The sequence below is a fragment of the Parvibium lacunae genome (assembly GCF_003335215.1).
In the GTDB taxonomy this organism is placed as follows: Bacteria; Pseudomonadota; Gammaproteobacteria; order Burkholderiales; family Burkholderiaceae_D; genus Parvibium; species Parvibium lacunae.
Genome location: NZ_QPGB01000001.1, coordinates 1 through 230686, shown reverse-complemented (window position 1 = coordinate 230686; position 230686 = coordinate 1). Strand labels below are relative to the sequence as shown.

Annotated in this window: 204 protein-coding genes, 6 tRNA genes, 3 other RNA genes and 1 riboswitch (1 of these 214 cut by a window edge); of the genes, 94 read left to right on the top strand and 119 right to left on the bottom strand. The window is 52.6% G+C overall.

The genetic code is table 11. The features are described 5' to 3' along the window. The 5 genes from motB to DU000_RS01055 all read right to left on the bottom strand — a co-directional run. Nucleotides 1-634, bottom strand: partial view of a flagellar motor protein MotB gene (gene motB / locus DU000_RS01075; RefSeq protein ID WP_114401511.1) — the 5' portion only. It extends 296 nt beyond the left edge of the window; 634 of the gene's 930 nt are visible here — the first part of the coding sequence; it begins with the start codon at nt 632-634; its stop codon lies off the left edge, out of view. An 11-nt stretch (nt 635-645) separates the two neighbouring features. After that, nucleotides 646-1506 (bottom strand): flagellar motor stator protein MotA, encoded by an 861-nt coding sequence (gene motA / locus DU000_RS01070; RefSeq protein WP_114401510.1) that lies wholly within the window; start codon nt 1504-1506, stop codon nt 646-648. A 365-nt stretch (nt 1507-1871) separates the two neighbouring features. Next, entirely contained in the window at nt 1872-2423 is a 552-nt protein-coding gene (gene flhC / locus DU000_RS01065; RefSeq protein WP_114402044.1) for a flagellar transcriptional regulator FlhC, read from the bottom strand. Next, nucleotides 2423-2749 carry a flagellar transcriptional regulator FlhD gene (gene flhD / locus DU000_RS01060; protein ID WP_114401509.1) on the bottom strand — a complete coding sequence of 109 codons (327 nt, stop codon included), beginning with the start codon at nt 2747-2749 and terminating at the stop codon, nt 2423-2425. The genes flhC and flhD overlap by 1 nt, the downstream gene beginning before the upstream one ends. Nucleotides 2750-3001: 252 nt before the next feature. Next, on the bottom strand, nt 3002-4618 hold the full coding sequence (locus DU000_RS01055) for an HD domain-containing phosphohydrolase (protein ID WP_338049450.1): 1617 nt from the start codon (nt 4616-4618) through the stop codon (nt 3002-3004). Between DU000_RS01055 and DU000_RS01050 the strand changes: the two genes are divergently transcribed. After that, on the top strand, nt 4602-5423 hold the full coding sequence (locus DU000_RS01050; protein ID WP_114401508.1) for a class I SAM-dependent methyltransferase: 822 nt from the start codon (nt 4602-4604) through the stop codon (nt 5421-5423). The two genes, DU000_RS01055 and DU000_RS01050, sit on opposite strands and share 17 nt — an antisense overlap. Nucleotides 5424-5446: 23 nt before the next feature. Further along, a tRNA-Arg gene (locus DU000_RS01045) sits at nt 5447-5522 on the top strand. 5 nt (nt 5523-5527) lie between these two features. Here DU000_RS01045 and DU000_RS01040 read toward each other — a convergent pair. Together DU000_RS01040 and DU000_RS01035 are read right to left on the bottom strand one after the other, a co-directional pair. Then, nucleotides 5528-6574: an asparaginase gene (locus tag DU000_RS01040; protein WP_114401507.1), complete on the bottom strand. Its 1047-nt coding sequence runs from the start codon at nt 6572-6574 to the stop codon at nt 5528-5530. 3 nt (nt 6575-6577) lie between these two features. After that, entirely contained in the window at nt 6578-8041 is a 1464-nt protein-coding gene (locus DU000_RS01035; protein ID WP_114401506.1) for a DNA recombination protein RmuC, read from the bottom strand. Nucleotides 8042-8118: 77 nt separating this feature from the next. Between DU000_RS01035 and DU000_RS01030 the strand changes: the two genes are divergently transcribed. Both DU000_RS01030 and DU000_RS01025 read left to right on the top strand, forming a co-directional pair. Beyond that, complete coding sequence (locus tag DU000_RS01030; protein WP_114402042.1) at nt 8119-9045, top strand: histone deacetylase family protein; 927 nt, start codon at nt 8119-8121, stop codon at nt 9043-9045. Between the two features lie 10 nt (nt 9046-9055). Continuing rightward, on the top strand, nt 9056-11578 hold the full coding sequence (locus tag DU000_RS01025; RefSeq protein WP_158529598.1) for a bifunctional acetate--CoA ligase family protein/GNAT family N-acetyltransferase: 2523 nt from the start codon (nt 9056-9058) through the stop codon (nt 11576-11578). 88 nt (nt 11579-11666) lie between these two features. On the opposite strand, the gene gyrA is transcribed toward DU000_RS01025, so the two are convergent. Further along, nucleotides 11667-14306 carry a DNA gyrase subunit A gene (gene gyrA / locus DU000_RS01020; RefSeq protein ID WP_114401504.1) on the bottom strand — a complete coding sequence of 880 codons (2640 nt, stop codon included), beginning with the start codon at nt 14304-14306 and terminating at the stop codon, nt 11667-11669. A 340-nt stretch (nt 14307-14646) separates the two neighbouring features. Here gyrA and DU000_RS01010 point away from each other — a divergent pair, with 340 nt between their 5' ends. Next, nucleotides 14647-16308 (top strand): methyl-accepting chemotaxis protein, encoded by a 1662-nt coding sequence (locus DU000_RS01010; protein ID WP_114401502.1) that lies wholly within the window; start codon nt 14647-14649, stop codon nt 16306-16308. A gap of 11 nt (nt 16309-16319) precedes the next feature. Here the strand turns inward: DU000_RS01010 and DU000_RS01005 are convergent, their stop codons facing one another. Continuing rightward, entirely contained in the window at nt 16320-16805 is a 486-nt protein-coding gene (locus tag DU000_RS01005) for a YajQ family cyclic di-GMP-binding protein (RefSeq protein WP_114401501.1), read from the bottom strand. A gap of 63 nt (nt 16806-16868) precedes the next feature. Here DU000_RS01005 and murB point away from each other — a divergent pair, with 63 nt between their 5' ends. After that, entirely contained in the window at nt 16869-17957 is a 1089-nt protein-coding gene (gene murB, locus DU000_RS01000; protein ID WP_114401500.1) for a UDP-N-acetylmuramate dehydrogenase, read from the top strand. Between the two features lie 19 nt (nt 17958-17976). Here murB and ppnP read toward each other — a convergent pair whose 3' ends face one another. The 4 genes from ppnP to DU000_RS00980 are packed head-to-tail and all read right to left on the bottom strand — an operon-like array spanning nt 17977 to nt 20743. After that, a complete protein-coding gene (gene ppnP / locus DU000_RS00995; RefSeq protein ID WP_114401499.1) occupies nt 17977-18285 on the bottom strand; it encodes a pyrimidine/purine nucleoside phosphorylase in 309 nt (102 codons plus the stop codon). Between the two features lie 3 nt (nt 18286-18288). Then, nucleotides 18289-18567, bottom strand: a complete 279-nt coding sequence (locus DU000_RS13125; RefSeq protein WP_114401498.1) for a TfoX/Sxy family protein — start codon at nt 18565-18567, stop codon at nt 18289-18291. 29 nt (nt 18568-18596) lie between these two features. Then, nucleotides 18597-19529, bottom strand: coding sequence for an ornithine carbamoyltransferase (argF, locus tag DU000_RS00985; protein WP_114401497.1), 933 nt, complete (start codon nt 19527-19529; stop codon nt 18597-18599). Nucleotides 19530-19558: 29 nt separating this feature from the next. Further along, a complete protein-coding gene (locus DU000_RS00980) occupies nt 19559-20743 on the bottom strand; it encodes an aspartate aminotransferase family protein (protein ID WP_240001752.1) in 1185 nt (394 codons plus the stop codon). A gap of 316 nt (nt 20744-21059) precedes the next feature. On the opposite strand from DU000_RS00980, the gene DU000_RS00975 reads away from it, so the two are divergent. Further along, a complete protein-coding gene (locus tag DU000_RS00975; RefSeq protein ID WP_114401495.1) occupies nt 21060-21365 on the top strand; it encodes a DUF3579 domain-containing protein in 306 nt (101 codons plus the stop codon). 63 nt (nt 21366-21428) lie between these two features. Here DU000_RS00975 and rpsT read toward each other — a convergent pair whose 3' ends face one another. Next, nucleotides 21429-21695, bottom strand: coding sequence for a 30S ribosomal protein S20 (rpsT, locus tag DU000_RS00970; RefSeq protein ID WP_114401494.1), 267 nt, complete (start codon nt 21693-21695; stop codon nt 21429-21431). A gap of 230 nt (nt 21696-21925) precedes the next feature. Here rpsT and DU000_RS00965 point away from each other — a divergent pair, with 230 nt between their 5' ends. The 4 genes from DU000_RS00965 (at nt 21926) to DU000_RS00950 (ending at nt 24036) form a co-directional block, all read left to right on the top strand. Next, nucleotides 21926-22489, top strand: a complete 564-nt coding sequence (locus DU000_RS00965) for an RNA polymerase sigma factor (protein ID WP_114401493.1) — start codon at nt 21926-21928, stop codon at nt 22487-22489. Further along, complete coding sequence (locus DU000_RS00960) at nt 22486-22893, top strand: DUF3619 family protein (RefSeq protein ID WP_114401492.1); 408 nt, start codon at nt 22486-22488, stop codon at nt 22891-22893. Before DU000_RS00965 ends, DU000_RS00960 begins: the two co-directional genes overlap by 4 nt. Before the next feature lie 102 nt (nt 22894-22995). Further along, entirely contained in the window at nt 22996-23493 is a 498-nt protein-coding gene (locus DU000_RS00955) for a DUF3106 domain-containing protein (protein ID WP_158529597.1), read from the top strand. Between the two features lie 12 nt (nt 23494-23505). Then, nucleotides 23506-24036, top strand: a complete 531-nt coding sequence (locus DU000_RS00950; protein ID WP_114401490.1) for an RDD family protein — start codon at nt 23506-23508, stop codon at nt 24034-24036. 3 nt (nt 24037-24039) lie between these two features. Here the strand turns inward: DU000_RS00950 and DU000_RS00945 are convergent, their stop codons facing one another. Both DU000_RS00945 and DU000_RS00940 read right to left on the bottom strand, forming a co-directional pair. Beyond that, complete coding sequence (locus DU000_RS00945) at nt 24040-25686, bottom strand: AMP-binding protein (protein WP_114401489.1); 1647 nt, start codon at nt 25684-25686, stop codon at nt 24040-24042. Nucleotides 25687-25822: 136 nt separating this feature from the next. Beyond that, complete coding sequence (locus DU000_RS00940; protein WP_114401488.1) at nt 25823-27550, bottom strand: hypothetical protein; 1728 nt, start codon at nt 27548-27550, stop codon at nt 25823-25825. Nucleotides 27551-27756: 206 nt separating this feature from the next. On the opposite strand from DU000_RS00940, the gene DU000_RS00935 reads away from it, so the two are divergent. Next, a complete protein-coding gene (locus DU000_RS00935; protein ID WP_114401487.1) occupies nt 27757-28458 on the top strand; it encodes a TetR/AcrR family transcriptional regulator in 702 nt (233 codons plus the stop codon). Between the two features lie 20 nt (nt 28459-28478). Here DU000_RS00935 and DU000_RS00930 read toward each other — a convergent pair whose 3' ends face one another. The 4 genes from DU000_RS00930 to DU000_RS00915 all read right to left on the bottom strand — a co-directional run bounded on the left by DU000_RS00930 (nt 28479) and on the right by DU000_RS00915 (nt 33299). Then, nucleotides 28479-29456: an NAD(P)H-quinone oxidoreductase gene (locus DU000_RS00930; RefSeq protein ID WP_114402041.1), complete on the bottom strand. Its 978-nt coding sequence runs from the start codon at nt 29454-29456 to the stop codon at nt 28479-28481. A 21-nt stretch (nt 29457-29477) separates the two neighbouring features. Next, nucleotides 29478-31445, bottom strand: a complete 1968-nt coding sequence (locus tag DU000_RS00925; RefSeq protein ID WP_158529596.1) for a DUF2235 domain-containing protein — start codon at nt 31443-31445, stop codon at nt 29478-29480. Nucleotides 31446-31502: 57 nt separating this feature from the next. After that, the gene (locus tag DU000_RS00920) at nt 31503-31949 is read right to left on the bottom strand and encodes a CBS domain-containing protein (RefSeq protein WP_114401485.1); all 447 of its coding nucleotides are present in this window, start codon (nt 31947-31949) and stop codon (nt 31503-31505) included. A 108-nt stretch (nt 31950-32057) separates the two neighbouring features. Next, a complete protein-coding gene (locus DU000_RS00915; protein ID WP_114401484.1) occupies nt 32058-33299 on the bottom strand; it encodes a YihY family inner membrane protein in 1242 nt (413 codons plus the stop codon). Nucleotides 33300-33352: 53 nt separating this feature from the next. Here DU000_RS00915 and wrbA point away from each other — a divergent pair, with 53 nt between their 5' ends. Genes wrbA through DU000_RS00900 form a run of 3 tightly spaced genes read left to right on the top strand, consistent with a single transcriptional unit; the run spans nt 33353 to nt 35831 of the window. Next, nucleotides 33353-33958: an NAD(P)H:quinone oxidoreductase gene (gene wrbA, locus DU000_RS00910; protein ID WP_114401483.1), complete on the top strand. Its 606-nt coding sequence runs from the start codon at nt 33353-33355 to the stop codon at nt 33956-33958. Nucleotides 33959-33968: 10 nt separating this feature from the next. Further along, nucleotides 33969-34397, top strand: coding sequence for a DUF2069 domain-containing protein (locus DU000_RS00905; RefSeq protein WP_114401482.1), 429 nt, complete (start codon nt 33969-33971; stop codon nt 34395-34397). 3 nt (nt 34398-34400) lie between these two features. After that, a complete protein-coding gene (locus DU000_RS00900; RefSeq protein ID WP_114401481.1) occupies nt 34401-35831 on the top strand; it encodes an FAD-binding oxidoreductase in 1431 nt (476 codons plus the stop codon). A 41-nt stretch (nt 35832-35872) separates the two neighbouring features. On the opposite strand, the gene DU000_RS00895 is transcribed toward DU000_RS00900, so the two are convergent. Then, complete coding sequence (locus DU000_RS00895; protein WP_114401480.1) at nt 35873-36550, bottom strand: hypothetical protein; 678 nt, start codon at nt 36548-36550, stop codon at nt 35873-35875. A gap of 260 nt (nt 36551-36810) precedes the next feature. On the opposite strand from DU000_RS00895, the gene DU000_RS00890 reads away from it, so the two are divergent. The 4 genes from DU000_RS00890 to DU000_RS00875 all read left to right on the top strand — a co-directional run bounded on the left by DU000_RS00890 (nt 36811) and on the right by DU000_RS00875 (nt 39334). After that, the gene (locus DU000_RS00890; protein WP_114401479.1) at nt 36811-37608 is read left to right on the top strand and encodes a LuxR family transcriptional regulator; all 798 of its coding nucleotides are present in this window, start codon (nt 36811-36813) and stop codon (nt 37606-37608) included. Nucleotides 37609-37684: 76 nt separating this feature from the next. Beyond that, nucleotides 37685-38344 carry an acyl-homoserine-lactone synthase gene (locus tag DU000_RS00885; protein WP_114401478.1) on the top strand — a complete coding sequence of 220 codons (660 nt, stop codon included), beginning with the start codon at nt 37685-37687 and terminating at the stop codon, nt 38342-38344. After that, the gene (locus DU000_RS00880; protein WP_114401477.1) at nt 38341-38811 is read left to right on the top strand and encodes a hypothetical protein; all 471 of its coding nucleotides are present in this window, start codon (nt 38341-38343) and stop codon (nt 38809-38811) included. Before DU000_RS00885 ends, DU000_RS00880 begins: the two co-directional genes overlap by 4 nt. 7 nt (nt 38812-38818) lie before the next feature. Beyond that, a complete protein-coding gene (locus DU000_RS00875) occupies nt 38819-39334 on the top strand; it encodes a hypothetical protein (protein ID WP_114401476.1) in 516 nt (171 codons plus the stop codon). Here DU000_RS00875 and dusA read toward each other — a convergent pair. The 8 genes from dusA to rimP form a co-directional block, all read right to left on the bottom strand. Beyond that, nucleotides 39324-40289 carry a tRNA dihydrouridine(20/20a) synthase DusA gene (gene dusA / locus DU000_RS00870; RefSeq protein ID WP_114401475.1) on the bottom strand — a complete coding sequence of 322 codons (966 nt, stop codon included), beginning with the start codon at nt 40287-40289 and terminating at the stop codon, nt 39324-39326. The genes DU000_RS00875 and dusA overlap by 11 nt on opposite strands. A gap of 297 nt (nt 40290-40586) precedes the next feature. Next, nucleotides 40587-41510 carry a DMT family transporter gene (locus DU000_RS00865; protein WP_205073991.1) on the bottom strand — a complete coding sequence of 308 codons (924 nt, stop codon included), beginning with the start codon at nt 41508-41510 and terminating at the stop codon, nt 40587-40589. Nucleotides 41511-41539: 29 nt separating this feature from the next. Next, nucleotides 41540-43360 carry a translational GTPase TypA gene (typA, locus tag DU000_RS00860; protein WP_114401474.1) on the bottom strand — a complete coding sequence of 607 codons (1821 nt, stop codon included), beginning with the start codon at nt 43358-43360 and terminating at the stop codon, nt 41540-41542. A 27-nt stretch (nt 43361-43387) separates the two neighbouring features. Continuing rightward, entirely contained in the window at nt 43388-44317 is a 930-nt protein-coding gene (gene truB, locus DU000_RS00855) for a tRNA pseudouridine(55) synthase TruB (RefSeq protein WP_114401473.1), read from the bottom strand. Between the two features lie 7 nt (nt 44318-44324). After that, entirely contained in the window at nt 44325-44696 is a 372-nt protein-coding gene (rbfA, locus tag DU000_RS00850; RefSeq protein WP_114401472.1) for a 30S ribosome-binding factor RbfA, read from the bottom strand. Nucleotides 44697-44851: 155 nt separating this feature from the next. Beyond that, nucleotides 44852-47656 carry a translation initiation factor IF-2 gene (gene infB / locus DU000_RS00845; RefSeq protein WP_114401471.1) on the bottom strand — a complete coding sequence of 935 codons (2805 nt, stop codon included), beginning with the start codon at nt 47654-47656 and terminating at the stop codon, nt 44852-44854. A 110-nt stretch (nt 47657-47766) separates the two neighbouring features. After that, nucleotides 47767-49242 (bottom strand): transcription termination factor NusA, encoded by a 1476-nt coding sequence (gene nusA, locus DU000_RS00840; RefSeq protein ID WP_114401470.1) that lies wholly within the window; start codon nt 49240-49242, stop codon nt 47767-47769. A gap of 9 nt (nt 49243-49251) precedes the next feature. Further along, nucleotides 49252-49740, bottom strand: a complete 489-nt coding sequence (gene rimP / locus DU000_RS00835; protein WP_114402039.1) for a ribosome maturation factor RimP — start codon at nt 49738-49740, stop codon at nt 49252-49254. Between the two features lie 516 nt (nt 49741-50256). Here rimP and DU000_RS12800 point away from each other — a divergent pair. Continuing rightward, nucleotides 50257-50403 (top strand): hypothetical protein, encoded by a 147-nt coding sequence (locus DU000_RS12800; protein ID WP_192878408.1) that lies wholly within the window; start codon nt 50257-50259, stop codon nt 50401-50403. Between the two features lie 2 nt (nt 50404-50405). On the opposite strand, the gene DU000_RS00830 is transcribed toward DU000_RS12800, so the two are convergent. Then, nucleotides 50406-51563 (bottom strand): M14 family metallopeptidase, encoded by a 1158-nt coding sequence (locus DU000_RS00830; protein ID WP_114401469.1) that lies wholly within the window; start codon nt 51561-51563, stop codon nt 50406-50408. A gap of 2 nt (nt 51564-51565) precedes the next feature. Next, complete coding sequence (gene yaaA / locus DU000_RS00825; RefSeq protein ID WP_114401468.1) at nt 51566-52342, bottom strand: peroxide stress protein YaaA; 777 nt, start codon at nt 52340-52342, stop codon at nt 51566-51568. On the opposite strand from yaaA, the gene DU000_RS00820 reads away from it, so the two are divergent. The 6 genes from DU000_RS00820 to pstS are packed head-to-tail and all read left to right on the top strand — an operon-like array spanning nt 52341 to nt 58445. Continuing rightward, nucleotides 52341-52826 carry a putative toxin-antitoxin system toxin component, PIN family gene (locus DU000_RS00820; RefSeq protein ID WP_114401467.1) on the top strand — a complete coding sequence of 162 codons (486 nt, stop codon included), beginning with the start codon at nt 52341-52343 and terminating at the stop codon, nt 52824-52826. The two genes, yaaA and DU000_RS00820, sit on opposite strands and share 2 nt — an antisense overlap. A 42-nt stretch (nt 52827-52868) precedes the next feature. Next, nucleotides 52869-54023 (top strand): pyridoxal phosphate-dependent aminotransferase, encoded by a 1155-nt coding sequence (locus DU000_RS00815; protein ID WP_114401466.1) that lies wholly within the window; start codon nt 52869-52871, stop codon nt 54021-54023. A 1-nt stretch (nt 54024) separates the two neighbouring features. After that, nucleotides 54025-55011, top strand: coding sequence for a biotin synthase BioB (bioB, locus tag DU000_RS00810; RefSeq protein ID WP_114401465.1), 987 nt, complete (start codon nt 54025-54027; stop codon nt 55009-55011). Between the two features lie 8 nt (nt 55012-55019). Beyond that, nucleotides 55020-55448, top strand: a complete 429-nt coding sequence (locus DU000_RS00805) for a styrene oxide isomerase (RefSeq protein ID WP_114401464.1) — start codon at nt 55020-55022, stop codon at nt 55446-55448. 3 nt (nt 55449-55451) lie between these two features. Then, nucleotides 55452-57242 (top strand): aminodeoxychorismate synthase component I, encoded by a 1791-nt coding sequence (gene pabB / locus DU000_RS00800; protein ID WP_114401463.1) that lies wholly within the window; start codon nt 55452-55454, stop codon nt 57240-57242. Between the two features lie 57 nt (nt 57243-57299). Further along, nucleotides 57300-58445, top strand: a complete 1146-nt coding sequence (pstS, locus tag DU000_RS00795; protein ID WP_114401462.1) for a phosphate ABC transporter substrate-binding protein PstS — start codon at nt 57300-57302, stop codon at nt 58443-58445. Between the two features lie 664 nt (nt 58446-59109). Here the strand turns inward: pstS and bioA are convergent. The 9 genes from bioA to DU000_RS00745 are packed head-to-tail and all read right to left on the bottom strand — an operon-like array spanning nt 59110 to nt 70451. Continuing rightward, nucleotides 59110-60480: an adenosylmethionine--8-amino-7-oxononanoate transaminase gene (gene bioA, locus DU000_RS00785; RefSeq protein ID WP_114401460.1), complete on the bottom strand. Its 1371-nt coding sequence runs from the start codon at nt 60478-60480 to the stop codon at nt 59110-59112. Beyond that, the gene (locus DU000_RS00780) at nt 60480-61718 is read right to left on the bottom strand and encodes a methyltransferase (RefSeq protein ID WP_114401459.1); all 1239 of its coding nucleotides are present in this window, start codon (nt 61716-61718) and stop codon (nt 60480-60482) included. The genes bioA and DU000_RS00780 overlap by 1 nt, the downstream gene beginning before the upstream one ends. Beyond that, nucleotides 61715-62344: a dethiobiotin synthase gene (gene bioD, locus DU000_RS00775; protein ID WP_114401458.1), complete on the bottom strand. Its 630-nt coding sequence runs from the start codon at nt 62342-62344 to the stop codon at nt 61715-61717. Before bioD ends, DU000_RS00780 begins: the two co-directional genes overlap by 4 nt. A 40-nt stretch (nt 62345-62384) precedes the next feature. Beyond that, a complete protein-coding gene (locus DU000_RS00770) occupies nt 62385-63173 on the bottom strand; it encodes a methyltransferase (protein WP_114401457.1) in 789 nt (262 codons plus the stop codon). A gap of 9 nt (nt 63174-63182) precedes the next feature. Further along, nucleotides 63183-63923: a hypothetical protein gene (locus DU000_RS00765; protein ID WP_114401456.1), complete on the bottom strand. Its 741-nt coding sequence runs from the start codon at nt 63921-63923 to the stop codon at nt 63183-63185. A 34-nt stretch (nt 63924-63957) separates the two neighbouring features. After that, complete coding sequence (gene glmM / locus DU000_RS00760; RefSeq protein WP_114401455.1) at nt 63958-65304, bottom strand: phosphoglucosamine mutase; 1347 nt, start codon at nt 65302-65304, stop codon at nt 63958-63960. 22 nt (nt 65305-65326) lie between these two features. Continuing rightward, a complete protein-coding gene (gene folP / locus DU000_RS00755; protein WP_114401454.1) occupies nt 65327-66166 on the bottom strand; it encodes a dihydropteroate synthase in 840 nt (279 codons plus the stop codon). A gap of 2 nt (nt 66167-66168) precedes the next feature. Further along, complete coding sequence (locus DU000_RS00750; RefSeq protein WP_114401453.1) at nt 66169-68805, bottom strand: YbcC family protein; 2637 nt, start codon at nt 68803-68805, stop codon at nt 66169-66171. Further along, on the bottom strand, nt 68802-70451 hold the full coding sequence (locus DU000_RS00745; RefSeq protein WP_114401452.1) for an NADH-quinone oxidoreductase subunit L: 1650 nt from the start codon (nt 70449-70451) through the stop codon (nt 68802-68804). Before DU000_RS00745 ends, DU000_RS00750 begins: the two co-directional genes overlap by 4 nt. Before the next feature lie 136 nt (nt 70452-70587). Between DU000_RS00745 and DU000_RS00740 the strand changes: the two genes are divergently transcribed. Continuing rightward, on the top strand, nt 70588-71514 hold the full coding sequence (locus DU000_RS00740) for a LysR family transcriptional regulator (protein WP_114401451.1): 927 nt from the start codon (nt 70588-70590) through the stop codon (nt 71512-71514). 63 nt (nt 71515-71577) lie between these two features. Here the strand turns inward: DU000_RS00740 and ftsH are convergent, their stop codons facing one another. After that, nucleotides 71578-73467 (bottom strand): ATP-dependent zinc metalloprotease FtsH, encoded by a 1890-nt coding sequence (ftsH, locus tag DU000_RS00735; protein WP_114401450.1) that lies wholly within the window; start codon nt 73465-73467, stop codon nt 71578-71580. A 150-nt stretch (nt 73468-73617) separates the two neighbouring features. Continuing rightward, nucleotides 73618-74268 (bottom strand): RlmE family RNA methyltransferase, encoded by a 651-nt coding sequence (locus tag DU000_RS00730; RefSeq protein WP_114401449.1) that lies wholly within the window; start codon nt 74266-74268, stop codon nt 73618-73620. A 79-nt stretch (nt 74269-74347) separates the two neighbouring features. Here DU000_RS00730 and yhbY point away from each other — a divergent pair, with 79 nt between their 5' ends. Next, entirely contained in the window at nt 74348-74863 is a 516-nt protein-coding gene (gene yhbY / locus DU000_RS12905; protein ID WP_240001749.1) for a ribosome assembly RNA-binding protein YhbY, read from the top strand. Between the two features lie 12 nt (nt 74864-74875). Here yhbY and DU000_RS00720 read toward each other — a convergent pair whose 3' ends face one another. From DU000_RS00720 to carA, 6 genes are all read right to left on the bottom strand, one after another. Continuing rightward, nucleotides 74876-75328, bottom strand: a complete 453-nt coding sequence (locus DU000_RS00720; protein ID WP_240001748.1) for a DUF4149 domain-containing protein — start codon at nt 75326-75328, stop codon at nt 74876-74878. Between the two features lie 47 nt (nt 75329-75375). Continuing rightward, nucleotides 75376-75837: a GyrI-like domain-containing protein gene (locus tag DU000_RS00715; protein WP_114401448.1), complete on the bottom strand. Its 462-nt coding sequence runs from the start codon at nt 75835-75837 to the stop codon at nt 75376-75378. Nucleotides 75838-75864: 27 nt separating this feature from the next. Further along, complete coding sequence (gene greA, locus DU000_RS00710) at nt 75865-76341, bottom strand: transcription elongation factor GreA (protein ID WP_114401447.1); 477 nt, start codon at nt 76339-76341, stop codon at nt 75865-75867. Nucleotides 76342-76631: 290 nt separating this feature from the next. After that, nucleotides 76632-79847 carry a carbamoyl-phosphate synthase large subunit gene (carB, locus tag DU000_RS00705; RefSeq protein ID WP_114401446.1) on the bottom strand — a complete coding sequence of 1072 codons (3216 nt, stop codon included), beginning with the start codon at nt 79845-79847 and terminating at the stop codon, nt 76632-76634. Nucleotides 79848-79871: 24 nt separating this feature from the next. After that, nucleotides 79872-80519, bottom strand: a complete 648-nt coding sequence (gene leuE / locus DU000_RS00700; protein WP_114401445.1) for a leucine efflux protein LeuE — start codon at nt 80517-80519, stop codon at nt 79872-79874. Between the two features lie 17 nt (nt 80520-80536). After that, nucleotides 80537-81706 (bottom strand): glutamine-hydrolyzing carbamoyl-phosphate synthase small subunit, encoded by a 1170-nt coding sequence (gene carA / locus DU000_RS00695; RefSeq protein WP_420812086.1) that lies wholly within the window; start codon nt 81704-81706, stop codon nt 80537-80539. Nucleotides 81707-81843: 137 nt separating this feature from the next. On the opposite strand from carA, the gene tal reads away from it, so the two are divergent. After that, a complete protein-coding gene (gene tal, locus DU000_RS00690) occupies nt 81844-82818 on the top strand; it encodes a transaldolase (protein ID WP_114401444.1) in 975 nt (324 codons plus the stop codon). A 45-nt stretch (nt 82819-82863) separates the two neighbouring features. Here the strand turns inward: tal and DU000_RS00685 are convergent, their stop codons facing one another. The 4 genes from DU000_RS00685 to DU000_RS00670 form a co-directional block, all read right to left on the bottom strand. Next, on the bottom strand, nt 82864-83454 hold the full coding sequence (locus tag DU000_RS00685; RefSeq protein ID WP_114401443.1) for a CBS domain-containing protein: 591 nt from the start codon (nt 83452-83454) through the stop codon (nt 82864-82866). 136 nt (nt 83455-83590) lie between these two features. After that, a complete protein-coding gene (locus DU000_RS00680) occupies nt 83591-84544 on the bottom strand; it encodes a LysR substrate-binding domain-containing protein (RefSeq protein ID WP_114402036.1) in 954 nt (317 codons plus the stop codon). A gap of 108 nt (nt 84545-84652) precedes the next feature. Beyond that, entirely contained in the window at nt 84653-86743 is a 2091-nt protein-coding gene (gene recG / locus DU000_RS00675) for an ATP-dependent DNA helicase RecG (protein ID WP_114401442.1), read from the bottom strand. A gap of 19 nt (nt 86744-86762) precedes the next feature. Then, nucleotides 86763-87140: a Rid family detoxifying hydrolase gene (locus DU000_RS00670; protein WP_114401441.1), complete on the bottom strand. Its 378-nt coding sequence runs from the start codon at nt 87138-87140 to the stop codon at nt 86763-86765. A 165-nt stretch (nt 87141-87305) separates the two neighbouring features. Between DU000_RS00670 and DU000_RS00665 the strand changes: the two genes are divergently transcribed. The 3 genes from DU000_RS00665 (at nt 87306) to DU000_RS00655 (ending at nt 91372) form a co-directional block, all read left to right on the top strand. Continuing rightward, the gene (locus DU000_RS00665; RefSeq protein ID WP_114401440.1) at nt 87306-88847 is read left to right on the top strand and encodes a sensor domain-containing diguanylate cyclase; all 1542 of its coding nucleotides are present in this window, start codon (nt 87306-87308) and stop codon (nt 88845-88847) included. Between the two features lie 135 nt (nt 88848-88982). Further along, complete coding sequence (locus tag DU000_RS00660; protein WP_147266944.1) at nt 88983-90446, top strand: coiled-coil domain-containing protein; 1464 nt, start codon at nt 88983-88985, stop codon at nt 90444-90446. A gap of 5 nt (nt 90447-90451) precedes the next feature. After that, nucleotides 90452-91372: a patatin-like phospholipase family protein gene (locus DU000_RS00655; RefSeq protein ID WP_114402035.1), complete on the top strand. Its 921-nt coding sequence runs from the start codon at nt 90452-90454 to the stop codon at nt 91370-91372. 33 nt (nt 91373-91405) lie between these two features. Here the strand turns inward: DU000_RS00655 and DU000_RS00650 are convergent, their stop codons facing one another. Then, nucleotides 91406-92020, bottom strand: coding sequence for a C40 family peptidase (locus DU000_RS00650; RefSeq protein WP_114401438.1), 615 nt, complete (start codon nt 92018-92020; stop codon nt 91406-91408). 270 nt (nt 92021-92290) lie between these two features. On the opposite strand from DU000_RS00650, the gene DU000_RS00645 reads away from it, so the two are divergent. Continuing rightward, complete coding sequence (locus DU000_RS00645) at nt 92291-93409, top strand: GGDEF domain-containing response regulator (RefSeq protein ID WP_114401437.1); 1119 nt, start codon at nt 92291-92293, stop codon at nt 93407-93409. Between the two features lie 80 nt (nt 93410-93489). Next, nucleotides 93490-94191 (top strand): YdcF family protein, encoded by a 702-nt coding sequence (locus DU000_RS00640; RefSeq protein ID WP_147266943.1) that lies wholly within the window; start codon nt 93490-93492, stop codon nt 94189-94191. Nucleotides 94192-94337: 146 nt separating this feature from the next. On the opposite strand, the gene fabI is transcribed toward DU000_RS00640, so the two are convergent. Further along, a complete protein-coding gene (fabI, locus tag DU000_RS00635) occupies nt 94338-95135 on the bottom strand; it encodes an enoyl-ACP reductase FabI (protein WP_114401435.1) in 798 nt (265 codons plus the stop codon). Nucleotides 95136-95494: 359 nt separating this feature from the next. On the opposite strand from fabI, the gene DU000_RS00630 reads away from it, so the two are divergent. The 5 genes from DU000_RS00630 (at nt 95495) to DU000_RS00610 (ending at nt 103255) form a co-directional block, all read left to right on the top strand. Continuing rightward, nucleotides 95495-97345: an extracellular solute-binding protein gene (locus tag DU000_RS00630; RefSeq protein ID WP_240001747.1), complete on the top strand. Its 1851-nt coding sequence runs from the start codon at nt 95495-95497 to the stop codon at nt 97343-97345. A 2-nt stretch (nt 97346-97347) separates the two neighbouring features. Further along, nucleotides 97348-98403, top strand: a complete 1056-nt coding sequence (locus DU000_RS00625) for a microcin C ABC transporter permease YejB (RefSeq protein ID WP_114401434.1) — start codon at nt 97348-97350, stop codon at nt 98401-98403. After that, nucleotides 98400-99515 (top strand): ABC transporter permease, encoded by a 1116-nt coding sequence (locus DU000_RS00620; RefSeq protein WP_114401433.1) that lies wholly within the window; start codon nt 98400-98402, stop codon nt 99513-99515. The genes DU000_RS00625 and DU000_RS00620 overlap by 4 nt, the downstream gene beginning before the upstream one ends. 14 nt (nt 99516-99529) lie before the next feature. Then, on the top strand, nt 99530-101143 hold the full coding sequence (locus DU000_RS00615) for an ABC transporter ATP-binding protein (protein WP_114401432.1): 1614 nt from the start codon (nt 99530-99532) through the stop codon (nt 101141-101143). A gap of 231 nt (nt 101144-101374) precedes the next feature. Next, nucleotides 101375-103255 carry a potassium transporter Kup gene (locus DU000_RS00610; RefSeq protein WP_114401431.1) on the top strand — a complete coding sequence of 627 codons (1881 nt, stop codon included), beginning with the start codon at nt 101375-101377 and terminating at the stop codon, nt 103253-103255. 97 nt (nt 103256-103352) lie between these two features. Here DU000_RS00610 and gltA read toward each other — a convergent pair whose 3' ends face one another. The 7 genes from gltA to DU000_RS00575 all read right to left on the bottom strand — a co-directional run bounded on the left by gltA (nt 103353) and on the right by DU000_RS00575 (nt 109625). Further along, nucleotides 103353-104660 carry a citrate synthase gene (gene gltA / locus DU000_RS00605; protein ID WP_114401430.1) on the bottom strand — a complete coding sequence of 436 codons (1308 nt, stop codon included), beginning with the start codon at nt 104658-104660 and terminating at the stop codon, nt 103353-103355. A gap of 90 nt (nt 104661-104750) precedes the next feature. Next, nucleotides 104751-105026 carry an FAD assembly factor SdhE gene (locus DU000_RS00600; RefSeq protein ID WP_420812093.1) on the bottom strand — a complete coding sequence of 92 codons (276 nt, stop codon included), beginning with the start codon at nt 105024-105026 and terminating at the stop codon, nt 104751-104753. 270 nt (nt 105027-105296) lie between these two features. Beyond that, the gene (locus DU000_RS00595) at nt 105297-106004 is read right to left on the bottom strand and encodes a succinate dehydrogenase iron-sulfur subunit (RefSeq protein ID WP_114401429.1); all 708 of its coding nucleotides are present in this window, start codon (nt 106002-106004) and stop codon (nt 105297-105299) included. Nucleotides 106005-106015: 11 nt separating this feature from the next. After that, the gene (gene sdhA, locus DU000_RS00590; protein WP_114401428.1) at nt 106016-107824 is read right to left on the bottom strand and encodes a succinate dehydrogenase flavoprotein subunit; all 1809 of its coding nucleotides are present in this window, start codon (nt 107822-107824) and stop codon (nt 106016-106018) included. Nucleotides 107825-107827: 3 nt separating this feature from the next. Further along, on the bottom strand, nt 107828-108178 hold the full coding sequence (gene sdhD, locus DU000_RS00585; protein WP_114401427.1) for a succinate dehydrogenase, hydrophobic membrane anchor protein: 351 nt from the start codon (nt 108176-108178) through the stop codon (nt 107828-107830). Beyond that, on the bottom strand, nt 108178-108591 hold the full coding sequence (gene sdhC / locus DU000_RS00580) for a succinate dehydrogenase, cytochrome b556 subunit (RefSeq protein WP_114401426.1): 414 nt from the start codon (nt 108589-108591) through the stop codon (nt 108178-108180). The genes sdhD and sdhC overlap by 1 nt, the downstream gene beginning before the upstream one ends. Nucleotides 108592-108785: 194 nt before the next feature. Then, on the bottom strand, nt 108786-109625 hold the full coding sequence (locus DU000_RS00575) for a GntR family transcriptional regulator (RefSeq protein ID WP_114401425.1): 840 nt from the start codon (nt 109623-109625) through the stop codon (nt 108786-108788). Nucleotides 109626-109963: 338 nt separating this feature from the next. Between DU000_RS00575 and DU000_RS00570 the strand changes: the two genes are divergently transcribed. From DU000_RS00570 to DU000_RS00555, 4 genes are all read left to right on the top strand, one after another. After that, the gene (locus DU000_RS00570; RefSeq protein ID WP_114401424.1) at nt 109964-110947 is read left to right on the top strand and encodes a malate dehydrogenase; all 984 of its coding nucleotides are present in this window, start codon (nt 109964-109966) and stop codon (nt 110945-110947) included. Nucleotides 110948-111101: 154 nt separating this feature from the next. Beyond that, nucleotides 111102-111998 carry a methylisocitrate lyase gene (gene prpB, locus DU000_RS00565; protein ID WP_114401423.1) on the top strand — a complete coding sequence of 299 codons (897 nt, stop codon included), beginning with the start codon at nt 111102-111104 and terminating at the stop codon, nt 111996-111998. Nucleotides 111999-112172: 174 nt separating this feature from the next. Beyond that, nucleotides 112173-113342, top strand: a complete 1170-nt coding sequence (prpC, locus tag DU000_RS00560; RefSeq protein WP_114401422.1) for a bifunctional 2-methylcitrate synthase/citrate synthase — start codon at nt 112173-112175, stop codon at nt 113340-113342. Between the two features lie 30 nt (nt 113343-113372). After that, on the top strand, nt 113373-114824 hold the full coding sequence (locus DU000_RS00555) for a bifunctional 2-methylcitrate dehydratase/aconitate hydratase (protein WP_114401421.1): 1452 nt from the start codon (nt 113373-113375) through the stop codon (nt 114822-114824). Between the two features lie 65 nt (nt 114825-114889). Here DU000_RS00555 and DU000_RS00550 read toward each other — a convergent pair. Then, nucleotides 114890-114966: transfer RNA gene (locus tag DU000_RS00550), tRNA-Met, on the bottom strand. 116 nt (nt 114967-115082) lie between these two features. Then, nucleotides 115083-116237, bottom strand: a complete 1155-nt coding sequence (locus tag DU000_RS00545) for a branched-chain amino acid ABC transporter substrate-binding protein (RefSeq protein WP_114401420.1) — start codon at nt 116235-116237, stop codon at nt 115083-115085. A 534-nt stretch (nt 116238-116771) separates the two neighbouring features. Here DU000_RS00545 and DU000_RS00540 point away from each other — a divergent pair. Together DU000_RS00540 and putA are read left to right on the top strand one after the other, a co-directional pair. After that, complete coding sequence (locus DU000_RS00540; RefSeq protein WP_114401419.1) at nt 116772-117281, top strand: Lrp/AsnC family transcriptional regulator; 510 nt, start codon at nt 116772-116774, stop codon at nt 117279-117281. A gap of 283 nt (nt 117282-117564) precedes the next feature. Continuing rightward, nucleotides 117565-121452: a bifunctional proline dehydrogenase/L-glutamate gamma-semialdehyde dehydrogenase PutA gene (gene putA / locus DU000_RS00535; protein WP_114401418.1), complete on the top strand. Its 3888-nt coding sequence runs from the start codon at nt 117565-117567 to the stop codon at nt 121450-121452. 77 nt (nt 121453-121529) lie between these two features. Here putA and DU000_RS00530 read toward each other — a convergent pair whose 3' ends face one another. Further along, the gene (locus tag DU000_RS00530) at nt 121530-121991 is read right to left on the bottom strand and encodes an Lrp/AsnC ligand binding domain-containing protein (protein WP_114402032.1); all 462 of its coding nucleotides are present in this window, start codon (nt 121989-121991) and stop codon (nt 121530-121532) included. 299 nt (nt 121992-122290) lie between these two features. Here DU000_RS00530 and DU000_RS00525 point away from each other — a divergent pair, with 299 nt between their 5' ends. From DU000_RS00525 to DU000_RS00505, 5 genes are all read left to right on the top strand, one after another. After that, on the top strand, nt 122291-123616 hold the full coding sequence (locus DU000_RS00525; protein WP_114401417.1) for a D-amino acid dehydrogenase: 1326 nt from the start codon (nt 122291-122293) through the stop codon (nt 123614-123616). A gap of 216 nt (nt 123617-123832) precedes the next feature. After that, on the top strand, nt 123833-124822 hold the full coding sequence (locus tag DU000_RS00520) for a branched-chain amino acid ABC transporter permease (protein WP_114401416.1): 990 nt from the start codon (nt 123833-123835) through the stop codon (nt 124820-124822). A gap of 122 nt (nt 124823-124944) precedes the next feature. Further along, complete coding sequence (locus DU000_RS00515; RefSeq protein WP_114402031.1) at nt 124945-126048, top strand: branched-chain amino acid ABC transporter permease; 1104 nt, start codon at nt 124945-124947, stop codon at nt 126046-126048. Between the two features lie 10 nt (nt 126049-126058). Beyond that, a complete protein-coding gene (locus DU000_RS00510) occupies nt 126059-126826 on the top strand; it encodes an ABC transporter ATP-binding protein (RefSeq protein WP_114401415.1) in 768 nt (255 codons plus the stop codon). Continuing rightward, a complete protein-coding gene (locus DU000_RS00505; RefSeq protein WP_114401414.1) occupies nt 126823-127554 on the top strand; it encodes an ABC transporter ATP-binding protein in 732 nt (243 codons plus the stop codon). The genes DU000_RS00510 and DU000_RS00505 overlap by 4 nt, the downstream gene beginning before the upstream one ends. Nucleotides 127555-127620: 66 nt before the next feature. On the opposite strand, the gene DU000_RS00500 is transcribed toward DU000_RS00505, so the two are convergent. Continuing rightward, nucleotides 127621-129075 carry an NAD-dependent succinate-semialdehyde dehydrogenase gene (locus DU000_RS00500; protein WP_114401413.1) on the bottom strand — a complete coding sequence of 485 codons (1455 nt, stop codon included), beginning with the start codon at nt 129073-129075 and terminating at the stop codon, nt 127621-127623. Between the two features lie 103 nt (nt 129076-129178). Here DU000_RS00500 and DU000_RS00495 point away from each other — a divergent pair, with 103 nt between their 5' ends. After that, nucleotides 129179-129988, top strand: coding sequence for a sulfite exporter TauE/SafE family protein (locus DU000_RS00495; protein ID WP_114402030.1), 810 nt, complete (start codon nt 129179-129181; stop codon nt 129986-129988). A gap of 86 nt (nt 129989-130074) precedes the next feature. Here the strand turns inward: DU000_RS00495 and DU000_RS00490 are convergent, their stop codons facing one another. Continuing rightward, nucleotides 130075-131715: a methyl-accepting chemotaxis protein gene (locus DU000_RS00490; RefSeq protein ID WP_114401412.1), complete on the bottom strand. Its 1641-nt coding sequence runs from the start codon at nt 131713-131715 to the stop codon at nt 130075-130077. Between the two features lie 473 nt (nt 131716-132188). On the opposite strand from DU000_RS00490, the gene acnA reads away from it, so the two are divergent. The 6 genes from acnA (at nt 132189) to DU000_RS00460 (ending at nt 138595) form a co-directional block, all read left to right on the top strand. Beyond that, complete coding sequence (acnA, locus tag DU000_RS00485) at nt 132189-134894, top strand: aconitate hydratase AcnA (protein WP_114401411.1); 2706 nt, start codon at nt 132189-132191, stop codon at nt 134892-134894. Between the two features lie 211 nt (nt 134895-135105). Continuing rightward, nucleotides 135106-135681, top strand: a complete 576-nt coding sequence (locus DU000_RS00480; RefSeq protein ID WP_114401410.1) for a hypothetical protein — start codon at nt 135106-135108, stop codon at nt 135679-135681. Further along, nucleotides 135678-136412: a DUF4145 domain-containing protein gene (locus DU000_RS00475; protein ID WP_114401409.1), complete on the top strand. Its 735-nt coding sequence runs from the start codon at nt 135678-135680 to the stop codon at nt 136410-136412. The genes DU000_RS00480 and DU000_RS00475 overlap by 4 nt, the downstream gene beginning before the upstream one ends. Nucleotides 136413-136542: 130 nt before the next feature. Continuing rightward, nucleotides 136543-137052 carry a DinB family protein gene (locus DU000_RS00470; protein ID WP_114401408.1) on the top strand — a complete coding sequence of 170 codons (510 nt, stop codon included), beginning with the start codon at nt 136543-136545 and terminating at the stop codon, nt 137050-137052. 55 nt (nt 137053-137107) lie between these two features. Next, nucleotides 137108-137620, top strand: a complete 513-nt coding sequence (locus DU000_RS00465; protein WP_114401407.1) for a DNA-deoxyinosine glycosylase — start codon at nt 137108-137110, stop codon at nt 137618-137620. 108 nt (nt 137621-137728) lie between these two features. Continuing rightward, complete coding sequence (locus DU000_RS00460; RefSeq protein ID WP_114401406.1) at nt 137729-138595, top strand: DMT family transporter; 867 nt, start codon at nt 137729-137731, stop codon at nt 138593-138595. A 28-nt stretch (nt 138596-138623) separates the two neighbouring features. Here the strand turns inward: DU000_RS00460 and DU000_RS00455 are convergent, their stop codons facing one another. Continuing rightward, nucleotides 138624-139142 (bottom strand): hypothetical protein, encoded by a 519-nt coding sequence (locus DU000_RS00455; protein WP_147266942.1) that lies wholly within the window; start codon nt 139140-139142, stop codon nt 138624-138626. A 212-nt stretch (nt 139143-139354) separates the two neighbouring features. Between DU000_RS00455 and DU000_RS00450 the strand changes: the two genes are divergently transcribed. Continuing rightward, nucleotides 139355-139429 (top strand) — tRNA-Val (locus tag DU000_RS00450). Between the two features lie 39 nt (nt 139430-139468). On the opposite strand, the gene DU000_RS00445 is transcribed toward DU000_RS00450, so the two are convergent. Then, nucleotides 139469-139975, bottom strand: coding sequence for a DUF1993 domain-containing protein (locus DU000_RS00445; RefSeq protein WP_114402029.1), 507 nt, complete (start codon nt 139973-139975; stop codon nt 139469-139471). Nucleotides 139976-140194: 219 nt separating this feature from the next. Here DU000_RS00445 and DU000_RS00440 point away from each other — a divergent pair, with 219 nt between their 5' ends. Next, on the top strand, nt 140195-141079 hold the full coding sequence (locus tag DU000_RS00440; RefSeq protein WP_114401404.1) for a DMT family transporter: 885 nt from the start codon (nt 140195-140197) through the stop codon (nt 141077-141079). A gap of 17 nt (nt 141080-141096) precedes the next feature. On the opposite strand, the gene DU000_RS00435 is transcribed toward DU000_RS00440, so the two are convergent. Further along, nucleotides 141097-141172 (bottom strand) — tRNA-Ala (locus DU000_RS00435). 62 nt (nt 141173-141234) lie between these two features. Between DU000_RS00435 and DU000_RS00430 the strand changes: the two genes are divergently transcribed. Beyond that, complete coding sequence (locus tag DU000_RS00430) at nt 141235-143562, top strand: UvrD-helicase domain-containing protein (protein ID WP_114401403.1); 2328 nt, start codon at nt 141235-141237, stop codon at nt 143560-143562. Nucleotides 143563-143608: 46 nt separating this feature from the next. Here the strand turns inward: DU000_RS00430 and DU000_RS00425 are convergent, their stop codons facing one another. From DU000_RS00425 to DU000_RS00400, 6 genes are all read right to left on the bottom strand, one after another. Continuing rightward, a complete protein-coding gene (locus DU000_RS00425; protein WP_240001746.1) occupies nt 143609-144325 on the bottom strand; it encodes a DUF2846 domain-containing protein in 717 nt (238 codons plus the stop codon). A gap of 26 nt (nt 144326-144351) precedes the next feature. Next, nucleotides 144352-145155, bottom strand: coding sequence for a glutamate racemase (gene murI / locus DU000_RS00420; protein WP_114401402.1), 804 nt, complete (start codon nt 145153-145155; stop codon nt 144352-144354). Between the two features lie 20 nt (nt 145156-145175). Then, nucleotides 145176-146063 (bottom strand): BPSS1780 family membrane protein, encoded by an 888-nt coding sequence (locus DU000_RS00415; protein WP_147266941.1) that lies wholly within the window; start codon nt 146061-146063, stop codon nt 145176-145178. Further along, the gene (locus tag DU000_RS00410) at nt 146005-146979 is read right to left on the bottom strand and encodes a homoserine kinase (RefSeq protein WP_114401400.1); all 975 of its coding nucleotides are present in this window, start codon (nt 146977-146979) and stop codon (nt 146005-146007) included. Before DU000_RS00410 ends, DU000_RS00415 begins: the two co-directional genes overlap by 59 nt. A 15-nt stretch (nt 146980-146994) precedes the next feature. Further along, complete coding sequence (locus DU000_RS00405) at nt 146995-147399, bottom strand: DUF2782 domain-containing protein (protein WP_205073990.1); 405 nt, start codon at nt 147397-147399, stop codon at nt 146995-146997. Between the two features lie 86 nt (nt 147400-147485). Continuing rightward, nucleotides 147486-148220 (bottom strand): LOG family protein, encoded by a 735-nt coding sequence (locus DU000_RS00400; RefSeq protein ID WP_114401399.1) that lies wholly within the window; start codon nt 148218-148220, stop codon nt 147486-147488. On the opposite strand from DU000_RS00400, the gene polA reads away from it, so the two are divergent. From polA to DU000_RS00385, 3 genes are read left to right on the top strand one after another with little or no spacing between them, the layout of a single operon-like run. Continuing rightward, a complete protein-coding gene (gene polA, locus DU000_RS00395) occupies nt 148221-151031 on the top strand; it encodes a DNA polymerase I (protein ID WP_114401398.1) in 2811 nt (936 codons plus the stop codon). It begins immediately after the preceding gene. Next, nucleotides 151031-151999 (top strand): DMT family transporter, encoded by a 969-nt coding sequence (locus tag DU000_RS00390; protein ID WP_114401397.1) that lies wholly within the window; start codon nt 151031-151033, stop codon nt 151997-151999. Before polA ends, DU000_RS00390 begins: the two co-directional genes overlap by 1 nt. Before the next feature lie 31 nt (nt 152000-152030). Then, nucleotides 152031-152831: a ZIP family metal transporter gene (locus DU000_RS00385; protein WP_114401396.1), complete on the top strand. Its 801-nt coding sequence runs from the start codon at nt 152031-152033 to the stop codon at nt 152829-152831. Here DU000_RS00385 and DU000_RS00380 read toward each other — a convergent pair. The 5 genes from DU000_RS00380 to DU000_RS00360 are packed head-to-tail and all read right to left on the bottom strand — an operon-like array spanning nt 152828 to nt 156685. After that, entirely contained in the window at nt 152828-153679 is an 852-nt protein-coding gene (locus DU000_RS00380; RefSeq protein ID WP_114401395.1) for a sulfurtransferase, read from the bottom strand. The two genes, DU000_RS00385 and DU000_RS00380, sit on opposite strands and share 4 nt — an antisense overlap. An 11-nt stretch (nt 153680-153690) precedes the next feature. Beyond that, nucleotides 153691-154596, bottom strand: coding sequence for a DMT family transporter (locus DU000_RS00375; protein WP_114401394.1), 906 nt, complete (start codon nt 154594-154596; stop codon nt 153691-153693). 4 nt (nt 154597-154600) lie between these two features. Next, entirely contained in the window at nt 154601-154930 is a 330-nt protein-coding gene (locus DU000_RS00370) for a hypothetical protein (protein WP_114401393.1), read from the bottom strand. Then, on the bottom strand, nt 154917-155561 hold the full coding sequence (locus DU000_RS00365; protein ID WP_114401392.1) for a hypothetical protein: 645 nt from the start codon (nt 155559-155561) through the stop codon (nt 154917-154919). Before DU000_RS00365 ends, DU000_RS00370 begins: the two co-directional genes overlap by 14 nt. A gap of 8 nt (nt 155562-155569) precedes the next feature. Continuing rightward, nucleotides 155570-156685, bottom strand: coding sequence for an aromatic ring-hydroxylating oxygenase subunit alpha (locus DU000_RS00360; protein ID WP_114401391.1), 1116 nt, complete (start codon nt 156683-156685; stop codon nt 155570-155572). A gap of 210 nt (nt 156686-156895) precedes the next feature. Here DU000_RS00360 and DU000_RS00355 point away from each other — a divergent pair, with 210 nt between their 5' ends. The 4 genes from DU000_RS00355 to folE2 are packed head-to-tail and all read left to right on the top strand — an operon-like array spanning nt 156896 to nt 160865. Beyond that, nucleotides 156896-157156 carry an exodeoxyribonuclease VII small subunit gene (locus DU000_RS00355; protein ID WP_114401390.1) on the top strand — a complete coding sequence of 87 codons (261 nt, stop codon included), beginning with the start codon at nt 156896-156898 and terminating at the stop codon, nt 157154-157156. Further along, nucleotides 157153-158079, top strand: coding sequence for a polyprenyl synthetase family protein (locus tag DU000_RS00350; RefSeq protein WP_114401389.1), 927 nt, complete (start codon nt 157153-157155; stop codon nt 158077-158079). Before DU000_RS00355 ends, DU000_RS00350 begins: the two co-directional genes overlap by 4 nt. Before the next feature lie 14 nt (nt 158080-158093). After that, nucleotides 158094-160022 (top strand): 1-deoxy-D-xylulose-5-phosphate synthase, encoded by a 1929-nt coding sequence (gene dxs, locus DU000_RS00345; protein WP_114401388.1) that lies wholly within the window; start codon nt 158094-158096, stop codon nt 160020-160022. Nucleotides 160023-160055: 33 nt separating this feature from the next. Beyond that, the gene (gene folE2, locus DU000_RS00340) at nt 160056-160865 is read left to right on the top strand and encodes a GTP cyclohydrolase FolE2 (RefSeq protein ID WP_240001783.1); all 810 of its coding nucleotides are present in this window, start codon (nt 160056-160058) and stop codon (nt 160863-160865) included. Nucleotides 160866-160895: 30 nt separating this feature from the next. On the opposite strand, the gene trhP is transcribed toward folE2, so the two are convergent. Both trhP and DU000_RS00330 read right to left on the bottom strand, forming a co-directional pair. After that, on the bottom strand, nt 160896-162263 hold the full coding sequence (gene trhP, locus DU000_RS00335; RefSeq protein ID WP_192878406.1) for a prephenate-dependent tRNA uridine(34) hydroxylase TrhP: 1368 nt from the start codon (nt 162261-162263) through the stop codon (nt 160896-160898). A 70-nt stretch (nt 162264-162333) separates the two neighbouring features. Beyond that, the gene (locus DU000_RS00330; protein ID WP_114401387.1) at nt 162334-163029 is read right to left on the bottom strand and encodes a retropepsin-like aspartic protease family protein; all 696 of its coding nucleotides are present in this window, start codon (nt 163027-163029) and stop codon (nt 162334-162336) included. A 32-nt stretch (nt 163030-163061) separates the two neighbouring features. On the opposite strand from DU000_RS00330, the gene DU000_RS00325 reads away from it, so the two are divergent. The 7 genes from DU000_RS00325 (at nt 163062) to DU000_RS00295 (ending at nt 169110) form a co-directional block, all read left to right on the top strand. Continuing rightward, nucleotides 163062-164429, top strand: a complete 1368-nt coding sequence (locus DU000_RS00325; RefSeq protein ID WP_205073989.1) for a TRZ/ATZ family hydrolase — start codon at nt 163062-163064, stop codon at nt 164427-164429. A 162-nt stretch (nt 164430-164591) separates the two neighbouring features. Then, nucleotides 164592-165254, top strand: a complete 663-nt coding sequence (gene ompA / locus DU000_RS00320; protein WP_114401386.1) for an outer membrane protein OmpA — start codon at nt 164592-164594, stop codon at nt 165252-165254. A 104-nt stretch (nt 165255-165358) separates the two neighbouring features. After that, nucleotides 165359-166078 carry a bifunctional 2-polyprenyl-6-hydroxyphenol methylase/3-demethylubiquinol 3-O-methyltransferase UbiG gene (ubiG, locus tag DU000_RS00315; protein ID WP_114401385.1) on the top strand — a complete coding sequence of 240 codons (720 nt, stop codon included), beginning with the start codon at nt 165359-165361 and terminating at the stop codon, nt 166076-166078. 13 nt (nt 166079-166091) lie between these two features. Continuing rightward, the gene (gene gph / locus DU000_RS00310; RefSeq protein ID WP_114401384.1) at nt 166092-166796 is read left to right on the top strand and encodes a phosphoglycolate phosphatase; all 705 of its coding nucleotides are present in this window, start codon (nt 166092-166094) and stop codon (nt 166794-166796) included. 33 nt (nt 166797-166829) lie between these two features. Continuing rightward, nucleotides 166830-167192, top strand: a transfer-messenger RNA (tmRNA) gene (ssrA, locus tag DU000_RS00305). Nucleotides 167193-167384: 192 nt separating this feature from the next. Continuing rightward, the gene (locus DU000_RS00300; RefSeq protein ID WP_114401383.1) at nt 167385-168005 is read left to right on the top strand and encodes a DUF6088 family protein; all 621 of its coding nucleotides are present in this window, start codon (nt 167385-167387) and stop codon (nt 168003-168005) included. Continuing rightward, the gene (locus DU000_RS00295; protein ID WP_205073988.1) at nt 167998-169110 is read left to right on the top strand and encodes a nucleotidyl transferase AbiEii/AbiGii toxin family protein; all 1113 of its coding nucleotides are present in this window, start codon (nt 167998-168000) and stop codon (nt 169108-169110) included. The genes DU000_RS00300 and DU000_RS00295 overlap by 8 nt, the downstream gene beginning before the upstream one ends. Before the next feature lie 172 nt (nt 169111-169282). Here DU000_RS00295 and DU000_RS00285 read toward each other — a convergent pair whose 3' ends face one another. Beyond that, nucleotides 169283-169495 (bottom strand): hypothetical protein, encoded by a 213-nt coding sequence (locus DU000_RS00285; protein WP_240001745.1) that lies wholly within the window; start codon nt 169493-169495, stop codon nt 169283-169285. A gap of 101 nt (nt 169496-169596) precedes the next feature. Here DU000_RS00285 and ssrA (DU000_RS00280) point away from each other — a divergent pair. Beyond that, nucleotides 169597-169931: a transfer-messenger RNA gene (gene ssrA, locus DU000_RS00280) on the top strand. Between the two features lie 209 nt (nt 169932-170140). On the opposite strand, the gene DU000_RS00275 is transcribed toward ssrA (DU000_RS00280), so the two are convergent. From DU000_RS00275 to DU000_RS00240, 8 genes are read right to left on the bottom strand one after another with little or no spacing between them, the layout of a single operon-like run. Continuing rightward, nucleotides 170141-171094 (bottom strand): COG2958 family protein, encoded by a 954-nt coding sequence (locus DU000_RS00275; RefSeq protein ID WP_114401382.1) that lies wholly within the window; start codon nt 171092-171094, stop codon nt 170141-170143. A 1-nt stretch (nt 171095) separates the two neighbouring features. Continuing rightward, complete coding sequence (locus DU000_RS00270) at nt 171096-171815, bottom strand: M48 family metallopeptidase (protein ID WP_240001744.1); 720 nt, start codon at nt 171813-171815, stop codon at nt 171096-171098. An 8-nt stretch (nt 171816-171823) separates the two neighbouring features. Then, nucleotides 171824-174979 carry a type I restriction endonuclease subunit R gene (locus DU000_RS00265; RefSeq protein WP_240001743.1) on the bottom strand — a complete coding sequence of 1052 codons (3156 nt, stop codon included), beginning with the start codon at nt 174977-174979 and terminating at the stop codon, nt 171824-171826. Nucleotides 174980-174987: 8 nt separating this feature from the next. Next, nucleotides 174988-175818: an ATP F0F1 synthase synthase gene (locus DU000_RS00260; protein ID WP_114401381.1), complete on the bottom strand. Its 831-nt coding sequence runs from the start codon at nt 175816-175818 to the stop codon at nt 174988-174990. A 2-nt stretch (nt 175819-175820) separates the two neighbouring features. After that, a complete protein-coding gene (locus DU000_RS00255; protein ID WP_114401380.1) occupies nt 175821-176366 on the bottom strand; it encodes a hypothetical protein in 546 nt (181 codons plus the stop codon). After that, a complete protein-coding gene (locus DU000_RS00250) occupies nt 176359-177621 on the bottom strand; it encodes a restriction endonuclease subunit S (protein WP_114401379.1) in 1263 nt (420 codons plus the stop codon). The genes DU000_RS00255 and DU000_RS00250 overlap by 8 nt, the downstream gene beginning before the upstream one ends. Beyond that, complete coding sequence (locus DU000_RS00245; RefSeq protein ID WP_114401378.1) at nt 177612-180092, bottom strand: type I restriction-modification system subunit M; 2481 nt, start codon at nt 180090-180092, stop codon at nt 177612-177614. Before DU000_RS00245 ends, DU000_RS00250 begins: the two co-directional genes overlap by 10 nt. A gap of 8 nt (nt 180093-180100) precedes the next feature. Continuing rightward, a complete protein-coding gene (locus tag DU000_RS00240; protein ID WP_114401377.1) occupies nt 180101-181012 on the bottom strand; it encodes a helix-turn-helix transcriptional regulator in 912 nt (303 codons plus the stop codon). Nucleotides 181013-181479: 467 nt separating this feature from the next. Here DU000_RS00240 and DU000_RS00235 point away from each other — a divergent pair, with 467 nt between their 5' ends. After that, nucleotides 181480-181740 carry a helix-turn-helix transcriptional regulator gene (locus DU000_RS00235; protein WP_114401376.1) on the top strand — a complete coding sequence of 87 codons (261 nt, stop codon included), beginning with the start codon at nt 181480-181482 and terminating at the stop codon, nt 181738-181740. Beyond that, nucleotides 181730-183049, top strand: a complete 1320-nt coding sequence (locus DU000_RS00230; RefSeq protein WP_114401375.1) for a type II toxin-antitoxin system HipA family toxin — start codon at nt 181730-181732, stop codon at nt 183047-183049. The genes DU000_RS00235 and DU000_RS00230 overlap by 11 nt, the downstream gene beginning before the upstream one ends. Nucleotides 183050-183063: 14 nt before the next feature. Here DU000_RS00230 and DU000_RS00225 read toward each other — a convergent pair whose 3' ends face one another. The 6 genes from DU000_RS00225 to DU000_RS00200 all read right to left on the bottom strand — a co-directional run bounded on the left by DU000_RS00225 (nt 183064) and on the right by DU000_RS00200 (nt 189787). Beyond that, nucleotides 183064-183825 carry an ABC transporter permease gene (locus tag DU000_RS00225; protein WP_114401374.1) on the bottom strand — a complete coding sequence of 254 codons (762 nt, stop codon included), beginning with the start codon at nt 183823-183825 and terminating at the stop codon, nt 183064-183066. Next, entirely contained in the window at nt 183822-184748 is a 927-nt protein-coding gene (locus DU000_RS00220; protein WP_114401373.1) for an ABC transporter ATP-binding protein, read from the bottom strand. Before DU000_RS00220 ends, DU000_RS00225 begins: the two co-directional genes overlap by 4 nt. A 173-nt stretch (nt 184749-184921) precedes the next feature. Continuing rightward, nucleotides 184922-185650: a DNA alkylation repair protein gene (locus DU000_RS00215; protein ID WP_240001742.1), complete on the bottom strand. Its 729-nt coding sequence runs from the start codon at nt 185648-185650 to the stop codon at nt 184922-184924. A gap of 11 nt (nt 185651-185661) precedes the next feature. After that, entirely contained in the window at nt 185662-186927 is a 1266-nt protein-coding gene (locus tag DU000_RS00210) for a WD40/YVTN/BNR-like repeat-containing protein (RefSeq protein WP_114401372.1), read from the bottom strand. Nucleotides 186928-186965: 38 nt separating this feature from the next. Further along, nucleotides 186966-187448 carry a cyanophycin metabolism-associated DUF1854 family protein gene (locus DU000_RS00205; RefSeq protein WP_114401371.1) on the bottom strand — a complete coding sequence of 161 codons (483 nt, stop codon included), beginning with the start codon at nt 187446-187448 and terminating at the stop codon, nt 186966-186968. Further along, nucleotides 187445-189787 carry a cyanophycin metabolism-associated ABC transporter gene (locus tag DU000_RS00200; RefSeq protein WP_114401370.1) on the bottom strand — a complete coding sequence of 781 codons (2343 nt, stop codon included), beginning with the start codon at nt 189785-189787 and terminating at the stop codon, nt 187445-187447. Before DU000_RS00200 ends, DU000_RS00205 begins: the two co-directional genes overlap by 4 nt. Before the next feature lie 365 nt (nt 189788-190152). On the opposite strand from DU000_RS00200, the gene DU000_RS00195 reads away from it, so the two are divergent. Together DU000_RS00195 and cphA are read left to right on the top strand one after the other, a co-directional pair. After that, complete coding sequence (locus DU000_RS00195) at nt 190153-192708, top strand: cyanophycin synthetase (RefSeq protein WP_114401369.1); 2556 nt, start codon at nt 190153-190155, stop codon at nt 192706-192708. A gap of 71 nt (nt 192709-192779) precedes the next feature. Further along, a complete protein-coding gene (gene cphA / locus DU000_RS00190; RefSeq protein ID WP_114401368.1) occupies nt 192780-195389 on the top strand; it encodes a cyanophycin synthetase in 2610 nt (869 codons plus the stop codon). A gap of 86 nt (nt 195390-195475) precedes the next feature. On the opposite strand, the gene DU000_RS00185 is transcribed toward cphA, so the two are convergent. Next, nucleotides 195476-196117, bottom strand: coding sequence for a MarC family NAAT transporter (locus DU000_RS00185; RefSeq protein ID WP_114401367.1), 642 nt, complete (start codon nt 196115-196117; stop codon nt 195476-195478). A gap of 118 nt (nt 196118-196235) precedes the next feature. Here DU000_RS00185 and DU000_RS00180 point away from each other — a divergent pair, with 118 nt between their 5' ends. From DU000_RS00180 to nosR, 6 genes are all read left to right on the top strand, one after another. After that, on the top strand, nt 196236-198140 hold the full coding sequence (locus DU000_RS00180; protein ID WP_114401366.1) for a B12-binding domain-containing radical SAM protein: 1905 nt from the start codon (nt 196236-196238) through the stop codon (nt 198138-198140). Nucleotides 198141-198227: 87 nt separating this feature from the next. Continuing rightward, entirely contained in the window at nt 198228-199229 is a 1002-nt protein-coding gene (locus DU000_RS00175; RefSeq protein WP_114401365.1) for a class 1 fructose-bisphosphatase, read from the top strand. A gap of 129 nt (nt 199230-199358) precedes the next feature. Further along, complete coding sequence (locus DU000_RS00170; protein ID WP_114401364.1) at nt 199359-200471, top strand: ATP-binding protein; 1113 nt, start codon at nt 199359-199361, stop codon at nt 200469-200471. Then, on the top strand, nt 200468-202726 hold the full coding sequence (locus tag DU000_RS00165; RefSeq protein WP_114401363.1) for an EAL domain-containing protein: 2259 nt from the start codon (nt 200468-200470) through the stop codon (nt 202724-202726). The genes DU000_RS00170 and DU000_RS00165 overlap by 4 nt, the downstream gene beginning before the upstream one ends. An 8-nt stretch (nt 202727-202734) precedes the next feature. Continuing rightward, entirely contained in the window at nt 202735-203673 is a 939-nt protein-coding gene (locus tag DU000_RS00160) for an HDOD domain-containing protein (RefSeq protein WP_114401362.1), read from the top strand. A gap of 32 nt (nt 203674-203705) precedes the next feature. Next, the gene (nosR, locus tag DU000_RS00155; protein WP_205073987.1) at nt 203706-205016 is read left to right on the top strand and encodes a response regulator c-di-GMP phosphodiesterase, NosR family; all 1311 of its coding nucleotides are present in this window, start codon (nt 203706-203708) and stop codon (nt 205014-205016) included. Nucleotides 205017-205100: 84 nt separating this feature from the next. Here nosR and DU000_RS00150 read toward each other — a convergent pair. From DU000_RS00150 to DU000_RS00135, 4 genes are all read right to left on the bottom strand, one after another. Beyond that, nucleotides 205101-205176: transfer RNA gene (locus DU000_RS00150), tRNA-Phe, on the bottom strand. Between the two features lie 63 nt (nt 205177-205239). Further along, on the bottom strand, nt 205240-206268 hold the full coding sequence (locus DU000_RS00145) for a ketopantoate reductase family protein (protein WP_114401360.1): 1029 nt from the start codon (nt 206266-206268) through the stop codon (nt 205240-205242). A 30-nt stretch (nt 206269-206298) separates the two neighbouring features. Then, nucleotides 206299-207273: a quinone oxidoreductase family protein gene (locus DU000_RS00140; RefSeq protein ID WP_114401359.1), complete on the bottom strand. Its 975-nt coding sequence runs from the start codon at nt 207271-207273 to the stop codon at nt 206299-206301. Between the two features lie 17 nt (nt 207274-207290). After that, nucleotides 207291-208280, bottom strand: a complete 990-nt coding sequence (locus DU000_RS00135; RefSeq protein WP_114401358.1) for a DMT family transporter — start codon at nt 208278-208280, stop codon at nt 207291-207293. A 73-nt stretch (nt 208281-208353) separates the two neighbouring features. Here DU000_RS00135 and DU000_RS00130 point away from each other — a divergent pair, with 73 nt between their 5' ends. The 3 genes from DU000_RS00130 (at nt 208354) to DU000_RS00120 (ending at nt 210582) form a co-directional block, all read left to right on the top strand. Further along, complete coding sequence (locus DU000_RS00130; RefSeq protein ID WP_114401357.1) at nt 208354-209520, top strand: aminotransferase-like domain-containing protein; 1167 nt, start codon at nt 208354-208356, stop codon at nt 209518-209520. A gap of 91 nt (nt 209521-209611) precedes the next feature. After that, the gene (locus DU000_RS00125; protein ID WP_114401356.1) at nt 209612-209989 is read left to right on the top strand and encodes a 6-pyruvoyl trahydropterin synthase family protein; all 378 of its coding nucleotides are present in this window, start codon (nt 209612-209614) and stop codon (nt 209987-209989) included. Further along, nucleotides 209986-210582: a DUF3299 domain-containing protein gene (locus DU000_RS00120; protein WP_114401355.1), complete on the top strand. Its 597-nt coding sequence runs from the start codon at nt 209986-209988 to the stop codon at nt 210580-210582. Before DU000_RS00125 ends, DU000_RS00120 begins: the two co-directional genes overlap by 4 nt. A 10-nt stretch (nt 210583-210592) precedes the next feature. On the opposite strand, the gene rnhA is transcribed toward DU000_RS00120, so the two are convergent. Beyond that, nucleotides 210593-211048 carry a ribonuclease HI gene (gene rnhA / locus DU000_RS00115; protein WP_114401354.1) on the bottom strand — a complete coding sequence of 152 codons (456 nt, stop codon included), beginning with the start codon at nt 211046-211048 and terminating at the stop codon, nt 210593-210595. A gap of 17 nt (nt 211049-211065) precedes the next feature. Continuing rightward, nucleotides 211066-211818 carry a class I SAM-dependent methyltransferase gene (locus DU000_RS00110; RefSeq protein ID WP_114401353.1) on the bottom strand — a complete coding sequence of 251 codons (753 nt, stop codon included), beginning with the start codon at nt 211816-211818 and terminating at the stop codon, nt 211066-211068. Between the two features lie 71 nt (nt 211819-211889). On the opposite strand from DU000_RS00110, the gene gloB reads away from it, so the two are divergent. Continuing rightward, nucleotides 211890-212756, top strand: coding sequence for a hydroxyacylglutathione hydrolase (gene gloB, locus DU000_RS00105; protein WP_114401352.1), 867 nt, complete (start codon nt 211890-211892; stop codon nt 212754-212756). A 151-nt stretch (nt 212757-212907) separates the two neighbouring features. Then, nucleotides 212908-214503 carry a transglycosylase SLT domain-containing protein gene (locus DU000_RS00100; RefSeq protein WP_114401351.1) on the top strand — a complete coding sequence of 532 codons (1596 nt, stop codon included), beginning with the start codon at nt 212908-212910 and terminating at the stop codon, nt 214501-214503. 20 nt (nt 214504-214523) lie between these two features. On the opposite strand, the gene DU000_RS00095 is transcribed toward DU000_RS00100, so the two are convergent. The 8 genes from DU000_RS00095 to DU000_RS00060 form a co-directional block, all read right to left on the bottom strand. Further along, nucleotides 214524-214985: a GNAT family N-acetyltransferase gene (locus DU000_RS00095; RefSeq protein ID WP_114401350.1), complete on the bottom strand. Its 462-nt coding sequence runs from the start codon at nt 214983-214985 to the stop codon at nt 214524-214526. Between the two features lie 15 nt (nt 214986-215000). Next, nucleotides 215001-215624, bottom strand: a complete 624-nt coding sequence (locus tag DU000_RS00090; protein WP_114401349.1) for a ParA family protein — start codon at nt 215622-215624, stop codon at nt 215001-215003. A 210-nt stretch (nt 215625-215834) separates the two neighbouring features. After that, on the bottom strand, nt 215835-217394 hold the full coding sequence (locus tag DU000_RS00085) for a cobyric acid synthase (RefSeq protein WP_240001741.1): 1560 nt from the start codon (nt 217392-217394) through the stop codon (nt 215835-215837). A gap of 30 nt (nt 217395-217424) precedes the next feature. Beyond that, complete coding sequence (gene cobO, locus DU000_RS00080) at nt 217425-217994, bottom strand: cob(I)yrinic acid a,c-diamide adenosyltransferase (RefSeq protein ID WP_114401347.1); 570 nt, start codon at nt 217992-217994, stop codon at nt 217425-217427. Nucleotides 217995-218029: 35 nt separating this feature from the next. Beyond that, a complete protein-coding gene (locus DU000_RS00075) occupies nt 218030-218806 on the bottom strand; it encodes an ABC transporter ATP-binding protein (protein ID WP_114401346.1) in 777 nt (258 codons plus the stop codon). After that, nucleotides 218793-219908, bottom strand: coding sequence for a FecCD family ABC transporter permease (locus DU000_RS00070; protein ID WP_114401345.1), 1116 nt, complete (start codon nt 219906-219908; stop codon nt 218793-218795). Before DU000_RS00070 ends, DU000_RS00075 begins: the two co-directional genes overlap by 14 nt. Before the next feature lie 4 nt (nt 219909-219912). Then, nucleotides 219913-220818 carry an ABC transporter substrate-binding protein gene (locus DU000_RS00065; protein ID WP_147266940.1) on the bottom strand — a complete coding sequence of 302 codons (906 nt, stop codon included), beginning with the start codon at nt 220816-220818 and terminating at the stop codon, nt 219913-219915. Continuing rightward, nucleotides 220815-222683, bottom strand: coding sequence for a TonB-dependent receptor domain-containing protein (locus DU000_RS00060; protein ID WP_147266939.1), 1869 nt, complete (start codon nt 222681-222683; stop codon nt 220815-220817). Before DU000_RS00060 ends, DU000_RS00065 begins: the two co-directional genes overlap by 4 nt. A gap of 70 nt (nt 222684-222753) precedes the next feature. Beyond that, a riboswitch (cobalamin riboswitch) is annotated at nt 222754-222980 on the bottom strand. Between the two features lie 68 nt (nt 222981-223048). On the opposite strand from DU000_RS00060, the gene DU000_RS00055 reads away from it, so the two are divergent. From DU000_RS00055 to ssrS, 3 genes are all read left to right on the top strand, one after another. After that, complete coding sequence (locus DU000_RS00055; protein ID WP_147266938.1) at nt 223049-223279, top strand: hypothetical protein; 231 nt, start codon at nt 223049-223051, stop codon at nt 223277-223279. Nucleotides 223280-223289: 10 nt separating this feature from the next. Beyond that, complete coding sequence (locus DU000_RS00050; RefSeq protein WP_114401342.1) at nt 223290-223601, top strand: cell division protein ZapA; 312 nt, start codon at nt 223290-223292, stop codon at nt 223599-223601. A 55-nt stretch (nt 223602-223656) separates the two neighbouring features. Further along, nucleotides 223657-223845: non-coding RNA, 6S RNA (gene ssrS / locus DU000_RS00045), on the top strand. Between the two features lie 158 nt (nt 223846-224003). On the opposite strand, the gene DU000_RS00040 is transcribed toward ssrS, so the two are convergent. Both DU000_RS00040 and DU000_RS00035 read right to left on the bottom strand, forming a co-directional pair. After that, complete coding sequence (locus tag DU000_RS00040) at nt 224004-224627, bottom strand: FMN-binding negative transcriptional regulator (protein WP_114401341.1); 624 nt, start codon at nt 224625-224627, stop codon at nt 224004-224006. A gap of 25 nt (nt 224628-224652) precedes the next feature. Beyond that, on the bottom strand, nt 224653-225687 hold the full coding sequence (locus DU000_RS00035; protein WP_114401340.1) for a CDP-6-deoxy-delta-3,4-glucoseen reductase: 1035 nt from the start codon (nt 225685-225687) through the stop codon (nt 224653-224655). A gap of 38 nt (nt 225688-225725) precedes the next feature. On the opposite strand from DU000_RS00035, the gene DU000_RS00030 reads away from it, so the two are divergent. Beyond that, complete coding sequence (locus DU000_RS00030; RefSeq protein ID WP_114401339.1) at nt 225726-226676, top strand: NAD-dependent epimerase/dehydratase family protein; 951 nt, start codon at nt 225726-225728, stop codon at nt 226674-226676. Nucleotides 226677-226680: 4 nt separating this feature from the next. Here DU000_RS00030 and DU000_RS00025 read toward each other — a convergent pair whose 3' ends face one another. The 5 genes from DU000_RS00025 to DU000_RS12700 all read right to left on the bottom strand — a co-directional run. After that, entirely contained in the window at nt 226681-226896 is a 216-nt protein-coding gene (locus DU000_RS00025) for a hypothetical protein (protein WP_114401338.1), read from the bottom strand. 9 nt (nt 226897-226905) lie between these two features. Then, nucleotides 226906-226981: transfer RNA gene (locus DU000_RS00020), tRNA-Thr, on the bottom strand. A gap of 66 nt (nt 226982-227047) precedes the next feature. Next, nucleotides 227048-228079, bottom strand: coding sequence for an extracellular solute-binding protein (locus DU000_RS00015; RefSeq protein WP_420812091.1), 1032 nt, complete (start codon nt 228077-228079; stop codon nt 227048-227050). A 242-nt stretch (nt 228080-228321) separates the two neighbouring features. Next, the gene (locus DU000_RS00010) at nt 228322-229002 is read right to left on the bottom strand and encodes a hypothetical protein (RefSeq protein WP_114401336.1); all 681 of its coding nucleotides are present in this window, start codon (nt 229000-229002) and stop codon (nt 228322-228324) included. Beyond that, nucleotides 229002-230686 (bottom strand): hypothetical protein (locus DU000_RS12700; RefSeq protein WP_158529594.1); only part of this gene is annotated, 1685 nt, incomplete at its 5' end. The genes DU000_RS00010 and DU000_RS12700, both read right to left, overlap by 1 nt.

Here is a 230686-nt window from a genome sequence, read left to right as displayed (position 1 = left end):
TGGCATCTGTGTGCCCTGAAAGACTAATGCGGTTATCCACACTGTTCAAAGCCTGGGCAATTTCACGCAAGAGTGCCTTTGTGTAATCTTTTAATACGGCGCTGCCACTGTCAAACATCGCCCGATTTTGTTCATCGACGATAGAAATGCGCAATCCATCCGCCGTTACTTCCATCTTGATCTGGTTCATTAACTGCTTCAGCTCGACACTGTTGCTGATTGCGCCCTCAATTTTTGCCTTCAGATCAAACATCCGACGACGCTCCTGGCGCTCCATCTCGGCTTTTGCTGCCTGTAAGTTAATCATCTGATTTTTAGGCGCAACATCACCGCGCTTCACTTGACCGTGCTGTCGCGTGAGATCTTCCCCGCCAGCCTGGTAGAGACTGGAACTGTCTCCAGCCCCAGAACCTCCTTCAAGGGCAACTTTCAACGGAGAGCTAAAATAATCAGCAATACCTTGCAAATCACCTTTGGTGGTGGAACCAAGCAACCACATCAGCAGGAAAAAGGCCATCATGGCTGTTACAAAGTCAGCATAAGCAATTTTCCAAGCACCGCCGTGATGGCCTCCCCCGGCCACTTTTTTGATACGGCGGATAACTATTTGCTTATCGTCGTCCTTATTTGCCATGATTCATCACGCTATTTTTTTGCACTTTGCTTAACATGGGTTTCCAACTCGATAAAGGTTGGGCGCTCAGTAGAGTAAAGAACCTTGCGCCCGAACTCGACTGCCAATGCTGGGGCATACCCATTCAAACTGGCTAGAAGGGTGACTTTGACGCATTCCAACTGCTTGGTATCTTCCATGGCTTTTTGCTCAAGCAAGCTGGCGAGGGGGCCCACAAAACCATAGGCCATTAAAATCCCCAAAAAAGTACCTACCAGCGCAGCGGCAATCATCATCCCAAGTTCAGATGGGGGACGCCCCACCGATTCCATGGTGTGCACAACCCCCATCACCGCGGCCACAATACCGAAGGCGGGCAAACCATCCGCAAGCTTAGCGATGGTATGACCAGGTACCTCAGCTTCGTGGTGATGGGTCTCGATTTCACTATCCATCAGTGATTCGATCTCCAAGGGATTCAAATTACCGCTAACCATCAGGCGCAGGTAATCGGTAATGAACTCCATCAGGTGGTGATCATGAGAAACGGTGGGATATTTAGAAAAAGTGGGGCTGTTGTGAGGGTCTTCTACATCTTTTTCAATCGACATCAACCCTTCTTTGCGCACCTTGGTCAACACATCAAAGATCATCGCCATTAATTCCATGTAGCGTGCTTTGCTATGCGTTGATGCTTTTAGGACAGTAGGCAGGGCCTTCAAGGTTGCCTTGATCACTTTAGGGGAATTACCAATGATGAAGGCCCCTGTAGCAGCTCCCAAAATGATCAAGACTTCAATAGGCTGCCACAGCACAGCTAAGTGCCCCCCTGCCAGCGCAAAACCGCCGAGGCAACAGCCCAGAACAACGACGTAACCAATAATGACGAACATGTCTTGCTGCCTTCTAAAATCTGTCTTTCTTTATTGTCTTGCGTCTGTGCAGACAACCACCAGAAAAATGCCTACAGGCAATTTTCGGCAAGCCTTATGCATTCTTTAGCATAATTGCTATCTTCAACGGCGATGTTGGAATAAGAAGGAATAATTCAGCGCTGCTGGTGACTTTAGCGCAAAAAAAACCTCCGGGGCGGCTGAATCCGGCTCTAAATACGACAGGGGGAGGAAGAGGAACCGGGCCGCAACGGAGGCAAAGAGGCAGACGTTACTAACTGCCTATCGACACTTTCAACGGAAACTTAAATCTTTTTTCAAAAAAGTCTGTCAATACGTCAAATGGTTACTGCCAAATCAGTGTATTAATGGGCGGCTAACTCATCATTTGAAAATAAGGCTTGTCGTGTTTTTCCGGCACGTGATGGCATATGGCAGAGTCCACAGACATACCGATCTGTTAAATCATAGGGATGAACAACATAATGCCCTTCGCATTCCCGACATTGCGTCATGGCTAACATATTGGCCTCGAAAAACTTCACCAGTCGCCAGGCCCGGGTAATACTCAAGACATCCGGCATGCCAACAGCGGCGACTTGATCTCGATAGAGGCGAAAAGCGCGAATGATTGCTTCAATCGGCTCGATTTCGGTGGCATTCATAATTTGACGATAAATATTCATGAAGAGTGAAGAATGAATATTCGGCTGCCAGGTCATGAACCAATCGGTCGAGAAAGGCAGCATGCCTTTGGGCGGCGACTTACCTTTCAGCTCTTTATATAGCTTGAGTAAACGCTCACGGCTAAGGTGAACCTCCGACTCCAGCACTTGTAAACGCGCATCAAGTTGAATCAATTCAGTAGCAAGGGCGATCTGCCGTGCTTCATCGACAATACTTTTGGTCTTAGCCATCATGCCACCTCTGCGGCTTGGCTGGCCATTAAAATGGCAGCATGCATGCCCGCTGCAGCATTTTTTTGTTTCTCAGCGGTATGGCTGGTCAATAAATTCCAGACAATTTCATCATCAAACCGGAAACGGCACATCAACATGCCCTGTGAAGCGGCAATTTTCATCACTTGCGCAACGGAAAGACCCTCTATAATGTCAGCAACGTCTTCACTGATGCCAAGCCTAAAAATCGCTTCCGCCTTGTCAGTACGGACCATTTGCTGGGCCAGCAAGAGGTAAGAAAGATTCATTTCGCGGATTTCGTCGATCAGTTTGTTGGTTTTCATCGCACTTACTCCTGTTGTTCTTGTTGCACTTAAGTAACGTTTTTATCTACCACGGGTTTAACGGCGGGATTACCGTTAAACGCATTATCGACCTACCCCCCAGATAACTTAATCAGAGATATTCCAAAGATGACGTGAGCAAATCGCCATATCCTTTGTAAGAAAAATAACTACGCAGAGGTAATTTGAGGTGAAATTATTAATAGCCTTGCTATTAATAAACCAGCGATTGCTCACTAAATTGCGGCACCGTTAAGCAGGGGACAATCCCGCTAGCGCCAAAATATGTTCGATCTCAACTGAATCAATTTGTGCTGGATCGAGATAATGTTCTGCATAGGCCAAATAGACTTTTTCAGTGACAAACAACCGAAATAGATCTGGATCAACATGCTGGTTCGCGACCATTTTTGCCAAGATCTGCATGGCTTCGCTGAGTGTATTGGGGCGTTTGTAAGGTCGATCTTTAGCAGTCAGGGCTTCAAAAATATCTGCCAACGCCATCATGCGCGCTTGCCATGACATATCTTCCCGCCGTAAGCCTTTGGGGTAACCGCGACCATCCATACGTTCATGATGCCCCCCCGCAAACTCCGGCACATTTCTTAACTGTGGCGGCCAAGGCAATGCTTCCAACATTTTTATGGTGGCCACGATATGGTTATTGATTTGCATTCTTTCTGTCTGGCTCAACGTGCCATAGGGAATGCACAAAGCATCTACTTCCTCTGCCGATAAAAGCGGTACATGCTGACCACGAGGGTTACGCCACAAACGCTGAGCGAGCAATTTGACACGCTGCATATCGTCTGCAGCCATGCGCTCAACCCCGAAATTAGTTTTTCTTAAAAAACGCTGGTCAGCCTCAAGAATGGCTAATTGCGCCTCAAGCCATTGGGCAGTCACTTCTGGATCCGCACCTGCCAACCGACGCTGTGCCGCTTCTATCTGACAATCTCGCTTCACCACTTCCAGACGCAGCTCAATCGCCTCAATTCGATCATGCATACCAGTAAGCTTGGTCGCCTTATCAAGCACGTACTCTGGCGTCGTGATCTTGCCACAATCATGCAAATTTGCGGCCAACAGCAATTCGCGGCGATCTGAGTCGGACATCGTAAATGAACCGAGTGGCCCCGATTTCTGGGCGTGTGCCGCGTCGGCAAGCAGCATCGTTAGTGCTGGCACGCGCTGGCAATGGGCACTGGTATGTTTCGACTTTTCATCAATCGCAGCGGCGATTAAATTGGCAAATTTACTGAACAACTCCTCGAGCTGAACCACCATCAAATGGTTATCCAAAACAATCGCAGCCTGGGCTGTCAGTGCCTCAATAAAGGCCACATCAGCCTCAGCGAAAGGAATGATCTCTCCCTGTTTATTGCGCGCATTGACTAGCTGTAAAACGCCCAATAACGCCCGGTTATGATCAAGTAACGGTACAGTTAAAAATGACACTGAGCGGTAGTGATGCTGCCGGTCAAAGGCTTTCGCCCCCGTAAAATCAAATCCCTCTGCAGCATACGCATCCGGTATTGCTACGGTCTCTAATTGGTGGGCGCAGTGCGTCACCACAGAGCTCGTTAATGCTCTGCCAGCGTCATCAAATAATGGCAGTGGCGAGAACGGAACGGGTTGGCCAGATGTCCCCCCGTACCAAAAACCCAGTGAATCATTCAATACAGTGGCAAAGGCCAGCTGGCGCTTATCCGGGTCATAGCGATAAAGTGATCCGCCATCAGCGAGCGTCAAGGTTTGCGCAGCCCGCAGAATTTTTTCTAGGAGTGTCGCGAGATCTCTTTCGCGCGCTAACATACGGCCTATCTCAGTCAAATCATTCAAGCGCGCATGTATGGTCAAAAAATCCACGGTGACTCCTGATGAAAAACAGCTTGATTCGCCTTTGACATTACCCAAAACGACTCGCTCTCTGCTTATTCAAGCAATCGCGATACAGCTCGTCAGCGCAGCAATAGTCTGGTTATGTCTGCCATTTGCACTGCCTGATACAGTCTTTACATTACCCGCAATCTTAGCCGGTTTAACATTACTACATGCCCTGCTGGCAGGCTTGCTTTCCTGGCTCTGGGCTTCACCCCAATGGTGGCATCTCATCCACACCCTGGTACCAATCTGCCTATATGCAGCCTACCAAGCTCATTTACCAGGTTGGCTCTATTTACTATTGTTTCTCATTACGCTCCTGCTGTATTGGAATACGGCCCGCAATCGCGTTCCTTTATACCTCAGTAATATCGCAACCTGCGATGAATTGGCCAAACTACTCCCCCAAGGCGCTCACTTTGCTGACCTTGGCAGTGGCACAGGCCGAGTCTTAAAACACCTGGCAAAGCTGCGGCCAGATTGTCAGTTTTCGGGGTTTGAAACTGCCCCGCTAACCTATTTCTACAGCCGCTGGTCTTGTCGCATGTACCCAAATATCGTTATGCATCGAGAAAGTTTTGAGCGTCGCACACTCCACGAATTTAATGTCTTATATGCTTTTTTATCGCCACAACCGATGCCGAGTTTGTGGCAAAAATTGCAAACTGAAAAAAAAGCAGCGCAACTACTAATCAGCAATAGCTTTATTGTGCCCGGCGTAAAACCCCGCAAAGTATGCAAAATAGCCGACCGCCGACAAACAACCTTATATCTGTACGACGTAAAATAGAGGCTACTTTCACCAAAAAGCGTGCCCTCGTAGCTCAGTGGATAGAGCAGCCCCCTCCTAAGGGGCAGGTCGGACGTTCGATTCGTCTCGGGGGCGCCAATCGTTCAGTGCCTTTCTGGGGGCTGATATGGATTGAAATACTTGGCTGGATCGGCCTTTCCCCACACACAAACCATCAGTAAAACCCGGGCCTGCATTGGGCTAAGACAACCCGCAGCGAGCGTCCCTAAATAGCTGTCATCCTCAGCCACACCGGCTAGCACTGGCCCAACACCAACCCGTGACGCCCGCACCACAGGCACGCTAGGCGAACGCCCCGCCAGCCAACTTGAGATGGAATCAGGAACCGTCCCATGGCCGTAGCCTGCCAGGACCAAGCCCGCCAATGTCGGGCTGGAAGTTGCCACCGCCAAGCTATCTAGACAGATACCGGGATACATCATCACAATTGGCACATGAGGAAGCCTCTCCACGTCCGTTGAATCGGGAGGTATTAGCGCTAGCGCCACGGCTAACGTACCCGCCTCTGGCCAGCTGGCCTGCGGCAGATCAACCAAATCTACCGTATACCAGGGATTAGCAAAGCCAATCGGGTCGCGCGTATGGACTTTACGTAACCCAGGCGCAGCCATGACTTTTCCCGCAAAGGCAACAACGACTCCAAGGTTAAGACGATGACGTTTTGCCAGAACAATTGTCTCTATCGCCAGCCGCATATTCCCCGGCCCATCTGCGTTAGGATGGTCTGCAGGACGCATAGCCCCTGTCAAGACAACCGGTTTGTGACTAGACAGCACGAGATGCAGAAAAAACGCACTCTCTTCAAGGGTGTCGGTGCCATGGGTAATTAGCACGCCATCTACCTCAGGGTCCTGTAATTGTTGCACGACGACATGAGCCAATTTCCACCAGTGCGCAGGTTGCATATCTTCACTAGCCAACCGAAAAGGCTCGACATGACGCAAGCTGAGCGGCGGCGACGTTGCTGACAGATTCAAGTCTTTGAGTAAATCAGCGACAGAGAGCACGCCCGCCACATAAGCACCATTGCTCTTGCTTGCAGCAGCGGGGGAGACTTGGTTGGCGGCCGCTTGGGTCCCTGCAATGGTGCCCCCCGTTCCAACTATAGTAATACGCGTCGTATGTGCCATTTTTTACTCCAAAGGCAGCGTATCGCTTTCCAAACCCAACCCCAGTAGGGGCTTGGCTTGCGCATCGGGTAAGGCTTCCACCTCACGCAGCTTGCGCTCCATCGCTCGCGTGCGCGTGGTGGCTTCACCCAAGCTGTTTTGCACCGTTTGAATTTGGCGTTGGGTTTTATCCAGCACATCACCAAATTTCGCAAACTCAGTTTTAACGGCGGCGAGTAACTGCCAGACTTCACTCGAACGCTGCTCAATTGCTAAAGTGCGGAAGCCCATTTGCAAGCTATTTAAAATTGCCGCCAAAGTAGTGGGCCCGGTGATGACCACGCGCTGCTCACGTTGGACAGCGTCTAATAAACCGGGGCGACGTAAGACCTCAGCATACAAGCCTTCGGTGGGCAAAAACAATAAGGCAAAGTCCGTTGTGTGCGGCGGGCCAATATATTTTTCACGAATGCTTTTGGCTTCCAAGCGCACTCGTTGCTCGAGCGCTTTGGCCGCGGCTTCGAGAGCCACCGCATCGGCGCGTTCTTGCGCGTCTTGCAGGCGTTGGTAATCTTCTTGCGGAAACTTGGCATCAATCGGTAGCCAGACGGGCTGGTCGGGCTGCGCGCCGGGAAGTTTGATCGCAAATTCCACCCGTTCGCGGCTATTGGGTAGAGTTGCCACATTCCGCGCAAACTGCTCGGGCGTAAGCAACTGCGAGAGCAGATTATCCAATTGCACTTCACCCCACGTCCCGCGATCTTTCACATTGGTCAGCACCCGTTTGAGATCGCCCACGCCAGCGGCTAAGGTTTGCATTTCACCCAAACCACGTTGTACCGCCTCTAGCCGATCCGAGACCAGCTTAAACGATTCACCCAAGCGGGTTTCCAAGGTGTTGTGCAACTTCTCATCCACAGTTTTGCGCATTTCTTCCAGCTTAGCGGCATTGTCTTGCTGGAGCTTTTGAATTTGCGTATCGAGTGTTTCGCGTACCTCGACCAAACGTCGCGCATTGGCCTCGCTCAGTTGCGCGAGTTGCTGCTGCATGCCCTCACCAAAACGCTGCAAAGTTTGCGCACCTTCTTCCCGCGCCAGCCGCGCATCGGCCTGTACCGCTTCGCGCAAAGCTTGCAAGCGTTGCTCATTGCTCTCCGTGAGTTTGACCAACTGCTGCGCAAAGCTATCAATTTGGTTATTTTGTAGTTGGGTAATTTGCGTCAGCTGCGTGCTGAGTATTTGTTGGAATTGGGTAAAGCTTTGACTCAAATTTTGTCCAAGTTCGCCCCGACCTTCACGGGCCGAGGTCTGGATGGCTTCTTGAATGGCTTGCAGCTGTAGTTGATTTTGTAACAGGCTTTGTTCGTTTAGTTTTTGCGTCAGCTCAGCCAGCCCCAGCTGACTGCGCCGCCCAGCCCAAATCATCCACACCATGCCGATTAGCACACAGGCCGCTAATCCTATTAACAATATTTCGATCAAACTCATGACACCCCTCATTGACAGACCCACATCGTAGCGGAAACGTCATGCTGCTGTCAGCATTTCTGGGACATAATTGCTTCATGCATACTGCCTACCTTACTCACCCCGCTTGTGTACGCCATGACATGGGCGCGGAGCACCCCGAATGCCCAGAACGGCTGATTGCGATTCATGATCGTCTGGTCGGACAAGGGACGATGGATTATCTGCAATCCTATACCGCCCAGCCCGCGACGCTGGCGCAACTGAGCCGGGCCCATACCAGCCTGTATGTCGATGAAGTGGTCAACGCTGCACCGACTACCGGTTATTTGAGGCTAGATCCCGATACCCAAATGAATAGCCACACCCTCGAAGCCGCCTTATGCGCCGCTGGGGCGGTGGTACAAGCCACGGATTTGGTGCTCTCGGGCACCGTGCAGCGGGCGTTTTGTGCCGTGCGGCCACCAGGGCATCATGCCGAACGCAGCGCCACCATGGGCTTTTGTTTTTTTAATAATGCTGCGGTCGGTATTCGCCATGCGCTGGATGTCCATGGCTTAGAACGGGTTTTACTGGTCGATTTTGATGTGCATCACGGCAATGGCAGTGAAGACATTCTGGCAAATGATGAGCGGGTGCTGATGGTTTCCACCTTCCAAACCCAGCTCTACCCTTTTAGCGGCGAGAACCCACTCGGTAAAAATATGCTGAATGTGCCGCTACCTCCGCGCACCGGGGGCGACTTGCTACGGCAGGCGGTGTTGAATGACTGGTGGCCGGCAGTGAATGCGTTTAAGCCCCAACTCATCTACGTCTCCGCCGGGTTTGATGCCCATCTCGAAGATGATATGGGCAACCTCGGCTGGCGCGATGCCGACTACGCGTGGCTCAGCCATGAGTTGGTCAACATGGCGAATACCCACTGTGCGGGACGCCTGATTTCTACCCTCGAAGGGGGTTATGCGATTGCCGCGCTGGCGCGCTGTGTGAATCAGCATGTGCGTATTTTGGCGGATTTAGAGTAAGGAAATGCTCATGGATGCGCATGCCCTGTCACCCCTCTTCAATCCTAAACATATCTTATGTATTCACAGCCAAGGACAAGTTCCCACGCCCCTAGTTTACGACGCCACGCGCACACAGCTCGTTTATATCGGCTTAGACACTAAAGTCCCCTCGCCCGCCACGCCCTTTGATTTAGCTTATTTAGACGTACCTGCTGCAGACCTCGCCGCTGCACTTCAACTCGCACATCGCCAAGGGGTTCGTTTAGCCATCGTCCCCACCTATGGCAACACCACCCAATTGAATCACTGGCGCACCCTTGCCAGCACGCTCGGTATCCGTCTACTCGGTCCCGGCTCATCCGGGCTGCAACGGCCGCCGTTGGGATTAAATTTAGCGCAAATGGGTGCACTCGCAACAGTTGGTACCATCGCCTTAGTGGCCCAATCCAGTGCTCTGGCAACCGCTATTTTGGATTGGGGCAGCGGCAATGACATTGGTTTTTCTTGTGTGGTGTCCTTGGGTGACTCACAGGAAAACGCGCAAGGCATTGCGATTGATGCGGTCTTAGATTTTCTGATTAATGACCCACACACCCACAGCGTCGTCATTCAGCTAGAAGAACTCCAGGAAGCACGCCACTTCTTAAGTGCCTTACGCGCACTGGCCAGTGTCAAGCCGGTGATTGTGCTCTACCCTCGGGCGTTCAACATGGATGAAGATCCGCCTAAGCACACGGATACTTCCACAGCGCTGCATGGCCATGCCTCGATGCATCTAGGTACGCAGCTACTCTCGCATGATTCTGCGCTAGCCGCTGCCCTGCGACGTGCGGGAGCGATCCAAGTCCATTTCCTCACACAACTCTATGCCGCTGCACGCTGCTTAGATTTACCCCATCCCCCCAAAGGGCGTCGCTTAGCCTTAGTGTCGAATGGCTGGGGCCCGGCCCGGCTCGCCCAACATCGTGCCTTGCAAAGTCGATTAGCTTTGCCGATCCTCAGGGACCTCCGTCTACGCAGTGGCTGTAAAGTGTATGGGCATAACCCACTCGATCTTGGGCCAGAAGCGACGGCGGCTGATTACCAAGATCTACTCATCCAATTAGCAGCACAACCCGATGTGGATGGCGTTGTGGTCATTCTCAGCCCTCGCCCACAGTTTGACGTGAACGCGATTAATCAAGTTCTGCTTGCCGTGCACACCCGCCTCTATAAACCACTGATAGTGACCTGGCTGGGCGATGAAATGGGCGCACAGCTACGCGCAGAACTAATTGCTGCGGGTATCCCCGCGTTTCGCTCGCCCGAAACGGCGATTGATGGCTATGCGACGCTGGCGCGTTTTTATCGTAACCAGCAGCTCGCACTGCAGATTCCAGGCAGCTTGGATGAGGAGGAATATTTACTCCATCAAAACTTTTTGGCGGCCCAAGCATACTGTCAGGCACAACTACTGGAATCCCCTTCGGCATCTACCGCCCAGCCTGCCCCACCTTATGTGTTGAGTGCGGCTGACAGTGCGGCATTGTTAAATCTTGCGGGTATTCACTTACCCACAGTGCACACCATCACGCCTCATGCGAATAGTGATAGCGCTTTGTCGACTACGCTGTATATCAGTGTCGTCAGCCACCCGATTTTAGGTGCAGTGATGATGACCGGCAGTCTGCCTGAACCCGCCCGTCAATCCTTAGCCACACACCTAGACCGCGCCACCGAACTCGTTCCGATTAACAGCTTTATTGCGCAGCGGATGATCGAACGCACCAAAATCGCCGACTGGATTGCCAGCGAACATAATCTGGCGCCCCAGCTCATGGCCTGGGAAAAGCTCCTGGTGCAAGTGGGTGAACTCGTGGCGGCCGTGCCAGCTTTGCATAGTATCGACATCTACCCTCTCCACCTCCGCGCTGAGGGTTTGGCTTTGGGGGAAGTACGGATTGCCCTCCGCGATCCTCATCCAAGCACAGGTCCAGTACCTGTGCATACCGCGATCGCCCCTTATCCGCGCCGCTGGGTACAACCGCTCACCCTCAAACAGCCGCAGCATGAAGCGCCCCGAGACTGCGAGTTACGGCCGATTCACCCCGGCGATGCGCAGGCCCTACAAACCTTTGTACGACAACTCTCGCCCGAAGCGCGTTACATGCGCTTTATTTCGGGACTGACCGAGCTCACACCCCGCATGCTGGTGCGCTACACACAAATTGATTACGACCGTGAAATGGCGCTGGTCGCGATGCTACCCGATGGACACGCTGGTGGAAACTCCGGTGGCAGACTCATTGGTGTAGTACGCTACTTATTGAATAATGACCGCACTAGTTGCGAATATGCGATTGCCATTGCGGATGATTTTCAGCGCTGCGGCTTGGGCACGGCGCTGATGCAGGCGATTATTGCCTGCGCAAAACACAAAGGGTTGCAGCGCATTGAGGGCTACATCCTCGCCAATAACCACGCCATGTTGGGGCTATTACGTAAACTGAATTTTGTGATTGCGCCCGACCCGGAAGATGCCAGTATGCGACTGGTGCACTTAGCACTCTGACGGCACTCTAAAGGCACACAAAACAAAAAGCCCCTCATCGTGATGAGGGGCTTTTCTTGATGCTAACCGTACTATTGTAATGGCACGTTTACGCGGTGGGTGGCGTATCGTCTGCTGGGATATCCCCTGCATCCAGTGCTTCCTCACCATCGTCTTCATCGCCGTTGGCATCCACAATCTTCTGCAAGCCCGAGAGCATGGTGCCTTCTTCGACGTTGATCAGGGTAACGCCTTGAGTGGCGCGGCCCATTTCGCGGATCTCGCTCACACGAGTACGAATCAGCACGCCACCGGTGGTAATCAGCATGATTTCGTCTTTGGCTTCTACCAAGGTGGCCGCCACGACTTTACCGTTACGTTCGCTGGTGCTAATCGCAATCATGCCTTTGGTGCCACGGCCATGGCGGGTGTATTCGGCAATCGGGGTGCGTTTGCCAAAGCCATTTTGAGTCGCGGTCAATACGCTTTGCTGTTCGTTTTCAGCCACCAGTAAGGCGATCACTTGCTGGCTGTCTTCGAGCATCATGCCGCGTACGCCACGCGCCGTGCGGCCCATGGGGCGGACATCTTCTTCCGCAAAGCGCACGGCCTTGCCGGCATCGGAGAACAACATCACATCATGTTGGCCATCGGTCAAAGCGGCCCCAATCAGGAAGTCGCCTTCATCCAAGTCCACCGCAATAATGCCGGCCTTGCGCGGATTCGAGAATTCGGTCAACGCCGTTTTCTTCACGGTGCCCAAGCTGGTCGCCATGAATACATAGCGGTCTTCGGTGAACTGTTTAACAGGTAAGACCACCGTGATTTTTTCGTTCTCCTGTAAGGGGAACATATTGATAATGGGCTTGCCACGCGAAGTCCGCGAGCCTTGCGGTACTTCATACACTTTGAGCCAGTACAGCCGACCACGGTTTGAGAAACACAAAATCGTGTCGTGGGTATTGGCAATAAAGAGCTGGTCGATCCAGTCATCCTCTTTCATCGCCGTGGCTTGTTTGCCGCGCCCACCACGCTTCTGCGCACGGTATTCGGACAGCGGCTGGCTCTTGATGTAGCCCGTGTGCGAAAGCGTCACCACCATGTCGGTTGGCGTGATCAAATCTTCGGTATCCAGCTCGGTCGCATTCAAGACGATTTCCGAACGGCGCTTGTCTTTGTTTTCATTGCCGAACTCAGCACGCACATCATTCAATTCGGTAGCGATGATGTCGGTAATGCGGTCGGGACGTGCCAAGATATCGAGCAGGTCGGCGATTTGCGCCATCACGTCTTTGTATTCATTAACGATCTTGTCTTGTTCCAAGCCCGTTAAGCGTTGCAAGCGCATTTGCAAAATTTCTTGCGCTTGCTCTTCGGAGAGACGATACATGCCATCGGTTTGCAAACCATATTGCGCCGGAATATGCTCAGGACGGTACGCGGCGATGTTGCTGCTGTCTTGGGTAGTACGCGCCAACATCTCGCGCACCACGGAAGAATCCCAGGAACGTGCCAGCAATTCTTGCTTGGCAATCGGCGGGGTTGGGGCAGCTTTAATGATGGCAATAAAGTCATCAATATTCGCCAACGCGACGGCCAAGCCTTCCAACACGTGGCCCCGTTCGCGCGCTTTGCGCAGTTCAAAAATCGTCCGGCGCGTTACGACTTCACGGCGATGCTGGAGGAAGTAATCCAGCATTTGCTTGAGGTTGAGTAGGCGCGGCTGGCCATCGACGAGCGCCACCATGTTCATACCGAAGGTGTCTTGCAGCTGGGTATTCTTGTAGAGGTTGTTCAGCACCACATCGGGCACTTCACCGCGCTTGAGTTCAATCACCACGCGCATACCGGACTTATCGGATTCATCCCGAATATCCGAAATGCCTTCGAGGCGCTTTTCATTCACCAGATCGGCAATTTTCTCGAGCAGGTTTTTCTTGTTGACCTGGTAGGGCAGCTCATCAATGATGATGGCCATGCGGTTGCCCTTATCCATTTCCTCAAAGTGGGTCTTGGCGCGCATCACCACGCGGCCACGACCGGTACGGTAACCTTCGCGCACACCTTGCACGCCATAGATAATCCCGGCGGTCGGGAAATCCGGCGCAGGAATCAGCTCGATCAGTTCATCAATCGTGCATTGCGGGTTGCGCAATACATGCAGGCAGCCATTCACCACTTCATTCAAGTTATGGGGGGGGATATTGGTCGCCATCCCCACCGCAATCCCGCTCGAACCATTAATTAGCAAGTTCGGAATTTTCGCGGGCAGAACATGGGGTTCTTTTTCGCTGCCGTCGTAGTTCGGCCCAAAATCGACGGTTTCTTTGTCGATATCAGACAGCATTTCGTGAGCGATTTTGGCCAAGCGAATTTCCGTGTAGCGCATCGCCGCCGCATTATCACCATCCACCGAGCCAAAGTTACCCTGGCCATCCACCAGCATGTAACGCAGGGAAAAGTCTTGGGCCATCCGCACCACTGTGTCGTACACCGCTTGATCGCCGTGGGGGTGGTATTTACCGATCACATCACCGACGATACGCGCTGATTTTTTGTAAGCACGATTCCAGTCATTATTCAACTCGTGCATCGCAAACAGCACGCGCCGATGCACAGGTTTTAAACCATCACGCACGTCCGGCAAGGCCCGCCCCACAATCACGCTCATGGCGTATTCAATGTAGGAACGACGCATTTCCTCTTCAAGCGAAATCGGCAGGGTTTCTTTGGCGAATGGCGTTTGCATGTTTGAATGTTATGAAGAAAAAGTGACCCAAATTGCCTCTAAGGTAAGGCATTAAATTTGCTGGTCTGGATTAAAGCAATGAACCTTAATATTTTATCATGCGACCCGTTGCTATTTTTGAGTTCTGCTGGCACCTAAACATAGCGTTTTTCGATCATAGCGTTTTTCGATCACTGAAGGCCAGTCAATGCAAACCGTCACACCACAATAAGCGCCTGGCTTCATTCGAGCCCCAAGCTGAGGGGGAGCTGGAACACTCAGCTTTTTTCATGCCCAGCCGATATTTTGAATGCGCTTTATTCGCTATTTTTATAACCCTAAACTTTGAAGCGATATTCCTATGACCCAACCTCTCTCTTTACCCCGCTGGCACCCCTCTACCGTGCAAGGCACCCTGCTCGGCATGACCCTACTGGGCATAGGTGGATTGATTATTCTAGGAATCCAGCTTTTAGTCTCCTTACAGGCGCACCAACGTGGGGCAGAGCAGGTTTTCTTGGCAAAAGATGCGGTTGCCGATATCCTGCCACCGCCCATGTATGCGATCGAACTGATGTTGGTCTCTTACCAGGCAGCAGAAGCCGTCAATCAAGACTTGAATACAGACTTTTATATCCCCGAGATTACTCGCCTCAAGCGCGATTTTGAAGTCCGCGCTGACTATTGGAAAAACAATCAAGTAGTCGAACCAAGTATTCAAGCCGCACTACTGGGGAAACAGCTAGAAACTGCCTTGTCCTTATTCAAGCTGGCTGAAACCACTTTTTCTAGTGCAATCTTGCAGAAAAATAAGGAGGATGCGCAGCAACAGCTCACGGCCATGGTGAAACTTTATAAGGCTCATCGACAGGCGGTCGATAGCACCGTTAACCTTGCCAACCAATATGCCGAAACAAAAATTAACGATATGTCGCGCACCAATACAATCACCATGCTGGCGGCTATTTTTACCTTTATTCTGATCACGGCGGCGATGAGTGGTTTTTCATGGCGCTATGCGCGTCGGTTACTGGCTAAAATTGGCGGCGAGCCTAGCCTAATTGCAGAAACCGCTGCCCAGATCGCAGCGGGGAATCTCAGCAATCCCCTTCCCACTGAGTGGCAGCGAGCGGGCAGTTTGGGTTTCAGCTTCAATAAAATGCAAGATAGCTTGCGTCTCCTTGTACAGTCGCTGCAAACGCAAGCCAATCAATTCAATCAACAAGCGAATCGCATGACTCAGATTGCTGAATCTGGCGCGCGGGCGATTGAAGAGCAGTCAACCTCACTGCGCGCTATTCATGGTGCGATGGAACAGGCACGTGAACAGTCGACTGTGATTCATACTCAAGTCATTGAAGCCAATATCATGATGCAAAGTGGTTTGGAAGCCGCGGCAGAAAATGCCAAAATTGCTCGCCAAGCTGCATCAGATCTCAATGAACTTTCTAAGCTAGTTCGTGATACCTCTCAAGTGCTGTCTTTTGTCGATTCGCATGCGAAAACGATTAATCTCTCTGCCAGTCAGATCAGCCAAATCGCCAAGCAAACCAATTTACTGGCACTGAATGCTGCCATCGAAGCAGCGCGCGCCGGTGAGCATGGTCGAGGTTTCTCCATTGTGGCCGATGAAGTACGCAAATTGGCGCAATCCGCCAGTGAGGCGGCGGGTGAAATTACTCATGTCGCCACCGCCTTGGAAAACAGTGTCCAGGCGCTGAATGCGTCAGCAGCAGAAACGATTGAGTTGGCCACTAAAAGCGTAGAACGGTCAGAAGCGGTTGACAGCGTTACGGAGCATGTTGCCCAGATGACGCAGCGCATGCAAGTGATGGTTAATGCCTTAACGGTTGCCAGCGAAACGCAACTCAACGAGTTTAATCAAGTGACGTCTGCTTCTGATGCCATTGCCAATGAATTAGAGACAACCGCCAGCTCCGTGAATGCGATTGCGACGATGAGTGGACAAATTAATGAAGAAACAAACCGCTTGGAAACGCTGATTCAGCGCTATCGAATTTAATCAAGAGCGGTTTAATCGCGGAAATTCTCAAACCCCAGCGGCACATCCGCGACTTCCTTGCGCAGCAGGGCAATCGCGGCTTGCAAATCATCACGCTTGGTCCCGCTAACTCGCACCGTATCCCCCTGAATACTGCCTTGTACTTTCATTTTTGAATCTTTAATGGCTTTGACGATACGCTTACCCAAGTCGCCCCCCACGCCATTTTTAATCTCGATGGTTTGTTTGAGTTTATCGCCGCCAATTTTTTCTTTTTTGCCATCTTCTAGGAAACGGGCATCCACATTACGCTTGGCACATTTGTTCGCCAGCACATCCCGCACTTGGCTTAATTTAAAGTCATCATCGGCAAACAGAGTGAGTTGATGTTCCTTGTGCTCCACGCGAGCATCCGAACCTTTAAAGTCAAACCGCGTCCCAATTTCTTTATTGGCTTGTTCCACGGCGTTTTTTACTTCCACCAAATCGGCTTTACACACAACGTCAAAACTGGGCATGTCAGATCCTTTCGCACACAAGTACATCACAAGGGGATATAGGAGCGAATTATAATCGCCACCATGACCTCACACAGTTCTCTATCTACCAACGCTCTTAATGCACAGGATGTATTAACGCGCATCACGACGCAGGCAGACCTGCAACCCTACAACACCTTGGGTTTACCTGCTCACGCAGCGTACTTTTACACCCTAACGGACGAAGCCGACCTACCCACACTCTGCGCCTATGCGCAGCAACAGCAATTACCCATCTTAGTATTAGGTGGCGGGTCGAATGTGGTGTTAACGCAAGACTATCCAGGCTTAGTGATTAAAGTCGCCACACAAGGTAAGGCCATTCTGCCGTCCAGCCAGGGTCAAGACGTGAGCGGCACAACCGACGCACCCATGCATCTGGTTGAGGTAGCGGCTGGCGAAAACTGGCACGAAACGGTGTCCTGGCTAATCGCGCAAGGCTACCCCGGGTTAGAAAATTTGGCACTCATCCCCGGCACGGTCGGGGCTGCCCCTATCCAAAACATTGGTGCGTATGGCTTGGAATTGGCCGACCGCTTTCACGCGTTGCGTTACTTTGATCTACAAACCCACACCATTCACACCCTAAGCAAAGAAGACTGTGCGTTTGGGTACCGAGATTCCATTTTTAAACATGCACTACGTGGCCGCGCCCTTATACTCAGCGTGACCTTGGCCTTGCCGAAAACATGGCAAGCACAGGCCGATTACAAAGATATTCGGGAAAATCTGCAAGGCGACGTCACTCCGCAAGCAATTTTTAAAACCGTGGTCAAAGTTCGGCAACAGAAATTACCCGACCCGGCAGTGCTCGGTAATGCGGGCAGTTTTTTTAAAAACCCTATCTTGTCGGCGGCACAAGCACAAAGCTTGCTGAATGCGTATCCAGAATGTCCGCACTATCCGCAACCGGATGGCACGACTAAAGTCGCCGCTGGCTGGCTGATTGAACAAACTGGCTGGAAAGGACGCCGCGTGGGCGCTATCGGGGTGCATGAACGTCAGGCGCTTGTTCTCGTTCACACGGGTGGCGGAACCGGGAACGCACTGATACAACTCGCACACCAAATACAAAGTGATGTGTACCAAAAATTTCGGGTTCAGATTGAACCTGAACCCCTGGTGATCTAGCTGTTAGTGTCGCAATGACTTAGCCAAAATGGCAAACGTAGTGCAGTGTTTCTAGCGTTTCAATTTCAAAGCTACTGTTGCCGGGCACATTAAAAGACTGGCCGCCCGCATACTCCACCACGCTATCACTACCCGCCAATTTAATTTGGCATTTGCCTTCCAGCAGTTCCATGATTTCCGGTGCACCGGTATTGAATACCAGCTTGCTCGGCAGAATCACGCCCACGGATTTTTTAGTGCCATCCGCCAGCGTAATGGAATGGCTCACACATTTACCATCGAAGTACACATTGGCTTTTTTGTTCACTGAAACATGATCGAATTGCATGAGTTATCTTCCTATTGAAGTAAGTTTAGATTCTGTTTGTAATGTTAATTTCAACTCAGCCGGCAATTTATTCCAGTGGCAATCAATCAATGCCCCTGCTATCGCATAGAGAGCAATGATGTTAACGTTCCAACCGTTGGCTCTTAAAGCTTGCCACGTCGGAATAGCCCCCATCGCGGCCAGATCTGCCTTTGTATGTATCCCAATCCGAGCCAGCTGCGCACATGACGCAGGCCCAAGATTCTTGAGAGTGCTGACTGGGGCCTCAGGGTTGGTTGACATGCTGGCACATACCCAATATCTCTTAGCGGTCAGCCATGCTCACGCCAATCAACATAGCCACACAGCAAGAACTCCATCAGCGCTTTTTGCACATGCAGGCGGTTCTCAGCTTCATCCCAAACGACCGATTGCGGGCCATCAATCACTTCTGCACTGACCTCTTCGCCACGATGCGCAGGCAAACAATGCATGAATAAGGCATTAGGCTGCGCTACTTGCATCATCTCTGTATCAACTTGCCAGTCAGCAAAAGCTTGCAGACGTGTTTCGTTTTCTGCTTCGTAGCCCATGCTCGTCCACACGTCGGTAGTCACCAAATCCGCACCTTGGCAAGCTTGCATGGGATCGGTAAACACACTGAGGTGGGCCAACTCATTCGGGGTGAACATAGCTTGATTTAGGGCATAACCAGGTGGGGTCGAGACATGTAACTTAAAGTCGAGTAGCGCTGCTGCCTGCAACCAAGAATGCGACATATTGTTCGCATCGCCGACCCAAGCAACCGTTTTGCCTTGGATACTGCCGCGATGCTCAATGTAGGTAAAAATATCCGCCAGCACCTGACAGGGATGATATTCGTTCGTCAAGCCGTTGATCACGGGCACCCGCGAACTTTTGGCGAAACGTTCAATAATGTCTTGCTCAAAAGTACGAATCATCACGATATCGCACATCCGGGAAATGACTTGTGCGGCGTCTTCAACAGGCTCGCCGCGCCCCAATTGCGAATCACGGGTATTGAGATAAATTGCTGAGCCACCCAATTGATGCATCCCCGCTTCAAAAGACAGGCGCGTCCGGGTTGATGCCTTTTCAAAGATCATGACCAAGGTTCTATCTTGTAACGGATAGTAGGGTTCGTAGCGCTTAAACTTTTGTTTGATGATAGCCGCACGTCGAAATAAATAATCAATTTCTTGGGGACTACAATCTTTGAACTGTAAAAAGTGTCTGATTTGCATAGCAGGATGCCTCACCCTTAAGACAGGGATTATTTTGACAAAAACTGTTTAATGAGCGGCACCAAACGAGCAATGAGGACATTAGCGTCCGCAATACTCAAAATCAGTGGTGGCAATAAACGCACCACATTATCGCGGGTGACATTAATCAATAGCCCTGCAGCCAGTGCCTCTTTAACCAACTCTCCACACGGGCGATCTAACTCAATCCCAAGCATCAGGCCTCGCCCCCGAATCTCGACAACCCCAGCCACGTTGCATAAGTCATTTTCCAAGCCCGCACGTAAGTATCCTCCGACTTTGGCAGCATTGGCCAGCAAGGCATCGCGCTCCATCACCGTTAAGGTCGTTAAAGCGGCTTGACTAACGAGTGGGCCACCACCAAAAGTGGTGCCATGATTGCCGGGCCCCATCACCCCCTTGGCTTGCCCACCGGCCAAACAAGCACCGATCGGCACCCCAGAGCCCAAGCCTTTTGCGAGAGTAATAACATCTGGCACAATGCCGGCATGTTGATAGCCAAACCAGGTGCCCGTACGGCCAATACCACTCTGGACTTCATCAATCATCAATAGCCAGCCACGCTCGGTACAAAACTCGCGCAATCGCTTGAGGTAACCTTCTGTCGCGATATTGATTCCCCCTTCACCCTGCAAGACCTCTAGCAAAACAGCCTGAATCTCTGGCTGCGTATCGGCTACAGCCTGAATCGCTGCCATATTGTTGTAAGGCACTCGAATAAAGCCCTCGTCGGGCAATGGCTCAAACCCATGCCGTGCTTTTTCACTGCCGGTCGCGGCGAGCGTTCCAATGGTTCGGCCATGCCATGCCCGTTCCATGACGATCACTTTAGCTCCAGGTAACCCTGTTTTTTTGTAACCGTAGAGACGTGCTAACTTGATTGCTGCTTCATTGGCCTCAGCACCTGAATTACAGAAAAAAACTTCATCAAGGCCGCTGAGTTGGCTAAGTTTGGTCGCTAGAGACTCTTGCTCTGCGACACCATATAAGTTAGACGTGTGAATCAGGCGTCCAGCCTGTTCGCTGATAGCCTGGACCAAATCGGGATGGGCATGCCCTAACCCGGATACCGCAATGCCTGCTAGCGCATCTAAATATTCTTTACCGGCGGTATCCCACAACGTCACGCCACGCCCATGCGTAAACGTAACAGGTAAACGCGAATACGTATTCATTACATGCGATTGGCTCATTTTTTCCTCAATTTATCCATCTGATTCCACGCTAGTTTCGCAAGCAGCGAAACGCCACTATTTCCAATAGTCTATCATTATCGATCCAATCCACTCATTTGCATCCCAAGTACTGCGTGAATTTACTCGATTGATCATCACAATGCTTTTGCGCACTAAAATGCCGTCCCCTTAGGCAACCTCAATAATTGACTTTATGCCATCTTCTTTTTGCCGTTATGCCATTATGTTCTAGTAGGAAACATGGCACCGACACAACTCTTATATAAGATATAATACATACTCAATTTTGTAGATAGTGCGGGTAAATTAAGCAATGGCGCTACATAATCAAGCAATATTTATCCAAGGCATGACCAGCACTGGGCGCTCGTTCCGACCCAGTGACTGGGCCGAGAGGCTGTGCGGTGTTATGTCTTGCTTTCGTCCGGATGCTGCCGGACCCCACGCCCACTTACAATACTCACCATACTGCCGGCCAATTATGGTGGGGAATATCAAATGCGTTGTCGTTGATCCTCGTCTACAGGACCTAGAACCAATGGCGATGAAATTTGTGTTGAATTTTGCAAAAGACAATGACTTACAAGTCGTCGATGCCTGCGTGATGCCAGATAAATGATGCGCTTGAATGCTCAAATAAAAAAAGCCAGCTTAGCTGGCTTTTTTTATTCTCTCCAGCGGCTTACGCAGCCATAGCCTTAATCGCACTGTTCAAACGGCTTTTGTGACGTGCCGCTTTGTTTTTGTGCACAATTTTCTTGTCCGCGATACGATCGATAACACTGGTTGCGGCCGCAAACGAGACGAGGGCGGCGGCTTTGTCGCCTGCTGCCACTGCTTTTCTTACACCTTTGACGGCGGTACGATAAGCAGAGCGGAGAGCGGAATTGTGTGCATTTTGTGCAACTGCTTGACGGGCACGTTTACGTGCTTGGGCGGTATTTGCCATGAATCCTGATCCTAATAGGTTTAAGTAAAGCGTCTACCCCTAATCAGGGAGAGTAAACGCAGAAATCTGTAATTCGCTAATATAACTGCTCTAGCAAAAAAACACAAGCCTCGTTTGGCTGCAGGTGACGAAATATCGATGCATGCGGCAAAGACTAAGCAATATTGTTTCCGGACTATTGAGATTTTTGCTAGCATGCTGCTTTTGGCAAAGCCGACCGACTTTATCGCATGGCAACTTCGCAGGAACTAGGACAATTTCTTGAAGAAATAGAGAGGCGCGCCTACAAAACTGCCCTATATGCCGTTCGCCAAGAAGAACATGCATTGGATATCGTACAAGACAGCATGATTAAGCTTGCCGAAAGTTATGGCGATCGCCCTGTGCCCGAGCTGGCACCGCTCTTTCAACGGATTTTACATAATACGATTAATGATTTCTTCCGGCGACAAAAGGTTCGCAATCTCTGGACAACCTTATTTTCTAGCTTACAAACCCAGGCTGAATACGAAGAAGGCATTGACCCTCTGGAGAATATAGCTGCAGAAAATGCTGCCGAACAGAGTCCGCCTGCAGAACTTTCAAGGCAGCAGACACTCTCAATCATTGAACAAGAACTGAAAAAACTTCCCCCACGTCAACGAGAAGCCTTCATTATGCGTTATTGGGAAGAAATGGATGTAGCAGAAACAGCGGCAGCAATGGGTTGCTCAGAAGGCAGCGTAAAAACTCATTGTTCCCGTGCGACACATGCTCTAGCAAAAACCTTGGCGGCCCGAGGAGTGAAATTATGACTGTCATAAACCATACTGAATTCGCTTACAAAGTACGTGCGAAGCTGATTGAAGGTGAAAATAGCCTGGAGCCGGCCATTCAGGCCAAATTACGGCAAATACGCCAACAGGCACTCCTGCGCCAAAAAACAGCCACCGAATCTGTCCTTTCTTCCGTAAAGCTAGGCAATACACTCGCCATGCCTGTGAACACATGGCAACGAATAACAAAACAGCTGGTCCCGCAACTGGGAACGGGTTTTGCAATTCTGACCTTGGTGGTGGGCTTGGTTGCGCTGGATGCCTATGAAGATTTCATTTTGGCCCAGGAAATGGCTGAAGTAGATAGCGCATTACTTACCGATGACTTACCCCCCGAGGCCTATGCAGACAATGCTTTTAGTTTCTTCTTAAAAGCAGATTAAGCTGAATTCATGATTGACCATTTCCGGTGCTGTTTATTCTCTGCCACTGTTTTACTATGCTGTTCTGGGCATGCTGAGACACAGCCTGAAATCGCGCCAACAGTGAGCTCACTAAAAAATTCGCCCCCTGCCCCCCCCCCTGCAGGACCACATTTACTAAGTGCGCCACTAGCTCCTGAGTGGAAAAATCTAACGCCAGCACAACAATCCGTCCTGGCACCCTTGCGCGAAGACTGGCCGAAAATGGTGAATGCGCGCAAATTAAAATGGCTTGAAATCGCGAATCGCTACCCCAAGATGAGCCCACTAGAGCAACAAAGGCTGCAGGACCGGATGCGTGAATGGGCGAGATTAACCCCGGAACAGCGTCAAGCTGTGCGGGAATCTTTTTCTGCAGCGCGCAAATTACCTGCTGACAAAAAACAAGAAAAGTGGCAAAACTATCAGCAACTGGCGGATGAAGAAAAAATTCGATTGCAGAGCGCATCCAGCGCCCCTGTCCGCCTACAGCGGCTGGCACCTGGTCTACACGCCCAAATCAATGCGGGCAGCCATAGACCTGTGATCGCCAGTAAACCCCTTGCCGCTGGCTCACGCTAACACAGCGAAATCATGCCTGACAAGATTGTCACTGATCAACCTTCACAACCTGAGCCAGTGACGGTGATCCGCCGACTGAAGTGCATGGTTTATGAAGGACTACTGCTGTTTGGATTATATTTCGCTGCAGCATTCTTATTTTTGGCAATCACAAATGATCGTGATATTGCCCATAGTCACCGCCAACCCTTTTTCTCACTGTATATTTTCTTGGTATTCGGGGTCTATTTTGTCTATTGCTGGACACGCAGCGGTCAGACCCTAGCGATGAAAACGTGGCAATTAAAATTGTGTAACCAGCGCGGGGGAATGCTCTCTCTCAAACACGCCGTTCTGCGCTATGTATTTTCCTATGCTTGGTTTTTACCGAGTTGTCTCATCGGACTGGTGCTGGGCAGAGAGGCCGCTGTCAGTATTTTAATTAGCGTTGTGCCAAGCATAATTTTGTGGAGCCTGACAGCAAAACTCGATCCAGCAAGGCAGTTTTTACATGACCGCCTTGCTCGAACCCAAGTTATTTTGAGTGACCCAAGATCGGATTGAGCCTTATCTCAATTCGCGGCGTAATACTTTTCCTACTGGGGTCTTCGGTAACTCGTTACGAAACTCAATGACTTTAGGACGTTTATAGCCAGTCAAGTTTTCTTTGCAATAGGCCTGGAGTGCCTCTGTTGTCAGTCCTTTGTCTTTGAGCACGACCACCAGCTTCACCGCCTCCCCAGATTGTTCATCTTTTATCCCAACTGCCGCACATTCCAGTACACCGGGGTGACTTGCCACAACGCCTTCAATTTCATTGGGATAGACATTAAACCCAGAAACTAGAATCATGTCTTTCTTCCGATCGGTAATACGTACCTTACCATCAGCTTCAACCAAGGCAATATCACCGGTTTTGAGCCAGCCTGCCTCCGTTAAAATGCCTGCTGTTTCATCAGGTCTTTGCCAATAGCCCGCCATCACTTGCGGGCCGCGAACACACAGCTCACCCTCTTCGCCAATAGCCATTTCCTCAAATGCATCATTGCGAATACTGATCTCTGTGGAAGGTAAAGGATAGCCGATTGAGCCATTGTAGGGTTGATTAAGAATATTGCAGCAAACAATTGGCGAGGTCTCGGTTAAGCCATACCCTTCGGAAATATGATTCCCGGTTTTTTCATACCAGCGCTGTGCTACCGCACGCTGAACCGCCATCCCACCCCCCACGCAGACTTTTAATGCTGAGAAATCGATGCGATCAAAGCCCGGTGCATTTAACAGGGCATTAAACAAGGTATTCACCCCAGTAATGACGCTAAACCGCGTCTGCTGCAATAACTTAATGAATGTCGGGAAATCTCGCGGATTTGTCACTAAGATATTGTTTCCCCCCATCTTGACAAAGAGCAGGCAATTTACCGTTAAAGAGAAAATATGATAAAGCGGCAAGGCCGTAATCACATTTTCACCCTCACCTAAATCTGTACCCATCCAAGCGCCTGCCTGAGCCGTGTTTGCGAGGATATTACGATGAGTCAGCATCGCTCCCTTCGCCACGCCAGTGGTGCCGCCCGTGTATTGAAGAAAGGCTAGATCACTGGCCTGCAAGGTAATCGGCTGGATACTGGCTTGCCTGCCTAAATTCATCACCTCTCGCCAAGGACGCGCCTGAGGCAGATGGAAGGGCTTGACCATTTTTTTAACGTGACGCACTACAGCATTCACGATGGTTCGCTTGAGCCAGGGAAAGGCATCCCCCAATTCAGTGGTAACCACCTGCTGCACCGACGTCTGATGAATCACTTCAGCCAAGGTATGGGCAAAGTTCTCAATAATCACGATCGCCTTGGCGCCAGAATCCTGGAGCTGATGCTGGAGTTCCCGTGCAGTGTAGAGCGGGTTCACGTTAACCACCACAAAGCCAGCTCGCAACACCCCGAACAGCGCAATCGGGTACTGCAAACAGTTCGGCATCATGATCGCGACACGGTCACCCCGAGCCAATCCCAGTGTTTGTAAATAGGCTGCAAATGCGGTCGATTGCTGGTCAAGCTCAGCATATGACAATGACACGCCCATGTTGGTGAACGCGGGCCGGGTCGCATGGCGGGAGCAACTCTGGGTTAATAAATCAATGATTGAGGTAAATTCGTCGGGATTGATGTTTGCTGGCACTTTAGCGGGATAAGACTGCAACCATATAGCGTCCATGATGTCTCCTCAGCGACTGATGTTTTGGATGCCAACTTGATGTATTCGCACCCCCCAGTACTACAAATTATTATTGCTACGCAGCGAATTACTCTACATAGCATAATACTGAGACCTTGATTTTGGCTATCAGTTCCTAAGGCGTTAACGTGATTCGTAGCGCAGCACGCACAAAGTTTTTACCCCATGCCCCGTCGCATGTGGATGCGGCATTAGGCATATTAATTTCTGCTGGAGGCGTCCAGGTTGCAGCGGGGACAGTATTACTGCAAGCGCGATTACCGGCAGAGAAAATGAAACGCTGCTCACCCGCATCCGCTACACTATTTAAATTCAGGTCGAGATAAACATCACCCAAATCGGCAAAAGGCTCACCTGTATCGTAAACATTATTGCCATTACTATCGACAAACGGTTCGATGCCATTCGCCATGGCTAATACGATCGTTCCGCCCACTGAACCCACACTGCCAGCGGTTGTAAAGGTAATGGTACATTGGCCGTCTTTGGTTTTGCAATTGCTCGGCACGCCGCCCAGTGCAGGATTAGTCACAAAATTAACAACGGTGTTATCGCGCACAAAATTGCCCAAACGATCGCGCAGTGACACCGTAACATTGACCCCAGTCGTCCCACTCACTGACACAGAACTAACACTGCCACGAATGCTAAAACCTTCCTGTGAAGGCAGGCTACCACTAATGACGAAGTTCTCTGAACTGGTTTCCGTTAATACTGTGCTGCCGCTGCGCAGCGTCGCGCGAATTCGTGCGGTTCCGGTGCGACTACCCGTTGCTACCGCCAGCGCAATGCGACCATTCACATCGGTAACAACAGGGATAGTGCCGGCATTCGGCCCTGTCGTGGTGCTGGGATCAGTGCCGTTTAAGGTGATGCCAAGCGTACTCGGCACGACCTCGACGTAAACAGTTTGTCCCGCCACCGGACGCAAACTGCTGTCAAATACAGAGAATGTCGCTGTCGTGGTGCTTACCATGCCATCGCCCAAAGGCCCCGTTACGGTTAAGTCTTTTGTTCCCAGAGAAACAAAAGCAATCCCCGTAGCCACCGCACGCTTCACATTAAATGATTGGGTGGCGGAATTACTCCCTGCCCGAGCGGTTAAGGTTTCCGTAAAATCACCACAGCCATTATCGGTGAACGTGACGGTACCACCACTGGTTGCATTGACCAGGACTTGAATACCAGCAGGACCGGTGATATCGCTTTGTGTCGGATTGGTTGCACTGAATTTCGCGCGTGGCGTTGCCAGGGCAGTACATTGCGAAGTCACTGTGACAGGCAGCGTTACCCCTGCGGCAACACCACTGATTTGCAACCCAAAATTGCGCGTTGCATAGGCTGCCAAGTCATCGCCGAGGCCGGCACCCGTAAAACTTAACGTCACACTCGTCAAACTGACACTGACCCCGACTGTCACCGCAGCAACAGGCAAGCCTTGGTAGGTTGTACTCACGGTCACAGTGGTTGCGCCTTGTGCCGTGGCACTGGCCGCCTGCAAGGTAATCAGCGCGATGCCATTACTATCCGTTAAGGCTTTACCCAAGCTTGGGTCGGCCGAATCGGCCGGAACGGGCACAGCCAGTGAGGTATCAGCAACACGAAATGCCACCAGATAATTCGGTATGGGTTTACCACCGGCGTCGCGTAAAACGGCGCGTAACTGCAGCGATTGGCTGAGCGAAAGGGTGTTCGACGCAGTCGTGGTACCGGGTAATACCGCGGTCGCGGTTAAGGTTGCCGCTGTGGTCGTGGTACCAACGGACACAGGATCGCCATCATCACCGCCACCACCACAAGCAGCTAATCCCAGCAGTAATAGCACCAGCCAGACTAATCGCATTATTCCTCGATACCCATACTGCGCCATGCTCTGCCTCACCGAGTTGATTGTCGTTTGAAGACCCATTTGTGCCATAGACTGCTTGGCAATTAAATTTATCTGTCGCATTATAAATGGATTGTCTTGCCCGTATCAGCCGAGCCGGCAGACTGTTTGTGTCACACCGTTAAAAACCTTCTCATTATTTGGATAAAACGCCTCAGACTATGTCAAAACAAACCCGCGAAAAAATACTGACGCTCTCTTTGCAACTGTTTAACGAATTCGGCGAGCCCAATGTAACAACCTCAATGATTGCCGAAGACCTCAAAATCAGTCCAGGGAATCTGTATTACCATTTTCGCAATAAAGATGACATTGTGAATTGCTTATTCGAGGTTTTTGCAAAATCACTCACGCAAATTATCGCTATTCCTGAAGAACGCAAAGCTGATCTGGATGATGCTTGGCAAAGTCTTGCGGCTTTTTTTAAACTGAGTTGGGAATACCGCTTTATCTATCGTGACATGAACGACCTGCTGTACCGTAACCGCATGCTGGAAGTTCAAATTAAAGATATCTTGCAACGAAAGATCGAAATCGCAGCACGCTTATGCAAAGGCTTACGCAAAGCAGGGCAAATGGAGATCAGCGATAATGACTTACAGATTGTCGCCACCAATCTCGCACTCATCGCAACGTATTGGTCTTCGTTTCACTATGCACTTGAACCACGCTCGATTCAGCAGAAACAGAAGGAATCGATGCGCCAAGGTATCTACCAGGTACTCAGCTTATTACAGCCTTATTTAGCCCCCGCTGCCGCGCAGCACTTAGCGCTGTTAGTCCATCAATGGCAAGATCAATTTACCGAAACCGGCAGCACGGGCACTCACTCAGAATCCGCCGTGAGTAATCGGGAGCTTTGAGCACAATATCCAGAACCTGATTACGTAACTTGCAGTACCAATTTACCAAAATGTTGATTTGACTCCATCCGCTGATGCATTTGGCCTACCCCCTCTAGGGGTGCCACTGTATCAATGATGGGTGTCAGTTGGCCACTCCCAAAATAAGGCCAAACTTTCTCTAACAGCGCTTGCGCAATTTGGGCTTTATAGCTGACGGGACGACTGCGCAGCGTGGAGCCTGTAATCGATAAGCGCCTTAATAAGACAGGCGCCATATCGACTTCCGCCTGCTTACCGCCCTGCAGCGCAATGATGGCAAGGCGTCCCTCCTCTGCAAGACAAGCCAAGTTGCGCGTTACATAGCTGCCCGCCACCATATCTAAAATAACATTCACCCCTCGGCCTTGGGTTTGTTTTAACACAAATTCAACGAAATCCTGTTCGCGGTAATTCACTGCTACTGCGCCCAGCGCTTCACATCGGGCTTTTTTTTCAGCGCTACCCACGGTGCAATAGACTGAATGACCGAATAGCCGCGCCAACTGGATGGCAGCAACCCCAATCCCGCTACCCCCACCGTGAACGAGCAACAACTCCTGGGGCTGTAACGCTGCACGCAACCACACGTTGCTCCACACAGTGAAGAACACTTCTGGCAACGCCGCCCCCTGTACCCAGCTCAATCCAGCCGGTAACGGCAAACAGCAGGCCAGCGGGGCGACACAGTATTCCGCATAGCCACCGCCGGCGACCAAGGCGCAGACCGCTTGCCCTAAATGAAAGGGACAATGAGTCAAATCCCCCGCGACAATTTCTCCAGCGACCTCTAGTCCTAAGATTGGTGAGGCTCCTGGGGGCGGAGGGTATTTTCCTTTACGCTGCAAAATATCCGGCCGATTTAACCCCGCCGCATGAACCTTGATTAACACCTCGCCGGCCTGTGGTACAGGACAAGGTACCGATTCAACTCCCATGTCAGCGGCGTTTCCAGCAGGGTCATACGTAACCGCGCGCATAGCATCAGGTACCACCATGACTTACTCCAATGTTGACGCAATAACGCGTACAGGCACGGCATGAACACGCGTGTCAGCGCGAGTAAAGAGATAGGAATAAAGACTTATACCGGCAGCCCATGCCCCCCACCAAGACAAAAGCGGGTGCTCTCGATAAACTTGGACTAGCTGATGTACCCCGCTGGGTAGGCTAACCGTCCTCAAAGCAGAGATAATGTTTGATAACCCTGCATAACTCTGACCGATTTGAATGCCCAGCAGTAAAATTTCAACAGCGAGCCAGCTCCCAGCAGCCATCAATAGCGTGGATATGGCCCATCGCCAAACCAAGGTCCAAAAACCTGGCTCCGCGCCGTTAAGGCGTGGGCAAACCGGTATCGCGGCGACAGGGGTGCCTAGTTTCTCAAGAGTTACGGCAACTCCACCGCGATGGTTACCGTAAAAACCCGTTGCATCATTGGCCCAGAAATAGAGATAACCTGATTGTGCAGGTTGTAACAAGCCACCAGCGCCAACCCGGTAGGTGGGATAAGGCAAGATGTCATTACTGCTATTGGTTGTGCTGCTTTCTGGATATGCGCAAACAGTCGCCATTAAGCTCAGCCATGGTGCCGTTGGCGCACGCCGCACCCAACTAAACGGCCAGCGGCACAGGCGCCAGCACGCCGTCTTGGCCTTTAACCACCAGGCCCGCTTTGTGCTCTTCATTGACTGCGGTACTCGCCCTGCAGGGTCGACGGTTACACTGCCTTTCTGCCAAAGCCCCTGAGCAGTAATACGATATGTTTCACCTGCTTCTACATAAATGCCAGGCGCATTCCAGTATTGGCGGGCATAGATCTCAAACTGATATTGATCACCCGCCTTTGGATAGTAACTGTCGCGATAGGGCGCATCATTTAACGGGGGAGATTTCACACGCGCCAGTGCCCGTGGATGGATGATCTGACCATACTTGGCCGGTCGCATTAACGCATCTGGCGAAATCAAAGGCGGCGTTGGGCGCGGCCTGGCTCCCATGAAATTGTAAACGAGGGTCATCGGGTCATGCATCGGCCCCTGGAAATCACCATGCTGAGCCTGGATTAACATAGACTGACTCAGAACGGCACCGCACTGCGCGGCTTCTTGCAGCATCCACTCCAGTGTTAGGTCAGCCAATTCACACGCGGCAAAACCACCGCCCACATCCGCATGACAGCCAGGAAACCAGGCCTGTATGACATCACGCCCGGCTTCATTGGGGGGAAGCTCCCAGAGTGTTGCGGTAAAAGGTTGGCGTTGTTCATCAATCGCGAGCGCGTGACGGGCTGTTTGTACCAGCTGGCTCAATCCAACGTCGTAAAAACGGTAACTCCAGCGTGGGTTTAGCCATTCAATAAAACGGGCGAGATTGCCTGCCTGCGGGATCCCGAGGGTTCCCACGGTATCCCACACACCAACAAAGCGGATGCTAGCCCGAATGGGCTGCTGACAAGCACCCTGCTGTCCCTGCCATTGTTGACAGAATTCAGCAAAGCGCTGCTTGGCGGAAGTCGCCACACCCGCCGTTCGCTGGCGTCTCTGCTGATAGTGCTTGAAAACGGTTTCAACTTCGTCCCAACTGGCACCTGGCATCAGTCCGCCATGCGCAATCATCCCAACCAGACTGCGGGCAGTGTAAGCCCCACGGGAAAATCCCAGAATGTAAATCTCATCGCCCTGCGAATACTGATCACACAGCCATTTATAAGCACTTTTGATATTACGCCGCAGCCCAATACCAAATGCCCCGCCTAGAACGCTATCAAGAAGTCCACCCCCAGCACCGACACCGGGGTGGTAATACACCAACTGCTCAATGGCTTCCTGCTCGGGCCCAGTTACGACACCACGCTGAATCGCATTCGCAAATTTCACGACGTTGGTTGGGGCCAATAAGCCAAACTCTCGCTGATTTTGTTGATTCCACGTGCCATCACAACATACAAACAAGCGCTTAAGCTGCATGGGTTCTACCCTCATCACACACCGGGCCACATTGCCCCTTAATAAGCAGTTTCATGGCTAGTGCGCACTGTCTGCTGGCCAGTCACGGATGTAGCTCTTTAACATTTTGTTTTCAAAGGCTTGCATTTCCATCACCGCTTTTGCAACATCATGAAATGAAATGACGCCCATCAGCATGGTTCCATCCATAACCGGTAAGTAGCGGGCATGCCGCTCCAACATGCGACGCCGGAGTTCTTCCACTTCCCAACCCACTTCCGCCACGAGCGGCGAACGATCCATCACGGCAGCGACTGTGGCAGCCGATAACTGCCCCTTATTATTGTGCAAGTCGGTGAAAATCTCTTTGAAGGTCACCATACCTGCCAACGTCCCCTTATCCATCACCACCAGCGAGCCTATATCTTGTCCAGCCATAATATCGACGGCGTCAAGCAAAGGGGTATCTGGCCCCACGGTGAACAGGGTGTTGCCTTTGATGCGCAAAATATCGCGAACTTGCATGATCCTCTCCTCTCGACTGGTTATGTTGGCGGCTGCCAGTGTTACAGACAGTTGCTACTGACTTGAATCTACCTGATCCCCTGCGAAATGAAAAGGGTCATTTGTAGCTCAATTGGGGGCGATCTCTGGCGACTCAAATAAACTCGCCAGATCAACTTGCAAAGCGGGTTCAGAAACCAACTGCTGCAGCCACCCCTCTAGCGCAGGAAAATATTGGTTTAGCTGAGTGGCAAAGTAATGTCGCTCAAAGGCCATCTTTTCATAGAGATAGTGCAAGCGGGTTTCGGCTGGGTCGCAAATCAAGGCCCAGCGTTCTGTGCGACCCGATGCGTCGAGACGTGCCACCAAGCCAAGCTCATCCAAATGATCCAGTAATTGGTCGCAACTATCTGCACTGATCCGTAGCCGGGCAATCAACTGCTCGCGCCGCAAGCCTGGCTGCGGCAGGCTCTGTCGTGCTTGATAGAGTTCACGCAAAATCAATAAAGCATTGATAAAACGCTCACCGGGATGTTTTAACTTCTTGGCCTTTTCATAGCGCAGTGACGGCAGTGCAGCGGTAAGCGCCGCACCAAATAGCGTAACCAACCACGAGAGATAAATCCACAAGAAAAAAATCGGCAAGGCAGCAAAAGCACCGTATACCGCTGTATAAGTAGGAAAACGGCTGATATACCAAGCAAACCCCGTCTTCATCAGTTCAAAGGTAATCGCTGCAAATGCCCCACCGATCAATGCATGCGGCCACAGCACAAGCCGATTTGGCACGACCACATACAATGCTGCAAAAGCCAACCCCATCACGACAATCGGTAGCGCTTCAAGTAAAAAACGGCTCAGACCGGGAATATCAAGGCCCATGGCTGAGCGTAAATAAGAGGTTGCACTCAAGCTCGCCCCCAATAAAACAGGGCCGAGCGTAATCGCTGCCCAGTAAACCAGTACCCGCTGACCTAATGGTCGCCGGCGCTTCACGTGCCAAATCTCATTGAGCACTTTGTCTAAGGTCAGCATCATACTGATCGCCGTTACGATCAGAAAAATCAGGCCCACAGCCGTTAAACCCTTAGCTTTAGCGGCAAATAGATTGATATAACCCAACACCTGCGCACTAATCTGGGGTGGCAGGACATCTGCCAGCCATTGCTGCTGGAAAGCATCACGGGCATCCCGAAAAAGAGGAAACGCCGTAAATAACGCCAGCGCAATCGTCAGCATCGGCACCAGGGATAACACCGAGGTAAAGGTAAGGCTTCCGGCGACTTGAGTCACCCGTTCCTCGCGAGCACGCAACAGCGCAATCCATAAAATCTCACGGATACGCTTTAGGTTAAGCTTTTTCGTTGTCATAGGTCATTTCCGAGTCGCGCCATTTCATCAAGGAGTCACTCTATAATAATGACATGAAAGATATTTTAGTTCTCTATTATTCCCGCCATGGTGCGACAGCCAAATTGGCACGTCTGATTGCGCAAGGCATTGATGCTGTGCCAGGAGCACAAGCGCGACTTCGTACTGTAGCACCTGTTTCAACCATTTGCGAAGCTACCGCTCCTGATATTCCTGATCATGGTCCGCCCTACGCTGAGCCCCAAGACTTGGTCGAGTGCGTCGGTATCGCGCTGGGGAGTCCCACTCGATTTGGCAACATGGCTGCGCCCTTAAAATATTTTTTGGATAACACCACCCCACAATGGTTATCCGGCGCACTGAGCGGTAAGCCCGCCTGTGTATTTACTTCCACCGGTAGTCTGCACGGCGGTCAAGAAGCAACGCTATTGTCAATGATGCTGCCCCTTTTGCATCACGGTGTTTTAATGGTGGGCTTGCCCTACTCAGAACCTGATCTCATGACCACCCAGAGTGGTGGAACCCCCTATGGCGTATCGCACCATGCTAAACCCGATGGCAGTCAAGACATTACAGCAGAAGAAAGCCGCCTAGCCATTGCCATGGGCAAACGTCTGGCACAGACCGCCTTGCGTCTGGCCGGAGAGATCTCTGCGTAAACCGTCAGCCATGTCAACTCTCTCCCCCATTTCTGCGCCCAGCACTACCCCGCCACAACCAGCACGAGGGTGGCAACGCTTGGCCCTGGTTAGTTGCATCGGCCTGATTTTTCTGGGGGTAGTCTGGGAAATTTGGGGAGCGCCAATCCGGCCAGGCGGTTCCTGGCTTGCACTGAAAGTTCTGCCACTCCTATTTGCGCTGCCCGGTTTACTCAAAATGCGAGTGTATACCTTTCAATGGGTTTCTATGCTCAGTTTACTTTACCAATGCGAAGCGATTGTGCGCAGCACCAGTGACCGAGGGGCTTCTGTCTATTGGGCTTGTGTTGAACTGGCCTTATCGACCCTGTTGTTTATCAGCGCTCTCGCATTTGCCCGCCCGTATAAACGCTACGCGAAAGCTCTCCAAGCACGATCAGCAAAGACCCGTCAGACTTGAAACATGCTTAACCCGGCTGCCGCAACAACCTTGAAAGAAAGCCTCGCACAGATTGTGGGCACCAGTAATTTGCTCACTGCGGCAAGCGACATGGCAGGATACTGCCGCGATTGGCGAGGCCGCTATCATGGCAAAGCGCTGGCGGTTGTTCGTCCGGGAAATACCGACGAAGTCGCGGCGGTTGTTCGCACCTGCGCCCAAGCTCAAGTTGCCATCGTGCCGCAGGGCGGTAATACGAGTTTGTGTGGTGGAGCAACCCCAGATGGTAGCGGTCAGCAAATTATTCTCAGTCTGCAGCGCCTGAGGAATATTCGGGGCTTGGATCCACAGAACCTAACACTCCTCGCAGAAGCTGGCTGCACCTTACAAGCGGTACAGCATGCGGCGGCTGAAGCAGGATTACTCTTTCCCCTCTCTCTGGCCGCCGAAGGAACCTGCACGATTGGTGGCAATTTGTCTACCAATGCTGGCGGAACTGCGGTATTACGCTATGGCAACGCCCGCAGCCTGTGCTTGGGACTGGAAGTAGTTACCCCTCAAGGTGAGATTTGGTCAAGTTTGAAAGGCTTGCGCAAAGACAACACGGGCTATGATTTACGCAATCTATTCATTGGCGCAGAAGGCACACTCGGAATTATTACCGCCGCAGTGTTACAGCTTTTCCCGCAACCCCGCGCCTACGGCACAGCCCTTGTTGGCGTGCCTGATCTTGAAGCCGCGGTGACGTTGCTCCATCACACCCAGAGACAGTGCGCTTCCACCCTAACCACATTTGAGTTTTTCTCAGCGCATTGCTTACAACTTGTCAGGCAGCAATTTCCCAATTGCCGCTCCCCCTTGCCAGAGACCCCCGCCATCCAGGGATATGTGTTACTGGAGGTGAGCAGCCCAGAAAGCGCCGCACATGCACAACAGTTACTCGAGCATACTCTGCTACCCGCGCTGGAAAACGGCTGGGGATTAGACAGTGCCGTTGCCACGTCAGAGATACAACGTCAGCAATTTTGGGCGCTCCGAGAAAATATTTCGGAAGCACAAGCGAAGATAGGGAAAAATATCAAACACGATATCGCGCTGCCCATTTCACAGCTCGCTCCATTCGTAGATCGTTGCAATGCAGCGCTACAGGCAGACTACCCTGAGATCGGCTTGGTCATTTTTGGCCATTTAGGCGACGGGAATCTACATTACAACGTCAGCCCATCGCCCACCATGGATGAATCAATGTTGTTGGCGGCTCAAGCTACGATTAATCGGCTGGTATACGATTTGGTTGATGAGCATCAAGGATCGATTAGTGCTGAGCATGGGCTAGGTCAGCTCAAGCGGGAGGAAATCAAGCGCTATAAAAGTAGTATTGAACTTACTTTGCAACAGGCCATCAAGCAAGGGCTCGACCCGCTGAATTTAATGAACCCAGGCAAAGTGCTTTAAAAATTAAACAGCGCCCATGCAAACATGCCGAAAATGACGGCTTAGCTGGCTTTTTTCTGCTTACTTGGAGGGGTCAGTTTAATTTCTAATGGCTTCCAGTTGCTATTGTCTAGCCCCATATCCAATAGCATCATAATCTGCAAAGCAAGCTGGCGGCAGGCCGTGTTTAGCTGAGCGGGTAAATGCGTGGGAATCTCTTCCTGTAGTAGCAATTTTGCGGCACTTAAGCGAAAAACCGGCTCCAGGATTCGGTCGTGGTGGTCTTTCATTAAGTCATGCACCATCTGATTCGCCGCTTTGAGTTCCCAGGGATTGGTAGGCCATTGGGATGGCAGGGCGAAGGCATTCGGAAAGCGCTCTAAATCGCGAATGACGGTTCGAATGTCTTCGTGAGAGTCCCGAAATGGCAACAGCACCACGTCGGACACCTCGGCCAAGCGTTGATCCATTTCCGGCCGATTTCCCCCCCCATCAATCACGCCAAACCAGGTATCAGAGGCAAGGCGAAGTTTTTTGATGGCTGCTTCTAAGCCATCTTCGGTGCGTGCATCAAAAGGCAGATAGTTACGACCAAGTTTTGAGACTTTGTCACGGTGGATGTCTGTGAGCAAGCTGACCGAGAATTTATTTAATAAACCGAGGCCATGGCAAACCATGTGCGACACCGTGGTTTTACCTGTCCCACCCTTGTTTCCAATAATCGCTGTAATTTTGGACATATTGCCCCCGAAGCCTCAGTCAAGTCAGACACACGCTGATAGTGAATACAACTTTGTATCACGTCATTGAGTCATTGCAGAGCGACGACTTGTTAAAATTTAGGCAAATAGCCTAAGATCATGATATTGCAGGCAGTATAACGGCCTAAACGAAGCCAGCTTGAGTAGAAATAGGCTGAAAAAGCGAGCCACATTACTTACCACAACTTGAGCATTGTATGAAATAATGAACTGCAAGCAGATTTCTGTAAAGTTCAGGTATGCCGAAGTCTTTGGACAATCTTTTACCTGTTGGCATGCCAGCGCAGACTCCCGCAGCAGAGGCGCTGCAGCAGCACTTACAGGTAGTACAAGATATTATTGGGTTGGCTGAAAGCCCAGACCTGACGGATTTGCACGGCCGCACCAAGCGCATCGTCAATGCACTGGGATTTGAAGCCTTTCTATATGGTGTCCAGGTCCAGATTGACCCCGAACGCCCCTTTGAGTTTATTTTCAGTGGCTATCCCAAAGAATGGATGCAGCGCTATCAGGCTGAAAATTTTAAGCGGATTGACCCTGTCTTCGTTCACTGTATTCGCAAACGCAGGATCGTCCCCATGCTATGGGACCCTGACGCGATAGAACATACCGGCGCCCAATTCTTTGAGGAAGCCGCCACATTTGGCTTGAGTTCGGGTGTGACCATCCCGATCAGCTCACGCAGCAATGAACGCGCTCTGCTTAGTTTAGCCAGCAGTTACGAATACCACCACAGCAAACCCCTGATCATGCATGCATTGGGCGATACCAGCTTATTGGGCACCTATTTACATGAAGCGATACATCGCCTGGTGCTACAAAAAGAAAGCTGGCTGCTGCAAGAACCTGTTTTCAGTCCGCGTGAATATGAGTGCCTAAAATGGGCAGCGGGTGGAAAAACCGCGTGGGAAATTGGCACAATCCTCGGTATCAGCGAGCGAACAGCTATTTTTCACCTCAACAATGTTGTTCGCAAATTAGGCGTTGCTAACCGCAAACAGGCGATTGCGCGAGCCACTGCACTCGGCCTAATTTAGCCTGTCAGAACTGACAGCTAGGCAACCTTAGCAAAAAAAGTTTTCATTGCCACATGTCAACATGTGGAGATGAATCATGCAAGTTGTGATCGGGCGCCGCCAAGAAGTCTTTACGCCACAATCAGAGCAAGAGCTTTTTCGTCTACGCTATCAGGTGTTCAAAGAACGGCTGGGTTGGGAAGTTCCCGTCATTGGGGATCAGGAAAAAGACTATTTCGACGACTGCAACCCCATCTATATCACCCTGAGAAATACCGATAAGCAGCTCGCTGCCTGTGCCCGGCTACTGCCCTCTGATGGACCGACCATGCTGCAAGATGTCTTTCCTCAGCTTTTGCACGGCCATCAAATGCCCAGCGGCCCTAAAATTTGGGAGCTAAGCCGCTTTGCGGTGAGCAAACAAACCGTTGGCCGCCATGGCTTTACAACAATGCCGATTCGACTCATTCAAGCGATTGTTCAGCTCGCTGACGACATGGGACTAGAGCAGTACCTGGCTGTCACTAGCGCCGCTTTCGAAAAAATGTTGGTCAAACTCGGGGTGCCATGTATCCGTTTTGGCCCGCCTATGCAAGTGGGCATTGAAAAAACGGTTGCCTTCGCTATTCCTGTCAATCAGCAACTGCGCCTTGCTGCTTTTGGCGATCAAACACTCACTATTCTCGATGAAATGGAGAAACGACAACCCGTAAAACCTTTTTTTGAACCAACTCGACCTTCACGGGAAGCAGCATGAAATTGCTGGCATTGGTTTCGTCAACCCGCACCCAACGGGCCTTGACGGGGCTACTAGGGGAACCCTCACACCAAATTCACTATGTCAGACGGGCACGAACCGCAATCAGGGCAGTCGCAAACAATAAACAAACTGCCCCGAACATGGTCATTATTGATGATCAGGCCTGTGATGCAGGCACTGATCCTTTGCTGGGTGAGTTTATAAGACAATGCCGCCGTCTTGCGATTCCGACTTTGTTTGTTAACCGTCAGCCACGGCAACGGCCAGCTGATAATCCTATCTCCAGTCAACGAATTGACTGGCAAAATTATCTACTGAATCAAAATCCGCAAGGAAAGTGGATCATTGAACAACCGGAGCAGGGCTGGCTGGCACCGCTTCCAATATTGAGCCAACAGGATCAGCAACATGACTCTGCCAACGATGAAAGCATTCGCGGAATACGCATCATATTTGAGGGATAGGCGTTTGATGGAACCGCAACAAACGACACAGTGGTTGAGGTTGAACCATACCTTTGTGACTATCTGCCAACAACAAATGGAACAAATTCTGGCAGAACAACCACACTGCTTCTCGATTCATATCTTGGATATTGAACAGTCGGAACTGGTTCGAGTACAGCGTAAAGAACGAGGTTTATTAACGAGCGACCAGTTGCTGAATTGTCTCAAAGAATGGAGTCCGCAAGCAGAAACAAGCGATCTCTCTGCCTCCGTTGCGATCAAGCATATTGGACGTGGCCTGGGTCGTTATACCGTTGTTGGGCCAAACTCACTCCAACAATACTTGGTTGAGGTGCCAATTTTCAATCTACCGCTTGCAATAAGTCTCGTATGGGCAGCAACGCAGCCCATTCATGACGCCAAACGGGTTTCGCGCGAAGCCGTAGTTCGTATTTGTGAAAAATATCTTTCTACGGTACTCAACATTCCTCTATCACAGGAAACGTCGGCAGTTGGCGTATCAGCAGGCATCAAGCGATAGGCATGTCAGACAGTAGGCAGCTTGGGGAGGCATAACGTAACTGTTCAATGTCGCTCATTCGTTGTCGCCAGCGCCTGGCCCCTGGCAGGCCATTGAAGAGTCCCAGCATATGGCGAATAACTTGGCGCATCGCCAAACCTTCCAGCCCTTGGTCAGTCAGGTAAGTTTGCATTTGCGCCAGAACGCTTTCACGAGAGGGCATCTCGTCAACACCAAAATAGCGCCTATCTATCTCTGCCAACCAGTAGGGCTCATGATAGGCCTGCCGACCAATCATGACGCCATCTACCTGCAGCAGATGTTCGTCGATCATCGAATATTCCCGAATGCCGCCATTCAATATGATCTCTAGATGCGGAAACTCGCGTTTGAGTCGATAGACATACTCGTATTTCAATGGGGGAATTTCGCGGTTTTCTTTCGGGCTTAACCCTTTCAACACAGCATTACGCGCATGCACAATAAAGGTACGACACCCTGTTTCTGCGATGCGACCTACAAACTCTGCTACAAAATCATAATCCTCACGCTGATCAATACCGATTCGATGTTTCACCGTAACCGGAATATCTACCGCATCTTGCATGGCTTTCACACAATCAGCAACCAACTGGGGCTCAGCCATCAAACAGGCCCCAAACGCCCCGCGCTGGACCCGCTCACTTGGGCAACCGCAATTTAAGTTGATCTCCGCATATCCCCATTGCTGACCCAGTTTTGCCGCATGCGCGAGCTCAGCCGGCTCACTGCCACCTAGCTGTAATGCCACTGGCTGCTCAGCCTGGTCAAAGTCCAAATGCCGTGCAATATCCCCATATAACAAAGCACCGGTTGTTACCATTTCACTGTATAGCAGAGCATGGCGAGTCAGTTTTCGATGAAAATAGCGGCAATGTCGATCAGTCCAATCGAGCATTGGCGCAATGCAAAATTTACGTATAGGTTGTAAGGTCATTATCGAGATTTAACATGGCGTTAGATTAAAATTGCATCGCAGCAATTCAATCACTTTTAGCCGCTTTAACTAGGATTTGCCGATTTACGGGATTATTTCGGCATTCTATCCTCGGTGAAGACACTTGGAGACATTCATGGAAATCATTACCCAGCACTTACTTGGCTTCATTCTCGTTGGCGTGGTCGTAGTTGGTACTGTTACCGGTATTATTGCGGCTAAATATGGTAGCGCAGCCAAGCATTAAGCCACATAAGCCTAAGCCCTTCAGGTGGTGCGTAACTCACCCGTCATGAACTAAAGATTGCCAGTTCGCGTGGGCGTTTTTTCACGCCCTAATAACGCATTAAGAACCAACGCCATTAATACCACCCCACCCCCATAGATCGTCGCATCAGCGGGGGTTTCCCCAGCCCATAGCCAAGCCCACAGCACACCAAAAATCACTTCCAACAATGCCATTAAGGCAACCTCTGCAGGGGTGAGAATGTGCGCCGCCCACACTAAAAGCATGCAGGGAATCGCTAACTGAAAAACACCTAAAAAGCTCAACCAAAAAATGTCATGCAAACTAGCCTGTAACGGCCATGCAAAAGGCAAGGTAAAGAGGGCTGACAACAGCCCGCCTAACCCAATGGCAGGCACCATATTGGGTGCAGCGACAGTGCGATGACCATAGTTTAATAGAACAAAATTTGTTGCCGCCGCCAACGGGACCACCGAGGCTAGCAAAACACCCAAAAGGGGATTGGCATTATGCAAGGAATGGGCTCTTTCAACGCCATCGATAAACATCCAACACATCCCCGCTATCGCAATCACAATCGCTAAGAGCGTGATATTGCTGAGGCGCTGCTTGAGAAAGAGACGCGCCAAGAGTGCCGTAATTAACGGCGATAGACTACTCATGATCAGGACATTACTGACGGTAGTTTGTGTCAGCGCTAGCATGAACGAGGTAAACATAGCCGCCCACAACAGGCTACTTCCCCAGATTAGCTGCCCAAAAGAGATAGGCCGCGCAGATTCGGCACCGTTTCTGCGCCAAGCTGACCACACCAAGATTAAAAACACACATAAGGCATTCGTGCCACTGCGCCAAACGTTAACTTCAACCCCCTGAGCCGCCTCAAGGTGGCGGGTTACCACCCCTGCCATACTCCACAACAGCGTGCAGAGTAGCATGGCAAAGAGCGCTTGAAATCGTCTGGCGTCAGACATCAGTCAGGGTGATAACGAAGTCGCTCAAATTAAGCTTCTTCACGCGCTGCACGTTTGCGGTCATGCTCTTTGAGGTGACGCTTACGCAAGCGAATGCTCTTGGGTGTGACTTCCACCAATTCATCATCGGCAATAAACTCCACTGCATATTCCAGGTTGACGGGAATCGGCGGCACAAGGCGCACCGCTTCGTCGGTACCGGAAGCACGCACGTTGGTGAGCTGCTTACCTTTAATCGGGTTCACCACCAAGTCGTTATCACGGCTATGAATACCGATAATCATGCCTTCATAGACGGGATCACCGTGGCTCACAAACATGCGGCCACGATCCTGCAATTTCCATAAAGCGTAGGCCACGGCTTCGCCATCATCTTGGGAAATCAATACCCCATTGCGACGCTCACCCACGCCGCCTTCACGTACAGGCGCGTATTCGTCAAAAATGTGCGAGATCAAACCCGTACCCCGGGTCATCGACATAAAGTCAGTATGGAAGCCAATCAAGCCACGCGCAGGAATACGGTATTCCAGACGCACACGGCCTTTACCATCGGGCTGCATATCTTGCAGATCACCTTTGCGACGGCCCATTTCTTCCATCACCGCGCCTTGGTTCTCTTCCTGCACATCCAGGGTTGCCAATTCATACGGCTCTAATTTCACACCATTTTCTTCTTTAAATACCACGCGGGGGCGAGATACCGCCAGCTCGTAGCCTTCACGGCGCATATTTTCAACCAAAATGGTTAAGTGCAATTCGCCGCGGCCAGATACTTCAAAAATCGTATCATCGTCGGTATCTTTTACCCGCAGTGCCACGTTCGCTTTCAATTCACGATCTAAACGATCACGAATCTGGCGACTGGTCACAAACTTACCTTCACGACCCGCCAACGGCGAGGTATTCACCATGAAGTTCATGGTTAAGGTGGGTTCGTCGATTTTCAGCAAAGGTAAGGCATTCACATTGCTCGGATCGCAGACGGTACAGCCAATGCCCAGTTCCTCAATCCCGTTAATCAAAACGATATCGCCGGCTTGCGCTTCTTCAACCTGTACGCGCTCTAAGCCACGGAATTTCAAGACTTGGTTGATTTTGCCGTTGGTCTGCTCGCCTTCGGGGCCGAACTTCACCACCACTTGTTGGCCCGCACGAATGCGGCCACTGGTAATCCGGCCCACGCCGATTTTGCCAACGTAGCTGTTGTAGTCCAGGGATGAAATTTGGAACTGCAAAGGCTCATCGCTGCGATCTTCACGTACTGGCACATGTTTGATAATGGTCTCAAACAGCGGGGCCATCGTGCCTTCACGCACGGTGTCTTCTAAACCAGCAAAACCACTTAAACCGGACGCGTACACAATCGGAAAATCTAACTGTTCATCGGTAGCACCGAGTTTGTCGAACAAATCGAAAGTCGCATTAATCACGTAATCAGGACGTGCGCTCGGACGGTCAATTTTATTCACCACCACAATTGGTTTTAAACCAAGCGCCAGCGCTTTTTTCGTCACAAAACGGGTTTGTGGCATGGGACCTTCTACCGCATCCACCAGCAGCAATACACCATCGACCATCGACAATACACGTTCCACTTCACCACCAAAGTCCGCGTGGCCGGGGGTATCAACGATGTTGATGTGGGTGCCTTCGTATTCCACCGCACAGTTTTTGGAAAGAATCGTAATACCACGTTCTTTTTCCAGATCGTTACTATCCATCACCCGCTCAGCCACTTGCTGGTTATCGCGGAAGGTCCCCGACTGACGGAGTAACTGATCCACCAAGGTGGTTTTACCGTGGTCCACGTGGGCAATAATGGCGATGTTACGTAAAGCGCGACTCATACTCATTCCAATCTCATTTTCAATAATTTAATTCAAACTGACTAGGCGCTGCGGTTGCAAGCGCCCATTCGCATTTAATTCAGCCGTACCGAGCAATTGCGCTTGGTCATCATAAACACGGACCAAGCGCGTTTCTTCAGTGAGTTGAGCCGAGGTAAAAAGACTGGCTAATTGCCCGGCATAGTGTGACTCACTGCGCAACGCCAAGCGCTGCCCATGGCGAAAACGCTGAGCCCACTCAACCTGCAAAGCAATCTTAGGCAACCCCTGCAACAAGGTATCAAGCGGCGCAAGCACTGGCTGTTTATCCGCTAATCGTTGCGATAAGACCTCTAATGTCAACGCATCTGCAATCGTTAGTTCACCCACAGCCAGCCGGCGTAATGTCTGCAAATACCCACCACAGCCCAACGCTTGGCCAATTTCTTCACCCAGCGTCCGTATATAAGTTCCCTTACTGCAACGAACTCTTAAAGCCAACAAACCTGCAACCGCGTCGTAACGCAAACAATCCAATTGATGAATTGTTACACGTCGTGCGGCACGAACAACTTCTACGCCGTTTCGCGCATATTCATAGAGCGCTTTGCCCTGGTGCTTGAGCGCTGAATACATAGGCGGGACCTGTTCAATCTCCCCGCGAAACTGCGGCAATACCGCCTCAATTTGTGTCAAATTGGGTAAGTGGTCTGTCTGAGTTAAGACCTCCCCTTCGGCATCACCCGTCGTCGTGGTAATGCCCAACTTGACCACGGTTTCATAGGTTTTATCTGCTTCTAATAAATCCGCAGAAAACTTGGTCGCCTCACCAAAACACAATGGCAACAACCCCGTTGCGAGAGGATCCAGCGTGCCGGTATGCCCCGCTTTTTTGATCTTCAATAAAAACTTGGCTTTACCCAGCGCCTGATTTGAACTTAAACCAAGGGGTTTATCCAGTAACAACACACCATGCATGAACAGCTCAGTCCTCAACAGCTCGGTGCGCGTTAGCTTGGTCAATCAAGCGAGCCATCTCAATACCATGACCAACGGATTGATCGTGAACAAAATGGAGCTCAGGGACGGTATGAATATGCAAACGCTTAAATAAAAAATGGCGAAGATGGCCAGCCGCGGCCTGCAAACCAGCGGAAGTACCTGCAACATCAGGATTTAATGTTGTAAAGAAAACCTTCGCGTGTGCGTAATCAGGGGTTACCTCTACGCCAGTCAATGTCACCAGACTCACTCTAGGATCACGGACTTCCCGTGCAATTAATGCAGCCAAATCGCGCTGAATCTGATCAGCAACTTTAAGACTACGATTGGGCGTAGCACGTTTATGGCGAGACATGAAACAAACTGATCCTTACACAATGACGATAAATAATCGTTCTCATACAAACTAACCGACCCAAGCGGTAAAGGGCCTCTGCACGCTATCATCGTAAGCGAGCGACGACCCTATACGTCACTAATGAGGCAAAACAGGCACCAGCCAGCTCAAGCTTAGAGCGTGCGCGCCACTTCCTTGATCTCAAAGATTTCAAGCTGATCGCGCTCTGCGATATCGTTGTAATTTTTCAAAGATAAGCCGCACTCGAACCCTGATTTGACTTCTTTCACATCATCCTTGAAGCGTTTTAGGGAATCCAGTTCACCGGTCCAAATCACCACGTTATCGCGCAACAAACGCGCCATCGCGTTCCGTTTAACCTGCCCGTCGAGCACCATACAACCCGCCACTGTACCTACTTTAGGCACACGGAAGACTTGACGAATTTCAACCAAACCAAGAATTTCTTCTTTCTTCTCCGGCGTCAGCATCCCAGACATCGCCGCTTTCACTTCATCAACCGCATCGTAAATGATGTTGTAGTAGCGAATATCAATCCCGTTATTCTCTGCCGACTTACGGGCAGACTGGTCGGCACGGGTGTTAAAGCCAATAATCACAGCCTTAGAAGCAATCGCCAAGTTCACATCGGTTTCACTAATGCCACCGACAGCAGCATGCACAATTTGCACTTTGACTTCATCGGTACTCAGCTTCAACATCGCATGCGCCAATGCTTCCTGCGAACCTTGCACATCTGCCTTAATAATCAAAGGCAGAGTCTTAGCCCCTTCGGCCATGTTGTCGAACATATTTTCGAGTTTAGCCGCCTGTTGTTTCGCCAATTTGACATCGCGGAATTTACCTTGTCTGAATAACGCAATCTCACGCGCTTTACGCTCATCGGTGATCACCATCACCTCTTCACCAGCAGGCGGAACCTCTGCCAACCCTTGAATCTCAACCGGCATCGATGGCCCAACTTGCAAGACAGGCTTACCCACTTCATCCAGCATCGCACGGACCCGACCGTAGGTTGAGCCAGCCAATAACACATCGCCTTTACTCAAGGTTCCAGACTGGACCAAAATCGTTGCCACAGGACCACGCCCTTTATCGAGGCGCGACTCAATCACCAATCCTTTCGCAGGGGCCGCTACCGGTGCCGTTAATTCCAACACTTCGGCTTGCAGCAATACATGCTCTAGCAAATCATCAATCCCTTGCCCTGTTTTTGCGGACACAGGAATAAATGGCGATTCGCCACCATATTCTTCTGGCACGACTTGCTCGGCAACCAGCTCCTGCTTGACGCGATCTGGGTTGGCATCGGGTTTATCAATTTTATTCATTGCCACCACCAGCGGCACCCCAGCGGCTTTTGCATGGTGAATGGCTTCACGTGTTTGTGGCATCACACCATCATCAGCAGCTACGACCAAGATCACGATATCAGTTGCCTTCGCACCGCGCGCACGCATCGCCGTGAAGGCCTCATGACCAGGGGTATCAAGAAAAGTAATCATGCCGCGTGGCGTTTCCACATGATAAGCGCCAATATGCTGGGTAATCCCACCGGCTTCCCCCGCAGCCACTTTGGCTCGGCGAATGTAATCCAGCAAGGACGTCTTACCGTGGTCAACGTGGCCCATCACCGTGACCACAGGAGGCCGAGGCAGTTTCTCGGCATCCGAGTGCGCTTCACCTTCATCCAACAACAAGGCATCTGGGTCATCCAGTTTGGCGGCAATCGCCTTATGACCCAATTCTTCTACAACAATCATCGCGGTATCTTGATCCAGTACCTGATTGATCGTGACCATTTGCCCCATTTTCATGAGCGCCTTAATCACCTCGGCCGCTTTCACCGACATTTTGTGCGCCAAGTCGGCAACTGAGATCGTCTCGGGTATATGAACATCACGCACCACCGGTTCAGTTGGCGCCTGGAAGCTACCATCTTCATCCTGATGTTTGTGCTTATGCTTGGGTGAGGCCCGCCAGCCGGTATCCATACCGCCGGAAGCGTCACCGCGTGTTTTAATCGAGCGTTTCTTTTGTCCTTCATCTTGCCAACCGCCAGCAGGTTTTGCCAAACGCTTGGGTTTTTCATCTTTTTTATCGTCTTTTTTGACTTCTTTTTTATCGTCTTTTTTGGCTACCTCGCCTGGCTTTGGCGGGGCCTTATGCAAGGTACCCGTTTTCTGCTCGGCAGTTTCTGGTTTTGCTGGCGCGGGGGCCTTCACCACTCGGCGTGGCGCACTCATCAACTGATTAATCGCCGCGACTTCCGCCTCGACAGCCCGACGCGCGTCCTCTTGCTGGCGTGCAATACGTGCTGCTTCGGCGGCGGCTGCTTCAGCCGCCTGCTTGGCCAATGCAGCATCTTGTTTAGCAATTTCTGCGTGGGCGTCCGCACTGGCGGCTTCTTGCGCCGCCTGTTGTTCCAATGCCGCTGCTTTGCGCGCTGCTTCTGCTGCAGCCGCTTGCGCTTGCTCCAGCGCACGCGCGCGTTCTTGCTCGGCTTGGTCTTGCTTGGCTTTCAGTTCGGCTTCTTGGCGCGCAGCGAGTTCCGCTTGGCGTTGCGCTTCAATCGCGCGGGCCGCTTGTTCACGCTCATCCAAGACGGCTGGTGCCGCAGGCGCGGCTGGGGCCTCGGCTAGTTCGCCTTCCTGCGCATCACGTTGCACAAAGACTCGCTTTTTGCGAACTTCAACCTGAATTGTCCGTGCCTTACCAGTCGCATCGGCTTGTTTGATCTCACTGGTCTGTTTGCGAGTTAAGGTGATTTTTTTCTTTTCACCCTCTTGCGCACCATGGGCCTTGCGCAAGGCAGCAAGCAGCTTTGCCTTGTCTGCTTCAGTCAAGACATCTTCCGGGGACCCCTTCTCTACACCCGCCTGCTTAAGCTGATCCAGCAATGCCTCCACTGGCATCTTAAGTTCACTCGCAAACTGCGCAACATTCATACTTGCCATTCAAACCTCTTTTGCTCGATAACACGGAGAATCCGTTCTATCCTATTTGTCTGAACCAGGGGCTCCCCTGGTCAAATCGTCTTTACAGTCACTTGATACCGTTGCAGCGATTAATTAAACCAGTGGGCACGGGCTTTCATAATCAGGGCCTTAGCCGCCTCTTCCTCAACACCCGTCATCTCAACCAACTCGTCTACCGCCAATTCAGCCAAGTCATCACGGGTATGAACCCCGCCATCAGCCAGCTTCGCGACTAATTCGGTATTGATTCCCTCTAACGAGAGCAAGTCTTGAGACACTGTTTCCACTTTCTCTTCGCGGGCAATCGCTTCAGTAAGCAGCGCGTCACGGGCGCGAGTCCGCAGCTCATTGACCACGTCTTCATCGAAACCATCGATTTCAAGCATTTCGTTGATTGGCACATAGGCCACTTCTTCGAGATTGGTGAAACCCTCTTCAATCAGGATGTTGGCCACTTCTTCATCCACATCTAATTTCTGCATGAAGATGTTACGCAAACGTTCGCCTTCGCTGGCGCGGCGCTGTTCTGATTCGTCACGAGTCATGATGTTGATTTGCCAACCCGTGAGTTCTGAGGCCAGGCGAACATTCTGGCCGCTGCGTCCGATCGCGACAGCCAACTCAGCCTCATCCACCACCACATCCATCGCATGCTTTTCTTCATCAACGACGATCGACTCAACATTGGCAGGCGCAAGCGCACCAATCACAAACTGCGCGGGGTCTTCTGACCACAATACAATATCAACACGCTCACCACCCAATTCCTGCGTTACCGCTTGCACACGCGTGCCACGTACCCCAACGCAAGTGCCAATCGGATCAATTCGACGATCATGCGCGAGCACCGCAATTTTGGCGCGTACACCAGGGTCACGGGCCGCCGACTTAATCTCTAACAAGCCCTGCTCAATCTCTGGTACTTCTAAGCGGAATAACTCAATAATGAACTCAGGCGCCGTGCGGGAAAGCATCAACTGGGGGCCACGTGCCTGACGATCCACCGTCAATACGTAAGCGCGAGCACGGTCGCCCGGTCGGAAGCTTTCTTTGGGCAACATCACGTCACGCTTAAGCAAAGCCTCAACCCGACCGGCTTCAATGATCGCGTTACCACGATCTAAACGCTTCACGGTGCCGGTTAAAATTCGCTCACCGCGTTCCAAGAAATCACTGAGGATTTGCTCACGCTCAGCATCACGGATTTTTTGCAGAATCACCTGCTTGGCTGCCTGCGCGCCAATACGCCCAAATTCGATGGGTTCTAGCGGCTCTTCAATGTAATCATTGACTTCGATATCTGCAATCTGGTCACGCGCGTCCATCAACAACACTTGCGCTTCAGGCTCTTGCAAGCCTGCCTCATCTGGCACCACTAGCCAACGGCGGAATGCCTCATGCTCACCGTTATCTTGATTGATACTCACCCGGACATCCGCCCCTTCCGGGAAGCGTTTCTTCATCGCCGAGGCAATCGCACTCTCAACAGCACCGAACACGACCTCTTTGTTCACGTTCTTTTCGCGGGCTAAAGCATCGACCAGCAACAGAATTTCGCGACTCATTGCAACTCCTCAAAATTTGTAATTCGGCACCAAACGTGCCTTATCAACTTCATCTAGCGTAAAACCTAGCACCAACACATCACTCCCTTTTACATCGGGGTGCGCCAAATAATGCAGACTCAGCACCGGCGCCGAAGCCTCACCGTCCACATGCAAAATACCGCTATACTGCTTGCGCCCATTGAAAGCAACCCGGAGCTTGAGCGCGACCTCTAAACCTGCAAAGCGCTGGTAATCGGTTATCTTCTTGAGCGGTCGATCCATACCCGGCGAAGAAATCTCTAAGCGGGCGTAATCAATCCCCTCAACCTCAAATACACGGGTTAACTGGCGACTGACCAGCTCACAATCCTCAATCCGAATCAAACGCGGGGTCGATTCAGACACCCCCTGCCATGGAAAATCAATATAGATACGCAACAACCCATTGGCGGCGAACTCAACATCAACCACCTCATAACCGAGGCCGCCGACTGTTTCATCGATCAACGCGTGCATATTGCTCATGCGCTTACCTTATCTTCCATGCCAACACACTCATCCCATGCCATAACGCAATACAACACTTGCACAAGCCAGCCCCATTCAGCGCTGACAGTTAAACAAGCCTAATCAACAACCGGGAAATAAAAAAAAATGGGCTGTGTTGCAGCCCATTTTTATGTATTCTGACGCTTTTGACCTACCAGCATAAGCACACGGCTCGTTTGCTACAAAAGCGATAAATCAAATTCGAACCAGTTAAGCAATCCACCCCAATAAAGTATGTTGAGACAGCCACTTAACCTGACGACTTTGCTAAGCCTTAAGATTTTAAGGGTTTTTTACTTTGAAAAGCAAGTACTTTGCGCATTTTCTTGGATTTACTGCACCAATTTCACCCAAACCACCCCAAAAACTGCAGCAAGCGCTAAGCATGACCATCGTTGCCAATCGACGCCACTGTAAGGCCTCTGTCAGCGCAAAGCGCGACGCTGACAACTATGGCAAACAACAGCGAAGAAAGGTTTACCCATGGCCAAGATCCTGATCCCCGTCGTGATTGTCGTCGCACTCGCGATGTATCTCCTCATGAATGCCGGTGGCGATATCAGCATGAGCGGAGAAACCCATGACGTCTCTGGCGGTCATCCACCGGCTGAACAAACTCAGCAGAAATAGGGTTAATTCGTCGTTGGCAGATCAAGGGCCGCCAAAATCGGCTCAATCACCGCCGCCCCCAGTGCCTGACTACGGGCACCATTCCAACCCACCAGCGGATCGGGCCGATTAGCGTTGTCTTTAAACGGCATTTCCAAGGTCATGGCCAAACAGCCATGGGTATGACCAACGTACTTGGAAGCCAAGCTCAGGTTGGTTTTGGTGTCCGCGCCGGTTGGATAGCCCTGCTCGGTTTGGAAATCCGGGCTGGCGTTTAAAAAAGTCTCAAAAAACCGGGCTTGCGCCGCCCGCTGCGCTTCGCTGAAGCTCGGCAGACTATCCCCGCCCTCAATAAACACGTAAGGCAGCCCTTCATCACCATGCACATCTAAAAACAAATCGACGCCAGTTTGCGCAATGGCTTCGCGCACGCACAGCACTTCCGGGCTGCGTTGCAGGCTGGGTGCTAACCATTCCCGATTCAAGTTAGCTCCCGCCGCATTGGTGCGCAAATTACCTAAATACGCGCCATCGGGGTTCATATTGGGCACAACGTACCAGACACATTGAGCCAGCGCGGTAGAAGTAGCGCTCTCCACGTCCAACAAACGCTGCAATAAGCCCTCAACAAACCACTCCGCCATGGTTTCGCCGGGGTGCTGACGCGCAATCACCCATACTTTTTTCTTGCTGGGGTTGGCCTCGCCTATCTGTAACAGGCTGATGGGCCGCCCTTGCACACTCAAGCCCAAGTCGTGCAGTTGTACTTGCGGCTGCGCTTGCGCCCAGCCCAGAAGCTGCATATGTCGTTCCCAGCTATACGGCTCGAAATACGCAAAGTAAGTCGTCGCTTGCGCGGGCATGTAGTCTATAACCAACTGCCCATCCACATAGCGCGTCGGTACGCGGAACCAATGCACCCGATCATGGCTAGCCACCGCTTGGTAACCGGGCCAACCACTCGGATACGCGGCCTCCGCCGCATTCTCGAGCGTGATGTGCAGCGGCGCGCAGGCGGGCTGCCAGACGCGAAAGTAAAACCATTGCTTGAACTCGGCTGGCCCCTCTACACCCTGATCCGGTCGCAGTGCCAAACGAATCGCTTGCGGCTGGTCTGCGGCTAGAACGGTAATCGCACCACCATCGAACTGCGCATTAATCGTTAATCGCTGCTGAGTCACGGTTAACTCTCTTGACGTCTAAAGACCCAACTAGCGTCAGAAGAGACATCGGGTGCAAAGGCATACCCCTCAAGATCAAAGCCTTTGAGCTGCGCCGGATCAGTCAGGCCATTCAGCGCGGCGTAGCGCACCATCAGGCCCCGCGCCCGCTTAGCGTAGAAGCTGATGATTTTGTACTGGCCGTTTTTCCAGTCTTCAAACACGGGGGTAATGACTAGGGCATTCAATCCTATGCCCTGCTTGGGCTGCATCACTTTGAAATACTCTTCTGAGGCTAAATTGATAATCGGCGTTTGTTTTTTATTCTCGGCATTCAGCGCTTGGGTCAAGACATCCCCCCAAAAAGCATACAAATCTTTCCCCCGCACATTGGCCAGCTTGGTGCCCATTTCCAGGCGATACGCTTGCATTAAGTCCAAGGGCCGCAAATAACCATACAAGCCAGACAAAATCCGTAAATGTTTTTGCAGATACTGAAGTTGTTTCTGGTTGAGGGTGGGGGCCGCCAAGCCTTCATACACATCACCGGCAAACGCCAGCACCGCTTGCTTGGCGTTTTGTTCGGTGAATGGCGGTTGCCATTCGGCAAAGCGCGCCACATTCAGGGCGGCAATGCTATCGCTCACGCTCATCAGTTTCGCCACCGCTTGCGGGCTGAGGCCACGCAGTTGCGTGATAAGTTCAGCGCTGTGCGCCAAGAAACTAGGCTCACTGAAAGTCTTAGTCGTAGACGGCGTGGCAAAATCTAATGTTTTCGCGGGTGAGAGTAAAAAAATCATGATCATTCAATCTGAGCAATCTCAAACAGCGCATTGTACCGAGATCATGCCGCCGTGTTCAACGCAGGTTGAAAAATGGGTCCTAGATACCAACATCATTTTGGATTGGCTGCATTTTCATGACCGGCGTACCCACGGGCTCGCCAACGCCGTGGCGGCTCAACAAGTCACGCTCTATGCCAGCCCGGCCACCCTGCATGAGCTGCAACGGGTACTGAACTACCCGCAATTCAAGCTCACGCCCGAGGCACAGACCGCGCTCTATCAACGGTATGTCAGCGCCGTCCAAGTGCTCGACCACCCGTCTGCCGCACCAGGCACCCTGCCCCGTTGCCGCGACAAAGAAGATCAAAAATTCCTCGAACTCGCCCAAGCTTGTGCCGCCCAGCGGCTGATCAGCAAAGACAAACGCCTGCTCGAACTCAACCGGGCCAATACCCGGCGACGGTTTAACCTCAGCTTTACCATTTCAAACCTAGGGTAAATCCCGCTTAGTGATTTAGACTTTTACGGCATAATCCTCGCTATGAATATACCGATACTCACCAGCAAACTCCCCCAAGTCGGCACCACCATATTTACGGTGATGTCAGCGTTGGCGCAGCAGCATGGCGCGGTTAATTTAGGGCAAGGTTTCCCTGATTTTGATTGCGATCCCGCGCTGCTGGATGCCGTCAACGCGGCCATGCGGGCCGGGCATAACCAATACCCACCGATGGCCGGGATTGCGCCGCTGCGTGAAGCCATCAGCCAAAAAATGGCGGCTTTATACGGCCAAGCATACGATCCCGCCGATGAAATCACCATCACCGCGGGCGGCACGCAGGGTTTACTCACGGCCATTCTCTGCTGCATTCAGCGTGATGATGAGGTAATTGTCCTCGAACCCGCTTACGACAGCTATGTACCCGCCATTCAACTGGCCGGCGGCGTTCCGGTAGGCGTGGCGATGACGGCAGACTATCGTATCGACTGGCCGGCCGTGCGCGCAGCGATTACGCCACGCACCCGCGCCCTGATTCTCAACACCCCGCACAATCCCAGCGGGCGTGTAGCCAGTGCCGAGGACCTACAAACCCTGAGCGCACTAGCCGAACAACATAATCTACTCATCATCAGCGATGAGGTGTATGAGCACATGGTCTTCGATGGCCAGCCCCAACACAGCGTTGCCGCCTATTCGGCGCTGGCGGCGCGTAGCTTTGTGGTGTCGTCGTTTGGTAAAACCTTTCATGTCACCGGCTGGAAAATTGGCTACGTGGCCGCCCCACGCGCTCTGATGAACGAATTTCGTAAAGTCCATCAATTCAACGTCTTTACCGTCAACACCCCGGTACAATACGGCATTACCCAATACCTGCAAGACCCGCGCCCCTGGCAAGATTTATCGGCGTTTTACCAAGCCAAGCGTGATTTGTTCCGGCAAGGGCTCGCACAAACGGGTTTACGCTTGTTGCCCTGTGAAGGCACCTATTTCCAGACCGTGGATTACAGCGCGTTGTCAGACCTGCCGGAAGTCGAGTTTGCGCGTTGGCTCACCACCGAAATTGGCGTGGCTGCGATCCCGCTTTCCGTGTTTTATCAACAAACACTGGAACGCCAGCATGTCCGCTTTTGCTTCGCTAAAAAGGAAAGCACCTTGCAGCAAGCACTCGAAAAATTGCAGCAATTAGGAAAATGAAATGAACGCAGTCACCCCCATCCAATTCCATAAGCCCCAAACTGCGCCCACGAAAGTAGCGCGTTGGTCACGTGAACAAATTCTAGAATTGTTCAGCCTCCCATTTGCCGATTTAATGTTCCGCGCCCAGCAAGTGCATCGCGAACACTTCAATGCGAATGAAGTCCAGCGCTCGACGCTGCTCTCCATCAAAACCGGTGGCTGCGAAGAAAACTGTGGCTACTGTCCGCAATCTGCCCACTTCGATACCGAAGTTGAAGCCACCAAAGTGATGGCACTGGATGAAGTGGTGGATGCCGCCAAACAAGCCAAAGCCGCTGGTGCTTCGCGTTTTTGCATGGGTGCTGCTTGGCGCGGCCCGAATGATCGTGATCTGGAAAAAGTATTGCCCATGATTCGCGCCGTGCGCGATCTCGGCATGCAAACCTGCGGTACCTTTGGCCTCCTCAAAGAAGGCCAAGCCGAGCAGCTCAAAGAAGCCGGGCTGGATTACTACAACCATAATATCGACACCGCACCGGAATACTACGGCGAAGTCATTAGCACCCGTAACTTTAGCGACCGTATCGACACCCTTAATAAAGTCCGCGAAGCCGGGCTAAATGTATGTTGCGGTGGCATTGTCGGCATGGGTGAAAGCCGCGACCAGCGCGCAGGCCTGCTCGAAGAGCTCGCCAACATGCCCACCCCACCCGAATCTGTGCCCATCAACTATCTCGTGCAAGTAGAAGGCACGCCCTTGGCGGGCACCGACCGGCTTGATCCCTTTGAATTTATTCGCACCATTGCTGCCGCCCGTATCACCATGCCTACCAGCTACGTACGCCTCTCCGCAGGCCGCGAAGCCATGAGCGATGAAATGCAAGCCCTGTGTTTCCTGGCGGGGGCCAACTCCATTTTCTACGGCGACCGCTTGCTCACCACCAGCAATCCAGAAGCCGATAAAGATGCGACGCTATTTAGCAAGCTAGGGATTCGGAGCGTTTAAGCTTGGTAATGAGTCCCAGCCATTTCCTTGTGCTCAATAGCACGCTCACCCTAGCGGTGAGTTTGTTTGCGGGCATTCCTTATGGCAAAGCGATTAACCAGCAAGCCAGTGCCGCAAAGATTCATGGTTGGCGCGTGGCGCATAGCTCACTCGCGCTCGGTGCCGCAATGGGATACGCGATTGCCGCGGTACTCGCCACCGTCTTTGCGGACATTGCGTATCTCACCCTAAATTTACTGATCGCCTGGGCCGTCACCCTGTGTAACTACGCTTTCTGCTTCTCGCTCACGCTCGGTGCAGCCCATGAAGAGCGCGGCTTAAGCAAACGAGGCAGCCCAATCGGCAAACTGGTCTATGCCGGCAATATGCTCGGCGTAGTGACCTCACTGACTTTCATGGGCTTACTGCTGTACGCCAGCTTAATTGGACCACTGTAAGTCATGCAGGTCTGGCTCGACTTTCCTTGTACCGAGAGAGATACGAGCGGTGCACCACGCATACGCCAACGATTTGCCCAACCCACACGCCTACTCATTGCACATCACTTAGCGGAAGTCAGTACTGTACTTGCCGCCGTAGAGACCGCTGCCCATGCCGGACAATGGTGTGTCGGTTATGTGGCCTACGAAGCCGCTGCGGCCTTTGACCCGGTCTTACAAACCCACGAAGCGCATGCGGCTGGATCACTCCCTTTGGCCTGGTTTGCGGTATTTGATGAGGCCACGGATTGGCCCAATCAATCGGCTTCATCAACCACACCAGCCACTTACAAAACCAACGTGTGGCAAGACCAAACCAGCCCGGCGACTTTTGCGGAACACTTCGCCGAGATCAAAGCCGCCATCGCGCGGGGCGATACTTACCAAATCAACTACACCACTCGCCTGAAAAGCACCTTTGCGGGCGATGCCCTCGCCTATTTTCAAGCACTACATCGCGGGCAACCCAATGGCTACAGCCTGTTCATTGATACGCCTGATTGGCAGATTTGTTCCGTCTCGCCCGAATTGTTTTTTGACTGGGACGGCTATACCCTGACCACCCAGCCCATGAAAGGCACCGCCGCACGCGGCAACGATGCCACGAGCGATGCCACCCAAGCCGCCCGCCTGCGCCAGAGCAGTAAAGAACAAGCAGAAAATTTGATGATTGTCGATTTACTGCGTAACGACCTCGGCCGTATTGCGCAAACGGGTAGCGTGCAAGTGCCGCAGCTCTTTGAACTGCAAGCCCTGCCCACCGTCTGGCAAATGACTTCCACCATCACCGCGCATACCCGGCCCAACACCAGCTTGGTCGATATTTTCCGGGCGCTCTTTCCTTGTGGCTCTGTCACCGGTGCGCCCAAGGTAAAAGCAATGGAACTGATTCGCACCCTTGAAAGCAGCCCACGCGGGGCCTACTGTGGCGCGCTGGGGGTGGTGCGGCCCCATGCTAACGGTAAGGGCAAGGGCATCCAGGCTACCTTTAATGTCGGGATTCGCACTGTGGTGATCCGGCAAGGGGATGCCGAATGCGGCATTGGCAGCGGTATTACCTGGGATGCCGATTGCACTGCCGAGCAGCGCGAGTTCCGGGCCAAGCAACGCTTTTTAGGCCGCGCGGCCCAACCCTTTGCACTGCTCGAAACACTCAAGCTTGAAAACGGCACGATCTGGCTACTCAGTGAACACCTGCAACGCCTGCAACACAGTGCCGCGCATTTTGCTTATGTGTTTGATCTGGCCCAAGTAGAAACCACGCTCACTGACGTCATTGAACGCCACCCACAAGGTGCCTGGCGAGTGCGGCTGCTGTTAGAAGCCAATGGCCAGAGCCACGCTGAAGCCTTTGCCCTGGAACCCAACCCGGCTAGCATCCGCGTGCAGCTCGCCCACACCGCGATTGAAAGCGATCACGAATTCCTGCGCCACAAAACCACCCAGCGCGAGGTCTATGCGCCCTTCCAACCCACCACACCAGCGTACTTCGATACGCTATTGTGGAACGAACGCGGCGAACTCACGGAATTCACCAAGGGTAATCTGGTGCTGGAAATCAATGGCAAAGCCTACACCCCGCCAGTCAGCAGTGGTTTGCTACCCGGCTGCTTGCGCCAACAACTGCTGCAACAAGGAAAGTTACAAGAGCGGGTGCTCTACCAAGACGATCTGCGCCGCGCTGAAAAAGTGTGGTTTATCAATAGCGTGCGAGGCTGGTTGGCGGTTCAAACGTCACTTGAAGGCGCCTAACGCTGGCTCTTTCACAGACATGTCATATTGATTTCATATACTTCGCTGAACAAAAATATGAGGGGGTTCAGCGTGTATCACTTTTTTCATCAATCCAAATTCTCCGCTTTGCTCGGGCTGGCATTTTTACTGGTGGGGGTAGTCCCCAGGGTATCTGCCCAATCTATTGCTGGCGCTGGTTCTACCGCAGCCGCCCCCATCTACAAAGTGTGGGGAGAGCATTATCAACAGGCTTTAGGCAAAACCCTGCAATATGATGCTGTTGGTTCGGGTGAAGGCACCAAACGCATTAAGGCTCGCAGCGTAGATTTTGGCGCAACCGATATCGCCATGTCACCCGCTGAAGCTCAACAGCATGGGCTGATTGTGGTGCCAACAGTCGTAACCGGCGTAGCCCCCATCATTAACTTGGCGAACCTTGCGCCGGGCCAGTTACGCTTAACAGGTGACCTTCTCGCCAAAATTTTTCTCGGCGAGATCACACAGTGGCAAGACCCCGCGATCAAGCGACTAAACCCCATAGTGAAACTACCAGCACAGCCGATCAAAGTTGTGGTGCGGGCAGATGGCTCTGGCACCACCTACCACTTTACCGATTACCTGGGCAAAGTGAACGAAACCTGGAAAACCACCAAAGGCGTCAAAAATAAATATGACTGGCCCCCTGAATTTATCGCCGTGAAGGGCAGCAGCGAAGTCGCGAAAACGGTCGCCAGTACGCCGGGCAGCATTGGCTATGTCGATTTCAATTACGTGCAAGAAAATAAGTTGAACTATGCCCAGCTACAAAACCTGAATGGCAAGTTTGTTGAGCCAAGCCTAGAAAATTTTCGGGAAGCGGTGGCCAATAGCGAATGGATTAGCCGAGGCAATTTTGTCGCGAGCCTAACGAACCTCAAGGGTTTGAAAAGCTGGCCCATCACCATGGGTACATTTATCGCCCTGCCACGCCAAGACCAAACCGGAAAAGCATTGGAAGTTTTACGGTTTATTACCTGGGGCTACCTACACGGCGACACGCTGGCAAAACAAGCCAAGTTTGTTGCTTTACCTGATCTGGTCCAAGCCCGTGCCTATGCCGAGCTCGCGAAACTCGTGGATCGCCAAGGACAGTTGATTGGCTTGCAAGTCATCGCCAATCCTGAAACGCGTGGTCTCAAGCTTAGTCAGGTGGGAGGTATTCCAACAAGTCGCAGTAACTAGAAATATACGGTCGCAGCTAAATTGCTTGAATAGAAAAAATATTAAAGAGGTCTGCGAAATAAATTGAACCTGGTCCACCTGATTTGAGATCAAGTTATAAGATTCTATTGTTCGCATGATGAGGCTATAGTTTTTCCTGACTCCCCAACGTAGATCTGTTCATCACCGCAATTTGAGCTGATCTGAAGCATAAAGGCAAGCCAGAAGCCAATAATGATAAGAACCGTAGCAGTGATAATTCTAGCGGCATAATTCAAGTTAATATTTAAGAGAGCGTAGACACCCAAGCCAGTTCCGAGGATAAACGATGTAGAACTAAGGTTTCGCCAATAATCAACTCTGATTTGACCCGGCAGCCATAGCTCGATTGCATTAATTGACCCTATGGTTATTAACCATGGCAGCAAAATACTGCAAATTAGCAGTGTCCATGCTTTTGATTGCGCAAGTGGCTGCTTCATCCTCTATTACCAAAATCTAGTATGCACTCTTTCAGATACATATTTAATGTGTTGATCAATATACAAGTCGGTTTTTAAACCCATAACTAATGGATTTCTTAATCCAGAAAATTGAACGCCTAAATTGCTGTACCAAATACCCTAACAGCTTAGGGTACACCAATATAGCACAAGCATTAAACAAGCTACGAAGCTCTACCTACTTAGAAAAAGTCACTGGCAATGCGGCTCTCACCCTGCCGCTCCGCCAACTCATCCAGCAGCGTGCTCACCACTTGGTAAGCTTGAATCAGCGTTTCATTCGCCGTGCAGTACGGGGCAATGAAGTAGATGCAGTTTCCCAGCGGGCGTAATAACACGCCCTGCTGTGCGGCCCGTTCGCGTAGCCAGGTGCCCGCTCCAGCGCCGTATTGATTTTGTTCGTTCACTTGCAAATCAAAGGCGGCGATGGTGCCGCTCTGGCGCACGCGCTGCACCCGTGGGTGTTGCGCTAGGCGGGCGAGCTGCTCAGTATGCACAGCGGCTTGCGCTTGAATGCGGGCGAGCGTTTGTTCCTCTTCAAACAGCTGGAGCGATGCGAGTGCCGCTGCACAGCCCAAAGGATTGGCGGTGTAGGAGTGGCCGTGCAGCAGGGCCTTGCCGACATCGTCACTCAAAAAGGCTTGGTAGATATGCGGCTGCGCGAGCGTAGCACCCATGGGTAAAAAGCCGCCGGTGAGGCCTTTAGACAAACACAATAAATCGGGAGCGACGCCCACTTGTTCGCTAGCGAAAAAAGTGCCGGTGCGGCCAAAGCCCGTCATCACTTCATCAAAGATTACGGGGATGCCTTGCGCTTGTACCCGCTCGACCACGGCACGCAGATAAGCGGGGCGTACCATGCGCATACCCGCCGCACCTTGCACCAATGGCTCGGCAATAAAAGCCACCAGCTCGCTGCCATGTTCCAGTAAATATTGATCGAGCCACGCTAAGCTCTCGGCTTCATCCGCGCTCGGGCCATGACCTTGCCAGGTGTGCGGATAGGGCAAGCTATCCACGGCAAAGAGCCAATCTTCAAATGGGGTATAAAAGCCCGATGAACGTCCCGCCGCCATCGCGCCAAAGGTGTCGCCGTGATACGCGCCTTCAAACGCCAGAAAGCGTTGCCGCAATTGGCCTTGATTACGCCAGTATTGCGCCGCCATTTTGAGGGCGACCTCGACCGCTGTGGAGCCATTATCGGTATAAAACACATGCTGCAAGGGAGCGGGAGCGCGCTGCACCAGGGCTTGCGCCAGCTGCACGGCGGGGGCATGGGTAATGCCCGCAAACATGACTTGCTCTAAGGTGCGGGCTTGCTGGGCAATCGCCTCCGCAATCACCGGATGGGCATGGCCATGCAAATTCACCCACCAGCTTGAGACGCCATCAAAGTAACGCTTGCCATCGGCATCAAATAAGAATTCACGTTCGCCGCGCACCATAGGAATGGGCGGCGCAGCGGTTTGCGCTTGGGTGAAAGGGTGCCAGCAGTGTTGGTGATCCTGCGCAAGTAGTTCAGATTTAGGGATAGCGGTTTTAAGCCGAGTCATCACGCCCTCGCTGGCTGATCACTGATCGCTAAGCGCCACAAACTCGTGACCTCGGCGGCACGAGCCGCATGCAGTGGATCACTCGTGTCTTGTACCTTGGCATGACGTGGCCGGATATCGTCTTTGGCGTGAACCTTCAAGCCTGTCTCACTGATCCAACTGAGCAAGGCCTCACGTGTACGCAAACCGAGGTGCTCGGCAATGTCGGAGAGAATCAACCAGGCCTCGCCCCCCGGTGCAAGGCGGCTGCGCACACCGAGCAGAAATTGCCGCAGCATGCGGCTGTCGGGGTCGTAAATCGCCGCTTCAATGGGGGCGTTCACTTTGGCGGGAATCCACGGCGGGTTACACACCACCAGACCATATTGTTCAGCCGTGTCGGGGAATAAATCTGCTGCAACCACCTTAACTTGTTTGGTACACCCTAAGTTTTTTAAGTTGGCGCGTGCACAAGTCAAGGCGACTTCGCTTTGCTCGGTGGCGATGATGTGCGCCACGCCACGACGGGCGAGGATAGCCGCGAGTACGCCGGTGCCGGTGCCCACATCCAGCGCGGGGTATTGGCTGAGTGCGGTGGGTAATGGTGCTTGCGCAATCAAATCCACATACTCTCCCCGCACCGGCGAAAACACGCCGTAGTAGGGATGAATGGGCGCTTGCAGTGCGGGCACTAAGACGCCTTTTTTGCGCCACTCATGCGCGCCGATTAAACCCTGCAATTCACGCAGCGGCATGACGATGGATTCGCTTAATTTGCCAAAGGCTTCAGTCAGTGGCAGCCGTACATCTGGCGCACGGCGCAGGGGGATCGCCCCATCCGCTTGAATTTCAATGAGCAGCAGGCTCAACACCCGTGCCCGCTGCGCCTGCTTTTGCCGATGCTGATGGAACACCAAGGCACGTGGGTCAATCGGATTAGCCTTGGCTGTGGCCTTAGTTGTGGCTAAGGGTTCTGAATCGGGATTCGTTTTATTTTTTGGGGGTTTGGTTTTTTGGGCGGTTTTGTTTTGGCTGGTTTTATCTACGCGCCGCGCCAATGCTTGCAGCAGTTGTTTAGCGTTATGAAAATCGCCGCGCCAGAGTAGCCCCGTACCTTCACAGACCATGCGGTAGGCCTGATCGGCGTTCAAAGTATCGTCGGCCACCCAGACTTGTTTGGGTTGGGGCATGCCGTTGGCGCACTGCCAGCGCGCTTGTTGCAGGTTGTCGCCGTCTTCCCACTGTAAATAGCTTGTCATGTCGTTAGGCTTTCTAGCGCGTGCTGTAAGCGGGGAGGTAAAGGCACACTGGCTAACGCAGCCTGATTGAGTTGTGGGAATAAAGGTAACTCGGCCAGCACCGGGGCGGGGGCATAGCGCTCGATGGCAGCGCGGTTGGCCGGGTTTGGCTCGCCCACCATCACCACCCCGAGCAAGGGTAAACGACGCGCACGCAGGGCTTCAACGGATAGCGAAGTATGGTTAATCGTGCCCAAGCCACTGCGCACGACGAGCAGCGTGGGCAATTGCAGATGTGCGATCAAATCGACAATGTGCTCACGCTCATTGAGTGGCACCAGTAAGCCCCCTGCCCCTTCTACGACGAGACGCTCAGCCGCAGGACGCAGAATGGTGGCGAGATCAATGGCGACATTATCCAACGCAGCAGATTGATGCGGCGACAGCGGCTGGGTGAGCACATAGGCTTCGGGCACAACGGGGCGGCCCGTAAGTTGCGCGACCCACTGGCTATCGGTATGGCCCTGTTCATCGCGACCACTTTGAATGGGCTTCCAGTACGTGGCTTGCCAGTGATAGGCCAACCAGGCACTGACGATTGTTTTACCAACATTGGTATCGCTACCGGAAACAAAAATTGCGGGCATGGCTGACTTTGATCCCATTTTTTGCTGATGAAGACGGCCTTTATTTTACAAGGCAGACGAAACCAATTTCATAATTCAACGTGCAAGGCTGCGGCAAGGCTTTTAGTACTTGCCGCAGCGGACTACGCAAACCCGCCGAGCGATGCCCCGCACGCGGCACATGCGCACCAATCGCTTTAACACTGTGCGCAAACGCCAGCGCATTGGCATGGGTTTCATTCAAGGTGAGGTGTTGGAAAAACGCTTGCTGTGCGCCCAAGCCTAGACATTGCGCTTGCAGTTGGCTCCAATTCGGCAAGGGCTGCAAGCCACTGCTTAAACCGAGCTGGGCATGCGCGTTACGCCAAGCGCTAAATGAATCATCCAGTACCACACTGAATGCCACGACATGACTTTGCGCCAACCAGCGGGCCAGCACCTCGTCCAATGGATGGAGCCACTGCGCGCATAGCGCGGACACCAACCAATCAGTAGATGCGGCGATATTGGGAACGCCCGAATTGGGTACCCCATTTTGACCATCCCATACTTGCCAATCAATACGCGCTGCCAAATCGGGCAGACGCGCTTGCGCTTGCTGCAACATCGCGGGGGCAAGATCGGTCGCACAGTAAGGCACGGCATGGCGCGGTGCCAGGTGTTCGGTTAGGAAACCCGTGCCACAGCCGATTTCGCTAATGTGGGTAGGATTCGAGATGGGTAACACAGCCAACCAATCTGCGAATACCTGCGCCGCCTGCCGTTGCACTTGGGCCGCCGCACTGTATTGGGCGGCTGCGTCGTTAAAGGCGGTTTGCACGGGATTGGTATTCACTGTCGCGGCGGTCATCTTGTTTCGCTACCTCGCGCTATCTACTGCATGCCGTACCGCCTGATGGGTTGAGCTAACCGGGTTTAATTGACCGAGCCAATTCACAATCTGCGCTGCACACCAATCCGCGTGAGTCAAAGGTAACGCGTGCGTGCCGCTCGTCATGCTCAAAGTATTAAAGCAATCCTCACTCAAAGCGGGCGGCACAATCACATCATCCGCTGCCGCTAAAGCCAAGAGTGGCGCAGCAGGCAATGCAAAATTCGTATCACGTAAAGATGTAAGGTGGGTTGTGAGCGCGTCCAGATTCAAGGCTGATAAATCAGGATAGGCTGCTTCAGGATACGCAACTTCGGGCAGGCCCGCACGCTCGTAAAAATCGGTGAGCGTTGCCACCGGGTCCGCTGCCAAGCGTTGCAACATGGCATTCAGCAGCCGCAGGGGCGTGCCGCTTTTTTGCGGGCTACTCGGGCTGAAACAAAAACGATTGAAGCCGCACACACTCACGTGGCCCGCAACCGCAGGCGCATTTGGTTGCGCAAGTAACCGTTGAAGATAAGCGAAGCCGTACGAATGGCCGATGGCAATGAGTGGCTGCGAGAGGCGATGCCATTCGGGCGTGCGCGCCGAGCCAAAGAAGCCCAAGTCCACGGCATGAAAGTTGGCATCGGGGGCATGGGTACGCAGCGCACCCATCAAGGGCTGTAGGTTGGCTGGGCTGAGGCCCCAACCATGGCACACTAAAAAATCAAATCTGGCGACAGTCATTAAAATAAAAACTTGAACCGTGGAGAACAATTCATTACCGCAAAGTCTCCGCAATCGCATTCGCCAGTCGCGTCGCTTGTTCGCTCTCTGGGCATTCCACCATCACGCGCACGAGTGGCTCGGTGCCACTGGCGCGAATCAATACGCGACCATGCTCACCCAACTCTTTTTCAGCCTCCGCCGTAGCGGCTTTGAGGGCCGCATTATTTTGCCAGTCTGCGCCTTTTTCTATCCGGACATTCACCAATTTTTGTGGGTACAGCACGAGTTCTTTCGTGAGCTCACCCAAGCTGAGTCCGGTACGCCGCACGCCAATCAAGACTTGCAGGGCGGCGACCAAGGCATCACCCGTGGTATGCCGATCCAGACAAATCAAGTGGCCAGAGTTTTCACCGCCCAGCACCCAGCCTTTTTCGAGCAGCTTTTCCATGACATAGCGATCGCCGACTTTGGCGCGCTCAAAAGGAATACCGAGTTTGCCGAGCTGATGTTCCAAAGCGAGGTTACTCATTAAGGTACCGACGACGCCATCGACCTTACCGCCGACATGTTCGGAGGCTTTGCGCTCTTTCACCATGGCATACAGTAATTGGTCGCCATCAAAGCGCTTGCCATCGCCATCGACCATGATCAGACGATCACCATCGCCATCCAGTGCAATGCCTAAATCGGCATGGTTCGCGCGCACCGCGACTTCCAGCGCTTCGGTATGGGTTGCGCCCACATGGTCATTAATATTGAAACCATTCGGTTGCACGCCAATCGCATGCACTTCGGCACCGAGTTCGCTGAATACATGCGGGGCAATGTGATAGCCCGCGCCATGCGCCGCATCCACCACAATTTTGAGGCCCTTCAAATCCAGCTTGTTGGGGAAGGTACTTTTGCAAAATTCTATGTAGCGGCCGGCCGCATCATCCAAGCGCTTGGCTTTGCCCAAGTGATCGGAATCCGCACAACCCATCGGCTGGTCGAGGTAGGCTTCAATTTCCAGCTCCACTTCATCGGGTAGTTTGGTACCGGCGGCGGAGAAAAATTTAATGCCGTTGTCATCGTAGGGGTTGTGCGAGGCACTCACCACAATCCCGGCCGATAGGCGCAGTGCCCGCGTGAGGTAGGCGACAGCGGGCGTGGGCATGGGGCCAGCCAGCATCACATCCACCCCGGCGGCGGATAAGCCCGCTTCGAGCGCGGCTTCAATCATGTAGCCCGACACCCGCGTGTCTTTGCCAATCAGCACCGACGGATGGGAACCATTCGGGCTGTGTTTCAACAGCACTTTCCCGGCAGCATAACCAAGACGTAAAACGAAATCAGGGGTAATTGGATATTGCCCGACACGACCACGCACGCCATCAGTACCAAAATATTTTCTGCTCATTATTTTCCTTGTTCTATCCTTGCTATGTTCCTGAGAAGGGTTCTTCTATGGCTGCCCAGACTTTGAGGGCATCCACAGTGGCAGCCACGTCATGCACGCGCACAATGCGCGCGCCACGGGCCACGGCGGCCAGCATCGCGGCCAAGCTACCCGCTTCGCGCTGCGCCACCGGCTTGCCTGTAAGCTGCCCAATCATGGACTTCCGCGACACGCCAATCAAGAGGGGATAACCCAAAGCGGCCAAGCGTGGCAAGCCATGTAATAAATCGAGATTATGCGCCAAGGTTTTGCCAAAACCAAAACCGGGGTCGAGACAGATGCGTTCACGCGCCACCCCCGCCGCTTCAAGGGCTTGGGCTTGCTGGAGTAGAAACCCTTCGACTTCAGCAAGCACATCGCTATAGCGCGGGTCGGCCTGCATGGTTTGCGGCGCGCCCTGCATGTGCATGACACACAATGCGCACTGGCTCTCGACGGCAGCGGCAAAGGTATCCGGATGCTGGAAGCCGCTAATATCATTGAGCATGGCGACACCGAGTTCGCTCACCACACGCATCACCGCCGCTTTGGTGGTATCCACCGAAAGTGGTTTACCCAATTTGAGCGCGCCTTCAACCACGGGCAGCACGCGGCGCAACTCTTCAGCCTCGCTCACCGCGGGCGCACCGGGGCGGGAAGATTCACCACCGATATCCAGGATGTCGGCTCCGTCGCCCACTAATTTGGCGGCGTGGTCAAGTGCTGCTTGGGGTGAAAAGAATTGCCCGCCATCGGAGAAAGAATCCGGCGTGACATTGACCACCCCCATGACCAAAGGCCGGGAGAGAGTCTGCCAAGTTTGAATGAGCTGCTGCGCCTGCATGTTTAATGCGGAAGGGGGAAATCCTCCCAAGGTTGCCATTGGCCCTGATTGTACCGGGCAATCGCGGGTTTACTGGGGGCGGCGGCCATTTGAAACAGGTGAATCCAGCCATTGTCGAGCAGCTGCCGCACCAGCGGGTGTTTGTCGATAATTGCGGTCATCGGGGCTTGCGGCGCTTCAATACATACCGTGAGCCGCAAGGGGGTGTGCATCCAGCGTTCGCCGTTGTGCAGGGATTGCAGGGGCAGGCCAATCCGTAAATCACCGCCATTACCTTCAAACACGCCAATATGGCCACCGACGACGTTATGCAGCACTTTATTACCGCTGCCATAGCGCGGGTTATCAACCGTGGAGGCGTAGTACTGCATGTTGATCCAATGGGCCACCACCATCGGTGCGGTCATAATCAGCTCAAGAATGGCATAACCATCGTCATGTTCATGCTGGTAATCGTGCAGGAAGGTTCGGCCTGCCAATTCCAATGATTTGGTACGCGCCCTTGGCGCGACAATAAACGCAGCATTATCGGCCAAAGCCCACTCGGGGCGGACTTGCGACCAATCCATGGCCCGCGCGGTAATCGCCAGGGTTTGTTGCCCTTTATCCAGCCCGCCGTTTGTAGAGACGGGTAAATCAAGCCGCCCAGCGCGTTCGTAATTTGTAGCATGCTGAGCTTGTTGTAGCCAGGTTTGCAGTTGCTGGAGGTCGGTAGCATGACTTGCCGGCATTGCCGTGGTATCAAACAGGGTGATTTGATCGGTCGTCGTATTATGCAAAGCGGGCACAAACCAGGTATCGTCAGGCAATGACAGTCCTTTTTCCTGCAAGCCTTTGCGCACGGCTGGCTCATTGAGTAACGCGGCTAGCGCCCGGGCATTGACCTCGCCGGTCTGACCACAACAAGCGCCGCAGTCAAGACCCGCTGCATGGGGGTTATTGACAGTTTGGCTGCCGTGGCCAACCAGGAGAATCAAACGCGCTAAACGATCTGCTTGGTGTGCGAGCGACATCGCTGCCAGGACCCCTTGGGCAAGCTCAATTTTTTGTGACAACACAAAACTCAGGGGCTGCGGCAGGGTCGAGGCGTCTGTCGCTGCCCCAGCGATACGCGGTTGTAAACGTGCAGCTTCTTGCGCTGACAAGCCCACCCGCTCTGGCAGCACCTGCTGTTTCGTACCAAAGCTGGCTTGCACCAGCTTAGGCGCGTAACTCAAGCCGCAGGTTTCGACAAAACTAAAACCAGCATTTGCATGGCGCTTGAAGCCTTGCCAAGCGGCGCGCCAACCAAGCCGCTGTGTGCGCTGGTCCGCGAGTTTGGCAAGGGAATCGTCTGCTGACGCAGCCTTAGCGGCGCTTACCGCTGCCGATAGCGTCAGCTCATTGGCTGAATTGCCGAGATCATGATCGGTAACACGCAGCTTTGCGGCGAGCAAGCCTGGCAATTGGGGCCGGGCAAGTTTGCTGGCCAGTGGCATGTAATCTACCGGCAAGCCGAAAAAGCCGGCAAATCCGAGCGTTTCGATCTGCGGGGAGCAGGCTTCAAAGCCGCGCCGAATGATTTCTGAACGAACATCAATACAAAACGCGGCTTGCACTGCCGGGCGTGGGGTTGGGGGTTTAGTCGTTGCCCCTAATTCCTGATTTAACCCTTGCAATAAGGTGCGCTGATAGGCCAATTCATAAGCGTGTTGTATGGTCCACCAGGCCACACTGGTTTCCTCTGTGGGGGTCTCGGTTTGCACCTGGTTTTGATAGCTTGATAATGCCTGACGCCAACAATGTGGCAGGCTCGGTAAGCCTTGGAACAACAGATATTCCCAAGTCAGCCGGGCCGCTAAAATGTGTAGAACATCTGTCGCCGACTGCTGTTGCAGCTGTGCTTGCCATGCTTGATAAGCCGCCCAGGCAGCCCACCCATTCAAACTCAACAACACGGCAGTCAAGTAGTCTTCCAACAATGGCGCAGGAATCGCTAAGCGCCCCAGCAACCAGATCACAGCCGCCTCGGGGTCAACAGGGAGCTGCGCCAGCACATTGGCTCCATTGGTTAACCCCATTTGCAGACTGGGGCCGCGATCTTCCCGCGCAGCCGCTAACCAGAAAGGGAAAAAACCCGCTGTTTTATCCGCATGCCATTGGGCTTGGTGCTGGTCGTAATAGGCTCCGCACCATTGGCTGAGTGATTGGGTCACGTATTCACGCCAAGGCATGTGGTAAGGCGACAAATCAGCCTCATCTGCCAGGTGTGTTAAGAGCGGCAGTCGGGGTTGGGTTGTGTAGGCAGGGGTAGGGGTGGCACTCGTTAATAACCCGAGCAGCGTCGGTACACTGACGCCAGCCGTTGTGTACTGACATGCGCGCTGCAAATCTTCTAGCTTAAAACTGCCCGCCCGCCAGGCTTCTTGATACCACGCTGGCGGCATCAATAGTGGGCTGCCTGACAAGCGTGCCAGCGTGCCGCCCAATTGCGGTAGCGATTGCTCCACAAACCCCCAGTAGGGATTCACGGCAATAAATTGATCCAATGGCCAGGTTGGCGCAATGCGGCCACAAGCGCGCGTGATGGCAGCTTGAATCACACTCGGCTCAAACGCGGGATATGTTGTTAAAACAGAATCAGGGGTAATCGCATTCATGATGAACTCTTTTCGGCAGATTGGGCGACGGGCAGATGAGACAACGTGACTGGCTTACCTTTTGGCATTGGCCAAACCAGAAAGGTCAAACGGGTGAATAACTCATCCAGATAAAAACCAGCGAAGACATGCGGATAGAGTTTGCGCATGAAAGGCGTATGAGCTTGTAACTGGATGGCGAGGTTGACGAGAAACAACCCGCCAAATAAGCCCACCAGCAAAATAAGCTGCCAAGCCGGCAAAGCTGCCGTGCGTGGGGTAACCCAGTGACCGACGAGGCTATGCCACAGGGTATAAAGCCCCATGAGTGCGGCGACGCCAAGCACCCAAATCCCTAGCAATTTGAGACCCGATACCGTCTGGCGAGGAACCAGGGCACTTGGCAATGCTAACGCCAGGACCAGATAGAAAAAGTGGGTGGAGGTAAAGTCACTGACCTGACCGGCAAGTGGCCAACCCGAGAGCCAGCCCGCCGTCACGATGCCTGCTAGTACGCACAACAGAGCGGTAATCAACCAGAGACTGGGCTTACCTGGTAACGCAGGGACCTGACTCTTGATGCGGGTTTCGTAGACGGTATCGCCTGCATTTAAGAAAGCGTAGGCTTTGTACAGGGAATGGGCCAGCAGGTGCAGCAGCGCTAAGTCATATGCTCCCAAGCCACACTGTAAGAGCATAAAACCCATCTGCGCACAGGTGGACCAAGCCAGCATAACCTTGATGCTAATTCGAGTTGTCATCACCAGCGCAGCGACAACAGCGGTTAGGCTCCCAAACACCACCAGAATGCCCTGAGCCCACACGGAGGTATCTAGCAATGAGGCGCAACGAATCAGGACAAACCCGCCGATATTCACAATACCCGCATGCAGCAGTGCTGAAATTGGCGTGGGCGCTTCCATCACTTGAATCAACCAGCCATGAAAAGGGAGCTGGGCACATTTCAATATCGCGGTCAGCGCTAACAAGCCAGCGACCCACTGTAACGAGCTGCTGTGCGCGTTACTGCTGAGCTGCTGCGCCAGCACATCGAGTTCGAAACTATAGTGCTGCCCGAGCAAAATAAGCGCAGCGAGTAAGGTGATATCAGCCAGACGACTGATCAGGAATTTCTTATGAGCAGCCGTTGCAGCGGGTAGGCGCTCGCGGTAAAACATTAATAACTGATGCAAAGAAAGACTAGTTGCAATCCACGCTGCGGCAATGAAGACCAGATTATTTAACTGCACCAGTAAACTCACTGCAGCCAGCGTTAGCAATAACCAACTTAGGTAACGTTGACGTCCCTTGTCCCCTGCCAGATAGTTATCGGAATAACGAATAATGACCCATGCAATCAATGTCACCAGCAAGGAAAGCATCACGGTGAGGGCATCAAAGCGAATGCTTAATCCAATCCACTGTTGATTGCCGTATGCCACCCCGAGGTATTGTCTCACCACCGGCTCTGTGCCAACCAGCAAGGCATAAATAACAGTCTGAATGAGCGCGACCGATAGTGCATAGACGCTGTAACGCTGAGCTAGTCTCCAGGCAAAGGCGGCAGGCAAACGCTGCCAGATAGCCAAACCAGCGGGCAACAAATACAGCAGTGGAATTAGTAAATAGAGCCCAACCCACTGCGCTGGCGCTTGCGAAAGAAACATAAACCCTCCTGATCAATTGGTCGAGACGTAAGGTCAACAGGGTGAATTATCTGCATGCCATAATATTCTGTAAAATACATTATTTGTTTGTTTTAGTTCTGTTTATTAGAATAATAAATCCCTCTCAGGAGGCTCTATGCATCGACTGAATTACCATCATCTTCACTATTTTTGGGCCGTCGCAGAGAATGGTCATTTAACCCGGACGGCTGAGCAGCTCCATATCTCTCAGTCCGCCCTCTCTGCCCAAATTAAGCAACTGGAAGCCCAGTTAGGTCAGGCACTCTTTCAACGACAAGGGCGAAATCTGATTTTGACCGAGGCTGGTCGAATCGCCAAAAACTATGCAGACAGTATTTTTGCCACTGGACACGAACTCCTGGCGACCATGAGCCAGGGCCATTATCGGGAACGGCAAACTCTACGGATTGGGGCGGTATCGACCCTGTCACGTAATCTGCAAGAGAGTTTTATCAAGCCATTGCTAGGCCTCCCTGAGCTCTCACTGGTGTTACAAGCGGGATCGCTGTCTGAGTTACTCACCCGCCTGAGTGCACACAATCTTGATTTAGTGTTGTCTAACCGGGCGGTACAAGGCGACAGCGAAAATCCCTGGCGCTGCCAACGTATTGCACGCCAGCAAGTGAGTTTGGTTGGCGCAAAGGCGATTTATCAACAGACTCAACAAGCCAACAAGCGGAAACCCCTCGCTTTTCCCCAAGGATTGGCTGATCTCCCCTTAATCGTGCCAAGTCGCGCCAGTGATATCAGGACTGCATTTGATTTACTGTGCGAGCAACACCGCCTGCAGGTTGAAATTTTGGCGGAGGTGGATGACATGGCCATGCTGCGACTGATGGCTCGGGAAGGTCTTGCTGCTGCTGTTCTACCCAGTGTGGTGGTGCGCGACGAACTGCGTGACGGCGCATTAAAAGCGTTTTATCGGCTGCCGAATCTGTATGAGCACTTCTATGCAATTACCGTGAAGCGGCATTTTCAACACCCGATGCTACGACAACTGCTCGCCCGTAGTGAAGCTGAAGTGTTGGATATGCCAACGTAGTTCTATGGCCCATAAAAAAACCGGACTTTTGGTCCGGTTTTTTATACTCGACATGCCATCGCATCAGGCTGCGGCAGGGGCATTAGGCTCGACAGCGCCGCCGCTAGGGGGTGTTCCACCTGAAGAACGACGATCGTCTACCTTGGGCGCGCGGACTGGACGTCCTTGCATAATATCGTCAATCTGTTCGGCATCGATGGTTTCAAATTCCATCAAGGCATTGGTCATCGCTTCGACCTTATCGCGATTTTCATTCAGTAATTTAATTGCCAGCGCATATTGCTCGTCCAGAATCCGACGAATTTCCGCATCGATCTTTTGCATGGTGGCTTCTGACGTGTTAGTGGTTTTAGTCACCGAACGACCCAGGAACACTTCGCTTTCATTTTCTGCATAGACCATCGGACCCAACGCTTCTGTCATGCCGTAACGCGTTACCATATCCCGTGCCAACGCCGTGGCACGTTCAAAGTCATTACTGGCGCCAGTCGTCATCTGGTTAAGGAAGACTTCTTCCGCAGCACGACCACCGAACAACATCACAATTTGTTGCAGCATGAATTCTTTGTCGTAGCCGTAACGATCACGCTCTGGCAAACTCATGGTCACACCCAGCGCACGACCACGCGGAATGATGGTGACTTTGTGTACGGGGTCACATTTGGGTAGGAGCTTACCAATAATGGCATGACCTGACTCGTGATAAGCCGTGGCCCGGCGTTCTTCTTCAGGCATAACAACAGAGCGTCGCTCTGCGCCCATGATGATTTTATCTTTGGCTTTCTCAAAGTCATGCATATCCACCACACGACCATGACGACGTGCTGCAAACAGAGCAGCCTCATTGACCAGGTTAGCTAAATCAGCGCCGGAAAAGCCTGGGGTACCACGCGCCAAAACGGAAGCCTCAACATCGGGCGCAAGAGGGACTTTGCGCATGTGGACTTTCAAAATTTGTTCACGCCCGCGAATATCTGGCAATGACACCACCACTTGACGATCAAAACGGCCAGGCCGCAACAGGGCAGGATCAAGCACATCAGGACGGTTGGTTGCCGCAATCACAATCACACCAAGCCCAGTTTCGAAGCCATCCATCTCGACCAGCATCTGGTTCAAGGTTTGTTCGCGCTCATCATTACCGCCGCCCAAACCAGCACCACGCTGGCGGCCGACCGCATCAATCTCATCGATAAAAATAATGCAGGGGGCATGTTTTTTAGCGGTCTCGAACATATCACGGACGCGAGACGCGCCAACCCCAACAAACATTTCAACAAAGTCTGAGCCTGAAATGGTAAAGAAAGGGACCTTGGCTTCGCCTGCGATGGCTTTCGCCAGTAATGTTTTACCCGTACCGGGGGAGCCGACCATTAGTACGCCACGGGGGATGCGCCCGCCAAGTTTTTGAAATTTGCTGGGGTCGCGCAGGAAATCGACTAACTCCTGGACTTCTTCCTTCGCTTCATCGCAACCCGCAACATCGGCAAAGGTGACGCTGTTATTCGATTCATCGAGCATTTTGGCGCGTGATTTGCCAAATGAGAAAGCACCGCCTTTGCCCCCACCTTGCATTTGCCGCATGAAATAGAGCCAAGCGCCAATAATCAACAAGACGGGAAAGGAGGAAAGGAATAAGCTGGCTAACAGGGAAGGCTCTTCTTCCTGCTTGATTTTAAATTTCACCCCATATTTGATGAAATCTCCAATCAAGCCGCGATCTAGGTAAGTAATCGGCGTTCTGATCCGCCGGCCATCGGTGGTCTCAGCAACTACTTGCTTGTTATCCAGTTCGGCGCTCTTGATGCGCCCATCCTTGATATCTTCAAGGAAATCAGAATAGGCTACCTGATCTGCGCCACCGGGCCCCCGGGAGTCAATTTGGCGAAAGACGCCAAATAAAATCAAGGCCACGACAACCCAGATTGCTGCTTTGGAAAAAGGACTATTCAATTGCTCACTCCTTATGCTCAGCCATCATCATGAACCAAGCGGGTTACCTAACTACTAGGCTTACATTGTACTGCGGCAGCGGCCTTTTTGCAGGGCGATTCTGTTTAAGTAACAGTCAGGCCCCCAGATGCTCGCCGCCCGTTTCATCGCTTAGGCAGACTCGTAACGCTTCAAATGACGTCCAAGAATAAACGTTTCTGCCGATTTATCGCGTGAGGCCTTTGGCTTACGTGGCGCAACCACAGCAAACTGTGCTTTAAATTGCTGCACAATTTGGCTGTAACCACTGCCATGAAAAGCTTTGACCAGCAAGGCGCCATTCGGTTTCAAGTGCATTTGCGCAAATTCCAGCGCCAGCTCACAGATATGTTCCATCCGTGCGGCATCGGCCACACCTACCCCCGACAAGTTGGGGGCCATATCGGAAAGTACAAGGTCTACTTTTTCACCACCGACCATTTCATTGAGCTGCTCCAGGACCGAATCTTCCCGAAAATCACCCTGTAGAAAGGTCACGCCTGCAATCTCGGCCATCGGCAAAATATCCATCGCAATAATTCGACCATTGATCTGGCCCCCTGGCCCTGCGAGTTTTTCGCGCACGACTTGGCTCCAACTGCCGGGGGCAGAGCCCAAATCCACGATTGTCATTCCGGGCTTGATGAGTTTGTCTTGCTCATCAATTTCTTTTAGCTTGAAGGCCGCTCGGGCGCGATAGCCCTGGGCTTGCGCCATTTTGACGTAGGGGTCATTGATATGGTCATGTAACCAGGATTTATTGAATTTATGTTTTTTTGACATGCTGTGTGCGGCGTAATCTGTGTTTCCCTAAGCCTGAATAAACTGGGATAATACGGGTAATTGATAAGAAAGAGTGATTATGCCTGCTTTAGTGTTAACTTCCGCCGAGCGCAGTGAGCTTCGTTCACATGCGCACGCCCTCAACCCCGTTGTTCTGATCGGTGCCGATGGCCTGACCCCTGCGGTGATGAAAGAAATCGACCGCGCGCTCAAATCGCATGGCCTGATTAAAGTACGGGTTTTCGGCGACGAACGCGAAGCCCGCATTGCGATTTACGAAGAAATTTGCGACACCCTGAATGCAGCACCCATTCAACACATTGGCAAGCTACTCGTTATTTTCCGCCCTACCGCTGAATCTGCTGCCACCGAAGAGCGCGCCCCGCGTGCCTTAGAGCGCAAACTGCAGCAAACTCGTCGCACTGCTAGCAGCACCCCAAATAGCAAAAGCTACGGTGACAAAGCCGTGAGTCCTCGCGCCAAAATGCGCAAAGGGGGACTGATTCAATTAAAAAAACGATCAGTGGATAAATCGAATAGTGGTCGAGTCAAACAGGTTCGGCAAAAAAGCGCCAAAAAGAGCGCTTTAGGCTAGGGAAACCCTGAATTAAGGGTTCAGCCTGATAAAGTGAGTACGCCACAACAAAGATAACCCCAACCCCAGTTGCAGCAAATAGATTAGGGTAGAGGCACCGTGCAATACACCAAACTGCTGCCGTAAGGCTTCGGGGGCTTGTGCAACCGAACCGCCCAGTGCAGCCGCTTGCTCACGCAGCGCAACGATTGCCGGCTGTAAGCCAAACAACTGCAACGCCGCCAAGATGGCAATCATTAAACAGGCATAGTCGGTGTAACGGGGGTAACGACTCACCGATGGCTGCACACGCCAGAAGTACGCTGTATAAAACAATCCAAACCCCAGCGACAACCAAGCTTCAATATAAAAAAAGCGCCCTGCTAGCGTACCGGCCAACACACGGTCGGGCAAGGTGGCGAAAAGGATCGGGGCGACAATCACGCCAATGGTGAACAGGCTGCCAATCCATAAAACAAAGGCCACTTGCAGTAGCCTTTGTAGATGCATTTGAAATTTGGTGTGGTTACTCATTAGCCTTGAACACCAATGTAAATTTCAATGCCTTCAGGGGATTCATAGCGCTCAAAATCACTCACATACGCACGCTGAATTTGTGGGTTGGCCTGAAAATATTGCCAAATCGCCATCCAGGTTGAAATCACCACCTGCGGACACGGGCCGGGCGCAGCGAATTTGAGGTAAGTGCCAGCGGCAATCGTCGCACTCGCTGTCTCACTACTTGCGGCACTCACAGCACGCCCTGCAATCAGGGAATAAGCGCCATTTGCGTCGGACTCAAAATCGGCATATACGCCATATACGGGGGAATCGGCCACCACTTGCGGAATCCGGTTGTAATGCCCTTCGCTCATAAACCGCCCCCAGAGCGCGGGGATTTTAGCGGTGAGCGGGTTCATCTCTTGCGCGTTAGTCGTGCGCGTTTGAATACCGGCGACAACAAAGGATTCAACTTGAACTTTTTCGGGTTGCATACCCTCTCCCCAATTTGCATGTGGCGACTAAATGTACTTCACATCCAGAATTTCGTACTCACGTACGCCACCAGGGGTTTGAATCTCGACCACATCACCGGCAAATTTACCAATCATCCCACGCGCAATTGGCGAGTTCACGGAAATTTTGCCTTGTTTGATATCAGCCTCATCATCCCCAACGATCTGATAAGTGGCTTTATCACCGGACTCCAGTTCTTCCATCTCCACCGTCGCCGCAAACACCACGCGACCATCGGCATCCAAACTTTTTGCATCAATAATTTGTGCGTTAGAGAGTTTACCTTCCAGCTCTTGAATTCGGCCTTCAATAAAACCTTGGCGCTCTTTCGCAGCATCGTACTCGGCGTTTTCAGATAAATCGCCTTGCGCACGGGCCTCCGCAATCGCGTTGATCACGCTCGGACGATCCACCGTTTTCAAGCGATGCAATTCTTCTTTCAATAATTCAGCACCGCGCACGGTAATAGGAATGGTAGACATAGACTTAACCTACAAAAACAAAGTAGAAATAAAAAGCCCCGGTTCGTTACCAGGGCAAATCATGAATGGATCACATTATAAGGGTGATTTTTGATAAAGAACAAGCAGGCCAAGTGGCATGCTTTAACTCATCAAACACGACCTTCTGAAACAACAATAGCAGAAATGATTTTGGCTCAGTCTCGAATCAACAAGTCAATTAAAACGGGGTGGGCTAGGCGTGCCGACGAAGATAGTACATTAGTACAGCAAGGCGGCACAACACCGCCCACCGCGTTTTTAGTGGCTTGTTAGAGTGAAGCGTGCAGCGCTTGAACGCTATACACATCCATCTCATTCATGTGATGAATCCCCACCACCGCGGCTTTCGCCCCGGCAATGGTGGTATACACCGGCACCTTCGCGCCGAGCGCGCTGGTGCGGATAGAACGAGAATCAGTAATGGCGTTACGCTTTTCTTCCACGGTGTTAATGACCAAGGCGATGTCGCCATTCTTGATCATATCCACCACATGTGGACGACCTTCGGTGACTTTGTTCACGGCTTGCACGGGTACGCCAGCCGCTTCAATCGCGGCGGCAGTGCCACGGGTTGCCACGAGCTTAAAGCCCGCAGCATGCAGCTCTTGCGCGACTTCGACGGCCTTGGGTTTATCGCCACTCTTCACGCTGATAAACACAGTGCCATCGGCAGGCAATTTCACGCCAGCGCCCAGTTGCGATTTGATAAAGGCTTCGCCAAAGGTTTTACCCACGCCCATGACTTCACCGGTGGATTTCATCTCAGGGCCGAGAATCGTATCCACACCGGGGAATTTCACAAATGGGAATACCGCTTCTTTGACGGAATAGTATTCAGGGCGCACTTCCGCTTTGATGCCTTGACTATCCAAGCTTTGACCCGCCATACAACGTGCAGCAATCTTGGCGAGTTGTAAGCCAGTGGCTTTGGACACATACGGCACGGTGCGTGAAGCGCGGGGGTTCACTTCCAGCACAAACACGGTATCGACACCGTCGTTCTGCTGAACCGCAAACTGCACGTTCATCAAACCACGCACATTCAGGGCTTTAGCCATGGCTGCGGTTTGGCGACGGATTTCATCTTGCGTAGTTTCGGAGAGCGAGTACGGTGGCAAGGAACAAGCCGAGTCACCGGAGTGCACGCCTGCTTGTTCGATGTGTTCCATCACGCCACCGATAAAGACGCGTTCGCCATCGAAAATACAATCCACATCGACTTCAATCGCATCGTTCAAGAAACGGTCGAGCAACACAGGAGAATCGTTCGACACTTTCACCGCTTCGCGCATGTAGCGCTCTAAGTCGCGTTGTTCGTGGACGATTTCCATCGCACGGCCACCCAGCACATAGCTAGGACGGACAACCAAGGGGTAACCAATTTCTTGGGCCAGTGCAATCGCTTCGGCTTCGGCACGTGCGGTACGGTTCGGGGGCTGACGCAGGCCGAGTTCTTGCAGCAGTTTTTGGAAACGCTCGCGGTCTTCCGCAATATCAATGCTTTCTGGCGAAGTACCAATAATCGGTACGCCGTTAGCTTCCAAGGCTTTCGCGAGTTTCAGTGGGGTTTGGCCACCGTACTGCACGATGACACCGAGAGGCTTTTCTTTTTCAACGATTTCCAGCACGTCTTCCAGTGTCAGTGGCTCGAAGTACAGACGGTCAGACGTGTCGTAGTCAGTCGAAACAGTTTCCGGGTTGCAATTGACCATGATGGTTTCATAACCATCTTCACGCAGCGCCAACGCGGCATGCACACAGCAGTAGTCAAACTCAATGCCTTGGCCAATCCGGTTCGGGCCACCGCCCAGTACCATGATTTTTTTCTTGTCGGTTGGGACAGCTTCGCACTCTTCTTCATAGGTGGAGTAGAGATACGCGGTGTTCGTGGCAAACTCCGCCGCGCAGGTATCCACGCGCTTGTACACGGGGCGCACATTGAGCGCATGGCGCTGTTTGCGTACCTCGGCTTCATTGGTTTTCAGCAAGTAAGCCAAGCGACGATCGGAGAAACCTTTGCGTTTCAGTTCGCGCAGGGTGTTCGCATCAATCTGGCTCAAGCTCATTTTTTCGAGCGCGAGTTCGATGTTCACAATCTCTTGAATTTGCACCAGGAACCAGTTGTCGATCTTGGTCAGGTTATGCACTTCTTCCAAGCTCATGCCCTGGGCAAAGGCATCGCCCACGTACCAGATGCGCTCGGGGCCAGGCTCACCCAACTCTTTTTCCAGCACTTCACGGTCTTGGGTTTTTTCATTCAGGCCATCCACGCCGACTTCCAAGCCGCGCAGGGCTTTCAGGAAAGATTCCTGGAAGGTGCGGCCAATCGCCATCACTTCGCCTACCGATTTCATTTGTGTGGTGAGGCGGCTATCGGCTTGCGGGAATTTCTCAAAGGCAAAACGGGGCACTTTGGTGACCACATAATCGATGGTCGGCTCAAACGAAGCGGGCGTCGCACCCCCGGTAATTTCGTTACGCAACTCGTCCAAGGTGTAACCCACGGCAAGTTTGGCAGCAACTTTCGCAATCGGGAAGCCGGTCGCCTTGGAAGCCAAGGCAGATGAACGAGATACCCGTGGGTTCATCTCAATCACAATCACGCGGCCATCTTTAGGATTGATGGAGAACTGCACATTAGAACCGCCGGTGTCCACACCAATTTCACGTAGCACCGCAATCGACGCGTTACGCAGAATTTGGTATTCCTTATCGGTCAGTGTTTGTGCGGGAGCAACGGTAATCGAGTCACCGGTGTGCACGCCCATCGGGTCTAAGTTTTCAATCGAGCAAACGATAATGCAGTTGTCTTTGGTGTCGCGCACCACTTCCATCTCGTACTCTTTCCAACCGAGTAACGATTCTTCAATCAACAACTCATTGGTGGGCGATAAATCGAGGCCACGCTTGCAGATGGTTTCAAACTCTTCGTAGTTGTACGCAATACCACCACCCGAACCACCGAGTGTAAAACTGGGGCGAATCACCGCTGGGAAGCCTACCGTTTTTTGCACGGCCAGCGCTTCTTCCATGGTGTGTGCAATGCCAGAGCGGGCCGAACCGAGACCAATTTTGGTCATGGCATCTTTAAACTTCATGCGGTCTTCGGCTTTATCAATCGCCTCAGGCGACGCGCCAATCAGTTCGCAACCGTATTTTTCTAACACGCCATGCTTGTGTAAATCTAGCGCGCAGTTCAGTGCGGTTTGGCCACCCATGGTCGGTAGAATCGCATCGGGACGCTCTTTGGCAATGATGCGCTCAACCACTTGCCAGGTAATCGGCTCAATGTAAGTAACATCGGCCGTTTCAGGGTCGGTCATGATCGTGGCCGGATTGCTGTTGACCAAAATCACTTTGTAGCCTTCTTGCTTCAAAGCTTTACAGGCTTGCGCACCGGAGTAATCAAACTCACAGGCTTGGCCGATGATGATGGGGCCGGCCCCAATAATCAGAATACTTTTAATATCATTACGTTTTGGCATGGTTTCCTACGATTCTTTGAACTTTTATTCCAAGGTGGCTGCAGCCAGTTTGGCACCGAAGCCTAAAAATACACACCCAACGCCTGCATTTAAGCTGGCAGAGAGCCGCTGACGACGACGAAAGGCATTGGCCAAGCGCGCACCAGCAATAATCACAACGGTTAAGTACATTGCACTGAAGAGTTGCACAATTCCGCCTAGCGCCAGGAAGGTCAACCCTGGATGAGGATACGCAGGATCAACGAATTGCACGAAAAAGGACACAAAAAACAAAATCGCTTTGGGGTTCATGAGACTGATTAACAGCGCCCGTGTAAATGGCTGTCGCATATCCGCTGACTCCATGCGAGGCAAGGCAACAGTAGGCGCGTGTGACCAGCTGCGCCAGGCGCGTCGCAGCATGCCTAGACCAAGCCAAGCCAAATAGCCCGCCCCTGCATACTTGACCAGCGCAAACAGGGCGGGAAAAGTTTTCAATATGCCGGCCGCACCGATCACAGTCAGCAGCATTAAGATGGTGTCACCCACGAAGATGCCACAGGCGCCAGCAAACCCTAGCTTAACCCCGCGTTGCGCAGCAACCGAGAGCACATACATGGAGTTTGGCCCCGGCAGTAAAATAATCACTATCGTGCCCAAAACATACGTGTAGAGATCGGTGATACCAAACATACGCGGATGTCCTTTGCCTAACGTGATATTGCCTGCATGGCCTGAATAAAGCGATCAAACAAGTAGGCAATATCATGGGGCCCCGGGCTGGCTTCCGGGTGCCCCTGGAAACAGAACGCCGGACGGTCGGTACGCGCTAAGCCTTGAATCGAACCATCAAACAACGACTTGTGCGTGATCCGCAGGTTCGCAGGTAAGTGATCAGGATTCACCGCAAAGCCATGGTTTTGGCTGGTGATGAGCACTTGCTGCGTATCCAAATCTTGCACCGGATGGTTGGCACCGTGGTGACCAAACTTCATCTTCAGCGTTTTCGCACCGGAGGCCAAGGCCATTAACTGGTGGCCCAAACAAATGCCAAACACGGGAATCTTGGTGGTATCGAGAATGGTGCGAATCGCGTTGATCGCATAATCGCAAGGTTCAGGATCGCCGGGGCCATTAGAAAGGAATACCCCATCCGGTTTTAAAGCCAAGGCTTGTTCAGCCGTGGCTTGCGCGGGCAGCACGGTCACTTTACAGCCCCGGCTGGCGAGCATACGCAAGATGTTACGCTTCACGCCGTAATCAAATGCGACCACGTGGAATTTAGGATTGCTCAATTGACCGTAGCCTGCGCCGAGCGTCCATTCGGTTTCGGTCCATTCGTAGGACTGCGTGCAGCTCACGACTTTGGCCAAATCCATCCCGGCCAAGCCAGGGAAGCCTTGCGCGAGGGCAATCGCTTTTTCTGCATCGTCGCCAACCAAAATGCAGCCATTCTGCGCGCCTTTTTCACGCAGAATACGGGTGAGTTTGCGAGTATCAATCCCCGCAATCGCCACGATGTTTTGCGCTTTCAGGTACGCATCCAACGTTTGGGTGCAACGGAAATTGGAAGTGAGCAAGGGTAAATCGCGAATGACTAAACCCGCTGCATGGACCTTGATGGCTTGGGGACGATTAGATTCACCGTCCTCTTCATTGATGCCGACATTGCCGATATGCGGGTAAGTAAGGGTGACGATTTGTTGGGAATAGCTGGGATCGGTCAGAATTTCCTGATAGCCCGTGATGGCAGTGTTAAACACCACCTCACCGACAGTCTGGCCTGTGGCCCCTATGGAAAAACCGTGAAATACCGTTCCGTCTGCTAAAGCCAACATTGCTTTGACTTTTGTTGAGGCATTAAAAAAAGACGGCAACAAAGTAAACTCCTGGATTATGATTTTGCTTGATCGTAGATCGATTGGGGCGTGAGCATGGGAACTTGAGCACAACACTCACAAGCCATGCCCGCCTCGCTCAGGATACGTGCAGATAAACCTTTGAATTATAACAGAATATGACCCTTACCGCGTCCCCACCCGCTACCGCGCTTTCTTTACTAGATCAACTTAAACAGCTGACAACCGTTGTCGCAGATACCGGTGATTTTCAGTTGATGCAACGCTATCAACCGCAAGATGCAACGACCAATCCTTCCCTGATTCTCAAGGCTGCACAAAAACCCGAATATCGGGCGCTGGTTGATAAGGTGAAACAAGATTATCCCCATGTCGGCGTCGAAGGCTGGATTGATCACCTCTTGGTTACTTTTGGCTATGAGATCCTGCGCATCATCCCCGGTCGGGTCTCTACCGAGGTGGATGCACGGCTATCGTTTGATACGCAAGCCACCTTGGCTAAAGCACGTCAATTAATCAAGCTGTATGAGCAGGCAGGGGTATCGCGTGACCGCGTGCTTATCAAAATTGCAGCAACCTGGGAAGGGATTCAAGCAGCGCGGCAACTCGAACAAGAAGGCATTCATTGCAACCTGACGCTACTCTTTTCTCTGGGGCAAGCTGTAGCCTGTGCGGATGCCCAAGTCACTTTGATTTCGCCCTTTGTCGGCCGTATTTTGGATTGGTATAAAAAGAACACCGGACAAGATTACCCGCCAGAAACAGATCCTGGCGTGTTGTCAGTGCGGGAAATTTTCACCTATTTCAAAGCCTATGGTTATAAAACGGAAATCATGGGCGCCAGTTTTCGTCACACCGGACAAATTCTAGCTTTAGCGGGATGTGATCTACTCACCATCAGCCCGGAGTTACTCGAACAACTGCAAAGTACTAGCGGTCAAGTAACTCGCCAACTGGATATGACTACCGCAGCAACAATACCAACAGTGAAGCGGCCTGCTAAAGTCGCTGTCGATGAAGCAAGTTTTCGTTATCAGTTGAATCAAAACGCCATGGCGAGTGAAAAACTGGCAGAGGGCATCCGCGCTTTTGTGGCTGACACAGAAAAACTAGCCACTTTGCTCGCAGCCTAGGTCACGGGCGAAGCCCGCGCCTAGTGTCTTGCGCAGACGGATGACTTAAGCGGCAGCAACAGCCGCCTCAATTTGTGCGAAGGTTTGCGCGCCAGATTCGACGTTAACATGCATATTCAATTGACGACCGATTTGCGCCGCTGAAAAGAGTCCGCGCAATACGTTCGCTGCTCCATCCATCTCGGTCACCAGCAAATAGTGGACAGCTAGCGCTTGCAAAGTTTGAATAATGTGACCGACTTCAGCGGTTTCCACGGCACTCATACTGATGGTTTGTAATTCACTGGCTGGACGCATGACATCACGCACGGTTAACTCGTTAAACTTCACGCCCCGCTCCTGCACCATTTGCATGGGTTTCTCGCCCATCACATCATAAGCGGTCACCAGCCCCAGGATTTGATTTTTTCCGTCTGCGACAATGAGAGACTTCACACCAGCCATAATCATGGCTTTGTGACACTGCTCTATTTGCGCATCAGCTTGGATCGTCACTGGCGGGATGTTATGAAAATCAGTCATCACCTTGGTCGCAGGTGAATTCAAGCCAACCTGTTTAGGGGCGTATACGCCGTCACGAACACAAGCCTGAACGGCCTGCACACTTTGCGTTTGTAATGATTTGAATTGGGGCATGCTCTCTTCCTCCACAGTAATTTATCTCGGCAGCCGCTATTGGGCCTAAGTTTTTTTACGGCAGAGGAGATTAAAACTTGACCTGGTTTTGGCAGAGAAAACGCCTTATTTGCGCTAAAAGTCGGCGAGTTCAGTTTCAAACTAACCAGTTGATGTGTCGCAGATCGGTATTTTTCAGAGCCAGAATCAAAGCTTCCAAGGCAGCTTGGCGGGTAAAACTGCGACGCCAGACAAGGGCTACACGACGTGCCGGGACGGGCTCTTTGAAGGGCAAATAGCGCAACAAAGAATCGCCACCACTCACTTCACGCGAACGGTCATCGGCACTCACCGCCAGTTGGGGCAATACGGTGACCCCGATCCCTGCAGCGACCATGTGCCGAATCGTTTCTAATGAGCTTCCTTCAAAGGTTTTTTGAATGCCTTCTGTGGTTTGCGAATAGCGCGCCAACTCTGGGCACACCTCAAGCACGTTGTCTCGAAAGCAATGTCCGGCCCCCAACAGCAGCATTGTTTCATTCTTCAATTCATTTGCATTAATTGCAGCCTGCGGCGCGCGCTGAGCCCAAGGGTGGTGGCGGCTGACGGCAACCATGAAAGGCTCATCGTAGAGCTCGCGAACTTCTAAGCCTGCGTCAGTAATCGGCAACGCCAACAGGGCTGCATCAATCTCGCCCTGGCGCAACAGCTCTAACAGCTTGTGGGTAAAATTTTCTTGCAACAACAGGGGCATGTCGGGATGCTGTGCAATCATGATTTTCATCAGTGCGGGCAAGAGATAGGGACCGATGGTATAAATGACCCCCAGACGTAACGGCCCGATTAACGGATCTGCTCCCTGTTTTGCCAGCTCTTTAAGGGCTGCCGTCTCTTCCAACACCCGCTGCGCCTGGGCAATAATGGCCTGGCCCAAGAGGGTGACACTAACTTCGTTATTTCCACGCTCAAACAGCTGGACACCCAATTCGTCTTCAAGTTTTTTGACCGCCACAGAGAGCGTTGGCTGACTGACAAAACAAGCCTCCGCCGCTCGACCGAAGTGGCGTTCACGTGCAACTGCAACGATATATTTTAATTCCGTTAGTGTCATACCCAATTTTTTCAGCGCCAGCGTCACTGCTAGCATCACCGCAGCTGATATCCGGCGATGCAGAGAATCTATTGATTTTGTAAAACGAATAGCCAAATTGCACAACAATTAAGCATGTAGAAGTTTAGCGCGATTGGGTAGCCAGCGGTCAAGGTGTAATTGCACAGCATCTGGATATTCAGCCACCATTGTTGCGGCAACGTGACGGGCAAGCTCAAGCAAAGACTGATCCTGGGTCAAATCGGCATAGCGAAGATAGGGCACCCCTGCCTGACGCCAGCCTAGAAATTCACCAGGCCCACGAATGAGAAGGTCTTGATTGGCGATTTCAAAGCCATCTTGAAACTCATACAAAGTTCGCAACCGTGCTTTTGCTTGCTCGCCCAGCGGGCTTTCGTACAACAAAACGCAAACACTGGCGTGTTCGCCGCGCCCTACCCGTCCTCGCAACTGGTGTAACTGGGCCAGCCCAAATCGCTCCGCATGCTCAATCACCATCAAAGTGGCATTAGGGACATCAACGCCAACCTCAATCACCGTCGTGGCAACCAGCACCGCGAGTTGATTCGCCTGGAAGGCCTGCATCACCGCCGCTTTCTCTGGCAAACTCATGCGACCATGCAGCAAGCCGACAGTCAATGTAGGAAAACGCGCTGCTAACTCAGCCTGCGTGGCAAGGGCGGTCTGTAGGTCAAGATGCTCACTCTCTTCAATCAAGGGACAAACCCAGTAAACTTGACGCCCTACCTCAACCTCACGTTGAATGTGCTGTAGCACGGCCTCTCGACGGCTCGACTCAATCAATTTAGTCACAATCGGCTGCCTACCTGGGGGCAATTCATCCAACGTCGATACATCAAAATCGGCATATAAAGTCATCGCAAGCGTCCGCGGGATCGGGGTTGCTGTCATCAATAGTTGATGCACAAATAAACCATCGGGGCGGGTCAACCAATGCATGCGCTGGGCCACCCCGAAGCGATGCTGCTCATCAATGACGTTCAAGCCCAAGTTATGGAAAACCACCCCCTGCTGAATCAGGGCGTGGGTGCCAATCACCGCATGGTAATCGCCAGAAGCAATTGCTGCGAGCGTTAGCTGACGCTCTTTTTTGCTGATACTGGCGCTCAACCAGGCCAATCGCACACCCAAGGGCGCGAGCCAGCTCGACAATTTTTGATAATGCTGTTCGGCCAGAATTTCTGTGGGTGCCATTAAGGCCGCTTGATACCCTGCCGCAATGACTTGCAACATTGCCATGGCCGCCACCACTGTTTTGCCACTGCCCACATCGCCTTGCAACAGCCGCGTCATTGGTTGAGTCTGAGTTAAATCCTGATGAATCTCAGTCGATACCCGCTGTTGTGCCTGGGTTAAGCGAAAGGGTAACTGCTCAAGGAATTGCCTAACCAATAAATGCGGCCCCTGACAGGCGGGCGCCTGCTGTGCTGTCCGTTGCACGCGAGCTTGCTGTAGCGAAAGCTGTTGGGCTAACAACTCATCGAATTTCACCCGCTGCCATGCGGGATGATCGCGGTTTGATAACTGCGCAAGGGATATAGAAACGGGTGGCTGATGCAAGATCGACAAGGCTTGCGGCAGAGGTAATAAGCCATTTTTTTTCAGAATAGCCGGTGGCAACGTATCGGGATAAGCGGATAGGTGTTGCGCCAAAGCCTGCTCAATCAGACGGCACAGGCGGGTTTGACCCAAGCCAGCGGTAGTTGGATAAATCGGGGTCAAATGGCTTGGCAAAGGCGCATTGCTGACTTGCTCGGCATCACCCGCCAGCAGAATTTGGGGATGGATTAACTCAAAGTGCCCTGCTTGCGCGGGAAAGGCCAATCTCAACTCGCCGTGTAGGCGAATATGGCGCCCCACTGCCAGCTGCTTTTGCTGGCTTGGATAGAAATACAAAAAACGTAACTGTAAGCTAGGCACCAGAGGAGGCGAAAATGCCCCTGATTCCTCTGATGAAGCAGGGAGCAATGGCTGGACCTGAACAATTAACTGTCGCTTAGGTTTGTAGTGAATCTGCGATGCAATGACCACACCTTGTACCTGCACACTGACGCCCGCGCCCCAAGCAGAAAAAGGCGTTAATTCGGTGAAGTCAGCATAGCGCAGAGGCAGATGCAAGAGTAAATCCTGCGGTGTCGTGATCCCCAGTTTTTCTAGAAGCGCGTCAAGAGTAGCCACAGCCCAGCAAGGACACGATTTAAATCACAGCGATGGCTTCTACTTCAAACAAAGCCCCACGCGGCAAACTGGCTACCCCCACGGTTGAACGAGCGGGATAAGGCTGTGGCACATAGGTTTGCATGATACTGTTCACGACGCCAAATTGGCTTAAGTCGGTTAGAAAAAGGGTAAATTTAACCACTTGTGCCATCGAGCCACCGGCTTGCTCGATTACCGCTTGAAGATTCTGAAAAGCACGGTGAACCTGCTGCTCAAACCCAGACACTAATTCCCCAGACACGGGGTCCAGACCAATTTGGCCGGAAGAATAAAGGGTTGTACCAATTTGAATCGCTTGGCTGTAGGGCCCAATCGCGGCGGGAGCACCCTGACTATTGATAACGACTTTCTCCATTTTCTTTGTTTCCCTATAACATTGACCCACGAATGGTATACGATCAGCGCACTCTGATTTTAAATGACTGAATTGAATCCTAAGCCCAAAAACATCCTTTACTCAAAAAACTCAAGGTTATTTTAAATATGCCGCTAATTTAATTAGTCAAAATGGATTTAAGCTATGCGGTCTTTCTCATTCTTCAAACAAAAAACCAGTCATCTAGAACATACGACGCAACGCTGGGCCATTTTGGCCCATTGGGGTTTATCATTCATCATTTTCTTGGTTTCCGTTACGCTAACTGGCTTATCTTGGCAATGGACTCGGCAACAAACGATCCACGAAATACAACGTAAAGTTGATGAACAAAGTAATCTAATCGAAACATCAACCAAGGTAAGGCTGCAACAGATTGAGCAATTAATACGCAGCACAAACGCTTGGCTAAATGACAAAAATCAATTAACAGAATCAATCTGGGCAACTTACTGCAAACAGCTTGATCTAGAGCGGCTTTTCCCTGGCATACGGCGTTTTGAAATTATTGACATTACCAATCAAGGGGAGCATCAAGGACTTATTAACTATGGTAACTTTAGCGTTAGTCAAAGTTATGGCTTCTACGGCGTTCCTGCTAGGCAAATTGGTGAGCAGCTTAATCATCACCCTGTTTGGAAAGACACGCTAGAACGCAGCATCTTCAATCAGCAACCTGTTATTTCTGGCCGTCTAGATCTACCAACCTCTTATGGCACCGGAGAGGCTATCGCTGGCGCAGTCATGATATTGCCGGTCTTCAAGTCGACCCAGACCCCAACAGGGGCACGTCGAACCGCCATTTACGGTATTGCCCTTACCTTTGAGGTTGCCGGAATGCTCAGTAATTTGTTGGACAATAGCAATGGCAAATTTATCGTTGAATTATTTGATGAAGAATTTTCACGACAACTTCCTCCCAGCATTTACAGTACGCATAAAGAAGAAGAGTTAACTCTAGTTAGAGCTGAGCTTTACCTGCCAGTGCGACAAGTTTTTGCTTACCGAGCAATCGATTTAGGTGATCGCCCCTGGACGATTCGGGTTTCGCCGAGTCCCGTACTTGCTAGTAGACGAGGATTTTATGGCGAACATTGGATACTACTGATTGGGATAATTATTAGCGCAACACTGACAATGTTAACCCATATGACCTTACGTAGTAGTCGCGCTCTTCAAAAAACGTTTGCGCGGCTGATTCAACACGATCCGCTAACTGATGCGCTAAACCGGCGCGGTCTTATTCAAACCTATCAAATTGAACTCGCCATTAGCAAGCGAGAACATAGTTTCTTATCGCTAGCCCTGATTGATATTGATAACTTTAAATTAATTAATGACAAATACGGTCATCCAACTGGGGATAGAGCTTTGGTATTGATCGCAAAGACACTCCGCAATTCTCTACGAACGAATGATCGTCTGGCCCGCTATGGTGGGGAAGAATTTATCGTACTGATTCGAGGGGATGCACACATGGCTGCTCAAATCATAAATAGAGCGCGCGAGAAATTACAGGGAACTCCTCTTAATGTCTATGGAAAACAATCTCTCTATATGACCTTCTCTGCAGGTATAGCAACGCGCAACGAAAATGAAGAATTTGAGTCTCTGATTGAACGTTCTGATGAAGCTATGTACACCGCCAAAATCAATGGTAAAAACCAGATTGTAATTGCAAATTAAATAGGCAGTCCGCCATCTAATTGCCATGAGAACGTCAAACCGTTAGATTAAAAAACCACGTGCCCAAGGGAATCAGAACTTTCACTTCTTTCGGAAAGACGCATCGTTGACATTTCATGCTAATGTTGCGCCAAGATGACTGTCTCTGTTAGCCCCATGCCTCGCACTGCGATTCAAAAACCCAGCAATTTTTTCACGGCAATGACGCGCTGGATTCGGCGTCGCCCAAATTGGGACATGGGTTTGGGTAACCCAAGCCATGGCGCTGCGCCAACAGATGACACCGTGTTTGACCCCCAAATCCCTGAGCTGGGGGGCAATAGCATTATCGAAAATACGGTTTATATTGAAAACTTAGCCCTGGTCGATGAACGCAAAGACTTACAAAGTCAAACCAAGCGCCTGCGTGAAGAAATTCAGCGCCTGAAAGCCGTGATCACGCATCTCGGTGAACGACGTACTAGCTTGCTTCAAGAGCGAGAAGAGTTAGTCCAAACGACCAAAGCGCAGAAACTAGAGCTCGAAACTGAGATAGCGAACCTGCAACAGACAGTCGCACAGCAAGAGAACGTTTTAATGCAGCTACAAAACCGCAGCGAGCAACTTCATGCGGAGCGCACTGAATGCATTGAACAACGACGCGCAGAGCTAGATAAACTTAATCACAGCATTACCCACCTTGAGCAACAGATCACGGAAAGCCAAGCTCTCCTTGCCGATATTGAGCCTTTGCGCCAGTTATTGGAACAAAAGCAAGGAGCGCGTTATGAGTTGCAACAAAAGCTCAGTGAACTGGATGCGATGCTCTCTGCGCTGAATCAACAAATTGACGATAGCACGCAGGCTCAACTCACGCTCAATCAGCAACTCGAACAGCAACAAGCCAGCTTAGATGCGATAGAACAAACACTGGCCGCAACAGCAGAACGACAACAAGCGCTCGCCCAACTGCAAGCTAATCGAGAAGCAGAGCTGGCTCAAGTGCAAGCCCAGCTCCTTACTGTTGAAGACACACTGCAGGCAAAACAAACCGTGTTGCTCACCCAGCAAGATACCTTAGCCGCCTTACAGGCACAGATAGAATCACAGGAAGAAGAAAAATACACGCTTGAAGCCCATCAACAGACACTTGCAGAGCGTTTATCGACCTTGCGGGCGCAAACCAGCGAGCAACAACTCAATGTCGATTATCAGCAGAGCCGTCTGTCGCAGAGTGACGAAATCTTCAGCCCATTGACCTTGCAACTCGAAACACAGAGCCTGCAAACCGCCGTTGAAGAGGGCCAAACCATCATTACTCCACGCCGCATTATAGGGAGTAGTCTGATCCTGTTGCTGTGCCTTGGAACAGGACTCTACCTCTGGTTTAACCAACTCCCTGAACGGTCCATGCTCCCCCTATTCGGCACTGGCAACCCACCTCCCGCCGATGTCGTGCAAACAACGCCTGCAGTAGCAGAAACGCCGATTCTCAATGGTGAATTACAACTCACCTATGAGCTCAGCCCTGCTTCGCAAAAGAAATTAATAGCACCCAAAAAGACGGGTACGACGCCACCACCGCCCAATAAACTTCTATTGCCGGATACGCAACCCTGATGCTTATGTTTTATGCTCCGCTGCTGCGTGCAAGTAAGTTCAGCTTATTTTGTTTCGCCTGTCTGATTATCGCCGCCTGCCAAAGTCCCAATACGCCTGTTCAAGCGCCGCCCTCAACACCGCCCAAGCCAACGGCGACGATAGAACGCCCCATTAAGATTGGGCTGGCCTTGGGCGGGGGCGCGGCCCGAGGCTTTGCCCACATTGGTGTCATCAAAGCCCTCGAAGCACAGGGAATCATTCCAGATATCGTCGTCGGCACAAGCGCGGGGAGTGTCGTTGGCGCGCTGTATGCAGGGGGCTATAGCGGCTTTGAGTTGCAGAAAATTGCATTGCAAATGGAGGAGAGTGAAATCGGCGACTGGACACTTTCCCTGCGGGGTATTTTACGGGGAGAGGCCTTACAAAACTTTATCAACAAGGCAGTTCAGCAGCGCCCCTTAGAAAAGCTGAGCAAACCATTTGCGGCCGTCGCTACGGATCTGAAAACCGGTGAAATGGTGATTTTTGAACGCGGCAACACGGGTATGGCGGTTCGTGCTTCCAGCGCTGTCCCCGGGGTTTTTCAGCCAGTCATGATTCAAGGAAGAGAATATGTCGATGGCGGCCTGACTAGTCCTGTGCCTGTCAGAGCGGCCCGTAAATTAGGGGCCGATTTTGTCATCGCCGTTGACATTTCCTCAAAGCCACAATACGCCGAAACAGGGGGGTCATTGGCCAATCTACTGCAGACTTTTACGATTATGGGACAGTCAATCAGCCAATACGAGCTCGCCGATGCCGATTTAGTGTTACGGCCTAACTTACGCAGTGCGGGAACGGATTTTAACGCTCGTCACACTAATATTCTGGAAGGTGAAAAAGCAACACAGCAGGCGTTGAATGAACTTCGGCAAAAACTGCAAGCCAAGCGACAGCGGCCTTAATCAGCAACCTTCAAGCAGCCTGCAGAAGCAACCTTAGCGAGTTTCAAAGCCATTGAGCGCGGCGGCAGCGCGTGCTGCCTCCTCCTGACTGGCTGCCGCAGGAACGATACGACGCGCCCCATTAAAGCGACGCTCCCAGTAAGGTGTTGTCATATCTTCAATCCGCACACTACTGCCGCTGGATGGCGAATGAATGAACCGATTGTTGCCAAGATAAATGCCGACATGAGAAAACGTACGGCGGAGTGTATTAAAAAAGACCAAGTCCCCCGGTTTAAGCTGATCTACCGCCACTGGCGCGCCAACCTGGCTTATTTCTTCTGAGCGGCGGGGTAAGGACATGCCTAACGTTTCCCCAAAGACCCAGCGCACCAACCCGCTGCAATCGAAGCCAGTTTCAGGCGTATTGCCACCAGAGCGATAGGGCAACCCCAGAAAAGACATCGCCCGCAACAACACATCGCCAACGCGGCTGGTTGCTTCCTGGAGATAGGTACGGTCTTTAGCAGGCTCTTCAGCAGCGCTTGCCGCATCAGGAAGGGAAAGGGCGATAACACAACATAACGAACAGAGTAATTGGCGTTGCCAAGGACGCTGCAACAGCGCAGGATGAACAATGGCTACGTTACCTTGCCCGACTTCGTGCATAGCGACCTTTCTACAAATAACAGATTGGAAATAGCGAGTTCGGGCAGCTGGCCCGCTCACAATTCGTTTTGCCGCAGTTAATGTCATCCTTATTAACTGCCGCGAATTTATGTGAAAAAGTCCACATTGTCAAAAAATACTGATTATAAAATCAACAAATCATGGCTTTTTTTACCATTTTTCTTATTATTTTCCCCTGAACTGCCGTAAAACGCCCTTAGGGGGCTGCCTTTAGGGGCTACGTTCATACCAGCCCTTAATTTAACCAAAATGCGTCCAAATAAACCGATGACTCAGGCCGACACGGATAAAAAGCGGGTATTGATCGTGGATGACTCTAAGATCGTTAGAGCCAGCCTGACTAAGCATTTAAAAGATCGATTTCTCGTGCGTGAAGCAGAAAATGGCGAACAAGGCTGGGAAGCGCTTTTACTCGATCCAGGCATTCAGGTTGTCATCTGTGATTTGATGATGCCAGTTATGGACGGCTATGCCTTGCTCGATAAGATTCGCTCATCGAAGGTAAAACGCATTCGCACCATCCCCTTTATTGTGATCTCCGGGGCCGATGATGATGAAAATAGTCAGCTCGAGGCCGTTGATCATGGTGCGAATGATTTCGTTTCTAAAAATGCGGGCGCGATAGAATTATTGGCACGCTTGGAAAGCATGCTAGAACTCGGGCGAACCCAGCGCGCACTGAGCGAGAGCCGCGAAGCGCTATCTAAAAATGCCGCCTTTGATCCAATCATGCAGATGGCGACGCCGCATTTCCTCGACATGCAGCTCGATATGATGTGGTCTTTTGCCCGCCGGCACAACACCGACATTGCCCTTCTCTGCATTCGAATTGATCGCCCCTCATTGGGTCAGCAAGCCCAAAACCACAATTTATTCAGCAAATTGGAAGTAGCGATTGGTGAACTCCTTGGGAAAACCGTGCGCAAAGAAGACTGCGTCGCCAGAACCGCCGAGGGCGAATTCAATATTGCGGCAGCTGGGATTACCCAGCAGTCTGCAGAAGCCTTTGCGCAGCGGCTCTTACATGCACTGGCCAAGGCCGATCTGAAAAAATTCGGCAATGATGTCAATTTATCGATCAGTATTGGGATTGCCTCACTCCGGCATGATCGTGTCAATACCCTCTATGAGCTGCGAGCCCTGGCCCATGATCGGGTTGAGGAAGCACAGAAATTAGGGGGCAATCAAATCCAAAGTCTGCCTAATGGCAAGCATGAGCTCCCCCCTGCCCTAGAGACACAGATTATTAACGCCGAGAAGGCGGTAGAATTGCTTAACGGTGGCGAACTCGGTCTTGTGTTGCCTCATGTGGAACGATTGCGCCGTGAACTGCACCCTCTTCTCCAACTTTTTGAACAACTCCATTGAGCTTTAGCCTCTATAAACTGCTGGGCAGTCTGCTGCTCCCTCCTGCCAGTTTGCTTTTATTGGTCGCACTCTGCCTCGCCATGAGCATGATCACCTCAGCGCGCCAGCGAACCTGGCAAGCGCTAGCGGGGCTGCTGCTGTTGCTGCAACTGGCCTTGAGCACGCCATACGTCGGCCAACAACTACTGCGTAGCCTTGAAGACCCGCGCTACTTGATTCCGCCATCCCAATTACAGGCAGTGAAACAAAGCCAGGTGATTGTTGTGTTGGGCGGCGGACAACATGAATACAGCCCTGAATACCAGGCAGGCATGCCAAATCCCGCTTCTTTAGTGCGCTTACATTACGGGGCATGGTTACATCGACAAACCCAAACTCCCTTGCTATTAAGCGGGGGACGGGTCTTCAACGAGCGTGAAAGCGAAGCGGCTGCCATGCAATATGCATTGCAAAGCACTTACAAGCTCCACGCAAAATGGCTAGAAGAAAAGTCACGAAACACGGACGAAAATATCGCGTATCTCTCACCCTTACTAGCACAAGCGGGCGTTAAGCGAATCACCCTCGTCACGAGCGCTTATCACATGCCGCGTGCCCTTCGTCTGATGGCACCCTATGCGCGTGAATATGGCTTCACGGTGATTCCGGCAGCCACACAGTTTTATCGTGGGCAACCAACAGCGCCCACAGATTGGATCCCAAGCGGAATTGGCATGCGCTACAGTCAGATCGCCTTACACGAATGGCTGGCCCTGGCGGGCCTGTGGTTACGAGGGAAATAGCACAATGCTGTCATGTCAGCAGGGCTGAGTAATGCCCACACCGTTCGGCATGGGCATATCAATGAGGTAATCACTCACCCCACTGTGGCTAAGGCTTAACGCCTGCCCAGGGCGTTAGCCACAGTTAATTGGGCAAAGAGTGAGGTTTACTCCTGCATGCCACCAACAGTCTGACTAAACCCGCCGTCAACATACATTACCTCTGCGGTGACACCGCTGGCCAATTCAGAGAGCAAGAATGCCGCCGCGTTTCCGACATCCTCAATCGTCACGTTGCGCCGTAATGGGGCATTTTGTTCAACAAAATCAAGAATTTTGCCAAAGCCTTTGATCCCACTGGCTGCCAGCGTCTTGATTGGCCCGGCGGAGATTGCATTAACTCGAACCCCACGGTGCCCCAAGCTTTCGGCCAAATAGCGCACACTGGCTTCCAAGCTGGCTTTGGCTAAGCCCATCGTGTTGTAGCTCGGAATCATACGCATGGCACCGAGGTAGCTAAGGGTTAGCAAAGCAGCCCGGTTTTGCCCATCCGGTCCCTGCAGCAAGGGCAAGGCTGCTTTCGCCATCGCTGCAAAACTATAGGCAGAGATTTCATGGGCGGTACGGAAACCTTCGCGCGAGAATCCTTCCAAGAAGTCTCCTGCAATCGCTTCCCGTGGCGCATAAGCAATCGCATGGACGATGCCATCCAAGCGCTGCCATTTCTGCCCCAACAAGGCAAATAAATCGGTAATCTGCTGATCATCGCCCACATCGCATGGAAAAATCAGGTCCGATCCAAACTCGGCGGCGAATTCACGAATGCGGTCAACAAAGCGCTCGCCTTGATAGGTAAACGCCAATTCGGCTCCCTGCTGGCGACAGGCGTGCGCAATGCCATACGCAATTGAGCGATTGGATAACAGCCCAGTAATTAAAATTCGTTTGCCTGTTAGAAAACCCATATCAATCCTTTTTCTGTGTTTCTGTAACAATAATCCGATCACAGCTAAGACACCACCCGCGAAACCGTCGCTTAAACAGCCGCTGCCTCTCCGGTCAACCAGAGAAAATCGCTTGAATTCGGAGTAAAGGAAGGATTATACGATTTCGCACAGGTAGAATTTATCTTTATTGTCACTTTGCCATGTCATCCCCCCATTGCAATCTGACATCAGCTCGATCACTGTCCTCTTTTTAGCAATATAGGGAATTGTTTATGTGGTATCAAATTACCGCGTTGCTGTCTTTGACGAGATCATTCCTGGCTGGGCTGATGCCGCGCCCACCCTTACGGCCAAAATGGCCACTATGGTTGGTAAGCGTGATCGCATTCAACGCCGCACCGGGCATGGCGAAGACACCTGGCATATTACCCACCCCAGCTGCGACACATGCTATTTCACTCTATGGCACGCCAAAGTATGGCCCCGATTTTCGCCACTTCGATTACGTCAATCCGCAGGCACCAATGGGGGGCACACTCAATGCACCTGCACTGGGTAGCTATGAAAAATTCAACCCTTTTATCCTCAAAGGCTTGGCTGCGGATGGATTGGGTTACCTGGTCTTTGAAACCTTGGCGGTGCCCGCATTGGATGAACCCGATACCTTATATGGTTTGCTGGCCAAAGCCATTATTCCGGCCCCCGATGGTCTGTCTGTGACGTTTCAACTGAACCCTGCCGCGCGTTTTTCCAATGGCGACCCCGTCACAGCACAGGATGTCAAATACTCATTTGAACAAATCACCAGTAAACAAGCTGGGCCCATTTACCGCCAAGTTTGGGCCGATGTAAAACAAATCGTGGTAATCGATGCATTGACCCTGCGTGCCGACTTCAAGCGCAAAAATCATGAACTCAAAATGACGATTTGCCAAATTCCGGTGTTTTCGGCGAAGTGGGGGCAAAGCGCCGAGCGCGGCGAAACCGCAAAACTCGCCCGCAAACCATTTGACAAAATCATCACAGATTTACCGATTGCTTCCGGGCCTTATCTCATCGAATCCTATGATCTTGGCAAAACCGTCACCTATCGACGTAACCCAAATTATTGGGGCAATCAACACCCAACGCGGGTGGGCATGTTTAACTTTGAACGCATCCGCTATCGCTATTACAAGGACACCTTGACCCGGATGGAAGCCCTTAAAGCTGGCGAAATTGATCTCATCCAGGAGAATTCATCGAAAAACTGGGCACGTTCACATCAAGGGCCGAAATGGCGTAGTGGAGAACTGATCAAAACCGAATTCGCCCACAGTAACAGTGCTGGCTGGCAAGGTTTTGTGATGAATCAACGGCGACCGCTGTTTCAAGACATCCGAGTCCGCCAAGCATTATGGTTGGCGATGGACTTTGAATGGATGAACCGCCAATTATTTTTCAACCTCTATCGACGTAGCCCCAGTTACTTTACGAATACAGAACTCGCGGCACAAGGTTTGCCGAGCACCGAAGAAATTGCGCTACTGCGCCCTTTACAACAGCAATTTCCTGCGGAGTTTGCTGCCCAGATACTTAATAGCCCGGTTCCTGTCCCGCCCACGACCCTCGCCCCCAACTCGCTGCGTGATAATTTGCGTTTAGCCAAACAACTGCTCGCGGAAGCAGGTTGGCGTTACTCGAACGGCGCGCTGCGCAACGCCGAGGGTATGCCATTTAAATTTGAAATGATGCTGGCGGACCGCATGCAAGAACGAGCCTCGGCCCCCTACGCCCGCAATCTGGAGAAACTGGGTATTACCATGAGCTATCGCGTCATTGACGCAGCGCTATATCAGCGTCGGCAGGAAAATTATGACTTTGATATGACCTGGGACGCGATGGCAGGCTCACAGAGCCCAGGGAGCGAATTGATCACAAACTTTGGTAGCGGTAGCGCACTCCAACCCGGTTCAAGTAATTTAATCGGGGTGCAAAGCAAACTTGTCGATGCCCTGATTGAGCATGTCCTGCAAAGCAAAAACCGCACTCAACTTATCACCGCCTGCCGTGCGCTAGACCGCGTATTGCGCCATGGTTACTATATCGTTCCTCATTTTTATAGTAATGTGCATCGTGTGTCTTTTCGCCAAAGTCTCGCCCAACCCGCTGCCTTGCCACGTTATTACCGTATTGAAGAATGGTCGGTGTTAACCTGGTGGCATAAGCAATCAACCGCCACGCCTTGATTATGTTGCGCTATATATTAAAACGACTGCTACTGATCATTCCGACATTGATTGGGGTGCTACTACTGACCTTTACCGTGATTCAATTTGTTCCAGGTGGCCCAGTCGAACAAATGGTTAGTTATTTACGGGGCAAAGGCGCTGGCGGCAGTGAGGCTGGCGGCGCAGCCCAGAGCGTCTACCGTGGCCAGCAAGGGGTTGATGCCGACAAAATTAAAGAGATTCAAGCTCTCTATGGGTTTGACAAACCAGCACCTGTGCGTTTTTGGCAAATGCTAAAAGATTTTTCCCGGTTTGAATTAGGCACCAGCTTCTTTCACCATAAAAGTGTATGGGCTTTAGTGAAAGAAAAACTGCCGGTTTCGATCACCCTCGGGATGTGGACGCTGGTCTTAAGTTATCTACTCTCAATTCCCTTGGGGATTGCCAAGGCAGTGCGCGATGGTAGCCGCTTTGATACCTTAACCAGTCTGCTGATTCTAACTGGCTATGCAATTCCGGGCTTTGTCTTAGGCGTTATTTTGCTGGTGCTATTCGGTGGCGGGAGTTTCTGGCAGGTATTCCCGCTGCGTGGCTTGACTTCCGATAATTGGGAAACACTCAGTTGGACTGGTAAGGTACTTGACTATTTGTGGCACATCACCTTACCTGTCACCGCCTCTGTTGTTGGCAGCTTCGCGGTAAGTACCTTGTTAACCAAGAACACGTTTATTGAAGAAATCCGCAAACAATATGTTCTCACAGCCCGCGCCAAAGGGCTCTCTGAACGTGAAGTGCTGTACAAGCATATTTTTCGTAATGCGCTTTTACCCATCTTAACCGGCTTTCCTGCTGCCTTCATTGGGGCGTTTTTAAGTGGCAGCTTACTCATCGAGACGCTGTTTTCATTAGATGGGTTAGGCTTGCTCTCCTACAACGCAATCATGCAACGTGATTATCCGGTCGTCATGGGCACGCTCTATATTTTCACGCTGGCAAGCTTGTTCGCCAAACTGATTACTGATCTGTCGTACATCATTGCAGACCCTCGTGTCAAATTCGACGGGGTGCGCGCATGAGTACGCTTTCACCGGTCAACCAGGCAGCAAACCCCCACACCGACCAAGCAAGCCTTGGCTCAACTACCGTCGTGACAGTGAACAAACGCCAAACACAAACACCGCGCCAACAAGCCTGGCAGCGCTTTAAACGACACCGTCTTGGGTATTACAGCTTAATCATCTTTAGCGTCTTGTTTGGCCTTAGCTTATTCGCAGAGTGCCTCTCAAATGATCGCCCATTGCTGATCCGCTACCAAGGAGAATGGTATTTTCCCCTCTTTAAAGATTATTCAGAACAAACCTTTGGAGGCGACTTTCCTGCCCCTGCCGATTATCTTGATCCTTTTATTCAAAGGCAATTTGAACAACCGGGTAATTGGGCTTTAAATCCGTTAAATCGCTATCGCTACGACACCCTCAATTATTTTGCGAGTGCCCCCAACCCCGCCGCACCTTCTCTCGACAATTGGTTGGGAACCGATGATCGCGGACGCGATATTCTGGCAAGGGCACTCTATGGATTTCGTCTGTCAGTCTTATTTGGCCTGGCGTTAACCGTGATCGGGGTATTACTAGGCGTGTTAGCTGGGGCTATTCAAGGGTATTTCGGGGGCTGGGTCGATTTATGGATTCAACGTTTTAGTGAAATTTGGGGCTCACTGCCCGAGCTTTACTTGCTCTTGATTTTTGCCTCCATTTTTCAACCCAGTGTTTTGCTGCTATTACTCTTGCTGTCGCTCTTTGGCTGGTTAACGCTGGCTGACTATGTGCGGGCTGAGTTTCTGCGTAACCGCAACTTGGATTACGTGCGTGCGGCGCGCGCACTGGGATTGTCTAACCGCCAAATCATGTGGCGCCATATTTTGCCCAATAGCCTGACCCCAGTGGTCACCTTCTTACCGTTTCGCATGAGCGTCGCGATTACAGCGCTAACCAGCCTGGATTTCCTCGGTTTAGGCGTGCCCCCGTCGACCCCGAGCTTGGGTGAACTATTGGCGCAAGGCAAAGATAATTTAGATGCCTGGTGGATTGGGTTAACCGCATTTAGCGTCCTTTTTATCACGCTCCTGTTACTGGTTTTCATTGGTGAGGCGCTGCGCGATGCGCTCGATACCAGAAAGCAGCATTAGTTCATACGCAAATTATGTCACTTGTTATCCCTCCCCCAGCTTTGCCAGCAGCCCCGCTCTTGGAACTAGAACAATTCAGCGTTCAGTTTCCCGGACAACCGGCACCCACTGTAAAGGAACTCTCTCTGACATTACATGCCGCGGAGAAATTTGCCTTGGTCGGGGAATCCGGCTCAGGCAAGAGTGTCACCGCCCAGAGCATCATGCGCCTCTTGCCCGCGCAGCTTTCTGGCTCGGTGCGCTGGCAAGGGCAAGAACTACTCACCTACAATGAAAGGCAGATGCGACGACTCCGTGGTAAACAAATTGCCATGGTCTTTCAAGAACCAATGAGCGCGCTCAATCCGTTGATGACGATTGGGCAGCAAATTGCGGAGGTCCTTGAGAAGCATGAGGCGTTGAGTCGAACTGACGCTTGGGCACGCGCCTTAGCCCTGCTCGAACGAACGGGCATCCCAGCGGCGGCGCAACGTTTGCGCCACTATCCGCATCAATTATCTGGCGGGCAACGACAGCGGGCGATGATTGCAATGGCATTGGCTTGTCGACCACAACTTCTGATTGCCGATGAGCCGACAACCGCGCTTGATGTCACGATCCGCGCGCAGATCATGAGCCTACTCGAAGAATTGCAAGCCGAATATGGCATGGCGATCTTACTCATTACGCACGATCTCAACTTAGTGAAAAATTTTGCGACTCGGGTAGGGGTCATGCAGCAAGGGCAATTACGAGAGCTGGCATCCACACAATCCTTATTTGCAAACCCGCAGCATCCTTACACGGCAGAACTGCTCGCAGCACAGCCTAGCCGACTGATCGAAGAAGACCGTGTTACTCACCCTGCTCCCCCGCCTTTGCTTGTGACCGAAGCACTGAGCGTCAGCTTTAGCAGCGCCGCTGGCTGGTTTAAACGCAAAACCGAGTGCGCTGTTGATGCCGTTGATCTTCATATCCCCCCACAACGAACACTGGGGTTGGTGGGGGAATCGGGATCGGGCAAAACCACCTTAGCCATGGCGCTCTTGGGTCTCCAAGCCACAAGCGGGGGCCGCACTCAATTTGACGGTCAATACCTTGACCAACTGGATAAAGCGGCACAAAAAAAATACCGCGCAAAATTACAGGTTGTCTTCCAAGATCCTTTTTCTGCGCTGTCGCCTCGCATGACGATTGAACAAATTGTGGGAGAAGGGCTGCAACTGCACCACCCCGAGTTGAGCCAAGTAGCGTGCCGTGAGCGGGTCAGTGAAACCCTCGCCGAAGTCGGCTTAAGCCCCGATGCCCTGTACCGTTACCCCCATGAATTCTCCGGCGGGCAACGTCAACGCATTGCGATTGCGCGTGCCATTATTTTGCGCCCAAGCCTGATTGTGTTGGATGAGCCAACGAGTGCGTTGGACGTCTCAGTACAAAAACAAGTCCTTCGCTTATTGGTAACCTTGCAGCAAAAATATGGCACCAGTTACTTGTTTATCAGCCATGATTTAGCGGTTATCCGCGCCATTGCCCATGAGGTCATTGTCATGCATAAAGGAAAAATCGTGGAGCGCGGTGCGACAGAAACGATTTTTACCCAACCGCTGCATCCTTACACCCAAAGTCTGATCCACGCCGCCATGCGTTAATGCCCTGCCAAGTTAATTTCGCGGCGGATACCAGTAAAGTCGACAACCGATTAATACAAATTTGTTGCAGTTTTTCTGCACCGAGGAAAATCAGATGCATTTTCACCTAGCTATTTTTCTAATCTGACGTACTATTTGCAACACAGTTTGATGCGCCGCACCAAACAGCATAACAAAGGCAGCACCAGCCAGTAAGCAGCCCTCAAAACAGTCATGCAGAGCGGGAACAACATGGAACACAGAACACAGAATCAAAGTGTAGCAGCCCTGGCATTAGGGGCCTTGGGTGTCGTTTACGGCGATATTGGTACCAGTCCGCTTTATACAATTAAAGAAGTCTTCGCACCTCACACAGGAATAGCCTTAACAACGGATAACGTTATTGGCACGGTGTCTGCGATTTTCTGGGCCTTAATGCTGGTCGTTACCTTAAAGTACGTGATCTTGGTTCTACGTGCAGATAACCGCGGTGAAGGCGGGACGATGGCATTACTTGCGCTAGCCGTGTCAAGCGTAGGGAAATCGAGTAAAAAAACAAAGTGGCTTTTGCTGCTGGGAACGTTTGGGGCTTCTTTGTTTTATGGCGAAACAGTTGTCACGCCCGCAATTTCAGTTTTGAGTGCAGTCGAAGGCATTGAGCTGGTTGCCCCAAGCTTTCACCCCTACATTTTGCCAACCACCCTTGTCATTCTAGTTGGGCTGTTTTTAATGCAACGGCATGGGACCGCAACAGTCGGCAAACTATTTGGTCCAATCATTGTGGTTTGGTTTACTACATTGGGGGCAATTGGTCTTTACCATGTGATACAGAATCCAGCGATACTGGCCGCACTTGATCCCCGCTTGGCGTTTAACTTTCTACAAGCACGCGGTCTAGGTGTCTTTCTTGCGTTAGGCGCGATTGTGCTCGCTCTGACCGGGGGAGAAGCCTTATATGCAGATATGGGACATTTTGGTAAAAAGGCCATTCAACTGGCATGGTGCAGCTTAGTTTTACCCGGCCTAGCACTGAACTATTTGGGACAAGGCGCCTTACTGCTCAGTGATCCCAGCGCCGTTAAGAATCCCTTCTACCTCGCTTTCCCGCCCGCACTGCTGGTCCCTGCCCTCATATTGGCAACCCTAGCGACCATCATTGCTTCACAGGCTGTTATATCTGGGGCCTATTCAATGACCCAACAGGCCATTCAGTTGGGACTCTTTCCACGCATGCAAATCATTCACACCTCAGCCACCGAAGCTGGCCAGATTTATATCCCAGGCGTGAATTGGCTGTTGTTAATTGCCGTTCTTTTGGCGGCAATTGGCTTTGGCTCTTCTTCTGCACTGGCGGCGGCCTATGGCATCGCAGTTACTGGCACCATGACTATCACCACTATCCTTACTTTTTTCGTCATTCGGTATGGTTGGGGCCTACCACTCTGGCTCTCTATTTCCTCTACCTTATTCTTTTTCGTGGTGGATATTTTATTTTTTGCTTCTTGCACCATCAAGTTTCTACAAGGTGGTTGGTTCCCACTACTGTTAGCGATGTCATTGCTAACAATTATGCTGACTTGGAAACGCGGACGGGAATTACTGCTTGATCAAATTCGTGAAGGCGATCCCAAGCTTGAACCTTTCCTGGAAAGTGTGGCGCAGAGTGATTTTCCGCGTGCAGAACGCACTGCCGTCTATCTCGTCGCTGATCCGCATACCGTTCCTCAAGCGATGCTGCATAACCTGAAACACAACATGGTGCTGCACGAGAAAAATTTAATTATGACGGTCGTCTACGCCGACGTACCCTGGGTTCCTGCAGCAGATCGCCTTGAAGTAAAAGGCTTGGCGGCAGGCTTCTGGCAAGTGACTGTTCATTATGGCTTTATGGATAAACCGCATATTCCCCAAGCACTAGAGCTTCTGGCCAACCATGGCATAGAGGTAGATGCATTTACCACCTCATATTTCTTAAGCCGTGAAACGGTGGTCCCTGATGCGAAAGAAAAGGGCATGGCACGCTGGCGCGAACAGCTCTTTGCGGCCTTGTCACGTAATGCAGGTAGCGTGGTTGATTACTTTAATATCCCAAGCAATGCAGTGATTGAATTGGGAACGCGCGTTCATATCTAACGGGTCATGGCCTAGCGAGAAACGCTGCCGACAGCGACAGCCGCCCTAATAAAAAAGGAGCCTCAGGCTCCTTTTTTATTAGGGTAATAGAACCCGATCAACGTTGATGCAGTGGCTTAACGTCACGCTGGGTTTCGCCTGTAAACAACTGACGCGGACGCCCAATTTTCTGCTCTGGATCAGAAATCATTTCATTCCATTGCGCAATCCAGCCAACAGTACGTGCCAAAGCAAAAATTGCTGTAAACAATTCTGTGGGAATACCGATCGCACGCTGGACGATACCAGAGTAAAAATCGACATTCGGATACAGTTTACGGCTAACAAAGTAGTCGTCTTCCAGGGCAATCTTCTCCAAAGCCATCGCGAGCTTGAATAACGGATCATCCTGCAAACCAAGCTCACCCAGTACTTCATGACAGGTTTCGCGCATGAGTTTTGCACGAGGATCGTAGTTTTTATAAACACGATGGCCAAAGCCCATCAATTTGACACTGCTATTCTTGTCTTTAACCTTGGCAATAAATTCACCAATCTTAGCGACCCCACCTTGCGCTTGGATATCTTCCAGCATTTCCAAGCACGCTTCGTTGGCGCCTCCATGGGCAGGGCCCCACAAACAGGCAATACCAGAAGCAATACACGCAAATGGATTAGCGCCCGAAGAACCCGCCAAACGTACCGTCGAGGTCGAGGCATTTTGTTCGTGATCAGCGTGCAAAATGAAAATGCGGTCCATCGCACGGACCAGGACATCATTCACTTTGTATTCTTCGCAGGGTGTCGCAAACATCATGCGCATGAAGTTGGCGGTATAGGACAGATCGTTACGCGGATAAACAAAGGGCTGACCAACCGTATATTTGTAAGCCATGGCAACCAATGTTGGCAGCTTGGCAATCAAACGAATCGCCGAGATTTCGCGGTGCTCAGGATTGTTAATATCGAGGGAATCATGATAGAACGCTGACAATGCGCCAACCGTCCCCACCAATACCGCCATCGGGTGCGCATCGCGACGGAAACCTTGGAAAAAGCGGCTCATTTGTTCGTGAACCATGGTGTGGCGGGTGACTTTATTCACGAACTCCGATTTTTGAGTCGCGTTAGGGAGTTCACCTTTGAGCAACAAATAACAGGTTTCTAAAAAATCGCAGTTTACTGCCAACTGTTCAATCGGATAGCCGCGGTAGAGCAACTCACCTTTGTCGCCATCAATGTAGGTAATGGTAGAGCGACAAGCTGCTGTGGACATAAAACCAGGGTCATACGTAAACTTGCCGGTTTTACCATACAGGGCGCGAATGTCGATGACATCCGGACCAACCGAACCCTGGTAAATCGGAAATTCAATGCTAGGGCTGCCATCTGAAAATGAAAGCGTGGCTTTTTGTTCTACTGACATGGTGTTTCCTTTCCACAAGTCAATGTCATTTGAAGCTTGGTTCAATCGATTGAATTAAACCAACACTTCAAATTTATGATGATGAACAACTCAGCTTGCGCTGATCTTAACGAGCAAATCCCTTACCTGCTCTGTTGCCAGCTCACCCATTGGCGCTTTGCGCGCCATTAAGAGATCCATCAAATCGCCATCGGCCAATTCCAATAACTGAACGAATGCAGTGACTTCAGCATCTGAGAGCGTTTCCTCATAACGATCCAGAAACCGGGTCAACAAAATATCATTTTCCAGCATGCCACGCCGCGCCCGCCAGCGCAGGCGACGACGGTCATGAATATTGGGCAACGCTTCTGTTAACGACACGATATGATCAATTCTTAACGATTTGTCTAAGCCTGCCTATTGAGGCTTACCCCAATCTTGCAGCGCACCAAACACATTTCAAAAAAAAGCGGATGGATCCGCTGTCATACACAATAAGTGCATATATACGTTTAATAAACCGATGTAGAACCGTTACGAGCGAGCCTCAGTTGGGCGCGTACAGCACACAGCGAGCGGAGTGTACTAAAGTACATGAGCATCGCGCGTACTGCACAAGCCCAAATCAGGCTCGCGCAGTAGGTTAAACAAGCTTTAGACGGCGCGACGCACCATCAATTCCTTAATTTTGCCAATCGCTTGAGTGGGGTTCAGCCCTTTCGGACACACATCCACGCAGTTCATGATGGTGTGGCAGCGGAACAAACGATACGGATCTTCGAGGTTATCCAGACGCTCGTTCACAGCCTGATCACGGCTATCGGCAATAAAGCGATAGGCTTGGAGCAGACCCGCTGGCCCAACAAACTTGTCAGGGTTCCACCAGAAAGACGGGCAAGAAGTGGAGCAGCATGCACACAGAATACATTCGTACAGGCCATTCAATTCTTCGCGCTCTTCAGGAGACTGTAGACGCTCTTTTTCAGGCGGTGGGGTATCGTTAATCAAGTAAGGCTTGATCGAATGATACTGCTTGAAGAAGTTCGTCATATCGACGATCAAATCACGTACGACTGGCAGACCGGGCAAAGGACGCAACACGATGGTTTGCGGCAAGGTGCGCATGTTAGTCAAACAGGCCAAGCCATTGCGACCATTGATATTCATGGCATCAGAACCACAAATCCCTTCGCGGCAAGAACGGCGGAAACTCAGGGTTTCATCCATTTTCTTGAGCTTCATTAGCACATCTAACAACATGCGGTCGCCGGCGTCGAGCGTCACTTCGTAACGCTGCATACGGGGTTTTTCGTCGGTATCCGGATCGTAACGGTAAATTTCAAAAATACGGGTATCGCTCATCTCATTTCACCTTAGAAGCTACGAGGTTTGGGTGGCACGGAGTCCACAGTCAGGGGCTTGAGTTGCACTGGCTTGTAATCCAGGCGGTTACCCTCGCTGTACCACAGCGTGTGCTTCATCCACTCTTTGTCGTTACGGCCATTGGCACACTCAGCATCATCCGCAGGGCGCTCATAATCCACCACGGTATGGGCCCCACGACACTCTTTCCGCGCAGCGGCGGAAGTAATCGTTGCCTTGGCAGCCTCGATCAAGTTAGAGACTTCCAGTGCTTCGATCCGTGCAGTGTTGAAGACCTTGCTCTTGTCTTTGAGGTGAATGTTCTGGGCGCGTTGATCCAGTTCCAGAATCTTCTGTACGCCTTCATCCAGCATGGCTTGCGTGCGGAACACGCCGGCATGTGCTTGCATGGATTTGCGAATGTCATTCGCCACATCTTGCGCGTATTCGCCAGAAGTGCTGTTATCCAGCTTGGCTAGGCGTGATAAGGCAAAATCAGCCGCATCCTTCGGTAACTCTTTGTGGGAACGTTGCTTGAGGTTTTGCGCCACAATGTGGTTACCCGCCGCACGACCAAACACCACCAAGTCCAGCAGGGAGTTCGTACCCAGGCGGTTCGCACCGTGCACAGATACGCATGAACACTCACCGACCGCATAGAAACCTTGAATGATGTCATTCGGGTTACCATTTTTCGGTGCCACCACTTGACCATAGATATTGGTTGGAATCCCACCCATCTGGTAGTGAATCGTGGGCACAACCGGAATCGGCTCTTTGGTGCAATCGACGTTGGCAAAGTTCTTGCCAATTTCGTAAACGGAAGGCAGACGCTTGTGAATCGTTTCGGCACCCAAGTGGGTCAGATCCAGCACCACGTAGTCACCGTTCGGGCCACAGCCACGGCCTTCTTTAATTTCTTGGTCCATTGAGCGTGACACGAAGTCACGTGGCGCCAAGTCTTTCAGCGTTGGTGCATAACGCTCCATGAAGCGTTCGCCGTTTTTGTTACGTAGAATACCGCCTTCACCACGGCAGCCTTCGGTCAGCAGCACACCTGCACCGGCCACACCAGTGGGGTGGAATTGCCAGAATTCCATGTCTTCCAGGGGAATGCCCGCACGGGCTGCCATACCCAGGCCGTCACCGGTATTGATAAAAGCATTGGTCGATGCCGCGTAAATACGGCCTGCACCCCCGGTCGCAAATAATGTGACCTTGGCTTCAAGAATCATCGCCTCGCCAGTTTCCATCTCCAGCGCGACCACACCCAATACATCGCCCTCTTGATCGCGAATGATGTCCAATGCCATCCACTCAACGAAGAACTGCGTGCGGGCACGGACGTTACGCTGATACAGCGTGTGCAACAAGGCATGACCGGTCCGGTCAGCCGCTGCACAGGCGCGGGGCACAGGCTTTTCACCGTAGTTAGAAGAGTGACCACCGAAAGGACGCTGATAAATCGTGCCATCAGGGTTACGGTCAAACGGCATCCCAAAGTGCTCAAGTTCGTAAACAACTTTGGGCGCTTCGCGACACATAAATTCAATCGCATCTTGGTCGCCTAACCAATCAGACCCCTTCACAGTGTCATAGAAATGGTAGTGCCAATTATCTTCCGCCATGTTGCCAAGCGATGCGCCGATCCCGCCTTGCGCCGCTACCGTATGGGAACGGGTCGGGAATACTTTTGAGAGCACGGCCACATTCAGGCCCGACTCCGCTAATTGCAGTGAGGCACGCATCCCTGCGCCACCCGCACCGACCACAACAACGTCAAATTTACGACGCGGCAAACTCGTATTGATTGCAACCACGGCTTACACCCTCCAGAGAATCTGTGCTGCGTAAGCGGCACAACCAATCAGATACAAAATCGTTAACACATGCAAAACCAAACGCAGACCGTTAGGTTTGATGTAGTCCATCCACAAGTCACGAATGCCGACCCAGGCGTGGTAGAACAAGGACAACAGCGCTAGCAAAGTCGCTACCTTCATGAACTGGCCTGCAAAGACGCCAGCCCAAGCTTCATAAGTGAATTCGCCCGCACTAAAAAACACGACCAGCAAAATCAAGGTATAAACGGCCATCACCACCGCAGTGACACGCTGGGCCAGCCAATCGCGGAAGCCATAACCCGCGCCCACAGCTTGTTTTTTGTAACCCATTAGAACACTCCAAATAATTTCAAGCCAACCAAGGCAGCCAGAGGCAAGCTCACCGCCAACACCACGCCAGCACTTTTGCGCGCGCTGGGTTTATCGACACCGATGTGCATATCGAGCAGTAGAAAGCGAATACCGGCACAGAAGTGATGGAGGTAGGCCCAAATCAACCCTAACAATAACAACTTCACAATGGGATAGCCCACGACATTACTGAATGTCGCAAAACTAATCTCTGAGGTTAGGCTCAGATCAAAGAGCCATAATAGGGCCCATAACGACAAAAATAACCCAACCCCACTCACGCGGTGCAGAATCGATACCTTACCAGGCAGGGGGAGTTTGTAGTCAGTCAGTATCTGACCGAATCCGACGTTGCGGAATTCTGGCCGAGTCTTTTTCACTTCGTTAGTCATGCACTAACCTCTCGACAGTCACAAAATTGATGGAATAACAGTTAAAGCCTAGATATTTTAGCGATTTTTATGCATCTATCGTTAGCGGATGTCGAGTTTTTTTACGTTGGATGAACAAGTGCTCGACAAAATCTTTCCAGGGAATCTGTGCTGGGCATGCCATACCAAAGATATCCAACCACGACTAACCGCCATTACGATAGCTCATTTCGATAAGCGTGGTGGTCAGTGCGATAAAAGCCCCGTCGCCATTCAACTGCTTGATCGCCGTAGGTAAACGCAACTCGCTCAACAAGCAATAACGGCGTCCCCACCGTCACCTTTAAACTCTCAGCACAAGCTTGGTCAGCAGCAACCGCACGAATTTTCTCACTCGCTCGTATCATCCGGGTGCCAAATTCCGTTTCAAATAGGCCATACATCGGACCTTTATAGGCCGCTAATCGCTCCGCGGTCAGCCCTTTGAATTGCAGCCCAGGTAGCCAGATTTCTTCCAGTACGGTAGGCCGCTCTTGCAAATATAGAATCCGCTTGACCAAAATGACTGCATCGCCAGTGGCTAACGCTAGTGAGTCCGCCACCTCAGGGGTGGCACGCATGCGCTTGCAAGCTAAAAATTGACTCTGAGGATAGGTTGGCTCCCCCTCGTCGGGAACCAAGCGCAGAAATCGAAAAGAGACTTTTTCTTCATGGTGCGTGGCAACGAATGTCCCCTTCCCTTGACGACGGATCAAAATATGCTCAGTGGCAAGGTCATCGACCGCCTTACGCACCGTTCCCTGACTGACCCCATAGCGCTTAGCCAGCTCCATCTCACTGGGGATCATCTCGCCTGGGCGCCATTCTCCGGCTTGCAAACCTTGGGTAATCAAGCCCTTAATTTGCTGATAAAGCGGCGCATAAACTGTTACTGGCGCGGACGTGTCAGCAGAAGCGCTGGCGGCCACGGCAGAACCGACGCTAGACGCTGGCTTATTTGCTGAATGATCGGAACCTACCGGCTTATTTTCCTCACTCATTCCCGCTGAATTCATGGCTGCGTACCCAATCAATTAATCTTTCTGGAAAGGATTTGACCACAAACCTCCTCTACCGTCCATGCTACAACAACCCAATGTCTTATATATAACATAAGATTATTGACGAGTCTTATATAAGAGTGTAACCTTGTAAAACCTTACCTGTAATAATCGTTGCCTGTATTTACACACAAGCCTACTTCGCTGTTGATGGTCTTGGCGATATGGCGCAACCGTTCTGGTTTTTCAACTGACAAACTTGGTAGGCCAGGGCGAACGGAGTAAACTCTTGGTTTTTCTGGCCCCCTCAGCCAGTGAATCAACTGTTTATTGATTAATTTGGAGAATGCTTCATGGCAAAACCCGCAATGCGTGTTGCCGTTACTGGCGCAGCTGGCCAGATCGGTTATAGCTTACTGTTCCGTATCGCCAACGGCGACATGTTGGGCAAAGATCAGCCCGTTATTCTGCAGTTGTTAGATATCACGCCAGCATTACCCGCCGTTAAAGGCGTGGTGATGGAATTGGAAGACTGTGCCTTTCCGTTATTGCAAGACGTGGTGATTACCGATGATCCCAAAGTTGCTTTTAAAGACGTAGATGTCGCGCTGCTCGTTGGTGCACGTCCTCGCAGCAAAGGCATGGAACGTAAAGATCTGCTGGAAGCTAACGGCGCCATCTTCACCGTTCAAGGCGCTGCCCTGAATGAAGTGGCTAGCCGCAATGTCAAAGTGCTGGTCGTCGGCAACCCTGCTAACACCAATGCGTACATCGCCATGAAATCGGCTCCCAACCTGCCGAAAGAAAACTTCACGGCCATGCTGCGTTTGGACCACAACCGTGCTTTGTCGCAAATCGCCGCCAAGACCGGCAAACCAGTCGCCAGCATTGAAAACCTGTTTGTTTGGGGTAACCACAGCCCAACCATGTACGCGGACTACCGTTTCGCCACGATTGATGGCCAGAACGTCAAAGCCCTCATCAATGACGAAGTATGGAACAGCGACGTGTTTCTGCCTACCGTTGGCAAACGTGGTGCCGCGATTATTGAAGCGCGTGGTTTGTCTTCCGCCGCTTCAGCTGCTAACGCCGCGATTGACCATGTGCGTGACTGGGTACTCGGCACCAATGGCAAAATCGTGACCATGGGTGTACCTTCCGATGGTTCTTATGGCATTCCTCAAGATGTCATGTTCGGCTTCCCAGTGAAGTGCGAAAACGGTAAATACACCATCGTTCAAGGATACGAGATTGATGCCTTCTCACAAGAGCGCATCAACATCACCTTGAAAGAGTTGGAAGATGAAAAAGCGGGTGTTGCCCACTTGCTCGGCTAAGCCATTCCAGCCAAGACCGCAGTTTGACTGCGGTCTTTTTTTACCCAAAACACTTTTAAGTAGATACTTAATAAAAAACGCGACGCTGTCAGTATCGTGCAAGTCAATCAGCTCATGCTGGCGTTAGGATTGAGTTAAGGATCAGGAGAAGTCTATGAGTGCAGGAGCCAAATTCCGCGCCGCTGTCGCCAACGAAAAACCCTTGCAAATCGTCGGCACTATCAATGCCTACCATGCGCGTCTGGCACAAGCCTCCGGCTATCAAGCCATTTACCTATCTGGTGGCGGGGTGGCTGCAGGCTCACTCGGCCTCCCCGATCTCGGCATTAGCACTTTGGATGATGTGCTCACCGATGTCCGGCGCATTACCGATGTCTGCGACCTCCCCCTACTGGTTGACGTCGACACCGGCTTTGGCCCCTCCGCATTCAACATTGCCCGCACCGTTAAATCGCTCATCAAATTCGGTGCAGGGGCGATGCACATTGAAGACCAGGTGGGTGCGAAACGCTGCGGCCATCGGCCCGGCAAAGCCATCGTCACCCAGCAAGAAATGGTCGATCGCGTCAAAGCCGCCGTCGATGCGCGTACCGATGAAAATTTTGTGATCATGGCCCGCACCGATGCACTCGCCGTAGAAGGCTTACAAGCCGCGATGGATCGCGCCTGTGCCTGCGTCGAAGCCGGGGCGGACATGATTTTCCCCGAAGCCATCACCGAACTGGGCATGTACCAACAGTTTGCCGCTGCCGTCAAAGTGCCGATCCTCGCCAACATCACCGAATTTGGCGCAACCCCGCTTTACACCGTCGAACAATTGCGTGCCGTCGATGTCAGCTTGGTGCTGTACCCACTCTCGGCCTTCCGCGCCATGAACGCGGCTGCGCTGAATGTGTATCAGCAGATTCGGCGCGATGGCACCCAGCAAAACGTGGTGGACAGCATGCAATCGCGCAACGACCTATACAAATACCTCGATTACCACCGCTTCGAACAGGATTTAGATCAGCTATTTAATGCCAACAACACCGTAGAAAAAAAGCCCGAATAAATTCAGGGCGCACCTAGAAATGCAGAATTTCGGGATGAAGAGCTAGGAGCCGCGGAGCGAGGACGAAGATAGTATGCGGTATACAGCGCAGGACGAGCGAGCACGCGACAACGCAATTCGCCCGAAAAATGAATTTATAGAAGCGCCCTTTAGCTAGACAATGAGGAGAACACCATGAGCGAGACAGATAACAGCAGCGCAAGCACCCCCAGCGCGCCCAAACCCAAAAAATCGGTTGCCTTATCCGGCGTCACCGCTGGCAACACAGCCCTGTGTACGGTGGGCCGCACGGGTAACGATTTACACTATCGCGGTTACGATATTTTGGACTTCGCCGACACCTGCGAATTTGAAGAAATCGCCCACCTGCTCATTCACGGCAAGCTGCCCAATGCCGCCGAACTGCGCGCCTATAAAACCAAACTCAAAGCCCTGCGCGGTTTGCCCGCAGCGGTACAGAACGCACTGGAACTGCTTCCCGCCAGCACCCACCCGATGGATGTGATGCGTACCGCCGTTTCGGTACTTGGCTGTGTGCTACCCGAAAAAGAAGATCATAGTCTCGCTGGGGCTAAAGACATTGCCGACAAGCTCATCGCCTGCCTTGGCTCGGCCCTGCTCTACTGGTATCACTTCAGCCACAACGGCGAAATGATTGACGTACACACCGATGACGACAGCATCGGTGGCCACTTCCTACACCTGCTGCATGGCCGCGCACCAAGCGCACTCTGGGTGCGGGCGATGCACACCTCACTGATTTTGTACGCCGAGCATGAATTTAACGCCTCCACGTTCACCGGACGTGTGATTGCTGGCACCGGTTCCGACATGTATTCCGCCATCACCGGTGCGATTGGCGCACTGCGCGGCCCCAAGCATGGCGGGGCCAATGAAGCCGCTTTTGATATTCAAAACCGCTACGACAATCCCGACGAAGCCGAGGTGGATATTCGCAAACGAGTAGAAAATAAAGAAGTGGTGATTGGCTTTGGTCATCCGGTTTACACCATCAGCGACCCGCGCAACAAGGTCATTAAAGAAGTCGCGCGGCGGCTCGCGCAAGACGCGCAAAATACCAAAATGTTTGAGATTGCCGACCGCCTGGAAAGCGTGATGTGGGATGCAAAAAAAATGTTCCCCAACCTTGATTGGTTCTCGGCAGTAAGCTATCACCTCATGGGCGTCCCCACCGCCATGTTCACACCAATCTTTGTGATTTCCCGCGCCACCGGCTGGGCCGCGCACATCATCGAGCAACGCATTGATAACAAAATCATTCGCCCCAGCGCCAATTACACCGGGCCAGAGAATCTTAAATTTATTCCGATTGAACAACGTTAATTTCAACAGAACATACTACGAGAACACACCATGAGCGCACATATCCCAAATATCAGACCTGAAGCTGATCAAGTCATCCAAGACATCGCCGACTTTGTGCTGAACTACCAAGTGACGAACAGCGAAGCTTGGAACACGGCCCGCAATTGTTTAATTGACACCCTCGGCTGCGGCCTCGAAGCCCTCAGCTATCCCGCCTGCACCAAGCTCATGGGCCCAATTGTGCCCGGCACCGTCGTGCCGAATGGGGCCAAAGTCCCCGGCACCCAATTTCAGCTCGACCCGATTCAAGCCGCCTTCAACATTGGCGCAATGATTCGCTGGTTAGACTTTAACGATACCTGGCTCGCCGCAGAATGGGGCCATCCTTCCGATAACCTTGGCGGTATTCTCGCCACTGCCGACTGGATTTCACGCACCAACGTCGCCAACGGCAAAGCACCGCTGACCATGAAGCAAGTGCTGGAAGGCATGATTAAAGCGCATGAAATTCAAGGCTGCCTCGCCCTGGAAAACAGCTTCAACAAAGTTGGCCTCGACCATGTGCTGCTCGTTAAAGTCGCCTCCGCCGCCGTGTGCTGCTGGCTGATGGGCGGCAATCGCGAGGAAGTGATTAACGCCGTCTCGCAAGCCTTTGTCGATGGCCAAGCGCTGCGCACCTATCGCCACGCTCCCAACACCGGCTCACGCAAGAGCTGGGCAGCGGGTGATGCCACGAGCCGCGCCGTGCGCCTCGCCTTGTTCAGCATGAAGGGTGAAATGGGGATTCCCGGCGTGCTCAGCGCCAAAGGCTGGGGCTTTTACGACGTACTGTTCAAAGGCAATGCCTTTAAATTCCAGCGTCCGTACAGTTCGTATGTGATGGAGAATGTGCTCTTTAAAATTTCTTTCCCCGCCGAGTTCCACTCCCAAACCGCCGTGGAATGCGCGATGACCCTGCATCAACAACTCGCCGCCCAAGGCAAAACAGCAGCGGATATTGCCAGCGTCAAAATCCGTACGCATGAAGCCTGTATCCGCATCATCGACAAAAAAGGCCCACTCAACAACCCAGCGGATCGTGACCACTGTATTCAATACATGGTCGCTATTCCCCTCTTGTTTGGCCGCCTCACCGCCGAAGACTACGAAGACAAAATCGCCAACGACCCACGCATTGATGCCCTGCGCGACAAAATCACCTGCGTCGAAGACCCACAATTCACGCAGGACTATCACGACCCGGAAAAACGTTCGATTGCCAACGCCCTCACCGTCACCCTCAACGATGGCACAGTACTGAATGAAGTGGTGGTCGAATACCCCATAGGCCACCGCCGTCGCCGCGCCGAAGGCATTCCCGTCTTGGTCGAAAAATTCAAAGCCAACCTCGCCCGCCGCTTTGCCAGCAAGCAACAGCAAGCGATTTTGGAGGTATCGCTCGATCAAGCCAAACTAGAAGCCATGTCAGTGAATGAGTATGTGGATTTGTATGTGATCTAAGCCGCCGTAGGTAATCTATGCCGCCTATAAAAAACCCCCTTGCGGCAAACAAGGGGGTTTGTATTTGGTGGCGAATCCCCGATTCGAACGGGGGACCTGCGGATTATGATTCCGTCGCTCTAACCGGCTGAGCTAATTCGCCAAACTGTTTCGGATTCAGAGGATGAATCGAAGCAACTGTAAAGACCGAAATTATAAAACAAAAAAGCGGGCTAGGTCAAACCTAGCCCGCCCTGATAAACGACTCAACGCGGCTACTTACTGGACAACAGCGATTTGGTCGCGCTTGCCCGCTTTGTAGGTATACAGCGTCAGAGAACCGTTCTTGATATCGCCTTTGTCATCAAAAACAATTTTGCCGGTCACGCCGTCATAGTTGATTTTTGCCAAAGCAGGCAGGTATTTCGCCGGCTCAGCAGAGTTGGCTTTTTTCATGGCTTCAACGATTACCATGACTGAGTCATAAACGTAAGGGGCGTAAACTTGGACTTCAACACCAAACTTCTCTTTGAAGCGGGTTTTGAACTTATCCATACCGTCTTTCTTGGCGCCTGTGACACCACCAGCTTCAGCACAGATAACTTGGCCATCTGCCATACCGTCGCCCGCCAACTTGCCTAAGCCTTCAGAGCAAATACCATCGCCGCCCATCAGTTTGGCATTAATGCCGAGTTGCTTCATCTGACGCAGCATCGGGCCGGCTTGCGCATCCATCCCACCGTAGAACACGACTTCGGGATTTTTGGCTTTAACTTTGGTCAGGATTGCACTGAAGTCGGTTGCTTGATTATTTGTCACTTCTGAAGCCACAACCTTGGCACCCGATTTCTTGGCAGACTTGCTGAACTCATCTGCCACCCCCTGGCCATACGCGGTTGCGTCATGGATAACGGCAATATTTTTTGCTTTGAGGGTATTTACCGCATATTTACCCAGTGTTCCGCCCAGTTGGCCATCGTTCGCCACCACACGGAAGGCAGTTTTGAAGCCCTGTTGCGTATATTTCGGGTTAATTGCAGAGGGAGAAACTTGAGGAATGCCAGCGTCAGAGTAGATTTTTGAGGCAGGAATAGTGGTACCAGAATTCAAGTGGCCAACTACGCCATTGACTTTAGCGTCAACCAATTTTTGCGCTGCAGCCGTGCCTTGTTTTGGATCAGCCGCATCATCTTCTGCCACCAATTCAAATTTGACCTTTTTACCACCGATCGTGACCCCTTTTGCATTCAGGTCTTCAATCGCCAGCTTCGCCCCATTTTCATTATCTTTCCCCAAGTGGGCGATGTTGCCGGTAATCGGACCAACGTGGCCAATTTTTACGACCATGTCTTGCGCCATTACAGAAGTAGCGCTAACACCAAATGCAAGCGCAATCGCTGCTGAAATTGCATGACGTTTTGTATTCATCACCATATTAAAGTTCTCCGAAAAAGGTTACTTTGGGTTTTCACTGCCTATCGAATGTTAACCATTCGTCTTTTCACTGTTAGCGATTGAGATAACAGTTGACACCTGGCGCAACGGGTGCTTCCTTAGGAGCCCTCAAGTTGAGTTGCGTGCTGCATAATTATTGCCACGACAACTCAAAATGTGCACGCCAAAAATGAAAAAACACAACGATTTGAGGGATAAAGTTAACGCCCAAAACGGATAAAAGCCCCTTAGTTTGGTTAAATTCGCTACCGGGAATGCGACACGATGGCTCAATGGATTGCCCACTCAACACTCACAAATACTTGTTTATTAAGAAATTATTGCGCTCGCACAATGGAAGCGTACCAAGCTGGCGCAAAGCAGTGAAAACCACTTATTTGAATCCCCTGCGCCGCGTCGAGCAATCAGTTGCGAGAGAGCAACGAGGTCAGCGCCCTAGCGTGCTGGTAATCCATGCCCAGATCGCGCTCGCGTGGTGTAGGATGCGGAAATTACCTTGATTTCTGGTTCTCAATGCCTGCTACTTATACCCTGGATCGAATTGATCGCGCCATACTCAATCGATTGCAAGCTAACAATCAAGTGCCCACGAAAGTGCTGGCTGCCGAACTGGGCATTTCCCAGCCAACTTGCTTGAGGCGGATTAAGGATTTACAGCGGGCAGGCATTATTGATGCGCAAGTTGCCCTGATTGATCCCTTTCGAATCGGCTATGGCATGCTTGCTTTTCTGGAGGTTTCCCTGGAAAAAGAAACAGACCAGCATATGCAAGAATTTGAGACCCGGGCGCAAGCTGAAGACGCCATCTTGCAGTGTTATCTGGTCACTGGGGAAATCAGCTTTATGTTGATCGTGCATGTCGCCAGCATGAGTGACTATGCCGATTTCGTTCAAAGAACCGTTGCCAATTGGCCCAATGTCCGCTATTACCGTAGCCGCTTTCCGATGAAACGGGTTAAACGTAACACCGCGATTCGATTTGATGAAACCGCAGAAGTCCTCACTGTCTGTCGGCCAAGCTAGTCTCGCGTCATCGGTTTGTTTAACAACAGGGTATGCGCGTCTCGCTTGATTTTATTTTTCAAAACACAAGCCTTGCATGACGATTTTTTTCGTTTTTGCAGAGCACCGTGCCAGTTTTTTAAAAAAAGCCCACGACTTTTTTTACTTTGTTGCAAGCCCTTTCTAACACATTGATTCAGCAAGATTTTTTAGCTCAGCGCAACGCGTTTCACCGCATCATGGGCGCTAGTCAAATCGGCAGAGGCTCACTACCATAGAAACATCAACTTACCCTGGATGTTATATGCGACCCCCTGCCCCACAACCCCTCAGTCACCAGAATTTATTTCAGACCGCAGGCTATTCAGCCAGCCTACAGGCGCTCTCCACGACGGCATACGGCTTACTGGCGCGCAGTGAAGCAGACCTGGTGCGCCAGTTACTGCCGGCAGCACAACTCAGCCCAAGCGAACAGGCTCAAACGACCACCTATGCCCATGCTTGGATTAGCGCCTTACGACAACCCGAAAAGCGACAACTGCGCGATTACCTGCCCAACACCAACATTGACGTACTGATGCATGAATTTAGCCTGAGCACTGAAGAGGGGCTGGCGCTGATGTGCCTAGCAGAAGCGCTACTGCGCATTCCCGACCCCGCCACTACGGACGAATTGATCCGCGACAAACTGGCCCAAGGCCGCTGGGAACAGCATGTGGGTAACGCTGACACCTTATTTGCCAATGCTGCCGCTTGGGGACTGCGGCTGGCTAACCGAATCAGTAGTCCACCTCAAGATCAACTCAAAGAGAGTCTCAATCAGCTGGTGGATAAATTCACCCAAGCGACTTTCACCACCCTGATTCGCAAAGCCATGCAAGTGGGAATGCGGTTTCTAGGCGAAAAGTTTGTGCTAGGTGAAACCATCAGCGCCGCCCTGGACGTTGCGCAAAGCGGAGAATCAGCCGGCTTTCTCTATTCATTTGATATGCTGGGCGAGGCGGCACTCACTGCGGCTGATGCCGAGCGCTACTACCAAGCCTATTTAGAGGCGATTCAAGCCGTCGGGCAAGCGGCTCAGGCACGTGCAGCACAACATGGGCGAAGGCCCGATCCCATTCACAGCAATGGCATTTCAATCAAACTCTCAGCGCTGCACCCCCGCTACCAAACCGCACAACTGCTGCAGGTAGAAGGCGTTCTATACCCCAAACTCCTGACCTTACTGTGCCACGCAAAAAACCTCAATATTGCGGTACATATTGATGCAGAGGAGTGTGATCGACTCGAGCTCTCATTACGCCTACTTGAGAAATTACTGCACGAACCTGCGCTGGCTGGCTGGGGCGGCTTGGGCTGGGTGGTTCAGGCTTACCAAAAACGCGCCGTCTATGTGATTGATTGGCTCATTGAGCAGTGCCGGCAGCGTGCGGCTCAGCAAAACCCGGCCGTTGAACCCGCTAAATTGCTGGTTCGTTTGGTCAAAGGGGCCTATTGGGACAGTGAAATCAAGCGTGCCCAACAAGATGGCCTAAGTCAATACCCCGTTTACACCCGCAAAACCCACACGGACATTAGTTACCTTGCCTGCGCCAGAAAATTACTGGCCGCTCGCGATGTCGTCTTCCCCCAATTCGCGACACACAATGCCCACACGGCAGCCGCAATTGTCAGTATGGCGCACGCTACGCCAGCACACAGCCCCGCAGCCCAAACCTATGAGTTTCAGTGCTTACACGGCATGGGCGAAACCCTCTATGAGATTATCCGGCGGCATCTCAGTCAGCCTAATCCGGCAAGCGCTCTCCCCCACCTCACTGAGCCGCCCACTTGCCGCATTTACGCCCCAGTGGGAAGCCATGAAACCTTGTTGGCCTATCTGGTCAGACGCTTACTGGAAAATGGGGCCAATAGTTCGTTTGTGCATCAACTGGTCGATCATGATATTCCTATCGACACCTTATTACTCGACCCTGTTACGCATGCCGCCAGCTGGGCGTACGAGGCCGCCAGCGACATTCCGCCACCCGCCCGACTGTATCAACAGGATCGCTATCCCCGAGAAAACTCATTGGGGATGGACTGGGGCCATTGGGCGTGTCGGCAAGCACTCATGGCAGCGCTCCCAATTGATACGCAACAACCCATAGCAGCCCACCCCTACCTGGCAGGCTCACCAGCGACCGCACTAACTGCTACTTCAAACACCTATTGCCGCCATGTGGCTATTCAGAATCCCGCTGATCTCACGCACACGGTCGGCACATGCCAAATGCTGTATCGTCCCGCGCTCACGACAGCGGCAATCCATGAAGATGCGCTCGATAGCCTGATTGATCAGGCTTTTCAGCATGCTGCGGCGAGCGATTGGCCAGCGCTACCCAGTAAAACCAGAGCAGCGCTACTCAACCGCGTCGCCGACCTACTGCAACAGCACCACGCCGAATTCTTGCAGCTCTGTGTGCAAGAAGCTGGAAAAACCTGGCCTAACGCCTGGGCTGAGCTGCGCGAAGCGATTGATTTTCTGCGTTATTACAGTCAGCAATCGCTCGAATCATCTACGTCCTCACCGCTCGGGGCTGTAGTTTGCATCAGTCCTTGGAATTTTCCGCTGGCCATCTTTATCGGGCAAATCAGTGCAGCTTTGGCGGCTGGCAATACCGTGCTAGCCAAACCTGCTGAGCAGACGCCGCTGATTGCGTATCACGCTGTGGCGCTGATGCACCAAGCGGGGATTCCGCGCGATGCCTTGCAGTTTTTCACGGGAGCTGGGGATATCGGTCAAGCACTGGTCAGCCATCATGACTGTGCCGCCGTCATGTTTACCGGCTCCACGACCGTCGCCAAAAGTATCGAAGCCGTCCTTATGCAGCGCACGACAGCAAGCAATTTGCCCCGGCTTATTGCGGAAACGGGTGGCCTGAATGCCATGCTGGTAGATAGCACTGCTCTCTGCGAACAAGTGGTTCAAGACATTCTGACCTCGGCCTTTGATAGTGCGGGACAACGTTGTTCTGCCTTACGTCTGTTATGCGTTCAAACTGATTTAGCACCACGTCTGCTGACAATGCTAACAGGGGCCATGCAAACCTTGGTGATCGATAACCCCGTCTATTGGGCCAGTGATATTGGCCCAATGATTGACGCTGACGCCCAAGCCAATATTCAGGCGTATCTTGAGCAGTGCCGGGCCCGAGGCTGGCGCGTGACGCAGCCTGTCGCGCCACAAGCCAAGACGAATGGCTATTGGCTGGCCCCCAGTCTCGTTGAAATCAGTGAAATTGAAGCCCTACATCAAGAGGCATTCGGGCCGGTCCTTCACCTCTATCAGTATCCACGAGAAGACCAAGCGGCCGTGCTCGCGAAAGTCAATGCCTTGGGATATGGTCTTACCGCCGGGCTACACAGCCGCTTAAGCCACTGGACAACACAAGCAGCCAACACCCTGCGGGTTGGCAATGTCTATATCAACCGCAACATGGTAGGAGCGACGGTTGGCGTGCAACCGTTCGGCGGCTGTGGTTTGTCTGGCACGGGGCCCAAAGCGGGCGGGCCCTGGCTCTTGCACAAGCTACAGCAGCGCAGCGTTCCTCTAGCTCATCGTCCTTGCCTGCCTGCTGCCCACTTTTTAGCGCTCTGTGAAAGCCTGGGAGATCCGCGCCAATCCCTCAATCTGACCGCGACCGAGCGTGCCGCTGGCCAGCGCTTTGCCGCGACAGTCGCCCAACTCTGCCGCTGGCAAGACTCGGCCACACTGATCGGCCCGACCGGTGAAGAAAATACCTGGCACAGTCTGGCTCGTGGCACCATTCTTTGTTACGGTGCTGCCGATAACCTCACTTTGCTGCAACAAATCCTGTTGACATTGGCCCACGGCAATCACGCCTTGCTCTATCAAGCTGCCAACGTAAGGCTGCCCTTGATCGAGGCCCTCAGTAATCACCCAGCTTTAGCCGCAGCGCTTCACTGCATCAACAGTTTAGACAGCCAAACGTGGGATGGAGGTATTTTAAGTGCTCAAGTTAGCGCCGCGGAACGATTACAGCTAGCGGCAGCCCAAGCGCGGATCGTGCCTTACCTACCAACCCCTGAACCGACGTCTGGATGGTGGCTGTTGCAGGAAAAAGTCATTAGCACCAATCTCACGGCGTCGGGGGGAAATGCCCAGTTGGTCAGTCGGGCCCGCGAATGAGTTCGCGGTTGCCCGCTAAATGGCGAAGTCAAGCAGGCTTACTTTTATTGCCTCTGCGGCCTGACCTTGGCGATAGCTTAGAGATGCAAATACAGCGACTCTTTGATTTCTTCCATCACAACGTAACTACGAGACTCCGCCGCCGCGGGTAGCTGTAACAGGATACTGCCGAGTAAGCGCCGGTATTCAGACATTTCTGCAATCCGCGCCTTGATCAGATAATCAAAATCGCCCGACACCAGATGACATTCCATCACTTCTGGAATCGCGCTAAGTTCGCGCTTTACTTTTTCAAATAGATCGCCTGACTTGGCAGAAAATTTAATTTCGACAAAAACCAGCAAATTACGGCCAAGCGCGTGCGGGTTCAGATGCGCATGGTAACCCGCGATGATACCTTCGCGCTCCAAGCGCTTAACACGCTCTGTAACTGGGGTCGTAGATAGCCCAATTTTGTTGGCCAAATCGGTCATGGTGATGCGACCATCTTGCTGCAAAATCGTTAATAGCTGCCGATCAACTTTATCTAAGTTACGCATGGCCATAGGCTTTCCATTTCAACAATGATGCGAATACACTGAACTGATAAGCGATAAGAGCGACGCTGGTTAAGTGCCCTCTATTGACTTAACAGCGAGGAAACCCCCAAGCAAAAATGCATAAAATTCTTGCAGAAAGTCTTTTTTCTGCATGGGATTCCAAAGAAGCGGAATTTAACAGACAGTTTCACTAATTAACAAGCTTATTTTTGTATTTTTTCACTACCTAACTAGCAATAAACTTGAAATATACCAAGCCTTAAGTTTGTTTACTGGTATTTATCAATACAGGAAACATTATGCATGTGATCGTCATCGGCAGTGGCGTGATCGGGATCACCACCGCTTACTACCTGGCCCGCGCTGGCGCTCAAGTGAGCGTCCTTGATCGTCAACCCGGCCCTGCGCTGGAAACCAGCTATGCGAACGCGGGGCAAATTTCCCCTGGCTACTCAACGCCATGGGCAGCCCCCGGTATTCCACTGAAAGCGCTGAAATGGCTACTACAAAAACATGCGCCACTGGCGATTCGTCCCGATGGCAGCCTCTTTCAACTGGCCTGGATGTGGCAGATGTTACGCCAATGTCAGGCCACACGCTACCAAATTAATAAAACCCGCATGCTGACATTGGCTGAATACAGTCGAGACTGCCTGATTCAGTTACGCCAGCACTTACCTCTGCCCTATGAAGGGCGTCAGCTCGGAACGCTTCAAGTCTTCCGCAGCGAAGCCCAGTTGGCCGCCGCGCAACGTGACATCGCCGTTTTGGAACAACACCACGTCGCCTATCAACTACTCAGCCGCGCTGAACTCGACCATGCCGAACCAGCGCTACAACGGGTCGCGCACAAACTCACCGGGGGCTTACGCTTACCCAATGACGAAACGGGGGATTGTTATCTCTTTACCCAGCAGCTTGCGTTGGCAGCGCAGCGTCTGGGCGTTAAGTTTTATTACAACACCACGGTTACGCAACTGCGGTCGAATGGGTCAGCTATTATCGGGGTAGAAACGACCCACCCGGAAGAATCCGGTTGCCAAATACGCGTAGCAGATCACGTGGTGGTCGCCGCTGGCGCAGAAGGCCGCCAGCTGCTGCAACCGCTAGGCATTGATTTACCAGTGTATCCCGTCAAAGGTTATTCCCTCACCCTTAAACTGGAAAACGAGCAGGCGGCGCCGGTGTCGACAGTCCTCGATGAGACTTACAAAATAGCGATTACGCGCTTTGATCAGCGCATCCGCGTCGGGGGTATGGCGGAATTGGCGGGCTTCGACCGCCAACTTAATCCAGCACGACGGTCAACCCTGGAGATGGTCGTGCAAGACCTGTTTCCGGGCTGTGGGACAGCGCTTCCCAATTCTTTCTGGACTGGGCTGCGTCCCATGACCCCAGACGGAACGCCCCTGGTTGGCCCTACCGCCATACGTGGGCTACATTTAAACATCGGGCACGGCACCCTGGGCTGGACCATGGCCTGTGGCTCAGGCCAGTTATTGGCCGATTTATTGAGTGGCAAACCCGCCGCCATTGCCCCCGAGGGATATGCGCTAACCCGTTATCGTGCAGCCAACGCAATTACGGCAGGTAGCGTCACGCAGTCCCTACAAGGCGTGTCTTAGGTATGAAAATTGCACGCATTTTTTGGGCTGACATGGCATTGCTACCACAGTTAATGCATTTTGCTGCTGTGCCTGCATACGCTCTGCGCGGGTTTGGTTATGATGCGGGCGATTGAGACAAATTCAATTTAAGGTATTTCGGCGTCCGGTGCCGCCAGAAATATTGCCATCGTAATGGCGTGTATAACAACAGCACCCATGGAGTAGACAAGCAAGATGGATATTTTTATTCAACAAATCTTAAATGGCCTGGTAGTCGGCAGCGTGTATGCCTTGGTCGCCCTTGGTTATACGATGGTCTACGGCATTTTGGGCCTGATTAACTTTGCCCACGGCGATGTCCTGATGGTAGGCGCATTAACGGCCTACACCGTGGTCAGCTTATTGAGTGGTACGGGGTTACCTGGCCCCGTCATCATGCTGATCGCCCTGGGCGTCGCGATTCCCGTCTGCATGCTGCTCAATGTCTCGATTGAGCGGATAGCTTACCGCCCCTTGCGCACTGCGCCGCGACTCGCTCCGTTGATTACAGCAATTGGGATTTCAATTTTGCTGCAAACCGGCGCCATGATGATCTGGGGTCGGGAGTACAAAGTGTTTCCTGAATTATGGTCATCTGATCCGATTCAAATCGCGGGCGCATTTGTTACCCCAACCAAGATTTTGATTCTGGTTGTCTCTGCCGCAATGATGGTTGGCCTACTGCTACTGGTACATCGCACCAAGCTCGGACGGGCGATGCGTGCTACCTCAGAGAATCCCCGCGTGGCCTCCCTGATGGGGGTTAACCCCGATCGTGTGATTGCGGCCACTTTCGCGATTGGTGCGGCGCTAGCGGCCGTTGCCGGGGTTTTGGTTGCCGCAAATTACAACAATGCGCACTTTGCGATGGGTTTCATGCTCGGCCTCAAAGCGTTTACTGCTGCTGTCCTGGGGGGAATTGGTAACCTCGCTGGCGCGATGGTGGGTGGCCTGCTCTTGGGCGTGGTTGAAAGCCTGGGCGCGGGGTATCTAGATGTCCTGACAGACCTTTGCTACTTCAGTGGTTTATCCAGCGGCTTGGCCGCAAGCTGCGAAGAAAATGGCGGCAGTATTTCACTCTTAGGCAGCCAGTATCAGGATGTGATTGCCTTCGTGATTCTGATTATCTGCTTAACCTTGCGCCCCTCTGGTCTCTTAGGAGAACGGATCGCTGACCGTGCGTAAACCAGCCGTGCTAGACGCCGCTCGTTTACAAGGTCAACTCACCTCGCTCATTCGGAGAAGGATTCAATATGTTTAATCTGGTTGCCTGGGTCAAAGGCTTGCAAGACCCCCGCCAAAAATTCATGGTTTATGTCGCCTGCGCTGCCTTGCTCTTGGTTCTGCCTTGGGTTGCCGCTGCGGTCGGACAGTCCTGGCTGCGCATTTTATGTTTTGCATTGCTGTATGTGATGCTCGCGCTCGGCCTGAACATTGTGGTCGGTTTCGCTGGCCTGCTCGATTTAGGCTATATCGCGTTTTATGCGATTGGTGCCTACATGTACGGCCTGCTCGCCTCGCCCCATTTGTTTGAAAATTTTGAAACCGTCAAGGCCCTCTTCCCCAACGGCCTGCATTCATCGATTTTGCTGGTGGTACCGCTCGGGGCGGCCTTGGCTGCCCTCGGTGGCATGATTCTGGGTGCCCCAACCCTCAAACTACGGGGGGATTACCTGGCCATTGTTACGCTCGGTTTTGGTGAAATCATTCGTATCTTTATGAACAATTTATACCAACCGATTAACCTGACCAACGGGCCTCAAGGTCTTAACTTAATTGACCCCGTGTCCATTGGGCCGGTGGACTTTGGACAAGGCCATGAGTTATTTGGGTGGTTCATTCCCAAAATGCACCTTTATTACTATCTTTTCCTGCTCTTATCCACGGTCATCGTCATCGTTTGCCTGCGGCTACAAAATTCGCGCCAAGGGCGGGCCTGGATGGCCATCCGCGAAGATGAAATCGCGGCTAAAGCGATGGGCATCAATACTCGGAATACCAAGCTGCTGGCCTTTGGTATGGGCGCTTCATTTGGTGGCGTCTCTGGTGCCATGTTTGCGGCCTTCCAAGGGTTTGTCAGCCCTGAAAGCTTTACGCTAAATGAATCGATTCTGATTGTTGCGATGGTGGTGTTAGGGGGAATCGGCCATATTCCTGGCGTCATTTTTGGAGCCATCATGCTGTATGCCCTGCCCGAAGTGCTGCGTCACTATGTCGAGCCGGTACAGAAATTTATCTTCGGTCGCAGTCTTATTGATGCCGAAGTCCTGCGCCAGCTCCTCTTCGGGTTAGCAATGGTCGTGATCATGCTATACCGACCACGCGGTTTGTGGCCTGCCCCGGAACACGGCACCCAGCCAAAAAACAATCAGTCTGCCGCGCCCACTGGCAGTGGTGCAACCGCTGGCTAAAGGAGCAAACATGTCATTCATTTTAGAAATCGCAGGCGTGAATAAACGTTTTGGTGGCCTGCAAGCGCTCTCCGACGTCGCCCTGCAAATCGAAAAAGGCCAGGTTTACGGTTTGATCGGCCCCAATGGGGCGGGTAAAACGACGTTCTTTAACGTGATTACCGGCTTGTATCAAGCGGATTCAGGTGACTTCAAGTTGGACGGCCAACCCTATAACCCGGCTGCCCCTCATTTGGTCGCCGCCGCCGGGATTGCCCGCACCTTTCAAAATATCCGCCTATTTCCTGACATGACCGCGCTGGAAAACGTGATGGTTGGGCGTCATGTGCGCACCAAAGGAACCTTCTGGGGCGCCATGCTACGCACGGCTTACACAGTGCGCGAGGAAGCAGCGATTCGCAGCCGCGCACGTGAGCTACTCGATTATGTCGGCGTTGCAAAATATGCAGATCATCCCGCCAAATATCTTTCATACGGTGACCAACGTCGCCTCGAAATTGCACGCGCCTTGGCGACAGACCCCAAATTATTGGCCTTGGATGAACCCGCCGCCGGGATGAACCCCACTGAAAAACTCAGCCTACGCAGCCTGCTGGAAGCGATTCGCCAAGATGGCATTTCTATTTTATTAATTGAACATGATGTCAAGCTGGTGATGGGGTTGTGCGACCGCGTGACAGTGCTTGACTATGGCAAGGTCATTGCAGCAGGCACCCCCGATGTCGTGCGGAAAGATCCCGCTGTGATAGAAGCCTACCTGGGAGGAGCCCACGCATGAACACCCCAACCATTTTATCGATCAACAATCTGCAAGTTTCCTACGGCGCGATTGCGGCTGTGAAGGGAATTGATATCGAAGTACGCGAAGGCGAGTTGGTCTGCTTGATTGGCGCCAATGGGGCAGGTAAAACCACCAGCATGAAGGCGATTACAGGCTTGCTGCCCTGGAAAAATGGCGATGTCTCCTATCTTGGGCAGTCTTTAAAAGGTCAGGCTGCGTATGATCGGATTCGGCAAGGGATGATCATGGTGCCGGAAGGCCGTGGCGTTTTCGCCCGCATGACAATTGTCGAAAACTTATTAATGGGTGCCTTCATTCGCGATGATCAAGCTGAAATCCAGCGCGATATTGAGCGTATGTTTGAAACGTTTCCACGCCTGAAAGAGCGGGCCCAGCAACTGGCCGGCACCATGTCTGGTGGTGAACAGCAAATGCTGGCAATGGCCCGAGCCTTAATGGGTCGGCCCAAACTGTTGCTGCTGGATGAACCGAGCATGGGCCTTTCACCGATTATGGTCGAAAAGATTTTTGATGTCATTCGCCAAGTCTCGGCGCAAGGCATGACCATTTTACTGGTTGAGCAAAACGCCAAACTCGCGTTGGAAGCCGCCCACCGTGGCTATGTGATGGAATCTGGCGTAGTCTCAATCAGCGGCGAAGCAAAATCGCTGTTAGCCGACCCACGTGTGCGAGCAGCCTACTTAGGCGAAGAAGAAACGGCGTAATGCCAGGTGGATTCTCCTGCGCGTTATGTTGTGACGAGCAGGCGAATCTACTCACTACACATCGGCTTAGAGCCCCAAGCAGAGGTATTTCAGCTCCAGATACTCATCAATACCATGATGCGACCCCTCGCGCCCTAAACCGGACTGCTTTATCCCTCCGAAGGGGGCGACTTCATTGGAAATGAGCCCGGTATTCACGCCAACCATGCCATATTCCAATGCCTCAGCTACGCGAAATACGCGGGCGAGAGACTGACTGTAGAGATAACTAGCAAGGCCATACTCCGAATCATTGGCCCATGCGATCACCTCTTCCTCGCTGTGAAAACGAATGAGCGGCGCAACGGGACCAAACGTTTCCTCACGCGCACACTGCATGTCTGGGGTCGCGTCACGCAACACGGTTGGCGCATAAAAATACCCGGCTTCCGTCGCCAGCCGATGCCCGCCGGTCATTAGTTGTGCCCCCTGATCAAGCGCTTGGCTGACATGCTGCTCGACCTTTTCCAACGCGGCGGCATCTATCAATGGCCCCACCTGAGTTTGGGGGTCGGTGCCTGGCCCCACCCTGAGACGACTGGCTTGGGCCGCAAAGGCCTCAGCAAACTGATCGTAAATGCCCGCTTGGACAAACAGACGATTGGCACAGACACAGGTTTGCCCGGCATTGCGGTATTTGGACTGAATCGCCCCCTGGACAGCTGCCGCCACGTCAGCATCATCAAATACAATAAACGGCGCATTGCCGCCCAATTCCAACGAAAGTTTTTTGATAGTGGGGGCAGATTGTTGCATCAACAGCCGCCCGATTTCGGTCGAACCAGTAAAGGAAAGCTTCCTGACCAGCGGGCTGGCGGTCAGGGTTGCCCCAATCACGGCTGCCTCCCCTGTAATCACGTTTAAGACGCCAGGCGGTAGGCCGGCACGCTGGGCCAACTCGGCCAAGGCCAAGGCGGTCAGCGGGGTTTGTTCGGCCGGTTTGACGATGATGGTACATCCTGCCGCCAGCGCTGGGGCCACCTTGCGGGTGATCATCGCTGCGGGGAAATTCCACGGGGTGATTGCCGCACACACGCCAATCGGTTGTTTGAGGGTCAGCAAGCGCCGATCAGCGGCGGGCGAGGGAATCACTTCCCCATAAGTACGTTTCCCTTCTTCGGCAAACCAATCTAGAAACGAGGCGGCATAGCGAATCTCACCGAGCGCCTCGGCAATTGGCTTTCCTTGTTCTGCCGTCATGATCTGCGCCAAATCGGCTGCATGCTGTTGTAGCAGACGCGACCAAACCTGCAATCGCTCGCCCCGCGCTTGCGCAGGCAGCGCCCGCCAGGCGGGCAAGGCTGCCGCCGCAGCCGTAATCGCCGCCATGGTTTCGTCGGCACCAAGACTCGCAACATCGGCCAGGTGAGCGGCCGTGGCAGGGTTAAATACCGCAAAGGTCTGCTGATCACGCGCCGTTTGCCATTGGCCGCCAATCAGCCCCTGAGTCTTGAATAAAGCCGGATCTTGTAAAGCGAGCATGATGTCACCTCATCGTCATCTAGGGTATTCACGCATTATGCGACAAGATTTAGCCGTTACACTCTCGCTAGATTATTCACAGGAGTAAACCATGTTGTTTGGCATGAGCCTAGAGTTGGTGATCGCGTTTATGGCCCTCGGCGCAGTAGGTGGGTTTTTAGCTGGGTTACTGGGGATTGGAGGCGGCTTGGTACTGGTGCCCTTTTTTACTTATTTTTTTAGCCAACAAGGTTTTCCAAGCGAGCACGTGGTGCATATGGCGATTGGCACCGCCGGAGCCACGATTTTATTCACCTCACTGTCCAGTGTGCGGGCCCATCACCGTAAAGGAGCCGTCATGTGGCCGGTTGTTTGGCGTTTTGTACCTGGCTTACTCGTCGGCACTCAGCTGGGTGCCCTGGTCGCTGACCAATTAAAGACTCCCGTATTGGCCGCTGTCTTTGCCGGCTTTGTTGGTTTTTCTGCGATTCAAATGTACCTTGATAAAAAGCCCAACGGTTCCCGCGAGCTCCCCGCAACGGCTGGCATGTTCGGGGTCAGTAGCCTGATTGGTTTGTTGTCAAGCCTAGTGGGGGCGGGGGGCGGCTTTATCTCAGTGCCCTTTATGACATGGTGTAACGTCAAAATTCATCAAGCAGTAGCCACCTCTGCCGCGCTGGGCTTTCCAATCGCCGCAGGCACTGCAATCGGCTATATCTGGCATGGCCTAAATGCCACCAATCTCCCCAGTTACGCGCTGGGTTATGTTTATCTGCCAGCGCTCGCCTGCGTTGTTGCCGCAAGTGTCACGACCGCGCCCATTGGCGCTGGCACAGCCCATCGTTTGCCCGTTAAAACGCTAAAGCGTGTCTTTGCTTTCGTGCTTTTTGGTCTGGCTAGCTACATGCTCTACAAAGCCTATGTGTTGCGCTAGGTGTAATTAGCTCTCTAGTTACGGCATCAGTAGTCACATAAAAAAACCGCCCTTTGGGCGGTTTTTTTACAGCGAGTGTTCTACCACTACTCGGTTTTGAAACCGCTCACCGCACGTTGCAAGCTACCCGCCATTTCATCAAGCTCAGAGACGACTTGTGAGGTTTCTTGAACGGCATAATTGTTTTCTTCCGTCATGCGGGCAATTTGATCAATGTGACGGGCGATGTCCTCAGTGCCATTTTTTTGCTCTGACACGGCCGTGCTGATCTCATCGACGCCACTGGTCGCCTCATGAACCGCGCTGTGCGCCGAAGCAAAAACCTGCTCTAACTCATTCAACAATTTCACCGAAGATTCAAGGGCGCTGGTTCCTTGCACCAGGGTACGGTCTACCGCCGAAGCGCGATCCCCTAGTCCTTGTGTCACCGAATCAATATCGCTTGCTGCCAACGCTGACTTCTCAGCCAAGCTACGCACTTCATCGGCAACCACCGCAAAACCGCGCCCTTGTTCACCAGCACGCGCCGCTTCAATCGCGGCATTCAAAGCCAGTAAGTTGGTTTGATCAGCAATGTCTTTCACCTGGGCAGTCATGGTCGTGATTGAAGTTGCTGATTTAATGAAATCTCCCACTGTTGCATTGATTGCCTCGAAAGAGTTACGAACATTCGCAATTTCAGACAGCAAGCGCTTTAATCCATTTTCGCCAGCGGAGCTCTTGTCCAAGCTATGTTTTGCCATGCTGCGCACCCGATCAGCGCTCTCTGAAATCGAGGCAATGCTGACTGCGGTTTGCTCGACCGTCGCGGCAATCGTTGCGGCAGCATCTGCTTGGCGGGTTGAGCCGGTGGAGATCGTATCGGCGCCTTGGACCAATTGATGGGAAGCCCCACTGATCCGCTGTGCTTGTTCGCGAACTAGCTGCACCGCACTTTGCATGGTGTTAACCAGTGAGTTAAACGCTTTGGCCGTTTGCGCTATTTCATCTATACCCTGAATCGGTACCCGGCAGGTTAAATCGCCAGCGGCCATTTTCTTCGCAGCCGCTTGAATCGCCGTCGTGGAATCAAGCAATGCTTTCACCACGAAGAAGGTAACCGCCAAGCAAGCAATAATCGCAATAATGACCCCAACAATGTTGGCTACGTTGGTTGAGTTCGCATCGCTTAAAGCTTTGTCGTAGGCGACCTGAGACAGTTTCTGTTCTAGTGCGCGCAAATCAGTTAACTGACTATTTAATTTCTCATAGTTCTGCTGTGTGGTGCTCATGAAAGTGGTTGCCATCGAGGCCTGAACCATCGATATTTCAATCATCTCACTCATGGAGCGCTGATAGGCTTGTGCATTGGTTCCTGCTGCGGTCAACAGCTTCTTCTCATCCGCATTAGTAATATCGGATTTCGCCAGAGCCGTCAGCTGCTTGTTAACGTCAGTAGCCCGTTCTTCCAGCGATTTAGCCAGCTTCTCGACTTGATCCATGTCGTAAGCATTCAAAATCCAATTTAAATACTTGTAGGCATCAGCGTGCATACCATTGACCGTCGAGTGGATCTCTGAGATCTGAGTGAGCAGTGAAATACGTATCTCGTAGATATTTTTCAACGCCCGCTCTTGGGCACTCAGGCCTAGGTAAGAAACGATTGCCAGCACCAGCATGAGCACCAACGCAGCAACGGGCGCTATCAGCAATTTGATAGAAATATTCAATCTATCGAGGATCCGCATGGCTTACTCCATTCTTCGTGTTATGACTTGGCAAGGTTGAAAACAAGCGTATGAATACACACCTTATCGGAAAAACTTTTGCAGTGTTTAGCATTTTCCATACTTATTTATGAGAGAAACCGCTCTACTGACCCGCAATTACGATAAAAATATAATCACATAGATTAATTAATAAACAATTATTTTACCAAGGTAAAATTTAACTGCTTCCCACCCGTTGACCTCGCGTACTAATTCACTGTTCACCAATTCAACTCTTATATATAATATATAAGTAACCAGCTCTCACTCAATTGCGGTTCGCGTTGGCCGATGAGCAGCCCCCAGCGCGTCGAGATTTTCAAGCCACGTTCAGCGTCGTGGACTGAAACAGACACCTATTCAGTTTGTTTCAGCTGGACGCAACACGGAGGCGAGCGAGGCCGATAAAATCGTATTACTTGATTCAAGTTTACCCATCACGGAGAAATCGCATGGCACACAACCTTCTGAATACGCTGCAGGAATTCGGCATTGGCAGCAAAAAAGGCAAGTATTACTCGCTACCCGTTCTCGGCCGCGCACTCAAAAGCAAAATGGCGCGTTTGCCCGTGTCGATTCGGATTGTGCTTGAATCGGTTTTGCGTAACTACGACGGTAAAAAAATTACCGAAGAACACGTCCGACAACTGGCCAACTGGCAGCCGAACGCTGAACGAGTTGATGAAATTCCTTTCGTGGTTTCCCGCGTGGTCTTGCAAGACTTTACTGGCGTGCCTCTGCTAGCAGATTTAGCCGCCATGCGTAATGTGGCCGCCAAAATGGGTAAAAACCCCAAAACCATTGAGCCATTAGTGCCTGTGGACCTCGTCGTTGACCACTCCGTGATGATTGACCACTTCGGCAACGAAAAAGCGCTTGATCTCAACATGAAACTGGAATTTGAACGCAACCAAGAGCGTTACCAGTTTATGAAGTGGGGCATGCAAGCATTTGATACGTTCAAAGTTGTGCCCCCCGGCATTGGTATCGTCCACCAAGTGAACTTGGAATACCTCGCTCGTGGCGTGCATAAAAACAAAGAAGGCGTGTACTACTTTGACTCCCTCGTCGGTACCGACAGCCACACCACCATGATTAACGGCATTGGCGTGGTCGGCTGGGGCGTGGGCGGGATTGAAGCCGAAGCCGGTATGCTCGGCCAGCCCGTGTACTTCCTCACCCCCGATGTGGTCGGTGTCGAACTCAAAGGCAAACTGCGCGAAGGCTGTACCGCCACCGACTTGGCCCTGACCATTACTGAACTGCTGCGTAAAGAAAAAGTGGTCGGCAAGTTTGTTGAATTCTTCGGTGACGGCACCGCGAGCCTGCCGTTGCCCGACCGTGCGACCATCGCCAACATGGCCCCAGAATACGGTGCCACCATGGGTTTCTTCCCTGTTGATGAAGCCACCATTGAATACTTTGAAGGTTCCGGCCGCAGCAAAGCCGAAATCGAAGCCTTCCAGTCCTACTTCAAAGCGCAAGGCCTGTTCGGTGTCCCTAAAGCCGGTCAAATTGACTACAGCAAAACCTTGGTGCTCGACCTCGGCAAAATCGAACCGAGCTTGGCGGGTCCTAAGCGCCCACAAGACCGCATTCAAATCGGTAAAGTCAAATCCACCTTCACCGACTTGTTCAGCAAACCCGCCGCTGAAAACGGCTTTAGCAAAGCCGCTGAAGACCTCGGCCAACGCTACACCACCAGCAAAGGCCTGGACATTGGTTCCGGCGATGTGCTGATTGCCGCCATCACTTCTTGCACCAACACTTCCAACCCCGGCGTGCTGCTGGCAGCGGGCTTGTTAGCGAAAAAAGCCGTGGAAAAAGGCCTCACCGTCGCTCCCCACATTAAAACCTCGCTCGCCCCCGGAAGCCGTGTGGTCAGTGAGTATCTGAAAAATGCGGGCCTGTTGCCTTACCTCGAAAAACTCGGTTTCAACGTCGCGGCGTATGGTTGCACCACCTGTATTGGCAACGCAGGTCCCTTGGCCGACCACATTGACGAAGCCATCGTTAAAAACGATCTCGTCTGTGCCGCTGTCCTCTCTGGCAACCGTAACTTTGAAGCGCGGATTCACCCCAACCTGCGCGCCAACTTCCTCGCCAGCCCACCGCTGGTCGTCGCCTATGCGATTGCCGGTAACGTCACCCGTGACCTCATGACCGAACCCGTTGGCTACGATGGCGAAGGCAAAGCCGTGTACCTCGGCGACATCTGGCCAAGCAGCCAAGAAGTGGCCAGCGTCATGAAATATGCGATGGATTCCAAAACCTACAAACGCCTCTACGCCGACCTCACCAAAGACCACGAACTGTGGAACAAAGTGCAGTCCGTCGAAGGCCAAGTGTACAACTGGCCCAAATCCACCTACATCGCCGAACCTCCATTCTTTGCTGACTTCAGCATGGAACCCAAAGGCGCAGCCGGCAACATCACTGGCGCGCGCGCCCTCGGCGTGTTTGGTGACTCAGTGACGACCGACCACATTTCCCCAGCCGGTTCCTTCAAAGAAACCACCCCTGCGGGTAAATTCCTCGTGGCCAACAAAGTCGCGAAAGCCGACTTCAACAGCTACGGCGCCCGTCGCGGTAACCACGACGTGATGATGCGCGGCACCTTTGCCAACGTCCGTATTAAAAACTTGATGATCCCCGCGAAAGCCGATGGCTCGCGCGTGGAAGGCGGCATCACCCTCTTCCAACCCACCGGCGAAGAGATGAGCATTTACGACGCCGCCATGAAGTACATGGACGCCGGCACCCCCACCGTGATTTTTGGGGGTGAAGAATACGGTACTGGCTCTTCACGCGACTGGGCCGCTAAAGGTACACAACTACTCGGCGTCAAAGCCGTGTGCGCCCGTAGCTTCGAGCGCATTCACCGTTCTAACCTGATTGGTATGGGTGTGCTGCCCCTGCAATTCAAAGGTAACGACAGCGCCGAATCCCTCGGCATCACCGGCAAAGAAACCTTTGAAGTGTTGGGCTTAGATGGCGAAGTGAAACCCCAGCAAGACGTCACGCTGGTCATCCACCGAGCCGACGGCAGCAAACAAGAAGTGAAAGTGCTGCTGCGCATCGACACCCCGATTGAAGTGGACTACTACAAACACGGTGGTATCTTGCCGTTTGTGTTGCGTCAGTTACTCGCTGCGTAAGTCCAGTAGGAACGTAGGAAAGCAAAGGGGGCCGCTAGAAATAGCGGCCCTTTTATTTCTCTATGAGTGAAATCCTCCAACTAAAAATACAACGAACATAAATCTCACGCTTCTCACATCTTGCTTTAGTACGACTGATATATAAAAATGCAACTTACCTATTTAATGCAAACTGTAAGCGACATATACATCTGATTAAGAGGAGAAAGAAATGGGTGAAATAACAAAGGCAAAAATAAATTTAATTGAAGGAACTATTGAATTAGAGGGCTCAGAGTCTTTCGTAACGAAATATCTAAACGAGTTTAAAGAAATTCTGAGAAAACCTGAATCGAAAAAAAGGGAAGAAATCACACCCATTATAGAAATGCCCCCTACGGAAAAGAAAACGCCTCCGAAAAAGGCCCCAATCAAAAAAACAACTTCAACTAAGAAAAGCGCAGCAAAAATCTCTATAGAACGCTTTGATATCCACGGGAACGGAGATATACCATCGTTGGCAGATTATATTGAAGAGAAAAAACCCGGAAATGGCAATGGAAATATTATTGCAGTAATTGGTCACTACATAACCGAGAAATTAAATCAGGAGAGCTTCTCAGTTGGTCAAATCGAATATGCTTATAAGATGTTAAAAATTAAACGTCCTAACCATCTACGCCAAATAATGACCAACGAAAAAAATAACAGAGATTTATTTGAACCAAATACTGAAGATAGCTCTAAATGGCAACTAACCCGCTCTGGGGAGATATTTGTATCTGAACAACTTCCTGCTGAATCATGAAAATAGAACACTTTTCTAATCAAGCTTCTTTAGTAGAAAAAACTGAATTAGAGAAAGTCGAGCTCCTTGCTTATTTTCTTTCTGAGAACAAAAAAGAATTGGAATTTACAGTTAATGATATATCTTCAATCATCTTTGCTTTAGGCTTCGCAAAACCTAATCAAAGCAGGCTAAAAAAAAATATCATCAAATCAAAAGCCTTTGTCAAAGGATCCAAACAAACTACTTATCGACTTTCTATTAAACGCTTAATAGAACTTAGAGAATTACATCCTGATATCAATGAAACAGAGGATATCGTTTCTGATGATTCAATAATACCCGAGGTATTACTGCAAGAAACAAAACGTTCTTATCTCATTAAACTTTCTCAGCAAATAAATGCAAGTTATGAAAATCATCTATTTGATGCCTGTAGTTTAATGATGCGGCGGTTATTAGAAGTATTACTAATTCATTCTTTTGAGAATGCGAAAATTGAGAATGATATAAAAGATGCTGAAGGAAACTACCAAAACTTAAAAACCCTGATTAACAAGGCTATTTCAAGAACTGAAATAAAGATATCAAATGATGTAAAGAGAGATATAGATAAATTTAGAGAACTAGGCAATTTATCAGCTCACCGAGTGAAATATAACTGTAGAAGAGATGATATAAGAAATATACGGCTTGAGTATCGAGCGACAATTGAAGAGCTTTTATATTTAGCTGGCCTCATCAGTACGTAATTAAACAGTAGAACGACTATCCTCTAATAATATAGTCCGTAGATATATGGAAGAGCACAGCTTAGACAATTGACGCGCATACCAAAATTTTTAAGCATATACCCATACGCAATTCACTTTCTATCCCACCATGTCTACCACCACCCTCCAATCCCTCTTCGCCTACAAATCCTGGGCTGATGCCGAGCTACTAGCAGCAGTCGCCAACTTACCCGCCCAGCACGCCGAGCAGCTCTCCGCCTGCATTCGTACTCTCAACCACATTCATATTGTGGACTGCATTTTTCAGGCCCATTTAAGCGGCACACCGCGCCCCTACGATGCGACACATACCAAAGAGTTACCCACGCTCGACGTCTTGCGCAAGGCAATGACGGAAACCGATGGCTGGTACGAGCAATACGTCGCTAACGTCAGCGAAGCAGCGCTGAATGAAACCATTGCCTTTACCTTTACCGATGGCGATGCGGGCCAAATGACGCGCCTAGAAATACTGATGCATGTGATTACCCACGGTAGCAACCACCGGGGTAATGTCGGGCAAATTCTCAAATCGCTGGCCATCAACCCACCGCGCGATTTGTACACCAAGTTTTTGCACCTGCGTGAGCCTGAACGGCGGGCTAGCACTGCATCTTGAGAGATTGTTTAGTCGCTAATTAAGTGGCTCATTGCATCACGCTCTGCATATTTAGATGACCATCCATGCCTTCCCACCCATCAGCACGCCTACCGCCACCCGGCTGATATTAGGCAGCATGCCGGGCGTGGCCTCGCTGCAAGCCCAGCAGTACTACGCCCACCCGCGCAATGCGTTTTGGCCGATCATGGCGCAGCTATTGAGATTTGATGGGGCATTGCCATATGCTAGCCGCGTGGCGGCCCTACAAACGGCGGGAATCGCGGTATGGGATGTGCTGCAATCGTGTGAGCGCGTTGGGAGTTTGGATGCGGCTATTGCACCGGCCTCGATAGTGGCGAATGACTTTGCGCAATTCTTTGCACAGCATCCGCAGATCACGCATGTATTCTTTAACGGTAGTCTGGCGGAGGCCACTTTCAAGCGCACGGTGTTACCCCAACTGAACCTGCTTCCGCAGGAGCAGACACTGCAGTATGCGCGGTTGCCCTCCAGCAGCCCTGCCCATGCCGCGCTCAGCGCTGATGCCAAGCTTGCTCAGTGGCGGCAAGTGATTACTGATAGCTAGTCTTTTCCGCTCACTCTTTTGATAAGGCATGGGTTTATCGGCTACTCGACAGACACAACGCGCTAAGTTGCTCTACAATTTGTAAGCATTTACTTAAGAAAAAATACTATGCCCGCCACATTGCTGACCCCACTTTACCCATTGTTGTTTGTCCTGTTGTGGAGCACCGGTTTTATCGGGGCGAAATTTGGCCTACCCCATACCGAACCGCTGACCTTTTTGCTGATTCGTTATTTGTGGGTGATTGGCTTGATGCTGCCCGTGGTCTTTCTGACTCGTGCGCCCTGGCCACAAGATAAAAAGCAGTGGCTGCACATTGGCATTAGCGGTCTGCTAGTCCATGCCACCTACCTAGGAGGCGTATTTACCGCGATTGGTAAAGGCTTGCCGGCAGGCGCAACCGCCCTCATTGTGGGTTTGCAACCGGTGATTACGGGATTTATTGCCGCGCCCTGGTTAGGTGAAAAAGTGCAAGCCAAGCAATGGCTAGGTTTAGTGTTAGGTCTAGTGGGCACGTGGTTGGTCGTCAGCCACAAGGCGGTGGGTATTGCGGCGGTAACGCTTACACAAGTGCTGCCTGCCATCATTGCCTTGCTCGGCATTACGCTAGGCACGCTTTACCAGAAAAAGTATTGCCCGCGCTTTGATTTGCGCACGGGCGTGATTTTGCAGTTTTTCCCCAGCGCCGTCGTCACGGGATTGCTGGTGTGGCTGACCGAAACCGCACACGTGGAATGGGTAGCGGAATTCATGCTGGCGCTGGCTTGGCTGGTCTTGGTGCTGTCGTTTGGCGCGATTACCTTATTGAATTTGCTGATTCGCAGCGGCAGTGCAGTCAACGTCGCCAGCCTGTTTTACCTCACACCTTCCGTCACCGCGCTGATCGCATGGGTGATGTTTGGCGAAGTGCTCACCCTGTGGGGCATCGCGGGCATGTTGATTGCGGCGGCGGGGGTGTACCTCGCACGCCGCTAGGCATGTCGCTTAACGAGTCAGCCAGACATTAAGGGGCTTGGCGTAGCTGCATTTGTGCGCGTACGGCCTGCTGTTGGGCTTGCTGCACCTGTTGGTCGAGCTGGGCTTGACGCTGAAAGTAACTCGGTTTGAGCGGTCTCATGCCATACCAGGTTACATAGCGCTCGTGTGCAAGCGCCTCGCGCTGGGCTTCCCGCTGTGAATTTAATTGCTCAAAACGCGCTTGCGCCTGCCGAGCCGCCAGCCAAGCTTGCTCACGTTCTCTTTCACGTTGATAAAGCCGCTGCGTAACTTTTTCATATTCCTGGCGTAATTGCTGTTGTTGCTGACGTTGTTCAGTGAGCGTAGGGGCAGGTGGCAATGCCAAGGTGATGGTGGTTAGCTGCGTTGTTGCGGTCGCCGAGGTTGAGGTCGCTGGGCGATCGGTGTATAGCGTTCGGCCATCTTCTGTTTGTAGGCGGTAGATATTCGGACTGGCAGGATTAGCGCCAACCGCCGCCGCCACGAGCATCAAGCTCAAACCGGTGCTGAATCGTAATCTCGACATGGTGTGTCCGCTCTTGCAACAAAGGATATGGTTTTTGACGAGCGCAGATCAATTTAGTTGACACGAGTTGGTAACAATCAGTGACATTCAGTACACCCTCTGGGCTAGCCCGCCTACCAGTTTGTTAGCAAGAGAGAGTTGCGTTAAAATAGCGTTTAACTGATGTCAGGCTGTATCTATGCGACTCAAAAAGCGCAGTGATAAGCGGCACAGGGTGGTTAGCTCAGGGGTAGAGCACTGCCTTCACACGGCAGGGGTCACTGGTTCGATCCCAGTATCACCCACCAATCAAAACGGCTAGCGCGAATCACGCTAGCCGTTTTTTATTATTGCCCCAGGAAGTCCATTTTGCCTAACTCAACCCCGTTATGACGCAAAATATTGTAGCTGGTGGTGATATGGAAATAGAGATTGGGGATTGCAAAACTCTGTACATAGACCAACCCTGAAAAGGTTAGCGTTCTTACCCGTAGCGGCAATACAATCTCTTTATCCGCCGTATCAGCAAGTTGGGCAGGGGTTATCGACGCAATAAAGGCCAGCGTTTTTTCAACCCGTGCAATCAAGTCTGCAAATGTGGTTTCATTGTCGGCGTAACCGGGAATCTCCACCCCAGCCAAACGAGCGACACAGCCTTTACTCATGTCGGTTGCAATTTGAACCTGACGCGCCAATGGAAACATATCAGGAAATAAACGAAACTGAATCAAGGCGGCCGGGTCAAGCTGTTTCGCTTCTACATGCGCCTGGGCTTTCTGCAAAATGTGCAATAGATTATTCAATGCACGGCTAAATACCGGCACGGTTAGCGTAAACATATCAAGCGTGGCCATTTCAATCTCCAGCGTAAGTGTTTGATCAATATTGTCAGGAACGTCTTGTTCAAAGAGAGCAGGTATTATTTCTATCGTGGCTGGCGGTGAAACCAGCATTCAAAGCATATCATCTGTTTTCTGAATTTATGCTCAACGCGGTGAGCGTTGTTTAATTCGTTTTTGTAGCAATGCACCAGCGCTGCTAATATCGCCACATAATCCATTTCGACACACGCCATGCCCCTTTCTGCATTGGGTTTAGTCATCCTCGCAGCATTTATTCACGCGAGCTGGAACTTAGTTGCCAAGCGCGCTGCCCACGTCGGGGCCGCGTTTGTGTTTGCCTACACGCTGCTCGGCGCAGCGCTGTACTTACCTTGGTTGGTCTGGGAAATTGTTCATACCCCAATTACATGGGATGGGCCGGTATTGGTTTGCATCGCCCTCAGTGGTCTCATTCATTTGGCCTACAGCCTGTGTTTACAACGCGGCTACCGCGTGGCAGATTTATCCGTCGTATACCCAGTTGCACGCGGCACCGGGCCACTATGGTCAAGCTGCGCAGCCATCCTCTTACTGGGCGAACCCGCCACGCCTACCGGGCTGAGTGGTATCGCCTGTGTAGTGGGGGGCATTTTGCTGATTGCGACGCAAGGGCAATGGCAAAGGTTTAGGGAATTCTCCGCTTCAAACACAATCAGTGCGGGCGTACGCTGGGGCCTGCTCACCGGCTTACTAATTGCCAGCTACACCATCGTTGATGCGTATGGGGTGAAAGTGCTATTGATTGCCCCCGTCATTCTGGATTGGTGCGCCAACGCCGTGCGGTTCGGTATGCTCATCCCTTGGGCGATACCGCAACGTCAATCTATTCGCCAAGCTATGCGCGGTCACTGGCACCTCGCCTTTGCCGTTGCGCTACTCGCCCCGCTTTCTTATATTTTGGTGTTAGCCGCGCTCGGTCTCGGCGGGCCAGTCAGCTTAGTCGCCCCCGCACGAGAAATGTCGATGATGGTCGGCGCCCTGCTGGGCATGATCATCCTGCGGGAAGCTGTGAATGGTTGGCGTTTGCTAGGCTGCGGGTTGTTGATGGTGGGAGTGATTTTGTTGGGGGTGGGTTGAAACAATCAACGCAAGGCTGGTGGAGAGAAGGAGGATCGAACTCCCGACCTTCGCATTGCGAACGCGACGCTCTCCCAACTGAGCTATCTCCCCATCGCTATTGATTATAGTCAATCACCAATAAGAGCAAGCCACCGTCATGGGATAATTACTCCATGAATGCACTCCTCGACAACCTCAATCCCGAACAACATGCAGCCGTCACGCTGCCCCCCGAACCTGCGCTGATTTTAGCGGGAGCCGGCAGCGGTAAAACCCGCGTGCTCACTACCCGTATTGCTTGGCTGATTCAAACCGGCCAAGTCGCGCCGCATAGTTTGCTGGCGGTGACGTTTACCAACAAAGCGGCCAAGGAAATGCTGACGCGTTTGAGCGCGATGCTACCCATCAATACGCGCGGCATGTGGGTGGGAACGTTTCATGGTTTGTGTAATCGGCTTTTGCGGGCACACCACCGCGATGCGGGCTTACCGCAGACCTTTCAGATTTTGGATAGTAGCGATCAATTATCAGCGCTCAAGCGCATGCTGAAGGCACTGAATATTGACGATGAAAAGTATCCGCCCAAGCAGTTGCAATACTTTATTAACAACGCCAAAGAATGTGGGCTGCGGGCGAAGGATGTGGAAGCGAATGACGACTTTAACCGCAAGTTCGTTGAGTTATACGCCCTCTACGACGAACAGTGCCAGCGCGAAGGCGTGGTGGATTTCCCGGAACTGCTGTTGCGCTGCTACGAGCTATTAGATCGCAACCAAATTTTGCGCGAGCATTATCAAGCGCGCTTTCGCCATATTTTGGTGGATGAGTTTCAGGATACCAACAGCCTGCAATACGCTTGGCTGAAGCTACTAGCCAACTATGGCAAGCAGCCCACCAATGCACTGTTTGCCGTGGGCGATGACGACCAGAGCATTTACGCCTTTCGCGGGGCGAACGTGGCGAACATGGAAAAGTTTGAGCGCGAGTTCCGGGTTCGGCACCACATCAAGCTCGAACAAAACTACCGTTCCCACGGCCATATTCTGGAAGCCGCGAACACGCTGATCCGCCAGAACAGCCGCCGCCTTGGTAAAAACTTATGGACGGCCAGTGGCGAAGGAGAGCCGCTGCGGGTGTACGAAGCACCCACCGATATGCTGGAAGCGCAGTGGCTGGTGGAAGAAATTAAAAACCTGATTGCCGAAGGCTACTCCCGCGAAGAGATTGCGGTGCTGTATCGCTCTAACGCGCAATCACGGGTGCTGGAACATGCGCTGTTTAGCGCGATGATTCCCTACAAGGTTTATGGCGGCTTACGCTTTTTTGAACGGGCCGAAATTAAACACGCCCTCGCTTACTTGCGGCTGATTGAAAACAAAGACGACGACACCGCCTTCTTGCGCGTGGTGAACTTCCCCACCCGTGGGATTGGGGCGCGTACGTTGGAGCAGCTACAAGACACCGCCCGTACCTACAACCAAAGCTTGTACGCCAGTGTGCCGATGATTGCGGGCAAGGCCGGGAGCAACCTCACCGCGTTTGTGAATTTGATTGAGCAAATGCGCTTTGCTGCGCAGGGCCTGACGCTGCCGGAAGTGATTGAGCAAGTGATTCATCAAAGCACCTTGATTACCCACTACCAAAATGAAAAAGAAGGACAAGACCGCGTCGATAACTTGCAGGAATTGGTGAACGCGGCAACAGCCTTTATTAGCGAAGAAGGCTTGGCGCAAGATACGGGGGCAACCACCTCGCTGGTGCTAAACGACACCTCAGCTGAAAGCGCACCGAATGTCGCACCCAGCACCCCGCTCGCTAACTTCCTAGCTCATGCCGCGCTGGAAGCGGGTGACAACCAGGCCGCTGAAGGCACGCCCGCCGTACAACTGATGACCGTGCATGCCGCCAAGGGCTTGGAATTTAATGCGGTCTTTCTCACTGGTTTGGAAGAAGGCTTATTCCCCCACGAAAACAGCTTGGTGGAATTAGATGGCGTGGAAGAAGAGCGCCGCTTGATGTATGTGGCCATTACCCGCGCCCGCAAGCGGCTGTATATGAGCTTGGCGCAATCGCGCATGTTGTTTGGCCAAACCCGCTACAGCGTGAAGTCACGCTTCTTAGAAGAGCTGCCCGAAAACACCTTGAAATGGCTCACGCCCAAAGTACAAGCGCTCGGTAGTAATTGGAGCTATGGCGCGAGTGCGCAATCTAATTTCGGCGGCAGCAATGGTCAGTACGGCAAAAAAGACCGGGCGTGGGATGAAGCCTGGGATAAGCAAGACAACGCGCAAACTGCGGCCGCTAGCGCGAAGATTCGCCAAAAGCAAGGCGAGCATGCAAGTGGCTTTCGCATTGGCCAAGCTGTCTTTCACACTAAATTTGGGGAAGGGGTGATTCTTGAGCTTGAAGGACAGGGGGCAGATGCCCGAGCGCAAATCAAATTTCGCCGACACGGCAATAAGTGGCTCGCCCTTGGAATTGCAAAATTAACGGCGATATAAAATGCCCTGCGGGTACAGGGCATTGAACGTGATGATTAATTGATATTTACCATTGGCTTAAACGACACTGGCGAAACTCGCAATAGGCATACACGGTTTTACCTCCATCGCAAGCAATTTTGTAACGCTCGACAGGACCTTCATCGCGCAATAACTCAGCACCCCTACTAGATATACAGCCTTCTTTCGCTGCTGCCTTTTCTAATTCATAGGATTGTGATCCAAATACTATTTGTCCAGATTTAGGTTTATCTGTCACAGTATTCGCGTTTATATCTCCGGCTGGTATTGGTTTTTTGGCTACCTGTTTATTGATCGGGGTGCCGATATAGCTCATATCCGCTAACTCACTCAGCGCAGTTGCACTGGTAACTATTAGAGGTGATATGCGGCCAACTAGAAAGCCCATGCTTACTTCAGTTTTTACGTAAATGGTTTGTCCGGCAGCCAATCTGAAATCAACAGCACGGGTAACTTCGGTACTCGTAGTCACTTCATATTTACCGGGGACGCGATCTATAAAAAAATATCCCCCAGGTTTGGATACACCAACAATCTCGTTATTCACTCTAATATCTGGCTGAATGATGGCACCAACAGGAGAACGCTCCCGATAAAAATAAATTCTACCTTTATCACCCTGCGGCTGGGAAATAGCCGATTGAACATCATGAAATTTCGGCCCGCTTGCACACCCGACCAGGGCCAGACTGAACAGTACGCCAACAATAGTCAGCCATCCTCTTTGTAATTGGACTTTCACAAAATGCTCCTCATATCATTCACTGCTCAGATCACTCGCTCTATCGCCTGCGATAGCCCGCAATACTGACTCGCTATTCTTTCGAGTGTAACGGTTTTCCCTGTTGAATACAATTTCATACCTTGGCTTGATTGAGGGGCCAGTATGTTCTCTTCATTCAGACGACGCCGCAACTCACGCGCCACAGCTTGACCTGTTTCAATAATCTGAACATCTGAGCCCGCAATCGCCTGAATCTGTTTTCGCACAAAGGGGTAATGTGTACACCCCAATACAATTACATCTGCTTGAGCGGCTTGTAAGGCGCCAATGTATTCGGTGAGTAATGACTGCAAACGCGGGCTGTCGAAATGACCTTGCTCTATTTCATCGACCAGGCCAGGACAGGCTTGCACGACGACCTTTGCATTATCAGCAAATCGCGCAACGAGCTGCCGGAATTTCTCACTAGCCAATGTATTGGTCGTCGCTAAAATACCGACCACGCCCGTTTTGGTCAGCATCGTCGCCGGCTTAACCGCTGGCTCAATGCCGATAATTGGCCACGCTGGCCAACGCGTGCGCAGTTGCTGTGCGGCGGCTGCCGTTGCTGTGTTACAAGCAATCACTAAAGCTTTCGCACCCTCTGCTTGGAGAAAAGCTGCGATCTTTTCGCTACGCTCAGTAATAAATTCCGGCGATTTATCGCCATATGGCGCGTGCCCATTATCAGCCACATAAATGAAGCGCTCATGGGGCAGCTGCGCTTGCAACGCCCGTAATACTGTCAGCCCGCCAACCCCGGAGTCAAAGACCCCGATTGGCCCGTTAGGATCAAGGGATAGCGTCATTACAGTCTAGCGATCTACACTCAAAGGTGGGTTGGCACGCGGGTGGCTGACGCCCCATCGGGAACGCCGAACACATCCACGTAACTAGGGTAATAGCTACAAAGCCAGACTGATAACAAGGTAATCGTAAAAGGGGCCGCAAAAAAGACGCCGATCTGTTCACCGAGAAAACTGAGTACTACTCCTGCCGCGACTTGAATCAGAATCAACCAACCGAGCGCAACCAAGCCATACACGGTGAAGGGCCATTTATTACGCCAGCAGGCCACAATACTGAAAAAAATCGCCTTACTCGGCAATAGATGTGCCCAACCGACCAACGCTGGGGCATACCAAAAGGCCAACAATAATGGCAGATAGCTGATCATGACAATCAACAAGGGGCCAATCAATTCACCACTTTGCACCTGCGCTTCGGTTAACGGTTTTCCCAGCAGAAAAGCTTGGGCGAGTGTGCCGCCATCCGCTAAGGTAGAGAGCAATAAGGCTAGCGTCACACCCAGCACGTACCAAACACCTAGCAGTAGGAAGCGCCGGCGGCGCTGGCTATCGGCTAGCAGCGCTGAAAATAAAATGGTGGGGAGAATCCGCAGCGGTCGTTGCTCGGGTGGCAAGCTAAGTAGGCGGCTCATCTCCATAAAACCAAATGTTAAGGTTGGAGTTAAGATGAACCCCAACAACGCCCCAACCCCTGGTATCAAGCTCGTCACGGCGAGCACAATAATGTAAAACAGGGTCAACGAGGCCACAATGAAAGGCTGCACTTTAAAAATTTGCCAGCCCCGGCCAAACCATTGTGAGGCTTGAAGTGAGGTAACTTGTTCGGCTTGCATCGGCAGGGCCTCTTGATCAGGATTGTGGTAAAACTGGATAGCGGCCAGCGCGGCGAGCAATGAGTATGCGTTCAAAGTGTCGCGGGTCTTTTGGCGTTAACATCGCGGCAGGGCGTGGCAAGTAAAAGTCATACAGGCGTGAAATCCAAAACCGTAACGCGGCGGCACGCAAGGCCATTTCCCAGTTCTCGGCCTCTTGCTGGGTAAATGGCTGAACCGCATGGTAAGCCGATAAAAAAGCTTGGCAAGCACCCGCCTGTAACTCGCCAGTCGCTACGTCAATACACCAGTCATTCAGCGTTACGGCTAAGTCAAATAACCAAGTATCGCAACCTGCAAAATAAAAATCGATGATCCCGCCAAGCGTATCGTCGATCATTAACGCGTTATCGCGAAATAAATCTGCGTGTACTGGACCGCGCGGCAAATCCTGATAGCCCGTTGTCATGGCATGTGTCGTTTGCAGTGCAAGCTCATCTTCAAGCAAGCGTTGAATGTCAGCCGGTAGATAGGGTGCCACCACAGGGGCTGTCGCCTGCCACCATGAGAGCCCGCGTAAATTTGGCTGTTGTAGCGCAAAATCTGCCCCGGCCTGATGCATGCGCGCCAGCCAGCTACCCATTGCGGCGCACTGCGCTGCTGACGGCTGCAAGACCGAGCGTCCCTGTAGGCGCGTCACTAAAGCACAAGGTTTACCGTTGAGCTCGCCCCAGAAGATGCCGTTGGACAACCTCACAGGGGCCGGAACAGGAATGCCTTTGGCGGCGAGGTGATGCATCAAACCAAGATAAAAAGGCAGCTCTGTCGGCGTGAGCTTTTCAAATAAGGTGAGCACATAATGGTGACTCTCGCCCGCACGCGTGACATCCACAAAGTAGTTGGTATTTTCAATACCGGAAGCAATGCCTTCGAGCGCCGTTAGTTGACCTAAATTTGAATGGTTGAGCCAGTCTTGTAATTGTGCCGGACTGACATCGGTAAATACTGCCATACGTCCCTACCCGACTTAAAATTCAAATAAGAGCCACTGCGGAACAGCCATCGGATTACCCGCCGCATCTCGCGCCAAGAATCTGCCAGAGCCATCTTGGTCGATCAAGTAGTAAGGCGGTAAGCCATTGCCCGGCGTTACTTTAATCATATAGACCTTGCCGCCGCGCCGATATTCTTCCAGGGTATCGTTGCCTTTTCTACGAATCGTCACGGCGGGTTCCAAATCGTCAACCGCACCCGGTGGGGCTTTGATCTCGGGCAAGGGTTCCAGTTTGGGTGGCGGCACTGTCGGCGTCACGGGGCCATTTTTTTGTGCCTGAGCGGGTAGCGAAACCAGACACAGGGCCAACAATAGGCTAGGCAACACAGCGGACATACCCGCTTTGTTGCAAGCAGTGAAATCAAATAGACGGGACATAAGTATCTCGGCGCGAATAAACTGGCGTATTTTACCTTGCTTAGCTGGCTGGCTTTACGCCACGGCCAGGAGAAAACAATGCCTCACTAGAGGTACAACATTTGCTCCCGCTCTTCCTCAGAGTCGCCAAACCCGCGCTTCTCATAAAAGTCGAAGACCGTATTAACAACCTCATCAGGATCATCGAGTACTTTGAAGAAATCGAGGTCACTCGGGCTGATCATGCCTTCTTGTATCAGCGTATCGCGAATAAAATCAGCCAACTTCGCCCAAAACTGGCTGCCAACCAATACCACTGGAATATGACGACTTTTACCCGTTTGCATTAATGTCAGGGCTTCAAACAACTCGTCCATGGTACCGAAGCCGCCAGGCATACAAATGTAGGCACTAGCATATTTGGCAAATGAAACCTTACGTGCAAAAAAGTGGCGGAACGAGAGGCTGATGTTTTGGTAAGGGTTGCCGCTTTGTTCAAACGGTAATTGAATATTCAGTCCCACACTAGGCGAAGGACCGAAAAAAGCCCCTTTGTTGGCCGCCTCCATAATGCCTGGTCCGCCCCCAGAGACCACCGCAAACCCCGCCTCAGAAAATTTGCGCGCGATGGTTTCGGTGAGCTGATAGTAGGGATGATCGGGCTTGGTTCGTGCGCTACCAAAAATACTGATCGCTGGCCGCAATTCCGACAAGCGCTCAGTCGCCTCAATGAACTCTGACATAATGCTAAACAAATGCCATGAAGCCCGCGCCTTGATGCTGGTTGCCCGTTCCGCATTGCGGATATTATTTAATGCAACGACACGTTTCTGTTGATTCATATGTCTTCTACACTATTACTGGTTGATGGTTCGAGCTATCTCTACCGTGCGTTTCACGCTTTACCCGATTTACGTAACCCCGCTGGAGAGCCAACGGGTGCGCTATACGGCATGATTAACATGCTACGTCGCTTACGTAGCGAGTACAAGGCAGAAAATGGTTTTACCCACGGCGCCGTGGTGTTTGACGCAAAAGGCAAAACCTTTCGCGACGACTGGTACCCCGAATACAAGGCCCATCGGCCACCGATGCCCGATGACTTGGTGCAACAGATTGAACCTATCCACGCCGCCGTGCGCGCCCTCGGCTGGCCGCTGCTGATGATTGACGGGGTGGAAGCGGATGACGTGATTGGCACCCTAGCCCGCTACGCCACCGAGCATGGTCTGAAAACATTGATCTCGACGGGGGACAAAGACCTTGCCCAATTGGTGAATGAGCACGTCACTTTAGTCAACACCATGAGTAACGAAACGCTGGATGTAACGGGCGTAACTGAAAAGTTTGGCGTACCACCCGACCGCATTATTGATTACCTCACGCTGATGGGCGATACCGTCGATAACGTACCCGGCGTGACCAAAGTCGGCCCGAAAACGGCGGTGAAATGGCTCACCCAATACGGCAGTCTGGAAGGCGTGATCGAAAACGCTGCCAATATCACCGGCGTGGTCGGCGAAAACCTGCGGCAAGCACTGGATTGGCTGCCCACCGGACGCCGCTTAGTGACGGTGAAGTGTGATTGCGACCTCAGCGCCTATGTGCAACATGTTAGCGATCAATTGGGTTTCCAAACCCAAGACAACGACACCTTGCGCAGCTTGTTTGAACGCTATGGGTTTAAAACCTGGCTGCGCGAGATCAGTGCGCAGATGGCCAATAGTAGCGCTGCCGCACAAGGTGATCAAAGCGATTTATTTGGCACCGCGTCAACCACCACATCAGCTTCCGCTTCGGCTAATAACGCTCCAGCAGGACTTCCCGCCACACCGACGTCACTCCACTACCACACGGTTGATACCGAAGCTGGCCTGCTGGAACTGCTCGTCACGCTCGACGCCGCCGCCCTCACCGCCTTTGATACCGAAACCACTTCGCTTGACGCCATGCAGGCAGAATTGGTCGGCCTCAGTTTTGCCACGACGGTCGGCACCGGTTGGTATGTGCCCGTGGGCCATCGCAGCGATTTAGGCACCGATGCACCCAAGCAGCTCGCACGCGAATGGGTGCTTGCGCAGCTCCGCCCATGGCTGGAAAACCCCTGCAAGCTCAAGGTGGGACAACACCTGAAATACGATACCCATGTATTACAAAACTATGGGATTCAGCTAACGGGGATTGCCCACGACACCCTGCTGCAATCGTATGTGCTTGAAGCACACCGTAACCACAATATGGACGCGCTGGCCGACCGCCACTTGGGCCGCAAAACCCTCACGTATGAAGAAGTCGCAGGTAAAGGCGCACAGCAAATTTCCTTTGCAGAAGTCCCCATCGACACCGCCACCCGCTACGCTGCCGAAGATGCGGAAATTACCCTGCACCTGCATGAAACGCTGTGGCCGCAAATTGAACACGACGCCAAACTGCGCTATGTGTACGAGCAGATTGAGCTGCCCACCGCCCGTGTGCTGCAAGTGATGGAACGCAACGGGGTGTTGATTGACCACGCCCGCCTGCAACAGCAAAGCCATGAAATTGGCCTGCGTTTACTGGAACTCGAACAGCAAGCCTACACGTTGGCCGAGCAACCGTTTAACTTAAATTCTCCCAAACAGCTCGGCGAAATTTTGTTTCAAAAGTTGCAACTGCCCGTGGTGAAAAAAACACCCAGTGGCACGCCCAGTACCGATGAAGAAGTGCTGCAAAAGCTGGCCGAAGATTATCCCCTCCCCAAAATTTTGCTGGACTATCGCGGCCTAGCCAAACTCAAGTCCACTTACACCGACAAGCTGCCCAAAATGATTAACCCGCATACGGGCCGCGTGCATACCAACTATGCGCAAGCGGTGGCGGTGACGGGCCGGCTTGCCAGTAACGATCCAAATTTGCAGAACATTCCGATTCGCACCGCCGAAGGCCGCCGCATTCGCGAGGCCTTTATCGCCAGCCCCGGCCATGTGCTGGTGGCGGCCGACTATTCGCAAATTGAGTTACGCATCATGGCGCATATTTCTAGCGATGCCAGCCTGCTCAAAGCCTTTGCGGATGGCGAAGATGTGCACCGTGCCACGGCCGCCGAAATTTTTGGGGTGACGCCACTCGAAGTCAGTAACGAACAGCGCCGCTACGCCAAGGTGATTAACTTTGGCCTCATCTACGGCATGAGCGCCTTTGGTCTAGCGGGGAACTTGGGTATTGAACGCAGCGCCGCGCAAAGCTATATCGACCGCTATTTTGCCCGCTACCCGGGTGTGGCCAAATATATGGAACGTACCCGCCACGATGCGCACGACCAAGGCTATGTGGAGACCGTGTTTGGCCGCCGCCTGTGGCTGAATGAAATCAACAGCAGCAACCCGCAGCGCCGCCAAGGCGCAGAACGCGCCGCGATTAACGCCCCCATGCAAGGTACGGCAGCGGATATCGTCAAGCTCGCCATGATTGCGGTGCAAAATTGGCTGGAAGCGGAAAAACTCCAGAGCAAACTCATCATGCAAGTGCATGATGAACTGGTGTTAGATGTGCCCGAAGCAGAACTGAGTTTGGTGAAAGACACCCTCCCCGTCTTGATGGGCGGCGTCGCGCAACTGCAAGTGCCACTGCTCGTTGAGATTGGCAGTGGGCAGAACTGGGAACAGGCGCACTGATGATGACTTCCTCAACACGACTACTCTGGACCTACACCACCCTACTCCTCACCGCGCTCATCTGGGGCGGTACCTGGATTGCTGGGCGAGTGTTGGTACAAGAGGTGGCACCCTTCTCGGCGGCGTTCTTACGGTTTTTCTTTGCCACCTGTGCGATGGGTTTGCTAGTGTGGCGTACCGAACCGCAAGCGTTTAAGCTGGCACGTCAACATTGGCTCACGGCGGCCTTGCTCGGCTTAACGGGCGTGTTTGCGTATAACTTTTTCTTCATGGTGGGCTTGCAGCACATTGCGGCGGGGCGTGGCTCCTTGGTGGTGGCACTAAACCCCGTGGTGGTGGCGGTCGCGGCCTGGTTGTTGTTGAAGGAACCCCTGAATGGCAAACAATGGGGCGGGGTGGTGATTGCGCTATGCGGCTGCATCCTGGTGTTAAGCAATGGCGACCCGCGCCGCTTTCTAGGCAGCAACAGTGCGGCAGACAATACCGCAGCAGCGGTAGGCCTGGGCGAATATTTGATCATTGGCTGTGTGTTGGCTTGGACAGCCTACACCCTGCAATGCAAGCGCGTCGGGCAACGGCTCAGCCCGATTGCCACTAATTTTTGGGCCTGTGCCAGTGGTTGTGCCATGTTGTTATTGGCGACGACCTTTGAAAATCAATTATTAGGAGAAGGGGCTCAAACTCACTTGCATTGGTGGCAACTCTATCACTTCAGCCTCAGCGCCTGGACTTGCGTTCTCTATCTGGGTGTAGCGGGTAGCGCCCTTTCCTATACCTGGTACACCCAAGGCATTCAAAAAATCGGGGCAACCCGCGCCGCCGCGTTTATTAACTTTGTGCCTGTCTTTGGGGTCCTACTCGGCGCACTCATGCTCGGTGAACGCTTGCCCACCAGCGTGTACTTTGGTGGTGGCTTGATTCTCGCGGGCGTGCTGATTACTAACCAGCTACGGACGCGCATCTCCTAATTGTGTTCAGAGAACACAGTACAATCGGCACATGATAGATACAACACTCATTTCAATTTTGGCCGCCACCGTCTTAGGTGGCTTAGTCTCTATGCTCGCTGCGGCTTGGCTCAGTTTTAAGCTACTCAGTCGCATGGTACAGCCGATGGTAAGCCTCTCAACTGGGCTGTTATTGGCTCTCAGCCTACTGCACTTACTGCCCGAAGCTTTTCATCTTGGCAGCGAGCAAGGCCAAGCAGAGCATACGTTATTTGCTGTTTTACTTGCTGGCCTGTTGTCCTTCTTCTTGTTAGAAAAACTTGCCCTGCTGCGACATGATCATCATTTCGAAGGCGATGGTCATGCTCATCACCACGGGCATGACAAAGCAAATGCAGGGCGCTCTGGCGTGAGTATTTTGGTGGGCGACAGTATTCACAACTTTTCAGATGGACTCTTGATTGCGGCCTCGTTTTTGGCTGACCCCCATCTCGGTTGGGCAGTCACGCTGTCGGTGGTAATGCATGAAATCCCGCAAGAAGTTGGTGATTTTATGGTGTTGCTCAATGCAGGCTTCACCCGGCGGCGCGCCTTCCTCTATAACGGTCTGGCGAGCCTAGCCTCGATTTTGGGCGGGTTACTGGGCTATTGGCTGATTGGTAGCAGTGAACAATGGATGCCCTACACCCTGATTTTGGCAGCCAGCAGCTTTTTATATATCGCCGTCGCCGATCTGATTCCCCAGCTACAGCAACAACTCAGCTGGCGTCAGAGTTTCAATCAGGTTTTGCTAATCAGTGTCGGTATTATGATGATTCTTCTCTTAGGCAAAGTGGGAGAACACGCGCATTAATCGCGTGATATGGGTCGGCTGGCATCACTGCACCACTCACTCCACGACCCAGCATATAAGCCGGCACCCCCTAAGCCCGCCACTTCCATCGCCAAATAATTATGGCAAGCGGTTGCCCCTGAACCGCACTGCATAATGGTTTGCGCGGGCGCGCGGCTTTCTAATACGGCTTGCCATTCAGTCCGCAACACTTCAGCGGGCTTAAAGGTGCCGTCTGTTTGTAGATTATCTTTAAAGAAACGATTAGCGGCACCAGGAATGTGTCCTCCCACGGGATCCAGCGTTTCGTTTTCACCGCGAAAGCGATCGGGGCTGCGGGCATCCACAATCAAACGAGGTTGGGGTGCCGTTAAGTTGGCTTCTACTTGTTCGACGACCACCAATTCCACCAGCTCAGGCTGCAGCATAAAGGTAGTCGCGGTAATGCTTGACAGTTCACTCGTCAGCACACCGTTGATCGCTTGCCAAGCGGGTAAGCCACCATCGAGCACGGCCACGGCGCGATGGCCGCACCAGCGAAGCATCCACCACAGGCGGGCCGCAAACATGCCGCCTTGCGCATCGTAAGCGATGACTTGTGTGTCGTTATCAATCCCCCAGCGGCCCAATGTTTCGGCAAAGACTGCGCGAGTGGGTAGAGGATGACGCCCATTTTTGCCATTCTTGGCTGCCGATAAATCGGTATCGAGATGGGCGAATCGCGCCCCAGGAAGATGGGCTTCAGCATAAGCAGCCTGCCCCGCGCTAGGGTTGGCGAGATCGTGTCGGCAATCGACCAAGATGACATGTTGCGTAGAGTCCGCCAATAAATTTTGTAGTGTGCTGGCTTGAATCAGTGTCGAATACATATTGGTTTCCTTTATTCATTCCGTATTAGCAGACTTCGTTCCACAGCTTGGGAGTTGAGACGCTCTGCACGTGCGGTAAGCCAGGTGGCGAGCATGCCTGCAACGACGATCATGCTCATGCCCAATAGCATATTGACGGTGATGTGATCGCCCCACAGCCATACGCCGAAACCCGTGGAAAAAATGACGCCACTGAATTGTAAGCATGCAGTGAGTAAGGGATGCCCTTTGCTGTAGGCACGGGTAATCGCCATTTGCGCAACGGTAGCAGTCGCCCCCACACCAAACAAATATAAACCGCCATGCAGCGTATGGGTATGAAAGCCCGTGGAGACCAGCGCGAGCAGCGCGCCCACTACTATCCCCGCGAGTGAAAAATAAAAAATAATTCGACTTCCTGGCTCGCCCAGTTTGCCGAGTATGCGCACATGTGAGAGAGCGGTAGCGGCTAACACGGCAGAGATAAGACACAACACATCAAGCCACCACTGGCCTGCTGCCACACTAGGCTGCATGAGGACAACAACACCTGCAAAACCAAGGCTAAGCGAGAGATACAGCCATTTATCAGCAAGCGTTTTTTGTAGGCCAAACCAGCCAAAGGCCAAAAATAAAGCGACAAATAAGGGCGCGGTGTAATTAAGGGTCATCGCCGTGGCAAGAGGCAACCGGGCAATCGTGAAGAACCACAGTGAGAAGGCGACAGCGCCGACCAGGCTACGAATGGTGTGCTCTTTCCAATGGGGGGTGGCGAATGAAATATGGCGCGCCTTCAACAGAAACGCCATGCAGATCACGGTGAAGAGAGAGCGATAAAAAACAATTTCGCCGGTGTTATAGAACTCGCTCGCCTGTTTAATGAAAACAGCCATTAACGAAAACAATAAAGCGGCGACGAGCATCCAGAGTGATTGCATAGATTTAGATGCCACTCAATGACAATATTTTTTTAAGACCATTCTCCAAGATTGTTGGCAAACTACCTAAATTTACAAATACAGCCAACAATTGCTCTATCTTGCTATGATTGGGTTGAGCTTGTTTAATTTCATAACTGAGATCATAGATAGCTTGTTGCAAGACCAATGCATTCTTCTTGTTAACAGTATCTGACTCTTGAATATGAACTTTTAACTTTTCAAGTATTTCTTTGAGATCATCTAGATTTATTGATTGTTTTTGATTGTTATTAATTTGAGTCCCAATAACTTGATTTGTAATTGTAGAGTTGTAATTATTAATTGATGCCATCATCATCTCCTATAACTTGACTCATTATTTCTGAATCGAAATTATTAATCGAATGATCACCTCCAACATTAACCGAATCTATTGACACAAAAATATCGCCTCTTGTTGCTTTTTTCATAGCAGCTTTAATTGCAATATGCGCCTCTCGGATTTGGTTTTCATTGTATGAATAGATAATAGAGCGGCTACCTGAAGCGGTCTCAAGAATTAATCCGAATATAGTAGGTGGATTATCTTTTCTGTGCTTCCAGGCACGCCAAGCATCTAGATAGCCATTTTTGTCAGTCTCCCACTGTGTAGTTAACTTGATTAATTTTTTACGAGAGAAGAAAAAGTAGGTCAGTGCTGAGCTTAAAATGAAGAAAAGAATGACGCCATCAGGCAGCTTGAAGTATGTCAATCCGAATCCCATAGCGAAAACAAGTACCAGTAATGCCTGCCAGTTTATTTGCAGCTTAGGTTGAGTTTGATTAAACGTTGGCTCAGGATCTTTGCTATGAATTAGTTTTTTTGTGATTGCTATAGCGGCTAAATTTTTAATTTGCCAAACCACATCACGAAGCTCAATAACATGCTCGCTAATACGAAATTGAGATTTGGTTTTAGGTGCATAGTGAGTACGATCAATCATGGCTTTGGTTACCGCGTAAAGTCCATCACTCGTCTATAAAACTCATGAAAATGCTGCATCCCATCTTCCATCGGTGACTGATACGGGCCGACTTCATTTTGCCCACGATCAAACAAGGCTTTGCGGCCTTTGTCCATGCGCTCGGCGATTTCATCGTCCTCTACACAGGTTTCCATGTAGGCGGCTTGCTGGGCAGCAATGAAGTCGCGTTCAAACAGGACGATTTCTTCGGGGTAATAAAACTCGACGATATTTTTGGTTTTTTGCGGGCCATCGGGTAAGAGCGTGGAAATCACGAGCGTCCACGGATACCACTCGACCATGATATTGGGGTAGTAAGTCAACCAAACCGCGCCATATTTAGGCAATTGGCCTCGACCAAATTGTTTGACCTGATCATGCCAGCGCTGATACACCGGCGACCCGGCTTGCTCCAGGAAATTATGAATGCCCACGGTTTGCACCGAGTACCATTCACTAAACTGCCAGTCCAGCTCGCCGCACTCTACAAACTTACCCAAGCCGGGGTGGAAGGGCACCACATGGTAGTCCTCCAGATACACCTCGATGAAGGTTTTCCAGTTGTAATTGCATTCATGGACTTTAACGCTATCCAGCATGTAGCCGCTGAAATCAAAATCTTGCGCCACGCCCATGTTGGCCAGGTCAGCGCGCACATCCCGCGGGCCTTCAAATAGCAGGCCGTTCCAGTTTTGCAATGGGGTTTTGCCAAGATTGAGGCAAGGGTTATCGTCAAAATGGGGGGCGCCGAGTAATTGGCCCCCGAGATCATACGTCCAGCGATGTAGGGGGCAGACGATGTTATTGGTCTGGCCTTTGCCATTGAGCATAATTGCTTGGCGGTGGCGGCAGACATTGGATAACAGCTCAATGCCCGATTGGTTACGCACTAAAACGCGGCCTTCGGCTTCACCCGCCAAGGTGTGATAACTGCCCACTTCTGGCACCATCAAGGCATGGCCCACGTAGGCGGGGCCTTGTTCGAATAAGAGCGTCTTCTCCCGGGCTAGCAGTGCTTCATCAAAGTACACATCAACAGGTAATTGCGATGTGGCACGCTGCAACTGCTGTCGCACTTGCTGAACATTTCCGAGATTCGACATAATGGTGCTCCGTCCCTACCTTTCAGTGACAAAAAAAGCCAGCAAACCCGATTTGCTAGCGACTTATGATGGAATTTTACCCTGAAATTGCAGATTACACCCAGGTTGAGAGATGAGATGGCGCATCAGGCCGGGAATCGTCGAGCAGTTAGCCCAGCAGAGTAGGCATTTATCGTAAAATCGGGTTTTTATGTCAGCAAGGATGCGCTCATGGGCAAACCCCATACGCCAGCAGGCCAACCGTCGCCAGCAAGTTTTGAGGCTGCGATGCAGGAACTCGAAGAAATTACCCAGCGCATGGAATCAGGGAGTCTCAGTTTGGATGCCTCCTTGGCAGCCTACAAACGCGGGGCCTATTTGCTGCAATATTGTCAACAGGCACTGACGGTAGTCGAGCAAGAAATACAAGTATTGCAAGAGAGTACGCTGCAAACGTGGCGGCCTGAGGCGCAGGCACCAACAGAGGAATGACCATGGCTTTGTCGTTACAGGAATGGATGCAAAGCCAGGCGCAACATGTCGAAAGCATGCTCTTGCGGCATTTGCCTGCGCGGACCCCGAGCACCAACGCGGCGCCCCAGGCGAGTTTGGATACCTTACACACGGCCATGCATTATGCCGTGCTCGATGGTGGCAAGCGGATTCGGCCCTTGCTGGTCTACGCGGTAGCCCCCCTTTCAGCGACCGCGCCGCTACAGGCCTTTGATCATGCCGCGGTCGCAGTTGAGCTGATTCATGCTTACTCGCTAGTGCATGATGATTTGCCATGCATGGACAATGACATCTTACGCCGCGGTAAACCCACGGTTCATGTCCGGTTTGGCGAGGCCTTAGCATTACTGGCGGGCGATGCCTTGCAAACCCTCGCCTTTGATGTGCTGAGTCAGACACCGCTGCCCCCGGCGCAGGTTGTCACGCTGCTGCAAACCTTGGCCCAGGCCAGTGGTGCAGCCGGCATGTGTGGCGGACAAGCGATCGACCTCGGCAGTGTTGGCAGCCAACTAGAGCGGGCTACCCTGGAATCGATGCATTGCCTGAAAACCGGCGCTTTATTGCGTGCCAGTGTGCGTTTAGGCGCTATTTGTGCAGACCTTAACGCCGCCCAGCAAACAAGTCTTGATGTTTATGCGAGCGCCTTAGGGCTGGCCTTTCAAGTGGTGGATGACATTCTTGATGTTGAAGCCGATACCGCAACGTTAGGCAAAACAGCCGGTAAAGACGCGGCGCAAGAGAAGCCCACCTATGTGTCTTTACTCGGCTTAAGCGCCGCCAAAACACTGGCTAGCGCGCTGCGTGAAGAAGGGCGCACCGCACTGCAAACATTGGCACAAGACTTGCCAAATACTGAAAGGCTGGCACAATTACTCGATTATGTTGTCCAGCGCACGCACTGACCGCCCAAAAATTTATGTTCGACTTACTCAATACAATCAATAATCCAAGCCAACTCCGCGCCCTCGAACGCAAGCAACTGCCGCAGTTGGCCAGTGAATTGCGGGCTTATGTGCTGGACTCGGTGTCGCAAACAGGCGGTCATCTTTCCTCCAATTTGGGCACAGTTGAACTCACGGTAGCGCTGCATTACGTCTTTAACACCCCGGATGATCGAATTGTCTGGGATGTGGGCCACCAAACCTATCCGCACAAAATCCTGACAGGTCGGCGCGAAGCCATGGCTACTTTACGTCAACAAGGTGGCATTTCAGGCTTTCCTAAGCGCAGCGAATCGCCCTACGATGCCTTCGGCACCGCGCATTCCTCAACCTCGATCTCTGCCGCACTGGGGATGGCGGTGGCCTCGCGCAACCAGAATATCCAGCGCCAACATATCGCCGTCATTGGCGATGGCGCCATGACAGCGGGCATGGCCTTTGAAGCCATGAATAATGCTGGTGTCACGCCGAATGTGAACCTGCTAGTCGTTTTGAATGATAACGATATGTCGATTTCGCCCCCTGTCGGCGCGCTCAATCGCTATTTGGCACGCCTGATGTCAGGCAAATTTTATGCGGCGGCCAAGCGCGGGGTCGAAACTCTACTGAGCGTTGCCCCTCCGTTATTGGAAGTGGCGCGCCGCTTTGAAGAGCATGCCAAAGGCATGGTGGTACCCGCGACCTTATTTGAAGAGTTTGGTTTCAACTACATTGGCCCGATTGATGGCCATGATCTCGATTCCCTGATCCCGACCTTGGAAAACCTGAAACAATTGGGCGGGGTACAGTTTCTGCATGTCGTGACCAAAAAAGGACAAGGCTACAAGCTGGCCGAAGCAGACCCCGTGGCCTACCACGGCCCGGGTAAATTTAACCCAGCCGAAGGCTTAAAAAAGGCGGCCAGCACTAAACAGACTTACACCCAGGTGTTCGGCCAATGGCTCTGTGATCAAGCCGCGGCGGATGACAAGCTGGTTGGGATTACCCCCGCCATGCGCGAAGGCTCAGGGCTGGTTGAGTTTGAAAAACAATTTCCGCAGCGTTACTTTGATGTAGGCATCGCCGAACAACATGCGGTGACATTTGCCGCTGGCCTAGCCTGCGAAGGCATGAAACCCGTGGTGGCCATCTATTCCACCTTTTTGCAACGGGCCTACGACCAGCTAATTCATGATGTGGCATTGCAAAATCTGGACGTGACCTTTGCGCTGGATCGTGCCGGCTTGGTCGGGGCCGATGGGGCCACTCATGCCGGCAACTACGACATTGCGTTCTTGCGCTGCATTCCCAATATGGTGGTTGCTACCCCCAGCGATGAGAATGAATGCCGCTTGTTGCTCTCAACGTGCTACCAACATGCTGGCCCCAGCGCGGTACGTTACCCCCGTGGTAGCGGTCTTGGGCAAGCCATCTCCGCGCAATTGGAGACTGTTGCACTCGGTAAAGGGATTGTCCGGCGGCAAGGCAAGACCATTGCCTTTGCCGTGTTTGGCACCCTCCTGCCTGCAGTATTAGCGGCGGCTGAGACCCTCAATGCGACCGTCGTCGATATGCGTTTCGCAAAACCAATTGATGAAAGCCTACTTCAAACATTAGCGATGAGCCACGCCGCGATCGTTACCGTCGAAGATGGTTGCATCATGGGTGGGGCAGGCAGCGCTTGTGCAGAAGCCCTACAAAAAATAGGGGCACCGTCTATCCCCCTCTTGCATTTGGGCATTCCAGACCAATTTATTGACCATGGTGAACAAGGTGCGCTTTACCGCGAGCTAGGCCTGGATGCCGCAGGTATCACCCGGCAAGTTACCACCACTTTCGCCAATTTATTTGAACCCCCCACGCAATCGGCTGCAGCCGCTGCAGAGTCGGCCCACACAGGCGACACAAGCCGCCGTGTCGCTTAATTTCTTGTGCTGGAAAATAATAGGTACCCCATGATGAATGCGCCTGACCTCACCCGCCAATCACTGACTACCAATATGCCTGATGTCCAGGGGTTTGCCGATGAACGGCATCTCGCGATTCAGCGCGTCGGCGTCAAAGGCGTGCGCCACCCGCTGCAAATTCGAACCGCCAATGGCCAAGTGCAGCCGACTGTCGCCATTTGGAACCTCTACGTGCATTTGCCTGACACCCAAAAAGGCACCCACATGTCGCGCTTTTTGGCACTGCTCGAAGAACGCAGCGCACCCCTGGATGTCAATGAGTTTGCCGAACTTTTGCAGGTCATGCTAGTGCGTTTGGAAGCGCACAGTGGGCATGTAGAAGCTACCTTTCCTTACTTCATCAAAAAAATCGCCCCAGTCTCCGGCGTGTCCAGCTTGCTAGACTACGAAGTCAGCCTGCTTGGCACCGTCACCCAAGGCAACGTTGAATTGGCGCTGCGTGTACTCGTGCCCGTCACCAGCCTCTGCCCATGCTCCAAGAAAATTTCTGATTACGGTGCGCACAATCAGCGCTCACATGTCACTGTGACTGCACACTTGGCCAATACCAATCTGAGCATTGAAGAACTCGTCCGCCTTGTGGAAGATGAAGCCTCCTGCGAGTTGTTCGGTTTACTGAAGCGCCCCGATGAAAAATGGGTGACTGAGCGTGCTTACGACAATCCTAAATTTGTCGAGGACTTGGTGCGTGACGTCGCTGGTCGCCTCAAGGCAGATTCCCGCATCAGCAAATTTGTGGTGGAAGCGGAGAACTTCGAATCGATTCACAACCACAGTGCGTATGCATTGATTGAAGGTTAATCTGGGCAAATAACACCAAAACTGCTCAGATCATAACAACCTTGCCAGCAACGCCCCCCGATATTGCTCTCCTAAGGGAATTCGCACCTGCGCTGGGCTGCCCGCCGCCACCGTAATGCCCTGACCTTGCAAGTCTTGCATTTGCACCAATGGCACAATCTGGTTGCCACTAGGGTGAATGATTTCAACCTGATCACCGACTTCAAAGTGGTTTTTCACCGCCACCGTGGCCCATCCTTGTTCCAAACCAATTACCTCACCCACATATTGGCTACGTTTCGCTTCGGAATGTCCACGTAAATAATTTTGGTATTCCTCGGCGTGGTGGCGCTGATAGAACCCATCGGTATAACCCCGATTGGCCAAACCTTCTAAATCCGCCAGCAGTGTCGGGTTGAAAGGACGGCCCGCGAGTGCATCATCTATCGCGGCGCGGTAAGTTTGCGCAGTACGCGCCACGTAGTACAGCGATTTGGTACGACCTTCAATTTTGAGCGAATCAATCCCCATTTTGACCAAACGCTCCACATGCTCCAAGGCCCGTAGGTCTCTGGAGTTCATGATGTAGGTGCCATGCTCGTCTTCCATAATCGGCATCAGCTCACCTGGGCGGGTCGCTTCTTCGATCAAATACACTTGATCGGCTGCGGGATGGCGCGCACTCCCGCCGCATGCGGCAAATGCTTGCGCTTGCTCGGTATCTTCTTTGGAAAAATCAAAATCTTGGAGCGGCTGAATCAGCTTCACATCACCGCTGTCATCCTCAGTGGCGTTGTGCGTTTGATAGTTCCAGCGGCACGCATTGGTACACGTACCCTGGTTGGCATCGCGCCGATTAAAGTAGCCGGATAGCAAGCAACGTCCTGAATAGGCAATACATAACGCCCCATGCACAAAGACTTCCAGCTCCATCTCGGGGCACTGCTGGCGGATTTCTTCAATTTCATCCAAGCTTAATTCCCGCGAGAGGATAATGCGTTTGACGCCCACGCTTTGCCAAAACTTCACACTGGCATAGTTCATGGTATTGGCTTGCACCGAGAGGTGAACAGGTACTTCAGGCCACTTTTCCCGTACCAGCATAATCAAGCCGGGGTCGGCCATAATCAAACCGTCTGGCTGCATGGCAATAATGGGTTCCATGTCGCGCAAGTAAGTTTTGACCTTGCCGTTATGGGGCAGCAAGTTACTAGTCACGTAGAATTTTTTACCTTGTGCGCGTGCTTCTTGAATACCCTCTTCAATCTGCGGCAAACGGAACTCGTTATTGCGAGCACGCAAGCTATAGCGCGGCTGGCCAGCGTAAACGGCATCCGCCCCAAAGGCATAGGCAGCACGCATTTTTTCAAGGGAGCCAGCGGGAAGAAGGAGTTCAGTTTTTTTGGTAATGAGTGACATCGTTGCAATCCTTAAAACAGACTGCAGTATGTCGCCAACATACCGATAGGGTATTGCGCTAGATCAGTCCCTAATATCGTTTGGTTAAAACCAGCGTATCGCCGGTACGTTGCATCTCCATTCGATTGAGAAAGCTCATTCCCAATAAGGCGACACCACCCAGATTTTCCAGAATCACGGCATCGACTTGATTCAGCTCCAGTGGGCCGATGGCGAGCGAATCTAGCTTAACGTAATAAGCCAAGGTTGGCCCATTTGCCGTCTGCACAGCAGCACGTCGGCCATTGAGGTAATTGATCCCCAAACGCCGCGCTTCCACCAAGCTGATGGCGACAACTGATGCGCCCGTATCAACCATAAACTGAAGACTGCCACCATTGGCTTTCCCCACAGTCATGAAATGGCCGCGCGCATCCGCTTTGAGTGTGACCGTCGTGCGTTGCCCTGCCGCTGCTCCCTTGGCACGATAACTGCCCAGACTCAACCGCTGCACTTGCCCGCCAATTTCCAACCACGCCTCATCACCCTCGGTGCGTAACAAGCGCATGCCTTGCCACAGTGGCTCCCCAACAGCCAGGGTTTTCGGCAGCCCATGGTCAACCGACAACACCACTTTGTTGGGAAAAATCCCCATCACGACCACATCCTGCGACCAAACGATACGCGGCAAGAAAAATAAAATTAGCAGTAAGCAAGCGCCGTAAATGCCTCGGCGCGCAAAGTGAGTAACAACAAAATGCGGGGCAAGTCGAAAAAAGTGCGGCATACTTTTGCAATAGATAACGGGGCCAAAAATTTATGATGCCAGAAATTCAAGTCATTGAAGCGAAATGGCTGTTACCAATCAGCCCTCGTGCCGACAGCGTGTTGACTGACCATAGCTTAGTGATAGAAGCGGGACGGATTCGCGCACTGATGCCGCAGGCACAAGCCCGGGCAGCCTACCCAGATGCGCATTTCATTGTGCGGCCTCACCATGTACTCATGCCGGGTTTGATCAATTTTCATTGTCATGCCGCCATGACATTACTGCGCGGGCTAGGAGATGACTTGCCGTTGCAGCGCTGGCTTGGTGACTGTATCTGGCCGACCGAAGCGGCCTTGGTCAGTGACCCGTTTGTATTCGATGGCAGTGTCTTGGCATGCCATGAAATGCTACTGGGTGGCATTACCTGCTTCAACGACATGTATTTCTTTCCCGAAGCGACGATTAGGGCCGCACAAGCCTACGGTATGCGAATCGTTGCGGGCATCACAGTGATTGATCTGCCCACCCGCTACGCCAAGCAGGCAGACGAGTATCTCGCCCAAGGTTTGGCAATTCATGAGCGCTGGCAAGAGACGGCCACGGTCCACTTCAGCCTGGCCCCGCATGCGCCGTACACCGTCTCTGATGCGGTTTACCAGCGCCTGGGCACCCTGGCAGAAACCTTGGATTTACCCATTCACACCCACCTGCACGAAACCGAAGCTGAATTAACCACCAGTATGCAGCAGTATGGCTGCCGCCCGCTCGAACGATTGGCCCGACTAGGCTTGCTGAGTCCTCGGTTGATTGCCGTGCATGGTGTTCATTTCACCTCAGCCGAACTGGCCCAACTCGCCACAGCGGGCGCGCATCTCGCGCACTGCCCAAGCTCTAACCTGAAACTCGCCAGCGGCTTACCCGCCCTGGCCGCATGGCAAGCCACAGGGATAAATTTTGGATTAGGCACAGACGGCGCTGCCAGCAATAACCGACTCGATTTATGGGCAGAGCTGCGCCTTGCCGCGCTCTTGGCAAAAGGGGTGAGCGGTGACCCGACGGCAGGATCAGCCGCTAGCGTGCTAGAAGCCGCAACCCTTGGCGCTGCACGGGCATTGGGCCTCGATGAGCAAATTGGGAGCTTGGCTGGGGGTAAAGCAGCGGATTGCCTATGCATTGATCTAGGCCAACTCCAGAGCCAACCCTGCTACGACATCCCCAGTCACTTGGTCTATGTGTGCGGGCGCGAACAAGTCAGCGATGTTTGGGTTGCAGGCCAGCACGTTGTCAATCAACAACAAATCACCCTCAACAGCGCCCTCACGGCCCGCCAGCAATGCCTTGCTAGCCTTGAAACATGGCAAATTGCCGTGAAACAAGCACAAGGAGGCAACAGACAATCACTAGGCGACAGTTTTTAACACTTGCTGAACCATTTCAGCGTGTTAGAATCCAAGGGCTTGCGGCATATTTTGCAGTGCAACTCTATAAAAAGAGTGTTGTTTCACGCAACCAAGTGCGGGCTTTTTGCTAATAAGCTAAGCGCTGGGCCGACTGAACTTGCTAACTGATAGGAAGAGAACATGAGTAAATTAGTGAAAGTATTACTGGCAGGCTTGGCAGTTGTTTCGACAGCTTCCTTCGCACAAAACAATGACAACTGGGTTAACCCCAATGGTCTACAGTGGGTCAATGGTGTTGGTGGTCTGTGCTGGCGCGATGCCTTCTGGACTCCCGCTACCGCCGGCAAAGATTGTGATGGCGCGCTGAAACCCGCTGCTGCCGCTCCTGCTGCTGCACGCCCAGCTGCGCCTGCTGCGCCTGCCGCCGCAGCTCCCGCCGCGCCTGCTGCACGCCCAGCTGTAGCTGCCCCACCAGCAGCCACCAAAGAGAAAATCTCTGTTGCCGCTGAAGCTTATTTTGATTTTGACAAAGCAGTGCTCAAGCCAGAAGCCAAAAAGCAACTGGATGACGTTGTTGCTAAATCTAAAGAAGTGAACCTGGAAGTTGTAATTGCCACTGGCCACACTGATTCTGTCGGTAAAGATGAGTACAACAACAAACTCTCTATGCGCCGTGCAGAAGCCGTCAAGGCTTATCTGGTCAGCAAAGGGGTCGATGCAAACCGTGTTTACACAGAAGGCAAAGGCGAAACCAAACCTGCTGCTGACAACAAAACCAGCGAAGGCCGTGCTAAAAACCGCCGCGTTGAAATCGAACTGGTTGGAACACGTGATCGCAAGTAAATCTCGCTCCTGACGATTAAAAGCCCTGCAGCCGCAGGGCTTTTTTATTTTTATCGCTAGGCTAACCTTTACAATCCAAAATCTCGACTCTTTTTCTACTCGCCATGTCTACGACTTCTGCGCCCACCCGCAATGCCGATGAAGCGGAACTACAAAAATTTTCGGCGCTCGCCAGCAAATGGTGGGACCCCACTAGCGAATTCAAACCCCTGCATCTCCTCAATCCCGTTCGGCTTGATTGGATCGACCAGCATGCCAGCCTCACTGGCAAGCGCGTTTTAGATGTAGGCTGTGGTGGCGGGATTTTGAGTGAAAGTATGAGCCAGCGCGGCGCCGACGTATTGGGGATTGATTTAGCTGAAAAGTCATTGCAAGTCGCGCGGCTGCATGCCCTAGAAACTGGCGCAGCAACGCGCTATGAATGCACAGCGGTCGAAGCTCTCGCTGCACAACAAGCGGGGAGCTTTGACGTCGTCACCTGTATGGAAATGCTCGAACATGTGCCCGACCCAGGGGCAATTATTGGTGCGTGCGCAGCGTTGGTGAAGCCGGGGGGCTGGGTCTTTTTTTCAACGCTTAACCGGGGGTTGAAAGCCTATCTCTTCGCCATATTAGGCGCTGAGTATCTGCTACGGATGCTACCGATTGGCACGCACGACTACCGCAAATTTATTCGCCCTGCCGAACTCATTGCCGTAACACGCGCTTGCGGATTAGACACCGCAGAGATTATCGGCATGCACTACCACCCATTGCAGGATCGTTTCACCCTGGGGCCAGACACCAGCGTCAATTACATGGTTGCTTGCCACAAACCCGCTTAATGAAAGAAGCCTCATGTTAGACCCGGCATCTGTTTTGCCTCCAACCTCTATCGCATGGCGCGCGGTTTTGTTTGATCTGGATGGCACCCTCGCCGATACCGCGGGTGACTTGGCCGCCGCCGCTAACGCCATGCGCGAAGCGCGTAATCTCGCCCCACTGTCCTTGGCTGAACTACGGCCCTACGTGTCGCAAGGCGCACGTGGCATGCTGGGGCGCGCGTTACAAATCACGCCCGATAACCCCGCTTACCCCGACTACCAAACCGATTTCTTAAGCCGCTATGCAGCTCGGCTCTGTGTTCATTCACATTTATTTGATGGCATGCCGTGGCTGCTTGATCAACTCGAAGCGCATGGGCTGGCATGGGGTATCGTGACCAATAAACACACCCGCTTCACTAACCCGCTGGTTGAAGCACTACAGCTATTCCCGCGCACACGTTGTGTGGTGAGTGGCGACACCACGGCCCACGCCAAACCCCACCCTGCCCCTTTACTCCATGCCGCCACGCTACTGGAAGTGCCCCCAGCCACCTGCCTGTATGTGGGCGATGACGCCCGCGATATCACAGCGGGGCAAGCTGCCGGCATGAAAACAGCGGCGGCCGCCTATGGCTATTGCGGCGAAAGCGACCCCAGCACTTGGCAAGCTGACTGGCTGATTCATCACCCACACGACCTGCTGACAATCTTGAACCTACCGCAAAAAGGTCGCTAAAGCAGCCGACATCCATTACAATAACAACGCATTGGGGCCGACCTGGTTTCGACGTGAATTGCAAAGCAAGTAGGGCATACCGAGGACCCGTCACCTCGTAAATCAATGGGAAAAAAGTAAACGCAAACGACGAACGTTTCGCTCTAGCCGCCTAATCCCGGCTGGACGCTGCACTGATTGGCCTCTGGGTCAGGTGGGGTAACTCACAGCAGCGTCATTCACAGAGGCTCGCTCCCCCTTGGGTTGCTTAAGGGTGAGCTAAATCTAAGGCAACTGGTTGTGTGTCGGCCTGCTGATTGGCTAAGCACACAATAAGATTCAAATAAACCAGCTAAGTATGTAGAACTATTTGTAGAGGATTGACGGACGCGGGTTCGATTCCCGCCGGCTCCACCAATAACAAACCCCAACCGTTATCGGTTGGGGTTTTTTCTTGCCCGATCGCGGCGGCTCCCGCTTACTGGTGCGGGTTACTGCGAACGCCTGCGGACTGCGCCAGCCGCCCGAATTGGCCGTTCCGGGACACACGCTCACTCCAGCGAGCTGTCGCACTTGCAGTTTGTCAGAAACTCGCATATATTTTCGTACATGAACACGACGATCAAGACCGCCGAGCTGATTCGCGAGCGCATCGAGGCGATGCCGATTGGGGAGCCTTTCACCCCGACGGCATTCCTTGAGTGCGGGACGCGTGCGTCCGTCGATCAGACTCTGTCGCGCCTCGTCAAGGCAGGGTCGGTCGAGCGAGTGACGCGCGGCGTCTTTGTGCGTCCTGAGGTCAGCCGTTTCGTCGGCAAGGTAATGCCTGAACCGCTGAAGGTGGCCGAGACCGTTGCCAAGGCCACTGGGGCGGTTGTCCAGATTCACGGTGCCGAAGCTGCGCGTCGGCTCGAACTGACCACTCAGGTTCCAACCCAATCTGTATTCGTGACATCGGGCCCGTCAAAGCGCATCCGCGTGGGCAAGATGGAAATCAGACTGCAGCACGTCTGTCAGCGCAAGCTGGCCCTAGCCGGCCGACCTGCGGGGCTCGCGCTTGCGGCAATGTGGTACCTCGGCAAAAAGGAAGTGACTCCAGCTCTCGTCGAGAAGATTCGGCGCAAGCTGGGATCGAGCGAGTTCGAGGTGCTGAAGTCAGCCACCAGCTCGATGCCTGCGTGGATGAGCGACGCCATCTTCCGAAACGAGCGGATGGCAGCTCATGCCTGAGTCCTTCCTGCATCTCAAACGAGAAGAGCAGTCCCAAATTTACCGGGCGCTTGCTCCGCAACTTGCACGCTCACCTGTTGTACTGGAAAAAGATGTATGGGTCTGCTGGGTGCTACAGACCCTGTTCACCATGCCCGATCGACTTCCGATGGCCTTCAAGGGCGGCACCTCACTATCCAAAGTTTTCGGAGCCATCGCACGCTTCTCCGAGGACGTAGACATCACCCTCGACTATCGAGGACTGGACGGAACCTTCGACCCATTTGCCGAAGGGGTCTCGCGCAATCGGCTGAAGAAGTTCAGCGAAGATCTCAAGTCCTTCGTACGCGACCATGCTCACGGTGTAGTGGTACCACACTTCCAGAAGATGCTGGCCACCGAGTTCAGCGCCGATGCATTCCGTCTTGAAATCAGCGATGACGGCGAGCAGTTGCGGGTGCACTACCCGACCGTGCTGGAGAAATCCGGAGACTACGTCGGTAACAGCGTCCTGATCGAGTTCGGTGGCCGCAACATCACCGAGCCGAATGAGGAGCATGTGGTGCGGCCTGACATTGCGGAACATGTCGCTGAACTCGAATTCCCGCAGCCGACGGTCAGTGTGCTGTCCCCAGCACGTACCTTCTGGGAGAAGGCGACGTTGATGCACGTCGAATGTCAGCGCGAAGAGTTCCGCACAGGCGCCGAACGTCTGTCTCGCCATTGGTACGACTTGGCGATGTTGGCCGACATTGAACATGGGCAAGCCGCTGTGGTCGATCGCACTCTGCTCGCAGACGTGGTCAAACACAAGAAGATCTTCTACAACGCGAGCTACGCCAACTACGACGCATGCCTGGCCGGGCAGCTCAAACTGATTCCGGAAGACACCGCACTAGCCGCGTTGCGCGATGACTTTCAGCGAATGATCGCTGCCGGCATGTTCATCGGCGAGCCTCCCGGCTTCGATGCCATCGTCGATCACCTGCGTGCGCTGGAAACAGCGATCAATAGGGATTGCCCTCGGTGCAATGATCTTGCACGAAATAGCCCCGGAAAGCGCTCGGTGGGGAACAGCGGAATATCCGCCCATTACAACGCACATCCAGGCAATCATATCCGGTAGCACGCTCGCCAAAGAGTCGCACTTCTGGCTCTTCAAGGCGTGCTTGCTGGTCGGGATATTTCGACAAGCACACCGACAGTTCCCGATGTATGCGCCGAGCACGCACGAGCGGGTGGAATAGCTGATAACTGACCTGCAGCCGTAGCATCAAACACCCACTATCACCGACAATTCAGTCGCGAACTGTAAGTCGAGATCGCTGCTCATCCCACAGCGCCGGAGGATCGACCGCCTGCTCGAACAGCGTAATGTGATTCGGCAATGCATCGTACAGGATGGCCGCCACGATGTCGGGTGCCAGCGTGGTCAGGTTGGCCTTCCGGAGCAAGAACCGCCTGGAAGCGCTGGCCTTGGGCGATATCATTGCAGCACTGCGTGCCTTCATGCTGCCTGTCATCAAGGCCGCCCATGACAACTCGGTGTTTTCAGAACAGTGGACAGCTGGAGGCCCCTGGTCACCTGCAAACGCGGGTTGATTTTCAGCGCGCAGCCGACTCACTCCCGCTGCTCATGGCGCGGCTCTGGGCGTCTGTAGACCTCAATGTACGGTGACGCGAAAAAATCTGCAGGACTGGGTTGCGACTGCGCGGGAACTGCACTGATTGGTCTCTGGGTCAGGTGGGGCAACCCACAGCAGCGTCATACACAGAGACTCGAACACGGCTGGGTTACTTAGTCAGGTTCTAAACTTAAGGTGACTGGTGTGTGGTCGGCCTGCCTCTCGGCTAAGCCACACATGAGATTCAAGTAGAGCGGCTAAGTATGTAGAACTGTTTGTAGAGGACTGACGGACGGGGGTTCGACTCCCCCCGGCTCCACCAATACATAAAAAACCAACCCTTATACGGTTGGTTTTTTTGCCTTCTCCCCTAGTCCTGATGCAGGTTTAGAAGAGGCCGATTGTGCTTGGAAGCTTCTGTAGCAATGGCAACTCGGTGCTGAGCGGCCACAAAAAACCGCTTGCCGGTGATTACTGGAGCTGAGCACTCTACCAAACGTCAGAGCCTCATTGGCTACCTAGAGCATGAGATCAATCGTCCAGATCGGGAACGTCCCAATCTGCCAGCCGCGCCTCACCAGTTTGGTAAAACTGTTTCACCAACTTCACGTATTCCAGAAAATCCCGGTTCTCTGTGGCCAGACGATTGACCATATCCCAATCGATTTCGTCACGCTCTCGGGCAGGAATCAGAACCTGGCTATCAGCAGGGTTTTCCACGTCCAGTTTGATGAAGCCGATGCCGTGGGCGGCAAACAGCATCCGCAGTTCCTTCAGCGTATCAGTGCCGCCGATTTCCGCCGCGACCAGATAGCCAAAATTGGCCCACGACGAGTTCGATACAGCCTGAAAAAAGCACTCGCGTACGTTCGAACGGTTGATCAGCCGCTTTACCTCGAATGACCACAGCTTGGTGCGTTTGTCGAAATATTCAGTCACGCAGTTGCGCACTTCGCGATGCCACTCCTTGCCCAAATCCTTCATGCCGACCACGTCCGGGTACAGCCAGCGGTTGCCGTTCGGCCCGCGTTTGTTGGACGAGCGCTTCTCATCGATGCGCTTGGAGAAAACCCCAAAATCCTCCGCCTCCCACAGGTATTGGGATAGCAGCGGATAGAGCGCATGTTCATCAATCTTCAAAGCACTTGCATCCGCAGCCGTTGACGTGCTCTCGCTTTCGGCCGCCGCCACTTCGGCGCTGTCCGAGCGCTCCGAGTAATAATACTTGCGCGGCCGTCCTTCAGTCGTTTTGAGTTCTGGATGCTTAGTTTGTATACGCGGACGCTGCGAGCTGATTTCTGCAACGAGCTGCTGCACCAGATCCGCATCAGACTTGATGTAATCGCCGCGGCTATTGGCCCGCTTTTCCTGGCATTCCTCTGGGTAAGTGGCGAACACCCACTCGGCAATCTGCCGTGCAGTTAATTTCTGCTCAGGCCGATCTTTCAAATAGCCGATGACGAGCTTTGCCAGATTTAATGCCATATCACTTCCTCCAAACCTCTGCCGCAAGCGGCAATTCATTTAACTCATCGCGTGCCTCTCGCCAGCTGGGGTAATGCTCTTCAAGGATGGCGATGAAGCGATCACTGTGCGTGGGCTCGATCAAATGAGCCATTTCATGCACGATGACGTACTCCAGCAAATCCTTAGGCTTTTTCACCAACTCCGTATTGAGGCGGATGTTTCCCTCTGCGTGATTGCAACTACCCCACTTGGTTTTCATCCGTTGCAGGAAGTAGCCTGAGACACTCACCTTGAGCTTTTGCTCCCACTTTTGGATTAGTGGCGGTACAACCTCGTGCAGCAACGACTTGTGCCACTCATGCATCACCTCCGCGCGCTTGTCTGCGCTGCAGCCAGGACGAACGATCAGGGTGATCCGCTTGTTGCTGAGGACGACTGAAGGCTTCACATCCTGGTAGTCCACCGTCATCAGGTAGCGACGCCCCCAAACGTGGTGGCTCTCGCGTTCAATGAACTGGCGTGGTGTTTCCCGCGCCTGACATTCCAGTTTTCTCTGCTGGTCACGAATCCAGACCAACTTGGAGATCGCGTAGGCACGCGCCACTTCAAGGCGAGTGTTGGTTGGGGCCGCGAGGGTTACACGTCCATCAGGCGGATGAACGGTAAGGTGGACATTCCTGATGTCCTTCCTGGTCACCGCTATTGAAATCTCGCCCAGTTGGATTGTCTCGTTCATCATCCAGTTACTCAATAAGCCGATTGGTTCTTGATGATTTCAAAAATGGCCTGCGTCGCCACCCGATCCCTCGACATGATCGGGAATAAGGCATTGAGTATCTGCTTCTCTTTAATTTCATCGCCTTTCCAATTTGCTGGTGCCTGCTCTCTCATTGCCTGATCAATTTTTAATGTCAATTGCAGGCGCCCGTTAGTGTAGTCAGCAGCTTCCTCCTGGAGCGTGTTTGGTGGTGCAGCATTTGCCAAAATACTCTCCAGGTTTCGGTAGAGTGCCGCCAATTGGGGTTTTGCGCCTAGCTCTGCGGGCAACCCTTCGCCATTGCACTTATGAGCCATCTTTTTCACCAACTCTTCGGCCTTCTGGAGAAATTTCTCGTAGGCAGCGGTGTCATCGCGCTTTTGCTTGATCAGGTCTTCGAGGAGCTTGGAGATCTCCTCGTAAAACTTCGGATCAGTCAGTTGATCCCGAATGATCGTCTTGCGGACGTTGTTGATGATGCCTTCTGCAATCGCATTCCTCGACAGCTTGCCCTTCTGGTTGAGCTTCTTGGCAATGGCATCATGAATGCCGGTTTCGATGATCAACTCGGTCAGCGAGAGCGAGCTCAGATTGCCCAAATTTTCAGCCGGGTCTGCTTGGATGTAGGTGTTGATGAGGTGGCGCATATCCGCCTCATAAGGCTTAATGTCCAACTCTTCACCTGAATGCTTCTTGATCGCCGTCCGGGTGTCGCTGTAGAACTCGATCTCTTTTTCGAGCGCAGCAATGTCAGCTGCTGAATATCCTGCTTCTTCGAGGTTCTGGGCAATTGCTGCATAGGCTCGCAGGAATGCGGCTGCCGACTTGTAGAACGAGATGCGCAGCGGCTCGGTGTTCAGCAACGCTTCTGGATCGTTGGCATCACCGCAGAAGTAGTGGAGGTACTGCTCCATCTCGCGGGGCATGGCCACCGGCTCACACAAGTAGCGCAGTGCTTCCCAGGCAGCATCGAGCTGCGCCTTACCTTCCTTCAGCCAGTTCTTCACGGTGATGTTGCCGTCATCGCCACCTTCGTCGATGTCCAGCTCGTCCGAGGTGTAAACGGCGATGGAATCCTGAACCTTCTCGAACAGCTCTTTGTAGTCGACGATGTGGCCATAGTCCTTGTCGTCGCCGTCAAGCCGATTTGTGCGGCAGATAGCTTGGAACAGGTTGTGATCGCGCAGCTCGTTGTCGAGGTAGATGTAGGTGCAGGAAGGCGCATCGAAACCGGTCAGCAGTTTGCTCACCACGATTAGCAGCTTCAGATTGGCAGGCTCATCGATGAAGCGCTGCTTGGTCTTGTCCTCGTAGTCCTTGGTGGTCTGATCTTTCTGCAGGACGTGCTGGGTGTAGGTGTCAAACTTGTAGCGCTCGTCGCTGTCCTTGGGCTCGCGCGAAATCGCGTTGTGGTTGGGCTCGTAGGACGTAATGATTCCGCAGTACTTGCCAAACGACGTGTTCTGGAACAACCGGAAGTAGTGGCAGGCGTCGTAGATGGAGGCTGCCACCAGAATGGCCGTGCCCCGGTCATTGTTCAGACGCGGCTGGACTCCGAAGTCGTGGATGATGTCGGCGATGATGCGCTGCTTGCGCTCACCGGCACTCATCAGCTCTTCCATCGTCGCCCAGCGCTTACGCAGAACCGAACGCTGAAAGTTGTTCAGCCCCTTGGTTTTCTGATCAAACCACGCATCGATAGCTTTCTTTGACGTCAGGCGCTGAGGCACATCGCGCGCTTCGTACTTCAGGTCAAGCACAACCTTGTCGGCCACCGCTTCATCGAACTTGTAGGTGTGGATGTAGGTGCCGAAAACCTCGCGGGTGGTCTGCTTGTCTTTGCGCAGCAGAGGCGTGCCGGTGAAACCGATGAAGATGGCGTTCTCCAGCCATCGCTTCATCTGCTTGTTCATGTCGCCGCCTTGCGTGCGGTGACATTCATCGACGAAGACGTAAACACGGCCCACCACCCTCGGAGGCTCGCCCTTCAGGTCGGTCGTATCAAACTTGTGGATCAGCGCACACATCAAGCGTGGCGTGGCTGCCCCTAGCTTTTCAACCAGTTCCGCGCGAGAGGTGATGCGCGGCGATGCCGCATCCTCGCCAATCACGCCTGCATTACGCATCACACCCACGATCTGCTTGTCCAACTCATCACGGTCGGTGATGACCAGAACGCGGGCGTGCGGGTCAAATTCCAGCAGCCACTTGGCAATCAGCACCATCAGAATGCTCTTGCCGCTGCCTTGGGTGTGCCAGATCACACCGCCTTCCTGCTGCCTCACCCGCTCCTGGGCCGCTTTCACGCCGTGGTATTGATGGACGCGAGGCACCTTCTTTTGCCCGCCATCGAAGATGATGAAGTTGCGGATCAGATCCAGCAGGCGCACCTTGTCAAACATCTGCGCCAGTGGAATGTCCAGAAGCGCACCTTCTGCCATTGTTGCTGAATGCTGCTCTGATGTGGCGGCGCCTTTATCCTTGCGCTCCTTCCACTCGACGAAAAATTTTTCAGGGGTGCCCGTGGTGCCGTAGCGCAAACCCTGCGAGTCGCTTCCCGCCAGCACCAACTGCACCGTGCTGAAAAATCCTTTGTTGAAAATCTCTTCCTGGTTGGTGATGAGCTGACGAACACCGTCGGCCACCTCCACCGAACTGCGTTTCAACTCAATGACGGCGACCGCGATGCCATTGATGTAAACGACCAGATCGGGCCGCCGCTCGTAGCCGCCGCGCAAGGTGACCTCTTCGGCCAAGCCAAAGTCGTTTTTGCCAGGGGTTTCCCAGTCGATTAGGTGTACGGTCTCATGCGCCTGCCCGGTTGCAATCTGTACAGGTACACCATAGCGCAGCAGCTGGTAGGTTCGCAGATTGGCTTGATACAGGGTGATGCCGGTGGAGTCGGCGGCGGTCAGGAGCTTTTGCAGCGCAGCAGAAATGTGCGCATCGGAATAACCACGCTTCTTGAGGTTGCCGCGCAAAAAATCTGCTTCGATGCAGCGGTTATTGTCGCGTTTACTCCACTCACCCAGGTGATCAAATCCAAGGCAGTCAGGGCGACTTTCATCAGTAAACAGAGCGGCAACACGGTTCTGCGTCTTGCGCTCAGAGCGGGTTATGGGCGATTTCATGAGATCAGAATCCATGCTGTTACCTAAACAACAGTCTGCACCGAGTTGGCTAGCCGCTTTTCTTTACTGATGAGTGTGGTGTAAAAGCGCTGCTCGATACCGTAAACAAGCTGCTTCAAGTCATCATCTTTGCAGATGGTGAATTTTCCAGTGACCGCATCGTAAGTCAGCGTGTTCTCACAATAGTCACTGATATATGGAATCAATGAATTCCTATCCTCCTGTGACATGGTGCTTAACGTCGTCATTGCCAAACCAATACGCTTACGGTTTGGCTTGGAAACATCATCAACGCCGTAATTTTCCAATTTTATAAATGACTCTGACAAGAATTTGGTGACCTCTTCCTTTGTAGCCTCCTTGAAAAGTACGTCTATCCCCTTGAAGATGCTAGCTATTCCCGCAAGGTCGCGAAATACTAGGGTGTCGGAGTCTTTTAGGTAAATTGCGTCGGGCAACGGCTTGACGACCAGGCGATTTTCGGGGTTCTCAATTTTTGCCACTTCACCAAAAATGATAGATTTCCGCATAATAAATAGCGACGGTGAAACTTTCTGGAAATAGAAGTTACCACCTTGGATGGCAAGCAGATATGCGATTTCCGAGAACCTCTCTTTTTTCAGATCGTCATAATCTTTAGTATCAAAGTCCTTTTTGAGAATATCCAAGCAAAAATCATAACCTTTAAAGCCCTCAATCTTGAACCAAGAGTCTTCATCCAAATTGTGATCTGGGCTATAGGCAACGCAAGAATCTACACTTACGCTCACACCTTCATACAGCGTGTGGTCTGAGATGAGCTTAAAAAATGGCTTTTTACGCAGATTTTTAACCCTCGCAAAGACGTGATCCATGCCTAATCCTTCTCAATGAACGTATAGTTGTTGATACGGTACGCCGTGGCGATCTCAATATCGCCTGGCTGCTTATACTGATGACGGCTAATCAGGAATATCGCTGTTCCGTTTTTGGTTTTGATGTTATAGAACTCATAGCCAAACAACAGGAACAAGGGATTGAAGTAGAGCGCCTGCGATAGAAATGTAAACACAAAAAGGACGACATACACAAACCACATAACCTCCCAATTGCTGATGCCAAGCGCGACAAAGAAATAGCCAAGATAACTAGGAAGAAAGCTATTGTTCGCGTGTTCAATGCTTTCAACTTCACCTTTCTTGAACTCATCCTTGCCAAGGCGTGAACTGGAAAAGATGCTAATACCCGTCAGTGCAATAGGAACGCCAAGGTAAACTGCATACGAAATCCAGCCAGGAAGGTTGAACTGGGTAAGAGCGGGAATGAATTTCTCCAGAGTTTGACGATTTTGAACGAGAAAGATAATGAGAAGGAGCGATGTGGCATTGAATGTCAGCAGTAGACGAAAGACGAAATTAACCATCACATCCTCCCTCAACCAGTCTCGTTTTACCAGTCAGAAGTTCCTGCATCATGGCTTGCTTGATGTTGCGGGTTTTATCGTGGCGAGATTCGAGTACGGACAGCTCGGCGTCCATTTCGGACAGGACTGTGGCGATGGCAGTTTGTTCGGCTTTCGTGCTTGGGAGTCGGACTTCATACGCTGCAAGCTGTGTCTTTCCGATTTCAAGGAAAGTGCTTCCACCACATAGAGCGATTAATCCCTGCTTTTGCGTTCCAAGCAGGTAATAGAGAAAGTCCACATCAGTTTTCACAAACGGAATGAAGTTTTTGAAACCTTGATTCGTTGAGAGCGGGACAGCATTGATGGCACATTCACCGATAGTTGCCCGCGATGTCATAACGACTGATTTCGCTGGAATCATTTCAGCCGAGCTTGCATTAAGCCCAAGCGGCGTGATCAGACGCGAGGTTTCGCGAAGATATTTGTGCCCGTTAAGTGCAGTGATATCCGTTGGTGTGCACCAAGGAATATCCCCATCCCAGAAGCTAGGTTCGCCCGTACTTGGTGTGCCGCCACTTCGAATTTCAGCAAGCTCATCCAGCCGCTTCACCTCCCATTCACCGCTAAACCCCGGCAACCGAGTCTGGCCGGTGAGTAACTGTTGGATGGCCGCCTGCTTAAGGTCTCGCTTCTTGGCGATTACTTGGTCAAGGGTGGCGAGCAAAGCTTCGACATCGCTCAAGGCTTGGGCGATGGCTTCCTGCTCAGGGAGTTGTGGAAGAGGAATGGGGAGCTGAGAATATTCGTTACCATTGATGCCCGGCTGTCCGCTGCGCATCGACATCAATCGTACCCAACGCCAGTAGTTGCCGGTTGTTACATAGGCAGCAGCGAAGGCAGGAAGTAGCTTATTGGCATCAGGCCTAACTCGAATCAGAAAGCCCGCAAAAACCAGTGCCCCGTCGTTCGGGTTGTATCTATAAGACTTTCCAACACTTGCGCCCGTCCTTGCAAAAACAATATCGCCATCGCTCAAGTAGTAGTTGCCGGCTTGTTCTGACTTAACGGATACCAACTTTTCTGGCGAAAATCGGCCGTCTTCGCTAATGTCTGTAATACGAATATAGGCCGGCAGTGCATCGGAGTACGGAGCAGCAGCAGCGTTGATTCCGTAGCTGGGGCGACCAACTAAACATTCGCCAAGCGGCAAGACGTCCCAATCTTCTGGTATCACGCCCACATCGCTATGCTTGTAACCGGGCATCAGTTCCATACCGCCCCCATCTTTTTCAGATGCTCATCCACCCGCGCTGAAAGTGTTGCGAGATCTTTGGTCAGCGTCGGCAGCGGCGTGGCATAGCGTTCCGCAAGCTGGCGGATGCGACTGGTAAGGGTTTGAGAAACCCGATCCAGCTCGCCTTGCACGGCATCGGCCAAGGTCGCCAACCATTTGTCGTCCACTACAAGCTGCTTGATCTCGTCCTCGGTCAGCTTGGGGTACTTGGCATCCAGCTTGGCCTCAAGGTCATCCTGCGCCGCTTTCAGCTTGGCCTTGATATCGGTTTGCTTGTCGAGCAAGGCGGCGTAGTCCTGCAGCGCCTTGCGCTCGTCGGCGTAGTCAGGATCTTTGCCGATCTCCTTCAGGCGGGCTTTGACAGCCTTAGCCGTGATCTTCTGCTTGTCGCCTTCGCCTTCAATGACCTCGGCGAGCAACCCTTCTTCGCCGCTGTTCTCTTCCATCATCTCCTGAAGTTGTTGCTCGACATCTGCCAGCTTGGCCTCCAGCGCTTCAATGGCGTCGTGCTCAACGGTGAAGTAACGGGCGATCAGAATTGGCGCGGGAATCAGGTCGGATTTGAAGCGGCGCTTGCCTTTCTTGTAGTCATGCGCTTCGGGCCACGCCAGTTTGCCGTCCTTGTTCTTGACTTGAAGAATTTCACGCGGCTGTGCCCCAGCCTGCCAGCCTGCGTCGGCAATCAGGTAGCAGTCGTCTTGCATCGTCTCGGCCCAGTAATCCATGAGGTGTTGGTACACGTCATAGGCATTGACGAGCGGCGTCGGCTTGAATCGGGCAAGCAAATCCTCGGACAGTGCCTCGATCAGTTGCTTTGGGTGGCCGTTTTTCGCAAAGCCCTTTAGCTGCGGCGTGCTGGCTTGCTTCCAATCCGCAAACACCTGGGTGGCTGTCTGATTAAATGCAGTGAACTCAGGATGCACAAAGATGGTAGTCTTCACCTCGGCGATGGGCAGTTTCAACTGTGCATAACCAGCGCGCCCGGCTGACTCGAACAGGGCGTTGCGCACACCGGGGATCACCTTCCAATAGTCGCTCAACGCATTCAGGTCACGCTCTGGAATCCCGCCACGCAAGTGGCCATCGATGTCCTGGATGTCTTCAGGTTCGGTGCTGTCGATGTAGCGTGGCAGGTTGAGGTTGTAGTCGTTCTTGGGGTCTGCGATCTCGGTCAGCGGCACCATGCGCGAGTAGCGTGGCAACTCTGCCAACTTGGTGAAGGCATCGACGATCTTGTGAATGTCCTGCTCACGCAGGCGGTTCTTGGCACCGTCCTTGATGAAGCCCTTGGAGGCGTCGATCATGAAGATGCCTTTGCGTGCTGAAGCGTTTTCCTTGTCCAGCACCAGGATGCAGGCGGGGATGCCCGTGCCGTAGAACAGGTTGCCCGGCAGGCCAATGATCCCTTTGAGGATGCCCGACCGCACCAGCTTCTCGCGGATGACAGCCTCGGCATTGCCCCGGAAAAGAACACCGTGAGGGAGAATGCAGGCGCCTTTGCCAGTGCTCTTCATTGAGCGAATGATGTGCAGCAGGTAAGCGTAGTCGCCTTGCTTTTTCGGCGGTTCGCCCCAAGCAAAACGCTGGTGAGCATCGCTGGCAGGGGTCAGGCCGGTGCTCCAGGTCTTGTCTGAAAACGGCGGATTGGCGACGACGTAGTCATAGGTACGCAGCGCCTCGCCATCCTTGAACTTCGGCGAGGCCAGCGTGTTGCCCTGCAGGATGTTGGCGGTTGGAAAGTCGTGCAGGATCATGTTCATACGGGCAAGACCAGCAGTGGTCACGTCCATTTCCTGCCCTTCCAACGTGATGTGCTTGCCAGCCTCGGCGGCCACCTTGAGCAGCAAGGAGCCAGAGCCGCAGGTGGGGTCATACGCGGTGGTCGAGGCCACTGCATTGGCAGGGGAGATGCCCACGACCTTGGCCATGATGCGACTGACCTCGGATGGCGTATAGAACTGGCCTTTGCTCTTGCCGCTCTGCGAGGCAAAGTGCCGCATCAGGTATTCGTAGGCATCGCCCAGAATGTCGTCGTTCTCAGCTCGGTTCTTCGAGAAATCCAACTCGGGCTTTTGGAAGATGCCGATCAGGTTGCTGAGGCGATCCACCATCGCCTGACCTTCACCGAGCTTGTTCGGGTCGTTGAAATCGGGGAAGTCGCTGCGTGCAAGGCGCGAATTTGCGTCGATCAGGGGCTGAATGACCTGCGTGTTGATCTTGTCGCCAATATCGCTCTTGCCCTTGAGGGCAACCATGTCCTTGAAGCTGGCTCCGGGCGGAATGGTGACTGGCGGGGCAAAGTCATCAGAGTCGCCGTACTTGTCCGAGACGTACTTGATGAACAGCATGAACAGGACGTAGTCCTTGTACTGGCTGGCATCCATGCCGCCGCGCAGTTCATCGCATGACGCCCAGAGAGATGAGTAAAGGTCTGATTTCTTGATGGCCATTTGTGATCCTATTTCCGTGTTGTGCTGGTCGCCGGGGCGCGGTAGCCGGGCGCGAGCTTTGCGTTTTCGACGCCATACAAGGCCAGCGGGTCGCTGAGCCAAAGGCGGTACTGTTCTTCTGTGAGGCTGTGGTTTGGTGAAGCATCAACGCTCCAGCGCAGCAGCATGTAGCCCGCCACCGCCGCGCGAACGCGCATCCGGATCGAGCCGTCAGTCATCCCATAGTCCATCTTGATGATCTCGGGGCGGGCGAGGCGCGGGTGCGGCACGAAGTCCAGCTCGATAATGCGTGTCCATTGGATGTCGTTGTCTGGCCGTTCGTTGGCCTGCGGCTCTTCATCAAGAAGGGTCGGCGCTTCGATGCGCGTGACGACGAAGTCCCGGAACTCGCTGCTCTTGCGATCAAAGGCTCGGACATGCCAACGTAGGCCGGTGTCCACCAGCGCAAACGGCACGATGACTCTTTCGGACTCGCCACTGCTCATGGAGTGGTAGCGAATGGCGACTGGCCGCTTGGCGTGTATCGCTCGGCAGATCGGAGCTAACACATCCATCCTGGGGTTGCTTAGGGCAGTGGGTGACTCGCAAGGCAGCAGCGACTGCAGGAGGTTCGCCGGGCCGCTCACGCCATCGCCGAAGCCCAGAGCCAATGCGGACAGCACGCGCTGGAGGGCGTGGTCAAATAGCGGCGAGAACATTTTGCCGATGCGGTAGATCTTATTGCTGCCGTCAAACTCAATATTCTGCGGCGCGATTTCCCGGTACAGTGCCAAATCGCGTGTGGCCCCTGCCGGCGCCACACCAAACCGTTCTATCAGGTCAGGGCGGCCAATCTCACCGAAGAAGTACAGACGGAAATCTATATAGGCCAGCCGATCGCGCTGGGCGTGGCTCAGCGTCTCTATGCGTTGGAGGGGCATGGCTAAAAATTCCTCATGAACGAGAGGCGACCGAAAGGCGACAGAAATCGGATTGTTTTTTCATCACCCAGCAATATCTAATCAAATTGATTAGATTATCCGCTACTGCTTGTGCCCAAGCAAGAAAACGTTGTGGGGGTGTTGCACATTGCCACGCTGTGCAGGCCCGTCTCGCTAGGCAAGCTATAGATTTGCGGAACTATTCACCGCAATTTCTGCGGATATTGTTGCCGTTATTCTCCGCAACAGAGCATGCGCACTGCTGTCATGTATACCCTGCCAAATCGGCGCAAGTGGGGGTCGGTTTGGCTCTGAGACCTAAATATATTTCCCGTTCGGGAAATATATAGTCAAAACCCAGCCTAACCGTATAAAAATTCCCGATCGGGAAATATCGCTTGCGCATCTGCTAATTTTGGCCAATAATTTCCCGAACGGGAAGCCAAGCGAGAAACTAAGCCAGCCACATGACATCCATTCAATCACCCACACAACTCGGGCGCGCCCTGCGCGCCGCACGCAAGCAGCTCCACCTTACCCAGCCCCAGTTAGCGCTGGCGGCGGGGGTGGGCGTGCGCTTTATTGTTGACCTAGAAGCGGGTAAACCCACCTTGCGCTTGGAAAACGTGTTGCGCGTGGTGGATGCGCTGGGCGGCGAGCTTCACTTGAGCGGCTTGCCACCCGTGGCGACCAACGATGCGCAAGAGGATAGCAACCATGCGGCATGAGCTCGCCGTCTGGCTGTTTAGCCACCAGGTTGGCACACTCGGTTTGGTTGAGGGCAAGCTGAGTTTTTGCTACGCACCGAGTTGGCTGGCTCAGCCAGGGGCGATGGCGTTGTCCGCCTCGCTACCGCTACAAGCTACACCGTTCGATGATCGGCAAACGCGGCCTTTCTTTGCGGGCCTGCTGCCAGAAGGGCAAATGCGCCGCTTGCTGGCACAGCAGTTTCAGGTGTCGGGCCAGAACGATTTTGCGCTGCTAGACCGCATTGGCGGCGAATGCGCGGGGGCGGTGAGCTTACTTGCGCCAGGGCAGACTTTGCCCGTGCCCCCCCAGCAGGATACGGTGCAGTGGCTGAGTGATGCAGCGCTTGTATCGCTGCTGGATGAATTACCACGTCGGCCCATGCTGGCTGGCACCGATGGCTTACGGCTTTCCTTGGCGGGGGCGCAAGATAAACTACCGGTGGTGTTTGATGGTGCCCGCATTGGGCTACCCCGCCAGGGTAGGCCTAGCTCCCACATTTTAAAACCCGCTATTCACGGCGTAGCAGACAGCGTGATGAATGAAGGGTTTTGCATGGCACTGGCGGAGGCAATGCAGCTTAAGCCCGCAAAATCGGCTATTCATGTTGTGCAAGATCGCGCATTCTTACTGGTTGAGCGTTACGACCGCGTGCCTAACAGTCAGGAAAATACACAGAAACAGGCGCAGGAACATACACAAGAGCAACTGCAACGCCTGCATCAGGAAGATTTTTGTCAGGCGCTGGGCGTGGTGCCCGAAATGAAATACCAAAACGAAGGTGGCCCGGATTTGGCACAGTGTTTTGAATTAGTCCGCCGCATGACGCGACCCAGCGCACCGCAGATACTGCACCTGCTTGATTATGTGATCTTTAATGCACTGATCGGCAACCATGATGCGCATGCCAAAAATTTCTCGTTGCTGTATACCGATCCCAACCCAAGCCCAAATCAGCCGCCCGTTTTAGCGCCGTTTTACGACACGCTTTCTACGGCGATTTACCCCACGCTGACACCGAAGATGGCCATGAAAATCGGCAACAAATATAAGTTCAGCGAGGTGCAGGCACGACACTGGGCGCAGTTTTCGGAAAACGTGGGCCTAACCAAAGCGCAAACCAAACGACGGATTTTGGAATTAGCCAAGCAACTGCCCGCCGCCGCACGCGCATTGCAATCAAACCCGGAACGAGGTTTTGCGGGCAATGCGGTGGTGGAGCAAATCAATACACTGATCGAACAGCGATGTGCGCTGACGATTCAACGGCTGACCGAGCCCACTGACTGATCCACAAACAGACGCTACTTCCGCAGTCGATAGCCCGTTTTAAAAATCCAGCAAATAATCAGCAGGCACAGCGCCATAAAACCGAGAATCATGGCCACACTGATGGAAAGGCTGACATCGCCTTGCTCGTAAAAGCTCCAGCGAAAGCCACTCACCAAATACACCACGGGGTTGAGCAGCGATAATTTTTGCCAAAACTCCGGCAGCATGTGAATGGAATAAAAACTACCACCCAGAAAAGTAAGTGGGGTGATGATTAGCAGCGGAATGAGTTGCAGTTTTTCAAAGCCATCGGCCCAAATACCAATAATGAAGCCGAGCAAACTAAAGGTGACGCTGGTGAACACGAGGAAAAAAATCATCCAGAGTGGGTGCGCAACTTGGATGGGCACAAACAACCTGGCGGTGAGCAGCACCACTAACCCAATGATGATGGATTTACTCGCTGCCGCACCCACGTAGCCAATGACAATCTCAATAAACGAAAGCGGAGCGGAGAGTATTTCGTAAATGGTGCCGGTAAAGCGGGGGAAGTAAATACCAAACGAGGCATTAGAAACGCTCTGCCCCAGTACCGTGAGCATGATGAGGCCGGGCACGATGAACGCGCCATACGGCACGCCTTCAATCGCTTGCATGCGTGAGCCAATGGCCGAGCCAAACACAATGAAATAGAGCACCGTTGAAATCACAGGAGAGGCAATGCTCTGACCCAGTGTGCGCAAGGTGCGGGCCATTTCAAATTTATAAATTGCTAAGATGCCGCGTAGATTCATACTGCCTCAACCAATTCCATAAAAATTTCTTCTAAATTACTTTGACGACTGTAAATATCTTTGGGGCGTATGCCTGCTGCTTGCAACTGATCGAGCATCGCCGAAATATCTATCTCCGCTTGTGCGTCATACGTCCACGTTAATGTGCTGCCGTCGTCATCCAGCACCAGTGGCTGCGGGTGCAGTGTGGCGGGCAAGGTAGCCAAAGGTTGGCGCAGCACAAAGATCATTTGCCGTTTGCCCATTTTCTGCATGATGGTGTGTTTATCTTCCACCAGAATGAGCTTGCCTTTATTGATGACGCCGATGCGGTCTGCCATTTCCTCGGCTTCTTCCAGATAATGGGTGGTGAGAATAATCGTCACCCCGGCATCGCGCAGGGCGCGCACTTGCGCCCACATGGATTTTCGTAGTTCAACATCCACGCCGGCTGAGGGTTCATCCAGAAATAAGATGCTCGGCTCATGGGACAAAGCCTTGGCGATCATCACTCGGCGTTTCATGCCACCGGATAGGCGGCGTATTTGTTCATCTTTTTTATCCCACAACGACAGCCGTTTCAACACGTCTTGAATATACGCATCGTTACGGGGCTTGCCGAATAAGCCGCGACTAAAGCTAACGGTATTCCACACCGATTCAAAGGCATCGGTGCTGATTTCTTGCGGGACCAAGCCAAGCGCGGCGCGGGCGGCGCGATATTGCTGGGCGCTATCAAAACCCGCTACCGTAATGCGGCCGCTGGTGGGCTGCACAATGCCGCATACGGTGCTAATCAGCGTGGTTTTACCCGCCCCGTTTGGGCCAAGCAGGGCGAAAATTTCCCCGCGTTTAATATCGAGATTAATGTTACTGAGCGCGCCAAACCCATTCGCGTAGGTTTTATTCAGCCCAGAAATATGGATGGCAGAATCTTGTTGCATGAGGCAGTGGATCGTTGAGTCGTGGAGTAGGCTAAGAAAGCACTAATTAGATCACTAAAATAAAAATCGCGTATCGCACTGCCAAAATATCAGGGTATCCAAATTTACATACGCCGAGTCGAGCGGTCATCTATTTTATTCACGTAGCTTTACGGCTGCACTGTGCGCGAGGTTTACAAATGCTTTGCGGCTTCGCGCACGCTGAGCGGCGAGAGTTGCTTGCCCTGCTCAGCTAAAAAGTCTCGCACCGCTTGCGGGTTGTGCCGTGCATAATCGCGCAGCGCCCAGCCGATGGCTTTGCGAATGAAAAAGTCTTGTTCTGGGGCAAGCTGCAGGGCATAGGCAAAGAGGCGCTGAGCATCCACCTGTGCTCGCCAACCAAGCTGGTGCAACATCGCGACCCGCCGTACCCATAGGTTGGAATGGTGCAAGGCTTCATCCATTACAGCTTGTCCGGCGGCTGGGCTACGGCGCACCACATCACCGACCACACCCGCTAGGCCATCGACCGAATCCCACCAGGATTTTTCTTGCACGAGGGCGAGTAAATTTGGCAGAGCGGTCAGGGAGAGTTTTTTCTCGTATTTGGCGAGCACATCAATCGCCACGTATTGGTATTCGCGCTCCGGCAAAGCCCAGAGGCTCTGGGCCAACACGAGCAATTGTGCTGCCTCGGCAGCATGCAGGGTGCGCAGCACGGGCAAGCACGCGGCCCGCCGCGCGGGAGTAGGAATGCCAAGAAAAGAGAAGTGATGCTTCATGTAGGCCTGCATGGGCACCGCACGTTCAGCATCACGTAGCGGCAGCAGGCAGTCTTGTAAGGCGGCTACCCAGGTAGCCGTGCTGTTGCTTGCCAGCGGCTGACCGGGGGCCGCCGCCTGGAAAGATACCTCAGCAGCCACCGTAGAGCCAGTTAGTTTGGTGAGGCGTAGCTTGCGCCTGCGTTACCCACCGCAACAGCGCGGCCAGTGGCAAAGGCCACGGCATTGAGGTTATTGCTACCGGCTGCAACCGCCGTGGCCCAGGTGTTACCCGTATTGTCTGTTGTGGTTACCGTTGTGCCACTCTGGCCCACCGCAAAGACACGGGTGCCGGTACTCACGGCAAAAAGATTAGGGGTGCCGGTGATCACGCTAGCAGTCCAAGTAGCAGTTGGGTCGGTGGCAGTTAAGACCCGACCACTTTTGCCTACGGCAACATAACGGGCTGCGGTTGCATTGTAGGTCACTGCGTGAATATCTTCCGTTGCCAGCCCGGTTGCGCGTTGGGTCCAGGTATTGGCCGGGTCAGTGCTGGTCAGTACAACGCCGCCTGCGCCGGTGGCGATGATGTAGCTGTTGAGGGTGGTCACGCTCAGTAAATTGCTGCCGAGCGCAGGTACCGTCGCCGGGGTGTTCCAGGTAATGAGATCGGTGCTGGTGCGAATGGTATTGCTGTTACCCACAGCCACATACACTGAGCCATAGCGGTTGATGCCAGTAATGGGTTGAGCTAAGGCGGCAGTCGTGCGGCGGGTCCAGGTAACCGTATCGGTACTGCTGTAAATGTGGTTGTCGGCGCCGGCAGTAATGAAGCTAGTGCCATCAAAATAGAGCGCGGTTAAGGCAGTAGGAGCGGTCACGCTCACTGCACTGGCATCGCGCCACACCAGGCCGCTCACGGCAGTAAAGTCACGGCCATAAGTGCTGCTATAGACCAAGCCTACATTGCCCACGGCGACAAACTTCCCTGCCCCATACGCCAACCCCACTAAATTAGGAGAACCAGTAATGGCCGCACCTGCTAACCAACTGGCCCCGGCAATGCTCGGCGTTGCGGTGGCGACTGGGGTCGCCGGGCCGCCAGGGCTACCGTTCCTTGATTTATTCATGATCACGGCATAAACCTGGCCGTTGGTCAGCCCTGTAATGACGCGCGGGGAAGAGGGGTTAAAAATTAAGCGTGTGCTGGGATCGGTTGCCGATGTGCTTACACTGGTGCCGGGCGCGTAGAAAATCGTGTAGTCAAAGCCAGACTCTTGCGTCCAGCTCACGGTTAACTGGCCTTCTTGTGCGGTCAGCGTAACCCCCGTCGGCGCATCACTTGGGGCACTTTCTTTGCGACAAGCGCTGAGCCCAAGCAGGCTGACAGTGAGGGCACCCAACAGCAAGCGGTGGAGTAAACGCGGTGCGCAAATCATAACTATGCCTCTGAAGTAAAAATAGGAATCGATGTATTTTATAGGAAACGCTTGAGGATTCTACGGCTGTGCGCATCAAGCGTGCGGCGATCACGAATCACATATTGCACCCCTTGCCCATCGGCAATCAGCAGCGCATGGTCAGGCAGGCGGCGAATGTCTTCTTCCGCTTTCAGCACCAACTGCGTCGCGCCACGGTCGGTCTCAATCTGCCAGGTGCTCGGTGTAGCGTAGCTATCAAGCCCAGTAATCGCCAAGATCTGAGGGACAAAGTCGCGTTGCGCGAGCTCTTGTTGAATCAACGCTTGGGCCGCTGCGGGTGCCTGTGATAATGACTCTAACCACAACACTTCTTCACCAGTGGCGCTAACGAAAGATAAGCACTCGGTAGGGGCACTCAAAGCAAAGGCTCGCACGGGCGTGATCTCAATCGGGGCGGCACCTTCACGCACAAAAATCAATTGCCCTAGTGGATTACGATGTAACGACCAGGGGTGAGCGGGGGCAAATGACAGACTCATACTAAGCTCCCTTTTTCCGTATGGGCAGCCGCCTCAGGAGACGGGCGTTTAACCCAGGTGCCATTCTCCAGCGCATCAAGCTGGCGCGTTTGCGCTTCGTAAAGGCGGTAATAAGCACCTTGACTGGCGAGTAGCTGATCGTGATTGCCAATTTCGACAATCTCGCCCTTGTCCATCACCACCAGCCGGTCTGCGCGGCGCAAGGTGCTCAGACGGTGGGCAATAGCGATGGTGGTGCGGCCTTGAATCAGGTTTTCCAGTGCGGCCTGAATCTCAAGCTCGGTCTCTGTATCCACCGCAGAGGTGGCTTCATCCAAAATCAGGATTTTCGGGTTAATCAGCAACGCGCGGGCAATCGAAATGCGCTGGCGCTCGCCACCAGAGAGCGATTGACCACGTTCGCCCACGAGCGAGTCGTAACCATGCGGTAAGCGCAAAATAAATTCATGCGCGTGGGCTGCTCGGGCTGCCGCCACGATTTCGGCGCGGGTCGCCTGCGGTTTGCCATAGGCAATATTTTCTGCAACGGTGCCAAAAAACAGAAACGGTTCTTGCAGCACCAGGCCCATGTGGCTGCGAAACTCGGCTACCGGCACTGCACGCACATCGACCCCTTCAATTTGAATCGCGCCTTCCGTCACATCATAAAACCGGCAGATCAAATTCACCAAGGTACTTTTACCCGAGCCACTGTGGCCCACCAGCCCGATCATTTCACCGGGTTTGATGTCCAGTGTGACCCCGCGCAAAATGGCACGGTTGCCATAACGGAAATGCACATTTTGCAGCGAGATAGCCCCGGCGACTTGGGGCAAGTGCACCGGATTACTCGGCTCGGGCACACTGGAAACATGATCCAGAATGTCAAAAATCCGTTTTGCCCCTGCCGCCGCTTTTTGGGTATGCGACACAATCCGGCTCATGGTATCCAGCCGGGTGTAAAAGCGGCTGATATAGGCCAGGAATGCGGTGAGAACGCCGACTGTAATGGTGTCGCGTGATACGAGCCAAATGCCACACGCCCACACGATCAATAGACCAACTTCTGTCAACAGGGTGACGGTGGGAGAAAAAACCGACCAGATTTGATTAACGCGGTCGTTCACTGCCAGGTTTCGGGTATTGGCCTCGCGAAAACGTGCGACTTCCCGCTTTTCTTGAGCAAACGCTTTGACCACGCGAATGCCGGGAATGGTGTCGGCCAAAACGCTGGTGACGTCTGCCCAGACGCGATCTATCTGCTCAAAGCCATGACGCAATTTGTCGCGGACGTAATGAATCAGCCAAATAATTAATGGCAAAGGCACCAAAGTAACCAGTGCCAGCCAGGGATTGATACTGATCAAAATGACCGCCGTCATGGTGATCATGAGCACATCGGTCGCAAAATCGAGCAAATGCAACGATAAAAAAACGCAGATGCGATCACTTTCATTACCGATACGGGCCATCAGATCGCCGGTCCGTTTACTGCCGAAGTAGGCCAGTGACAACCCTTGTAGATGTTCGTAGGTTTGGATGCGTAAATCGGCGCCAATCCGCTCACTGACCAGGGCCAGAATATAGGTGCGTAACCATCCCAAGCCCCATGCCAGTAGGGCCGCCAGCAATAGGCCGCCCAGGTAGAGTTGCAGTAATGACCAGTCAATCGGCACCCCATTCTGGTAAGGAATCAATACCTTATCCATCAGCGGCATGGTTAAGTAGGGCGGTACCAGCGTTGCCCCAGTCGAGGCCAGTGTCAGCCCAAACCCTGCCAACAGTTGCTTTTTGTAGGGTTTCGCAAAGCGCCACAAGCGCAGTAACGTCCAGGTTGAAGGGGGCTTATCGACCTCGGCGGCGGCGAAATCATCGGCACTCACCAAGGTAGGCGGCGCGACCACTTGGCCAGTTGTGTGTGCCAGTCGATAACGGGCAAAGCCATCCTGCACCTGCCGCGCTTCAGTCTCCTGCCCTAGCGTAAAACGCCAGCGGCCCAGTAATTGGTTCGCATCAGTGAGGCTCAAAACGCCAACACCGGCATGATCCCGTAGGGTAAGTTGCCAAGTTGAGGCCTGCTCGCTGGCAAAAAGCCAATGTTGCCACGTTTGCTCGTGCGGGGCACGCGTATGTAAACCCGCCGTGGTTAAGCAAACCCAGCCGCTACCGTAACTGAGCTGTCCTTGCGCATCTAAACCCAGATTCAGAGGCAATACCGCTTCCAGTGTATGCCCACTTTCTAGCCAGGGTTGCAACGCGCTGGCCAATGCTTGTTGCGCCGTGGCGCTCAAGTTTAGGCTGGCTGCGATCTTTTGCTGGGTGAGTGGTGCTGAGGTAGAGCGAGAAGCGTTAGAATTCATGCATTAAGCAAAGCCAGAAAAGGTTGGGCAAAGGGAGCGGCTTACGAGACCACACCGCTCATGCTGGAGCGGGTCAAGCAAAACAAGCAAGGTTTACAGCAGTGTCGATTTTACACGCTGTCTCGGCTGAACCGAGTCGCCTTGGCTTGCGGCAATCGAACAGCAGGCTGATATGCCTCAATCGCTTAGGTGCGCCAACCAGCGGGTCAACCGCGCCAAGGTTAAAACGTTATTGACAGCATGACCTACAACGCCGCAACCGATAGAACGTTTACAACCCTGTGCGTCGCTGCCATTATGCCTATCATTCTGCTTGCTTTGTGCGCTAATCTCTTTCATCGTGATCCTTTCTGATTGTTGAAGCCATGACTTTTCCACCGATTCAATTTCTACAGATGCACCCCCTGCGTGGGCCGAATATGTGGACCTATGTCCCCGTGATTGAAGCCTGGATCGATATCGGTGTGCTCGAAGATCACCCCTCTAACACCATTCCTGGTTTTTATGATCGACTGGCAGCGCTGTTACCTGGACTTATCGAACACCGCTGTAGCTATGAAGAGCGAGGCGGCTTCTTGAAGCGCCTGGCAGAAGGTACTTGGCCAGCTCACATCATGGAACACGTGACGCTGGAGTTACTGACGATGGCGGGCATGAGTGGTGGCTTTGGCCGTGCGCGCGAAATGAGCCAACGGGGTCACTACAAGGTCATTGTTTCTACCTGGACTGAGGCGATTACGCAAAATGCGTTATTGGCCGCGCGGGACTTGGTGCATGCTGCGATGAATGACCAGCCTTTCGATGTGGCAGCGGCGGTGGCACAACTGCGCGATCAGGCAGATGATGAATGTTTAGGGCCGAGCACGGCGAGTATTGTCGAAGCAGCGTCGGCCCGAAAAATTCCCTCGATTCGTCTGAATGACGGTAATTTGGTACAGCTCGGCTATGGTGCCGCAGCACGCCGGATCTGGACAGCCGAAACCGATCGTACGTGTGCAATTGCCGAGGGGATTGCGGGCGATAAAGATCTGACTAAATCCTTGCTCGCGCCTTGTGGGGTGCCGGTGCCGGAAGGTCGGATGGTAGAAAACGCGGCGGATGCCTGGGCGGCAGCGCAGGAGATTGGCGCCCCTGATGTACCCGTTGTGGTTAAGCCTTACGACGGCAATCATGGACGTGGCGTTTTTATTGATTTGAAAACAGAAAAAGAAATTACAACAGCATATGGCGTGGCCAGCGAAGAAGGCAGCGGGGTGCTGGTAGAACGCTATATCCGTGGCTTGGAACACCGCCTGCTGGTGGTGGGAGATCAACTGGTTGCCGCCGCCAAGGGTGACAGCGCTTGGGTAACAGGCGATGGGCAGCATACAGTTTATGAGCTGATTCAACTGCAAATCAATTCAGACCCACGACGAGGAGATACCGAAGAGCACCCCCTCAATCGTTTGGGGATTGACTCTGCGGCCCGCGTGCTGCTTGCACAACAGGGCTTTACTGAAGACAGTGTGCCACCCGCAGGCGTCACCGTCGAAATTCAACGCAATGGCAATGTCGGGATTGATATTACCGATGAGGTTCATCCAGATACCGCGTCGCTGGCTGTGCTGGCAGCGCAAATCGTTGGTCTGGACATTGCTGGCATTGATTTGGTTGCACAGGATATCCGCCGCCCACTTGATGAACAAGGCGGAGCGATCGTTGAGGTAAATGCAGGACCAGGCTTATTAATGCACTTGCGGCCAGCGCTGGGGCAACCGCGCCCGGTTGGGCAAGCGATTGTGAATCATTTGTTTGCGCCGCAATCCAGCAATCCTGATGGCCGAATCCCTGTGATTGGCATTACCGGCACCAACGGTAAAACCGCCGTCGCCCGCTTGGTCTCGCATATCATGCAGCTGTCTGGCAAACATGTTGGGTTAGCCTGTTCAGACGGGCTGTACTTTGATCGCCGCCAACTCGAAAAAGGGGCTCAAGATAATTGGCAGGGCGCACAACGAACGTTGCGCAATCGTGCCGTCGATGTTGCCGTGCTGGAAAACGGCATACCCACTTTACTGACCGAAGGCACTGGTTATGACCGCTGCCATATTGGGGTGGTGACCCAGATTGGGAGTGGTGATCACCTGGGGTTATTTGATATTCAAGAACGGGAAAAACTCTATACGGTTTGCCGAACTCAGGTTGATCTTGTTCTGCCGCAGGGCGCAGCCATTCTCAATGCGCAAGATCCGCTCGTTGCCGAAATGGCGGAGCTGTGTGACGGCGAGGTGATCTTCTTTGCCACCGATGGGAACCATACGGTGATTCAAGAACAGTTAGAACAAGGGAAACGGGCAGTGTTTCTGCGTCAAGGCCGAATCGTACTAGCCCAGGGGGGAGATGAGGAACACCTGGCTGACCTGATTGACCTGCCGATTACCGAGCAAGGACAGGTGGCGTTTCAAGTTGACAACGTGTTAGCAGCCAGTGCAACTGCGTGGGCCATGGGCATGCCCGCCGCTTTGATTCGTACCGGCTTGGAAACATTTGGGTTAGCTCAGAGCAAAAGCCCGCAGTTGCCGGGCCGCTTCACCTTGCTGCAGGATGCACATGGCCCCATCGTTGTCGATAGTGCGCGCAACCTCAGTGCCGTTGAGGCCTTGGTTGCCGCGCTGCGCCAACATCCGCAAACGCGGCACTATCAGCGTCAACGGATTGTTTTTGCGGCGCGCCCCCAAAGTCGGCCCGCAGACGCGGCAGCCTTACGCCGCGCATTGGAAAACGACTTCACGCAAGTGCATTGGGTCACCCCGGACACCTTGCTGGCCGCCCAAGAGCAAGCATTACGGGAACGACAACCCGATGAATTATTGATTTTGCAAACGCAGCAGGGGCAACCACTTCAACAAATCGAGCAAATTAAAAAATGGTTAGCCGAGTGAGCTCAGTAAGCTCAATAAGCTGATTCGGTTTTCGTGTTATCGACTTTTGAACGCATTACGCTAGGAATATTATGGAAGTTTCTCGAATCCGCGCTTTACGGGGTCCCAATTTATGGGGCCGACACACGGCAATTGCGGCCGTGGTGCAATGTGCCCCAGAAGAGCGAAATATCGCTAACCTGCCAGGATTTGAAACACGCTTGCGGGCGCGTTTTCCAGAAATCGCCCTGATCGAACCAGCTGAACGAGAAGAATGCTTGACCCTGGCGCATGCCCTTGAGTTTGCTGCGCTGGGCCTGCAGGCTGAAGCCGGCTGTCCGGTTACCTTCAGTCAGACAACCGCCACCTTGGATGAAGGCATCTATCAAGTCGTGGTCGAATACAGCGAAGAAAAAGTGGGCAAACTTGCCTTTGACTATGCCCAACAACTGATCCAATCGGCGCTGGATGACACCCCCTTTGCACTGGCCCCAGCGCTTAAAGCCTTGAATGACTTGGATGAAGATATTCGCCTTGGCCCCAGCACTGGCGCCATTGTGAATGCGGCAGTGGCCCGCGGTATTCCTTACCGGCGCCTCACAGAAGGCAGTTTGGTTCAATTTGGTTGGGGCAGCCAGCAACGCCGGATTCAAGCGGCCGAAACCGACGCTAGCAGTGCGGTCGCTGAAGCGATTGCGCAAGATAAAGAGCTGACCAAGCAACTCCTACATGCAGCCGGCGTGCCCGTTCCGAATGGCCGAACTGCCCGTGATGCTGAGGATGCCTGGGTCGCAGCGCAAGAGATTGGTGCCCCGGGTGTACCGGTGGTGGTCAAACCGCGTGATGGTAATCAAGGGAAAGGCGTCGCCGTCAAGTTGACGCAAGCCGCTGAAATCATGGCGGCCTTCAACGTTGCTGAGCAATATGGCTCTGATGTGATTGTTGAGCGCTATGTCCATGGCAACGATTTCCGTTTATTGGTTGTCGGCAAAACCCTGGTTGCAGCGGCACGACGTGACCCGCCGCAGGTGCTAGGAGATGGGGTTCACACCGTGCAAGCCTTGGTCGAGCAAGTGAACCGGGACCCCCGTCGTGGTGAAGGCCATGCCACCTCGTTAACGAAAATTCGCTTCGATGAAATTGCCCTTGCCACCCTCGCTAAACAAGGTTACGAGGCGACGTCGATTCCACCCAAAGGCGCACGGGTGATGTTACGCAACAATGCCAACTTAAGCACGGGTGGCACAGCGACGGATGTGACCGATGATGTGCATCCTGAAGTCGCTGCTGCCGCTATTGCGGCGGCCCAGATGGTGGGGCTCGATATTGCCGGGATTGATGTGGTCTGCGAAACCATGCTTAAACCGCTGCAAGAGCAAGGGGGCGGCATTGTTGAAGTGAATGCAGCACCTGGCTTGCGGATGCACCTGTCGCCCTCGTTTGGTAAAGGTAGGGCGGTCGGTGAGGCAATTATCTCCACGATGTTTGCCCCGGGTGAGAATGCCCGTATCCCAGTCGCCGCAGTAACGGGGACCAATGGCAAAACCACCACGGTGCGCTTACTGGCGCATATGTTGAGAACCAGCGGCAAGCGCGTGGGCATGACGAACTCTGATGGGGTGTATGTGCCTGGCCCATTGCATTTGAATGGTGGCTATCGGCGTATCGACAATGGCGACTGCAGTGGCCCCCGTAGCGCCCGGAATGTGTTGTTGCATCCCCAAGTGGATGCGGCTGTCTTTGAAACAGCACGCGGCGGCATTTTGCGCGAAGGGCTGGGGTTTGATCGCTGTGATGTGGCGGTCGTGACCAATATTGGTCAAGGCGACCACTTAGGGTTGAACCATATCCATACAGCAGAAGAAATTGCCCAAGTGAAACAAGTGATTGTTCAGAATGTGCATGCACATGGCATGGCAGTGCTCAATGCGGCTGACCCACTGGTCGCCAATATGGCTGATGTGTGCCCCGGTAAAGTCACTTACTTCGCGATGGATAAGCGCCATCCTGTTTTGGCGGAGCACTGGGCGCGCGGCGAACGGGTCGTCTATCTGGATAAAACAGACCTGATCGCGGCACAGGGTGAGCAACGGCAGGTTTTTCCATTAGCCGATATTCCATTGACCCACAATGGTTTAATCACCTTCCAGGTAGAAAATGCCTTGGCAGCGATTGGCGCGGGTTGGGGGCTGGGGCTGGCATGGAGCGTATTGCACCAAGCCCTAAAAACCTTTGTCAGTGATGCGCAAACAGCACCGGGTCGGTTCAATCTCTTTCAATATCGGGGGGCGACGCTGGTTGCTGACTATGGGCATAACCCAGATGCGATTTTGGCCCTCGTTCAAGCGATTGATAAAATGCCTCAACCGGCTGGGGCGAAACGGAGTGTGGTGATTAGTGGTGCCGGCGACCGCCGCGATGAAGATATTCGACAGCAGACTGAAATTCTGGGGGCGGCCTTTGATGACGTGATTCTGTACCAGGATGCCTGCCAGCGTGGCCGTGAAGATGGCGAGGTGCTAGCGCTATTGCGGGCCGGGCTGCAAGGCGCGAAACGCACCACGCATACGCAAGAAATCACTGGGGAATTTGTGGCAATTGATGCCGCATTGGCCCGCTTAAACCCAGGCGATTTATGCTTGATTTTGATTGATCAGGTCGATGTCGCGCTGGAATACATCGGCAGACAATGCCAAAGTTAGTCACTTTTCTGATGCATCGCTTGAGGCCGATTGATGTTGGCTTCAAGCGATGACAGCCAGCCGCTGGCAGGTTGCGATGATGAGGCTTAAGCACCTGCCATAAAGGCACGGACACCAGAGCCCATAAATTGAACGCCCACACAGATCAGCAAAAATCCCATCATACGGGTCATCGCTTCCATCCCTTCCCGGCCAATCATGGTTAAGACATATTGGGCTGAGCGCAAGGTTAGCCACATCACCAAACATGTCATCAACAAGGCGAGGACAGTTCCCGAATAGGCCAAGCTGCGTGCAGGAATCCCCTTGAGCTCGGCAATTTCAGTCGAAATACCAATGACCACGGCAATCGTGCCCGGCCCACTAATGGAGGGCAATGCCAAGGGAAAGAATGCCACATTGCGGTGATGATGCTCACTCGCACTTTGCGTGTTCGCCGTTTCAAATAACATGCGGTACCCGACAATCGCCACGGTAATGCCACCAGCAATCCGTAACGCACCATAGGAAATGCCAAAAAAATCCAGAATAAAAGTCCCCGCAAACAAGCTCACCAACATGATGAAAAAGGCGTAGAGACAAGCTTGGCGCGCGATTTTCTTTTGTAAGCTGCTCGTAGAGCCCGCCGTGAGGCTGATAAATAAAGGAATTTTAGACAGCGGATTGGTGATGGTAATCAAGCTAATAAATCCGCCCAGTAGGAAATGCAGCAGTGTTTTTTCAAACATAGGGATCGTTCTTAAAATAGTAGAGCACTTATTGTACGTGCTCTGTGCGCAGATTGCCCTACCTAATTTGATCGAGCTTATTTGACCGATCTTTGCAGCATGCGGGATAATGCGGGCTATGTCTGAACCTTGCCTCTCTCTACGTGTGCTGGCGCTGATCCCGCCGATGACCCAGCTCAACACACCCTATCCTTCCACCGCCTATCTCACAGGTTTTTTACGTCAACATCACGTGCCCGCAAGCCAGGCTGATCTGGCCTTGCAAACCGTGTTGACCCTGTTCTCTCCCACCGGCTTAGATGCGATTGCCGATGAGATTGAGCAAGAAGACGAAGTGACGGAACGGGTTGCCCTGTTTCTCGAACAGTTTGGCGCGTATCGTGCCACCATCGGCCCCACCCTGCAATTTTTACAAGGGCAAGACAGCACGCTCGCGCATCGCATTAACACCCGCCGCTTTCTACCCGAAGGGCCGCGCTTTGAATCCCTACAGGCTTACGTTGAAGATGCTGGCGATCCGCTGGCCTGGGCCTTTGGCGCGCTGGGCGCACAAGATCGCGCGCGGCACTTGGCCACGCTCTATTTGAATGATATTGCGGATGTGATTCGTGATGCGATTGACAGCCGCTTTGAGTTTGTCCGTTATGCCGAATCGCTAGCCAGTAGCCAAGCCACGTTTGAACCGCTCGCGCAAGCGCTCGCGGCACCCTTAACCCTCGTTGATAAGGTCTTGATTGCCCATACCCACGAGGCACTGGCCACGCATCAGCCTCAGGTGGTCTTACTCTCGGCGCCCTTTCCCGGTTCGGTGTATGGCGCCCTGCGGATTGCGCAGGCGATTAAGGCACAGTCGCCACAGACCAAGGTTGTGCTGGGCGGCGGTTATGTGAATACCGAGCTGCGTGAACTGGGCGAACCCCGCTTATTTGATTATGTGGATTTCGTGACGCTGGATGCGGGTGAACGTCCAATTCTGGCACTCCTGGAGCACCTCGCTGGCCAGCGCGGGCCGCAACGCTTGGTTCGCACCTTTATCCGCCAAGATGGGGCGGTGCGCTATATCAATTGGGCCGAACCCGATGTCCCTTTTGCGGAAGTCGGTACACCTACCTGGGATGGCCTACCCCTGAAAAGTTATTTGTCCTTGCTGGACATGCTTAACCCCATGCATCGCCTGTGGAGTGATGGTCGCTGGAACAAACTGACCGTGGCGCATGGCTGCTATTGGAAAAAATGCAGCTTTTGCGATGTGGGCCTGGACTATATTGCCCGCTATGAAAACGCCAGCGCCCAGGAACTGGCCAACCGCATCGAAACTATTGTGGCAGAAACAGGGCAGACGGGTTTTCACTTTGTGGATGAAGCCGCGCCACCGAAAGCTCTCAAAGCCTTATCCGCAGAAATTATTCAGCGTAATCTGGCCATTTCCTGGTGGGGCAATGTACGTTTTGAAAAATCGTTTAGTGCTGAACTGTGCCAGCAGCTGGCGGATAGCGGCTGCATTGCGATTAGTGGTGGCTTGGAAGTGGCCTCGGATCGCCTGCTGAAACTGATGCAAAAAGGCGTGTCGGTAGCGCAAGTCGCCCGTGTGACCAAAAACTTTAGCGATGCGGGCATTCTGGTGCATGCCTACTTGATGTATGGCTTTCCCACCCAAACCGTGCAAGACACCGTAGATGCGCTGGAATATGTGCGCCAGCTCTTTGCGGCTGGATGCATACAATCCGGCTACTTCCACCGTTTTGCTTGCACCGTGCATTCACCCGTGGGCAAGAACCCAGAGGCGTACGGCATTCAGCTATTACCGTTACCGGCAGGTAATTTTGCGAAGAATGATGTGGGCTTTATTGACCCAACGGGCGTCGATCACGATAGCCTAGGCCAGGCACTCAACAAAGCACTGTACAACTATATGCACGGGATTGGTCTGGAAGCGAATGTACGCACGTGGTTTAGTGGCAAAGTACCACGACCTACGGTGCCACGCGACTTTATCGAACGCGCCTTAATGCCCCTGCCATAGCATTCTCATCATGGAGCAACTCGGCCTTTCCTGAAACAGATTCAAGCTAAAATCTACCCCATTGTTATTACCGCCAATAGGAAAATCATGTCTCGAATTTCACTTAGTCGTCACCTCATCACACAACAGCATGCTGGCACTATCTCTGCGGACTTACGCCTGTTAATTGAAGTGGTTGCAAGGGCGTGTAAAGCCATCAGTCACGCTGTCTCTAAAGGAGCCCTCGGCGATATCATGGGCGAAGCTGGCACCGGTAATATTCAAGGAGAGGCACAAAAGAAACTGGATGTTATCTCCAACGAGATTTTGCTCGAAGCCAATGAATGGGGTGGGCATTTAGCGGGCATGGCTTCTGAAGAAATGGAGCATCCCTATCAAATACCAGGGCAATACCCACGGGGTGCTTATCTCCTTTTGTTTGATCCCTTGGATGGCTCATCGAATATTGATGTCAATGTTTCTATCGGGACGATTTTCTCGGTCTTGCGCTGCCCAGATGGCATGGCGGGTACAGAAGAGGCTTTTTTACAACCGGGAACACAACAGGTCGCCGCTGGCTATACAGTCTATGGGCCGCAAACCCAACTGATTCTCACCACCGGCAATGGCGTATTTGGTTTCACCCTCGATCGTGAACAAGGTAGTTTTGTGTTGACGCAAGAGAATATTCAAATCCCAACTACGACCAAGGAATTTGCGATCAACATGTCTAACCAACGCCATTGGCAAGCGCCGGTACAACGCTATATTGGTGAACTGCTGGCGGGAAAAACAGGGGTACGTGGCAAAGATTACAACATGCGTTGGATTGCTTCTATGGTTGCAGATGTTCATCGTATTTTGAATCGTGGTGGTATATTTATGTATCCCCGCGACAATCGGGAAGCTGACAAGCCAGGCAAGTTACGGTTAATGTATGAGGCCAACCCCATGAGCTTTATTGTCGAACAAGCGGGGGGCGCTGCAACAAATGGCTATCAACGCATTTTAGAAATCCAACCAGAAAAACTCCACCAACGCGTCGCCGTTTTTCTCGGCTCCAAGGAAGAGGTAGCGCAGGTAACGCAATACCATCAAACTGACCTGTAATTTTTTTCTTACAGAGAAATTAGGGCAACGATGACATCGTTGCCCTTTTTTTTTCGCTTGCCGCGACGTTATTAGGTTCAGGAGACCTGTGTAAGTTGTGCCAGCTCACCGATAACCGGGAGGCAAGCTATGCATCCATTACTTGAACAGCAAATTCGGGAACATTGGGGAGATTCTCCGATGCTCGGGAAAATGCGGCGACTGATCGAGGTAATTGATCATACCTACGATAGTAAAGAACAATCGCAGCGGCGTATCGAAAATTCTCTGGCTGAACTCTCAATGGAATTAACCGAGAGGAATGGCGTGCTGCAACGCGAGTTAGCGATTCGCTCAGCCGCCGAAGAGCAATTACAACGAGAAAAAGCGGAACAAAAAAAACTAATTAGTCGCTTAGAGGAAACGCATAACAAGCTGCTGCAATCAGAAAAAATGGCTTCGATTGGCCAGCTTGCCGCTGGCGTTGCCCACGAGATAAATAATCCGATTGGCTTCGTTAATTCCAATCTATCAAGCCTAAAAGGATACGTCGATGATTTACTGGCGGTCATCGAGAGCTTACGGCAAGCACTTGATGACCCGAATCAAAAAGAGAATGCCACTAAAAAATTACAAGAAGCTGATCTGGATTATCTCAGTGAAGATGTATTGGCCCTGTTGAACGAGTCCCAGGATGGGATTCAACGTGTTCGGAGAATTGTGCAAGATCTCAAAGACTTCTCGCATGTAGACCAAGGGGAATGGGGCTGGACAGACTTACATCGCGGCCTTGATAGCACCCTGAATATTGTTAATAACGAGATCAAATACAAGGCGACGGTACACAAACAATACAGCGAGATTCCCCAATTATTCTGCCAAGCGTCACAACTGAATCAGGTCTTTATGAATTTACTGGTCAACGCGGCGCATGCCATTGAGGAACGGGGCGATATTTTTCTGAGTACGCAGACGTTGAGCTTATTCGATAAGCCCTGGATTAGTGTTGAAATTCGGGATACCGGCAAAGGAATCCCCGAAGAAAATCTTAATCGTATTTTTGATCCATTCTTTACCACTAAACCGGTGGGGCAAGGCACAGGCTTAGGTCTTTCACTCTCTTATGGCATTGTACAAAAACACCGCGGCAGAATCGAGGTGGAGAGCGAGCTGGACGTCGGGACCACGTTCCGGGTTTTGTTGCCGCTGGAGACGCCAGCAGTCGAATCGCTTAGCCCCAATCGCACTGGAGGCAAAGAATGAATCACTCCCCCAATTTGGCCACGAATGCTTATCAACACTTCAGCAGTGGTCAGTGTGATATGGAAAGTGGCTTACCACTACGTATCCCCTTTACCGAGTGGCTGGATAATCAACTGCTTAACCAACCAGAGGAACAGCTAGGTGCGTGTTTTATGCTCGACCCTGGGTTGGCTGGTCTATCGCAATACGTCGATGATGACGCGCTCGATTGGGTGCAACGGGATTTAACGCAGCAACTCAAACAACTTCACGTAGCCAATATCGTTGTAGGTCGCTTTGCTTATTCGCGCTTTGCTTTATGGCTTGGTAAGCTGGAAAGTTTAGACTTACTGGAACAAATTACAGAACAAATTTTGTTTGCTTGCAGCATTCCTACTCGTTCGGGAGGAGTCAATATTCAATTGCACCCCAAGATTGGGGTTGCATTATTTAATCAGCATGGTACAGAAGCGCCACAACTCTTAGAGGCGGCCCGATCAGCCCTCTCCGCCGCCCTCAGTCATGATTATCAGCGTTGGGTGCTGTATAGCTCAGAGCTGGGCCGCCACGTCTATGAGGAAATGCGCCTAAATGTCCAGCTGCAAGCAGCGCTTGAAACCTTGGCGAAGAGCCGGCGAGATACCGCCAATATGGTTATGTTTAATGAGGTAGCGCCGGTGACGAGTCAGCATGCGCTGCCCTTTGAATTGGCTTTCCAACCAGAAATCGATCTCTTGCAAGGCAAGGTCATTTATCTCGATACCAGCCTGATTTGGCGACATGCAGATTACCAATCTTTAAGTAGCAGTGAAATCCTAACACTGAGCGGGCAACTGGGCTATGCCAGAGTGCTGGGAGACTGGTGGTTAGAGCAAGCGACGGCTTTCTGGCACTTACTCAGAAATCAACATTTCAGTATTGATGGCATTACGTTACCGTTAATCTTTGAGCAGATCGCGCAGCCTCACTTCCACCGTAATCTATGTGAGCAATGCGAGCGGTTGATGATTCAACCACAGCAAATTCAATTTAGTCTGACAGAAAATGTTTTGCGCCAGGACCCAGAAAAGGTCTTACCGATTCTACAGATGATGCAGCAGAGTGGCTTTCGACTCATCATCAACCACTTTGGCTCGGGTTCCGCGAGTTTGGCAGAATTACAGGCCTACCCGATTGATGGGGTCTGCATCGAACCAGATTTTGTTAAACATATTCATCGCGATAGTAATAGCCATGCGATTGTGCGATCCATCTTGAGTATTACCCGCTGGATGAGTAAGGATGCGATTGCAGATGGCGTGCAGATGGAAGCCCAAGTCGCCATGTTGCAGCGGAATGGGTGCCACTTGATGCGTGGCCCCTGGTTTATGCCGCCGCAAGATCAGAATACCTTCCTCCAGTTAATCCAACAGGAGAGTTTTTTAAGTAAATTGCTTCCCCCTGGGCATCAAAACCAACCCACATTATTGTTATTGGATGATGAACCTAATATTCTTGCGGCCTTGAAGCGGGCCCTGCGTAGAGATGGTTATGTGATTTTTGCCACCACCGACCCCGAAGAAGCCTTTCAAATCTTGGCGGCTAATCGGATTGATGTTGTCGTCTCAGATCAGCGGATGCCACTCATGAGTGGGACCGAATTCCTGAAAAAAGTAAAAGATTTACATCCCAAAACCATGCGCATGGTGCTGTCTGGCTACACAGAAGTCCAATCAATTACAGAAGCCATTAACCAAGGAGCGATTTATAAGTTTCTGACCAAACCTTGGGATGATGAACAACTGCGCGCCAATATTGCCGAAGCGTTTCGACGTCTTAATATTGAAACGGAGAATGAACGCTTACAAGCTGCTCTTGAAACTGCCAATCAATCGCTGATTCACTTGAATCACACCCTTGAAAAACGTGTTGAAGAAAAGACCGAACAAGCTGCACGTGATCTGGAATTTTTAAGGATCACGCAGGAAATGTTAGACACCCTACCAATGGGGATTATTGGCATCGACAACAACGACATGATTGCCACCGCCAATGAAACAGCCTATTGCTGGTTAAGTCGTGGTGAAGGGTTGGTCGGCGAGTTGATTCTTAATGTCCTGCCAATCAATCTGGTTCATGAAATCATGAAATTCCGTGTTGGTGAGAAAACGGAATGGTCTGGCTGGCAGATCATTCAGCACGCGCCGTGTAAAGTCACCTTAAGGCGAATGGGGAAGCATTCTCAAGCTGAAGGGATGCTGTTGTTATTACAACGGATCTTAACGCCGAGTGATTAGGAGCAACGATGTATAACATTCACCCAGAATTTGATGATGCCGTGCTGGAAGCCCGCAACTTACCGGCATTTTCCAGTGAATTTATTAAAGAGCTGCAATTACTAACGAGCGATGAGTTAAACACGGCCGAGCTCGCAAAACATATCCGACTTGATCCTGCCTTGACGGCGCGTATTTTACGCGTCGCCAATTCGCCATTTTTTGGTATGCAGCGTCACATTGAATCGATAGAAGAAGCGATTTTAATTGTTGGGCTGCGCCATACGCGAGGCTTAGTGATTGCAGGTACCGTCATGTCAGCCTTGCAGCCGCAACCAAAAACGGGGCTCGACCCCGAGCAGTTTTGGCGTAATACCCTCGCAACAACGGCAGGCGCACAATCTATCGCTCACTATGTACTCGCGAACCATAGCCATCCACAAGCCATTTCTGTTGACGCTGCCTTTGTCGCTGGAATCTTGCATGATATTGGCAAACTCATGATGGCAGTGACTTGGGAAAGTCGCTACCTCCAGGTATCGCAACTCATTCATATCGAAAAACTCATGGCGCATGAAGCGGAACAGCGCATTTTTAGCTACGATCACAGCAAACTTGGTGCTGCAATTTGTGAACGCTGGTGGTTACCGAATGCGATCTGCCACGCCATCCACTATCACCATGAAGCGCAGCGTCCTACCCTCAACTTAGGCTTGGCTGAAAAAAATCTGGCCGCTGTCCTGTGCCTGGCTGATGCGATCAGCCCCCTGTTAACGCAACCCTGCCATAGCGAAGGGGAGGCCAATATGGACACCTTACTTGCCTTATTACCAGCAAACCAGCGTCATCTGGCTGAATTGGCGATGCGTGAATTAGAGATTGAATCTACCGCCCTATTGCCGTTAATTCCAGATATGCGTTTGATTTATTTATCGCTGTGTCATTTGGTTCAACTAAAAATGTCATGAACTCGGTTTCTTCTCCCCCCCCTGAAGCTTCTGTGTCAGATTCAGACTCCCTCACGCCCAAACCCAGGCTCTTGTTGATTGATGATGAGGTGGGGATCACGAACGCTTTACGGCGTCTGTTTAGACCCCACGGCTATCAGATAGAGGTTGCCGAATCTGGCGAAGCGGGGATCGCACTCTGCCGTGAAAAAGAATTTGATCTGGTGATCAGTGATATGCGGATGCCGGGTCTTGATGGTGCGCAAACGTTGGAAACGATCCGCGCGTTACAGCCTCACTGCATTCGTTTATTACTAACAGGCTATGCGGATATGCGGGCGACCATTGACGCCATTAACCGCGGCAAAATTTATCGTTACATCAGCAAGCCATGGGATGATGAAGAGGTCTTGGCGATTTTACGTGAGGCCTTTGAATTCAAATCCATGGCCGATGAAAATCGCCGCTTACAAGCTTTAACGCAAGCGCAGAATCATGCCTTGCAAAGTTTGAATGATGAATTAGAGCAGCGCGTGCAAGATCGCACGAAAGAATTACAGCAGACCTATTCTTTTCTAGATCTCGCGCATCAGCACTTACAAACCACCTTTGCCCACGCGGTCAGAACCTTCGCTAATTTAATCGAACTGCGTAGCCCGCTTATGGCGGGACATTCAAAGCGTGTCGCTGATTTGGCACAGGGCATTGCCTTGCGTATGGGCTTAAATGAAGCGGAATGTCGAACTATTTTTTTTGCTGGGCTGCTGCATGATATTGGCAAAATTGGTTTACCCGATCACCTCATGATTAAACCGATCACCACGATGCAGAGCGAGGAACTAAAGCAAATTGCTAAACACGTGACCAAAGGCGAGGCTGCGCTGATGAGTTTGGAAGAGCTACGACCCGCCGCCCAACTGATTCGCCTGCACCATGAGCGTTATGATGGTCAGGGTTATCCAGACAATCTCGCAGGGGAAGGGATTCCTTTAGGCGCACGCATTTTAGCTGTTGCAGAAGATTTCGATGAGTTGCAAATGGGCTTGATCAGCCCTAAAAAACTCAGCGCTGAGGACGCTCGTGATTTTATCCATGCGCATAAAGGAAAACGGTATGACCCACGAGTCGTCGATTATTTAAGCCAAGAACATGCCGCCCAAAAACAGGCAATCCAGCGCCCGGTTAGAACGCTTTCAACGGATGCCCTCCGTGCGGGAATGGTCCTAGCGCAAGACTTGATCAGCCACAGCGGTATCCTGCTGCTCGCCAAAGACTTCAAGTTAGATAATGATTTGATTCGCCAGCTCGCGAGCTTTGAACGCACCGATGGGCACTTGCTTGATGTGGTGGTTTACCGTGAATGAGGGGCGTCAGCAGCAAAGTGCCGTCTGGAAAGCAGACATTGCCTTAGAAAAGCAAAACGCCCCTAGCGGGGCGTTGATGAATACTGGTGGCTCGGGGCGGAATCGAACCACCGACACAAGGATTTTCAGTCCTCTGCTCTACCGACTGAGCTACCGAGCCAACTAAGACCAATATTATACACCTTTTAGCCGCACAGGCCAACTGTTGAGTAACGCTGGCGCATCATTCTTGGCGGGTTCGTTGTCGGCCCAGCACAGCTGCCTGCAATAAGGCCAACACCAAGCTGCAAGTCGGGGTAGGCACGCCATGTTGCTGGCCTAGTTCAATCACGGCTTCGATTAACGCCCCGGTTTCTAGTGGCCGAGCGGCTTCCATGTCTTGCAACATCGAAGTGCGAACCGGGCCTAGGCCTCGCCCAATCGCAATGCGCTCGGGAATACTCATCTGAATTTGCACGCCGCAGGCAGCAGCGACCGCGATTCCTTCTTGCATCATGCTGGTGATAATCCCGACCGTACCAGGATCGCTGGCAGCCGCCACCAAGGTGTAGCCCGTCAACGCAGTAACAGGGTTGAAAGACAAGTTACCGAGTAACTTAGTCCATAGCGCAAGCCGAATGTCTGGCGTCTGCTCACACAGCAGTCCCGCCTCATTGAATAGCGCTTGCCAAGCCGACAGCCGGTCCGACAGGCCACCGACTGGCTCACCCAAAATGACTTGCTGATAAGAAGACAGCTGCACCCGTCCAGGGGCCGGCATATTGGCGGCGAAATGCACCACAGCTCCGATAATATGCTGCCCGGCAAGCCGGGTTAACGCCAGACCGTCAGGATCAACCGCAAGAATCGGCGGCATCGTGGTGAGCGCTGAGCCAGCCGTGGCAGTATGCTGCCCATAGGGATACCACCAGGGAATGCCATTGATAGCCGGAATCACCACCGTATCAGGCCCCACCAAGGGCTGCAGGCTACTTAAAATCGCTGGAATGGCCGGGGCTTTCAGCGCGATGATCAGCGCATCCTGCACCCCCACCATCGCAGCCAAAGTGCTGGTGTTATCACTGGCTGTTACTCGCGCAACATGGCTTGCATCATGCGGTACGTCGTCAAACATCAAGCCATCTTTCTGAATCGCGGCCAGATGCGCGCCGCGCGCCAGCAAGCTCACCGTATGGCCGGCCAGCGCCAAACGCGCACCGATCACCCCGCCCACTGCCCCCGCACCAATGATGGTAATTTTTCTAGATGCCACTGCTCGCTCCTTGCTTAATCCACGGACAGGTTATGGCAGGAGGATGGTCGAGCCAGTTGTCTGTCGGGCTTCTAAGGCCCGGTGTGCCGCTGCTGCATCGGCCAATGCAAAGCGTTGATTGACACTGATTTTTACCTGGCCACTTAGCACAACGTCAAACAACTCTTGCGCGGCGGCAAGTAATTCGGTGCGCTGCGCTGTATAGGAAAACAAGGTTGGTCGGGTCACATACAGCGAGCCTTTTTGCGCCAGCAAACCAAGATCAAAGTTCTGTATCGGCCCACTGGCGTTGCCATATGAAACAAACAAGCCGCGTGGCTGCAAGCTGTCCAAAGACGCCATCAGCGTATCTTTACCAACAGAGTCATAGACGACTGGCACGCCTTGGCCATTGGTCAGCGCCCGCACCCGCTGGGCAACATCTTCTTGGGTGTAGAGAATCGTATGCGTACAACCGTGCGCTTGCGCGAGTGCGGCCTTTTCTGGCGTACTGACCGTACCGATCACGGTGGCGCCCAGCGCCCGCGCCCACTGACAGGCAATCAACCCTACCCCGCCCGCTGCAGCATGAATCAGGATAGTGTCACCCGCTTTGACTGGGTAGGTACGGCGTAATAAATATTGCGCGGTTAATCCTTGCAGCATCATGGCTGCCGCTGTTTCAAAATCAATCGCATCCGGTAATTTAACCAAATGGCTGGCGGGCATCACCCGCTCGGTCGCATAGGCGCCATTGGGATTACAGGCATAAGCCACTCGGTCGCCCACCGCGACTTCTTCCACGCCTGGGCCAACCGCTTCAATCACCCCTGCAGCTTCTTTACCAATCACCCCGGGTAAAGGCTGTGGGTAAAGCCCCGTGCGGAAATAGACATCAATGTAATTGAGGCCAATCGCATGGTGCTTAACCCGGACTTCCCCCGGCCCTGGCATCCCCACCTCCACCGCTTCGTAATGCAATACCTCAGGTCCACCGGTTTGATGAACACGAATCGCGTAAGCCATGACACTCTCCTTTTTCCTCATTGAAAACGATATCGACTCAGTAAGTAAATCCCCAGCAATACCACCGCAGCACCCACAAGTTGCCAGACAGAAATTGGTTCACCCAGTAACAGCGCACCGAGCACGATTGTCGCTAGCGGCCCCACCATACCCGTTTGCGACGTCACCCCCGCGCCGCAGTATGCAATCGCGAGCATCGTTAAATTAACGGGTAACACCGTACAAAAAAACGCATTGACCAATGCCAATCCGTAAACTGGCCAAGGGTAAGCTAAAACAGTCATCCAGCCCGCTGCACCGCGCAACAGAAAAAACTGGATCAAGCAAGCCAATGCCGCCACGGTTGTCGCCATCACCGTCAGCCGTAAACTACCGTAGCGACTCACCAGCTCACCACAAAATACCAAGTACAAGGCATAACAGATCGCACTGGCAAAAACTAGCATGGCGCCCAGGACGACGGTTGCGCCGCCTAACTGCACGTCGTGAATAAAGACGAAACCAATCCCGGCGTAGCTGATCAACAAGGCCCACCATTGCTCACGTCGAATCGGTTTAGCAAACCACCAACGTGAAAATAACAACACCAGAGTTGGGTAAAGAAAAAGAATCAATCGCTCCAGCGCGGCACTGATGTGCTGTAGCCCTAAAAAATCAAGATAGCTGGCCGCATAGTAGCCGAGTAAGCCCACAATCACGAGTTGACCTATCGCACGCCAACCCTTGGGATAAGGCTTGGCTGTCTGTAATTGAGCGCCTTTGACGCGTTGCCGATAACTATCCCAGAGCAACAACAAACCAAAAAAAGGCAAGGCCAGGCCCATCCGCATCGCCAGTTGGGTCTCTGCATCGACGTTATAGCGATAGCTCAACTTCACGATAATTGCCTTGGCCGAAAACAACACCGCGCCCAACAGCGCGGCTAACAGACCGAGTCGATAGCGCCGACGCATGATCGCGGCCTGAGACACTTCAGAGGGTGTTACTGGAGAAGGGGCAGTCTGCATTCGATGATTGTAAGTGTTTACTTAAAAGTTTGCATGGGGCATACTACGCTAAAAGTTAAGCGGATACTTAAAAATGCAATTGTCGACTCGGACACAACATCTCAGTAGCTCACTGGTGCGCGAAATCTTAGCTGTCGCCCAGCAACCCGACATGATTTCTTTCGCAGGCGGCCTGCCGGCTGCCGCTTGTATGCCAGAACTCGATCTTAGCCGGATTCCTGCGCGTTTTAACCAATATGGTGAAAGTCAGGGAGAGCCCGCTTTCCGGGCGACCATCGCCGCCCATCTGCAAACGCTGGGCTTACCGGTAAGCGCCGAACAGATTCTTGTCACCGCAGGGTCACAACAGGGCATCGATTTAATCAGCAAACTATGTATTGATCCGGGTACCGCAGTCATGGTGGAGCGCCCTACTTATTTGGCAGCCACCCAATGCTTCCGTTTTTTTGGCGCACGGCTGATTGAATTGCAACCGGGTGAATCAGGCCCCGATTTAGCCGCGTTGCGCACACAGCTGGCACGCGAACGGCCTGCGTTTGTCTATCTTATTCCTACCTTCCAAAACCCCACTGGACAATGCTACAGCCTGGCGACGCGGCAGGCGATTGCCAGTCTGTTAGATGAATTTGAGGTTGGCCTAGTCGAAGACGACCCCTATCGTGAGCTGGTTTACGAGGACTGTGAACGTACGCCTATTTGCAGCTTTTTGCAGCGTGCCAAATGGGTGTATTTGGGCAGTTTCTCAAAAGTCGCCATCCCAGGTCTGCGGCTGGGCTACCTGGCAGCCCATCCAGCCCTCTATGATGCGCTGCTAAAAATCAAGCAAGCCAGTGATTTGCACAGCAATCGCTGGGGGCAATATCTGCTGAACGAATTTGTACAATCACCAGCTTACCCTGCGCACCTAAACGCATTACGGCAACATTACCGGCAGCAACGCGAGATCATGGCAGACTGTCTGAACCAAGATTTTGCGGCGCTGGCCCAGTGGGAACGCCCCGTGGGAGGCTTGTTTTTCTGGGTTCGGTTAACACAGCAACACGACATGATGGCACTACTGCAAAAAGCGCTGGCAAATAAAGTGGCCTTCATGCCAGGCCAACCCTTCTTTGCCGACACGTCTCAAGTTTATCCGGCGATGCGGCTTAATTTCAGTCACAGCAACGCAGCGCAAATCAAACTGGGCTTGCAACGTTTGCACGCACTGCTCACTGAGAGCAGCCGACCGGCACGCGACTAAGCGATAGAGCACCACAAGCCAACGCACCATTCGCCAAAGGCTGCATGTTAAAATTTGGCTCAATTTTGCTTTGCTGCGCGCGCTCACTCTCATGCATGAACTAACCCAATCGTTTATTTTTGAAGCGGCTCATACCCTTAACCGTGCCTACCTTGCTGACCCAGCAGCAGTCCTCGGTAGTAAGCGTATTCACGGCCACAGCTACCGCGCCCTAGTCACGGTACGCGGGATCGCCGACCCAACCACCGGCATGCTGCTTGATCTACATACTTTTCGGCAGCAACTACACACCGTGCAAAGCCAATTGGATCATCATTTGCTCGATGAAGTGGCCGATCTCGGGCCAGCCACCCTGGAAAATTTAACCCAATACATTTGGCGGCAACTGCAACCGACTTTGGCCAGTCTCTACCGCGTCACTGTTGAGCGCGTTCTCACGGGTGACAGTTGCAGCTATTACGGCACATGAACATCGCGATTCGCCGCCCGCTGTTGGTCGGCGTGGTTCTAGTATTGTGTTTCTCAACCACGCCGTTCAGTCAGGCCCAACCTAAGCCAACAGTGCCGGCACAAAACACCGCAACCAGTCAGTCGGCACAAACCATCACCTGGGATGACCTGATGCCCAAAGATTGGGACCCGGCCGCAGGCTTGAAAGCCTTTGACTACAGCAAGCTCAAAGACAGCGATCCGCGTGCGATTCAAGCCTTGCAACGCCTGCGTGAGGCTTGGGACCAAGCCCCAATTGAGCCTCGTTGGCATGGCAAACGTATTCGCATTCCGGGCTTCGTCGTAACGCTCGACCCTGCCGGTGAAAAAGTCAGAGAATTTTTATTGGTGCCTTACTTTGGTGCCTGCATCCATACGCCCCCACCCCCTGCCAATCAAGTGATTCATGTCACCATGGCGAAGCCTGTCAGCCAAGTTAAATTGATGGATGCCGTGTGGGTACAAGGCGCCTTGCAAGTCGCACGCAGTAATACCGGGATGGGTACAGCGGGTTATAAGATGCAAGGGGAACAACTCACCCTCTATCAAGAAAAACCAGGGTCTAAGCCATAGACGTGCCGGCTTACTCAACCGCAGAGGGTTGTGCCATGACAGCGGCAACCCCCTGATTGGCTAATGAGTCTGCTAATTCATTGCCCGGCTCGCCAGCATGGCCCTTCACCCACTGCCAATCAATGACATGGCCCTGCACCGCCGCATCAAGCGCCTGCCATAAATCGAGATTTTTTACTGGTTTTTTATCTGCCGTTTTCCAGCCGCGCGCTTTCCAGTTGGGCAGCCAATCATTCCACCCTTGCAAGACATATTTCGAATCAGTATATAAAACCACCTGACACGGCTCTTTTAATGTCTGCAATGCCGTAATCACCGCCTGTAACTCCATCCGATTATTGGTGGTTTCGCGCGCCCCGCCACAGAGCGTTTTTTGGCGCGTGCCATAACGCAACACCACCCCCCAGCCGCCTGGCCCAGGATTCCCTTTACAAGCCCCATCGGTATAAATCGTTACCTGTTTCATTTTGTTGCCATTGCCATTTATTGTCCCTGGGGAGTGCGTAGTGCGGGGGCCAGGGCCTGCGCTTTACTCGCTTTGTCTTTCCAAGCTGGGCCAATCATCCGCATCCCGCGTTGGCGCTTAACCGCGGTTAGCAAATAAACCGCACCACAAACAGGCCACCAACGATCGCCAGCGGGCTCAAGCCAGGTTGCCCGCCCCATCCACTTCGCTTGCCGGCAGGGTAAGCGGTAGCAGCCAAAACGACCTCGCTGAACTTCAAAGCTGAGGAGTTTGAGCCAGTCTTTGATCCGGGGCAGCGCGATAAACTGCTGCGCTTGCGGCAATATCGGCGGCAAAATGCCGCGCAACCCAAATTGCCGCAACCCCCAGAGGCTGAAAGGGTTAAACCCCGTAATCACCACATAGCCCTCGGGTAGCAGCACCCGCTCTACCTCACGGAGGACCTGGTGCGGATCGACCGAAAATTCCAGCACATGCGGCATCACAATCAAATCAATCGACTGTGAGGCAAAAGGTAACTCTTCATAAGAAGAGACCAGCGCCGTTTGTAACGTCACATGGTCTGCGGGTAACCAATCTGCCGAGCGATCAATCGTATGATCGCCCGCATAGACCACAAATGGCATACGATTGGCGCGCAAGGCATCTAATTCAGGCAACCCCAACTGCAAAGCGTGGAATCCAAATAAATCAGCGACCACACTATCTAATTGCTCTTGCTCCCACTGCAAGACATACTGTCCCGGTGGCGACTGAAACCAGTCAATCATGGATAGAATAGATTGATCGCGGAGTTGCACGGATTGCCTCACTGAACAAAACACACGACGAAAAAAGCCGCATGACGACTGAAACCAGCCACGAGCATATCACTACTCACCCTAATTTTACGGTGCATGGCCTGCCTGCCTACCGCGATAACTATATTTGGGTCATTAAGCAACCGGTCGCCCCCATTTGGCAACGGGCCGCCGTCATCACCCTTATCGACCCCGGCCAAGCTGAGCCAGTGCTGCGCTGGCTGGCGCAGCACCAATGCGCACCAGATCAAATTCTCATTACCCACCAGCATCCGGACCATATTGGCGGCTTGGCGCAATTACGCCGAGCCTACCCGCATGTCCCTGTCTATGGGCCTCACAATGAACCCATTGCCGACTTAACGCATCGGCTCGCTGGCCCGACGACCGTGCCCATGCCAGCAGACCTTGCCCCGATTCAGGTTATCCCGGTCCCAGGGCATACTGGGGGGCACTTGGCTTACTACCTAGAAGACGCTACCGCCCCCGCCCTCTTCTGTGGTGATACCTTATTTGCCAGTGGCTGTGGCCGCGTTTTTTCAGCGCTGGGCGGCACAGTCGAGGCCCTGAATGCCTCACTCTCTCGGTTAAGCGCACTACCGGGCAATACCCATATTTACTGCGCCCATGAATACACCCTCAGCAATCTCGCCTTTGCCTGCCACCTCGAACCACACGCGGCGAATTTGCTGGCCTATCGGCAAGCGGTAGAAAACCAGCGCGCCGAGCAACGCCCAACAGTGCCCACCACCCTCGCGCATGAATTGCAGATGAACCCTTTCCTGCGTTGTCATGAGGCCGCCTTACAAACAGCCGTCATGGGCTACGCTGCGCCTGGGGCAGCAGCGGCACTCGCTTGCTTTAAAGAAATGCGCTCACAGAAAGATCAATTTCAGCCGCCACGCTGATGACTTAGGGAAACTTGGATAAAGTTGATGCGGTCTTGCCTGCTCACTGTTGCATACGCCGCTGACACGCTGTCTGCACTGCCCCACCAAGAATGCGCTGTGGCAAAGGGTAAAATAGGGGTTAAACATAATCATAGGGTGGGATGTCTTGGTGGAACGACTGCGGTTCAAACAACTCACGGTCATACGCGGGTTGGCATGCTGTGCCTTGTTGCTCTTGCTAGCGGGAGGCGCCGCTGCACAAGCTGTTGATAGCGGCGGTGAGGCAGCGAGAAATGGCTTGGCACTGGATGCCAGCCCATTGAGCAGTGCCCCACCTGCCGCGCCCAGTGCTGCACCCAATCGCTTGCAGGACCCTCTGATCCCGCGCACGCTGGATCTGACCGCCCCTGCCCCCGATATTTGGCAGCGCATTCGTAATGGCTTTGCTATCCCCAACCTTGACTCTGCCCTCGCCGCAGAGCGCACCAACTGGTACGCCGCCAAGCCTGAAGCGATTCGGCGCATGGCCGAACGCGCCGGACGTTATCTTTATCACATCGTGGAAGAATGCGAAAAACGCGGCCTTCCCACAGAATTGGCCCTGTTGCCATTTGTGGAAAGCGCGTTTAATCCGATTGCTTACTCACCCGCCAAAGCTTCAGGAATCTGGCAATTTATCCCGAGCACGGGGAAAAACTATGGCTTGGATCAAAATTGGTGGCTGGATGAACGTCGCGATATCTTGGCTTCCACCGATGCGGCGCTGAACTACCTGGCTTTTCTGTTTGATTTTCATGGCGACTGGTACCTCGCCCTGGCGTCATATAACTGGGGAGAGGGGGCGGTGAAACGGGCGATTGAAAAGAATAAAGCACGCGGATTACCCACCGACTATGAGTCGCTAACGATGCCGAATGAAACGCGCTACTACGTGCCAAAGCTACAAGCCATTAAAAACCTGGTGGCGAATCCCGCCCGCTATGGGATAACCCTCCCCCCGGTAGACAATGCCCCTTATTTCACCGCGATTAACAATCAAACCAATCTCGACATTCGGACTGCGGCCAAACTGGCGGGCATGAGTGTTGAGGAATTCAAGCAACTGAACCCCGCCTATAACCGCCCGGTTATTCTCGGCAAAATGGCTTCTCCCCTACTGATTCCGAGTCATAAAGCGATGGACTTTCTCGAAGCGGTGAAAACGCAAGGCGGGCAATCGGGTTGGCGCACCTACACCCTCAGCAAAGGCGAGAAATTAGACAGTGTGGCGCAAAAGTTTGGCACTAACACCCAGTATTTGCGGGAGTTGAATGGACTCGGCTTGAAAACCAAATCCCTGGCGGGGATGACCTTGCTGGTACCGGGAGAAGGCCAATTAGACGAACAGCGTCTGCTGGCGCAACCGGTGCTTAGCGACACGCCCGCCCTGCCCAGCCCGCCGAAATACAACTACCACCTGAGTAAAAAGGGAGAAACCCTGGCCAGCCTCGCCAAGCAATATGGCACCACCATCAGCGCGCTGCGCCAACTCAATGGTTTGAAAACCAATAGCTTGCGGCCTGGGCAAAAGCTGCTGATTAACACCCCGCAAGAAACCCGCAAACCGCACGCCCCGAAAGCGCAAGCTAACTCTAAAAGCGCCAGCCAAGTAGCCAGCAAAGGCGCGGCCAATAAAGCCGCCACGACTAGCAAGCGCCAAACCAAAGAAAAAACCGGGCAAGAAAAGGCCAGCTCGGGGAAACGAACGAAACAAAAAAATCGCTAGTCGGTGCGCCTGGGCAGAGTTTAAAAATCGAGCTGCAACTGAATGCGGTTGTCGCTTGAGGTAAACCCCAGTTTCCGATAGTGCTCAAGGTGAGCGGGCTGGGCTTGCGACGCCTCAACAACAATTCGTTTCACCCCAGACTGCCGCGCAAAATCAACCGCATGGGCTAACAGGCCTTGCCCCACGCCCTCACCACGCCACTCGGGACGGACAAAAGTATCGCTGAGAATCCAGATCGGACGGGCGGCAATCGAAGAAAACGAAGGAATTAACTGCACAAACCCCAGTAGAACGGGGCTGCCATCAACAGAGCCCTCTGCCACAAATAGCGCGGAATCACCCCGCTTGAGACGCACACTGATGAATACTTTTGCCAGCGGCAAATTACTGGGTTGCTGATAACCCTGGCGATAAAGATCAAACAGGTCGGTCAAAGAGCCTAAATCAGCCATCGTGGCTGGGCGAATCGAATAATTCAACATGAGTCCCACGCTTCTTTATTTAAGCAACCAGTCAGTCAATGTTTGCCACTCGGACAAGTCCTTTTCAACCCGATAGGGCGCAACATCGAACAGCGTTAAGCCATGTGCCGCAAGCTGCACGTAATTTTGAGTATTACGCAAGTAGCCCAGCACGGGCAAACCGAGTTGATCGATAAATCGATGTAACTGCTCTGCCGCCTTGGTTCGGCTGTCTACCCGCATCCCCACCACGCCAACCTCAATCTCATGTTGGCGCACATGCTTTTCTTCCCGCAATTCTTGCAAAAACTGCTGGGTTGCCAAAATATCAAACATCGAAGGCTGCAAAGGCACCACCACTTTATTCACCATCCGCAGCAGCTCCTTCAGGCGCCAGCCGTGGACCCCGGCTGGAGAGTCCAACACCACGTGGCTAACGCCTTTGGGTGGGCGGGCAATATTATCTGCATCGATTTCCCATGTGCCAATCGGATAGACATTAGCGGGCCGCAGTTGCAGCCAATTGCGGGCTGACTGCTGTTTATCTGTGTCACCCAACATCACACTGTAGCCACGCGAGGCATAGAAACCGGCAATATTGGTAGAAAGCGTAGACTTTCCGACCCCCCCTTTAGGATTGGCAACGAGAATGACTGGCATGACACAGCCCTACAGGAAAAATAATAGCCAAGTGTATGCCGCCCTTAGGCTGGCTGACAACGCTGGCTGCCAGATTGGGGCTCATCGAGGTGCCTAGGCGTTGCTTGTACGCATCTAATAGAGGCGGCGCAACATAAATAAGCGGGTTCCAGGCCAAGGGATAGGTACACTGGCCGTGCCATGCCAAACCAGATGCCATCAGATGCTGGGTTACAGCGCCAACCACTCGCGCAAGGTGGCGGGGCCAATGGCCTCCTCAATGCAATCCGCCAGTTGCTCAAACACCGCCTGTAAATCATAGGCTGGCAAGGGGATGCTTCCGCTATATCGGGAATGTGATGGCCCAGCAAGCAAGGCTTGCAAGCAATGTGGGGCTTCTAATAAGCCGTGGGCATAAATACCCAACACATTGGGCCACTGCGTTGACTGCCAAGCCAATACAGGTGATGTGACCTCACCCGCACCATACAGCACGGGTTGTGCCGTGTGCTTTTCGATAGCCGTAGCGACCGTTTCACCGCAGTGAATTTCATAGCCCTCAAAACGTAGTTCACTTAAACCCTGCCAGGGTGCAAGCAGTTCGCCCAACTGAAAAGTCCGTTGCTGCACGACCTTGTTGGGGCCGTAGCGGGTGGCCAAAGGCAATAAACCCAAACCCGCTTGCGCGCTCACCTGACCATCGTAGCCCGCCGCATCGTCCAGAGTTTCGCCCAGCATTTGTAGCCCACCACAAATACCCAGTAGTGGTTTTCCGGTGCGGACATAGGCCTGTAACCAATCGGCCCAGCCTTGCTGTTTTAGCCAAGCCAGATCACCACTGACTTGTTTCGAGCCGGGCAGAATCACGGCATCCAGCTCGGCGAGTAAGCGCTGCTGTGTGGCCGCGCTCACGCCATCACGCAACCAGATGACTTGAATCGCGGGGTGACATTGCAGCATCGTGAATTCATCTAAATTGCTGAGGGTGGGATAGGCCACGATGCCAATCCGATAGCGTGCTTCACCCGCGATCATGAGCTGATTCAAGCCATACGGACCATCTTCTTCCGGCAGTCCGTGCATGGCTTGCATGGGAATCACCGCAGACGTTTCAATTCCGGTTAGTTTGGCGAGGTCTTGCGGGCCAGGAGCCAGTAAGCTGGGATCCCCCCGAAATTTATTCAGCACAAAACCACTCAGCGTGCTACGAACATCCTCCGGCAATAAAGCCCAGGTGCCGTAGAGGTGCGCAAAGGCGCCGCCCCGATCAATATCCGTTACCAGTACACTCCGGCAAGTGCCCGTCTGCTGTGCCCAGCGCACACTATGCAGATTCACATAGTCATTCGCGGCAAGATTGATCTCGGCGGGCGAACCAGCGCCTTCAAGGATGATGCAATTATATTGCGCGGCGAGTGTTTGCCAGTGCTGCGCGGCTTCCTTAGCCAGTAACGCGCTGCGTTCCCGCCAGGGCATGGCACTTAAATCATGGCGCACTTGACCCGCTACAATCACCTGGCTCCCGCGCTCGTTTTCTGGTTTGAGTAACACCGGGTTCATCGCCACCGTTGGAGTGACACGCGCCGCTAAGGCTTGGAAATATTGCGCGGAACCAATCTCGCCCCAGCCGTGCGGGGCACTGACAACCCGCGCATTGTTACTCATGTTCTGCGCCTTGTACGGGGCAACACGCGCACCCTGCCGCGCCGCCCAGCGGCACAGCGCCGTGGTCAGCCAGCTTTTACCGGCACCACTGGCGGTGCCCCAAATCATCAGAGAGTGTGTTGGCACGATGCGCCTTTAGGTGTATGGCTACGGGCCTTAGTCTTCAATCCCACGCTGGGCGGGCACGCCCGCCTCGTAGTGATGTTTGATGAGTTTCATCTCTGTCACCGTATCGGCGAGCGCCACGAGTTCTTCCGGGGCATTGCGGCCGGTGAGAACGACATGCACATGGGGAGGACGTTGGCGCAGCGTGTCTAATACGGCCTCTAGTGGTATCCAGCCGAATCGAATGGGATAAGTCACTTCATCCAGCACCACCATAAAATGCTCACCCGCTGTAATCGTCGCGGCCGCTTTTTCCCACCCGTCGCGGGCGAGCTGTGCGGAATGCTCAAGGTCTTTGCTCTTCCAGCTAAAGCCATCGCCCAGCCCTTCGATGGGGACACCGAGTTGTTCAAAGACGCGATGTTCGCCAAAGCGCGCACTCGGCACTTTCATGAACTGATAAATTTTGACGGGCTTGCCGCGGCCATGCGCCCGCAGCGCCAAACCAAACGCGGCCGTGCTTTTGCCCTTACCATCGCCAGTGTTAATCAAAATCAAACCACGGCGTTCGCCTTGGGGTTTATAGCCAGAGGTTTCGGTGGGAGGGTTTTCGATTTGCATCGCGGGTACCTTATTCGCAGAAATTGGTAGGAAATTTAACTCAGAAAATTCGGAAGCACGTACGGACGCTCTGCATTCGTGGTTACGGTTAACGCGCCGGCAAAGGCACTCGCCAAAGCCTTGGCAAGATCGGGATGGCTCGGGGGTGCCTTCAAGTGAATCTGTCCATCCAGCATCACCACCAACTGATCGGCTTGTAGCGCAAGGTTGATGTCGTGCAACACCGTCACCACGCACTTGCCCGCTGCGGCTAGGGCCTGACACAGTTTAACCACGGCGATTTGATGCTGAGGATCCAGGTGCGTAGTGGGCTCATCCAATAGCAAGATAGGTGCATCGGTGGCCAATGCCCGCGCCAAAAACACCCGCTGCCGTTCACCGCCGGAAAGCGCGCCAAGTGGACGGCTACGCCAGTCTGCAATCTCTAGGCGTTGCAGCGCCTCTTTCACCATAGGATCATCAGGCAGCACCTGCGCCCAAATGCCCTGCTGCGCCACTCGCCCCAGGGCAACACATTCAGCAACGCTCATGTCAGGGCGATACTCCCCCTGCTGCGGCAACCAGGCCATTTGCTGCGCGCGTGCCGCCAGTGATACAGACGGCAAAGCGCACTGGCCAAGGTATACGTTGCCTGCATCCGGTTTTTGCAGACCCGCTAAAACCTGCAACAGTGTTGATTTACCCGCACCGTTGGGGCCGACAATCGCGGTCCACCCGACTGTGAGCTCGAGGTTCACCGCCTGTAAGGCCACGCGCTCACCGTAACGAACGGTGATATTCTGTGCCGCAAGCATAGCGTCAGATCCGCCCATACAGTCCCCGCTTCAGTAAGAAAAGCAAGTAGCCGCCACCGAGTACAGCCGTGAGTAAACCAACAGGTAATTCTTGCGGGGCAATCAAACTCCTCGCAACGATATCCGCTAACAGTAGTAAGCCACCGCCCAGTAAACTACTTAGCATGAGGTGACTGCGCGTGGATGACCACACCGCCGAACCCGGATGCACTGTATGACTTAAATACCGTACTCCCTGTTGCGCAATATGCGGCGCGACCAACCCAACAAAAGCAATCAAGCCCGCGTTAGCCACCGTCAGCGCCGTAGCTAGGGCCAGCAACATGACAAACACCATTCGCCAGCGCCCAAGGTGTATGCCTAAGCTAGTCGCGGCGTGGTCGCCCAAACTCATCACATCCAACACCTTCGCACATCGCAAGCAGATGGGGAGCAGGAGCAGCCACGCCACCAGTAACTTGATACACGCTGTTTGATCAATCAGTGCCACACTCCCCAGCATAAAACTCTGCTTCACCCGCAAGGCATTGGGTTCAACCAGGGTAATGAGCTCCCCCACCGCATTCAAGACCACCCCGACCACCACACCCGTGAGCAATAATTTAATTGGCGATTGCGCGCCGCGTGCCAGCACCAGCGTCAACATGAGACTGGCCCACGCCCCCATAAAAGCAGCGCTGGTGAACGACACCAGCGAGAAAAACTGAATCCCATGTGTGAGCAAGGATGCAGTACTGGTTACGATACTGACTGACGTACCAATCGATGCACTAGCGGCCGCCACGATTACGACTGCCAATTGCGCGCCCGCTGCGGAGCCAAGCAGATAGGGTTCGGCCAACGGGTTGCGAAATAAATGCTGCGCCAACGCCCCCCCCAACCCCAGTAAGGCCCCAACCGCCAAGGCCCCGACAGTACGCGGCAATCGAATTTGCCAGAGCCATGCGGCTTCCTCTTGTCTGGCAGACAAGTCTGATGAAGGCAGCCACCCAGATTGCAAGGCCGTCCAAAGCCATGTGCTATGCCAGCCATCACTGCCCACACAAAGACTGAGCAGCCCTAGTGCGACCAGAATCCCTATAACCATGAAACCAAAGAGAGGGAGGCGAATTGTTCGCATAGGTTTAGTGATTTGAAGATGACGCAGATTGAGTAAAGCGCTGTAGACAACGTGCCATTAACAACGCCGCCTCGCCCAAACGGGGACCGGGGCGCACCAGAATATCGTACTCAGCCGCCGGGAAGGCACAGATTTGCTGCTGCTTCAATGCCGGCAAACTGGCCCACGCGGGGCGCTGCGCCAATCCCGCTTGGGCATTTTGCGCAATCAAAATAATTTGAGGCTGCTGTCGCACAACAAACTCCGGATTGATCTGCGGAAACACGCCCAACTCAGGCGGAATAATATTGTGCAGCCCTAAACGTTGCATCAGTTCCCCAATGAATGAGGCTGGCCCAGCCGCGAAAGGCGTGCTGGCAACCTCAAAATACACCCGCTGGGCTTTCACCCAAGCAGGCACCAGCTGCTGAGCTTGCTGAATTTGCGCCTGGATTTTTTCGATGGCCTGTTCGGCTGCTGGCTCAGCCTCTAATCGCTTCCCCAGTTCGCGAAAAGTACGCTCAATCTCAGCCTGCGTTTGTGGATTGAGCACTACGACATTCACTCCCAAGCTGCGCAAGCGCGGCACAATCCGCGCCGAGGGCGCGGCCAGCACTAAATCGGGCTTGAGGGCAACCACACGCTCTAACTGCACATCATCCAGCCCACCTAACTTGGGTAAAGCCTGCACCCGCCCTGGCCAGTTGGAATGGCGATCCACCCCAACCAAGCGCTCACACAGTTGTAGCGCACACACGCTTTCGGTAAGCGAAGGAACGAGACTGATAATACGCTGCGGCGCGGCCGCCTTGGTCACCAGCGGCAAAGCAGCGACGATCATCATCACGATCACAGTCACGATCAGCCGCAGCGCCGCGCTGCCAGCGCCGCGCCCGCACATAGGCCGCTGTTTCAGTGTGGTGTCACTCACAGCGTTAACCTAACGCCCAGCATCAGATTACGCCGTGGGGTTTGAAAATCCCGTGCGGTCTCATAGGGTTTATCCAGCGCATTGTTCAGCCGCGCAAAAATACTCCAGGAGGGTTTAAGGTCAATATTCCACGATACATTCACTAAGGTATACCCGCCTAGGCGATTGCGATTGGCCAACTCATCAAAGCGGCTCCCCACTGCCAGCATTTCAAGACCTACTTGCTGTCGGCCTAGCTGCTGAGTGACATTCAACTTGGCTTGCTGCATCGCACGTCGCGCCAGCCGATTACCCGTCGTCATATCTTCCGGGTCTTGCCAATCATAACTGGCGCTTAAGCGCGTCGTTGTCGTGAGGCTTTCTTGCCACTGCAGGCTGTAACCCCGAATGCGCGCGCGGCTAACATTTTGCGGGCAACCAAATGGCCGCCCCGCCAGCGGGCAGCTACCCGAAAAGGCAATCAGATTAGACACATTATTTTCAAATGCGGTCAAGCGCCATAAACGATCGCCTTGGCCATATTGCAAACCCACCTCTTTATTGCGAGCATACTCAGGTTGCAGGTTAGGGTTATCAAAACCAGGATAGTAGAGATCATTAAAACTCGGGGCACGGAACGCGGTGCCATAACTCCCATAAACCCGCCACTGGGGCGTGAACTGATAACCATAGCTGCCGCTCCCCGTCAGGCGGTTCCCATATTGACTCGCATCATCATGCCGACCATTCAGCTGCCAGCGATGCCCCCCCTGACGATACAGATACCCCAGTTGGGCAGACTCCGTGGTGCGTGCTTTCGGTGCCTGCAGATAATCACTGACCCCAACCTGTTCATCTAAATAACTCAGCCCCCCCGTCAACGTATGGTGCGGGGTAATTCGCCAATCACTGTCTATGCCAATTTGTCGCTGGCGTGTTAAATACCGCGATTGGCTGGGCTGATACCAATAGTTATCGACTGTTTCCCCAAGTGTCGTCCGCACCGTAATCGGTTTGAATTGGTGTTGCGATTGCAGCCCCCACCAATCGCTCTGATTCGCCGAGGTAAAGCGACGATCACTGGGGCCAGAGGTATCAATTTCACTCACCAAACGATTTTGTGCAGCCTGGAAACGCAGCTGATGCGCCGCGTTAAATTTCCAACCCAAGCCAGTGCTGTAACCTTCTTGCCAATAGCCATCACGATCGGGCTGCGTACTGGCCCGAATTTTAGTATCGTAGCCAGCACTACGGCCTGCGTGAGTGCCCACCCGCAAGTCAAGCTGCTGGTTCGCATAGCTTGCCCCTGCTTCACCCGCGACGGTGCCCCAGCGTCCGGCGCGGCCTTCCAGATACGCCTGCTGGCCACGTTCTGGGCGCTTGGTAATAATCTGCACCACGCCCCCTAGCGCATCGGCCCCATACAAACTGGAAGCCGGGCCGCGCAGGATTTCAATACGCTCAATCTGCGCCAGCGGTATTGCTTGCCAGTTAACCAAGCCGGCGCTGCTGCTGCCGATCCGCAAACCATCAATCAATAAAAGGGTATGCCCACTGTTTGTCCCCCGCGTAAAGAGCGAGGTTTGCGACTGCGGCCCGCCCGTCGTAACCATTTCCAAACCGGGTTGCCATTGCAACAACTCCGCCAGCGTCATCCCCCGTGCTGCACGGAGTTGTTCTTGGCCAATGATGGTCGTGTCAGCGTTCAAGACTTGGCGCTGTTCCGGCAATCGCGTTGCCGTCACCAGCACCGCATTTAACTGCGTGGGATCGGGGTTGGCATAACTGACCGACAGCCCCCCCCAGAATAACGATACCGACACAGATAGAGGGGCAAGCAAGCGCTTACCCTGGGTCAGGCGCGACCCAAAGAGAGAAATAAACATAATGATTAACAAGATTGATCCGGCCCACCAGTTCCCCGTGGCGCGCCCTCCACTTGCTGCGCTTAGCAAACGCAGCAAGACCTGTCAGGCCGGTATCCGGGCTGGCAGAGCCGCGTAACGCCTTCCCAAGAACTTGCCCTTTGGCTGACTCTCAGTGGCTGTTGTTACGCCGCCGTCAATTGACGTTCTGCTTACCGTTGCGGGGGCAGCACAGGTTGTATCTGGTTGGATAATCCTGTTTCCCGTTTAACTGTGCGTCATGAATAACGCACGAGCACCTCACGCGAGAGATTTTACTCGTAAAAACAGGGAAAGTAAGACGCAATGTTATGATTACGTTTTGGAGTGAGTTAGCAGGAGGCGCGATGTTAAATGATTTAATCGGATTGGCAGAAAAAGCGGAACGACTCGCGGCCTTAACGCAAGCCCTGCGCCAAGAAAATCAAACGCTGCGCAGCACCTTGCACCAAACACAACTGGAAAAACAAGCGCTCTCACAAAAGCTCCAACAAGCCGCGCACCAGATCGAACAAGCCCTGCAAAAGCTGCCCGCGCAAACTGCGACAGCCCCGCAAACGACTGCGCCCTTGATCTAAAAGAGTGACTATGGAACAGCTCAACGTCAAAATTCTCGACCGGGATTACAAGCTTGCTTGCAAGCCCGAAGAAAAAGCCACACTACTCGCCGCAGTGGCGATGGTGGATCAAAAAATGCATAGCGTGCGCGAAGGCAGTAAGCTCAGCGGGATTGATCGAATCGCGGTAATGACTGCCTTACAAATCGCGCATGAATTGATCACACAGCTTTCTGCACCTGCAAAAAATTTAGGGCTGGACATTTCCGAATGCCAGCATAAAATACAGCATATTGGTAACGTACTTGATGCTGCGTTAACCCCACAGGAAAACCTGTTTTAGTTCTTTAAGATTGCTGCCGCTGCTGTTTCTGTTGCTTAACTGTAGCGGCACCCCGTTTTCCCTGCGCTGTGCGCCAAGACCATAAATTCCTTGAACCGATGTTTATGGCACCTGGTTGTAGCGATACCGAGTTGCGGTGTGATCGTCTCTCTGTCAGATGAACCTAATGCAACTTTAGCGACGACCCCCTATCTTGCGTAGATGGGTTCAGGATGCCGGTCTGGCGGCAGACTGCGGGGAAATTTCTTCGATGCATGGCATATCTGTACTCGGTACAAACCCCTGCCTGCATCAACGCCCGAACTTGCTGCTAATCGAGATGATAGCCACGCAACTCAGTTCGGGCGTTTTTATTTTTGGTCTATGTTGCCGTGAATCGCCGCTGATTATTTTTAACGAAGTTTACTCAACCAACCCGAGTCGCGCCATCCACCGCGCCAGCGCTTGTTCATCAGCGCTGCCGTGCTGCTGGTCGGCATACACCCCCAAACGATCGGCGGGCGATTTGTTTTGGCTGAGTTTGAATTTCCCCTCAACTTGATTCGCCGAGATTTCAAACGCCGCAATCGCGCCCAACATGCGCGCTTTGTATTCCGCGCTTAGGCTATCGTACTGCGGCAAATAAGCCGCATCGTAATGCGCAATCAGCGCCCACATGGTGGCTTCTTGTTCAGCAGAATCACGCACCCAATTCAAAGTGCCCTGCATATGCACAGCGATGTAATTCCAGGTTGGCACACTTTCTCGCTGCGCATAGGCACGCGGAGACACATAGGCATGCGGCCCCTGAAAAACCACCAGAATAGAAGCGCCCTCAGGCAAAGCGGCCAGCGGATTATTAGCGGCGCAATGGCCTTGCAAACGCCATGGGCCATTCGCCTCTGTCGGGGCGGTTACCAGTAAAGGAATATGGTTCGCGACCACATGCCCTTCTGCTTGGTGAATCACCGTCGCAAAGCTGTGCGCCTGCATCACTTCCAGCAAGTGCGCAGGATCAGTGTGTTGAAAGTGGGCGGGCAAATACATGGCTATCTTTCACTGTACCAGTTAGCTAGACTGTTTGGCTCTGCTTATCCGCTTCGCTGGTAAACGAATCGGCATAAAACTCGTCAGTTGGTAAACCGCATTGCGCACTGAAATCACGCTGAGCGGATTCCACCATAATCGGCGCGCCGCAAGCATACACTTGGTACTGCGACAGATCCGGCAAATCCGCCATCACCGCTTGGTGGACCAAGCCTGTCCGCCCCGTCCAGGCGTCTTCCGCCAAAGCCTCCGACAACACCGGTATAAATTTGAAATTGGGCAAGTTCTCGGCCCATTGCTGAACCAATTCCCATTGATAGATATCGGCTTTTTTGCGTGCGCCCCAATACAGCGTCATGGGCCGCGTGATGTTCTTGTGAATGGCGTGCTCGATAATCGCTTTAATCGGCGCAAAGCCAGTGCCAGAGGCCAGTAATACAATCGGTTTCTCACTGTCCTCGCGCAAAAAGAAGGTGCCGAAAGGGCCTTCAAACCGCAGAATATCGCGTTCTTTCAAGGTGGAGAAAACTTGATCAGTAAACACCCCACCCGGCATGTGGCGAATGTGTAGCTCAACCGGCCCTTCTTGATGCGGTGCGCTCGCCATCGAGTAACTGCGGCGCTTACCATCGCGCAATAAAATTTCTACATACTGCCCGGCGAGGTATTGCAGGCGCTCATTGGCGGGTAACTGCAGTTTCAAAATTGCCACATCGCTAGTCGGCTTTTCCAGGCTCGCCACGCGACAGGGCAGTTTTTTCACCGGAATATCACCCATGCCGGTGACGGTGCGACATTCAATTTCCAAATCCGCCGTCGTGGTCGCGCAGCAGAACAGTGCATAGCCTTGCGTGGCCTCTGCACTGCTCAAGGCTTTGTCTTGATGTGGGCCATGCGCCACCGCCCCACTTAACACCTTGCCTTTACACGAACCACACGCGCCATCCTTACAGCCATAGGGCAAGCCCACACTTTGGCGCAGCGCTGCTTCTAAAATTTTCTCATTGGGGTTGACAGCAAAAGTCACGCCACTCGGCTGAACCGTTACGGTAAAACTCATACAATGTCACTTTCTTGTTTTTAATGGGTTAAGTCAACTTGAGACAACACGTCGAAAAGTTCGGTCGTCCACGCATTTTGTTAGTGGGGTGTGGGGATGTTGGCTTGCGGTTATTGCCGCTGCTGGCCCCGCGTTATCGCGTCTTCGCACTCACCCGGCAAGGCTTACACAGCCCCGCTGCCGCTGCCATTCGCGCCGCCGGTGGCATACCAATATACGGCGATTTAGACCAGCCACGCACACTGCAACGCTTACGTGGCCTCGCATCAACCTGCATTCATTTAGCCCCGCCGCCGAATCAAGGTAACGACGACCCGCGCACCCAACACCTGCTCAGCATTTTATCACGCGGCCTCAAAACAGCGTCCAATCCCACTCGGCAAACGCTGCTCTACATCAGCACCTCTGGCGTTTATGGCGATTGCGCGGGCGCTTGGATTGATGAAACACGCCCGCTGCACCCCGAAAGCGCCCGCGCTGCACGGCGCGTCGCTGCCGAGCGCCGAGTCAGGGCTTTTGGCAAACCGCAGCGGCAACACCCAGCACATGCAACACAAACCCGGCAAGTGAGCATTTTACGGGTACCCGGCATCTATGCCGCCGAGCGCCTACCGCTTGCCCGACTGCAAGCCGGCACCCCCGCCCTGTGCGACGCTGACGATGTCTATACCAACCACATTCATGCCGATGATTTAGCGCACATTTGTCGTGCGGCTCTCTGGCATGGCCGCCCGCAACGGGTGTACCACGCCAGCGATGATTCTGAAATGAAAATGGGGGCTTATTTTGATGCCGTCGCGCAGGCATTTGGCCTCGCCGCCGCGCCGCGCTTGCCGCGCGACCAACTGGCGCAAGTGGTAAACCCCAATCTGCTGTCTTTTATGCGCGAATCGCGCCGCTTGAAAAACACCCGCCTCAAAACTGAGTTGGGTTATCGGCTACGTTACCCCACGGTGCAGGCATTTTTACAGGCCCCACACGGGCGCTGAGCGATCAGTTTTTCTCTGCTTTTTTATCTGACTTTTTCTCAGCGGCTTTGTCTTTGCTCTCGCCATCGGGAATCACCGCATCCGCCACTGCGCCGACCGCCTTTGCAGTCACTTTAACCCCCGTTGCCACCACGGTCACCGCGGCATCTGCCACGGCAACCACACTGCTGCAAGCAGCCAGGCACAACACACTAGAAAGAACCAGCAGGGAATAGCGCATAAAAATAGATGGTGCCGGAGATAGGAATCGAACCTACGACCTTTTCATTACGAATGAACCGCTCTACCAACTGAGCTACACCGGCAACCGTAAGAAACGAGAGGCGAATTATACTCAGCCCCCCGACCACCGACAAGTCATGCTTGCCCGCCTATTTATAACCAACACGATCCAATAACTTCTGGGCTGCCACCTGGCGCACCCCAATCGTCGCGATTGACAAATTGTCTGCTTTGAAAGGACCCAACGAATCCAGCTCAGGGTTTTTCGCCACCGCCGTTTTCACCACCGGCCACTCATTATTGCCATTTGCAAAATAACCCTGGGCTTCATCACTCGCCAGATATTCTAAAAACTGCACCGCCGCCGCCCGATTCGGTGCATGTTTCAACACCCCCGCCCCGGCAATATTGATATGCGTGCCCGTGCTTTTCTGATTCGGCCAGACAAAGCCCACTTTCGCAACCGTGGCCTTGTCTTCTGGCTTGCTTGAACGTAGCAAACGCACCCAATAATAAGTATTAGTAACCGCTACCCCACATTCCCCCGCCGCCACGGCATGAATCTGATCCGTATCACCCCCGCGTGGCGGACGCGCCATATTAGCCACCAGCCCTCGCGCCCACTCCTCAGCCTTAGCCTCGCCTAAATGCTCGATCATCGAACCTATCCAAGACAACATATAAGGATGAGACCCCGAACGGGTACACAACTTACCCTTAAGCTTTGGGCTCGCCAAATCTTCATAGTTTTGAACATCTTCAGCCTTGATTTTGTCTTTGTTATACACAATCACCCGCGCCCGGGTTGAAAAACCAAACCACTCACTGCCCTTGCCGTCATCCTTACCGCGCAAGTGGGCCGGAATTTTTGCTTCCAACGATTTAGACTTAACCGGCTGAAAAAACCCCTCGATTTGCGCCTTCCACAAACGCGCAGCATCCACCACCATCAACACATCTGCCGGGCTGTTTTTGCCCTCATTGCGCACCCGCTCCAGCAGCGGCTCATCGCCCAATTCAATCCGGTTAATCTTAATGCCAGTTTGCTTCGTGAAATTTTGATACAACGCCTCATCGGTTTGGTAATGCCGCGCCGAATACAGATTCAGCACCTTCTCCTGCGCCTGGGCCACCCCCATCACCCCCCCCAAACACGCAACCCCAACCCCACTCGCAAACATCGCACCTAACACCCTTTTGACAAACATCATGGCTCCTTACAGTCATCTATATGGCGTAACAACACACTGCCGGCATCTTAGCAAAAGTTAAAATTAATGTAAATAGAAATGATTCTTATTAAGAAAAAAGGGGAGCCTGATCATGTTTACCCGGCATGTGACGCTAGAACAATCAAAGTGCGATGAAACTTGGGGTCGCTAATTCCGTACCAGATCACACTGAGTGCCGCTAGGCCGACGGCTTAGCGACTCGGGTTGCGGGTGTTTTTTTGTTTAACGACTGGCTGCGCGGTGCAGCCTTTCAGTTCCTTCTCATCAAATAAGGTTTGCTCTGTCCACTCTTTCGTTCCATTGGGGTACAGATGCCGATCCTCAGGTTTATAGCCTGCGGTAAAAAAAAACCGCTTGTCTTTGTCTAGTGCACTGAACAGCACAATGTTCTGGCTCATGTAGGCATGGGTTTTGTAGGGGCCAATATTACCGTCTGCAATGTCAGTAAGTTCTTCCGCAACGCCGCTGCCATCAGGTTTGAAGTTGATTTCAATGGCCCAGTGACCTACCGTGTATTCAATCCGCTTAATTGGCCAACAGGCGATTACTTTCTTAGGCTTTCCATCCCATAGGTCTTGGCGACGTAGCCATAAATAGCTAGTTGACAGCGCTGGGTTCGCCTGGTATTTCAACAGTGGAATCCAACCAATTGGAGCTGACTTGAGTTTTTTCGTATACGCTTGCACTCCTTCAGCCCATGTGTATTCACCGCCAGCCAATCCGTTGGGTTTATCATATATCGGTGCTTTCTCGGCTGCCACCCAAAAGTCTTTATAGACATCTTCTGCGAACACATTGACACACAAGAGTGCAATCGAAGCCGCAAACAACTGCTGCCATATCCGATGGGGAAACACATATGTCTTTTTCATCATCGCCCGTAGTGAATGTGATTGTTGTGGAGTTTTTCATTGTCAGATCTACCTTTGTTTACCTCTGGTATTTGCTCTGCACTTGGAAGATTTAAATACTTTGGCACATTCGCCCACATCCTCCATGGTTGGAATATCTGCCGTGTTCCAGGTTCGTTTAGCAAATTGTCCGTAAACGCACTAATGATCGCTGGCTCAGCATTTCTTGGAACGCCATTATTGTAAATTGTGTTCCTAACGGCCACACCATTGATAGAGTTTATATCGATACCTCGGCTGTTAACGTGGGCAGGTGACCATGGTTTAGGTTGCCCATCTAGTCCTTTAGGGCGCCCGTCGATCACCGCCTTCATTGCCGCCACATTTGCCTGATTTGCATTCGGGTCTTGGCGCTGCGCGTCATAGATTGCACGGTAGTCCGCAAATGCGGGGCGCCATGCCCCGTTCATGTCCAGTGAAATCACATCTGGCGTTTTAAAGGCAGCATTTTGCAGGGCTTTGTATACGCTGAAGTCGGTTTTACGTAGGGCTTCATCCGCACTCACGCCCACATGTCCTGCCCATGTCGAAAAGTCTTGAGTCCAATTAAGCGTCACTGTCCGCCCCTCTCGCACAACATCCACCGTGCGTCCACGCGTCGCAATGCCATTTTCATCGTACACAACCTGGATATTGCTATAGAAGTCATACCGCTCACGACCTGCTGCAGGACCGCTACTCGCATACGCATTAAGTGCCCGACCCAGAGCTGCATCATTAGGTCCTGTCAATTGCAAAGAGCCTTCCAATATTGCAGTTGTATTCCCTAAGTTTTCACCCATGCTGTAGCCGTAATAATGGAACAACATTGCTTTAGCCGCCATGGCTTGCTCACTACCCAATGTGCCAGCAGCAAAATTCACCTTTGTTTGTCGGAAAAATTTATCTCTACCTTCGTGTGTATCAAGGTCGAATCGTTCAAATGGGTCGGTGGCATCAGGATTCTTTATCCCCGCCGTACCACGAGATTCCGTCGAAAACTCGTGTTGCTGTGAACGACTGACGCGACGTTGCGCGCCGACAGAGCTAGCAGTAACGCCTTGGGGATCAGCATAAGGATCACCGGAATCAAAGATGGTCTGACCTGATTGCAAACGTTCTTCTTGCGCACGAGTTAGGAATACTTCACGATTACTCCCACCATCCGTCATCGTAAACCGCGGGTCTTTGGAGGCATAGGCATTTTGCGCGAGAGTAAGGCGCCCAGCGTCTGGGTTAAACGGATCAAACCCCTCACTCGTAAGGCGCCCAGCGTCTGGGTTAAACGGATCAAACCCCTCACTCAGCAGCGGTGCCGCACCAGGCTCCTGAGGCAACAGCCCCAGCCCTGCCCCCCAGCCACTGGGGCGCAGGCCGCTGAGTAAGCTGAGGGTCTCGGGGCGCATACCCGGTGCCAGCGCCGGGCGGTTACCCCAGCCGTAATAGTCGCTATCACTGGCTTGGTTGCTGGCGTTGAGCAAGGCACGGTTGTCGATGCTGTCAACCGGGTCAGACGACGACACTGGCCAGGCCGCGCCACCCGTGTCTTCACGCCAACTGAGTAACGCTGGCTCAGCCCAAGCGGCACCACCCAGCCCGAGGTTGCTGCGCCCAGGGTTAAGCCCTAAGCCGGCAGGCCCGGCGTTTACCGCACGGCCAGTCAGCC

Coding starts and splice junctions, on each gene's coding strand:
- DU000_RS00820 (WP_114401467.1), top strand. CDS start 52,341: ATGATCATTCAATCTGAGCAATCTCAAACAGCGCATTGTACCGAGATC.
- DU000_RS00110 (WP_114401353.1), bottom strand. CDS start 211,818: ATGATTGACTGGTTTCAGTCGCCACCGGGACAGTATGTCTTGCAGTGG.
- ubiG (WP_114401385.1), top strand. CDS start 165,359: ATGTCTACGACTTCTGCGCCCACCCGCAATGCCGATGAAGCGGAACTA.
- DU000_RS00670 (WP_114401441.1), bottom strand. CDS start 87,140: ATGGAGAAAGTCGTTATCAATAGTCAGGGTGCTCCCGCCGCGATTGGG.
- DU000_RS00480 (WP_114401410.1), top strand. CDS start 135,106: ATGGGTGAAATAACAAAGGCAAAAATAAATTTAATTGAAGGAACTATT.
- DU000_RS00200 (WP_114401370.1), bottom strand. CDS start 189,787: ATGAATTCTAACGCTTCTCGCTCTACCTCAGCACCACTCACCCAGCAA.
- DU000_RS00120 (WP_114401355.1), top strand. CDS start 209,986: ATGAACATCGCGATTCGCCGCCCGCTGTTGGTCGGCGTGGTTCTAGTA.
- DU000_RS00475 (WP_114401409.1), top strand. CDS start 135,678: ATGAAAATAGAACACTTTTCTAATCAAGCTTCTTTAGTAGAAAAAACT.
- DU000_RS00665 (WP_114401440.1), top strand. CDS start 87,306: ATGCGGTCTTTCTCATTCTTCAAACAAAAAACCAGTCATCTAGAACAT.
- DU000_RS00875 (WP_114401476.1), top strand. CDS start 38,819: ATGGAACCGCAACAAACGACACAGTGGTTGAGGTTGAACCATACCTTT.
- gltA (WP_114401430.1), bottom strand. CDS start 104,660: ATGTCAGTAGAACAAAAAGCCACGCTTTCATTTTCAGATGGCAGCCCT.
- truB (WP_114401473.1), bottom strand. CDS start 44,317: ATGCATGGTGTGTTGTTACTGGATAAACCCCTTGGTTTAAGTTCAAAT.
- DU000_RS00490 (WP_114401412.1), bottom strand. CDS start 131,715: ATGCGGATCCTCGATAGATTGAATATTTCTATCAAATTGCTGATAGCG.
- DU000_RS00740 (WP_114401451.1), top strand. CDS start 70,588: ATGCATCGACTGAATTACCATCATCTTCACTATTTTTGGGCCGTCGCA.
- DU000_RS00500 (WP_114401413.1), bottom strand. CDS start 129,075: ATGCTCGCTTTACAAGATCCGGCTTTATTCAAGACTCAGGGGCTGATT.
- DU000_RS00960 (WP_114401492.1), top strand. CDS start 22,486: ATGACTGTCATAAACCATACTGAATTCGCTTACAAAGTACGTGCGAAG.
- DU000_RS00380 (WP_114401395.1), bottom strand. CDS start 153,679: ATGTATTCGACACTGATTCAAGCCAGCACACTACAAAATTTATTGGCG.
- acnA (WP_114401411.1), top strand. CDS start 132,189: ATGGCACACAACCTTCTGAATACGCTGCAGGAATTCGGCATTGGCAGC.
- DU000_RS00540 (WP_114401419.1), top strand. CDS start 116,772: ATGCCTGCTACTTATACCCTGGATCGAATTGATCGCGCCATACTCAAT.
- DU000_RS00025 (WP_114401338.1), bottom strand. CDS start 226,896: ATGCGCTATTCCCTGCTGGTTCTTTCTAGTGTGTTGTGCCTGGCTGCT.
- DU000_RS00210 (WP_114401372.1), bottom strand. CDS start 186,927: ATGATTTGCGCACCGCGTTTACTCCACCGCTTGCTGTTGGGTGCCCTC.
- cphA (WP_114401368.1), top strand. CDS start 192,780: ATGGAAGTTTCTCGAATCCGCGCTTTACGGGGTCCCAATTTATGGGGC.
- DU000_RS00715 (WP_114401448.1), bottom strand. CDS start 75,837: ATGCAACCCGAAAAAGTTCAAGTTGAATCCTTTGTTGTCGCCGGTATT.
- polA (WP_114401398.1), top strand. CDS start 148,221: ATGTCTTCTACACTATTACTGGTTGATGGTTCGAGCTATCTCTACCGT.
- DU000_RS00460 (WP_114401406.1), top strand. CDS start 137,729: ATGCCCGCCACATTGCTGACCCCACTTTACCCATTGTTGTTTGTCCTG.
- DU000_RS00880 (WP_114401477.1), top strand. CDS start 38,341: ATGAAATTGCTGGCATTGGTTTCGTCAACCCGCACCCAACGGGCCTTG.
- DU000_RS00570 (WP_114401424.1), top strand. CDS start 109,964: ATGGCAAAACCCGCAATGCGTGTTGCCGTTACTGGCGCAGCTGGCCAG.
- DU000_RS00520 (WP_114401416.1), top strand. CDS start 123,833: ATGGATATTTTTATTCAACAAATCTTAAATGGCCTGGTAGTCGGCAGC.
- motA (WP_114401510.1), bottom strand. CDS start 1,506: ATGTTCGTCATTATTGGTTACGTCGTTGTTCTGGGCTGTTGCCTCGGC.
- DU000_RS00515 (WP_114402031.1), top strand. CDS start 124,945: ATGGTTTATGTCGCCTGCGCTGCCTTGCTCTTGGTTCTGCCTTGGGTT.
- ompA (WP_114401386.1), top strand. CDS start 164,592: ATGAGTAAATTAGTGAAAGTATTACTGGCAGGCTTGGCAGTTGTTTCG.
- DU000_RS00275 (WP_114401382.1), bottom strand. CDS start 171,094: ATGGCATTAAATCTGGCAAAGCTCGTCATCGGCTATTTGAAAGATCGG.
- DU000_RS00470 (WP_114401408.1), top strand. CDS start 136,543: ATGTCTACCACCACCCTCCAATCCCTCTTCGCCTACAAATCCTGGGCT.
- DU000_RS00010 (WP_114401336.1), bottom strand. CDS start 229,002: ATGAAAAAGACATATGTGTTTCCCCATCGGATATGGCAGCAGTTGTTT.
- DU000_RS00505 (WP_114401414.1), top strand. CDS start 126,823: ATGAACACCCCAACCATTTTATCGATCAACAATCTGCAAGTTTCCTAC.
- DU000_RS00240 (WP_114401377.1), bottom strand. CDS start 181,012: ATGCCCCTCCAACGCATAGAGACGCTGAGCCACGCCCAGCGCGATCGG.
- carB (WP_114401446.1), bottom strand. CDS start 79,847: ATGCCAAAACGTAATGATATTAAAAGTATTCTGATTATTGGGGCCGGC.
- infB (WP_114401471.1), bottom strand. CDS start 47,656: ATGGCAAGTATGAATGTTGCGCAGTTTGCGAGTGAACTTAAGATGCCA.
- sdhD (WP_114401427.1), bottom strand. CDS start 108,178: ATGGGTTACAAAAAACAAGCTGTGGGCGCGGGTTATGGCTTCCGCGAT.
- DU000_RS00660 (WP_147266944.1), top strand. CDS start 88,983: ATGACTGTCTCTGTTAGCCCCATGCCTCGCACTGCGATTCAAAAACCC.
- putA (WP_114401418.1), top strand. CDS start 117,565: ATGCGACCCCCTGCCCCACAACCCCTCAGTCACCAGAATTTATTTCAG.
- DU000_RS00965 (WP_114401493.1), top strand. CDS start 21,926: ATGGCAACTTCGCAGGAACTAGGACAATTTCTTGAAGAAATAGAGAGG.
- DU000_RS01035 (WP_114401506.1), bottom strand. CDS start 8,041: ATGAGTTTGATCGAAATATTGTTAATAGGATTAGCGGCCTGTGTGCTA.
- DU000_RS00050 (WP_114401342.1), top strand. CDS start 223,290: ATGGAACAGCTCAACGTCAAAATTCTCGACCGGGATTACAAGCTTGCT.
- flhD (WP_114401509.1), bottom strand. CDS start 2,749: ATGAAAACCAACAAACTGATCGACGAAATCCGCGAAATGAATCTTTCT.
- DU000_RS00135 (WP_114401358.1), bottom strand. CDS start 208,280: ATGCAGACTGCCCCTTCTCCAGTAACACCCTCTGAAGTGTCTCAGGCC.
- folP (WP_114401454.1), bottom strand. CDS start 66,166: ATGCAGGCGCAGCAGCTCATTCAAACTTGGCAGACTCTCTCCCGGCCT.
- DU000_RS00930 (WP_114402041.1), bottom strand. CDS start 29,456: ATGCGCGCGGTTACGTATGACCCTGCTGGAAACGCCGCTGACATGGGA.
- yaaA (WP_114401468.1), bottom strand. CDS start 52,342: ATGATTTTTTTACTCTCACCCGCGAAAACATTAGATTTTGCCACGCCG.
- yhbY (WP_240001749.1), top strand. CDS start 74,348: ATGCCTGCTTTAGTGTTAACTTCCGCCGAGCGCAGTGAGCTTCGTTCA.
- DU000_RS00945 (WP_114401489.1), bottom strand. CDS start 25,686: ATGGACGCTATATGGTTGCAGTCTTATCCCGCTAAAGTGCCAGCAAAC.
- DU000_RS00195 (WP_114401369.1), top strand. CDS start 190,153: ATGACTTTTCCACCGATTCAATTTCTACAGATGCACCCCCTGCGTGGG.
- DU000_RS00430 (WP_114401403.1), top strand. CDS start 141,235: ATGAATGCACTCCTCGACAACCTCAATCCCGAACAACATGCAGCCGTC.
- DU000_RS00205 (WP_114401371.1), bottom strand. CDS start 187,448: ATGAGTCTGTCATTTGCCCCCGCTCACCCCTGGTCGTTACATCGTAAT.
- DU000_RS00185 (WP_114401367.1), bottom strand. CDS start 196,117: ATGTTTGAAAAAACACTGCTGCATTTCCTACTGGGCGGATTTATTAGC.
- DU000_RS00770 (WP_114401457.1), bottom strand. CDS start 63,173: ATGACCGCCGCGACAGTGAATACCAATCCCGTGCAAACCGCCTTTAAC.
- prpC (WP_114401422.1), top strand. CDS start 112,173: ATGAGCGAGACAGATAACAGCAGCGCAAGCACCCCCAGCGCGCCCAAA.
- DU000_RS00555 (WP_114401421.1), top strand. CDS start 113,373: ATGAGCGCACATATCCCAAATATCAGACCTGAAGCTGATCAAGTCATC.
- DU000_RS00390 (WP_114401397.1), top strand. CDS start 151,031: ATGATGACTTCCTCAACACGACTACTCTGGACCTACACCACCCTACTC.
- nusA (WP_114401470.1), bottom strand. CDS start 49,242: ATGAGTCGCGAAATTCTGTTGCTGGTCGATGCTTTAGCCCGCGAAAAG.
- DU000_RS00090 (WP_114401349.1), bottom strand. CDS start 215,624: ATGCCAGTCATTCTCGTTGCCAATCCTAAAGGGGGGGTCGGAAAGTCT.
- DU000_RS00885 (WP_114401478.1), top strand. CDS start 37,685: ATGCAAGTTGTGATCGGGCGCCGCCAAGAAGTCTTTACGCCACAATCA.
- DU000_RS00350 (WP_114401389.1), top strand. CDS start 157,153: ATGACCATGGCTTTGTCGTTACAGGAATGGATGCAAAGCCAGGCGCAA.
- DU000_RS01005 (WP_114401501.1), bottom strand. CDS start 16,805: ATGCCCAGTTTTGACGTTGTGTGTAAAGCCGATTTGGTGGAAGTAAAA.
- pabB (WP_114401463.1), top strand. CDS start 55,452: ATGCAGGTCTGGCTCGACTTTCCTTGTACCGAGAGAGATACGAGCGGT.
- DU000_RS00950 (WP_114401490.1), top strand. CDS start 23,506: ATGCCTGACAAGATTGTCACTGATCAACCTTCACAACCTGAGCCAGTG.
- DU000_RS00445 (WP_114402029.1), bottom strand. CDS start 139,975: ATGGCCACGCTTGATATGTTTACGCTAACCGTGCCGGTATTTAGCCGT.
- DU000_RS00465 (WP_114401407.1), top strand. CDS start 137,108: ATGACCATCCATGCCTTCCCACCCATCAGCACGCCTACCGCCACCCGG.
- DU000_RS00360 (WP_114401391.1), bottom strand. CDS start 156,685: ATGTCGAATCTCGGAAATGTTCAGCAAGTGCGACAGCAGTTGCAGCGT.
- gph (WP_114401384.1), top strand. CDS start 166,092: ATGTTAGACCCGGCATCTGTTTTGCCTCCAACCTCTATCGCATGGCGC.
- wrbA (WP_114401483.1), top strand. CDS start 33,353: ATGAAAGATATTTTAGTTCTCTATTATTCCCGCCATGGTGCGACAGCC.
- tal (WP_114401444.1), top strand. CDS start 81,844: ATGACCCTTACCGCGTCCCCACCCGCTACCGCGCTTTCTTTACTAGAT.
- DU000_RS00095 (WP_114401350.1), bottom strand. CDS start 214,985: ATGTTGAATTATTCGATTCGCCCAGCCACGATGGCTGATTTAGGCTCT.
- DU000_RS00925 (WP_158529596.1), bottom strand. CDS start 31,445: ATGCAGCTTAAGCGCTTGTTTGTATGTTGTGATGGCACGTGGAATCAA.
- DU000_RS00895 (WP_114401480.1), bottom strand. CDS start 36,550: ATGTCCAAAATTACAGCGATTATTGGAAACAAGGGTGGGACAGGTAAA.
- cobO (WP_114401347.1), bottom strand. CDS start 217,994: ATGCAAATCGAAAACCCTCCCACCGAAACCTCTGGCTATAAACCCCAA.
- DU000_RS00440 (WP_114401404.1), top strand. CDS start 140,195: ATGCCCCTTTCTGCATTGGGTTTAGTCATCCTCGCAGCATTTATTCAC.
- DU000_RS00805 (WP_114401464.1), top strand. CDS start 55,020: ATGAGTCCCAGCCATTTCCTTGTGCTCAATAGCACGCTCACCCTAGCG.
- DU000_RS13125 (WP_114401498.1), bottom strand. CDS start 18,567: ATGTCAACCAACCCTGAGGCCCCAGTCAGCACTCTCAAGAATCTTGGG.
- DU000_RS00780 (WP_114401459.1), bottom strand. CDS start 61,718: ATGACAAGCTATTTACAGTGGGAAGACGGCGACAACCTGCAACAAGCG.
- fabI (WP_114401435.1), bottom strand. CDS start 95,135: ATGGGTTTTCTAACAGGCAAACGAATTTTAATTACTGGGCTGTTATCC.
- DU000_RS00530 (WP_114402032.1), bottom strand. CDS start 121,991: ATGCGTAACTTAGATAAAGTTGATCGGCAGCTATTAACGATTTTGCAG.
- DU000_RS00510 (WP_114401415.1), top strand. CDS start 126,059: ATGTCATTCATTTTAGAAATCGCAGGCGTGAATAAACGTTTTGGTGGC.
- DU000_RS12800 (WP_192878408.1), top strand. CDS start 50,257: ATGGCCAAGATCCTGATCCCCGTCGTGATTGTCGTCGCACTCGCGATG.
- DU000_RS00040 (WP_114401341.1), bottom strand. CDS start 224,627: ATGTATTTGCCCGCCCACTTTCAACACACTGATCCTGCGCACTTGCTG.
- DU000_RS00400 (WP_114401399.1), bottom strand. CDS start 148,220: ATGAATCAACAGAAACGTGTCGTTGCATTAAATAATATCCGCAATGCG.
- trhP (WP_192878406.1), bottom strand. CDS start 162,263: ATGTCACTCATTACCAAAAAAACTGAACTCCTTCTTCCCGCTGGCTCC.
- DU000_RS00975 (WP_114401495.1), top strand. CDS start 21,060: ATGGCGCTACATAATCAAGCAATATTTATCCAAGGCATGACCAGCACT.
- DU000_RS01010 (WP_114401502.1), top strand. CDS start 14,647: ATGACCCAACCTCTCTCTTTACCCCGCTGGCACCCCTCTACCGTGCAA.
- DU000_RS00750 (WP_114401453.1), bottom strand. CDS start 68,805: ATGAATGCGATTACCCCTGATTCTGTTTTAACAACATATCCCGCGTTT.
- DU000_RS00260 (WP_114401381.1), bottom strand. CDS start 175,818: ATGGATCACGTCTTTGCGAGGGTTAAAAATCTGCGTAAAAAGCCATTT.
- DU000_RS00075 (WP_114401346.1), bottom strand. CDS start 218,806: ATGGGCGGATCTGACGCTATGCTTGCGGCACAGAATATCACCGTTCGT.
- bioA (WP_114401460.1), bottom strand. CDS start 60,480: ATGACTCGGCTTAAAACCGCTATCCCTAAATCTGAACTACTTGCGCAG.
- DU000_RS00405 (WP_205073990.1), bottom strand. CDS start 147,399: ATGTCCCGTCTATTTGATTTCACTGCTTGCAACAAAGCGGGTATGTCC.
- DU000_RS00125 (WP_114401356.1), top strand. CDS start 209,612: ATGCATGAACTAACCCAATCGTTTATTTTTGAAGCGGCTCATACCCTT.
- bioB (WP_114401465.1), top strand. CDS start 54,025: ATGAACGCAGTCACCCCCATCCAATTCCATAAGCCCCAAACTGCGCCC.
- DU000_RS00375 (WP_114401394.1), bottom strand. CDS start 154,596: ATGCAATCACTCTGGATGCTCGTCGCCGCTTTATTGTTTTCGTTAATG.
- DU000_RS00575 (WP_114401425.1), bottom strand. CDS start 109,625: ATGAATTCAGCGGGAATGAGTGAGGAAAATAAGCCGGTAGGTTCCGAT.
- DU000_RS00455 (WP_147266942.1), bottom strand. CDS start 139,142: ATGTCGAGATTACGATTCAGCACCGGTTTGAGCTTGATGCTCGTGGCG.
- DU000_RS00615 (WP_114401432.1), top strand. CDS start 99,530: ATGTCACTTGTTATCCCTCCCCCAGCTTTGCCAGCAGCCCCGCTCTTG.
- DU000_RS00265 (WP_240001743.1), bottom strand. CDS start 174,979: ATGGATTCTGATCTCATGAAATCGCCCATAACCCGCTCTGAGCGCAAG.
- DU000_RS00255 (WP_114401380.1), bottom strand. CDS start 176,366: ATGGTTAATTTCGTCTTTCGTCTACTGCTGACATTCAATGCCACATCG.
- DU000_RS00130 (WP_114401357.1), top strand. CDS start 208,354: ATGCAATTGTCGACTCGGACACAACATCTCAGTAGCTCACTGGTGCGC.
- DU000_RS00545 (WP_114401420.1), bottom strand. CDS start 116,237: ATGGTGATGAATACAAAACGTCATGCAATTTCAGCAGCGATTGCGCTT.
- DU000_RS00325 (WP_205073989.1), top strand. CDS start 163,062: ATGATGCCAGAAATTCAAGTCATTGAAGCGAAATGGCTGTTACCAATC.
- DU000_RS00865 (WP_205073991.1), bottom strand. CDS start 41,510: ATGTCTGACGCCAGACGATTTCAAGCGCTCTTTGCCATGCTACTCTGC.
- argF (WP_114401497.1), bottom strand. CDS start 19,529: ATGCAAATCAGACACTTTTTACAGTTCAAAGATTGTAGTCCCCAAGAA.
- ppnP (WP_114401499.1), bottom strand. CDS start 18,285: ATGCAATTCGATCATGTTTCAGTGAACAAAAAAGCCAATGTGTACTTC.
- DU000_RS00170 (WP_114401364.1), top strand. CDS start 199,359: ATGCATCCATTACTTGAACAGCAAATTCGGGAACATTGGGGAGATTCT.
- DU000_RS01040 (WP_114401507.1), bottom strand. CDS start 6,574: ATGGCACATACGACGCGTATTACTATAGTTGGAACGGGGGGCACCATT.
- DU000_RS00940 (WP_114401488.1), bottom strand. CDS start 27,550: ATGCGATTAGTCTGGCTGGTGCTATTACTGCTGGGATTAGCTGCTTGT.
- murB (WP_114401500.1), top strand. CDS start 16,869: ATGACCTCACACAGTTCTCTATCTACCAACGCTCTTAATGCACAGGAT.
- DU000_RS00620 (WP_114401433.1), top strand. CDS start 98,400: ATGAGTACGCTTTCACCGGTCAACCAGGCAGCAAACCCCCACACCGAC.
- DU000_RS00180 (WP_114401366.1), top strand. CDS start 196,236: ATGTCTGAACCTTGCCTCTCTCTACGTGTGCTGGCGCTGATCCCGCCG.
- DU000_RS00645 (WP_114401437.1), top strand. CDS start 92,291: ATGCGTCCAAATAAACCGATGACTCAGGCCGACACGGATAAAAAGCGG.
- DU000_RS00295 (WP_205073988.1), top strand. CDS start 167,998: ATGCCTGAGTCCTTCCTGCATCTCAAACGAGAAGAGCAGTCCCAAATT.
- DU000_RS00250 (WP_114401379.1), bottom strand. CDS start 177,621: ATGGAACTGATGCCCGGTTACAAGCATAGCGATGTGGGCGTGATACCA.
- DU000_RS00060 (WP_147266939.1), bottom strand. CDS start 222,683: ATGTTTATTTCTCTCTTTGGGTCGCGCCTGACCCAGGGTAAGCGCTTG.
- DU000_RS00525 (WP_114401417.1), top strand. CDS start 122,291: ATGCATGTGATCGTCATCGGCAGTGGCGTGATCGGGATCACCACCGCT.
- DU000_RS00385 (WP_114401396.1), top strand. CDS start 152,031: ATGATAGATACAACACTCATTTCAATTTTGGCCGCCACCGTCTTAGGT.
- DU000_RS00685 (WP_114401443.1), bottom strand. CDS start 83,454: ATGCCCCAATTCAAATCATTACAAACGCAAAGTGTGCAGGCCGTTCAG.
- leuE (WP_114401445.1), bottom strand. CDS start 80,519: ATGTTTGGTATCACCGATCTCTACACGTATGTTTTGGGCACGATAGTG.
- DU000_RS00035 (WP_114401340.1), bottom strand. CDS start 225,687: ATGAGTTTTACCGTAACGGTTCAGCCGAGTGGCGTGACTTTTGCTGTC.
- folE2 (WP_240001783.1), top strand. CDS start 160,056: ATGAATGCGCCTGACCTCACCCGCCAATCACTGACTACCAATATGCCT.
- DU000_RS00070 (WP_114401345.1), bottom strand. CDS start 219,908: ATGCGAACAATTCGCCTCCCTCTCTTTGGTTTCATGGTTATAGGGATT.
- DU000_RS00915 (WP_114401484.1), bottom strand. CDS start 33,299: ATGACAACGAAAAAGCTTAACCTAAAGCGTATCCGTGAGATTTTATGG.
- dusA (WP_114401475.1), bottom strand. CDS start 40,289: ATGACCTTACAACCTATACGTAAATTTTGCATTGCGCCAATGCTCGAT.
- DU000_RS00495 (WP_114402030.1), top strand. CDS start 129,179: ATGAGCCTAGAGTTGGTGATCGCGTTTATGGCCCTCGGCGCAGTAGGT.
- greA (WP_114401447.1), bottom strand. CDS start 76,341: ATGTCTACCATTCCTATTACCGTGCGCGGTGCTGAATTATTGAAAGAA.
- sdhC (WP_114401426.1), bottom strand. CDS start 108,591: ATGACTAACGAAGTGAAAAAGACTCGGCCAGAATTCCGCAACGTCGGA.
- DU000_RS00245 (WP_114401378.1), bottom strand. CDS start 180,092: ATGGCCATCAAGAAATCAGACCTTTACTCATCTCTCTGGGCGTCATGC.
- DU000_RS00640 (WP_147266943.1), top strand. CDS start 93,490: ATGAGCATGATCACCTCAGCGCGCCAGCGAACCTGGCAAGCGCTAGCG.
- flhC (WP_114402044.1), bottom strand. CDS start 2,423: ATGGCTAAGACCAAAAGTATTGTCGATGAAGCACGGCAGATCGCCCTT.
- dxs (WP_114401388.1), top strand. CDS start 158,094: ATGTTCGACTTACTCAATACAATCAATAATCCAAGCCAACTCCGCGCC.
- DU000_RS00355 (WP_114401390.1), top strand. CDS start 156,896: ATGGGCAAACCCCATACGCCAGCAGGCCAACCGTCGCCAGCAAGTTTT.
- DU000_RS00765 (WP_114401456.1), bottom strand. CDS start 63,923: ATGACTGTCGCCAGATTTGATTTTTTAGTGTGCCATGGTTGGGGCCTC.
- rnhA (WP_114401354.1), bottom strand. CDS start 211,048: ATGAAACAGGTAACGATTTATACCGATGGGGCTTGTAAAGGGAATCCT.
- prpB (WP_114401423.1), top strand. CDS start 111,102: ATGAGTGCAGGAGCCAAATTCCGCGCCGCTGTCGCCAACGAAAAACCC.
- DU000_RS00165 (WP_114401363.1), top strand. CDS start 200,468: ATGAATCACTCCCCCAATTTGGCCACGAATGCTTATCAACACTTCAGC.
- DU000_RS00730 (WP_114401449.1), bottom strand. CDS start 74,268: ATGTCAAAAAAACATAAATTCAATAAATCCTGGTTACATGACCATATC.
- DU000_RS00650 (WP_114401438.1), bottom strand. CDS start 92,020: ATGCACGAAGTCGGGCAAGGTAACGTAGCCATTGTTCATCCTGCGCTG.
- DU000_RS00595 (WP_114401429.1), bottom strand. CDS start 106,004: ATGAGCGATACCCGTATTTTTGAAATTTACCGTTACGATCCGGATACC.
- DU000_RS01030 (WP_114402042.1), top strand. CDS start 8,119: ATGCATACTGCCTACCTTACTCACCCCGCTTGTGTACGCCATGACATG.
- gyrA (WP_114401504.1), bottom strand. CDS start 14,306: ATGCAAACGCCATTCGCCAAAGAAACCCTGCCGATTTCGCTTGAAGAG.
- DU000_RS00160 (WP_114401362.1), top strand. CDS start 202,735: ATGTATAACATTCACCCAGAATTTGATGATGCCGTGCTGGAAGCCCGC.
- rpsT (WP_114401494.1), bottom strand. CDS start 21,695: ATGGCAAATACCGCCCAAGCACGTAAACGTGCCCGTCAAGCAGTTGCA.
- DU000_RS00270 (WP_240001744.1), bottom strand. CDS start 171,815: ATGATGAACGAGACAATCCAACTGGGCGAGATTTCAATAGCGGTGACC.
- DU000_RS00900 (WP_114401481.1), top strand. CDS start 34,401: ATGCTTAACCCGGCTGCCGCAACAACCTTGAAAGAAAGCCTCGCACAG.
- DU000_RS00370 (WP_114401393.1), bottom strand. CDS start 154,930: ATGGCATCAATTAATAATTACAACTCTACAATTACAAATCAAGTTATT.
- rimP (WP_114402039.1), bottom strand. CDS start 49,740: ATGCACGCGTTGATCGATGAAACAGTCGGCGGCCTCGGTTATGAGGTG.
- DU000_RS00815 (WP_114401466.1), top strand. CDS start 52,869: ATGAATATACCGATACTCACCAGCAAACTCCCCCAAGTCGGCACCACC.
- DU000_RS01025 (WP_158529598.1), top strand. CDS start 9,056: ATGGATGCGCATGCCCTGTCACCCCTCTTCAATCCTAAACATATCTTA.
- DU000_RS00745 (WP_114401452.1), bottom strand. CDS start 70,451: ATGTTTCTTTCGCAAGCGCCAGCGCAGTGGGTTGGGCTCTATTTACTA.
- DU000_RS00365 (WP_114401392.1), bottom strand. CDS start 155,561: ATGATTGATCGTACTCACTATGCACCTAAAACCAAATCTCAATTTCGT.
- DU000_RS00300 (WP_114401383.1), top strand. CDS start 167,385: ATGAACACGACGATCAAGACCGCCGAGCTGATTCGCGAGCGCATCGAG.
- bioD (WP_114401458.1), bottom strand. CDS start 62,344: ATGCCCGCAATTTTTGTTTCCGGTAGCGATACCAATGTTGGTAAAACA.
- DU000_RS00235 (WP_114401376.1), top strand. CDS start 181,480: ATGACATCCATTCAATCACCCACACAACTCGGGCGCGCCCTGCGCGCC.
- DU000_RS00980 (WP_240001752.1), bottom strand. CDS start 20,743: ATGAGCCAATCGCATGTAATGAATACGTATTCGCGTTTACCTGTTACG.
- gloB (WP_114401352.1), top strand. CDS start 211,890: ATGACGACTGAAACCAGCCACGAGCATATCACTACTCACCCTAATTTT.
- DU000_RS01050 (WP_114401508.1), top strand. CDS start 4,602: ATGGTCAAAAAATCCACGGTGACTCCTGATGAAAAACAGCTTGATTCG.
- DU000_RS00220 (WP_114401373.1), bottom strand. CDS start 184,748: ATGCAACAAGATTCTGCCATCCATATTTCTGGGCTGAATAAAACCTAC.
- rbfA (WP_114401472.1), bottom strand. CDS start 44,696: ATGTCTCGCCATAAACGTGCTACGCCCAATCGTAGTCTTAAAGTTGCT.
- DU000_RS00175 (WP_114401365.1), top strand. CDS start 198,228: ATGTCTCGAATTTCACTTAGTCGTCACCTCATCACACAACAGCATGCT.
- glmM (WP_114401455.1), bottom strand. CDS start 65,304: ATGAGCAGAAAATATTTTGGTACTGATGGCGTGCGTGGTCGTGTCGGG.
- typA (WP_114401474.1), bottom strand. CDS start 43,360: ATGAGTCGCGCTTTACGTAACATCGCCATTATTGCCCACGTGGACCAC.
- DU000_RS00610 (WP_114401431.1), top strand. CDS start 101,375: ATGGAACACAGAACACAGAATCAAAGTGTAGCAGCCCTGGCATTAGGG.
- DU000_RS00225 (WP_114401374.1), bottom strand. CDS start 183,825: ATGAATCTACGCGGCATCTTAGCAATTTATAAATTTGAAATGGCCCGC.
- DU000_RS00920 (WP_114401485.1), bottom strand. CDS start 31,949: ATGCAAGTTCGCGATATTTTGCGCATCAAAGGCAACACCCTGTTCACC.
- DU000_RS00140 (WP_114401359.1), bottom strand. CDS start 207,273: ATGGCTTACGCGATTCGTGTTCATCAAACCGGTGGACCTGAGGTATTG.
- DU000_RS00890 (WP_114401479.1), top strand. CDS start 36,811: ATGCCGAAGTCTTTGGACAATCTTTTACCTGTTGGCATGCCAGCGCAG.
- pstS (WP_114401462.1), top strand. CDS start 57,300: ATGAGGGGGTTCAGCGTGTATCACTTTTTTCATCAATCCAAATTCTCC.
- DU000_RS00905 (WP_114401482.1), top strand. CDS start 33,969: ATGTCAACTCTCTCCCCCATTTCTGCGCCCAGCACTACCCCGCCACAA.
- DU000_RS00285 (WP_240001745.1), bottom strand. CDS start 169,495: ATGAAGGCACGCAGTGCTGCAATGATATCGCCCAAGGCCAGCGCTTCC.
- DU000_RS00935 (WP_114401487.1), top strand. CDS start 27,757: ATGTCAAAACAAACCCGCGAAAAAATACTGACGCTCTCTTTGCAACTG.
- DU000_RS00680 (WP_114402036.1), bottom strand. CDS start 84,544: ATGACACTAACGGAATTAAAATATATCGTTGCAGTTGCACGTGAACGC.
- DU000_RS00625 (WP_114401434.1), top strand. CDS start 97,348: ATGTTGCGCTATATATTAAAACGACTGCTACTGATCATTCCGACATTG.
- DU000_RS00015 (WP_420812091.1), bottom strand. CDS start 228,079: ATGTTTGCGAGTGGGGTTGGGGTTGCGTGTTTGGGGGGGGTGATGGGG.
- DU000_RS00230 (WP_114401375.1), top strand. CDS start 181,730: ATGCGGCATGAGCTCGCCGTCTGGCTGTTTAGCCACCAGGTTGGCACA.
- murI (WP_114401402.1), bottom strand. CDS start 145,155: ATGACGCTATCCCTTGATCCTAACGGGCCAATCGGGGTCTTTGACTCC.
- DU000_RS00410 (WP_114401400.1), bottom strand. CDS start 146,979: ATGGCAGTATTTACCGATGTCAGTCCGGCACAATTACAAGACTGGCTC.
- DU000_RS00330 (WP_114401387.1), bottom strand. CDS start 163,029: ATGCCGCACTTTTTTCGACTTGCCCCGCATTTTGTTGTTACTCACTTT.
- DU000_RS00055 (WP_147266938.1), top strand. CDS start 223,049: ATGTTAAATGATTTAATCGGATTGGCAGAAAAAGCGGAACGACTCGCG.
- DU000_RS00655 (WP_114402035.1), top strand. CDS start 90,452: ATGTTTTATGCTCCGCTGCTGCGTGCAAGTAAGTTCAGCTTATTTTGT.